This window comes from Chryseobacterium sp. 22458 (assembly GCF_052044975.1).
Lineage (GTDB): Bacteria > Bacteroidota > Bacteroidia > Flavobacteriales > Weeksellaceae > Chryseobacterium.
Map to the genome: position 1 here is coordinate 142,872 of NZ_JBQEOA010000004.1, position 230,686 is coordinate 373,557.

At 38.1% G+C, this 230,686-nt stretch carries 197 protein-coding genes and 3 tRNA genes (2 of these 200 only partly in view); 112 read left to right on the forward strand and 88 right to left on the reverse strand.

Annotated elements, in window-relative coordinates; translation table 11 throughout:
- Positions 1-545 carry the 3' portion of a GLPGLI family protein gene (locus ACTJJF_RS14990; RefSeq protein ID WP_440700465.1) on the forward strand. It extends 280 nt beyond the left edge of the window, so 545 of the gene's 825 nt are visible here — the last part of the coding sequence; the start codon falls outside the window, past its left edge; its stop codon occupies positions 543-545.
- Positions 546-561: 16 nt separating this feature from the next.
- Here ACTJJF_RS14990 and ACTJJF_RS14995 read toward each other — a convergent pair whose 3' ends face one another.
- Positions 562-1,179, reverse strand: coding sequence for an HD domain-containing protein (locus ACTJJF_RS14995; protein WP_312298018.1), 618 nt, complete (start codon positions 1,177-1,179; stop codon positions 562-564).
- Between the two features lie 27 nt (positions 1,180-1,206).
- Positions 1,207-1,506: a rhodanese-like domain-containing protein gene (locus tag ACTJJF_RS15000; protein ID WP_312298016.1), complete on the reverse strand. Its 300-nt coding sequence runs from the start codon at positions 1,504-1,506 to the stop codon at positions 1,207-1,209.
- 292 nt (positions 1,507-1,798) lie between these two features.
- Here ACTJJF_RS15000 and queG point away from each other — a divergent pair, with 292 nt between their 5' ends.
- The 8 genes from queG (at position 1,799) to ACTJJF_RS15040 (ending at position 11,150) form a co-directional block, all read left to right on the forward strand.
- Positions 1,799-2,737 carry a tRNA epoxyqueuosine(34) reductase QueG gene (gene queG / locus ACTJJF_RS15005; protein ID WP_440700154.1) on the forward strand — a complete coding sequence of 313 codons (939 nt, stop codon included), beginning with the start codon at positions 1,799-1,801 and terminating at the stop codon, positions 2,735-2,737.
- 366 nt (positions 2,738-3,103) lie between these two features.
- A complete protein-coding gene (locus tag ACTJJF_RS15010) occupies positions 3,104-3,781 on the forward strand; it encodes a TIGR02117 family protein (protein WP_440700466.1) in 678 nt (225 codons plus the stop codon).
- A 3-nt stretch (positions 3,782-3,784) separates the two neighbouring features.
- Positions 3,785-4,429, forward strand: coding sequence for a murein L,D-transpeptidase catalytic domain-containing protein (locus ACTJJF_RS15015; protein WP_440700155.1), 645 nt, complete (start codon positions 3,785-3,787; stop codon positions 4,427-4,429).
- Between the two features lie 11 nt (positions 4,430-4,440).
- Positions 4,441-4,893 (forward strand): SRPBCC family protein, encoded by a 453-nt coding sequence (locus ACTJJF_RS15020; RefSeq protein WP_440700156.1) that lies wholly within the window; start codon positions 4,441-4,443, stop codon positions 4,891-4,893.
- A gap of 200 nt (positions 4,894-5,093) precedes the next feature.
- The gene (locus ACTJJF_RS15025) at positions 5,094-5,426 is read left to right on the forward strand and encodes a hypothetical protein (protein ID WP_440700157.1); all 333 of its coding nucleotides are present in this window, start codon (positions 5,094-5,096) and stop codon (positions 5,424-5,426) included.
- A 109-nt stretch (positions 5,427-5,535) separates the two neighbouring features.
- Positions 5,536-6,576, forward strand: coding sequence for an efflux RND transporter periplasmic adaptor subunit (locus ACTJJF_RS15030; protein WP_241331384.1), 1,041 nt, complete (start codon positions 5,536-5,538; stop codon positions 6,574-6,576).
- Positions 6,577-6,604: 28 nt separating this feature from the next.
- On the forward strand, positions 6,605-9,727 hold the full coding sequence (locus ACTJJF_RS15035) for an efflux RND transporter permease subunit (protein WP_440700158.1): 3,123 nt from the start codon (positions 6,605-6,607) through the stop codon (positions 9,725-9,727).
- The gene (locus ACTJJF_RS15040; RefSeq protein WP_440700159.1) at positions 9,708-11,150 is read left to right on the forward strand and encodes a TolC family protein; all 1,443 of its coding nucleotides are present in this window, start codon (positions 9,708-9,710) and stop codon (positions 11,148-11,150) included. Before ACTJJF_RS15035 ends, ACTJJF_RS15040 begins: the two co-directional genes overlap by 20 nt.
- A 244-nt stretch (positions 11,151-11,394) precedes the next feature.
- Here ACTJJF_RS15040 and ACTJJF_RS15045 read toward each other — a convergent pair whose 3' ends face one another.
- On the reverse strand, positions 11,395-11,823 hold the full coding sequence (locus tag ACTJJF_RS15045) for a cold shock domain-containing protein (protein ID WP_065396973.1): 429 nt from the start codon (positions 11,821-11,823) through the stop codon (positions 11,395-11,397).
- 721 nt (positions 11,824-12,544) lie between these two features.
- Here ACTJJF_RS15045 and ACTJJF_RS15050 point away from each other — a divergent pair.
- Complete coding sequence (locus ACTJJF_RS15050) at positions 12,545-13,300, forward strand: SDR family oxidoreductase (RefSeq protein ID WP_312298000.1); 756 nt, start codon at positions 12,545-12,547, stop codon at positions 13,298-13,300.
- 106 nt (positions 13,301-13,406) lie between these two features.
- Here ACTJJF_RS15050 and lgt read toward each other — a convergent pair whose 3' ends face one another.
- Entirely contained in the window at positions 13,407-14,243 is an 837-nt protein-coding gene (gene lgt / locus ACTJJF_RS15055) for a prolipoprotein diacylglyceryl transferase (RefSeq protein ID WP_440700160.1), read from the reverse strand.
- Between the two features lie 152 nt (positions 14,244-14,395).
- Between lgt and ACTJJF_RS15060 the strand changes: the two genes are divergently transcribed.
- The 18 genes from ACTJJF_RS15060 to ACTJJF_RS15145 all read left to right on the forward strand — a co-directional run bounded on the left by ACTJJF_RS15060 (position 14,396) and on the right by ACTJJF_RS15145 (position 33,220).
- Positions 14,396-14,608, forward strand: coding sequence for a hypothetical protein (locus ACTJJF_RS15060; protein ID WP_312297996.1), 213 nt, complete (start codon positions 14,396-14,398; stop codon positions 14,606-14,608).
- Between the two features lie 128 nt (positions 14,609-14,736).
- The gene (locus tag ACTJJF_RS15065) at positions 14,737-16,488 is read left to right on the forward strand and encodes a cbb3-type cytochrome c oxidase subunit I (RefSeq protein WP_440700161.1); all 1,752 of its coding nucleotides are present in this window, start codon (positions 14,737-14,739) and stop codon (positions 16,486-16,488) included.
- Between the two features lie 11 nt (positions 16,489-16,499).
- The gene (locus ACTJJF_RS15070) at positions 16,500-17,492 is read left to right on the forward strand and encodes a cytochrome c (RefSeq protein ID WP_440700162.1); all 993 of its coding nucleotides are present in this window, start codon (positions 16,500-16,502) and stop codon (positions 17,490-17,492) included.
- A gap of 2 nt (positions 17,493-17,494) precedes the next feature.
- The gene (locus ACTJJF_RS15075; RefSeq protein ID WP_312297993.1) at positions 17,495-17,767 is read left to right on the forward strand and encodes a hypothetical protein; all 273 of its coding nucleotides are present in this window, start codon (positions 17,495-17,497) and stop codon (positions 17,765-17,767) included.
- A gap of 5 nt (positions 17,768-17,772) precedes the next feature.
- Positions 17,773-18,180, forward strand: a complete 408-nt coding sequence (locus ACTJJF_RS15080; RefSeq protein ID WP_312297992.1) for a cytochrome C — start codon at positions 17,773-17,775, stop codon at positions 18,178-18,180.
- A gap of 36 nt (positions 18,181-18,216) precedes the next feature.
- Positions 18,217-18,540: a low affinity iron permease family protein gene (locus ACTJJF_RS15085; RefSeq protein ID WP_312297991.1), complete on the forward strand. Its 324-nt coding sequence runs from the start codon at positions 18,217-18,219 to the stop codon at positions 18,538-18,540.
- A 123-nt stretch (positions 18,541-18,663) separates the two neighbouring features.
- Positions 18,664-19,359: a VIT1/CCC1 transporter family protein gene (locus ACTJJF_RS15090; protein ID WP_440700467.1), complete on the forward strand. Its 696-nt coding sequence runs from the start codon at positions 18,664-18,666 to the stop codon at positions 19,357-19,359.
- 286 nt (positions 19,360-19,645) lie between these two features.
- Positions 19,646-21,805 (forward strand): TonB-dependent siderophore receptor, encoded by a 2,160-nt coding sequence (locus tag ACTJJF_RS15095; RefSeq protein ID WP_440700163.1) that lies wholly within the window; start codon positions 19,646-19,648, stop codon positions 21,803-21,805.
- Between the two features lie 29 nt (positions 21,806-21,834).
- Positions 21,835-22,875 (forward strand): alpha/beta hydrolase, encoded by a 1,041-nt coding sequence (locus ACTJJF_RS15100; RefSeq protein WP_440700164.1) that lies wholly within the window; start codon positions 21,835-21,837, stop codon positions 22,873-22,875.
- A 6-nt stretch (positions 22,876-22,881) separates the two neighbouring features.
- Positions 22,882-24,090, forward strand: a complete 1,209-nt coding sequence (locus ACTJJF_RS15105; protein ID WP_440700165.1) for a PepSY-associated TM helix domain-containing protein — start codon at positions 22,882-22,884, stop codon at positions 24,088-24,090.
- 263 nt (positions 24,091-24,353) lie between these two features.
- The gene (gene tssD / locus ACTJJF_RS15110; protein WP_065396992.1) at positions 24,354-24,758 is read left to right on the forward strand and encodes a type VI secretion system tube protein TssD; all 405 of its coding nucleotides are present in this window, start codon (positions 24,354-24,356) and stop codon (positions 24,756-24,758) included.
- Positions 24,759-25,014: 256 nt separating this feature from the next.
- Positions 25,015-26,874, forward strand: a complete 1,860-nt coding sequence (locus ACTJJF_RS15115) for a type VI secretion system Vgr family protein (RefSeq protein WP_440700166.1) — start codon at positions 25,015-25,017, stop codon at positions 26,872-26,874.
- Between the two features lie 3 nt (positions 26,875-26,877).
- Positions 26,878-27,177, forward strand: coding sequence for a hypothetical protein (locus ACTJJF_RS15120; RefSeq protein ID WP_440700167.1), 300 nt, complete (start codon positions 26,878-26,880; stop codon positions 27,175-27,177).
- 134 nt (positions 27,178-27,311) lie between these two features.
- Entirely contained in the window at positions 27,312-28,346 is a 1,035-nt protein-coding gene (locus ACTJJF_RS15125; RefSeq protein ID WP_440700468.1) for a DUF2931 family protein, read from the forward strand.
- A gap of 10 nt (positions 28,347-28,356) precedes the next feature.
- Positions 28,357-30,186 carry a phospholipase effector Tle1 domain-containing protein gene (locus ACTJJF_RS15130; RefSeq protein ID WP_440700168.1) on the forward strand — a complete coding sequence of 610 codons (1,830 nt, stop codon included), beginning with the start codon at positions 28,357-28,359 and terminating at the stop codon, positions 30,184-30,186.
- Positions 30,187-30,188: 2 nt separating this feature from the next.
- On the forward strand, positions 30,189-30,893 hold the full coding sequence (locus ACTJJF_RS15135) for a hypothetical protein (RefSeq protein WP_440700169.1): 705 nt from the start codon (positions 30,189-30,191) through the stop codon (positions 30,891-30,893).
- Positions 30,881-32,272 (forward strand): DUF4280 domain-containing protein, encoded by a 1,392-nt coding sequence (locus ACTJJF_RS15140; RefSeq protein ID WP_440700170.1) that lies wholly within the window; start codon positions 30,881-30,883, stop codon positions 32,270-32,272. Before ACTJJF_RS15135 ends, ACTJJF_RS15140 begins: the two co-directional genes overlap by 13 nt.
- Positions 32,273-32,275: 3 nt before the next feature.
- Complete coding sequence (locus tag ACTJJF_RS15145; RefSeq protein ID WP_440700171.1) at positions 32,276-33,220, forward strand: hypothetical protein; 945 nt, start codon at positions 32,276-32,278, stop codon at positions 33,218-33,220.
- A gap of 104 nt (positions 33,221-33,324) precedes the next feature.
- Here ACTJJF_RS15145 and ACTJJF_RS15150 read toward each other — a convergent pair.
- Together ACTJJF_RS15150 and ACTJJF_RS15155 are read right to left on the reverse strand one after the other, a co-directional pair.
- Positions 33,325-33,404: transfer RNA gene (locus tag ACTJJF_RS15150), tRNA-Leu, on the reverse strand.
- Positions 33,405-33,497: 93 nt separating this feature from the next.
- Positions 33,498-34,265 (reverse strand): MBL fold metallo-hydrolase, encoded by a 768-nt coding sequence (locus ACTJJF_RS15155; protein ID WP_440700172.1) that lies wholly within the window; start codon positions 34,263-34,265, stop codon positions 33,498-33,500.
- A 54-nt stretch (positions 34,266-34,319) separates the two neighbouring features.
- On the opposite strand from ACTJJF_RS15155, the gene ACTJJF_RS15160 reads away from it, so the two are divergent.
- Together ACTJJF_RS15160 and ACTJJF_RS15165 are read left to right on the forward strand one after the other, a co-directional pair.
- Complete coding sequence (locus ACTJJF_RS15160) at positions 34,320-35,747, forward strand: TonB-dependent receptor (RefSeq protein WP_312297782.1); 1,428 nt, start codon at positions 34,320-34,322, stop codon at positions 35,745-35,747.
- 13 nt (positions 35,748-35,760) lie between these two features.
- Positions 35,761-36,210 carry a GAF domain-containing protein gene (locus ACTJJF_RS15165; RefSeq protein ID WP_065397003.1) on the forward strand — a complete coding sequence of 150 codons (450 nt, stop codon included), beginning with the start codon at positions 35,761-35,763 and terminating at the stop codon, positions 36,208-36,210.
- Positions 36,211-36,265: 55 nt separating this feature from the next.
- Here ACTJJF_RS15165 and ACTJJF_RS15170 read toward each other — a convergent pair whose 3' ends face one another.
- From ACTJJF_RS15170 to ACTJJF_RS15205, 8 genes are all read right to left on the reverse strand, one after another.
- Positions 36,266-36,733: a cupin domain-containing protein gene (locus ACTJJF_RS15170; RefSeq protein WP_440700173.1), complete on the reverse strand. Its 468-nt coding sequence runs from the start codon at positions 36,731-36,733 to the stop codon at positions 36,266-36,268.
- Between the two features lie 205 nt (positions 36,734-36,938).
- The gene (locus tag ACTJJF_RS15175; protein WP_440700174.1) at positions 36,939-37,676 is read right to left on the reverse strand and encodes an ABC transporter substrate-binding protein; all 738 of its coding nucleotides are present in this window, start codon (positions 37,674-37,676) and stop codon (positions 36,939-36,941) included.
- A gap of 26 nt (positions 37,677-37,702) precedes the next feature.
- Positions 37,703-39,025: a magnesium transporter gene (mgtE, locus tag ACTJJF_RS15180; protein ID WP_065397006.1), complete on the reverse strand. Its 1,323-nt coding sequence runs from the start codon at positions 39,023-39,025 to the stop codon at positions 37,703-37,705.
- A gap of 169 nt (positions 39,026-39,194) precedes the next feature.
- The gene (locus tag ACTJJF_RS15185) at positions 39,195-39,365 is read right to left on the reverse strand and encodes a bacteriocin-like protein (RefSeq protein ID WP_440700175.1); all 171 of its coding nucleotides are present in this window, start codon (positions 39,363-39,365) and stop codon (positions 39,195-39,197) included.
- A gap of 31 nt (positions 39,366-39,396) precedes the next feature.
- Positions 39,397-39,540 carry a bacteriocin-like protein gene (locus ACTJJF_RS15190; RefSeq protein WP_312297772.1) on the reverse strand — a complete coding sequence of 48 codons (144 nt, stop codon included), beginning with the start codon at positions 39,538-39,540 and terminating at the stop codon, positions 39,397-39,399.
- 56 nt (positions 39,541-39,596) lie between these two features.
- Positions 39,597-39,743 (reverse strand): bacteriocin-like protein, encoded by a 147-nt coding sequence (locus tag ACTJJF_RS15195; RefSeq protein WP_312297770.1) that lies wholly within the window; start codon positions 39,741-39,743, stop codon positions 39,597-39,599.
- Between the two features lie 172 nt (positions 39,744-39,915).
- Complete coding sequence (locus ACTJJF_RS15200; RefSeq protein WP_440700176.1) at positions 39,916-40,074, reverse strand: bacteriocin-like protein; 159 nt, start codon at positions 40,072-40,074, stop codon at positions 39,916-39,918.
- Between the two features lie 214 nt (positions 40,075-40,288).
- Entirely contained in the window at positions 40,289-40,837 is a 549-nt protein-coding gene (locus ACTJJF_RS15205) for a pyruvate decarboxylase (RefSeq protein WP_312297766.1), read from the reverse strand.
- Between the two features lie 173 nt (positions 40,838-41,010).
- Here ACTJJF_RS15205 and rpsO point away from each other — a divergent pair, with 173 nt between their 5' ends.
- Positions 41,011-41,280, forward strand: coding sequence for a 30S ribosomal protein S15 (rpsO, locus tag ACTJJF_RS15210; RefSeq protein ID WP_034692246.1), 270 nt, complete (start codon positions 41,011-41,013; stop codon positions 41,278-41,280).
- A gap of 192 nt (positions 41,281-41,472) precedes the next feature.
- A complete protein-coding gene (locus tag ACTJJF_RS15215; protein WP_440700177.1) occupies positions 41,473-42,243 on the forward strand; it encodes a hypothetical protein in 771 nt (256 codons plus the stop codon).
- Positions 42,244-42,371: 128 nt separating this feature from the next.
- On the opposite strand, the gene ACTJJF_RS15220 is transcribed toward ACTJJF_RS15215, so the two are convergent.
- Together ACTJJF_RS15220 and ACTJJF_RS15225 are read right to left on the reverse strand one after the other, a co-directional pair.
- On the reverse strand, positions 42,372-42,731 hold the full coding sequence (locus ACTJJF_RS15220) for a DUF4260 domain-containing protein (protein ID WP_440700178.1): 360 nt from the start codon (positions 42,729-42,731) through the stop codon (positions 42,372-42,374).
- Positions 42,732-42,923: 192 nt separating this feature from the next.
- Positions 42,924-44,339: a sugar MFS transporter gene (locus ACTJJF_RS15225; protein WP_440700179.1), complete on the reverse strand. Its 1,416-nt coding sequence runs from the start codon at positions 44,337-44,339 to the stop codon at positions 42,924-42,926.
- Between the two features lie 435 nt (positions 44,340-44,774).
- Here ACTJJF_RS15225 and ACTJJF_RS15230 point away from each other — a divergent pair, with 435 nt between their 5' ends.
- Positions 44,775-47,015 (forward strand): polyribonucleotide nucleotidyltransferase, encoded by a 2,241-nt coding sequence (locus ACTJJF_RS15230; protein WP_440700180.1) that lies wholly within the window; start codon positions 44,775-44,777, stop codon positions 47,013-47,015.
- 143 nt (positions 47,016-47,158) lie between these two features.
- Here ACTJJF_RS15230 and ACTJJF_RS15235 read toward each other — a convergent pair whose 3' ends face one another.
- The 6 genes from ACTJJF_RS15235 to ACTJJF_RS15260 all read right to left on the reverse strand — a co-directional run bounded on the left by ACTJJF_RS15235 (position 47,159) and on the right by ACTJJF_RS15260 (position 55,099).
- A complete protein-coding gene (locus ACTJJF_RS15235; RefSeq protein ID WP_440700181.1) occupies positions 47,159-49,573 on the reverse strand; it encodes a TonB-dependent receptor domain-containing protein in 2,415 nt (804 codons plus the stop codon).
- Between the two features lie 6 nt (positions 49,574-49,579).
- Positions 49,580-50,020 carry a MarR family winged helix-turn-helix transcriptional regulator gene (locus tag ACTJJF_RS15240; RefSeq protein WP_312297754.1) on the reverse strand — a complete coding sequence of 147 codons (441 nt, stop codon included), beginning with the start codon at positions 50,018-50,020 and terminating at the stop codon, positions 49,580-49,582.
- 101 nt (positions 50,021-50,121) lie between these two features.
- Complete coding sequence (locus tag ACTJJF_RS15245) at positions 50,122-53,367, reverse strand: M1 family aminopeptidase (protein WP_440700182.1); 3,246 nt, start codon at positions 53,365-53,367, stop codon at positions 50,122-50,124.
- Between the two features lie 2 nt (positions 53,368-53,369).
- Complete coding sequence (locus ACTJJF_RS15250) at positions 53,370-54,242, reverse strand: ABC transporter ATP-binding protein (RefSeq protein ID WP_440700183.1); 873 nt, start codon at positions 54,240-54,242, stop codon at positions 53,370-53,372.
- A 136-nt stretch (positions 54,243-54,378) separates the two neighbouring features.
- Complete coding sequence (locus tag ACTJJF_RS15255) at positions 54,379-54,582, reverse strand: helix-turn-helix domain-containing protein (protein ID WP_045494476.1); 204 nt, start codon at positions 54,580-54,582, stop codon at positions 54,379-54,381.
- Position 54,583: 1 nt separating this feature from the next.
- Complete coding sequence (locus tag ACTJJF_RS15260; RefSeq protein ID WP_440700184.1) at positions 54,584-55,099, reverse strand: DUF2975 domain-containing protein; 516 nt, start codon at positions 55,097-55,099, stop codon at positions 54,584-54,586.
- Positions 55,100-55,266: 167 nt separating this feature from the next.
- On the opposite strand from ACTJJF_RS15260, the gene ACTJJF_RS15265 reads away from it, so the two are divergent.
- Positions 55,267-55,611: a TfoX/Sxy family protein gene (locus ACTJJF_RS15265; protein ID WP_440700185.1), complete on the forward strand. Its 345-nt coding sequence runs from the start codon at positions 55,267-55,269 to the stop codon at positions 55,609-55,611.
- A gap of 89 nt (positions 55,612-55,700) precedes the next feature.
- On the opposite strand, the gene ACTJJF_RS15270 is transcribed toward ACTJJF_RS15265, so the two are convergent.
- From ACTJJF_RS15270 to ACTJJF_RS15300, 7 genes are all read right to left on the reverse strand, one after another.
- Positions 55,701-56,759, reverse strand: coding sequence for a nucleotidyltransferase domain-containing protein (locus ACTJJF_RS15270; protein ID WP_440700186.1), 1,059 nt, complete (start codon positions 56,757-56,759; stop codon positions 55,701-55,703).
- Between the two features lie 35 nt (positions 56,760-56,794).
- Entirely contained in the window at positions 56,795-57,688 is an 894-nt protein-coding gene (locus tag ACTJJF_RS15275) for a WG repeat-containing protein (RefSeq protein ID WP_440700187.1), read from the reverse strand.
- Between the two features lie 43 nt (positions 57,689-57,731).
- The gene (locus ACTJJF_RS15280; protein WP_440700188.1) at positions 57,732-58,520 is read right to left on the reverse strand and encodes a TROVE domain-containing protein; all 789 of its coding nucleotides are present in this window, start codon (positions 58,518-58,520) and stop codon (positions 57,732-57,734) included.
- Complete coding sequence (locus ACTJJF_RS15285; RefSeq protein WP_440700189.1) at positions 58,466-59,107, reverse strand: hypothetical protein; 642 nt, start codon at positions 59,105-59,107, stop codon at positions 58,466-58,468. Before ACTJJF_RS15285 ends, ACTJJF_RS15280 begins: the two co-directional genes overlap by 55 nt.
- A gap of 106 nt (positions 59,108-59,213) precedes the next feature.
- Positions 59,214-59,345, reverse strand: a tRNA-OTHER gene (locus ACTJJF_RS15290).
- A 71-nt stretch (positions 59,346-59,416) separates the two neighbouring features.
- Positions 59,417-60,148: an ATP-grasp domain-containing protein gene (locus tag ACTJJF_RS15295; protein ID WP_440700190.1), complete on the reverse strand. Its 732-nt coding sequence runs from the start codon at positions 60,146-60,148 to the stop codon at positions 59,417-59,419.
- 16 nt (positions 60,149-60,164) lie between these two features.
- Entirely contained in the window at positions 60,165-60,926 is a 762-nt protein-coding gene (locus tag ACTJJF_RS15300) for a nucleotidyltransferase domain-containing protein (protein ID WP_440700191.1), read from the reverse strand.
- Positions 60,927-61,168: 242 nt separating this feature from the next.
- On the opposite strand from ACTJJF_RS15300, the gene cobT reads away from it, so the two are divergent.
- Genes cobT through cobC form a run of 3 tightly spaced genes read left to right on the forward strand, consistent with a single transcriptional unit; the run spans position 61,169 to position 63,495 of the window.
- Entirely contained in the window at positions 61,169-62,173 is a 1,005-nt protein-coding gene (cobT, locus tag ACTJJF_RS15305; protein WP_440700192.1) for a nicotinate-nucleotide--dimethylbenzimidazole phosphoribosyltransferase, read from the forward strand.
- Positions 62,174-62,956: an adenosylcobinamide-GDP ribazoletransferase gene (locus ACTJJF_RS15310; RefSeq protein WP_440700193.1), complete on the forward strand. Its 783-nt coding sequence runs from the start codon at positions 62,174-62,176 to the stop codon at positions 62,954-62,956.
- Positions 62,941-63,495: an alpha-ribazole phosphatase gene (cobC, locus tag ACTJJF_RS15315; RefSeq protein ID WP_440700194.1), complete on the forward strand. Its 555-nt coding sequence runs from the start codon at positions 62,941-62,943 to the stop codon at positions 63,493-63,495. The genes ACTJJF_RS15310 and cobC overlap by 16 nt, the downstream gene beginning before the upstream one ends.
- 388 nt (positions 63,496-63,883) lie before the next feature.
- Here cobC and ACTJJF_RS15320 read toward each other — a convergent pair whose 3' ends face one another.
- The 3 genes from ACTJJF_RS15320 to ACTJJF_RS15330 form a co-directional block, all read right to left on the reverse strand.
- A complete protein-coding gene (locus tag ACTJJF_RS15320; protein WP_440700195.1) occupies positions 63,884-65,638 on the reverse strand; it encodes a hypothetical protein in 1,755 nt (584 codons plus the stop codon).
- 243 nt (positions 65,639-65,881) lie between these two features.
- Positions 65,882-65,992 (reverse strand) — tRNA-OTHER (locus ACTJJF_RS15325).
- 52 nt (positions 65,993-66,044) lie between these two features.
- Positions 66,045-67,427, reverse strand: a complete 1,383-nt coding sequence (locus tag ACTJJF_RS15330) for an RtcB family protein (RefSeq protein WP_440700196.1) — start codon at positions 67,425-67,427, stop codon at positions 66,045-66,047.
- Positions 67,428-67,588: 161 nt separating this feature from the next.
- Between ACTJJF_RS15330 and ACTJJF_RS15335 the strand changes: the two genes are divergently transcribed.
- The 3 genes from ACTJJF_RS15335 (at position 67,589) to ACTJJF_RS15345 (ending at position 69,263) form a co-directional block, all read left to right on the forward strand.
- Positions 67,589-67,924: a HopJ type III effector protein gene (locus ACTJJF_RS15335; protein WP_312297732.1), complete on the forward strand. Its 336-nt coding sequence runs from the start codon at positions 67,589-67,591 to the stop codon at positions 67,922-67,924.
- An 87-nt stretch (positions 67,925-68,011) separates the two neighbouring features.
- Positions 68,012-69,031, forward strand: a complete 1,020-nt coding sequence (locus ACTJJF_RS15340; protein ID WP_440700197.1) for a helix-turn-helix transcriptional regulator — start codon at positions 68,012-68,014, stop codon at positions 69,029-69,031.
- A 94-nt stretch (positions 69,032-69,125) separates the two neighbouring features.
- On the forward strand, positions 69,126-69,263 hold the full coding sequence (locus ACTJJF_RS15345; RefSeq protein ID WP_002980888.1) for a hypothetical protein: 138 nt from the start codon (positions 69,126-69,128) through the stop codon (positions 69,261-69,263).
- Positions 69,264-69,618: 355 nt separating this feature from the next.
- Here ACTJJF_RS15345 and ACTJJF_RS15350 read toward each other — a convergent pair whose 3' ends face one another.
- Positions 69,619-70,803: a DUF1501 domain-containing protein gene (locus tag ACTJJF_RS15350; RefSeq protein WP_440700198.1), complete on the reverse strand. Its 1,185-nt coding sequence runs from the start codon at positions 70,801-70,803 to the stop codon at positions 69,619-69,621.
- Positions 70,804-70,857: 54 nt separating this feature from the next.
- Positions 70,858-72,237, reverse strand: coding sequence for a DUF1800 domain-containing protein (locus ACTJJF_RS15355; protein ID WP_440700199.1), 1,380 nt, complete (start codon positions 72,235-72,237; stop codon positions 70,858-70,860).
- Positions 72,238-72,595: 358 nt separating this feature from the next.
- Here ACTJJF_RS15355 and ACTJJF_RS15360 point away from each other — a divergent pair, with 358 nt between their 5' ends.
- From ACTJJF_RS15360 to ACTJJF_RS15390, 7 genes are all read left to right on the forward strand, one after another.
- Positions 72,596-73,159, forward strand: coding sequence for a hypothetical protein (locus ACTJJF_RS15360; protein ID WP_312297724.1), 564 nt, complete (start codon positions 72,596-72,598; stop codon positions 73,157-73,159).
- 116 nt (positions 73,160-73,275) lie between these two features.
- The gene (locus tag ACTJJF_RS15365) at positions 73,276-74,325 is read left to right on the forward strand and encodes a glucokinase (RefSeq protein ID WP_440700200.1); all 1,050 of its coding nucleotides are present in this window, start codon (positions 73,276-73,278) and stop codon (positions 74,323-74,325) included.
- Between the two features lie 144 nt (positions 74,326-74,469).
- Positions 74,470-75,036, forward strand: a complete 567-nt coding sequence (locus ACTJJF_RS15370) for a YceI family protein (RefSeq protein WP_312297722.1) — start codon at positions 74,470-74,472, stop codon at positions 75,034-75,036.
- A gap of 78 nt (positions 75,037-75,114) precedes the next feature.
- On the forward strand, positions 75,115-75,741 hold the full coding sequence (locus ACTJJF_RS15375; protein ID WP_312297721.1) for a YceI family protein: 627 nt from the start codon (positions 75,115-75,117) through the stop codon (positions 75,739-75,741).
- Positions 75,742-75,976: 235 nt separating this feature from the next.
- A complete protein-coding gene (locus ACTJJF_RS15380) occupies positions 75,977-76,624 on the forward strand; it encodes an alpha/beta hydrolase (RefSeq protein WP_312297720.1) in 648 nt (215 codons plus the stop codon).
- A gap of 104 nt (positions 76,625-76,728) precedes the next feature.
- The gene (locus ACTJJF_RS15385) at positions 76,729-78,072 is read left to right on the forward strand and encodes an ammonium transporter (RefSeq protein ID WP_312297719.1); all 1,344 of its coding nucleotides are present in this window, start codon (positions 76,729-76,731) and stop codon (positions 78,070-78,072) included.
- Between the two features lie 339 nt (positions 78,073-78,411).
- Positions 78,412-79,830: an L-serine ammonia-lyase gene (locus ACTJJF_RS15390; RefSeq protein WP_440700201.1), complete on the forward strand. Its 1,419-nt coding sequence runs from the start codon at positions 78,412-78,414 to the stop codon at positions 79,828-79,830.
- 195 nt (positions 79,831-80,025) lie between these two features.
- Here ACTJJF_RS15390 and ACTJJF_RS15395 read toward each other — a convergent pair whose 3' ends face one another.
- The 5 genes from ACTJJF_RS15395 to ACTJJF_RS15415 form a co-directional block, all read right to left on the reverse strand.
- The gene (locus ACTJJF_RS15395) at positions 80,026-81,660 is read right to left on the reverse strand and encodes a serine hydrolase domain-containing protein (RefSeq protein ID WP_440700202.1); all 1,635 of its coding nucleotides are present in this window, start codon (positions 81,658-81,660) and stop codon (positions 80,026-80,028) included.
- Positions 81,661-81,665: 5 nt separating this feature from the next.
- Positions 81,666-82,247, reverse strand: coding sequence for a YIP1 family protein (locus ACTJJF_RS15400; protein ID WP_440700203.1), 582 nt, complete (start codon positions 82,245-82,247; stop codon positions 81,666-81,668).
- An 11-nt stretch (positions 82,248-82,258) separates the two neighbouring features.
- On the reverse strand, positions 82,259-82,531 hold the full coding sequence (locus ACTJJF_RS15405; protein ID WP_312297715.1) for a DUF2089 family protein: 273 nt from the start codon (positions 82,529-82,531) through the stop codon (positions 82,259-82,261).
- Positions 82,532-82,828: 297 nt separating this feature from the next.
- On the reverse strand, positions 82,829-83,671 hold the full coding sequence (locus tag ACTJJF_RS15410; protein WP_440700204.1) for a prephenate dehydrogenase: 843 nt from the start codon (positions 83,669-83,671) through the stop codon (positions 82,829-82,831).
- A 259-nt stretch (positions 83,672-83,930) separates the two neighbouring features.
- Positions 83,931-84,587, reverse strand: coding sequence for a hypothetical protein (locus ACTJJF_RS15415; RefSeq protein WP_312297713.1), 657 nt, complete (start codon positions 84,585-84,587; stop codon positions 83,931-83,933).
- A gap of 179 nt (positions 84,588-84,766) precedes the next feature.
- On the opposite strand from ACTJJF_RS15415, the gene ACTJJF_RS15420 reads away from it, so the two are divergent.
- The gene (locus ACTJJF_RS15420) at positions 84,767-85,414 is read left to right on the forward strand and encodes a hypothetical protein (RefSeq protein WP_440700205.1); all 648 of its coding nucleotides are present in this window, start codon (positions 84,767-84,769) and stop codon (positions 85,412-85,414) included.
- Between the two features lie 315 nt (positions 85,415-85,729).
- Here ACTJJF_RS15420 and ACTJJF_RS15425 read toward each other — a convergent pair whose 3' ends face one another.
- The 8 genes from ACTJJF_RS15425 to tsaE all read right to left on the reverse strand — a co-directional run bounded on the left by ACTJJF_RS15425 (position 85,730) and on the right by tsaE (position 92,875).
- Positions 85,730-86,251 (reverse strand): hypothetical protein, encoded by a 522-nt coding sequence (locus ACTJJF_RS15425; RefSeq protein ID WP_440700206.1) that lies wholly within the window; start codon positions 86,249-86,251, stop codon positions 85,730-85,732.
- 47 nt (positions 86,252-86,298) lie between these two features.
- The gene (locus ACTJJF_RS15430) at positions 86,299-86,784 is read right to left on the reverse strand and encodes a hypothetical protein (RefSeq protein WP_440700207.1); all 486 of its coding nucleotides are present in this window, start codon (positions 86,782-86,784) and stop codon (positions 86,299-86,301) included.
- A 98-nt stretch (positions 86,785-86,882) separates the two neighbouring features.
- Positions 86,883-89,153 (reverse strand): cation:proton antiporter, encoded by a 2,271-nt coding sequence (locus ACTJJF_RS15435; RefSeq protein WP_440700469.1) that lies wholly within the window; start codon positions 89,151-89,153, stop codon positions 86,883-86,885.
- A 207-nt stretch (positions 89,154-89,360) separates the two neighbouring features.
- Complete coding sequence (locus tag ACTJJF_RS15440) at positions 89,361-90,071, reverse strand: LytR/AlgR family response regulator transcription factor (RefSeq protein WP_312297708.1); 711 nt, start codon at positions 90,069-90,071, stop codon at positions 89,361-89,363.
- On the reverse strand, positions 90,046-90,819 hold the full coding sequence (locus ACTJJF_RS15445) for a histidine kinase (RefSeq protein WP_440700208.1): 774 nt from the start codon (positions 90,817-90,819) through the stop codon (positions 90,046-90,048). The genes ACTJJF_RS15440 and ACTJJF_RS15445 overlap by 26 nt, the downstream gene beginning before the upstream one ends.
- Positions 90,820-90,837: 18 nt before the next feature.
- Positions 90,838-91,209, reverse strand: a complete 372-nt coding sequence (locus ACTJJF_RS15450; protein ID WP_312297706.1) for a hypothetical protein — start codon at positions 91,207-91,209, stop codon at positions 90,838-90,840.
- Positions 91,210-92,400, reverse strand: coding sequence for an alanine dehydrogenase (locus ACTJJF_RS15455; RefSeq protein ID WP_440700209.1), 1,191 nt, complete (start codon positions 92,398-92,400; stop codon positions 91,210-91,212). It abuts the gene before it with no gap.
- 67 nt (positions 92,401-92,467) lie between these two features.
- A complete protein-coding gene (gene tsaE / locus ACTJJF_RS15460) occupies positions 92,468-92,875 on the reverse strand; it encodes a tRNA (adenosine(37)-N6)-threonylcarbamoyltransferase complex ATPase subunit type 1 TsaE (RefSeq protein ID WP_440700210.1) in 408 nt (135 codons plus the stop codon).
- A 102-nt stretch (positions 92,876-92,977) separates the two neighbouring features.
- On the opposite strand from tsaE, the gene dnaG reads away from it, so the two are divergent.
- From dnaG to ACTJJF_RS15475, 3 genes are all read left to right on the forward strand, one after another.
- A complete protein-coding gene (gene dnaG, locus ACTJJF_RS15465) occupies positions 92,978-94,963 on the forward strand; it encodes a DNA primase (RefSeq protein ID WP_440700211.1) in 1,986 nt (661 codons plus the stop codon).
- A gap of 112 nt (positions 94,964-95,075) precedes the next feature.
- Positions 95,076-95,762 (forward strand): ATP-dependent Clp endopeptidase proteolytic subunit ClpP, encoded by a 687-nt coding sequence (clpP, locus tag ACTJJF_RS15470; protein WP_312297702.1) that lies wholly within the window; start codon positions 95,076-95,078, stop codon positions 95,760-95,762.
- A gap of 472 nt (positions 95,763-96,234) precedes the next feature.
- Positions 96,235-97,503 (forward strand): esterase-like activity of phytase family protein, encoded by a 1,269-nt coding sequence (locus tag ACTJJF_RS15475; RefSeq protein ID WP_440700212.1) that lies wholly within the window; start codon positions 96,235-96,237, stop codon positions 97,501-97,503.
- A gap of 47 nt (positions 97,504-97,550) precedes the next feature.
- On the opposite strand, the gene ACTJJF_RS15480 is transcribed toward ACTJJF_RS15475, so the two are convergent.
- The 7 genes from ACTJJF_RS15480 to ACTJJF_RS15510 all read right to left on the reverse strand — a co-directional run bounded on the left by ACTJJF_RS15480 (position 97,551) and on the right by ACTJJF_RS15510 (position 103,305).
- Positions 97,551-97,850, reverse strand: a complete 300-nt coding sequence (locus ACTJJF_RS15480; protein WP_065397061.1) for a hypothetical protein — start codon at positions 97,848-97,850, stop codon at positions 97,551-97,553.
- Between the two features lie 14 nt (positions 97,851-97,864).
- Positions 97,865-98,626: a triose-phosphate isomerase gene (tpiA, locus tag ACTJJF_RS15485; protein WP_065397062.1), complete on the reverse strand. Its 762-nt coding sequence runs from the start codon at positions 98,624-98,626 to the stop codon at positions 97,865-97,867.
- Positions 98,627-98,639: 13 nt separating this feature from the next.
- Positions 98,640-99,044, reverse strand: coding sequence for a hypothetical protein (locus tag ACTJJF_RS15490; protein ID WP_440700213.1), 405 nt, complete (start codon positions 99,042-99,044; stop codon positions 98,640-98,642).
- 3 nt (positions 99,045-99,047) lie between these two features.
- Positions 99,048-101,174, reverse strand: a complete 2,127-nt coding sequence (locus tag ACTJJF_RS15495) for a S9 family peptidase (protein WP_440700214.1) — start codon at positions 101,172-101,174, stop codon at positions 99,048-99,050.
- Positions 101,175-101,197: 23 nt separating this feature from the next.
- Positions 101,198-101,548, reverse strand: coding sequence for a TerB family tellurite resistance protein (locus ACTJJF_RS15500; RefSeq protein WP_312299904.1), 351 nt, complete (start codon positions 101,546-101,548; stop codon positions 101,198-101,200).
- A 79-nt stretch (positions 101,549-101,627) separates the two neighbouring features.
- Positions 101,628-102,737, reverse strand: coding sequence for a BT_3928 family protein (locus tag ACTJJF_RS15505; protein WP_440700215.1), 1,110 nt, complete (start codon positions 102,735-102,737; stop codon positions 101,628-101,630).
- Between the two features lies 1 nt (position 102,738).
- On the reverse strand, positions 102,739-103,305 hold the full coding sequence (locus tag ACTJJF_RS15510; RefSeq protein ID WP_440700216.1) for a DUF1599 domain-containing protein: 567 nt from the start codon (positions 103,303-103,305) through the stop codon (positions 102,739-102,741).
- A gap of 268 nt (positions 103,306-103,573) precedes the next feature.
- On the opposite strand from ACTJJF_RS15510, the gene folP reads away from it, so the two are divergent.
- From folP to ilvA, 7 genes are all read left to right on the forward strand, one after another.
- Entirely contained in the window at positions 103,574-104,440 is an 867-nt protein-coding gene (gene folP, locus ACTJJF_RS15515) for a dihydropteroate synthase (RefSeq protein WP_440700217.1), read from the forward strand.
- A 373-nt stretch (positions 104,441-104,813) separates the two neighbouring features.
- Complete coding sequence (gene ilvE / locus ACTJJF_RS15520) at positions 104,814-105,686, forward strand: branched-chain-amino-acid transaminase (RefSeq protein WP_312299896.1); 873 nt, start codon at positions 104,814-104,816, stop codon at positions 105,684-105,686.
- A 179-nt stretch (positions 105,687-105,865) separates the two neighbouring features.
- A complete protein-coding gene (ilvD, locus tag ACTJJF_RS15525) occupies positions 105,866-107,545 on the forward strand; it encodes a dihydroxy-acid dehydratase (RefSeq protein ID WP_312299894.1) in 1,680 nt (559 codons plus the stop codon).
- Positions 107,546-107,555: 10 nt separating this feature from the next.
- On the forward strand, positions 107,556-109,280 hold the full coding sequence (gene ilvB, locus ACTJJF_RS15530; protein ID WP_440700218.1) for a biosynthetic-type acetolactate synthase large subunit: 1,725 nt from the start codon (positions 107,556-107,558) through the stop codon (positions 109,278-109,280).
- Positions 109,281-109,290: 10 nt separating this feature from the next.
- Positions 109,291-109,572, forward strand: coding sequence for an ACT domain-containing protein (locus ACTJJF_RS15535; RefSeq protein WP_123841582.1), 282 nt, complete (start codon positions 109,291-109,293; stop codon positions 109,570-109,572).
- A gap of 41 nt (positions 109,573-109,613) precedes the next feature.
- Positions 109,614-110,660: a ketol-acid reductoisomerase gene (gene ilvC / locus ACTJJF_RS15540; protein WP_440700219.1), complete on the forward strand. Its 1,047-nt coding sequence runs from the start codon at positions 109,614-109,616 to the stop codon at positions 110,658-110,660.
- Between the two features lie 12 nt (positions 110,661-110,672).
- Complete coding sequence (gene ilvA, locus ACTJJF_RS15545) at positions 110,673-111,935, forward strand: threonine ammonia-lyase IlvA (protein ID WP_440700220.1); 1,263 nt, start codon at positions 110,673-110,675, stop codon at positions 111,933-111,935.
- A gap of 250 nt (positions 111,936-112,185) precedes the next feature.
- On the opposite strand, the gene ACTJJF_RS15550 is transcribed toward ilvA, so the two are convergent.
- The 6 genes from ACTJJF_RS15550 to alaS form a co-directional block, all read right to left on the reverse strand.
- Positions 112,186-113,655 carry a M20/M25/M40 family metallo-hydrolase gene (locus ACTJJF_RS15550; RefSeq protein WP_440700221.1) on the reverse strand — a complete coding sequence of 490 codons (1,470 nt, stop codon included), beginning with the start codon at positions 113,653-113,655 and terminating at the stop codon, positions 112,186-112,188.
- 7 nt (positions 113,656-113,662) lie between these two features.
- The gene (locus ACTJJF_RS15555; RefSeq protein ID WP_312299881.1) at positions 113,663-113,899 is read right to left on the reverse strand and encodes a hypothetical protein; all 237 of its coding nucleotides are present in this window, start codon (positions 113,897-113,899) and stop codon (positions 113,663-113,665) included.
- 75 nt (positions 113,900-113,974) lie between these two features.
- The gene (locus tag ACTJJF_RS15560) at positions 113,975-116,356 is read right to left on the reverse strand and encodes a hypothetical protein (RefSeq protein ID WP_440700222.1); all 2,382 of its coding nucleotides are present in this window, start codon (positions 116,354-116,356) and stop codon (positions 113,975-113,977) included.
- Positions 116,357-116,615: 259 nt separating this feature from the next.
- Positions 116,616-118,433 (reverse strand): cytochrome-c peroxidase, encoded by a 1,818-nt coding sequence (locus ACTJJF_RS15565; RefSeq protein ID WP_440700223.1) that lies wholly within the window; start codon positions 118,431-118,433, stop codon positions 116,616-116,618.
- Positions 118,434-118,497: 64 nt separating this feature from the next.
- The gene (locus ACTJJF_RS15570) at positions 118,498-119,976 is read right to left on the reverse strand and encodes an alkaline phosphatase PhoX (RefSeq protein ID WP_440700224.1); all 1,479 of its coding nucleotides are present in this window, start codon (positions 119,974-119,976) and stop codon (positions 118,498-118,500) included.
- A 1,266-nt stretch (positions 119,977-121,242) separates the two neighbouring features.
- Complete coding sequence (alaS, locus tag ACTJJF_RS15575) at positions 121,243-123,846, reverse strand: alanine--tRNA ligase (RefSeq protein ID WP_440700225.1); 2,604 nt, start codon at positions 123,844-123,846, stop codon at positions 121,243-121,245.
- Positions 123,847-124,117: 271 nt separating this feature from the next.
- Between alaS and ACTJJF_RS15580 the strand changes: the two genes are divergently transcribed.
- From ACTJJF_RS15580 to msrB, 4 genes are all read left to right on the forward strand, one after another.
- On the forward strand, positions 124,118-124,672 hold the full coding sequence (locus tag ACTJJF_RS15580) for a sigma-70 family RNA polymerase sigma factor (RefSeq protein ID WP_440700226.1): 555 nt from the start codon (positions 124,118-124,120) through the stop codon (positions 124,670-124,672).
- A 5-nt stretch (positions 124,673-124,677) separates the two neighbouring features.
- A complete protein-coding gene (locus tag ACTJJF_RS15585; RefSeq protein WP_312299869.1) occupies positions 124,678-124,947 on the forward strand; it encodes a hypothetical protein in 270 nt (89 codons plus the stop codon).
- 80 nt (positions 124,948-125,027) lie between these two features.
- Positions 125,028-125,471: a DUF417 family protein gene (locus ACTJJF_RS15590; protein WP_440700227.1), complete on the forward strand. Its 444-nt coding sequence runs from the start codon at positions 125,028-125,030 to the stop codon at positions 125,469-125,471.
- Positions 125,472-125,488: 17 nt separating this feature from the next.
- Positions 125,489-126,592 (forward strand): peptide-methionine (R)-S-oxide reductase MsrB, encoded by a 1,104-nt coding sequence (gene msrB, locus ACTJJF_RS15595; protein WP_440700228.1) that lies wholly within the window; start codon positions 125,489-125,491, stop codon positions 126,590-126,592.
- A 421-nt stretch (positions 126,593-127,013) separates the two neighbouring features.
- Here msrB and ACTJJF_RS15600 read toward each other — a convergent pair whose 3' ends face one another.
- From ACTJJF_RS15600 to ACTJJF_RS15610, 3 genes are all read right to left on the reverse strand, one after another.
- The gene (locus ACTJJF_RS15600; protein WP_440700229.1) at positions 127,014-127,643 is read right to left on the reverse strand and encodes a hypothetical protein; all 630 of its coding nucleotides are present in this window, start codon (positions 127,641-127,643) and stop codon (positions 127,014-127,016) included.
- Between the two features lie 436 nt (positions 127,644-128,079).
- Positions 128,080-128,925, reverse strand: a complete 846-nt coding sequence (locus ACTJJF_RS15605) for an ABC transporter permease subunit (protein ID WP_440700230.1) — start codon at positions 128,923-128,925, stop codon at positions 128,080-128,082.
- A 2-nt stretch (positions 128,926-128,927) separates the two neighbouring features.
- Positions 128,928-129,830, reverse strand: coding sequence for an ABC transporter ATP-binding protein (locus ACTJJF_RS15610; protein ID WP_440700231.1), 903 nt, complete (start codon positions 129,828-129,830; stop codon positions 128,928-128,930).
- Positions 129,831-129,947: 117 nt separating this feature from the next.
- Here ACTJJF_RS15610 and ACTJJF_RS15615 point away from each other — a divergent pair, with 117 nt between their 5' ends.
- The 4 genes from ACTJJF_RS15615 (at position 129,948) to ACTJJF_RS15630 (ending at position 134,523) form a co-directional block, all read left to right on the forward strand.
- Positions 129,948-131,297, forward strand: coding sequence for an AAA family ATPase (locus ACTJJF_RS15615; RefSeq protein ID WP_312299856.1), 1,350 nt, complete (start codon positions 129,948-129,950; stop codon positions 131,295-131,297).
- 85 nt (positions 131,298-131,382) lie between these two features.
- The gene (locus ACTJJF_RS15620; protein WP_440700232.1) at positions 131,383-132,489 is read left to right on the forward strand and encodes an NAD(P)/FAD-dependent oxidoreductase; all 1,107 of its coding nucleotides are present in this window, start codon (positions 131,383-131,385) and stop codon (positions 132,487-132,489) included.
- 140 nt (positions 132,490-132,629) lie between these two features.
- Positions 132,630-133,742 (forward strand): peptide chain release factor 2, encoded by a 1,113-nt coding sequence (gene prfB, locus ACTJJF_RS15625; protein ID WP_276161124.1) that lies wholly within the window; start codon positions 132,630-132,632, stop codon positions 133,740-133,742.
- An 85-nt stretch (positions 133,743-133,827) separates the two neighbouring features.
- Positions 133,828-134,523 carry a DedA family protein gene (locus tag ACTJJF_RS15630; protein ID WP_312299850.1) on the forward strand — a complete coding sequence of 232 codons (696 nt, stop codon included), beginning with the start codon at positions 133,828-133,830 and terminating at the stop codon, positions 134,521-134,523.
- 277 nt (positions 134,524-134,800) lie between these two features.
- Here the strand turns inward: ACTJJF_RS15630 and ACTJJF_RS15635 are convergent, their stop codons facing one another.
- Complete coding sequence (locus tag ACTJJF_RS15635; protein WP_440700233.1) at positions 134,801-135,688, reverse strand: alpha/beta fold hydrolase; 888 nt, start codon at positions 135,686-135,688, stop codon at positions 134,801-134,803.
- Between the two features lie 204 nt (positions 135,689-135,892).
- Between ACTJJF_RS15635 and ACTJJF_RS15640 the strand changes: the two genes are divergently transcribed.
- Positions 135,893-136,774: a DUF808 domain-containing protein gene (locus tag ACTJJF_RS15640; protein WP_312299846.1), complete on the forward strand. Its 882-nt coding sequence runs from the start codon at positions 135,893-135,895 to the stop codon at positions 136,772-136,774.
- Positions 136,775-136,960: 186 nt separating this feature from the next.
- Positions 136,961-138,538, forward strand: coding sequence for a T9SS type A sorting domain-containing protein (locus ACTJJF_RS15645; protein ID WP_440700234.1), 1,578 nt, complete (start codon positions 136,961-136,963; stop codon positions 138,536-138,538).
- A gap of 109 nt (positions 138,539-138,647) precedes the next feature.
- On the opposite strand, the gene dnaJ is transcribed toward ACTJJF_RS15645, so the two are convergent.
- From dnaJ to proS, 5 genes are all read right to left on the reverse strand, one after another.
- Positions 138,648-139,766, reverse strand: coding sequence for a molecular chaperone DnaJ (gene dnaJ, locus ACTJJF_RS15650; protein WP_312299842.1), 1,119 nt, complete (start codon positions 139,764-139,766; stop codon positions 138,648-138,650).
- Between the two features lie 101 nt (positions 139,767-139,867).
- Entirely contained in the window at positions 139,868-140,404 is a 537-nt protein-coding gene (locus tag ACTJJF_RS15655) for a nucleotide exchange factor GrpE (protein WP_312299840.1), read from the reverse strand.
- Between the two features lie 163 nt (positions 140,405-140,567).
- Complete coding sequence (locus tag ACTJJF_RS15660; RefSeq protein WP_312299838.1) at positions 140,568-141,902, reverse strand: Nramp family divalent metal transporter; 1,335 nt, start codon at positions 141,900-141,902, stop codon at positions 140,568-140,570.
- Positions 141,903-142,015: 113 nt separating this feature from the next.
- Positions 142,016-143,347 carry a DUF937 domain-containing protein gene (locus tag ACTJJF_RS15665; RefSeq protein ID WP_440700235.1) on the reverse strand — a complete coding sequence of 444 codons (1,332 nt, stop codon included), beginning with the start codon at positions 143,345-143,347 and terminating at the stop codon, positions 142,016-142,018.
- Between the two features lie 116 nt (positions 143,348-143,463).
- A complete protein-coding gene (gene proS / locus ACTJJF_RS15670; protein WP_440700236.1) occupies positions 143,464-144,939 on the reverse strand; it encodes a proline--tRNA ligase in 1,476 nt (491 codons plus the stop codon).
- 143 nt (positions 144,940-145,082) lie between these two features.
- Here proS and ACTJJF_RS15675 point away from each other — a divergent pair, with 143 nt between their 5' ends.
- Together ACTJJF_RS15675 and ACTJJF_RS15680 are read left to right on the forward strand one after the other, a co-directional pair.
- Positions 145,083-146,207, forward strand: coding sequence for a prolyl-tRNA synthetase (locus ACTJJF_RS15675; RefSeq protein ID WP_440700237.1), 1,125 nt, complete (start codon positions 145,083-145,085; stop codon positions 146,205-146,207).
- Between the two features lie 54 nt (positions 146,208-146,261).
- Positions 146,262-147,647, forward strand: coding sequence for an OmpP1/FadL family transporter (locus ACTJJF_RS15680; protein WP_440700238.1), 1,386 nt, complete (start codon positions 146,262-146,264; stop codon positions 147,645-147,647).
- Positions 147,648-147,706: 59 nt separating this feature from the next.
- Here the strand turns inward: ACTJJF_RS15680 and ACTJJF_RS15685 are convergent, their stop codons facing one another.
- Together ACTJJF_RS15685 and ACTJJF_RS15690 are read right to left on the reverse strand one after the other, a co-directional pair.
- Positions 147,707-148,429 carry a ZIP family metal transporter gene (locus ACTJJF_RS15685; RefSeq protein ID WP_312299936.1) on the reverse strand — a complete coding sequence of 241 codons (723 nt, stop codon included), beginning with the start codon at positions 148,427-148,429 and terminating at the stop codon, positions 147,707-147,709.
- Between the two features lie 2 nt (positions 148,430-148,431).
- Positions 148,432-149,157, reverse strand: a complete 726-nt coding sequence (locus ACTJJF_RS15690) for a class I SAM-dependent DNA methyltransferase (RefSeq protein WP_312299829.1) — start codon at positions 149,155-149,157, stop codon at positions 148,432-148,434.
- A 138-nt stretch (positions 149,158-149,295) separates the two neighbouring features.
- On the opposite strand from ACTJJF_RS15690, the gene ACTJJF_RS15695 reads away from it, so the two are divergent.
- The 4 genes from ACTJJF_RS15695 to ACTJJF_RS15710 all read left to right on the forward strand — a co-directional run bounded on the left by ACTJJF_RS15695 (position 149,296) and on the right by ACTJJF_RS15710 (position 152,249).
- The gene (locus ACTJJF_RS15695; protein WP_440700239.1) at positions 149,296-150,462 is read left to right on the forward strand and encodes a THUMP domain-containing class I SAM-dependent RNA methyltransferase; all 1,167 of its coding nucleotides are present in this window, start codon (positions 149,296-149,298) and stop codon (positions 150,460-150,462) included.
- Between the two features lie 29 nt (positions 150,463-150,491).
- Complete coding sequence (locus ACTJJF_RS15700) at positions 150,492-150,692, forward strand: hypothetical protein (protein ID WP_440700240.1); 201 nt, start codon at positions 150,492-150,494, stop codon at positions 150,690-150,692.
- Between the two features lie 27 nt (positions 150,693-150,719).
- A complete protein-coding gene (locus ACTJJF_RS15705; RefSeq protein WP_440700241.1) occupies positions 150,720-151,160 on the forward strand; it encodes a branched-chain amino acid ABC transporter substrate-binding protein in 441 nt (146 codons plus the stop codon).
- Positions 151,161-151,244: 84 nt separating this feature from the next.
- Positions 151,245-152,249, forward strand: coding sequence for a glycosyltransferase (locus ACTJJF_RS15710; protein WP_440700242.1), 1,005 nt, complete (start codon positions 151,245-151,247; stop codon positions 152,247-152,249).
- A 79-nt stretch (positions 152,250-152,328) separates the two neighbouring features.
- On the opposite strand, the gene ACTJJF_RS15715 is transcribed toward ACTJJF_RS15710, so the two are convergent.
- Complete coding sequence (locus tag ACTJJF_RS15715) at positions 152,329-153,558, reverse strand: aminotransferase class I/II-fold pyridoxal phosphate-dependent enzyme (protein ID WP_440700243.1); 1,230 nt, start codon at positions 153,556-153,558, stop codon at positions 152,329-152,331.
- Positions 153,559-153,715: 157 nt separating this feature from the next.
- On the opposite strand from ACTJJF_RS15715, the gene ACTJJF_RS15720 reads away from it, so the two are divergent.
- Entirely contained in the window at positions 153,716-154,174 is a 459-nt protein-coding gene (locus ACTJJF_RS15720) for an Lrp/AsnC family transcriptional regulator (RefSeq protein ID WP_440700244.1), read from the forward strand.
- A 45-nt stretch (positions 154,175-154,219) separates the two neighbouring features.
- On the opposite strand, the gene ACTJJF_RS15725 is transcribed toward ACTJJF_RS15720, so the two are convergent.
- From ACTJJF_RS15725 to ACTJJF_RS15735, 3 genes are all read right to left on the reverse strand, one after another.
- Positions 154,220-154,954, reverse strand: coding sequence for a hypothetical protein (locus ACTJJF_RS15725; protein WP_440700245.1), 735 nt, complete (start codon positions 154,952-154,954; stop codon positions 154,220-154,222).
- 73 nt (positions 154,955-155,027) lie between these two features.
- The gene (locus tag ACTJJF_RS15730) at positions 155,028-156,062 is read right to left on the reverse strand and encodes a bestrophin family protein (protein ID WP_312299813.1); all 1,035 of its coding nucleotides are present in this window, start codon (positions 156,060-156,062) and stop codon (positions 155,028-155,030) included.
- Positions 156,063-156,266: 204 nt separating this feature from the next.
- Positions 156,267-158,339 carry an alpha-ketoacid dehydrogenase subunit alpha/beta gene (locus tag ACTJJF_RS15735; RefSeq protein WP_312299811.1) on the reverse strand — a complete coding sequence of 691 codons (2,073 nt, stop codon included), beginning with the start codon at positions 158,337-158,339 and terminating at the stop codon, positions 156,267-156,269.
- Between the two features lie 360 nt (positions 158,340-158,699).
- Between ACTJJF_RS15735 and dnaE the strand changes: the two genes are divergently transcribed.
- Entirely contained in the window at positions 158,700-163,370 is a 4,671-nt protein-coding gene (dnaE, locus tag ACTJJF_RS15740) for a DNA polymerase III subunit alpha (RefSeq protein WP_440700246.1), read from the forward strand.
- 346 nt (positions 163,371-163,716) lie between these two features.
- On the forward strand, positions 163,717-166,899 hold the full coding sequence (locus ACTJJF_RS15745; protein ID WP_440700247.1) for a fibronectin type III domain-containing protein: 3,183 nt from the start codon (positions 163,717-163,719) through the stop codon (positions 166,897-166,899).
- Positions 166,900-167,027: 128 nt separating this feature from the next.
- On the opposite strand, the gene ACTJJF_RS15750 is transcribed toward ACTJJF_RS15745, so the two are convergent.
- Both ACTJJF_RS15750 and ACTJJF_RS15755 read right to left on the reverse strand, forming a co-directional pair.
- Positions 167,028-167,186 (reverse strand): hypothetical protein, encoded by a 159-nt coding sequence (locus ACTJJF_RS15750; protein ID WP_165602486.1) that lies wholly within the window; start codon positions 167,184-167,186, stop codon positions 167,028-167,030.
- A 45-nt stretch (positions 167,187-167,231) separates the two neighbouring features.
- Entirely contained in the window at positions 167,232-168,059 is an 828-nt protein-coding gene (locus ACTJJF_RS15755; protein ID WP_312299804.1) for an ion transporter, read from the reverse strand.
- A gap of 251 nt (positions 168,060-168,310) precedes the next feature.
- Between ACTJJF_RS15755 and ACTJJF_RS15760 the strand changes: the two genes are divergently transcribed.
- The 3 genes from ACTJJF_RS15760 (at position 168,311) to ACTJJF_RS15770 (ending at position 171,156) form a co-directional block, all read left to right on the forward strand.
- On the forward strand, positions 168,311-169,159 hold the full coding sequence (locus ACTJJF_RS15760; protein WP_312299802.1) for a hypothetical protein: 849 nt from the start codon (positions 168,311-168,313) through the stop codon (positions 169,157-169,159).
- A 120-nt stretch (positions 169,160-169,279) separates the two neighbouring features.
- A complete protein-coding gene (locus tag ACTJJF_RS15765; protein ID WP_312299800.1) occupies positions 169,280-170,377 on the forward strand; it encodes a Nif3-like dinuclear metal center hexameric protein in 1,098 nt (365 codons plus the stop codon).
- Positions 170,378-170,379: 2 nt separating this feature from the next.
- Entirely contained in the window at positions 170,380-171,156 is a 777-nt protein-coding gene (locus tag ACTJJF_RS15770) for a zinc ribbon domain-containing protein (RefSeq protein WP_066693517.1), read from the forward strand.
- Positions 171,157-171,547: 391 nt separating this feature from the next.
- Here ACTJJF_RS15770 and ACTJJF_RS15775 read toward each other — a convergent pair whose 3' ends face one another.
- Positions 171,548-173,326, reverse strand: coding sequence for an AMP-dependent synthetase/ligase (locus ACTJJF_RS15775; protein WP_440700248.1), 1,779 nt, complete (start codon positions 173,324-173,326; stop codon positions 171,548-171,550).
- Positions 173,327-173,648: 322 nt separating this feature from the next.
- Between ACTJJF_RS15775 and ACTJJF_RS15780 the strand changes: the two genes are divergently transcribed.
- Together ACTJJF_RS15780 and ACTJJF_RS15785 are read left to right on the forward strand one after the other, a co-directional pair.
- Positions 173,649-174,788 carry an acyl-CoA dehydrogenase gene (locus tag ACTJJF_RS15780; RefSeq protein ID WP_312299792.1) on the forward strand — a complete coding sequence of 380 codons (1,140 nt, stop codon included), beginning with the start codon at positions 173,649-173,651 and terminating at the stop codon, positions 174,786-174,788.
- Positions 174,789-174,809: 21 nt separating this feature from the next.
- The gene (locus ACTJJF_RS15785) at positions 174,810-175,175 is read left to right on the forward strand and encodes a hypothetical protein (RefSeq protein ID WP_065397125.1); all 366 of its coding nucleotides are present in this window, start codon (positions 174,810-174,812) and stop codon (positions 175,173-175,175) included.
- A 222-nt stretch (positions 175,176-175,397) separates the two neighbouring features.
- Here ACTJJF_RS15785 and ACTJJF_RS15790 read toward each other — a convergent pair whose 3' ends face one another.
- From ACTJJF_RS15790 to ACTJJF_RS15805, 4 genes are all read right to left on the reverse strand, one after another.
- Positions 175,398-176,312 carry a DUF4349 domain-containing protein gene (locus ACTJJF_RS15790; protein ID WP_440700249.1) on the reverse strand — a complete coding sequence of 305 codons (915 nt, stop codon included), beginning with the start codon at positions 176,310-176,312 and terminating at the stop codon, positions 175,398-175,400.
- Positions 176,313-177,233: 921 nt separating this feature from the next.
- Positions 177,234-178,829: a peptide chain release factor 3 gene (locus ACTJJF_RS15795; protein WP_312299784.1), complete on the reverse strand. Its 1,596-nt coding sequence runs from the start codon at positions 178,827-178,829 to the stop codon at positions 177,234-177,236.
- A 122-nt stretch (positions 178,830-178,951) separates the two neighbouring features.
- Positions 178,952-179,653 (reverse strand): hypothetical protein, encoded by a 702-nt coding sequence (locus tag ACTJJF_RS15800; protein ID WP_440700250.1) that lies wholly within the window; start codon positions 179,651-179,653, stop codon positions 178,952-178,954.
- Between the two features lie 12 nt (positions 179,654-179,665).
- A complete protein-coding gene (locus ACTJJF_RS15805; protein WP_440700251.1) occupies positions 179,666-180,370 on the reverse strand; it encodes a hypothetical protein in 705 nt (234 codons plus the stop codon).
- 93 nt (positions 180,371-180,463) lie between these two features.
- On the opposite strand from ACTJJF_RS15805, the gene ACTJJF_RS15810 reads away from it, so the two are divergent.
- The 8 genes from ACTJJF_RS15810 (at position 180,464) to ACTJJF_RS15845 (ending at position 193,335) form a co-directional block, all read left to right on the forward strand.
- Positions 180,464-181,294 carry a CPBP family intramembrane glutamic endopeptidase gene (locus tag ACTJJF_RS15810; RefSeq protein WP_312299778.1) on the forward strand — a complete coding sequence of 277 codons (831 nt, stop codon included), beginning with the start codon at positions 180,464-180,466 and terminating at the stop codon, positions 181,292-181,294.
- 41 nt (positions 181,295-181,335) lie between these two features.
- Positions 181,336-181,911 (forward strand): RdgB/HAM1 family non-canonical purine NTP pyrophosphatase, encoded by a 576-nt coding sequence (gene rdgB, locus ACTJJF_RS15815; RefSeq protein ID WP_409514643.1) that lies wholly within the window; start codon positions 181,336-181,338, stop codon positions 181,909-181,911.
- Positions 181,912-181,979: 68 nt separating this feature from the next.
- Positions 181,980-182,897: a ribonuclease Z gene (locus ACTJJF_RS15820; protein ID WP_440700252.1), complete on the forward strand. Its 918-nt coding sequence runs from the start codon at positions 181,980-181,982 to the stop codon at positions 182,895-182,897.
- Between the two features lie 2 nt (positions 182,898-182,899).
- Positions 182,900-183,670: a TIGR02757 family protein gene (locus ACTJJF_RS15825; protein ID WP_440700253.1), complete on the forward strand. Its 771-nt coding sequence runs from the start codon at positions 182,900-182,902 to the stop codon at positions 183,668-183,670.
- A gap of 12 nt (positions 183,671-183,682) precedes the next feature.
- Positions 183,683-184,234: a DUF1003 domain-containing protein gene (locus ACTJJF_RS15830; protein WP_065397133.1), complete on the forward strand. Its 552-nt coding sequence runs from the start codon at positions 183,683-183,685 to the stop codon at positions 184,232-184,234.
- A gap of 313 nt (positions 184,235-184,547) precedes the next feature.
- Complete coding sequence (locus ACTJJF_RS15835; RefSeq protein WP_312299772.1) at positions 184,548-186,803, forward strand: choice-of-anchor L domain-containing protein; 2,256 nt, start codon at positions 184,548-184,550, stop codon at positions 186,801-186,803.
- Between the two features lie 168 nt (positions 186,804-186,971).
- Positions 186,972-190,574 carry a choice-of-anchor L domain-containing protein gene (locus tag ACTJJF_RS15840; RefSeq protein WP_440700254.1) on the forward strand — a complete coding sequence of 1,201 codons (3,603 nt, stop codon included), beginning with the start codon at positions 186,972-186,974 and terminating at the stop codon, positions 190,572-190,574.
- A 388-nt stretch (positions 190,575-190,962) separates the two neighbouring features.
- Positions 190,963-193,335: a choice-of-anchor L domain-containing protein gene (locus tag ACTJJF_RS15845; protein ID WP_440700255.1), complete on the forward strand. Its 2,373-nt coding sequence runs from the start codon at positions 190,963-190,965 to the stop codon at positions 193,333-193,335.
- 75 nt (positions 193,336-193,410) lie between these two features.
- On the opposite strand, the gene rsmA is transcribed toward ACTJJF_RS15845, so the two are convergent.
- The gene (gene rsmA / locus ACTJJF_RS15850) at positions 193,411-194,181 is read right to left on the reverse strand and encodes a 16S rRNA (adenine(1518)-N(6)/adenine(1519)-N(6))-dimethyltransferase RsmA (RefSeq protein WP_440700256.1); all 771 of its coding nucleotides are present in this window, start codon (positions 194,179-194,181) and stop codon (positions 193,411-193,413) included.
- 91 nt (positions 194,182-194,272) lie between these two features.
- Between rsmA and ACTJJF_RS15855 the strand changes: the two genes are divergently transcribed.
- The 7 genes from ACTJJF_RS15855 to ACTJJF_RS15885 all read left to right on the forward strand — a co-directional run bounded on the left by ACTJJF_RS15855 (position 194,273) and on the right by ACTJJF_RS15885 (position 199,817).
- Positions 194,273-195,172, forward strand: a complete 900-nt coding sequence (locus ACTJJF_RS15855; protein ID WP_312299764.1) for a cell division protein FtsX — start codon at positions 194,273-194,275, stop codon at positions 195,170-195,172.
- A gap of 2 nt (positions 195,173-195,174) precedes the next feature.
- Entirely contained in the window at positions 195,175-195,471 is a 297-nt protein-coding gene (locus ACTJJF_RS15860) for a DUF3098 domain-containing protein (RefSeq protein ID WP_440700257.1), read from the forward strand.
- Positions 195,472-195,562: 91 nt separating this feature from the next.
- The gene (locus tag ACTJJF_RS15865) at positions 195,563-196,381 is read left to right on the forward strand and encodes an undecaprenyl-diphosphate phosphatase (protein ID WP_276161178.1); all 819 of its coding nucleotides are present in this window, start codon (positions 195,563-195,565) and stop codon (positions 196,379-196,381) included.
- A 21-nt stretch (positions 196,382-196,402) separates the two neighbouring features.
- Entirely contained in the window at positions 196,403-197,101 is a 699-nt protein-coding gene (gene truB / locus ACTJJF_RS15870) for a tRNA pseudouridine(55) synthase TruB (RefSeq protein WP_440700258.1), read from the forward strand.
- 80 nt (positions 197,102-197,181) lie between these two features.
- On the forward strand, positions 197,182-197,676 hold the full coding sequence (locus ACTJJF_RS15875) for a hypothetical protein (RefSeq protein WP_440700259.1): 495 nt from the start codon (positions 197,182-197,184) through the stop codon (positions 197,674-197,676).
- Positions 197,676-198,398 carry a 23S rRNA pseudouridine(2604) synthase RluF gene (gene rluF / locus ACTJJF_RS15880; protein WP_440700260.1) on the forward strand — a complete coding sequence of 241 codons (723 nt, stop codon included), beginning with the start codon at positions 197,676-197,678 and terminating at the stop codon, positions 198,396-198,398. The genes ACTJJF_RS15875 and rluF overlap by 1 nt, the downstream gene beginning before the upstream one ends.
- 192 nt (positions 198,399-198,590) lie before the next feature.
- A complete protein-coding gene (locus ACTJJF_RS15885) occupies positions 198,591-199,817 on the forward strand; it encodes a YncE family protein (protein ID WP_440700261.1) in 1,227 nt (408 codons plus the stop codon).
- A 139-nt stretch (positions 199,818-199,956) separates the two neighbouring features.
- Here the strand turns inward: ACTJJF_RS15885 and ACTJJF_RS15890 are convergent, their stop codons facing one another.
- Both ACTJJF_RS15890 and ACTJJF_RS15895 read right to left on the reverse strand, forming a co-directional pair.
- Positions 199,957-201,240 carry a hypothetical protein gene (locus tag ACTJJF_RS15890; protein WP_440700262.1) on the reverse strand — a complete coding sequence of 428 codons (1,284 nt, stop codon included), beginning with the start codon at positions 201,238-201,240 and terminating at the stop codon, positions 199,957-199,959.
- 159 nt (positions 201,241-201,399) lie between these two features.
- Positions 201,400-201,744 (reverse strand): MerR family transcriptional regulator, encoded by a 345-nt coding sequence (locus ACTJJF_RS15895; RefSeq protein WP_312299749.1) that lies wholly within the window; start codon positions 201,742-201,744, stop codon positions 201,400-201,402.
- Positions 201,745-201,924: 180 nt separating this feature from the next.
- Between ACTJJF_RS15895 and ACTJJF_RS15900 the strand changes: the two genes are divergently transcribed.
- The 4 genes from ACTJJF_RS15900 to ACTJJF_RS15915 all read left to right on the forward strand — a co-directional run bounded on the left by ACTJJF_RS15900 (position 201,925) and on the right by ACTJJF_RS15915 (position 209,405).
- Complete coding sequence (locus tag ACTJJF_RS15900; RefSeq protein WP_440700263.1) at positions 201,925-202,476, forward strand: hypothetical protein; 552 nt, start codon at positions 201,925-201,927, stop codon at positions 202,474-202,476.
- Positions 202,477-202,732: 256 nt separating this feature from the next.
- On the forward strand, positions 202,733-205,405 hold the full coding sequence (locus ACTJJF_RS15905) for a reprolysin-like metallopeptidase (protein ID WP_440700264.1): 2,673 nt from the start codon (positions 202,733-202,735) through the stop codon (positions 205,403-205,405).
- Positions 205,406-205,719: 314 nt separating this feature from the next.
- Positions 205,720-208,389 carry a reprolysin-like metallopeptidase gene (locus ACTJJF_RS15910; protein WP_440700265.1) on the forward strand — a complete coding sequence of 890 codons (2,670 nt, stop codon included), beginning with the start codon at positions 205,720-205,722 and terminating at the stop codon, positions 208,387-208,389.
- A gap of 131 nt (positions 208,390-208,520) precedes the next feature.
- Complete coding sequence (locus ACTJJF_RS15915; RefSeq protein WP_440700266.1) at positions 208,521-209,405, forward strand: AraC family transcriptional regulator; 885 nt, start codon at positions 208,521-208,523, stop codon at positions 209,403-209,405.
- A gap of 62 nt (positions 209,406-209,467) precedes the next feature.
- Here ACTJJF_RS15915 and ccoG read toward each other — a convergent pair whose 3' ends face one another.
- Complete coding sequence (gene ccoG / locus ACTJJF_RS15920; protein ID WP_440700267.1) at positions 209,468-210,910, reverse strand: cytochrome c oxidase accessory protein CcoG; 1,443 nt, start codon at positions 210,908-210,910, stop codon at positions 209,468-209,470.
- A 245-nt stretch (positions 210,911-211,155) separates the two neighbouring features.
- Here ccoG and ACTJJF_RS15925 point away from each other — a divergent pair, with 245 nt between their 5' ends.
- Positions 211,156-212,049: an SMP-30/gluconolactonase/LRE family protein gene (locus tag ACTJJF_RS15925; RefSeq protein ID WP_440700268.1), complete on the forward strand. Its 894-nt coding sequence runs from the start codon at positions 211,156-211,158 to the stop codon at positions 212,047-212,049.
- Between the two features lie 113 nt (positions 212,050-212,162).
- Here the strand turns inward: ACTJJF_RS15925 and ACTJJF_RS15930 are convergent, their stop codons facing one another.
- Positions 212,163-213,470 (reverse strand): DEAD/DEAH box helicase, encoded by a 1,308-nt coding sequence (locus tag ACTJJF_RS15930; RefSeq protein ID WP_440700269.1) that lies wholly within the window; start codon positions 213,468-213,470, stop codon positions 212,163-212,165.
- A gap of 241 nt (positions 213,471-213,711) precedes the next feature.
- Here ACTJJF_RS15930 and ACTJJF_RS15935 point away from each other — a divergent pair, with 241 nt between their 5' ends.
- From ACTJJF_RS15935 to ACTJJF_RS15975, 9 genes are all read left to right on the forward strand, one after another.
- On the forward strand, positions 213,712-215,634 hold the full coding sequence (locus ACTJJF_RS15935; protein ID WP_440700270.1) for a DNA methyltransferase: 1,923 nt from the start codon (positions 213,712-213,714) through the stop codon (positions 215,632-215,634).
- Between the two features lie 4 nt (positions 215,635-215,638).
- Positions 215,639-218,188, forward strand: a complete 2,550-nt coding sequence (locus ACTJJF_RS15940) for a DEAD/DEAH box helicase family protein (protein ID WP_440700271.1) — start codon at positions 215,639-215,641, stop codon at positions 218,186-218,188.
- Positions 218,189-218,440: 252 nt separating this feature from the next.
- Positions 218,441-220,231, forward strand: coding sequence for a 30S ribosomal protein S1 (gene rpsA / locus ACTJJF_RS15945; protein WP_312299727.1), 1,791 nt, complete (start codon positions 218,441-218,443; stop codon positions 220,229-220,231).
- Between the two features lie 283 nt (positions 220,232-220,514).
- Complete coding sequence (locus ACTJJF_RS15950) at positions 220,515-221,930, forward strand: T9SS type A sorting domain-containing protein (RefSeq protein ID WP_440700272.1); 1,416 nt, start codon at positions 220,515-220,517, stop codon at positions 221,928-221,930.
- Positions 221,931-222,094: 164 nt separating this feature from the next.
- Entirely contained in the window at positions 222,095-223,516 is a 1,422-nt protein-coding gene (locus ACTJJF_RS15955) for a T9SS type A sorting domain-containing protein (protein ID WP_440700273.1), read from the forward strand.
- A 259-nt stretch (positions 223,517-223,775) separates the two neighbouring features.
- Positions 223,776-226,430 carry a T9SS-dependent M36 family metallopeptidase gene (locus ACTJJF_RS15960; protein ID WP_440700274.1) on the forward strand — a complete coding sequence of 885 codons (2,655 nt, stop codon included), beginning with the start codon at positions 223,776-223,778 and terminating at the stop codon, positions 226,428-226,430.
- Between the two features lie 127 nt (positions 226,431-226,557).
- Positions 226,558-227,535, forward strand: a complete 978-nt coding sequence (locus ACTJJF_RS15965; protein ID WP_312299719.1) for an EamA family transporter — start codon at positions 226,558-226,560, stop codon at positions 227,533-227,535.
- 94 nt (positions 227,536-227,629) lie between these two features.
- Complete coding sequence (locus ACTJJF_RS15970) at positions 227,630-228,625, forward strand: alpha/beta fold hydrolase (protein WP_440700275.1); 996 nt, start codon at positions 227,630-227,632, stop codon at positions 228,623-228,625.
- A gap of 67 nt (positions 228,626-228,692) precedes the next feature.
- A complete protein-coding gene (locus ACTJJF_RS15975; RefSeq protein WP_440700276.1) occupies positions 228,693-229,190 on the forward strand; it encodes a DUF3592 domain-containing protein in 498 nt (165 codons plus the stop codon).
- Here the strand turns inward: ACTJJF_RS15975 and ACTJJF_RS15980 are convergent, their stop codons facing one another.
- A complete protein-coding gene (locus ACTJJF_RS15980) occupies positions 229,191-230,339 on the reverse strand; it encodes an MFS transporter (RefSeq protein WP_440700277.1) in 1,149 nt (382 codons plus the stop codon).
- Between the two features lie 75 nt (positions 230,340-230,414).
- On the opposite strand from ACTJJF_RS15980, the gene ACTJJF_RS15985 reads away from it, so the two are divergent.
- Positions 230,415-230,686: the beginning of an AraC family transcriptional regulator gene (locus tag ACTJJF_RS15985; RefSeq protein ID WP_440700278.1), read on the forward strand. 511 nt of this gene lie beyond the right edge of the window; only the first 272 of its 783 coding nucleotides appear in the window; the start codon lies at positions 230,415-230,417; its stop codon lies off the right edge, out of view.

A 230,686-nucleotide genomic window follows, 5' to 3' on the forward strand; every position in this document is an offset into this window, starting at 1 on the left:
CAACTGATTATGGTTTGGGAAAAATAAAAGTAGAGGATGATAGAAAAATGAATTGGAATGTTTTGCCTGAAAAACAAAAGATAGGAGAGTTTATTGCTCAAAAAGCAATTGTCAATTTTGGTGGTAGAACATGGGTTGCTTGGTTTACTGTAGATATTCCTATTCAGGATGGACCTTATAAGTTCAGTGGGCTCCCGGGACTTATTATAAAAATTGAAGATATAGCCAAAAATCATTGTTATGAGTTGGTAAGTGTCAGAAATAGCATTGGTGAAACAATACTTCCTGAGTTAGCAACCAGATCCAGTGAATTGTTTTTAACGCAGAACAAATTTATTGATTTATATAAACAATACAGAAAAGACCCTGCTGCAGAAACAAGACAACTTTATATGGAAGGTCGGATTCCTGATCAGAGAGATACTTCAGGAAACTTCCGTACAGGAGCTGAAGTGGTGCAGGAAGTGGAGAGGCTAACCAGAGAAAGAATCAAAAAAGATAATAATATTATTGAAATTGACCTGTTGAAAGCTGTAAATCAATAAGTGAAGAGATCAGCAATTACAGCAATCGAAGTTCTGTCTCAATATTTTCTTTTGCCTGAGTTTCATATTGATGTCTGAAATATTCAGTTTTAAAGATGTTCTCAAGCTCCAGAAAATGTTTAAGAACTTTTTTCCGTCCCGGTTTATAAAGGAAATCAGGATAAATGGAATATTCTTTTCTGATCATTTGCGTGTACACCAAATAAGTTTCCCGGTCTTTTCCAAGAACAGATAGATCAGCATCCAGAAGATAATTGATATCCATATTTTCAGATTCCTGATGAGATTTTGTAGCTAAGATCTGGTCAGAGACAATTTTGATTTCTTCTTGTGGTAAGCCCAGTTCTGCAAGTCTTTTTTGTGCGGTTAATGCACTTTTTTCTTCATTGGATTTGGAGGTAGCATCATAAATGACGTCATGGTAAAACACAGCAAAAGCTACCAGTGTAAAACGGGAAATACGATCCTTTACCGCCTCAAGTTCCTGAAACATATTGTCGAGATGGAGAAGATTGTGATAATACCTGCCTTTTTCGGTGTATTTTGTTTCAATTTCATTCCACAAACCATTGATGAGCTCATCATCTTTATGTAGAGGCAGACAAATTTGGGTAAACTGATCTTTTAAATGCATTGTAATAAGGAATAAAAAAAGGAACTTTTAAAAAGTTCCTCTGTTTGCTGCAAGAACGTCTTTCAGCTCAGCCCAGCCTCCGCCGTTATAACCGTCCTTCAATCCCTGAGTATTAAGATATTCCAGTGCTTTTCCACTTCTGTTTCCACTTCTGCAGAATAAGATGACCGGTTTTTCGATAGATAGGATTTCATCCTGTCTGTCTTCTACTTCACCAAGAGGAATATTCTTAGCACCTTCTATATTTCCGTCCATTTCAAGCTCCATAGGCTCACGAACGTCGATCAATTCATAGTTTCCGGATTGTATTACTTCTATTAAAGACATAGTTGTTTATTTTAAACATTAAATTATGAACGAAATTACGCAATTTTTTTTTGAAAAAAATCTTAATTCAAGCATAAATTTTTCAGAAAGAAAACCGTATTGAGCAGGCGTTCCTGTATGCATAACCGGAAGAAATGTAAACGATTTGAATAACATTGGCCTTTAAGGTATGAAAGCATAGGTTTTCAAATTACTTGGCTGTGAAGAAAACCACGTACTTCAGCAGCGATAGCACCTGATCCTGAAAAACCGGAAGATTGATAAAATAATCTTAATTTTGCAGGGTGAAATTATGAATGCAGGCGCTGAAAAATATACCCAACTGATCAAATCCAAAGCAAAAAGTTTTGGATTCCAGAGCTGTGGTGTTTCTAAAGCTGATTTTCTGGAAGAAGATGCACCTCATCTCGAAAAATGGCTGAAGAATAACTTCAATGGCGAGATGAAGTATATGGAAAACCACTTTGATAAAAGATTAGATCCAAGACTTTTGGTAGAAGGCTCAAAATCTGTGATTTCACTTTCTTATAATTACTTTCCTGAAGAGAAAATCTCAATACTGGAAAACTATAAAATTTCAAAATATGCCTATGCAGAAGATTACCACGAGGTGATCAAAGAAATTCTCCGTGAGATGGTGGCAGAATTGCAGGAAGAAATAGGAGAGTTCGGCTTTCGGGTTTTTGTAGACTCAGCGCCGGTACTGGAAAGAAGCTGGGCCAGGAAGTCGGGGATAGGCTGGGTAGGGAAAAATGCCAACCTGATTACCAAACAGAACGGATCTTTTTACTTCCTTGCTGAAATTATCTGTGATCTGGAGCTGATCCCGGATCATGAAACCACCGATCACTGCGGAACCTGTAGAAAATGTATCGATGCCTGCCCTACAGATGCTATTGTTTCTGAAAAGATCATTGACGGAAGCCGCTGTATTTCCTACGCAACCATTGAGCTTAAAAATGAAATTCCGGATCATTTCAAAGGTAAAATGGAAGACTGGATGTTTGGCTGTGACATCTGCCAGGACGTATGCCCGTGGAACCGCTTCTCTGCACCCCATAAACAGAGCCGCTTCAAGCCGAATGAAGCTTTAAAAAACTTTACAAAAGGAGAATGGAAGGATCTTACCCAGGAAATATTCTCTGAGATCTTCAGAAAGTCTCCCGTAAAAAGGACCAAATTTACAGGTCTGAAGAGAAATATTGAGTTTTTAAACAACTCATCAGATTGATCTTAGCTTAAATTTTTGGTGATAATCCCTTCTTTGGAATTTTCTGGATTTCCAAACTAAAGCGGATAAACGACCATTCCTTAAATTTTCTGCCTTAAGGAGGTAAAGATTTATAAGATTAAATAAGCTGAAAAGTCCTTTCCTAAAAAGAAAAATTGACTTCCAGGAGATCAGATCTCACCGAAAATCAACGTCTTTTTTGTATTCTTTTTGGAGCCGTTTTTACTCTTACTTTAAATCTTTTCTGGGATTTGGTATTTTTACGCATATTTGTGAATATTTCGTAACTAAATATAGCCATTTTTTCGATTAAAACAAATACTTTTACAGAAAAGTGTAAATTAAATTTTATTAAAAAACATGACTGTGAAAATAATGTTGATATATATCCTGAAAGTGATAGGCGTTATTCTGGGAATTGTAATTATATATGTGATCCTTGGACTGTTGATTCCCTACATTCCTGTTTCTGCAAAAGATGACGGACAAAAGAAAGAGATCCCTGTCTATATTTATACCAACGGAGTGCATACCGATATTGTAATGCCCGTAAAAAATGACCTCCAGGACTGGAGTGCGAAAATACCTTTTGCAGATACAAAATCAAAGAAAACAGATTATCAGTATATCGGGATCGGCTGGGGAGACAAAGGCTTTTATCTGGATACCCCCACCTGGGCCGATCTGAAATTCTCTACTGCCGTAAAAGCTGCATTCTGGCTAAGTGATTCAGCGATGCATTGTACCTATTACAGAACAATGAAAGAAGGTGAAGATTGTAAAATGATCATGATCAGCAGAGGGCAGTATGAAAACCTGGTAAAATTTATAGAAGATAAATTCGACAGGGATCAGAACGGAAAATTTATGCTGATTCCTACAGATGCAGTGTATGGTGATAACGATGCTTTTTATGATGCTAAAGGAACATACAGCTTTCTTTATACATGCAATACATGGTCTAATAATGCTTTAAAGGCTGCAGGACAGAAAGCTGCGTTATGGACCCCTTCAGATTTTGGAATTTTTCAGCATTATAAATAAGAAATGAGAACGGGCTTTCTTTTCATCATTATTTTTATCCTCAGCTCCTGTTCACACAAAAAACAAAAAGAAATACCTGTTGCTGAAATTCCCGCTGTAGTTGAAAAGAAACCCAGGGCTGATTTCTCTAAAACAAAAATGAAGGCTGAAGAAGCATTGGAGTTCTGTACCTCCGGGAAATTCAATACCGATTTCTGTATTCTGATTGATATGAGTCTTCATTCCGGGATCAATCGTTTCTTTGTGTGGGATTTTAAAACCAATTCCATTTCAAAGCAATATCTGGTAGGCCATGGGTGCGGATCAAACTCATGGAGTAAAGATGACTCGAAGTCGGATCCAGGATTTAGCAATGAGGATGGAAGTCATCTTTCATCTTTGGGAAAATATAAACTGGAAGGCAGAGGATACAGCGACTGGGGAATCCATATAAAATACCTGATGCATGGCCTTGAAGACACCAACAGCAATGCCCTGAAAAGATACATTGTTTTTCATTCCTGGGATAAAATGAGTGATGAAGAAACTTTTCCTGAAGGTTCGCCCGAGGGCTGGGGATGTCCTACTGTTTCCAATAATGCAATGAAGGAAATTGATCCGATGATCCAGAAATCCGGAAAACCGGTTCTGATGTGGATATACAATTAAAAAGAAGTACGATGAAACATAAGCTTTTCCGTGAGCAGCAGCTCAGCTGTGATATAGAAACGGCATGGAAATTTTTCTCAGCAGCAGATAACCTTTCTGAAATTACCCCTAAAGACATGGGGTTTGTTGTCCTGACGGAATTGGAAGATGACCAGATCTACGAAGGAATGCTCATTGATTATTATGTATCGCCGCTCCTGGGGATTAAAATGAAATGGCAGACAGAGATCACTCAGGTAGACTACCGGAAAAGCTTCACCGATTTTCAGAAAAAAGGACCTTACAAATTATGGAACCACCATCATGAGTTTATTCCGAATGAACAGGGCGTTCTGATGAAAGATACGATAGACTATGAGCTTCCGTTGGGGTTTCTGGGAGAAATCGCTCACAGACTGCTTGTCAAAAAGAAGCTGGAATATATCTTTGATTACCGTTTCAGGGTATTAAGTAAACTGTTTTAAGGTCATTTAATATTCCATAACGCATAATACAATCATACACTTACCACTCCGTAGAATCTATTCGATATTATGACATTGAATAACAAGAATCTATTCATAGTTTAAGTTTTTTTAACAATTAAAAGGCTTCTGCTCCGTTAAAAATCCTTATTTTTGCAACACTTATTGTTTTTACGAAAAACTAATGTGTTCTGATTGACATGGCAGGTCTGAGGTCATTTATCTTATTCTATATCATACTGGTCTTTACCCTTTTCAATTCGAATTGGGCAGAAAAATCGTTGCAGAATATTCCTCATGTTCCTCATGTCAGTAATATTCACCTTCTTGACGTTTATGAGGAGGCGGATATGAACACACATGCATTACCTGCAGCCTCTAAAATCGTAAAATACTCTACCCGTAAAGATGATACTACCGTTGGTGATTTCTCAGGAATATTAAAAGTTATTCCTAAAATCAGCCTTCCGGAAATTGCAGTCTCTATCATCTGCGGAGTCAAATCCTTTCTCCATCTTCTTCAGTTGTTTTAGGTTTAAGTTGTTGAATGCCAAATTACTTTTAACGGAAATCTTATAACCTAAACATTTAAAAATGTATTTTAAAAACGTAATAATTTGCAGTTTTGCAATATTATTCGCTGTGTCATGCAGTAAAGACAAGAAAAAAAACAGCCAGAAAGAGAAAGAAGTTCCCGTACTGGAAATCAAGGAAAAAGATACGTTGGTAAATAACCAGTTTGTTACAGATATTCAGGCTAAAAAAAACGTAGAGATGCGTTCCAGGATCGGAGGAATTATTCAGCATATCTATGTGAATGAAGGTCAGTTTGTACACCAGGGCCAGCCTTTATTTAAGATCAATGATGCCGAATTACAGATGGAACTTTTGAAAGCAAACGCCGCATTAAAGCAGACGGAAGCCGATGTACGCATTGCAGAAGTTGAACTGAAGCAGATTCAGAGCCTCCATGCCAAAAAATTCGTAGCCAATAACGAACTGGAAATGGTGAAAGCAAAGCTGACCTCTGCCCAGGCTAAGCATGCTTTTGCCGATGCAGAGAAAAGAGCTGTTCTTCAGAAGATAAGCTTTACAAAAATTACAGCACCTTTTGACGGGGTCATTGACGTTATCCCTCACAAAGACGGAAGTTTGGTAGAAAATGGCACTTTACTTACCACACTGTCCCAGCTTAATGAAGTGTATGCCTATTTTTCCATTCCGGAAAACCTGTACTTTGAACTTCTGGCTAATGACAAGATTGGAAACCATCAGAAGATCGAGCTTACCCTGCCTAATGGGGTGAACTATCAGTTTAACGGAGCATTGAAGACTGCTGAAGGAGAGATCGACAGAACTACCGGATCCATCCGGTATAAAGCCCTTTTCCCGAATCCGGATCGTCTGATCAAACACGGAACCTCAGGTAAGCTTATCATTTCCGAACAGCAGGATAATGCAATCCTTATCCCACAAAAATCTACATTCTCTATCCAGGACAAAACTTATGTTTTTGTTGTGGATAAGCAGAACAAAGTGAAAATGACCAATATTAAGATCGGAACCACCCTCAGAGATTCCTATATGGTGGAAAGCGGCCTTAAAAAAGGAGATTTAATCATTTATGAAGGAACCCAGTCGTTGAAAGACGGTGATGTGATCAAAATCAAAAAGAAATATTAACCTTTCATAATCTTTAAATCAATTTACAATGGTAGAAATGTTTATAAGACGAAAGGTTCTTTCGTTGGTTATTTCCATATTATTTGTACTCCTGGGAATCATGGCATTGCTGAAGATGCCGATCACTCAGTTTCCGGATATCGTGCCACCTTCCGTAACGGTAACGGCAAAGTATACGGGAGCCAATGCCGAAGTATCTGCCAATGCAGTGGCCCTTCCTCTGGAACGTGCCATCAATGGAGTTCCGGGAATGACGTATATGTCGACGGTAACCTCGAATGACGGCCTTACCCTGATTCAGGTTTTCTTTGAAGTGGGAACTGATCCTGATGTGGCGGCAGTAAATGTTCAGAACAGGGTAACCACCATTCTGGATGAGCTTCCTGAAGAAGTAATACGCGCAGGGGTTACCACTGAAAAAGAGGTCAACAGTATGCTGATGTACCTTAACATCACCAGTTCAGATCCGAGCCAGGATGAACAGTTCATTTACAACTTTACGGATATCAATGTCCTGCAGGAGCTGAAACGTATTGATGGAGTAGGGCGTGCGGAGATCATGGGGCAAAAAGAATATTCGATGAGAGTATGGCTGGATCCTCAGAAGATGGCAGCTTACAATATTTCAGCAGATGAAGTGATCACTTCGTTACAAAAACAGAATATTTCCGCAGCACCCGGAAAAGTAGGGGAAACCTCAGGGAAAACTTCCAGCCAGCTGCAATATGTGATCAAATATAAAGGGAAATTCTTTGAGCCTAAACAATATGAGGAAGTTCCTATCCGCTCAGATGTAGACGGTACCATCTTAAAGCTTAAAGATATTGCTAAAGTGGAATTCGGAGCAATGAACTATGGAATGGTTTCCAAGACAGACGGAAGACCTTCTGCATCTATTATGATGAAACAGCGTCCCGGCTCCAATGCTTCCGAAGTAATTGAAAGTGTAAAAGCAAAAATGGAAGAGCTGAAAGTCTCCTCTTTCCCTCCCGGAATGGAATATAACATGGCGTATGATGTTTCCAGGTTCCTGGATGCGTCCATCAGTGCGGTACTGACTACACTTATTGAGGCATTTATTCTGGTAGGAATTGTGGTATTTATCTTCCTGCAGGACTGGCGTTCAACCCTCATTCCGGTACTGGCAGTGCCTGTGGCCCTTGTAGGAACTTTTGCCTTTATGAATATGCTTGATTTCTCTGTCAACCTGTTGACTTTATTTGCATTGGTGCTTGCTATCGGGATCGTGGTGGATAATGCCATTGTCGTCGTAGAAGCCGTCCATGTAAAAATGGAAGAAGGTATGAATGCTATGGATGCTACCATCAGCGCAACAAAAGAAATTGCAGGGGCAGTAGTGGCAATTACCATCGTAATGTCTGCCGTATTTATTCCTGTAGCATTTCTGGATGGCCCGGTAGGAGTATTCTACAGACAGTTTTCACTGACGCTGGCCATAAGTATTGTTATTTCAGGAGTTAATGCATTGACGCTTACTCCGGCGCTTTGTGCCATTATCCTGAAGCCTCATGACCATCATAAGAAGAAAACGATCATCGACAGGGCTTTCCAGAGTTTCAATACAGGTTTTGAAAGATTAACCAATGGCTATGTGGGAATCTTGTCAAAATTTGCAACGAGAACAACAGTTACTTTTGGTTTATTGTTCTTATTTGTCGGGTTAACTTTTGTGACCAGTAAATTCCTTCCCACCGGATTCATCCCGATGGAAGACCAGGGGATGGTATATGTGAGCGTTACCACTCCACAGGGAGCAACCGTGGAAAGAACGGAAAAAGTACTGGATGAAGTGACGGTAATGGCAAAGAAAATTGAAGGCGTGGAAAACGTAACTACCCTTGCCGGATATAGTATTGTAACGGAAATTGCAGGTTCTTCCTACGGTATGGCCATGATCAACCTTAAAGACTGGAAAGAAAGAAATATTTCAGTGAATGACCTGATTGCGGAGCTTTCTGAAAAAACAAAAGGAATCGCAGATGCCCAGATTGAGATCTTTGCTCCGCCTACCGTTCCGGGATTCGGGAATACCAGTGGCTTTGAACTGCGTTTGCTGGACAGAACCGGAGGAACCATTGAAAATACCGATAAAATCACCAAGGATTTTGTTAAAAAACTGAATGAGGCACCGGAACTGCAGAACAACTTTACCAGTTTTGATGCCACTTTCCCGCAGTATATGATCAATGTGGATTATGATATGGCTGCTAAAAAAGGAGTTTCCGTAGACAATGCAATGTCAACATTACAGACCATGCTGGGATCTTATTATGCGACCAATTTTATCCGTTTCAGTCAGATGTATAAGGTGATGGTTCAGGCAAGTCCGGAGCATAGGGATACACCGGAAAGTATTTTGAATCTGTACCTGAAAAATGATAAAGGTGAAATGGTTCCGTTTTCAACATTCATCACCATCGAAAAAGTTTATGGTCCTGAAGTACTGACAAGGTATAATATGTATATGTCGGCAATGATCAACGGAGAACCTGCTGACGGTTACAGTTCCGGAGATGCCATTGCTGCAGTAGAGCGTGTAGCAAAGGAAGCCCTTCCGAGAGGTTTTGATATCGAATGGTCCGGAATGACGAGGGAAGAAATCTTATCCGGAAATCAGACCGTTTACATCTTCCTGATCTGTCTCTTATTCGTTTACCTTTTACTGGCTGCCCAATATGAAAGTTTCCTTCTTCCTATGCCGGTACTTTTAAGCTTACCTACAGGGATCTTCGGTTCCTATATCGCTTTGGTGATGGCCGGATTGGATAATAATATCTATGCTCAGGTTGCATTGGTGATGCTGATCGGGCTTTTGGCTAAGAATGCCATTCTGATCGTAGAATTTGCAGTAGCCAGAAATAAGCAGGGCTTTGATATCATTCCGGCAGCTATTGAAGGAGCAAGACAACGTCTGAGACCGATTCTGATGACTTCATTCGCTTTTGTGGCAGGGCTTATTCCCCTGTGTATTGCATCAGGAGCAGGAGCAATAGGAAACCGTTCCATTGGAACAGCGGCAGCAGGAGGAATGCTTCTTGGAACTATTTTCGGACTGATCGTCATTCCGGGGCTGTATATATTCTTTGCAAAACTTGAAAATAAGAAGAAAGATGAAAAGATTAAATCCTAGAAATATATTGTACGGAATGGCTGCATTGAGCTTAGTTTCATGCGCTGTTCCGAAAGTTGCTGACCTTAAAAAAGCTCAGACACTGCCGGAATCCCCAATTAAAACGGCAAGCTCGGAAGAGTTTCAGCAGCTGAATCTGAAAGCTTATTTTACAGATACTCATCTGCTTGAGCTTTTTGATAAAGTGGTACAGGCGAATCCTGATTTTCAGATCGCTCAGCAAAGAGTAGAGATTGCGAACAGCTTTCTGCAACGTTCGAAAATGGATCTTTTGCCGTCCCTTGAAGTGGGCGCTGAAGTTTCCGGGAACCGTTATGGTAAATATACAATGGAAGGAGTAGGAAATTATGATACCAATCTTTCACCCAATATTACCGAAGAACAGAAGATCAACCGTGATTTTACTCCCAATTACTGGCTGGGAGCAAGAAGCAGCTGGGAAATTGATGCCTGGGGTAAGCTTAAAAATAAAAGAATTGCCGCTCAGAAGAAATTCCTGGCTTCTACAGAAGGATTACGGTTGCTTCAGGTAGAGCTTTTCACAGATATTGCCAATCTCTATTATCAGTTGGTTGCTTTAGATAACCGTCTGGCTATTTACCAGAAAAACTATAAGCTCCAGCAACGGGCGTTTGAAATTGTCCTGGCACAGCGTGAAGTGGGAAAAGCCACAGAACTGGCTGTACAGCAGTTTAAAGCCCAGAATAATAACTGGCTTGCGGAAATTGAACATATCAAAGTAGAAATTGTTACTGTAGAGCAGGCAATTACCACACTTACCGGAAGTTATGGCGGCGACGTAAAGCGGGGAACAACCCTGATGCCTACCAATATGGATGTATTGAATAAAACCATTAACGTAGAATCTGTGATTCATTCCAGACCGGATGTGGCAGCCAATTACTATGTTCTGGAAGCTTCCCAGGCAGATGCAAAAGCGGCAAGAGCGGCTTTCTATCCTAAGATTGATCTGGGAGCGGGTTTCGGTTTAAATTCTTTTTCCGTTGAAACGCTGTTCAAGCCCAGTTCATTGGCCGGACAGCTATTGGGAGGTCTGATGGTGCCTGTTTTTAATAAAGGACAGCTGAAATATGAATTTAAAGTAGCCAGCAAAGAGCAGGAAATTGCTTTCTTAAATTATCAGAAAAGTATTACCACTGCGTTCAATGAACTTCAGTCTATTCTGAAACAGACCAAGATCTATGAACGTGTTTTGAAACTGAAATCTGAGGAAGTAGGTTTTCTGGATCGTGGGGTAGAGGTATCCAATGATCTGTATCTTACAGGATATGCCAACTATTTTGAACTGATCAACTCTCAGAAAAGTAAGCTGACCGCTGAATTGGACCTACTGCAGTTCCAGCACCAGAACACGAGGAATAATGTCCTCCTGTTTAAAGCGCTTGGAGGAAAACTGGATTAAATGATAGGGATATTAAGGGCAGCGTTGTCAGCTTAAAGCGAAGCAACCTGAGTTCACAGAAAGCTGTCCTTACTATTCTTAAAACCTTATGAAATCCCTGTGATGAATTATAATATTCTTTTACCGGTTTTGTAAACCGGACCATTTTATTTTTTACGATGATGAAAGCCACCTGAAAAGGTGGCTTTCTGTATTATTTCAAAACATATCTCCATCAGTAGAAGATATGCTGATAGATTAAATATTATTTAACGATCTGGATCTCAACAGCTGAAAATCCTTTTGGGGACTTTTCTTTTTCGAAAGAAACTTTGTTCCCTTTTTTCACCGGCTCTGCACAGTTGTTATTGTGGAAGAAGATATTCTCTTTGGTATTGTCTTCAGTGATGAAACCATATCCTTTTTCACTCAGGAAAGTAACAATTCCTGTTTTTCTTGGATCTTCTTCAATAATAGGTGCTGCACCCAATTGAATATCATCAAGGTTTACTTCCTGTCTTTGCTCAGGCGGAGTAGAAGTTAATCTTCCGAATTCATCTACATACATGAAGACATCCTCCATGTCCTTTCCTTTGTTGTTGTTCGTTTTACGTTCTTCGCGTCTTAGCGCCTTTTCTTTTTGCTTTTGAATTTTTTTCTTGAAATTTTCCTTTTTAGAAAAAGAATCTGCCATAAATTATTTTTAGTATTTAGTTTCTATAAATTGTATTGATTCAATCTGGTCTTTTGACCTATAAAGCCTGCCGATGTTTCCTGCCTTTGGGTGTCCCAATCATACAGAGCTTTAAAATTCCGACAAGTATTGTTCTTAATAGAAGAATAAAAGTTAAAAAATATGGCTGCTCAAAAAGCAAAGACTGAATAAAAAATATTCCGGTCGTTACAGAAAACAAAGTAGTGACTTGGTTACTAGCATACAAATATACAACAATAAAATGAATAATACGGTTTTAAATGATTGATTATCAGAAATGGTTTTTGGATAAATTCCTGTAAAGGCTTTACTGGCTGATTATAAGAGAAAATAAGCTCTTTTGAATCTTCCATAAAAAATCCCCAGCATGCTGAGGATTATAAAAAAATATATTATAGAATGAAGTGGTGTATAAATACGGGTGGAAAGCATCAAATGTTGTGCCTAAAATGCATTAATTTTCAGAGATCCACAGGGAGTGTTTAATATAATGATATTCACTCAAGCCGTATCTGTCTGGTAAATAGCAGAATGTTTGGAAAAATGTGTTTATATAAATTTAAAAGTTTTTTATCAAGATCGATGAAATAAATATTTCCGGATATCATTTTAACTTTAATACAATTCCCGAAAAATTCACCATGTTGAGATGCTATTTATTATCCATCTTTGCTTTATTAACATTTAAAAATTAAAAATAATGTCAGCACAAGATGTAAATGGAAAAGTTGTTTTAATTGCCGGAGGAGGCAAAAACTTAGGAGGATTGTTAAGCAGGGATTTCGCTGCAAAAGGAGCAAAACTGGCCATACACTACAATAGTGAAAGTTCCAGAGCCGACAGTGAAAAAACACTTGCAGAAGTTCAGGCACTGGGAGCCGAAGCATTTTTATTTCAGGGAGATCTTACCAAAGTAGAGAATATTGCCAGATTCTTTGACGAAACCATTTCCCGTTATGGCGGAATAGACATAGCGATCAACACCGTAGGTATGGTCCTTAAAAAGCCGTTTGCTGAAACTACGGAATCAGAATATGATACCATGTTTAATGTCAACTCGAAATCGGCTTACTTCTTTTTACAGGAAGCAGGTAAAAAAATTAATGATCACGGGAAAATCTGTACAATTGTAACCTCATTACTGGCTGCTTATACAGGATTGTACTCAACGTATGCAGGAGCAAAGGCGCCGGTAGAACATTTTACCAGAGCAGCTTCCAAAGAATTCGGGGCAAGAGGAATTTCCGTTACAGCAGTAGCTCCCGGACCCATGGATACCCCTTTCTTCTATGGCCAGGAAACCGATGATGCAGTAGCTTATCACAAATCAGCATCTGCACTGGGAGGACTTACCGATATCAAAGATATTGCTCCATTGGTAGAGTTTTTAGTAACCGATGGATGGTGGATCACCGGACAGACTATTTTTGCCAACGGAGGGTATACCACAAGATAACCTTTTATGATCCGTTAAAAAAGAAACTCACTGAAAACAACTTTCAGTGAGTTTTTTATGGAATATAAATACCCTTTTCCGATAAGGGTATTTTATATCAATCGTATTATGCAGTTTTCATCTTGCCTTTTTCCAGAATACTTTTGATCATAAAGAATAACCCCAGAAGAACAAAAGGAATACTCAGAAGCTGGCCCATATTCAAAATCATTCCATGCTCAAATTCAACCTGGTCTACCTTGATGAATTCAATCAGAATTCTCATGATGAAAATAAGCAGAATACTGATCCCGAAATAAAATCCCTGTCCGATCCTGAATATATTTTTCCTGTAAATAAAATAAACCAACAGAAAGATCACCAGATAGGAAATTGCTTCATAAAGCTGTGCAGGATGCCTTGGAAGATCATCTACCTGTCTGAATATAAATGCCCATGGAACATCAGTTGGAACTCCTATGATTTCCGAATTCATCAGATTGGCGAGCCTGATAAAAGTACCGCCTAACGGAAGCACAATGGCAATCGCATCCAGAACAGTCATAAACGGGATTGTATATTTTCTGGCATACAGTAAAAGAGCAATCACCAGCCCTATACCGCCGCCGTGGCTTGCCAGTCCTGCAAAACCTGTAAAGTGGTAGGCTCCGTCAGGTCCCTGCTGGATGGGTAAAAAGATTTCAAGCGGATGCTGGGAATAGTAATCAAAATCATAAAAAATACAATGTCCCAGTCTGGCTCCCACCATAATTCCTATCAGAGCATAGGTAAATAAAGCATCGTGAGCTTTTGCGCTCAGTTTTTCTTTTTGATAGATTCGTTTTAAAACATTTAAGGATAAGACCAGTCCTGTAAGAAATAACAGACCGTAGTATTTTAAAGGGATTCCCAGAATATTGGCAATTTCAGGATTGATATCCCAGTTGATGTATAATAAATTCATTGATGTTGTTATCGGATTTTAAAGAGGCAAAGATAAGAAAATAGGATTTTCCGGATAGGAAAGACCGTTTCCGGGACTCTATGATCTGAGTCATAAAGTTTTACAATGATGTTTTCTACTTTTGATACTACACACACCACAAATTTAATACTATGAAATTTATTGTATCACTAGTCTTACTGACGGGCATTTTTGTCGTCAGTTGTACAAAAGAACCACAGCCCCGGCAGACCAATACAGATCCCATCATGGCTTCAGACAGCCTTACTTCAGGTTCTGCACAGATCTCACCGGATTCTGCAGATCAGACGGCTACAGTAGATAGTTCTGCCTACGATGTAGACTCTATTAAAAAGAGCCGCTAAGTCGGTTTTAAACCTATACATTTTCAAACCGAAAATGAGACTGATACTTTCAGAACAGTATCTATATAGCTTCTATTAAAGAAATAAACAGGAGGACATTACATTCATTAATCCATAATACAACAGTTATGGCAGATATTTCATTGTTTAAAGAAACAGGAATCCAGATTACCTTATTGCTGTTGCTCATGATTATTGTAGGTGGGCTGATCATCGTTGTGCTTAAATTTCTATCGGTTTATGCTAAAATATTAAAGCGCAGGGAAGCCAGAGAAGTCCAAAGAAAAATAGAGAATCTTTCTCCCGGAGAAGTGGCAGCTTATGAGCAGAGAGAAAAAGAACTGAATTTTACCGCTCCTGAGAATGATCTTTCAGGAATCCATCCCCCGGAAGATACCAAAGGCGTCATTCAAAATATCAATCTGGTGGAAGAACTCAGAGTGTTTCCTACCAAAAGGAGAACATCCTCCTTCCAGAAGTACATTTCTCCTGAGCTGAGCCGCCTGATCCTTTGTTTTCTGGGAACTGCTATTTTCTGGCTTATCCTGGGAACAAGCTTCGGATTGTATGCGGGGATAAAATTTGTGGTTCCGGATATTGATCATGTGAGCTGGCTGAGCTTTGGGCGGATAAGGCCGGGACATACCAATTCTGTTTTCTGGGGATGGGCCTCCCTGGCGATGATGGGGTTTGCCTACTATGTTATCCCAAGGGTGAGTAATAAGGAAAACTTTAATATCAGACAGGGATATATCTCCCTTATCCTGGTTAATGGTGCAGTACTTGCCGGAACGATATGTTTACTTGCAGGAATCAATAACGGAGGCGGGGAATACCGGGAATATATATGGCCGGTGATGATCACTTTTGGTATCGGAGTAGCACTTTCACTGCATAATTACTTTAAACCTATTGTTCGCAGAAAAACTAAAGAGATCTATTTATCCAACTGGTATATTATATCCGGTACGATGTTTATTTTCATTGTGATTGTTATATCCAATGTTCCCATATGGCAGGATGGAGTAGGAGAAACCATTATACAGGGGTATTATATGCACCAGGCAATAGGCATGTGGTTTATGATGATCAGTCTGGGGCTGATGTATTATTTTCTGCCGCAGCAGCTGAATAAACCCATTTATTCTTACAGCCTGGGGATATTGGCTTTCTGGACCCATACCTTTTTTTATACCCTGATCGGGACCCATCACTTTATTTTCAGTGCCATTCCCTGGAGACTGCAGACCACGGCCATTATAGCCAGTGCGGGAATGCTGATTCCGGTAGTGGCAGGAACGGCCAATTTCCTGCTGACCTTCAACGGAGCCTGGTATCAGCTTAAAACAAGCTATACACTGCCGTTTTATTTCATGGGGATTATATTCTATTTTACAGGATCATTCCAGGGTACCGTGGAAGCATTCAGGTATACCAATCTGCTTTGGCACTTTACGGATTTTACGGTGGCACATTCTCATCTTACCATGTATGGCATCATTACATTTATGCTTTGGGGCTTTTTTTACACATTGGTTCCTAGGCTTACAGGAAAAGAACCTCCAAAACTTTTAGTGGGAATCCATTTCTGGCTGGCCCTGATAGGATTGTTATTCTATGTTATTGCCCTGATGATCGGCGGAACACAGACGGGAATGCTCTGGATTAAGAAAAAACCTTTTATAGAAGGCGTGGTAAATATGGCTCCTTTCTGGTTGTGGAGAGCAATAGGGGGAACTTTAATGTTCGTTTCCCATCTGATTTTTGCATATAATTTTTACTGCATGGTAAGAAATGAGGACAAGGTCAGGATTCCACGGACTCCGGCAGAAATTCTGGCAGCGAAGAAACAACTGGGAAATACAGAGTTTAATACTTAAAGATCAGCACCATGATATTTTTTAATGATCATAGAATTCTTTTCGGCACAGCGCTGTTTCTGTTTGTTTTTCTGACCCTTTATATTGCTATTTTGCCTGCAATGGATAATCAGAGGATCAATAAACCATTGCCGAAGCAATCGAAGATACTCACCAGGGAAGAAAAAGCTGGGAAGATGGTTTTTATTGAGAACGGATGTGTGGCCTGCCATACCCAGCAGGTCAGAAATGTGGAAATGGATAATGTTTTTGGGAAAAGACCAAGCATACCTGCTGATTTTGCCATCAATACCCGTACAGATTTCTGGAGAAATACAGCCAATCTGATGGGAACTGAACGCACAGGGCCGGATCTTACCAATATCGGAGAACGGCAGCCCAGTACAGAATGGCACCTGATTCACCTCTATCAGCCGAGAGCAGCAGTAGAGCAGTCTATCATGCCAGCCTATCCGTGGCTGTTTATCGAAAGAGATTACCTTCAGCCGGGAGATGTGGAGGTAAAAGTACCTGAAAAATTCATCAGAAATAGATCCAAAAAGATTGTTGCAGGACCAAAAGCCCTTCTTCTGGTAGCCTATCTTAAATCTTTAAAACAGACAGATTACACAGATAAATCTATTGTCCCTGCATTTTTATACAAACAGAAAAAAGAGGAAGGAGCAGCAAAAGGTGGTGAAAACTTACCGGATGGAGGTGCTTTGTTTACAGCCAATTGTGCAAGCTGCCATCAGGCTAATGGAGAAGGTGTTCCGGGGGCATTCCCTCCATTGAAGGGAAGCTCTGTAGTGACCGGTGGTGATCTTGAGCTCTATGTTACCATCATTATGAAAGGCTATGATCCGAGACCTGAATTTGCTACCATGCCGGCTGTAGGAACCAATGCCAATTTTACCCCGGAAGATGTAACCGCCATTATGAATCATGAAAGAACAAGCTGGGGTAATAATGCTAAAAAAGTAACAGTAGAAGAAGTAAAAACAATAATGGATAAAATAAAATAACAATGAAAAATTTTTGTAAAAATATCGTCATATTGTATAGCGTGCTTTCTTCAGTATATGCTTTTGCCTGTGATGCGTGTAAACTGCAGCAGCCTGAGGTGACAAAGAATTTTACCCACGGAACCGGACCGGAAAGTAACTGGGACTGGTTTATTGTAGGAGTTGTCATATTGATAACCGTGCTGGCTTTTATATTTTCCGTTAAATATCTGTTTAAACCCGGTGAAAAAGATAAAGCTCATATCAAATACTCAGTTTTCTCAGGTGAAAATTAAAAATCATGACTAAAGATAAAAGCAAAGTTTTTTTGTTCATTGATGAAGATCCGGTTCCTGTAGCAGAGCTGGAAACCCCCATTGTTTTTGATCTTGATACTAAAAAAATGACAGACGGTGAGCACGTTTTAAAAATTGTAAGCCACTCACCATCGGGAAGAGAAGGTATCCGGAAAATACATTTTACAGTGGCTAACGGACCCGCTATACGAATAGAAGGGCTGAAGAACAAAGATATTGTAGACGGAACACTGTCATTGATGATCAACGCTTATGATAAAGGAAACCAAAAGAGTTTCCTGATCAACGGAAGCGAAACCCCGCAAACCATTCCCTTTTGGATATGGATCATCGTTATTGTCTTTGCAGCATGGGCAATCTATTATGAAATAACGAGCTATAATGTTCAGTAGCTTCTGTTGACAATTAACAATTACAAAATAAATATTATGATAAAAAATATTTTCCACAGCCTGACGGACTGGTCAGATTATTTTAAAGGAAGTGCGTTGCTGGGAGCTGCAGGATTAGCCCTGGTACTCATCCGTAATGCGCAAAACAGGGAAACGAAAGCACTTCAATATAAACTTGATGAATTGATTGCTGCAGGTAAAAAAAGCATTACCCCGATGATAGATATCGGTGAACTTACTGTGGAAGAGCTGAATCAGCTTCAGCAGTTTTGTGAAAAGCTGGAACAGCAGCGCAGGAAAAAAATAATAGCTAAAAATGAAGATCCGGAAGATCACGTAACCTATTACCGGTACAAGTAGGCTGTTCTTTGAGAGGTGGGATCGCAATAAATGATGCAATTTAAATTGATTCCAGATCAAACATTTAGTACCTTTAAGCTGGGTTTGATATACATGCCTTACATCATCACAGAATATTTTATTATGCATCATGAGTTGGAAAAGCATTATGTGAACAGAGTAGGCTGGCTTCGGGCAGCGGTATTGGGCGCTAATGACGGATTATTATCTACCACCAGTATTGTCATTGGTGTAGCAGCGGCAGAGCCTGAACGGCATATCATTATCCTGGCTGCCCTGGCTGGAATGATTGCAGGGGCAATGTCTATGGCTGCCGGAGAATACGTATCCGTAAGCTCACAGGAAGATACTGAGAAAGCTGACTTAATGAGGGAAAAACGGGAACTTGAAACCATGCCCGAAATAGAACTCAGAGAATTGGCCAGAGTTTATGAAAACCGGGGCGTAAGTAAAGAAACAGCCATGCAGGTTGCTACAGAACTTACCAAACACAATGCGTTAGAAGCACATGCCCGTGACGAGCTGGGCATCAATGAGATCACTCAGGCAAAACCTCTGCAGGCCGCCATGGCTTCATTCGGATCATTTGCAGTAGGTGCTTTGCTGCCTTTTACCGTGTCTCTTCTGGCCCCAATCCATCAGATGGTATACTTTCAATACGGGTTTTCCATTATATTTTTGATGGTGTTGGGAGCTGTTTCTGCCAGAACAGGAGGTTCACATATGGGAATCGCCATGCTTAGAATCTGTTTCTGGGGAACCGTTGCCATGGGCGTTACTGCACTGGTAGGACATTTTTTCGGAATCAATGTCTCATAAAACTTTACAAAACCACAAAAGTCACTAAAGCTTTTATTTGAAACACATTCGTCCACTTGAGTAAGTTTAAAAAGCTACCTGATAAAAGTTCACATAAAGATGAAAATCAGAAGTTTTAAAAAACTTAGGTGTACTTATTAAACAGAAAATTTGGCACTGGAAAAATTTACGGGTCTAAAACTTTTGTGCCTTTTATGGTTAAAATCATTTACGATTTAATAGAATGTTTTTGCTAATTATTATTTAGAATTAATAAAAATAAATACCTTTGCAGCAAAAATAAACTATGAAGAAGCTACTGTGCTCAATTTCCTTATTACCTGGAATATTCGTTTGGGCACAACAAGAAAAGGACTCATCCGTTCAGTCAAAACACATTGAAGAAGTAATTGTTTCTGGCGTAAAAAAGTACGCAGAAAAAAAATCGGATTATGTTGCAAAAATGCCTCTTAAGAACCTTGAAAACCCACAGGTCTACACCGTTCTTCCCAAAGAACTGATGCAGCAGCAGGTAGCAACGGATCTGCAAAGCTCACTGAATCTGCTTCCCGGAGTAAATAACGTATCCGTGAGCGTTGGAAGTGGAGGAGTAGGACTGGGACTTACCATGCGTGGTTTCAGTTCCAATGCTTCGGCAGGAGCGCTCCGGAATGGTATGGCGACCAACTTTGTTTCATTATCTGACCCTGTTAATCTTGAAGCCATTGAAGTAATCAAAGGGCCTTCCGGAACATTATTCGGCTCTGCTTTACTGGTAGGATACGGTGGTTTTGTGAATAGAGTGACGAAAAAGCCGTTGCATCATTTTAAAGGTGAGGTAGGATATACCGCAGGAAGCTGGAGCAGTAACAGGGTTACAATGGATGTAAGTACACCGCTCAATAAAAATAAAACATTCCTGGCCCGTATAAATGCTGCTTATAATAATGATGGAAGCTTTCAGGATTTCGGAAAATCAAAATCAGTGGCTATAGCTCCTTCATTCTCTTTTAAAGTCAATGACCGGCTGGATATTAATCTTGATTTCGAATATTTTGATATCAGCAGAAATACTACTTATATGGGGCTGATTACCGGGAAAAATATTGTCTTTAAAGATAAAAGTATTAACGATTTTAACCTGGATAAAAAAATCTCTTATGCGAGCGATGAAATTCAGAGTAAAGCTAAAATATTCAATACTTTTGCTACGGCAAACTATAAAATTTCCGATAACTGGACTTCCCAAACCAGCTTTTCCTCTGCAAAAACAGAAAATGATGCCAATTATCTTTTCCTGAATCTATCCAATAAAGGAACAATAAGAAGAGATTATTATCACATTCCAAGTACATTTAACCTGACGGAGATCCAGCAGAATTTTATCGGTAATTTTAATATTACTGAAAAAATTAAAAACAAGATCCTGGTCGGTTTCGATTATACTACCACAAAAACTACTGATAAAAGAGGAGTAATATCTGATATTGATCAGAAGATTTATAAAAATAAATTCGGTAATCTTGACAAATTTGTTCCTGTTACCTTTAATGATGATAAAGCAGCATATATTTCACAGGCTGCCTATCAGGAGATTTTAGCACAGACCGAGTATAGAGGTTACAAGCGTGATTATAGGAATTTCAGTATCTATGTGTCTGACGTTATAAGCTTTTCAGACAGGTTATTTGCTATGGCTTCCCTGAGGTATGATCATTTCAACAGTGTTTCCGATAAGGATATTCAGACGTCATGGTCTCCTAAGCTCGGATTGGTGTATCAGATCGTAAAAGATAAAGTATCCCTTTTCGGAAACTATATGAACGGTTTTAAAAATATTGCACCAAGCAGCTCTTTAGGAGAAGTAAGAACCTATAAGCCGGAACAGGCTAACCAATGGGAAGGAGGGGTGAAATATGAATTGCTTGGCGGTAAACTTTCAGGAACGGTAAGTTATTATGATATTCAGGTGAAAGATAAAGTTCGCAGAGCCCCTACAGAAAAAGATCCTACGCTTACCATTCAGGATGGAACACAAAGAAGCCGTGGTATAGAGATGGATCTTATCACATCACCGTTCCATGGGTTCAATGTTATTTTAGGCTACGGTTATAACGGTAGTGTGTATGAAAAAGCTGCTGCAGATGTAGAGGGAAGAAGGCCGGCAGGACAGGCAAGACACGCCGGTAACTTCTGGCTGAGCTACACCATGCCGTCAGGAAAGTTCACAGGTTTTGGTATCGGGGCAGGAGGAAATGCACAATCTAAATTTTATCTTGTTGACAGCTCTGATGTGATTTCTAAAGGCTATGCAAAATTTGACGCTTCCGTTTTCTATGACCACTCATCCTACAGAATAGCTCTGAAGCTGAATAACTTCACCAATCAGAAATATTATCTGGGTGATTCCTGGACCTATGTTCAGAACCCACGGCAGGTTTTACTATCCTTAAACTACAAATTCTAATAAACTATCAGTAATATAATTGAAGATCAATGAGAGCCGGACTATTATTTATATTATTTTTTACTGCAGGTCTTATCATTAATGCACAGACTGCACAATCAGAAACAATCAGCATCGGAACCAAAATTCCAATGAAATCCGAATTCCTTCATGAAGAGCGTTCCGTTTGGGTATCTCTGCCTGAGGGGTATGATCAGTATACCCAAACAGCATATCCGGTTATTTATGTCCTGGATGCCGAAAATAATTTTAACTATCTTTCTTCCGTATATCATTACTTGAGCAAAGAACCGTTTGGAGTATTGCCTCAGGCTATTCTGGTGGCCATAGCGAATACCAACAGGACGAGAGATCTGACGCCTTCAAAAGCTTCTAAGGATATGAATTTTGCAGGTAAAAAACAGACAATGTTCACTGAAAGCGGAGGGAATGAAACGTTCATGAAATTTATTACCAATGAGTTGTACCCGTACATGGAGAAGAACTATCGTTCAAATGGTTATAAAGTTCTGGTGGGACACTCGTTCGGGGGGCTTACTGCTGTGAATAACCTTTTATCAGAGCCTTTTTTTAATGCTTATATTGCCAATGATCCAAGTCTTTGGTGGGATAATGAGCTAATGGTCAGAAAAGCAGAAAAAACAACTGCAGATTTTAAAAATATTAAATTTTTCCTGGCCCAGGCAAATAATGCCGAAGCAAGAAACGTCAAAGATGATGAGCATGAAATTGCAATAGGCAAGTTTAAGGCACTGCTGGAGAAACAGCAGCTGAAAAATCTGCAATGGAATTATGTCTTTTATCAGAATGATGATCACGGGACTGTGCCGTTGCCCGGCAATAATGACGGATTACGTTTCATATTTAAATCCAATAAATGGAATTTCAGAGAGTCATTAAAAAATCCTGCACTGATTTCACAGCACTATCAGGATATTTCGAAAGACTTGAATCACCCCTTTAAACCTACAGAATTATTTTTCAAAAAGATAATCAATATAGCCAAAGAAAGAGGAACGCCTGATGCTGTAAAAGAACTGGAGAAACTGCAAAAACAATACTATCCCTGATAACTGATGATGAATACAAATAATAAAGCAAAAACGCCCCGGAAAAAAGGAAAATCACTTTTCAGCAGGATCGTGGCCTGGCTGCACCTGTGGCCAAGTATTGTGGCAGGAGTTATTTTAGTGGTGGTATCACTTTCAGGAACAATTATCGTTTACTGTGATGAGATCATGGACTGGAGTGCGGGGGAAGCCAGATTTGTAAGTGTTCCTAAGGATCAGAAAAGAGTCTCTTCAGAGATATTGAAAGCGAACTTCAAGAAGGCCAATCCAGGTTATGATATCTCAGAGTTTGTATTCTTTAAAGATCCCGAAAGAAGTGTTCGTATAAGGGCTTTCAATCCTAAAGGTCCGAAGTTGGCCATGGTATATGCAGATCCTTACTCCGGGAAAATCCTTAAAAAAGATGAATCATTACAGTTTTTCTTTGTGATGGCGCATTTTCATGCTTCATTTCTTGCAGGGAAAACAGGAGGCTGGGTTGTGGCACTTGCGACGATTGTTTTTGTGATCAGTACCATTACAGGACTTATTCTTTGGTGGCCTAAAAAATGGAATAAAACGACCAGGCAGGCAAGCTTTACGATCAAATGGAAGGCCCGTTTTAAGAGGTTTAATTATGACCTTCATAATGTTTATGGCTTTTATTCACTTATTGTTTGCTTTATGTTGGGAATGACAGGGCTCATTATCTTTTTTGAACCCCTGATGGAAACTACAGTGAAAATGACAAACGGCACTACGGAACATATGATGGATACCCTTCCTAAACGGGATTCAGCCAGAACAGCCCTGGATATCGTTCCGTTTGCTTATAAAGTTCTTGATAAAAGCGGAGACAAAGAAGTCAGCATCTGGAATTTTGAAAGAAAAAAGCTGGGAGCCTATATTTTAACTTCAGGAAAAGTAGGACTCAAAAGTATTGAACATGCCTCTGTAAATATCTATGACAGCTATACAGGTCAGGAAATCAGGGTTGCTCAAAAATATCTGCAGCACGAAAAGACAGAAAATATAATATGGCAGCTGCATATGGGGCAATGGTGGGGGCAGTTTGGGAAACTCTCAACTTTCCTGGCAGGAATTATTGCCACTTCATTACCCATCACAGGATTTCTGATCTGGTGGGGCAGAAGAAACAAATCTTCCAAAAAGAAAAAAGAAGTTAAAAGCAAACATAAGCAAAGAGCGTCGGCGCATCATGATCATGCAGTCTGAAATTAAACAAAAAGGTTATCTCTGCTGAGGTAACCTTTTTGTTGCAGCATATTAATATCTGAGTACATAATAAAAGACCGCTTACTTTCTAAAAAGTAAACTTTTGATTTTCAGATGATAAAAAACCTAACGATTGTTAGTCGTAGAAATACTACACTTTTTGAGATTTAGCTCAAAAAATTATCTCCGTATGGTAAATACATCTAAATTTGGTGATATAAGAAATATTAAATCACAAAATATTAACGATTAAATTTACGATCATGGCAGAAAGAAATTCAAGAGGAATTTTAAAATTCAACAACGGTGAAGGGCAAAAGTTATTAAAACTTAACTATAGTGTATCAAGAGCTACAGATGTTTCAGGACGTGTAGCATCTGATCCCTCCAATGCATTAATCAAGATTACAGTAGAAGCTACAGACAAATCAGACATTCTTGAAAGCTTACTGAACGGAAAATACAAGCCGACAGTAGGGGAAGTGGTTTTCAACAAATCTCACGAAGAAGGTACAATGACAACTTTAAAGTGGAAAAACGGATATGTAGTTCAGCACGAAGTAGATTTCAACGCTATAGATGACAACAGTATGTACATCAGTTTTGTAGTAAGTGCTGAAGAAATTGATCTAGGAAATTCTGCTTATTTCGGAGCATGGCCTTCTTAGGAATCTGATCCCTTAGCAAGGAACACATAAAAACAGAATAGTACATCCGTACAGGAGATACTGTTCTGTTTTTTTGTCTCTGATCGTTTTTTATGAGATTAAATAGAAATTCGAAAATTATTTTGTTAATTATTGCGATTTAAAGAATAAAATGTTTAAAATGGATTTTATATTGTAAAAAATTTATAACTTTATATAAAAGGCTGTTTTTGAATATATTTCTAAAAATAAGACCTTACCAAACACCTTACATAATATGAATAAAAATATCTCGAATTCCGAAAAGATTTCGGAGAATCATATTCCTGGAATCAACCGTGTGGTAAAGCTGGATATTGTGATTGAAGGCAAAATGATAAAGCACTTCAAATATTTCCGTCTGCAGCAAAGTGTAAAAAAACATCATGAATTTGAACTTACACTGGCCCATGATACTTTAGGAGGCGCACAAAACCATGACCTGGAGGAAGCTCAGCAGTTTTTAGGAAAACGTTTAACCGTAGTATTTAAATATAAAGATGTAGAGGGAAGCCCGGAAAGAACTTTTGTGGGGGTTATTACAAAAGTAGGCTTCAGCCAGGAAAACCATAGCCTTGGAAATATTGTTTTAAAAGGGCATAGCCCTACCATCTTGCTGGACGGAGCACCTCATACCCAAAGTTTTGGCGGAGAAAAACCCGTTAATATGGGAATCATTGCCACAGATGTGATCAGGCAGGGGATAGAAAACAGTAAATTTGATGTCAGCATAAATGCCAAGGCATCCTCACAGATTCTTTACAGTGCCCAGTATAATGAAACGCATTACAATTATCTCTGCAGAATGGCAGAAGCTTACGGGGAACAGTTCTATTATGATGGTGAAGTTCTGCATTTCGGAAATATGCCTCCACAGAATAAAGCCCTGGAGCTGATCTATGGAAGCAATGTCTCCGATGTGAATGTTGAACTGAAAGCAGTACACATCAAACCCCATTTCTATGGCTACAACAGCAGTTCCAATGCTAAGCTTACTTCAGGGGATACTCCTATAAAACATGTCGGCAATCTGGCAAAAACCGCTTATAAGAATAATGACGGGATATTTAAAACTCCTTCATTACAGGTAGCTCCAATCAAAGCGGCAACTGATATGGACGTAGTCATTTCCCAAACCAGTACGGCAGGAAGTAAGGCTGTAGAAGTGTTTACTGTTTCCGGAGGTACTACCATTCCGTTTTTATATCCGGGATGTGTTGCGGATATCAATATGCGGAAAACAGATACCAATAAAACGTCCTATTTTACCAAACTCATGATGACAGAAGTGCTTCATGAAGTAGATGCTTTGGGACGTTATTCCGGAAGGTTTGAGGCCATTGCTTCTGATACCGGATATATTCCTACACCGGATTTTACCGTTCCTATTGCACAACCGCAGATCGCAACCGTGATTTCAAATACAGACCCTTTGAACCAGGGACGAATTACAGTGAAATTTGACTGGCAGCTGCATGATACCACCAATTTTATACGGATGATGGCCCCAGATGCAGGTGGAACAAACCAGGTTACCCAGAACAGAGGGTATGTTGCCATTCCCGAAGTAGGAGATCAGGTGATGGTAGGTTTTGTTCATAACCATCCGGATCGCCCTTTCGTAATGGGAGGAATGTTCCATGGCGGAACAGGCTTGGGTGGCGGGATCAACAATCATATGAGATCTATACAGACCAAAAGCGGAATCAAAGTACTGATGAATGATGATGAGAAAAGCGTAACGATTCTTGACCCGAGCGGAAATACCTATTTTATGGACGGAGCAGGGAATATTATCGTCACTGCACCAAAGAATATGACCTTTAATGCAGGAGAAAACCTTACCATCAATGTTGGTAAAGATATGAAGACAAGTGTCGGGAATGATAATGCTGTTAATATTAATAACAATCATAGGTTTACTTCCAAAAATTATAAGCAGACCATTAATGAAAATAAAACGATCAATGTAACGGGTGACTTAAAAGAAACTACTTCCACAACCACTCACAATGCAAAGAATGGTGACATCTTATTACAAAGCTCAGGCGTGGCTAAAATGTTAGGGAAAATAGATGCCAAAGTGAATAAAGGATAATGTATGTTGAAAAAGGGACTTATTGCTCTGTTCTTATCTGTAGTTTTCGTCATCCTCACGGGTATCATTACACTAAGTGTGATGGATCTTACAGGATATGGAGACGGTGATTGCGGATGGTTGGCTGTATGGCTCTGCGGTGCTTTTCTGCCTGTATTGTTTTTTCTGCCGTTTATAATAGCAGCTCAGAAGAAGAAAAAAGGGACAGGTGATTTTATATTGTTCGGTATCTATTCAGGTGGTATAGGTTTTATCATCATATCCGTGATCCTGTTGATTATAGTCCCCTGGTTATGCTCTTGAAAACAGAAATTGTTGTGCTAAAACAGAAGTGTAAAAATTAAATTATGTATCGTAATGGGGCATCATTACTTTATAAGATTGTAAGAATGAATAAAATATTAAAATATCTATTAAGCTTTTTATTTTTCACCCAGATGTCGTGTCAGGAAAAAAAAGCTCCTAAAAAAACTGAAACTATGACTAAATATGAATGGACTGAAGGAACTTCTGCTCCTCTGGGATATCCGATGGAAGTATATAAAGGAGGGATAGAATGTGAAGGTGGGGAATGGGTAAGTTTAGGCTTTGGGGTGATACCTGGAAATGGTGCCTGGGGCTCTATCAACCATGGGATGGGAAATGGTTTTAAAAGTCTTCCTTCCCGATTGGATTTTGTATGGATATCTTATATGGAGAACCAGTTTTACATGATTGATACTGCCATTGATACTGCTAAAATTAAAGAATACTTCAGTAAAGGGTATGAAACAAAAGTGACAAATGGAAGTGGTGACACTGAGCACCTAAACTATGATGAAATTGGTGTTGGAATGGCTCCCGGAGGTGTAGTGGTAGTTTGGATAGCCGGTGTCGGAATTCAGAAGGAAATAGGACGTTACCAGGCTAAAAAAGTAACAATTCCTGAATCGGAGATTGCCCGGTTGGATAGCCATGAGAACCGGTTCTGGAGGAAAGATTACCTTGATGATGTATTTAATAACGGTAAGGTTATCCCTGCAGAGGTAAGAGAAAAAAATAAAGGAAAATCTATTCCATTTGGTTTATGGGATAATTATAGAATCCGATACAGCTGGAAACCTGTTTTTGAGCTGCCGGAAAAAGCGAAGCTCAATTCATTAGTTAATGTTAAGATATCTACAATTAATGGAGAAAAAGAACAATTTGATACGGCAAAAAACATATTGGCTGAAAATGAACAAAGAGCCATCCCGGCAAGGATTATTTTTGACTATATAGGAGCAGATCATAAAGTGTACGGTGCTAACTGTGACCTGAATGAAAGCTCACGTTTAGAAGCTTTTAAAGCAGTGTTTGGTGACAATCCTGGTTCAACTAAGGCAGATATTATCATTAAGGTTAATGAGGCTAACAGCTATTTCACAATAAAACTTAGAGGTGAAAATGGTAAAGACGCCTTTATAAAGACTGATAAAGTAGAGGTTTTCTAAAAACAAAACTATGGGAAAAACTTTTGTATACAACACGGGCAATCCTAAAACTCCTCTGGATGAGCTGTATCTGGAATTAGGAGTATTCTTTGATGGTACTCTGAATAATCTGAAAAACAGCGAATTAAGAATGGAGTACAGGGATGGGAAAAATAAAATGAGCAGTACTGATACTGATGATCAGATCAAGGAAAAAGAAAAGGCAATTAAAGAGACAAGAGTCTTACAGGAAAAAGAATATAAAAGACTGGAAAAAAAAGATATGCTGAGTGATTCTGAATATCATCAGTATCTGAAGGGCAGCCATCAGAAATGGTTGGATAAAAAAGGTGTTGATAATAGTTTTAGTAACGATTATACCAATGTCGCCAGAATGTATAAATGTTGTCAACAGACAACGTATGGAGTGTATGTGGAAGGAATCGGAACACTGGATAATAACAGGGATGTGGATGATGGATTTCAATATGGATCCGGTAAAACCGGAGTGCGGGGAAAAGTGAGGAAAGGATGTGAAATGGCCGCTGACCGCATTAAAAAACTTATTGCTGAGACCAATGGTAAAATAAAATTAATGAAAATTACCATTGATACTTTTGGGTTTAGCCGTGGAGCTGCTGCAGCAAGAAATTTTGCCTACGAAATCAATGGAAATAAAAGACCCAAAGATGTCGAGATCAGAAAAACGAGAAAAATAATAGGATATACTCAGGTCAATTCACCTTATGGTCCGGCAGCAATTCCTGAATATGGAGATATCTGGATAGATAAAGATAATACTGAAGTAGATCCGAAATATATCAAAGATGGTAAACTTCCAAAATTTGGTTTTTTGGGATATTATCTTTTAAGTAAAAAAGTTTTATCTGAGCAACAGCTTGAAGACTTAGATCTTGATGTTCGCTTTATCGGGGTGTATGATACGGTATCTTCTTATGAGGAATTTGGAGATATGGGAGGCCTCAGACGTGTAGGATGGGAAGGGATGAAGCATTCTGCTTTAGGACCTAAATACAATTTCGGAGATGATGTAGAGCAGTTACAGCTCAAAAATCCGGGGCCTTACTTTAAGGCTGTTCATTTTACGGCAGCCAATGAGCATCGTGAAAATTTTTCATTAACGAAATTTCCGGGAAGTATTGAAAAAGAATTTCCCGGAGTACACTGCGATATTGGCGGTGCTTATGAGAACGGAACAGAGAAAGTGGATGAAATAGAAACTTCCAATCATAAACCCGTCTGGTTCCTTAATAAACGCAGACAGCAACTGATTGATGAATATTGGTTTGATGATGAGCAGATCGAAATCAATAATAGCTTCCTGAATGTCCTTACCTTGGGAGGTGTATACCGTAAAATAACCGGAACACGGTTTCTAAGGAAAGAATACAGCTATATCCCTCTGCATTTTATGGAAGAACATGGTGAAAATCTGTACGATCATCAGTTAATGACGAAAACAGAGACCGCTTTTTCCATAGAAAATGATCAATATCTGCCTCACGCAAAAGATCTTTTACATGGCTATGTGTTTGAGAATGATGGTAAATGGGATTTCAAATCAGATGAACAGGTTGAAAAAGAAAAACAGGAGAAAGCATTACAAAGGCTGTTACATCCTGAGCCCGTACAGGAACCTGATCCGCAGGAACCTCCTGAAGAGAAGCTGGATGAAAACGGGAATAAAATGAAAACGACAACATTGGAAGAAGTGACGGTTACCGCTTATCATCCGCAAAAATTATTACGGATTATGCGTAAGAAATACCTTCACTGGTCGGCCAACAGAGACTGGATGGGAATGGATCCCAACAATGATTATCAAAGAAGAATATATTAAAAATGGTATCCAATATATTGCAGAACTTTCATCAGAAAACGTACAGGTTTGAAACCATTGTAACCGAACAAAAAAATCCTGCCTACAATGTTACAAAAAGTTATGCCAGGCAGGTTGAGGCCTATTATCTTGGAAAAGTAAAGGAAGAATACCGGTTTCAGCTTTTGGTGGTAGATTTTGATTTTTCTGATGACGAAGATGCCATGGGGAAATTTATAAAAAAAATAAGCTATCTGTTTGATGAAATAGAATGCAGGGTAGATGGGGAAGGGAATATTACTGCGGTTGACAATTTGCTTTTCCTTCGGTTGAGATGGACAAAAATTCAATCGGAATTAGAAAAAGATCATAAAGGGGAAACAGTAGACCAATATTTCGGCCAGATAAGTAGCTTGCTTGCAGATGAGGTAAAGCTCATTGATTTCCTGGGAAGTTATAAAATGTTCGGCTTACTTTTTAACGGTTTGCTGCAATCATTCGAAACAAAACGGAAACGGGAGTCTGCAGAAGGATTTACAGAAATAATGACTCCTGTGAAAGTAGGAGATCAAATGGTTTTAAAGATTTCTGCTCAAAATCTGGAACATACTGATATCAATGATTTCAGAGGCGTATTTACCTGCAAAGGAGATCAGTATGAAGAAGGTTTTATAGAAATTAAAAAGCACAATATTCATTTAAAACATTCACTGCTATGGATATATTAGATAAAGAAGGCGTTGCGCCGGAAGCTCAGAACCAGACTCCGGCCCCGCAAGCTCAGTCACCGGGTACTCCACAGGATAGTGAGGAACTGAGAGCGGCCAACAGCAAGAAGATGGAGGAAAAGCGTGCAGAAAACGAAATAAAAGATAACACCGATGCAGGATTGAAAGTGGTGATAGATACCGCTACTCTGGAATGTGTATTGTGTACCAATCCCAAAGGAACCATGAAGGTGAATTATGATACGCCAACCATACAGGACAAGAAAACCGCTACCATAAAAGAGCGGGGTCCCAAGAGCCTTGTTTTTTTGGGAAACTGTAAAAAAAGTCCCAATGCAGCCGCCCCCTGTACCACCGTCATGAATGTAAGAGACTGGAAAGATGTAGGGACCTATCTGTCTCAGGAACAGCCGGTGTTACTGCAGAAAAGTACCATTCCCTGTACCTATGGAGGCGTAGATATTACCATTACAGATAGCGGGCAGATCCATCAGCCGGAAAGTATAGATGCTGTGGGAGCCCCTGTGCCGGAATCAAAAGAAAAAATCAACGGTAACTTTTATAATTATAACGGAACTTTTGAGGGGAGTGTAAAGGGACAGACAGTAGGAAAAGAAACAGATGTGTATGCGTGTGAAGGAAAAGGATCGGAAGAAGATATTTACAAAAGCCCTAAAAAACTGAAGATTGAACACAGTGAGTTCCAGAAGGTATGTAATATTATTAAACATGAAGGACTGTCATCCGAAAAAGAAGAATATCTTTATATAGCACACACCAATTACAACGAGGCAAAAAGAGTTGGAAAAACAATGTTCGAATTATTAAACTCAAGTTACTCCAGTGTCGATGCCAAAGATAAAGTTGAAATGAAAACCTCTGAAAAAGATACCATTTCCTTATATTCAAGAGCGGGTGCCATTGATGCTCTTCTGAGAGATGTGGATGAGGTGAAAAATGATCCTACCGATAATGCTACACAATGGGATGGAGAAGACTTCCTGGCCTGGGGAATTGACACAGATTTAAAGCCCGATAGTAAAACCAAATACGGTCATAATAAATTTGATGAATATGACTATATTAAAATCAGTAAAAGCCTGTACGATTCTTTCGTAGGTAAAGTAACAGGAAGAAGAGGCTCAACTTTAGCATACAACTCAATTCATGATGACAAGTGTGATAAAGGTAACCACACCCACAAAGTCGTTAAAGAAAAAAATAAAGCTGTATATGCTATTCCGAATGCGGATTTTGCAAAAGAAGACTATTGGACGACAGGGAATTTTTATTATAAGAATGCCACGAAGCAGTCTTTTGGCTTAGAAGCAACCCGTGTTGCCGGATATACGATATTTTGGAAAAAAGTAAAAATTTAATCAATGAGAAATTTAGTATATGCATTGCTTATCCTTGGCATATTTCATGTTAATGCCTGTGCTCAGGTACCTAAATCCTATTCTATAACGCAGATTGTCAACAAAACTATCGATAAGGGAGAATATGTTGATGAAAGAAAGATCAGTAAAGGCGATCAGGTAAGTATAGACCATCTTATTTATATATCAAACCCTAAAAAAGACAGTATAGCTTTCTATGGTTTTAATGATTCTCAGCTGTCAGAAAAGAAAGCTCCCAATATATGTACCTTAACAAAAAATCAGAAATTGCTTTTGCTGAATTATAAAAATGAAGGATACAACACAAAACTTACCATCGCATTTGATGATAAAGAAAGAAAAATAGTCATTGGGGATAAGGATATCTTTTATCTGAATGATTCCTACTATCAATATTTGCAGAAAAATGTTGGTGAAGGTCTGAATATTCCTGATCTGATCGACTTTCTGGAGGACTTTTTGACAGGCTACAACCTTGATGATTTAAAATATATTTCATCCTATGCAAAATATAAACATAAAGATTTCAGAATGATCAAAGGCAATATGGAATCTTACAGAAGCCAGGCCAGTGACTACCTCGACAAATGGAATATAAAATTCACCTATAATAAAGCCGGGATATTGCAGAATCTTTTAAAAGAATCCACAGAAGGCGACCAGGAAATAGAAAAAAAACTGGTGTCTGCCAATAAAGGTATTTTTAAATATACAAAACATACAAATGTTGAAAGCCGGCTTATTACAGATCGTGAAATACTTATAGATACCAACACAAACAGGTATGATGAAAAGGTAACTTCATTTCAGGTAGGATTAGGCAAAGAAACAAAATATGAAACTGTACAAATCTCTTATAAGAATTTCCCTTCCAAAGAATTTATGCTCAACTCTGAGAGTATTTCCAACATTACTTCATCAAAATAGATTTTAAAATATGGGAAATATAAAAATAGCTTAACTGATTATTAGATAGTATTAAAATAAAAATCAAAAACCTCTGAAAATCAAATGATTTCAGAGGTTTTTTGTACCCAGGACCGGGATCGAACCGGTACTCCTAAGAACTGGTGTTTGAGACCAGCGCGTCTACCAATTCCGCCACCTGGGCTTGATGTTGATTCCAAACGTGATGTTTGTTTCAAATTGGTGTGCAAATATAGGAACTTTTTTCAATGTTCAAAAGCTTTTTAAAACATTTTTTTTAAAAAATAATTTCCAAACCATCGTAGGCAAGGTGCATTCCGGGTGGAAGTTGTTTATCTTCAATATCATGCACACCTAAATGATGACTGATGTGAGTCAGAAATAATTTTTTAGGTTTTAGCTCTTCAAACAGTTTGATGACGTCCGGAAGAATAAAATGGGCCGGGTGAGGATCAAATTTTCTGATACAGTTTAAAATTAAAACATCTAAATTCTTTAGTTTTTCCTTTTCCGTGTCAGAAATAAAGCCGGCATCCGTAATGTAAGCCAGGTTTTTAAACTTGTATCCAAAAACGGTAATCTTATAGTGAATCACTTCTACAGGTGTTATTTCCGTATCCATAATATGGAAAGGTTTATTTTCAATCTCATGAAGCTCAAAAGCAGGTGCACCAGGATATCGTACATCTGCAAAAGCATAAGGAAACCTGTTTTTTATTTCATGCGCTACTCTTGAATAACAGTAAAGAGGGACATCTTTTCCGCTTTTAAAGATCAGTGGGCGCATATCATCAAGCCCGATTACGTGGTCATTGTGTTCGTGAGTGATGAGCGTAATGTCTACGGTATGTTCATGGTTACTAAGCATTTGCTGCCTGAAATCCGGGCCGCAGTCGATGAGTATTTTTTTATTTTCTTCCGTAGTAACCATCACGGAAGAACGTAAACGTTTGTCTTTGGGATTTTCGGAAGTACACACTTCACATGTACAGCCTATAACGGGCACACCTTGGGAAGTACCGGTTCCTAAAAATTTCAACTTCATTTTGTTTTGAGGTTGGTTTAATTTTGGTAAATTTACAAAAAATTTCATGTCCTAATGTATCAGAAACTAACTCCCAAACAAAAAGCATTAACAATTAATCTAGATCCTACTATTTATGGTACTTTCGCAGAAATTGGAGCAGGGCAGGAGACTGTTCGTCACTTTTTTAGAGCTGGGGGAGCTTCCGGTACGATCGCTAAGGCGATGTCTGCTTACGATAAAGATTTTAGTGATGCCATCTACGGAAAAGAAGTAAAAAACAGGTACGTTACCCAGAACAGGCTTCGAAAAATGCTCCGTTATGAAGTCGCTTTGATCGAAGAAAGAATTTCCAGGGATAATAATCCTGACCGCAAATTTTTCTCTTATGCCAATACCGTAACGACGATCAATTTTGATAAAACAGTTAGAGGTCACGGCTGGGTAGGAATCCGTTTTCAGACAAAAGAAAATGAAGATTACAATGAGATTGTCATTCACGTAAAATTCAAGGAGAATGATGCTACTCTTCAGCAGGAAACTTTAGGAAACCTCGGGGTAAACCTTATTTTCGGTGCTTTTAACTACTTTGATAATCCAAGAACTTTAGTAGAATCCCTATACGACGATATTGCGAAAGACAACCTGGAAATTGATATGATCGATTTCAGCGGACCTGCCTTTTCCTATGTTGATAACAGGCTGATGTCCCTTCAATTGGTAAAGAATGGGATGACTGATGCGGTAATTTTTAATTCCCAGGGGAATAATATGCTTCCGGCAGATGTGCTGTACAAGAAAAATATTTTTGCGGTGAGAGGAAGTTTCAGACCGGTAACAAAAGTAAACATTGATATGCTTAAAAATGGCATGGATATGTTTTTCAAAGATGCCATCTGTACCCATGAAGAAACGGAAGTCCTTATCGAAATTACCATTTCCAACCTGAGAGCAGACGGAGATATTGATGAAAGGGATTTCCTGGATAGAGTAGATATCCTTGGAAAACTGGGCTATACCGTTATTATTTCGAATTTCTCAGAATATTACAGATTGATCGATTACTTTGCCTCTTATACAAGCGGAGATATCGGGGTAGCGATGGGAGTAAATAACCTGTTGATGGTATTTGATGAGAAATACTATAAAAATCTTTCAGGAGGAATTCTTGAAGCATTCGGGAAGTTCTTCAGAAACGGAATGAGAGTATACCTGTATCCTTATAAAGATCCTGAAACCCACCAGTTACTGGATTCTTCAAACCTTAAAGTAGAGGAGAACCTTAAAGAGTTATATAAATATTTCAAACGTAACAACCGTATTGTAGATATTACCAACTATAACCCGGATTTTTTAGAAATTTATTCAAGAGAAATATTAAGAAAAATCGCATGTTGTACCAAAGGTTGGGAAACACAGGTTCCGGAAGGTGTAGCAGAAATGATCAAAGAGCGTGGAATGTTCGGTTATAAAGAAGAACTATCCTTAAAACAATTCTCTTAAAACAATATATACAATGTCAGAATTAAAGAAAAGACTTTCCTCAATTCTTGAAAGTCCTAAGCATAATACGGAAGAAAAACTTGAAAAAGTTTGCCATCTGCTGGATCAGGAGATTTCTTATTTCAACTGGACAGGGTTTTACTTCAAAAACGGAGATAAGGATGAATTGATTCTTGGGCCTTATGTGGGTGCTCCTACAGACCATACCATTATTCCTTATGGAAAAGGAATTTGCGGTCAGGTTGCCGTTTCCAACGAAACATTTGTAGTTCCTGATGTAAACGAAGAAAGCAATTACCTGAGCTGTTCAATAGATACCAAAGCAGAAATTGTAGTTCCTATTTTCAAAGACGGGAAAAATATTGGGCAGATTGATATTGATTCTCATACGGTAGATCCTTTCACCGATGAAGACCGTGAATTGCTGGAATGGCTTTGTAATGAAGTGTCCAAAATTTTGTAATAAGATTCAACAAGAATATATAAAACTCCGGTCATCAGATCCGGAGTTTTTATTTTTATGGGTTGTTGGTTGTGATAACAAACATGATTAAAGGCTCATCACCTGTATTTTCAATAGAATGATAACCTATGGAGCTAATCGCTGTAATATCACCTTTCTGAAGTGTTTTTGTACGGATAGACCCTTCTGTTCCGGTTCTTTCTCGGTATTCTCCGGTTCCATGTACCACCACATATAATTCTTCTTCATTCCTTTCATGATGGGTATGAAACCCGGATTCATCGCCTTTGTTTAATAAAACCATAAAAGCTGCCAGCCGATTATTAGCCAGTTCCTTCTGACTGAACATCTGTATCATATGCACGGTTCCGTTTCCACCATACATGTTTTCACGTTTGTCGATGCGTGTAAAAGTTCTTTCATCCTTTCCAAATGGCATCACATAAAGACGGATGTATTTCGAAACCTCCTGTATAACGTGCTCAAATTCTTCTCCTTCAGATAATAGTACAGTACCAGACATTTATTTTAAATATTAATGTAGAACAATGTACCAAAAATTGCAGAATAAGACAATAAGCAATTTTCATTAAAGATACTTTCTATCAGATTGGTGAAGTGTCGGTGTTGAGTTTTGAGTTTCAAAACTTATGTGTACTTCCCAAACAGTTAGTAGGCCTTAAAAACACTTAAGTGTTAAAGCTTTTGTGCCTTTTGTGGTTAAACAATCAAAGTTGCACTGAATGAATCTCAGAAATAAGCTCTTTAAAGTAGCTCTCACATTTCGCAATATGTGTTCCATACCAGGAAAAAGCCTCACCATCAACGATCATTATCTTTTTATCAGGGTAAAATACTTTCAGTTCCTCAATATGTTTTTCCTTAAACGGAAAAGGTTCGGACGAAAGCATGATGACATCAGCCTCTGCCAGATCTTCAGTTTCGATCTGAGGATAACGGGTTTTATCTTTAAAAACATTTTCAAAACCAATTTCTGATAGAATCCTGTGGATAAAAGTATCTCTACCAATCGTCATATAAGGATTTTTCCAGATTAGATAAGCTGCCTTTACCGGTGTATCAAGTTTGGTCTGATTGAGAATATCATAGATTTTAAGATTAAAAGCCTGCGCACGTTCTTCTTTGCCAAAAAGTTTTCCAAGGTTTTTAAGAAGGTAATAATTGTCTTCAACAGTTTCAACATGGGTTACCATTACTTTACAATCAGTCATTAATGCTTCTACCTGATCTTTTACATTTTCCTCTTTGTTGGCAAGGATAAGGTCCGGCTGGAGGGCCTTGATCTTATCAATATTAATGTTTTTTGTGCCACCCATTACTGCTACGTTCTTTATTTTATCCTGAGGATGAATACAGAATTTTGTCCGGCCGACCACTTCATTTTCAGTCAGTCCCAGATCGAATAAAGCCTCAGTGATAGAGGGTACAAGTGAAACGATTTTCATATTGGCATTTTAGATGATGCCTAAAATTACAAAAGTTTTCCGGTTAAGAAAAGTCCGGCTACCGTAAAATAGATGATGAGCCCCGTAACGTCCACCAATGTGGCTACAAAAGGAGCAGAAGATGTGGCAGGGTCAAGCTTTAATTTCTTTAAAACAAACGGAATCATAGAACCTGATAACGTTCCCCATAATACAATGGCAATAAGAGAAACGGAGACACTCAATCCTACATAAACCCAATACTGGCCGTAATTGAAGAGACCTACCTGCTGCCATAGCATGATTCTTACAAACCCGATAATTCCCAGGATAACCCCAAGGCATATTCCTGATATGATCTCTTTTTTCATCACATACCACCAGTCTTTCAGTCCGATTTCCTGCAAGGCCATTGCACGGATGATCAGTGTGGCAGCCTGTGAACCGGAATTTCCTCCACTGGAGATGATTAAAGGAACAAACAGGGCCAAAACAACAGCTTTTTCAATTTCTTTATCGAAATATCCCATTGCTGAAGCGGTCAGCATTTCTGAGACAAATAGAATGATCAGCCAGGTTGCCCTTTTTTTAATCATTTCTGTCCAGGAAGTTTGAGTGTAGGGAAGATCCAGGGCTTCCAATCCCCCGAATTTCTGAATATCCTCTGTATTCTGTTGTTCAATCTGGTCAAGGATGTCATCAATGGTCACAATGCCAACCAGGACTCCGGCTTCTGTGATGATGGGAAGAGCACCACGGTCATATTTTTCAAAATACGTTACCGCATCCTCTTTTGAAGTGGTGGTGGTAATTGCTACAAAGTGATTATCTGTAATGTCAGAAACCAAAGTATCTTCCTCTTCCAGTAAGAGTGTGCCAATGGCAAGGTCATCAATCAGGCGGTTTCTTTCATCTACTACATACAGATAGTTCATGGTTTCCACCCTTTTTCCCACTTTTTTAATCTGCTGAAGACATCGCTTTACGCTCCATTCCTTACGGATCTGGATATAATAGGGAGTCATCAGACGGGCAATAGAATCAGAATTGTAACCCAATAGTTTCAATGCAATTCTTCTTTCCTGTGGGTTAAGATGATTGATTGAGTATTTGATAAGTTCATCCGGGAAGTCCTCAAAAAGAGCGGTCCTGTCATCCGGAGTCATTGCATTCAGGATTTCAGAAACTTCATCACTCCCGATACTTCTGATGGTATCTTCCTGGAAGTCAGGATCAAGGTGTGAAAAAACTTCGGCTTTGTATTCTTTCGGAACCTTCAGGAATGCCAATAACCTCTCATCAGCAGGAAGGTTGCTGAGAGTTTCGGCAATATCGGCAGGATTGAAGATAAGTTCGTCTCTAGAATTCAAAACGTGAAATTTTTTGGATATGCAAAAATAATTCAAATTTTTAAGACTGAGCAATAAACTGGGAAAATTAAGGATTAATTAAAGTTTAATCCCTCAGTATAAGAACAAAAGAACATCTGCCGGAGCAGATGTTCAAAAATTAAATTTTAAAAAATCATAATAGCCTATATTAGTCAAAAATAGGTTCACAGTCTATAATAGGAGAGTAGACGCACATCCCTCCCTGGCAGCACTGTCCGGGATCACACTGGGCGCTGGTACTGCATTTTTTTACCGGTCCGCTGCCTTTGATCTCTTTCTGTTCAGCTCTGTTCAGTTTTTTGAAATTTGAATTTTTCATAATGATCAGTTTAGTTTTAAGTAAAAAGAACTTAATCTTCTATACAGGCATATTCCATACAGGCACCTCTGCAACAGTAGCCGATAAAACATGGTCTGTCTTCACTGCATCTTTGGATAGCTCCGCCGTTAATTTGCTTTGCTTTTTCTCTGCTGAGTTTCTTTAGATTTTTCATAAGGTTTAGATTTTATAATGAGTTAAACTGAGATGATATATTTCTGCTGCTGTTCCTTATTCCAGCGGACAAGGGTATAGTACGCAGGTGTTACGGCAGCATGACCCGCCGGGACATTCAAAATGTTCCGTACATCTTTTGATGATTCCGCTGCCTTCGATAGCTTTTTGTGCTGTTCTGTTGAGCTTCTTTAAATTTTTCATAAGATTTAGTTTTAAAGTTGAAACTAATTTAATAAAATATTTTCATATTATTCATTAATTGGTGAAAATATTTATTTGGTAATCAGATGATTGTATGATTTTGTCTGTTTTGGTCAATAAAAAACACTTGTTTTATTTTTAAACAAGTGTCTTATGTTTCGATGAAAATTTTTTATAGTTCCGGGCAAGGGTAATAAACGCAGGCATTTCTGCAGCATGATCCTCCCGGACACTCAAAAGAGTAGTTGCATTTTTTAATACCACCTCCGGCACCTCCTGAAATTTCTTTCTGACTGTTTCTGCTCAGCTTTTTTAAATTTGAATTTTTCATAATGATTTAGATTTAATGTAAAACTAAAGTAATGAAAGTAGATCAGCTGATTGAATATCAGGTGTATAATGCGGAAAACCGTCTATGAATAACAGATGGAGCTTATTAATGAAGAATGATGAATTTTTGCTGAAAGTTCCTGAAATCTAACTATTTTAAGACAACTGCCGGATTGTCTGTAATAATCATGTGTTGAAAAGTATAAATCTTATACTTATAATTCAGCTTCTGTAGGCTTGAGCTTTCTCAGCTTTTTGATAATACCTTTGATAGCGCCGTCTGTCCCTATTTTTACAGAGTTTACGGTAGAACCTAATAAGCGCATATTTTTCCTGTAGGTATCATGATCAGTTTCTGTCACCAGATTTCCGTCTGCCCCGAAAAGCTTCATGCTTACCACCACTTGGTTAGAGAATACATATTTTCCAAGGCCTACCTTGAAATATCTTACTTTGGAAACAATGGCAAAATCAGCATCGTTGTTGATGCAGTAATCCATAATGGTCTGCTTATCTATACTGTCGAAGGGAACCTGTACTTCTGCCCGGAGCATCTTGTTTCTTCTCCCGCTGAAGTTGTCAGAAACCGCATCGAAAAAAGCAGCATTCGTAGGGTCTTTAATCTCATCGATATCAGGCTCTACCTCGGGATTGAAATAGAGAACTTTTTTTATTTTATCATCAGCACTTTTCTGTGCTTTTACCGAAGTAAAACCGATGAATAAAAAAGTGACCACTGCTGTAAAGAATATAATTTTTTTCATTTGTAATTCGAATGCAAAATTACTGCCTTTTCGTTGGATTACATCAAATTTATTAAGAAATTTTTAACATTTTTTTCTATCAATTTTGATTTATGAAATCAATAATGTTTGCAGAATCAAAAAATAGTCGTAATTTTGCACCCGTTACATAATAATCATTAAACAATATTGGAATGTACTTAACAACAGACAAAAAGCAGGAAATTTTCGCAAAACACGGAAAATCTGCACAGGACACAGGAAGTGCTGAAGGACAAATCGCTCTTTTCACTTTCAGAATCAATCACTTATCTCAGCACTTAAAGGCTAACCGTCATGATTTCAACACAGAGAGATCTCTTGTGAAATTGGTAGGTAAGAGAAAAAGTTTATTAGATTACCTTAAAAACAAAGATATCGCAAGATATAGAGCAATTATTGCTGAACTAGGTTTAAGAAAATAATCTTTAAAGATTTCAAAATAAAAGCAACTTCGAAAGAGGTTGCTTTTTTTGTTGCAAATATCAGTGACTCAGCTATTTTATTCCCAGCGAAACTTTTTTCACGATTTTATTTATACGCAATAAGGTTGCGTACTTTATTGTTTATTTTGCAATATCAAAATGGGAATCATAATCCCATCTTAAAAAAATAAGATGAAAATACGTTTTAAAAACAGAGAACAGGCTGCCCTTTCACATTTCTTTAAGGATGAGCATAAAGTAGTTATGAAGCAAATGACCCTTCAGGGATATTACACCTATACTCTTTTTAATGAAAACCTGAATGAGATAACAGTGAATGAAAACCAAGTGGAAATTACTGACCATGATATGTCAGATATGATACCAAGAAATGATCTTGGTTTTGGCAAGGAATTCTATATCAATCGGTTCTTAATAGAATTAATACCATTACAGCCAGGTCAATTCATTAGCACACAATCTCTTTGGGTAGCAGGGAAACTTGTAAAGTTTTTTGAAAAATATAATTATGAAATCCCGGATTCTTATAGAGACAGAGTTCTGAACGAAACTTATAAGATGAACCTTATTGAAGGTTTTCTGATGGCCGTAAACCCTTATATGGAAAGGAAATTTATTGGTGGAAATTATTTCGAATATTTTGAATTCTATAAAGGAAAAGCAGTCTCGGAAATTGAACTTAAAATCAATGACAGCCTGGAAGAACTTAATATTACAGAGTACAAAACGCTTTTGAAAGCTTTTATTGAAAAATCATTAAATGACACCTATGATAATGAAGTAATTTCCAAGAATTATTCAGCTACTCTTTTTGCTTTGGTTGACTCCCTTTTTATCTACGAGATCACCCGTATTTTTTCCTATAAAACCTTCTATGATAATTGTTTTGTGATAGAATATCAGAATGAATATTTCTATCTGAATCAGTACTGGTGGGGATAAGCAGTATATACAAAACAGGAAATGAAATATTTCAACAATGATTATAACCGGAGGTACAAAATTCCTCCGGAGGGGTGGCAAAAATTCAAAGAATTTTTGACGGGGTGGTCAACCCTCTGCAGCATCAATTATTCCACCTTCTTCCCAATCTTCCCCAAATGCGTATTCTGAAAACTATCCGGATATTTCAGTCCATAACCTAAAATCCTGTCAAAGGCAGAATGAGAAAACAAAATTGCTCCAGCCATCTGCAAATAGGGTAAGGATAAAGTTGTTCCAACAAGGTATACGGCAATTGCTACTCCAAAGTGATGAAAGAGATTATAACAAAATGCGCCTGTTTTAGTATTGATGGTATACCCAAGCATAGAGAGATCAGGAGCAAGGAATAAAGCTGCAAACCACCACCAGGAATATCCTGTTTGGGCAAATGCAAAAATTCCCAGTAGTAAAAAAGCTGCATATTCAAGTTGTAACTGGATCTTCATAGGAGGATTTTTGGTAATGTACAGGATAAGTAGGCTTCTTCAGAGGAAAGTTACAGGGAAACGGTGATATGCTGAGTAGGAAGTCTTCCGTCACGAATGCGGAAATAAATAAAAACCCGTGTATTCATGGCAAAATAAAGAAAGCGTCCTCATACTGAAAACGCTTTCTTTTATATTACTTATGGATAGATTTTAATGACCGGATTTGGCTTCCGTATTTTCTACATGCCCAAGATATTTGGTACAGTATGCGCCGAAGATCAGAATCACAAGATAGCAGAATACAGGAATGATAAACGAATGCTGTACTCCAAATTGATCTGCCAGAAGCCCTTGGAAGATAGGAACAATCGCCCCTCCCAAAATTGCCATTACCACCAAAGAAGATCCCTGGCTGGTATATTTTCCTAATCCTGAAATCGCTAATGTATAAATATTAGAAAACATGATAGAGTTGAAAATCCCGATTCCTAAAACACTGTACATGGCCATTTCGCCGTGGTTCAGCATTGTTGAGATCAGTAAAATAACGTTGATGGCTGCAAAAATGGAAAGTGTTCTGGCCGGAGCCGCTTTACCTACAAAAAATGCTGCAAAATTTAATACTATGAATACTAAGAAAAAGCTGATCTGATCAAATGTAAGGTTGACAATGCTGAAAATCACCAGGAAAACCAACGCTGCAGCACCCAGCATAAAAACAGCCTTTTTAGCCTGGCTGATCGATTGGTTTAATGAAATAGCTCCCAAGAATCGCCCGATCATGGCACCTCCCCAATATAAGGAAAGGTAATTTTTACTGATCGCTTCGTTGAATTTCATTGTTTCTTCAAGGAAACTGATGATAAAACTTCCTACTGCCACTTCACCTCCCACGTAACAAAACATTGTGAATACCCCGAATTTTAAATGACTGAATTTCAAAGCTCCCCAACCTTGTACGGTTTCTTCAGTTTCCATCTGGAATGAAGGAAGTTTTACTCTTGAAATTAATATTCCCACTAATAAAAGGATGGCTGCAAAGATCAAATAAGGAATTCTTGTTGCTACCGCACTGAACGTTCCGTCCGGTTCGGAAAACAGCTCAAAAATAAGGTGTCCTCCCAATACCGGTGCAATGGTTGTTCCGAAAGCATTGAAAGCCTGGGTCATATTTAAACGGCTGGAAGCAGAATCTTCTGAACCAAGCAGTGAAACGTAAGCATTCGCCGTAATCTGTAAAACCGTAAATCCTAAACCAAGAATGAATAAAGCTCCGAGGAAGAGTGGGTAATAGGAGAAAGTTGCTGCCGGATAAAACAGGATACACCCCAGCGCTGCCAGACCGATTCCAAACAGGATCCCCTTTTTGTATCCAACTTTATTGATGGGATCACCCTGGGAAATGGAGACCAGGAAGTAAATCAGCGATCCGATAAAGTAAGCTCCGAAAAAACAGAACTGTACCAGCATGGATTCGAAGAAGGTGAGACTGAAAAGTTGTTTCAGATAAGGGATCAGGATATCATTCATACAGGTGATGAATCCCCACATAAAAAACAGCAGGGTGATGGTAACCAAAGGAACCGTATAATTCCTGCTTTGAGGTTGTACTTCTTTATTTATCATAAACATTTATTTATCTTAAGGAAAGGGCCTTAACTTTTTGCCTACAGCATTGTATTTGGTGAAGTAGGGCAAATATAGGGATCAGCCTATGGTTTTGCAATAATTTGAATATTTTTTATAATGAGATGTATACTTTTATAGGATTAAAATATTATTTTCATTTTTTGAGACAATAATACAAAAACAACAGGATTTTCCAATGTAATATCACAAAAAATCATGATTTTATTTTTTTTAAAATGAAATAAGTTCAGATTATCTGTGTTGATTTTTTAAACTTTCAGAAAACGGATAGCCAAAAAATTGTATTTTGACTACCTATTTATGCAATTGAAAAAATTTAATATATCATTATTATTAGTACCTTTGCAAACGAAAATTTAAAGAGTTTAAATATTAATCATACTCAATACGGAGTATAAAGAAGCAAATTTTATGAGTATACCTCAAGCGTTTACAGAAACGATTACCCTTGCAGACGGCAGGGAAATCACTATTGAAACGGGAAAGCTGGCTAAGCAGGCTGACGGATCTGTAGTGGTGAAATGTGGCGGAACAATGCTTTTAGCAACTGTTGTAGCCAACAAAGAAGCAAATCCTGGTGTAGACTTTTTACCATTAACGGTAGATTACAGAGAAAAGTTTTATGCAGGTGGAAGAATTCCTGGAAATTTTTTCCGTAGAGAAGCTAAACCTTCTGATGATGAAGTTCTTACAATGAGATTGGTGGACAGAGTATTGCGTCCGCTTTTCCCTGAAGATTTCCACGCAGAAGTGCAGGTGATGATCTCACTGATCTCTTATGATAAAGAAGTAATGCCTGAAGCATTGGCAGGTCTGGCAGCTTCTGCAGCAATTGCTATTACAGATATCCCTTTCAACGGGCCAATGTCTGAAGCTAGAGTCGTAAGAATTGACGGCCAATTATCAGTAAACCCAAGCTACGAAAATTTATTAAAATCAGATATCGACATTATGGTGGGAGCTACCAAAGACTCCATCGTAATGGTAGAAGGAGAAATGAAGGAGATCTCTGAGCAGGAAATGCTTGAAGCCATCAACTTTGCTCACGCTGAGATTAAAAAACAGATCGAAGCTCAGGAAAGATTAGCAGAGAAAGTAGGAAAATCTTTCCCTAAAAGAGAATACAGCCACGAAGATCACGATGAAGAAATTCGTGAAAAAGTATGGAAAGAGTGTTATGACAAAGTATATGAAGTAGCAAAAACTCCATCCAATAAAGAAGAAAGAGGAGATAAATTCAAAGCAATTCGTGAAGAGTTCTTGGCACAATATGCTGAAAACGAAGAAGAATTAGCAAGAGTAACTCCTTTCGTTAAAGTATATTACCATGACGTAGAGAAAGAAGCTATGCGTCAGATGATCCTTGAAGACAATATCCGTCTTGATGGTCGTGATCCTCAGACGATCCGTCCAATCTGGTCAGAAATCGATTACCTTCCGGGAGCTCACGGTTCTGCCATCTTTACAAGAGGGGAGACCCAGTCTCTTACAGCAGTAACTTTAGGTTCTGTGAAAGATGCCAACATGATCGACAGTGTAATTACACAACACGACGAAAGGTTCTTCCTACATTATAACTTCCCTCCGTTCTCTACAGGTGAAGCAAGACCTTTAAGAGGAACTTCAAGAAGAGAAGTAGGACACGGGAACTTAGCTCAGAGAGCTTTAACAGCAGTTATTCCTGCAGAAAATCCATACACAATCAGAATCGTTTCTGATATCCTTGAATCTAACGGTTCATCTTCAATGGCAACAGTTTGTGCTGGTACATTAGCATTGATGGATGCCGGGGTTCAGATTACAAAACCGGTTTCAGGTATTGCAATGGGACTGATCACTGATACAAAGTCAGGTAAATTTACCGTACTTTCTGATATCTTAGGAGATGAAGATCACCTTGGTGATATGGACTTCAAAGTAACAGGTACTGCAGACGGTATCACAGCTTGTCAGATGGATATCAAAATCCAGGGGCTTTCTATGGATATCATGGAAAAAGCTTTGATGCAGGCTAAAGACGGAAGATTACACATCCTGAATAAAATCACTGAAACAATTGCTACACCAAGAGCAGATGTGAAACCTCACGCTCCGAAGATGGTAGTAATGGAGATCGCTAAAGACTTCATTGGTGCCGTAATAGGACCTGGTGGAAAAATTATCCAGCAATTACAGAAAGATACTGAAACGGTTATCGCTATCGAAGAGATCGGAGAAATCGGACGTATCGAAATCGCAGGAACAGACAGAGAAAAGATCAATGCTGCTATTGCTAAGATCAATGAAATTACTTTCGTACCGGTTGTAGGAGAAGTTTACAAAGGTAAAGTAGTGAAAGTGATGGATTTCGGAGCTTTTGTTGCTATTGCTAAAGGAACTGAAGGTCTTCTTCACATCTCAGAAATTGAATGGGCTCGTTTAGACAAAGTTCCTTATGCTGAAGGTGATGAAGTAGAAGTGAAATTTATGGGTTATGATGACCGTAAGAAAATGAAACTTTCCCGTAAAGTTCTTTTGCCAAGACCTCCAAGACCTGAAGGAAAACCAAGACCTGAAGGACAAGGTAAACCAGACGGACAAAGAAGACCGGAAGGACAAAAACCACAAACAGAGAGACCTGTAGAAAATCAGGAACCTTCTTCTGAAGCATAAGAATCATTCTTAGATATAAAAAACTCCCTCGATTTTGAGGGAGTTTTTGCTTTTATGGTATTGTGAAATGTATAGTATTGCAGCAATCTCACTTTTGGAAATTATAAGACTGCTTCGCCTTCGGCTCGCAATGACTATCGTTATTAATTACCCGCTCTCTGCTTCAGGTCTTCAGCACCTCCCGTTTTTCTAGGCTGTCCGTTTTTAGAAGACCCGAAATTATAAGTATAAGATAACGTTGCTACACGGGTATCCCTTTTTACAGCAAAATTCTCTATATAGTTATTGTATACAGTTTGCCCTTTGATATTGCTCGTAAAGAAAATATCATTAAAAGAGAACTTCAGAACACTGTTGTTTTTGAATTTCTTCTGTGCTCCGATATTCAGATACCAGATAGGGCTCACATTCAGGTAGGCATAGATTTCCCTTGCCTTGTAATTCCCTGTAATTTCTGCTGTGAAGCCATTTCCCAGCTTAAAGGAATTGATACTGTTGATACTGAAGGTGAAATTCCCTTTATTATTGATCTGGGTTCCGGAAACATTTCCGGTGTATGAGCCATAATAAAAATTGGCACTGTTGTTCATATCCCACCATTTTGTAACCTTTACAGGAGCAATCAGGTTCAGTCCGAAATAAGAGGCAGAATTCAGGTTTTCAAAGGTCTGTACCGTTACATTCTGGCCGCCTTCTACCACAGGCTTTAAAATGTCTGTAATATTATCCGAAGTTTTGCTGTAAGTTAAAGTCGCAAAATATTTATTACTCAGGCTGTAGGTTAGCTCATAGTTCATAATAGTCTGTGGGTTCAGATCCGGATTTCCCGATCTCATGGTCGTCGGATCAAGATACAGTTTAAAAGGATTTAACTGATTATAGCTTGGTCTTGTAATCCTTCTGCTGAGATTGATTTCCAGATTGCTTTTTTCAGTCAGATCATAGGAAACAACAGCACTTGGAAACAATTGTGTATAGTTTCTTTTGTTAATCTGATTGGTGGTAATCTGGGTTCCTTTTATATTGGTATTTTCAAGTCTCAAGCCTGCGGTCACTTTAAATTTATCCCACTTTTTTGCTACATTCCCGTAAATCGCATTGATGTTTTCTTCATAAATAAAATGGTTGGTTTTATTCAGATCCGGAATAAGAATACCCGTAGTGGCATTGAAGAATTTCAGGTCATTATCGGTTTTTACAAAGCTGGTCTTGACCCCGCTTTCGAGTTTCCAGTCGTTGCTGAAATTTTTGGTAAGGTCTGATTTTAATGAATAGATATTAATCTTCCCGTTCATATCTCCTTTCTGAATATCAAGATAATCCTGATTGCTCGCAATATCATGAGTTCTCGTTTCAAAATTCTGCAGGGATGAATTGGAGTAGTTGATATAATCAAAATCCGTAGAAATCTCCGAACCTAAAGAATCGATGGTGTATTTATGGTTTACATTAACAGATACGTTGCTCACCTGATCATTGGAGATATTCAGAGTATTGAAGGTACTTTCAGGAAGATGATTGCTGCCTAATGTTACGTTGGAATTATCCCCGTTAAGACCGAATTTGTTGGTGATAAAGCCCACAGAGAATCCCAGGACATTTTTATCATTCATATAATAATCCATTCCTGCTTTGGCAATATGATTATTGAATTTGAATTTTAAATAATTGTCCTGCAAATAGGTTTTCTGGAAAACATTATTATCATAAAAATTCCTGTCCAGCACCAGACCGTTATATGCCTCCCTGTAAGCAAAGCTGTAATTCCCGAAAATATTGATCTTTTTATTCCGGTGGTTAATACTGAAACTGTTATTATTCTTCACGTATTTCCCCATACCCAAAGAAGTGGAAATGCTGCCGTTGGTACCTCTTCGCTGCTCTTTTTTAAGCTTGATATTAATAATTGCTGATCCGGCTGCATCGTACTTTGATGAAGGATTGGTGATAAATTCTATTTTTTCAATAGTAGAAGAAGGCATTCCTTTCAGGTAATTAGCCAGATCACTCCCCGTCATAGGAGTATTTTTACCATCGATCTGAACCAGGAGATTTCCTTTCCCCCGGAGGCTGATATTATCATTGTTGTCAATACTTACTCCCGGTGCTTTTTCCAGTACTTCAAAAGCTGAATTTCCCGTGCTGGCAATACTGTTTTCAACATTCATGATCATCTTGCCGTCCTGTCTCTCAATAAGAGGTTTGGTTTTGGTGATCGTTACTCCTTCAATAGATTTTACATTCAGATCAATAGAAGGAAGCGTTGTATTGTCTGCCAGTGAAATTGTTTCTGAATGATAAACTTCAGCACCATTCCTGCTGATCTTAAGATGATAGTTTCCTCCTTTCAGGTCATTGAACGTAAATTTGCCGTTAGAGTCTGCAATTTCAGTTTTGATCAGTTTATTGTCAGGATCAAGAAGGTTGATTTCCATTTGCTCGGCTTTGTCAGACTTTATATTGCCTGTGAGACTGAAGTTCTGCAGAGTCTGTGCAGAAAGCATACTGCTGAAAAAGAGCAGCAGCCATATAAAAATGAGGGTGAATATCCTGGTCATAGCGTTTTACTTTTTAGAATTAAGACAGTTTTCTGAAATCTTCAGTAAAGCAGAATACATAACTTCCAACTCGCCTTTTGTGATGCCCTTTAAAGCCGTTTTCCGGTTCTTTTCAACAAGGTCCTGAACCTTTTGGATGACTTCCTTTCCGGAAACAGTCACTTCCAGATTTGTTTTTCTGCGGTCATCAGGATGTACTTGGCGGGTGATGTACCCAGACTTTACCATTAAATCAATTATTCTGGTCACAGAAGCATTGTCCTTGAAAACAAGATCACCAATCTCATTCTGGGGAATTCCCGGGTTTTCCAGAATCGCTTTGATGATAAGCCACTGATCAATCGTGATGGTAAAACCATGAGCTTTCAGCTGACGTTGTGCATAGTTTCTATAAGAACGGATCGCTTTGTCTATGTTGTAGAATATAATTGAATTTAATTTTTCCATATTGTCAGATTAAAATGATGTATCAATTATTGATATGTCAACTAATTTGTTGAATACATTTTTACTTTGTTACAATTCTCTGAAAATATTTTTCTGAAAAATTAAAAACTGTCGATAGGAACGCTTGCCTGGACGGCTACAGAATTCTTTTGAACATCATGAATTAAAGGTTTATTTTCTGTGGTTTTGAATAATCTGTCAATTTGTTCTCTTGTTTTCTGATCAGGAGAAACTTTATAGAACTCATTCAGGAGATCCAATGAGCCTGGTTTTTTCGGATAAGAATTGTTACGGAGAAAATTCTTCAGTGCTGTATTTACTTTCTCTTCACCGATCAGATCACTCAGTTTTACCATGGCAACTGCTCCTTTTGAATAAGAGATATGTGGAACGTCACCCGTTGCCCTGTAGATCGGAACGTTTTCAGACAATCCTTTTTCGTTATCATAAATCTGCTGATGTACCTGTATTCTTTCCATCATCTGCTTTTTGCCATGCATTTTTTTATAAAGCATCATTTCAGTATACATGGCCAGGGTTTCTGTGAGCATTACTGATCCCTCTCTGTCATCTGGACTGATCTGGCTGTTTCCCCACCAGAGATGAGAAAGTTCGTGACCTGCCAGTTCGTTGATCACATCCTGCTTCCTGTCTGCATGAATATTGGCGTGAAACACCATATCCTCAGGCATAAAAATAGCAGATGGATAGGCAGTGGCGGCAAAGCCTCTGGTAAAGGACGATATTTCAGCAAAGGTAATGGTCTTAAAAGGATAAGGACCAAAATTCTGCCGGCAATAATCTAAGGTAAGCTTTGCATTATGAAGGAGATGCTTCACATTTTCAAAATGATTTTTCTGATATAGAATATTGATGGTAATCCCTTTGTAGTTTATACTTTTCGTCTGGTATTCTGCTGAAGAAACCGCAAAACGGAAAGGAATATTCTCTGCCTGGAACTGAAAATAACTTCGTCCCGCTTCTGTCCATTTCTTCAAAAGATCGCCGGTGCCTGCAACAGTCTGGTTCATCTCAGTGGAAACAGTCATCTTCAGATTGATGAAGTCTTTTTTGATTATTTCCGGAGCTTCCGGATTTTTCAGTTTTGTGGGTTTTCCGAGATTAAATGTACTGCGTATATGCTCATCCCGAATCTCATCATCCTTCTGATAGCCGATACCAGGATAGTATCTGCTGATTCTCATAAAAGAACCGTTCCCAATAATGGCATTGAAGGACTGATGTCCGTTAACTGCATACCACTGATAAGACAGGCTGAAGTCCAGAGAAGCTGTACCGTCAGGCTGCATAGGCCGTTGTAAAAGTATTTCTGCCGTGTTTTTATGGATTTTGATGATTTGGGGCCCTGATTTAAAAACGGCTGATTCGATCTTCAGATCCTCATTAAAGTTAATAAGGATTTTACTGATGGGCTGGCCGGACTGGTTCTTAAGAATATATTTTCCTGTAATCTGATAAGCATTTTCTGATGGGTACAGCTTGATATCGGTAGTGATATCCGTTATGTCAGGTTGGGGAAGGTTTTCATATTTTTTGAATCGTTTTTCATATTGAGCAGCATTTCCAATTGCCTGGTCTTCATTTTTAGGAATGTATCCTTTTATAAATGAAATTCCGGTCCATATTCCTGAAAAAAGAAGGATGAATACGAAAACCGTCTGAATTACAGGTAATTTTTTTATTCTGGTCAATTGATTCAGCATCCACAGAACAGCAATCACTCCCGCCCCAAATAAAAGCCTTTGGGCAAAAATAACTTGATAAACTCCATATCCGTTAAAATCACTGTAGCTGCCTTTAAAGTCTGAAAATATTCTTAAAAGAGGATAAGAAAGGATTTTGCCTGCAACAGGACCAGCTAATGTAAATACAGCAAGAACAGAGCCCCCCAGTGCAATAAATTTATTAGGAATCCGGTCATTAATGATAAGGATAAGTCCGGAAAATAAAATCAAAGGAAAGGTATTGAAGAGGAAAACTCCAAGATAGGCATTCCAGTCAATATGAAAATACTGATAGGCGGCCTGAAAGATAAGCCCCTGAACGATTAAAATACCGGTGAAGAAAAAAAGCAATATACTGATAGAAATAAAATGTCCGGTTAATCTGTTTTTAGAAAAAAAAGTACTGCTTTCGATCAGAGAAAATCCGGATGATCGGCATCTCCAGTACAGATCGTTCAGAAAATAAGCTGAAATCAGTAAACCAAGCCAATGAAAATTCTCAGAAATAGTCACTGCCATAAGCCCTGAACCGGCATATTTCTGTGGAAGCCGGATACCTTTTTCAATTTCAGCGTACATTTCCATTCCTATACAGAAAAGCAGGATAATAGAAATAGCAGGAAGGGTGATGCTTTTGAACAGATAGATCAGATCGATTTTTGCAAAAGATAATACCGACCTGTAAGAAGAAACCTGCCCGAAACCAGTGATGGTTACAGAATATTCTGATCCGGTATAATCCGGAGTTGAAGATGTTTTAATGATGGGTTTTCCTGTTTTTTTACCGGAAACATCTGAAAAAGAGAATAATTTTTCAGTAAGCAGGAGAAAACCTCCTGATATAAGCAGAAAAAGAATCCTGTTGTACAGAAGATAACCGGTAAGCGGGACGATCTGCTGGTTTTTTTGTTCCACTGTAAGATCTCGGGATTCAAGGAAATAGGCAGAGAGTCCGAAGGGATCCAGCAGGGAAGAGATCTGCTGTGCTTCCAGAGATTGAGGAAGGCTCCCGGCCATAAAAGGGGAATTGGAGAACAGCAAAACGACCATATAAAAGATATAGAGAAACAGCCCGCCTACAACCACGAAGAGTTTTTTCTTAACCGTTAAAGAAAGTAGAAACAAAAAACTGCATACCAGTAAAGTATTGAATACTCCGAAGATCAGTAAAGGGTACATATAATAAAAAATACTGAAGCTATCCTGTATTTCACTTCCTGTACGCATAAGCTGACCTATTATAAAACCTGCTATTAAAAAAACAAAACTTACAAAAGTCTGTAGAAAATAACTGCTGAATTTCCCTTTCAGATAAGTGCGTTTTGAAAAGGGAAATGAAAACAGGATCATATCAAATTTTGAGTCCTGATCTTTAAAAAGCAGCTGTAAGGCATAGATGGTAGCAAAAAAAATAACGGCGAGACTCAGCATTCCCATCATATAACCGGTTGTATAAGGTGAATTTAAATAGATCCCTTCTCCAACGGAAAGATTGAACCGATTGCCACAGAAAATGCCGATAAACACCAGGATCAGTGCAATAAGATAGCTTGGCCAGTGCTTGGAAATGCGTCTGGCTTCAAATAAAAATATAGTGTTCATGACTAAGGTTTTTGCGTTAGAGTATGGAAATAAACGTGCTCCAGTAGAGGAGTTATGGGAATAAAGTCTTTAGGTTGCTCTTCAGAAAATATAGTAATATGAAGTGTCCTTTCCAATAGCTGTCTGCTGATGATCTCATAATCCGATTCATAGCTTTTCAGCTCATTTTTATCGATGGGCTTTGACCAGATCCTGTTATCCAGTTCTGCGATGAGCTTTCCGGGATTTCCTTTTCTAAGGATCTGTCCCTGGTTCATTACTGCCATTTCTGAGCAAAGGTTCCTTACATCTTCTACCAAATGGGTGGAAAGAATGACTATGACCTCCTGGCTGATATCGTTCAGCAGACTATTGAAACGGTTGCGCTCTTCAGGATCAAGACCTGCAGTAGGTTCATCAACGATGATGATTTTAGGATCACCCAATAAAGCCTGAGCCACTCCGAAACGTTGTTTCATGCCTCCTGAAAAAGTGTGAACTTCTTTTTTGGAGAAATCCGAGAGGTTAACTTTTTCAAGAAGGTTCAGGATCTGGTTTTTACGTTGGTTTTTATCGGTAACTCCTTTCAGGACTGCAATATGTTCCAGTAAGTCATAGGCAGAAACTTTAGGATATACTCCGAAATCCTGTGGCAGAAATCCCAGATGCTTTTTTATATAATCCGGATTTGCGACAATGTCAGCTCCGTTGAACAGTAATGTGCCGGAGGTAGGTTTCTGAAGTCCCACAATGGTTTTCATCAGAGACGATTTTCCGGCTCCGTTAGGACCCAGCAGACCGAACATTCCATTTTTTATTTCTAAAGAAATGTCTTTAATCGCTTGAAAACCATTTTTGTATGTAAGGCTTAGATTGTTGATGGATAATGTATTCATAGTGTTGTGTTTGGACAATAGAAGGACAGGCCGCCTTTCGGCTGCTATTATTATTTAAAAAAAATCAGAAGTAAATCAGAGCTTAGGAATCAGTTTTTTGCTCTCCCTCCCAAACCCTCAGGCTCTGTCTAAAAAGCTACTCTTTATATTCCAGTATATCCCCCGGCTGGCATTCCAGAATTTTGCAGATGGCTTCCAGGGTATCGAAGCGTACACCTTTGGCCTTCCCGGTTTTTAAGATGGAAAGGTTGACGGGAGTGATTCCCAGTTTTTCTGCCAATTCTTTACTCTGCATTTTTCGTTTGGCAAGCATGACATCTAAGTTGACGATAATCGGCATTTTATATAAATAGATCTTGTTCGTTTTGCAAATGTAGTCCTTGCTTGAAGATATTGGCAAGAAACAGACAGAAAATTCCAAGCATAAAGTGAATAAACACCAGCCCCCATACCATACTTTCTACTTCCACAAAGAAACTGGCAATGATCACCAATGGAAGCGGGATGAAAATATTAAATACGTAAAATTTCTTAAGCTCCGTTATATTTTCTTTAGTAAACAGCTTCTGTTGGAAGAATACCCTGAAAACTTTAGCGGAAAGCCAGAAAAAGATTCCATAAGAGGTCAGTACCAGCAGGAACGAAAAAATCATATACGGATAATTGTTTTCGATATTCAGAAACGGCTGTTCTGTAAACGGAAGATTGATGTGAAGGTACTTTCCTTCATTGTAAGGTGTAATGGAATAGCCCGTTGCAAGACAAAACAGGGAATACAGTACAGTCATTAAATATCCGGCCGAAAGAAGCGAGCAGATATAAAACAGTATTCTTGAAATAATTTGAGTCTGGTTCATGTCATAATCATTAATTGATATTGCAAATGTATAATTAATTATCGTAAAACAATAATTAATTTAAATAAAATTTTATTTTTAAAACCGGCAGATCTTTAAAAATACTTAGAAAATATTGTACTGATCGTAGTTTTTCTTAATTTTAAATTATAAAAAATCACAGGATCATGGCTTATAGTATTGAACTCGCAGACCGGGTTCGTGAATGGCTTTCAACGGTAGATCATATTGAAGTTGAGGAGAAGAAAATGTTCAGCGGACTGGCCTTTCTGGTGAACGGGAAAATGTGTATCAATATCAGTCATGAGAATCTGATGTGCCGTTATAACCCCGTACTGGAAGAGGAGGTTTCTGCAAAAACCGGTTTCCTTCCCATGATTATGAGAGGAAAGCAGCTTAAAGGCTATTGCTATGTAGAACCTGAAGGATATAGGAATCCCTCTGATTTCGGGTACTGGATGAAAATCTGCCTTGAGTACAATAAAATAGCGAAGGCTTCAGGAAAACGATGAGGCTAGGGTTCAATCGTAATAGAGTGGGAGAGTTTAATTGAGTTATTTGGTTTAGACCTAAGCTTAATGGTGTTTTCTCCCTTCTCTGTTTACTTATACAATTTTTCCCTGATTGCTATTAAAATTTCCGTTGTTCTTTCAAAATCAGGGTGGTTGGGAAGATCTGAAACGGAATGATAATATTCAATGGACGTAATCAGGTTTTCAGCTTTCTGCATGACGTTTTCGTAAGATTGATTTCCGGCTTTGATATCTAAGAGTTCATCACGATTATCAACCTGAATATTCAACGATTGATGTTTAAAAATCTGTTCGCAGGATTGCAGCAACCGGATGGTATGCATCATATTTTTGCTGTCATAATTTTGGCCATGGTTCTGATTGACATTATAGCGGTCTTCATTACGCTCTGATACCCATTTCCAGTATTCCCTGTACTCTTTACAGTAAACAGAATAGGCATCGAGATTGCAAAATAAATAGGCATCCGGCTTTTCTTCTTTCGGAACGGATGATAAGGAAACCTGGTTGGCTTCTTCATGGTGAATGATTCCTTTGTATCCCAGTCTTCCGGATTCATCATAAAATAATGCATACATTCCCTTAGTGTGATCAATATTGACCAATCCGCATTTTTCCTGCACTTTTCCATGGGCTGAAAGCCATTTTTTCAACGGAACAGAACCCTGACCTTCAAGAATAAAACAGAAATCAGTAATTGATTTTCTCTCTTTTTCTACGGGATTTAAAATCTTTTTATTGAGTCCTTTTGCTTTTTTAATTTGTGAAACAGCATATCCGGCAAAAGTATCTTTGCAGAGTTTAGACAGAAAATATTCAGGCTTAAGCAGGTTCATCACCGGATCTTTATGAAGGATACAATGTTCCGGGCTGGCCAGAATTTCCAGGATATTAGGATTATTCTTCTGCAACAGCTCTACAAATCTCCCGATTTCATAATAGGTAATGTCATTTGTTTCGTCAGAGATTTGCGGAATATAGTTCAGCCCAAAGAAATCTTCTTTCGGCAGGTAATATACACCCCGGATATCCGTATCCGAGTTTTCTGTTGCCAGCCCGAAGGCTCTGCTTCCCGAGATCGCTTCAAAGAGGATGAGGTTTTTATTTTTGAGGTCTTGAATTGTCATAATTTGTATTATTGGTGTACAAAATAAGGTGAAATTTACTCCAGCACAGCTCCATTAAGATCCATTATATATTCCCTTCCGTTTTTCTTTGCTTTTATTTTTCCATTTCCCATATGATGAATCCAGTCATATTGACACGGAATGATTGGTTTTCCATCCACATCAGTGGCTCCCCAAAGACCATTCATCATCACCATAACCCTGTTTTCAGACATTCCGATGTGATCGATATGGTCATAAATATAATCGGTAAGAAAAGTAATGATCCCATTTTGATATTTTACCAGAGCCTGAAGTTCATTTTTTATAAAAATATAATATTCGTAACGGGGTTTTGTATCAACGATAAAACTTTCGTCAATGCGATCCAGTTCCATAGGAATGATAAATTTCCCGGATTTTACCTCATAAATGCCAATTTTTTGATTTTGAGTGCATTCAAATAGCTGATCATAGCCGAATGTTTCAATATGGTCCATTTCCAGAGGAAGGATTACTTGTTCATCCAGTGTAATGATTCCGTATTTCCCTTTTTTCTGCACAATGGCGTAGTTGTAGGGATGCTGAATGTAAAGTTTTTCATATTCCATTGGAAGCATCAGATCTCCTTTCTCATTGATAACACCCTCATAAGCGTTTTTATCTGTAAACCGGGTGATATAGGCTAATCCGTTACGGAAATTGGTGGCATATTCATATTGAAAAGGAATGATCACTTCATTGTTCAGATTCAGATAACCATAGAAGCCATCAGCGTTTTCTGCTGTCAGCAGCTGGCTTTTTTCCAGATCAGCATCAAGATAATTGTAGATCAGAGGAATCTCCAGGGTCTTTGTATTCTTGTTGTAAAGTCCGTATTTTTCATTTTCCCTGTCATGGGCAATGGCAAATTCTTCATTCAGGTGTCTGAATTTCAGCTTTTTTTTCATGGCGTTATTTTTATCCGGTTTTAATAGAAAACCCTGGAAAATATTAATTTTCCAGAGCTTTAATATAATGAAATACTTTATCACTCCATCCATTGATTTCTGCAGTCCAGTTTCCGGTTTTTATACCGTGGGTATGCGTTGAAATATCAATGATATAAGACGTTTTATAAGGTGAGGTATCCGGTTTTTTATCTGATCCGTAATGAGCATCTATATCCTGGCTGTCGGAGATAACAACTAATCGATCGGCATCTTTTGCATATCCTTTTTCTTTCAGCCATTCACACAGCTGATAGGTGAAGATCCCTCCATGGCCTACTTCTGCATTGATCGACTGATAATGATTAAACAATCCAAGACCTTTACCATTGCTCCAGATCATATGTTTTCCTGTTCTTTGGTAATCGTCTCCTGCAGTAAACACCAGAATCAGGTCTTCAAACAGATAGGAACCTGCAGCTGCCATGGCAAAGGCAAGATCCATCCTTGAAAATTTAGATTGGGAAGAAGTGATCTGTCCCATACTTCCTGATACGTCAATGGCTAAAATAGTCGTCCCTTTGATCCTCTCTCCGGCAAAGCATTTTTCCATCGCCTGGTCAATATCAGCGGTGAATTCTATTGCATTTCTTTGTGCTGCCAGGAAATTCAGAGGTGTAAGCCATGAGCTGTTGACCTGTGAGATCGCAGTTCTGATGGTTTCTCGTGACAATCCTGCTTCCGTCATATTTCGAAGATTTCTCAGAATAGCCAGAGATCCTAAGCTCTTTTCAGAGATCATTCTTTCAAAGGTTTCCTTTTTATCTGCCCTTGTGAAAGCGCAGTTTCCCATGTATTGGCAGGCTGAAGGGTATCTTCTACAAGGGCCTTCAGTGCATGTTCATTTTTAGCGGTTGGTTTCGGGTGTACCAGATTCACAACGTCTATCAATGAAAGCGTCATATTGCTTTTTCTATATTTGGAAATCTGGTATTCATCATACTGATCGAAAGCTTTGGCCAGACCTTTTTTAATTGGTTTAGACATTTTATAGGAGCCGTTTCTCACTTTCAGCATTTGTAGAAGATCAATGGTCATGTCCGGTCTGTTGGCAACTTTTGCAACGGCATCCTTTACGGAAACTCCATGAATTTCATTCGCAAGAATAAGCAGCCACAATGGAGTATGTCTCAGTTTTTGTTCGAAACGGCATTCCATAGCCAGCTCAATGATCTTTTCACCATCTACTTTATGACAAAGATCTTCAATCTGCGTCATGATTGTATCTGCAGACTGGTAATAATCGGATTCAAAAAGAAGATTGGCCAGTGTCACTCTTCTCAGTAATTCATAATCTGAATATTTTCCGGCTGTATCTGTCAATGTTCCGGCGATGATACCGGAGTCGAACCCAGTTTTTTTTGTGTTAAATTTTGACATACCATTAGTTTTTTAACATTAATAAAAAAGAAGTGGTTAAAACCGATTAAGGTGTAGTTTTGCATGTAAGGTACGAAGTAACCTTAATCTCACACCACTTCATCTGAAAGACTGGCCGGACTCGAACCGGCGACCTACGGCGTGGAATGCGAAGTAACTTTATCATCACACCTGCCATAGCAGATTAAAACCTAATAAAGTGTTTTTACGTTACTCTAACCATCTGAGCTACAGTATCTCTTAATTGATAATGCAAAGTAAGCGGGTTGGTGCGCAGTGTTTTTGCGTAGAAATATTTTATTTTAAAAATTATTTTTTAATACAGCTTTTCACAATCACTTCCAAAGCCTTTTCCGCATCACAGGCATACAATCCGGAGCACCATGCAGGGTTAGCTTCAATCAATGCCCAGCCTTTTCCTTTGATGATCCCGAAGTCCAGAACAATGGCATCCGGCAGGGTAGAGGCGTATTTCTGGATGAATACATCAAAAAAAGAAAACATTTCCTGCCGTTCTGTTTCAGACAACGGGTTCATATCAAAAGCATTGTTTCGCCAGTAAGAAGAATAGGTCTTAATTTCATGATGAAGAACGAAACATCTTACTTCAAGTTCCCATTCTACAACTTCCGAGGTGAAGACGGTGATTTCCTGATCCAGCGTATCAAAACCTTTGATATCTGTTGTTTTTTGGAAAACTCCGGCTTTAAAACTTTTAAAGTCAGAACATTTGATGAATATATTTTCATGATTGATAAAGTCTTTAAGCTGGCCATAAGAAATTCTACGCTTTGTAAAATCTTCAGCAATATGCACTAGCCAGTCATCTGCAGGTTTAAGCAAGGTTAAATGGCATTGCTCAGCAACAATTTCTGCATAAATATCCTCACCATAAACGGCAATTACATCCTCACGGAATTCTTCGGGAACATTCCATTTGGCATTGAAACGGTTCAGCTCATAGGAAGAACTGAGAGACGCTTTTTTCAGATTGTTACTGTCTTCCGTATACATGGGTGACAGGGCGATTATATTTTTCATGGTTAGTTTTTAATTTTCAATATATATTTTTAGTGTTCAGAATTTCCCTAAATACTTTTTCCATTTTGTCTTTATCTGCCTTACTTCCGGGAAGAGCTTTTGACCTTTCTTCATTTTCGGCTATCATTTTTTCCAGAAATTCAAACAGCTCCCAATCGTTCGGATGGTAATAAGATTCTCCTTTGGTTGCTTTTAATGCAATTAGGCTTTCTATTTTCCGTCTTGTTTCATCATCTGTTAAAATAAGCAGATCGCTGAACAACACAGGAGGAACAGTTCCTTTTTCTATGATCCACTTTCCGGTCAGTGCAGTACGAAGGCAATAAAAATAACTTTTTAATTTTACTTCATCAGCTCTGCACGTTTCCAGATACTTTTTGTTCATGCTTAAATAATGATAAGAAACAGCTATCGGAGAAAAACAGGCATCTGCCAAAGGTCTGAACAACTCTACAAATTGGGTATTTTCTTTGTATATAATAGGAGAATAAAACCAACTGAGCAAAGCAGCATTCGATTTCAGCAATAGATGAAAGGTTTTTCTGAGGTCCCATCCGGAGCCGTCCAGATCGTCTTCTGTCATAAATTCTATCGTTTCATCCTTATCCCATGGTGAAAGATACCAGTCTTTTTCATGGCGGTATATGAAACGGATATCATAATCACTGTCCGGCGAGGCAAATCCCCATGCTCTGCTTCCTGATTCTACAGCAAGAAGGACTTCTACACCCTTTGTTTCTTCAACTTCTTTTATTTTTTCTAGTATTTTTGGTGTCATTGTTTTCAATTTATAATGCAAAATAATACCATAGATACGCAATGTTCTTTCGTAGATGTTTTTTTGTGAAAGGTAGAGAGTGAGAGAGCTTATAGTAATGATTTGCAGAAAATAGCTTCTTATCTCTTCGCCTTTTATCTCTTATGTCAATTTTCCATCATAAATACACAAACTCATTCTCCGGAATACCCTCTATTTCACTAATATTGCACTTTCACTATTTAACATAACTTATTACATCCATGGTATCAAACGAACTACAGCATAAAATTGATTTTAAAACAAAACCGATGGGCGCATTAGGTCATCTGGAACATCTCGCCCATAAAATAGGAATGGTTCAGAATACAACATCTCCACAGCTATCCCATCCACATATGGTGGTTTTTGCAGCTGATCACGGGATTGCAACAGCGGGAGTGAGTGCCTATCCGCAGGAAGTTACTTATCAGATGGTGATGAATTTTCTGGGGGGTGGTGCAGCCATCAATGTTTTCTGCAGACAGCATGGTATTGATATTAAAATTGTAGACGCCGGAGTGAACTTTGATTTTCCCGAAGGATTGAATCTGATTGATAAAAAAATAAGAAAATCAAGCCGGAATATTTTAGAGGAACCGGCTATGACATCTGAAGAGTATCAGGAGGCAATGGCAAACGGTCGCTCAGTGGTTGCCGACATTGCAGAAACAGGATGTAATATCATTGGCTTCGGAGAAATGGGAATCGGGAATACATCGGCTTCTTCACTGATGATGAGCAAATTGTTCGATATTCCGGTTGTAAGCTGCATCGGAAGAGGTACCGGCTTAAATGACGATCAGCTGCAGAATAAGATCCGTATTTTATCTTCAGCAATTGAAAAATATCCGGAAGTGACAACTGTGGATGAGATTGCACAAACGTTTGGCGGACTGGAAATCGTTCAGATGATGGGAGCAATGGACGAAGCTTTCCGCCAGAATATGCTGATCATGGTAGACGGATTCATTGCTACGGTTGCGGTTGCCGCTGTCTGGAAAAAAAGTCCTGAAATACTTGATCACTGTATTTTCTGTCATGTAAGTGATGAAAGTGCTCATCTCCGCTTACTCGAATTATTGGGGCAGAAAGCGCTCTTGAATCTCAACCTGCGTCTTGGAGAAGGTACAGGCTGCGCATTGGCTTATCCGCTTATTCAGAGTGCTGTCGGTTTTCTGAATGAAATGTCAAGTTTTGAAGATGCTCAGATTTCAAATAAGGAATAGATGAAAGCCATAAAAAACGAACTGATCTATTTTGCAACGGCACTGATGTTTTTCACAAGAATTCCGGTTCCGTTTACTGTGCCTTATTCCAGTGATATTATGAACCGTTCCCAGAAGTATTTTGCATGGGTCGGATTATTGGTCGGGCTGATTAATGCTGTTGTTTTATATCTTGCTACTCAGCTTTTTAATCCCGAAATAGGAATTGTTCTCATGATGATCACCAGTGTTCTGCTTACAGGAGCATTTCATGAAGATGGTTTTACAGATATGTGTGACAGCTTCGGAGGAGGATACGGAAAAGAAAAAATTCTTACAATTATGAAAGACAGCAGGGTAGGAGCTTATGGGACCATCGGGATCATTCTGCTGTTTGCCTTGAAATTCTTCAGTATTCAGGCTTTGGAAAAGATTGACAGCTGGAAGATACTGGCAGTTGTCATTTTAGCTCATACCGTAAGCCGGTTTATTTCCGGAACCATGATCTATACTCATCAGTATGTGACAGATATTGATGCCAGCAAATCTAAACCTTTGGCGAATAAACCATTGGATGGAATGGCATTACTGGTAGGATTTATAAGCGTTTCAATTGCTTTTGCGCTGATCCCGGACTGGCGGCTGATCTTTGCTTTTGCCCTGGCTTATTTAGGGAAGATGTATATGGGCTGGTATTTTAAAAAGCATATCGGTGGCTATACCGGAGATTGTCTGGGCGCTGTACAGCAGGTGTGTGAAGTTTTATTTTATCTGGGAACAATCATTGTATGGAAATTCATCTGATCCGTCATACTGCGGTAGAAAATCCGGAGAACCTTTGCTATGGATTTGCGGAAATACCTTTAAGAAAAACTTATAAGGAAGATTTTGACCAATTAAGTATAGACCATGATTTTGACCTGGTTATTTCAAGTCCATCAAAGCGTTGTCGTCTTTTGGCTGATCATTTTAAATTCGATTACAGAACAGATGAAAGGCTGCGGGAAATGAATTTCGGAAACTGGGAAATGAAGAAGTGGACGGATATTCCGGAAGATGAGATCAACCCCTGGTACCAGGATTTTATCAATGTAAAAGCAACAAAAGGTGAAAATCTGCTCGAAATGCAAACCCGGGTTCTCAGCTTCTGGAATGAACTGATTCTCAAAAAAGAAATCAATAAGGTTTTACTCGTTACCCATGCCGGAGTGATTCGGTTGATTATACAAACCGTTTTACAATTTCCACTGGAAAATATGTTCCGCATTCAGATTGATTATGGTAAAAAGGTAGTTATTGATGTAAATGAAGGAATTCTTTCCGTTAAAAAGATGAATATTTAGAACCACAAAAGTCACAAAAGTTTTTAAACATTGAAGTTATTTTAAATAACGACTAAACGCTTCATAAAGTATACCTAAGTTTTTTGAAAATCTTTGATCTGAAATTGATAATGATTTAGATTCCTCTGGAATGACAAACTGTATGGGTAAACCTGTCATTTCAATTGTGTCATTCCGTAGGGATCCAGACAATATCTATTTTTCAAAAAACTTATTGGAGAAATTGAAACCTATAACAATTAGTTGAGCTGAAGACGTAAAATTCCCCTCCTCTGGAGGGGTGTCAAAAATTCCTTGAATTTTTGACGGGGTGGTTTTCGTATCCTGATTATCCAACTATCTCCCACAAAAAACGCCACCCGATACCATCAGATGACGCAAGAAAAAATTATTTAAAAATCTTGATAAAACTATCTTTTTCCAGACTTTCCAGGGAGAAGTCATAATCAGCTTCAGCTTTTTCTGTAGTAATTTCTGCTCCAAGCTCTTGGATAAGATCATTGAAGGACATCGCTTCATACCATTGCTGGTACAATGCGGTTGTGGCCATCACAGATACTTCCGAATTTCCTGAAATATGGGAATGTCCCGCTCCGAAATTCAGGAGTACAAAACATTGCTTTCTGTCTTTTGGCAACAGCATTCCCAGAATCGTTTGGGTCTGAACAGAGTTACATTTGGCTTCAGCAAAAAGGTTATTGGGATTCATCATATAATCGTAGGAAATATTATCCCCTTTTCCGATCACTATTTTATATCCGCAATTCGCATCTCCGCTGAAAACGTTATTCATGACAAGGGTAGGCGTACTCAATCCTTTGTTGGCATAAAGATATTCAACGGCACCTTTAGGCGCAGATGTCATATCTCCGGAGTACATCAATTCTCCGTTACCTTGATTATAAGCAGCATTCCAACCTGTTTTTCCGGCAATATTCAATCCTGAAAGATCAAGATCACGGGCACCCCATTGGTCTTCCCAATAGATCCCAACGGCCATTCTGTCGCCATAGAAACGGGTTCCGGTAGGAATATTTCCAACAAACATTTTTTCAGAAGCCGGCAGTGCAAATTCTATATTTTCAGGGAAATAGAATTTCTTTCCCGAAAAGTTTCCATATTTCAGTTTCAGAAAATCCAGAATAAACTCATAGTTGGCCTGATTCACGTAAGTTTCCTTACCTTTTTTCACCCATGATTTTCCATTTCTGATTCTGTAAACAAAAGTATCCTGACCGTACATTCTTGAGTAACATGCTGACAGAGCTTTAAACAACGCAAATGGTGTTGCATTTTCCAGCCAGTGCCAGTCACTGCTTTCCAGTAAGATATGGGTGGCATCATTCAGCGGGTTAGAAACCAAAGGCTTATGATGTACTTTAGACAGCTTTGAAATTTTATTGACCACTTTCGGTGCCCTGTTTTTATAAGCAAGAAACAGAGGTTTAAACCTGTTGAAAATTTCTGCCAGTTTTTCCAAGCCAAAGCTTTGGAATAGATAGGTAGGGTTAAATTTACTTTGCTTTATTAAACCAATCAATTCATCGTTTTTAATTAAAAGCGTTGTCTGAGTCGTTTTATAAATGACATAACGGAAAAACTCAACAGGATTTTCAGGGTAGATATCATACAGGTCGGCGATTTTTATGATTGCCTCTTTATTTCTGATATTTTCCTTTCCTGTGAAATCATATTCCAGTTCCGTGTGCAGAATATAAAGCAGATCATCAACGGTTTCTTCCTTCAGAGCAATTCCGGACTTTAGAAGAGAAAGGCATTTTTCCTGCATTTCTTCTACAGTATAAGCTTTGATTACTTTAAAAATCAGTTTCGTATCAGGAATATTCAATATTTCCTGAGGAATATAAATTTCACTCTGAAAATCACTCCCGTAGGTTGAAATATAATGGGTGATCTGTTCAAAAAACAGTTCCGTTCTTGAGGTATTCTTTATTTTCGCCCAGGATTTATGAAAGGTTTTATTCAGGTCATTACCATTCAGTTTTTCCTTTGCATAATAAGAGATAATGTCTTTTTTTGCCCATAGCGCATCGGGCTCTATCACAAAACCCTCGTTGGAAACAAAAGTTTTTTCATCAGATTTTATAGCCACAACAGCATTGAATAATTTTAGTGTTTTCATGATTTTAAATTAAATAAGTGAGGAGTATATTCATTAAAAGTGAAGGATATAGGAACTCCTTTTACCTATAATTTTTATAAAAGGCGGGGAGTAAAACCTTTAATGATAAAATAGGAACTCCCTTTGCCTTATAGTGGGTAAAAAGGCGGAAAGTAAATCCAAAATATAGGAACTTTCTTTGCCTTAAAATTTTTGAAAGATGAGAATGTCTGATACGTGAATATAAGCATTTTCATCGTAATGAGGAGCAGACAGGACTCGAACCTGTGACCTACAAACCTGGTGATTGATAGGAACTTTATATGCCAATAGCGAAAAGTAATCTTGTTGCTCTACCATCTGAGCTACTGCCCCTGCAAACCTTACAGGTTTTCAAAACCTGTTAGGTTTAGCTATCTATTATCAATTACGCCTTTCTGAATTTCTTCTTTTTCTTCCATGGTGCATTTTTCTGAACATCACCAGCCATGATACATCCGTATGGCATCACTTCATCCAGGACTTCACAAAGCTCATATTCTTCAATTTGTGCCCTTACGTTTTTAGCACTTTTATAAGCACTTGGCAACTCGGAAATATCAACTTCATTGGAGTAGAAACGGATATCCAGTCCTGAAGTTTCTTCATTGAAGATTTCCTCAGTGGTTTTATGAGCCATAGATTTTTTATGCTGACTTCTGCTGAAATTTCTTCCGGCTCCGTGTGGTGCAAAACCTAAATTTCTTTCATTGGTTTTTCCCTGTACAATCAGTACCGGTTCTGCCATATTCAACGGGATCAGTCTTGGTCCTGTGATATCCGGCATGAATTTATCATCCAGCGGAGTAGCTCCTTTAGCATGATAAAACAGATCTCCATCTTTGAAAACGAAGTTATGTTCATTCCAATATCTGTTTTCTTTTTCCATTTCCAGCTTATTCAGCACGGCATCATGAATGGAAATATGGTTTTCTTTAGTCCATTGTCTGATTAGTTGCAGAGCTTCCCAATAAGATTTTCCTTCTTCCGTATCATAAGGGATCCATGCATTTTCCTTTAACGTTTCAGGTGAAATTTCCTGTCTGAAACGGTTGGCTACTTTCATTCCTTTATCATAGAGGGCAGCTCCCGGAGCTCTTGAACCGTGGTGTGTTACCATCATCGTATTTCCTGTTTTTTTAGAAATCCCTACAAACAGGAAATGGTTTCCGTCTCCCTGGGTTCCCATATGCGAACGGGCGATGCTGATCAGTTTCTCATCATTTAAGAAATCATTTTCTCTGAAGGCATCCATCAGTTCCTGGGACATGGGCATTTGTTCCCCTCTTGGTCTTCCTCCGTATCCGAAATGTGTTACAGAATGAGCTGCATCCAGAACATTTTTAGGATTGGCTTTTCCGAAATCGGTCAACATTACAGAACAGCAGATATCCGCACTATGAAATCCCGGATGAATGGCATTTTTGGCAACCACCACACCACCTACCGGAATATAACCTTCAGGACCTGTAGGACAGGCATCAGGCATTAATGCTCCCTGGGTTAGCGTTGGGGTTTTCATCAGCACTTTCATCGTTCTGATTACTTTTTCTACATTATCGTTTTCACTTTCGTGTTCAGCTCTGATGTTGATGACAAAATCTTTAGCCGTATCATGAAGCGGAATAAGGTCAGGTTGTTTAAATTGTACCAGATATTCTGCAATCTGCTTTTCATCCAGATTATTTTCATTGATATAAGTAATGGCATCTTTAAACCATTTTGAAGGTCTATACCCTAATTCGATTAAATGATTTCCGTTAAATTCCATCTTTTTTCGTTTTGATGATGCAAAGTAAGTATATAATTACGCAATAGTTTTGCGTAGAAATATTTTTTTTAATTATTTTTACATAAAATTAAAAAAGGAAGTAAAGATTATTATACTTGTATCTTGATATCCTGTCTATAAAAAAATTAAAAACCTATATCATGGTATTATTAGAACAACTTAAGCATTTCCCGGAAACCATTCAATTTAATGATGTAATTGCCCATATTGATCAAAACTACGATTTTACACCTACCGCTTTTAAAAATGGTGATACAACCAATCAGGCAGGGCAGAATAACGGTTCATGCAAGGTTTTCAGCTTTGCTAAACTTCAGAATCTTGCTCCGGAAGAAACCCTTTTACTTTTCGGGGAATTCTACAGAGATGATGTTTTGAAAAATCCTGATGGAAATGATCATCAGAATATCAGGAACTTTATGCAGTTCGGTTGGGAAGGCGTTATTTTTGAGGAGGATGCTCTGAAGGAGAAATAATTACCATTAAAAAAATGGCAGATCAGCTGTTAATTATTGTATTGACGGTAGATTTTGCAATTTATCCTAACTAAAATTATCATTATCATGTCATCCAATAAAAATGCCCTGATCCGCTATAAAACACTGGATAAATGCCTTAAAAACAAATACAGGAAATATACGCTGGAAGATCTCATCGATGAGTGTTCTGAAGCATTATTTGAATTTGAAGGTAAAGAATCTTATGTGAGTAAACGGACGGTACAGCTTGATCTTCAGAATATGCGGAGTGAAAAATTCGGGTATGAAGCTCCTATTGAAGTATATGAAAGAAAATATTACCGCTACAGTGATCCTGAATACAGCATTCATAATATTTCTGTGAATGAAAGCGACCTGAAGGCTATGAATAATGCAGTACAGATTTTAAAGCAGTTCAAGGATTTCTCTATGTTTAAGGAAATGAACGGGGTGATTCAGAAACTGGAAGATTCCATCCATGCAACCAGTCAGAAATCTATTATTCATCTCGATAAAAATGAGCAGCTGAAAGGTCTTGAGCATATTGATATCCTGTATGAAAGCATTGCCGGTAAAAAAGTACTGAACATTCTCTATAAAAGCTTTACAGCAAGAGAATCCAATATCTTTACCGTACACCCACAGCTACTGAAGGAATTCAACAACCGATGGTTCCTGATCTGTCTTTATAAACAGAAAATGTACAATCTGGCGTTGGACAGAATGGAAAATATTGAAGTGAATGAAAGTCATCAGTATATTGACAAAGATCTGGATGGTGACGAATATTTCAAAGATATTGTCGGAGTTACCGTTTCAGAGGGAATTGTACCTAAAAATGTTATTTTTTGGGTCGATTCAGGAAATGCTCCTTATGTCAAAACCAAGCCGTTGCATAAAAGCCAGGAGATTATCAGTGAAGATCCGAATGGAACGGTATTTAAAATATGTGTTCAGATCAATTTTGAGTTGGAAAGGCTGTTGCTGGGATTCGGAGATTCTCTGATTGTTCATAAACCCCGGAAGCTAAGATTAAAGATGGAGGAGAAGTTTAATGCCGGAAGCAAAAATTATCAGGATCTGATGGTGTCTGATGATGCATAACTGTTGCATATTTATATAAAGTAATGGCCAGGGAATCAGTTGTCAATTTTATCTTGGCTTGGAAATTGCATTAATATCATTACAATATCACATTATGAAATCAAGAATATTTAAAGCATTAATTGCAATCATAGCTCCCATAGCAATAGAATATATTGTTAAAAAAATATCTGAGAAACTTGATAAGAAAGAAGATCAGAAAGAGAAAGAACCTAAGCAGATTACTGCTTAAACGTAAAGTAGTTAAAATTTAAAATTATTGAAAAGAGACTGTCTTATGATGTATAGTCTCTTTTTTATTGTGGTATGTTGAAACCACCCCGTCAAAAATTCTTTGAATTTTTGCCACCCCTCCGGAGGAGGGGAATTCTTACGTCTTCAATTCAAAAAATGTTATGGGTTTAAATTTCCAATGTTTTATGTATTATAAAGCAAAGTCTCAAACAATAGTAATCTAATAATAATCAATTTTAAAAATCGTAGATTTTCAAAACTTAAGTGCCCTTTTATATATAAAGCTTGTCACTTAAAATAACTTAAGTGTTCAAAACTTTTGTGTCTTTTGTGGTTACTAAAATTCAATTCATTTATATAAAATCATAAATCCCGTTTTTCCAGCCCAAAACTTTAGAAGAGTCAGCCTTAAGCCAGTTTTTAAGGATCGTAGCATATACTTTTCTGAAATCTTCCGTATAAATAAGGTCTCCTTCGTTGAGGTTCTGAAGGTCAGGAAGACTGTTCAGAAGACCTTTCTTTTTCAGGTTTCCACTGATGAAAAACATCTGATTGGCTGTTCCGTGATCTGTTCCGTTGCTGGCATTCTGGGCAACACGGCGTCCGAATTCAGAAAATGTCATCAGCAGGATATTATTGAAGAGGCCGTTGCTTTTCATATCGGCAACAAAAGATTTTACGGCATCGTTGATATCAGTGAACAGTTTTTTCTGTCTGTCATTTTGATTCACATGGGTATCAAAACTCCCGATTGAAAGGTAGTAAACCTGTGTATTGATATCGGATTTGATCAGAGATGCTACTGTTTTGAAGTCTTTTCCCAGTTGGGAATTCGGATAAATCTGTTCCGTTTTTCTGGCTTTGCTTTTTTCAAAAATATAATCCGCATTATTAATGGTAGAACCTAAGGTCTGATAAAGATAAGATACAGTTTCATCATCGTGATGATGATCATACAAAGACTTGAAATACTTTTCCTGGCTGGTTTGGTAAAGCCTTTTAGGATCTTTAAAAGCAAAGGCTTTATTATTTTCACCTTTTAAAGCAAGGCTCAGCATATCATCCACTTCCAGGGCCTGGGTTGGGTGCTCACAACGGTAGCATTCTTCATCCAGAAACCGCCCGAGCCAGCCCGTTTCCAGGAATTCATCACTTCTGCTGGCGGAATGCCAGATATCCATGCTCCGGAAGTGGGATTTATCAGGATTGGGGTAGCCAACGTTATTCATTACAGAAAGTTCACCATTGTCAAACAATTCTTTGAAATAGGAAAGAGAAGGATTGATTCCTGCATCATCAGTCAAGGCCATTGAATCCTGGATCGCAAGAGTTTTCCTTTCTCTGAAATAAATATCATTTTTTGCGGGGATAATCGTGTTCAAACCATCATTTCCACCGGTAAACTGAAGGACTACCAGTATATTCTGACTGGAGGGAAGTGCTTCGTCCAGGGTCATTGCTTTTAAGAAATTAGGCATCAGCAGAGAAGCTGTAGCCAGCGAACTTATTTTTAGGAATTCTCTTCTTTTGATGAGCATAGCTTTTTGTTTAGGTTACGGTTTATACTGCTATCTGAAATCTGTTGCCTATATCTACATTAATTGATATTCAGGTGTTGACATCAGGTTGATGACGTTCATTTTGGTCGTATTATCAGAAAAACTTTTTACAGCCTGCATATTCAGGATTTTTGTATTGATAATCAGGTAGTCTTCACAGTTTTTACGGGTGAATGTCTGATCTACACGGTTCCAGTCTATAGTGATATTAGGGTTTTTAAAACTTTTGTTTAAAGCCGTTTCTTTAGATTTCATCCCCATATCAAGATCATCGTCCTGCCGTGGGCTATATTCCAACGGACGAAGCCCGGACCAGATTTGCGGAACCTGAAGTCTTAACATCAGGGTAGAACTGTCGATCCATGATTTTCCACTAGGCCATCCTGCTATATTAGGAGGGTAGAGGAGCATTTGTCCTAATAATTTCTGATAGACAATAAGATTCTCCGGGTTTTGGATATGCATGGGAAGTATCCTCATGATTCCCGCCATCAACTCAACAGGAGACTTTATTCTGTTTCCGATGTTCTTTTGATCATAGAACCAGGAACTTGAAAAAATCTCTGTCATTAGTTTTTTTATATCATAGCCTGAAGTATAGAAATTCGTGCTTAGTTTGGCAATGATATCATCATCAGCTTTTTCATTCACGAAGAACTTATAAATCTTTGTCGTAATAAATCTGGCTGTGGCTTTTTGTTCCAAAATAATATTCAGGACATCTGATCCGTCAAAGTTGCCTGTTTTTCCAAGGAAAGTCTTGGAGCCCTCATCATGAAGGTTTTTTCTTTCTTTAAAATTACCTTCTTTGTCATAGCTCCATCCGGTAAATGCTCTGGCTCCTTCCCGGATATCTTTTTCCGTATAATTTCCTCTACCCATGGTAAAGAGTTCCATGACTTCTCGGGCAAAATTTTCATTGGGATGATCTTTTTTATTTTGCTGATTATTCAGAAAGTTAAGCATGGCAGGCGACTGGCTTACCTCAAAAAGCAGATCTTTGAAATTTCCCAATGCATTTTTGCGGATTATATTGAGAATTTGCTTATTGAATTTCGGGTTGATCACTCTTGAGGCAAAATGACCATGCCAGAAAAAAGCCATTTTTTCCCTCATTTGTTCTTTGCTGTTCACCATTGCATTCAGAAAATTCAGGTTCAGTTCATTGTTCTGGAGCCTGTTGAGGCGCTGCATTTCCTTTTTCTTTTCTGCCGGTGCGGTACTGTTCATATAATCTGCGTTAGGATCAGCGTCCGGAGTATCATAAGTGATTTCGCTGAAGTTGTCCTCTTTAAATAATTCATGAGTCAGCGTTTTTGTGTTTTTATTTTTCAGATCATCAACCTGATTGATCCCAATACCGAAACCTGCACGCCAGAGAAGATGTTTGTTTTGTAATAATGAATCAGCCATGGTGGAAACATTTATTTTTTTGATATATTTCAAAGAAAAAGGTTAAAATAATAACGGGTTAAGGTTTGTTAATATTATTATATTGCCCGGAAGAAGAAAGAAAGATGCTGAAAATTATTGAGACAGAACATAAATTTTAACCTTTATCTTCTTGTTTCCTTTCTGATATTTTTCTCTTAATTCACTTTCAGAGTCACTTTTTTGATAATTTTTGTTAAACAAACATTTAAATTTTGTTAAAATTAATACATTGATATTCATTTGATTATGTTTTGTATGTGTGTTAAAATCAAGAAAAAAGCCTTCCTTGGCATGATTTTTACATCCTCTTGTTTAGTAAAATTTAAAAATTAGAGTTATGAAAATGTTTAAACAAGCAATATTGCTTGCTGGGATTTTAACAGCAGGTGTAGTAAGTGCCCAAAGTGCTCAGATGAACAATATGATCAAAGTAGGTGCAAATGTTGGTTTAGCAGTTCCTTCAGATAATCTTTCCGCTGCAGTAGGAGTGGATGTAGCTTACCAGAACCTGATTACACCAGGATTTGGTTTAGGTATCGCATCAGGATATACTCATTATTTCGGTAAAGAAAACAATGGATATAAAAATAATGATGTAGGAGTAGTGCCTGTGGCAGCTTTAATCAGAATTTATCCAAAACAAACCGGTTTCTATTTCGGAACAGATTTAGGATATGGTTTTCTTGTTGGAGATAAAACAGTAGCATCCAACACCAATGTTGAAAGAGCAAACGGAGGTTTTTACCTTAAACCGGAGATCGGATACCACAACAGAGACTGGAACTTCTTCGTACAATACCAGAAGGTTTTTGTAGGAACAAAAGGAGATTTACCTGGTCAGGACTATAATGTGGGGAATATCGGAGTTGGATTCGGTTATAATATTCCATTAGGAAAGTAGTTAGATTTAATATATAAACAATTATTAACCAAAACCTTTTCACGAAAGTGGAAAGGTTTTTTTGTTCTGTGCAGGATTTACGAAAACAATTATTATATTTGGTAAAATTTGAGGTTATGATTCTGAATCCAAAATTTCCACTTTATTTACCAGGAGTAGAGAACAGTAATAATGATAATATTTCTATCATTGGAGCAAGTCTTCGTGAAGATATAACCATCTTAGGCTATTTTGTTTCCGGTAACGGAGGTCTTGAGATGAAAGCCCAGAATGTTTATCAAACAAAAGAATATGCTTCTTTTTCAGATATTCTGAAGAAGTTTATTCAGGATAATCAACTGGAAAATGTAAAACGTCTGGGAATGGCAGTTCCGGGGCCTGTACTGAACGGGAAAAGCAACCCCGTAAGACTCGGCTGGAACCTGGATGTTGAAGAATATGCAAGAGATTACGGGTTTGAAAAAGTAGAAATGCTCAATGACCTGGAAGCATCTGCGTACGGAATGGCCCTTCTTGAAGACGATGATCTTGAAGCCATCTATACAAGCGGGCATCTTGAAAAAGGGAATGTTGCCGTTCTGGCACCGGGAAATGGTTTAGGGGAAGCAGGTTACTTCTTTGACGGAAAATACCTGAGACCTTTTGCTACGGAAGGCGGACATTCTGAATTTTCACCGAGAACCAATGTAGAAGTTGAATTTTACCAGTTCTTAAATAATATTTACGGAATTGTGAGCTGGGAAAATGTACTTTCTAAGACAGGTTTATTTAATATCTACAGATTCTTAAGAGACGTAAAAAGACATCCTGAGCCGGAATGGCTGGGAGAGCGTCTTGCACAGGGAAATTTTGTAGAAGAACTATATAAAGCTGCGGTAGAAGAGAATGTGTTGATCTGCAGAATTGCTTTGGATACTTTCCTTGAATTCCTTGCCCGTGAAGCGAATAACTTAACACTGAAAGTGAAAGCTACCGGAGGACTACTGATTGCAGGAGATATCCCTCAGATCATGAGAGAATATATAGACAAAGACAAATTCTATGAAAAATTCAAGATCAGTGATAAAATGGAAGAGATGTTGAGAAACATTCCGATCTATCTGGTCAAGCAAAATCACACTGCGTTAAAAGGTATGGCACTTTACACTGCCTATTATCAGATATAAAATACAAACTCCGGATTGCCTCCGGAGTTTTTTTATGGGATGATATTATTCATAAAAATAATTGATTTTCTTGATATACATCAACGGCATCTATCGAATAAGTTGGCTACCTTTGTGATCAACTTAATTAAAATAATTCAATCAATGAAAAAAATATTTTTCTTGGCAGTTTTAGCCGGTGGTCTGGCTTTCGGACAATCTAAAAAAGTAGTAGCATCTGATGTACACTGGTGGGGATATAAAGTAGCAAAATCTGAGGCAAGCTCTCATGATGGTACTGTAAAAGTAAAATCAGGAGATATGGTGATGAAAGGAAACCAGCTTGTAGGAGGAAGCTTTGTATTAGATATGACTTCTATCAACGCTACTGACCTTACAGGTGAATATCAGCAAAAGCTTAACGGGCACCTTAAGAACGGTGACTTCTTTGAAGTTGAAAAATTCCCTACTGCAAGCTTCAAAATTACTTCTGTAAAGAAAAACAACGATAAGATCTATAACTCTTTAGTAACAGGAAACCTTACCGTAAAAGGAAAAACCAATACCGTTTCTTTCCCTGCTAAAATTTCTTACAGCAAAGGAGTAGTAAGTTTAGTATCCAACAAATTCTCTTTCGACAGACAGAAATTTGATGTAGCTTACAAGTCTTCTATGCAGGATGTTTTTGTGAAAGATGATATTGATATGCTTGTAAAGGTTACTGCTCAATAAATTAATCAAAAAAAGATTGTTAAAAGTGTAGAAGTTCTACACTTTTTTTTATTTTTGTTGAATTGTAAATAAAAAAGAATGAAAAGATTACTATTGTTTGCTATGGTGTGCGCAAGCATATCATTTGTTTCTGCCCAAAAGAAATTTGATAAAGTTTCAAAAGTGACTTCATCAGAGATCAGATGGTGGGGATATAAGGTTGTAAAAACTGAAGCTTCCTCCCATTCAGGAACCGTAAAGCTGAAGAGCGGAAAATTCAACTTTGACCATACAGTTCTGGTAGACGGAGAATTTGTGATAGATATGAGAAGTATAATGGCAGGTGATGTTTCTGATGAAGATCAAATCAAGCTTACCAATGACCTGAAGAGTACCAACTTTTTTGAAGTGAAGAAATTCCCGGTGGCCAAATTCCATTTAACTAAAATTATCCCTTTAGCAAACAGTGAGTACAACTCTACAGTATATGGAGATCTTACCCTTAAAGGAGTGAGAAAAACGATCTCTTTCCCTGCGAATGTTTATGTTACCCAGTTTACAACATCCATTGAGTCTGCTAAGTTCTCTTTGAACAGGAGAGACTTTAAGGTTTTCTATCAGTCTTCACTGAAAGATTACTTCATTAAGAATGAAATGGATATCCAGTTCAAGGTTTCTACAGAAATGCTGGACAATGAGAACAGAGTTCCTAAGAAGAAAAAATAAAATTAAATATTATATTGATATAAAAGAACAGTGCTTAGGGACTGTTCTTTTTTTGTAAAAGGAGTGGAAAGATGATGAGCACTCCGTCAAAAATTCAAAAAATTTTTACCACCTCCAGGGGAGGGGAATGTTACGCCTTCAGATAGGATGTTTGTAATTTTATGATATAGGCTGTTTCTTTATACTTTTTAGCTCTGAACAGCTAGTCTGTCTGTATTTTTTATAAATTAGTGGTATGAAAATTTATATTGTAAGCGGTCTGGGAGCAGATTTCAAAGTATTGGAAAGAATAGAGTTTCCCAAGCACTGTGAATTGATTTTTATAGACTGGCTTATTCCTGAGAAAAATGAGCCTTTTGATGTATATGTGAAAAGAATGGCTGAAAAAGTAGATGATTCGGAGCCGTTTTGTCTGTTAGGGTATTCTTTTGGCGGAATTATGGTACAGGAGATCAACAGGCTGAAGCCGGCTGAGAAGGTAGTCATCCTGGGCAGCATAAAATCCGATAAGGAAAAATCCAGATTCATCAAAACAGGAGAGGTTACCAAAATCCCGAGAATACTTCCGGTAGGCTTATTCAACGATAAAGCGGCTAATGTATATGGAGTGGTCAGAAAACTTTTTGATCCTAAAAATCCTAAGATCCTGCAGTATTTCAAAGTGAGAGATCCTTATTACCTTAAGTGGTCTGTAGAAAAGGTCTCTGAGTGGAAATTTGAAGAAGATCCTAAAGTGATCCAGATTTTGGGTGATAAAGATATTGTTTTCCCGGTCCGTTATTCCAAGCCGGATTATGTGATCAAAGGTGGAACTCATCTTTTTCCGGCAACTAAATCCAAGGAAGTTTCAAAAATATTAAAAGAAGTATTTTGCGAAGAATGATATAATATTATTCTCTGAATGGTATTTTTGTAGGGGTTATGTGTTGGAAAATGTATTTTCTGTAAAATTTATGCTTAAATTTGATAGGGTTAAATATAAATTTTATGAAAATAGGATTAAAATGGATCGTTTCGTTCTCTATCATCACCATTGTAGCAATCGGAGGTTTATTCTGGAGCCCGGCTGCAAATATTCCTGATGAGGGAGCGTTTTTAAGTGAAGATAACATTGTAGGTGCCGATGTAGCATGGATTCTTGCAGCAGCAGGACTTGTTCTTCTTATGACACCGGGACTTTCCTTCTTTTATGGAGGGATGGTCGGAAGGAAAAATGTAATTTCTACCATGCTGCAGAGTTTTATTGCTCTGGGAGTTATCTCTATGGTTTGGGTAGTGTTGGGTTTTTCTCTGTCTTTCGGTGAATCTATAGGAATTACAATTGACGGAACCCATTACGGTATCATTGGGAGTCCATTAAGTTATCCTTTTTTCAGCGGGGTAGGAAATCTGCCTCATAGAATGATGGCTCCTACTATTCCTTTTATCCTTTTTGCCCTGTTTCAGATGAAATTTGCGGTTATCACTCCGGCTATTATTACCGGATCTTTTGCGGAGAGGGTTCGTTTTGTTTCCTATTTATTATTCATTGTTCTTTTCAGTATTTTTATTTATACACCTCTTTGTCATATGGTATGGCATCCTGAAGGTCTTCTGAACAAATATTTTGGTGTAAAAGACTTCGCTGGAGGAACTGTAGTACATATGAGTGCCGGTTTTGCTGCACTTGCAGGAGCTATGGTAGTAGGAAACAGAAAAAATCCGCATCATGAGCCTTCCAATATTCCGTATGTACTTCTGGGAACGGGAATGCTGTGGTTCGGGTGGTTTGGCTTTAATGCAGGATCTGCACTGAGTGCTTCAGCATCTGCTGCTACCGCTTTTGGAACAACCACTATTGCTTCTGCTTCGGCCATGATGACTTGGATCTTTTTTGACAGAATCAATGGGAGAAGTATTTCGGCCTTGGGGGCGTGTATAGGAGCGGTAGTAGGACTGGTGGCCATTACTCCCGGATGTGGTTTTGTGAGTATTCAGGAGAGTCTTTTTATAGGATTTATTACTGCTATAGTTTCCAATCTGATGGTAAACTGGAAAGTTTTAAAGAGAGTAGATGATACGCTGGATGTTTTTGCCTGCCATGGAGTAGGCGGAATTATGGGAATGATTCTTACTGCTGTTTTTGCTCATGGTGAAAAAGCAAGTCTGCTGCATGGAGGAATTGAGGTTTTTCTTCATCATATGGCAGCATTGGTTTTGGTTTCTGTTTTTACCTTCTTCGGTTCGCTTCTTCTGTATAAGATTACGAATTCCATCATTACCCTCAGAGTTTCTGAAGAGTCTGAAAATAAAGGTCTTGATCTGTCTCAGCACGAAGAAACTTTCATTTGATAAAAGATGGAATTTCTTTTCAGCATTTTTTGAAAAGACTGATGGGTGTTCTATAAGAGCTTTGTTTTCTCAACAGTCTGAATATTAAAAATGGAAGGTTTTTGTTTGGAAAAACTGGTGATATCTGTTGCCCACTATTGGTCAATGGCTAAAAAAAGAATTTTATTCAATTAAAAAGAAGAGCAAAATAATCAATCTGACTGACATTCATATAATCGGCTCATTTGCAAAAAATACTTATTTTATAGACAGTCAAAACTAAATAAATCTAAGATTTTGCTATGCATATATTAGGATTTATCATGTATCTTTGTTTTTGAGGAAAATGACGAATCATTTATGGAATCAATATCGGTTTTTGAGATTATTAAAGTAGGAATAGGCCCGTCCAGTTCGCATACGATGGGACCTTGGAATGCAGCAGCTGCATTTATCAGGATTATAAAAAGAGAGAGGTCAATTGAAGAGGTGAAGGAGGTTTTCCTTGAATTTTTCGGTTCTTTGGCAAAAACGGGGATCGGACATGGTACGGATATCGCCGGAATGCTTGGATTGAATGGCGAAGATTTTAAGACCATTGATACTACAAAAATTGATGAGAAAATAGAGAAAATAAAAAAGGACCATATCATCAACCTTGGTGGGGAAAAAGAGATCCCTTTCATTTATGGCTATCATTTGGTTTTGAATATGCAGAAATCCCTTGATTTTCATCCAAACGGAATGATTTTCAGAGCCGTATTTGAAGACGGAACAGAACTTGTTCAGGATTTTTATTCCGTAGGAGGTGGGTTTATTGCGAGTCAGGAAAAAAATTCTATCCAGAAGCAATGTGTACGTACTTTGTATCCATGCCATAAATCTTCAGATATTGTAAAGTACTGTCAGAAATTAGGGTTTAACAGAATTTCAGATCTGATCCTGATCAATGAAGAAAGCTGGAGATCTCAGGAAGAAACCAGAGAGGAGGCCTTATATATCTGGAAGCAGATCAAAGAATGCGTTTATAAAGGGGTCAATAAAGAAGGAGTTCTTCCGGGAGGTCTTAATGTTACAAGAAGGGCAGCCGGAATCAACAGAAAGTTATTAGGCGATAAAATTTATAAAAATAAAGACGAATGGTTTCAGCAGGTTGTTGATGCTGAAGAAAACTTTACCAATATCAACAAATGGATTGCCTGCTTTGCATTGGCTGTGAATGAAGAGAATGCAAGTTTCGGAAGAATCATTACTGCTCCTACTAATGGTGCAAGCGGAGTAATTCCTGCCGTTTTGATGTACGCTCAGGCATTTACTCCATTTACCAGTGAAGATGATATCGTAAGATTTTTGCTTGTTGCGGGTGAAATTGGAACGTTATTCAAAAAGAATGCAACGATTTCGGCAGCGATGGGGGGATGTCAGGCAGAGATCGGTGTATCTTCTGCAATGGCGGCAGCCGGTCTTACGGAAATTTTAGGAGGAAGCGTAGGGCAGGTGCTGATGGCTGCAGAGATTGCAATGGAACATCACCTGGGACTAACCTGCGATCCTATTAAAGGCCTTGTACAGATCCCATGTATTGAAAGAAATACAATGGGTGCGATGAAAGCTATTACCGCTGCAAATATCGCTTTGGAAAGTGATCCTACAAAAGCAAAAGTAACCCTGGATGAGGTGATTCAGACAATGTGGGAAACTGCACAGTCTATGAGCGACCGTTTTAAAGAAACTTCTGAGGGCGGATTGGCAATTGCGGTGAACGTTCCGGAATGTTAGTGGTAACAAATGTTTTGAAAATATAAAATCCTTAGGTTTTCCTAAGGATTTTTTTTATGTTGGATAGTTAACCACCCCGTCAAAAATTCAAAGAATTTTTGCCACCCCTCCGGAGGAGGGGAATGTTGCGTCTTCAGTTGTGATATTTGTTGACGTTGTAAATTCCCGGGATGTTAATAGTGTCTTTGTGCTTACTTATTTTTTATTGAATAAGTAGGTTTTTCCGCCCTGAGTAAGCTTTAATTGGTTGCTTTTCGGGATGAATTCAAGCTTCAGGTCTGCCTTATCAAATGTAAACTGATCTTTTTCTGCAGGCGTCAGAATAAATTCAGCCTGATTTGTTCCCTGGGCGTATAATGTTTCATCTTTTACAAATACTTTTAATCCAAGACCAATGTCTTTTGAAGTGTAATCACCTATATATTTTTCCAGCTCATGTGCCGGAACTTTAGCCTCACCGAATACCGGATATTTATATTCTCTGTCGTAGATCAGATTCAAAAGAGCAACATAGAAACTGTTGTGATTGAATTTTTCTCCATTGATGGTAACTGCGTAGGATAGCTGATCTGTCGGTTCAAAACCCAGCGTAGAATGACTTCCGGCAGTATCACCTCCATGGCCGTACAGAGTGATATTGTAAAAAGGCATTTTCATAATTCCGGAACCGAAGAACTTTTCATTTTTATTGGAAATCATCATATCGAGTGTTTCCTTCTGTACAAATTTCCCGCTGAAGAGAGCATTGATAAAGATATTCAGATCTTCAGGAGTTGAAGTAATATCACCAAGTCCGATACAGTTTTCAAAATTAAAATCTTTGGTTTCACTCCAAATATTATTTTTAAATTCATAGGATTTGAATACATTTTTCTGATGATCAAGTGCAGAAAAAGTGTTTGGCATTGGAGCTTTTGCCAAAATGTTTTCTTTTAGGATCTGATGGTAAGGCTGCTTGTATATTTTTTCCAGAATTCTGCTCAACAGGAAATATGCCGAATTTGAATATCTCATTTTTTCTCCCGGTTTTGTGCTTACTTTTTGTTTTTTAATGACTGAAATGATTGCCTCATCACCCACAGGTTTATCAAAAAGCCAGTTATTCTCTTTATTTCCTACATAATCTCCCAATCCGCTGGTATGGTTCAGCATATGCTGAATGGTTATTTTCTTAGCATTGGGAATGTCTGGATAAAATTTTGAAAGCGGATCGGTAAGATTGAGTTTCCCTTTTTCTACAAGCTGTAAAAGCATTACCGCTGTAATCAGTTTACTGATAGAACCTATCTGGTAACCTGTATTTTTATCGTAGCTGACTTTGGGTAAAAGTTGCTGGCCAAAATCTTTATGATACACTTCTGATCCGTTTCTGAACAGGGAAATGCTTCCGATGGCCTGATTGTTCCGAACCATATAATTTAAAAAATCATCGATTCTCTGCGTATTAATCGCTTTATCTTTAAGATAAGGAATAGCTTGGCTTTCGGGTTGGGCATTCCTGTAAAGGTTGAGTGCCATTGTCTTCCCGTTTTGTAGAAAATCACCTTCAAAATGGTCTGTTTTATACATGCCTTTATATCCGGCTCTTAGGTTTTCTATATCAAAAGTCAGCTCGTTATTGTCAAATTTGATTTTATCTACAGGGAATTCTCTGGAGCTTTGACTGGGGCTTACTAAGGCTGCAGTGTAGCCTTTTGCTTTTTTTGATATTGTTAAGATAACAGGTAGTTTCATGGACTGAGTGTCCAGTTCGCCGTTCCAGGTTCCTTCAATTTGGGCGTGACAAAGATGTGCCAGGAAAACCAGCACTAAAAATAATTTATTTTTCATGGTATTTAAATGAATTCAGACATAAGTATCTGGCAGATGAGCGTGGAAACTAATGAGACCACTGCAAAAAGTACAATATGCTGCCATTTTTTGATGTTGGTTGCTGTTTTAAAACCGTTGTAAAAGATAACAATGCTATACGTCAGCAGAATGATGCTGAATAAGGCCATTCCCATCATAATGGAAGTATCCAGCAACGGAATGGAATTGGTAGGATGTGCAGAATAAGTGATCATCCTTTGTTTAGCTTCATGTATAAAGGAAATTTTTTCTGTACACTGCAAAACAACCAATACCAGCTGTGAAATCAGAACGGTATTGATAATATCGATCATTCTGGTTTTATTATTTATAATTTTCCCCAATATATAAAGGATGATGATCGCAAAAGTAAAGCTGGCAAGGGTAGAAAGGGCTACAGTCTGAAGAGAAACCTGATCTATATTATTGACCTTGTAAATGCTGCTAAAAGTTGTTCCGGTCCAGTATCCTGCGGCAATAGCAATAATTACGGTAAGAATTCCGGCAAGAAGAAGAAGTTTCTCATCAAATCTTTCAAATGGATTAAAAATGGTTTTCCAGTTCATGGTAATGAGTTTTACAGGTTGGTTTTTAGCTGTTCGATTTTGGTGATAAGATCATCCATTTTATTTCTCATAGTGGGGTAAGAAAGACCGGCCTGCTTGGCCATTTCTTTAATGCTTCCGCTGGAAAGGAAAAAATTCAGAACAAAATCCTGGTCCTCACGATTCAGTTTAAGGAGTACAGGCAGTTCATAATCACCACTTACTTCTGTTTTACAGCTCGGGCATTTCATCTGGCTTACATTAAGTGTATGATCACAACTTGGGCAGACAATAGGTAGCTTCATGAATAATTTTTTTACGAAAGTAATACTTTTTTTAATAAAGTTAAAATATTTTTTAATTTTATTAAAATTTAATTCAATGAAAAGAAATCTGAATGGAGAAATTGGGATGGGAAATGCTGAAAGGAAAATGTGCTAACCACGCCGTCAAAAATTCTTTGAATTTTCGCCACCCCTATGGAGGAGAGAATGTTGCCTCGCCAGTTGGGATATTTGTGAATGGACTGAAAATAAAAACCGGAAGAAAAAAACGATTGTGCTTTCAATTTCTTTCTTCCGGTTCAGTTGATTGGGAGTATTTTATCTTAAAATTCCTCTGATTCTGTTGGCATTGGTGATCAGCTCTTCGAGGTATTCGTAGTTTTCTTTTTCCAGAGCAGACTTGAATTTTCTGAGCTGGGAGATATGCTCATTCAAAACATCCAGTACATTTTCTTTATTCTGTTTAAAGATCGGTACCCACATTTCGGGGTGGGATTTGGCAAGACGTACGGTACTTGAGAAACCCGAACTGGCAAGCTGGAAGATCGTTTCTTCCTCACGTTCCTTTTCCAGTACGGTATTGGCCAGGGCGTAAGAAGTAATATGGGAGATATGAGAAATATAAGCGGTGTGGATGTCATGATCCTGTGCATTCATATAAATCATATGCATATCCAGGGCTTCAACGATTTTTTCAACGGTCTGTAAGGCATCTTCAGCAGATTCTTCTTTATTGCAGATCACTCCGGCTTTTCCTGAGAAACTTTCGGTAACAGCAGACTGCGGACCACTGTTTTCCGTACCCCACATCGGGTGAAAGGCTACAAACCTTGATCTTTTCGGGTGATCTTTTACAGCATTCACAATTCCTGCTTTGGTAGAGCCTGCATCCATAATGGTCTGGTGATCTGAGATAAGGTCCAGCACTCCCGGAAGTATTTTTCTCGCTGCATCTACGGGAATGGCAATGATGACTACATCCGCATTTTTCACGCCCTGTTCAAGGTCTGCTCCTGCATCAATAATTTTCAGTTCCAGGGCTTTACTGATATGCTGCTGATCGTTATCAATTCCATAGATGAAGTGTGCGATTCCTTTCTCTTTTAATTTCAAAGCCATCGAACCTCCGATCAATCCTGTTCCTATAATACTTATTTTCATCTTTAAATCTTTTTGTAAATAAAAAAACCTCGTCAAGGACGAGGTTTTAAGTTATGTTCATAAGAATCCCTATCCCAGTTCTGAGTTAAAAATTCCGTAATAATATGTTCCGTTGTTAAAATTCACGAAGCGAAGGTATAAAATTTTTTTTAAAGTTGATGTATTTTTATAATTTCTTCCTGATTTGAGCCGGGAGATCAGCAGTCTCCTTTCCATTGTTGCCGGAGCATTGCAAAAGAACTTTTTGCCTGTAACAAAGCTATTTTTTTGTATTCGTAGTGGTTTTCCTTCTTTTAATATGCCCCGGATATGCGCAACCTGACTTTATTATGGTTTGACGACGACCGAACCTGCTTAAGACAAATGTTTCAGATAGGTAAGAAAGCCTTTCCGGTACTTTTATAATTTGTAGCTGCATATCATCATAACTTTTTTCACCCAGGTCTGTAAGCTCTATTTTGGTTTTTTCACCGGGAAATTCCTTGGGACTGTAAAGTTCTGCGGTTATTTTTCCTTTGATCAGAATGCCTTTAAGCCACCCGTTTTCCTGCTTTTCTCCCTGTCTGATCAGGTGATAGGTACCGTAAATACTGTCATTCTCTTTACCCTTCTGAAAGATGAGCCCGAATTGCCATAATGGAACGAATGTTTCATGGCTCGAATATGTCCAGAATCCTTTTATAGTATCTTTGATTTTCTGGTGATAAACCTCATCCATATAAGTATGTATCGCTATACTGTCACGGCTGTTAATATCGTGCGTCAGCGTGTTTTTATGGGCTTTCCTGCACGAAAGCAGAGAGGTTATACAGAATAATAAGAGGATAAAGTAGGCGGAATATAGTTTTTTGGATTTTGCATTGCCGTTACCATTGACCAGAAGCAGTAAAAAGCAAACAGGGAGTATTCTTTTCATGATTGTAATTCTGTTTTCGGGGTAAATATAAGTTTTATCATTCCTTCAGATGGGATGGTAGCAAGGAAATTGAGAAAAAATGGCTGAAATCAGGTATAATTTTCCGGAGTTTCCAATGAGCTTAAGTTATTTATTTTTAATAATTTTAATCATCATTAAATAATGTAAAATACTTCGTCATGAAAAGCAGACTTGGGTTTGGGATTGTTATTGTCCTGACTTTTATAAACCTCGGATATGCGGGAAACTTCAATCATGAATTTTCAGATTTTTCCGTCAGGATTACAAAAGACACTGCAAAAATCAAAGCAGCCTTTCATGAAGATGATATTGCTGCCAATGAATATTTAAAAGACCGTCTGAAACCGATTCAGTCTAACTTTAAAAGAATCAATTCCATTACCCAATGGACTTCCATCCTGAAGAGAGATATTGAGGGCGAATCTGCTGAAGGTGGTGAAGCTACGTTTTTCTTTAAAGGTAAACGTCTGGAAAAGATTTTAGCCAGACATTACGGCGAAATGGGACAGGCTCTGATTGAATATTACCTGATGAACGGCCAATTGTCTTTTGTTTTTCAAAAAGACTACAAGTACAACCGTCCGATGTTCTATGATATCAAAGCAATGAAGGAAAATAATGACTCGGAAGTTTTTGATTTCAAAAAGTCAGAAATCACGGAAACCAGGAATTATTTTGAAAAGGGAGATCTTTTTCATATTGTGAACAGCCAGGATTGTGGAGCTCCTTTTAGTGGTGAATATATGGCTGCAGAAGAGAAAAGTATACAGGATGATTTTAAAAGATTGACGAAGCTTTTGAAGTGATAAGAAATAGTTGCATATATCCTCTCGCAGATTGAGCTGATTCCGCAGATTTTTAATTGAAAACTTTTGTTTTAAAGGCTTGATAGTTTAATATTTACGTAAGGTTAATTGTAAGACTGATTCTGCTGTTGGTTTTGCATATATTCTCTCGCAGATTGAGCTGATTCCGCAGATTTTTTTAATGAAAATCAGAGATTTTCAAAGGCTTATGTGTACTTAATATACGCAAGAATATCACTTAAAATAACTTAAGTGTTAAAAAGCTTTTGTGACTTTTATGGTTGAATTAATGAATGTTTCCTGCCGGATTAATAATTATTTAGTTTCCCTGATGAGATTAAGCCGTTCTTCCACCTCTTTGATTTTCCCGATCCAGTAGTTGATGCCTTCCTGATTGGTTACGGTTTGTTTGAATGCATTCCTATTAACGGTCCATAGTCTTGAGCCGTTTTTCTGATACTCTACTTCACGCTCTCTTTTATTTTCAGGTTCTATGCGGTATCTCCAGAATACAAGCGAATGCATATATTCTGAACGGATTTTTTCAAGGTAATTGATAATCGCTTTGCGGTCCTGTGGAATATATCCCGGTCCTGAGCAACCACAGGAATGGAAAGTAATTCCAACAGTATACAGATTCCGGATATGGGCCCATTGCTTGTGATCATTTTTTGCCGGTGATTCAAAATCCAGGCCCATATTGGCCATCATGCTTCCACATTCAGGGCATTTGGCTTCCACAGAAGTGGTTGCATCCCTGTCTACATCTTTTAAAACACGGCGTTTGAATGTCTTCTGACAATTGAAACATGCATAATGACATTTGTAAACCATCATGGCGTATCGGCACATATTACGATCTTATTCTTTGGTTATTAGTTATTTTATATTTTGTTTTCTTCTTCCTTAAAACTTATTCCCATCAGGCTGCTGGCGCTTCTCGGATCATACACGGACCAGACTTCACCCCAGGAAAACCTGTAAAGACATCTTGGATAAGGTGTTTTCTCTTTCCGGGTAGGAGCTATTCCAAGAATAAGGCTCAGAAATCTGTTGTTTCTGTAGAAAATCTGCATTTCTTTTTCCTCAGACCAGTCTTTCCAATCTTTTGCATCACCATTTTCCGATGTATTCATATGGATGCTGTGCAGCTGATCTCCCCAAAAGCACAGTTGAAAATATACCTGATATTCCTGTACTTCTATCGTGTTGAAATAATACCAGAAATATCCGGTTTTCACATCCCACATATTATAGTATTTTTCTTTATAAAAGGTTGTCTCCTGCAGTTCTTTAAGCAACATTCCTTTATAAAGTGTGGTATCAAAGGCTTCCAGCTCTATCCATCCGTTTTGATCATTGATCAGCATAGTTCAAAAAAATTGAAGCCATAAATATACCCGTTTTTTCTTTACAGACAACAGATAATATTTACAGCTTCCTGTAGAAATAGAAATATCAGTGTGTGTTATGGATTTGAAATGATTAATGTGGAAGGAATGTCAGACAGCCAAAGACTTTTTGTATCAATCAGACTCTTCCAGCTTTTGCTGCTGATGAGCATCAGGTCCTGGGAATTCAGGAATTCTTTCTCTATCTTTTTCTCATTATACAATGTAATATGATTGGGGGCCACCTGTTCAATACTTCTGATCAGCTCTTTCACTTCAATATTGTTACGGATCTGGCCTGCAGCATCCAGAATGATGATCTGAGAATTGTTGTTATTGATCAACCTTTTAGCATATTCCAGCAGGTAAAAATCACTTAGGTTAAAGATCGGGACAAAAACTTTGTCGGCAGTCCTGAAGTTTTTTTCTACCAATACACCAACGGGGATATTGGTTTTGTCTAAAATCTGAAGGGTAAAATCGTCAAAAGGAGAGTTGTTGAAGATATTTCCTTTGCCTTTTACCGTATTCAAAAGTTTTTCAGGATTGATAATTTTGGTGGTAAAACCTAATAATCTACCCAATAAACTCCCTTCATACATTGATTTTCCAAGCATGATCAGGAGAAGATCATAGTGGCCCTTATTCGTAATGCTGGTAAGATCATTTTCTATATCGGTAGAAGCTTTGAAGAGGGTAGTCACTTCAAGGTTAAGCTCATGGGAAGTTTCAATGACTTGCTGGAACTGAGAGTCTTCATATTCATCAATATCATAAGCATGCATTTCGTCTACAGGGGCAATATTCATAGCGGTGATGCTTTTATTGCCATTCATTTTATGGGTGAAATCATGCGCCAGCTTAAGGAGGGTGCTTCCGGATTCCGGCTTGTCAAAAGATAAGAGAACACGGTATTGAGAATCATTTTCATGTACAGGCTCTTCCTCTTTTTTAGATTTAAAAATAAAATTAATAAAATCCAAAGCAGGTCCGGTCATGAATGTTGTAAATAAAGCCATAATAACGAGCATTGCAAAGATTTCAGGGCTTAATACGCCAAGATCATACCCGATATTCAGTACAATAAGCTCCATTAAACCTCTTGTATTCATCAGAGCGCCGATCGTTAAACTTTCTTTCCAGTTGATCCCTACAAATCTGGCAGTGAGTGCACTTCCTGCAAATTTTCCAAGGACAGCGGTCAGAATAATGAAGCCTGCTGTGATCCAAAGATGTGAATCGTTCAAAAGGCCGATCTGGGTACGGAGTCCTGTAAAAACAAAGAACAGCGGCAGAAGCAGTACCAGTGCCACATCTTCTACCTTATCGATAAACAGAGTTCTGAATTTTGTATTTTCCGGCATGATGGCACCTGCCATGAAAGCTCCGAATAAAGCATGGATCCCAATAACTTCTGTTACATATGATGATAAAATAAGGGTAAGGAAAAAAATAGCCACCATAGGTTTACTGATTGTATTTTTCCCGGCCTGAAGATCCCCGATCCTTTTCAGGAACGGCCTTACGATTTTGATCATTAAGAATACATATGCTATTGCCATGATGATCACATAGATGGAACTTGTAAAGGAGCCTGCTTTTACAATAGCAATTACCGCTGCAAGAATACACCAAGCCGTAATATCATCAGCTGCTGCGCAGGTAATAACAATCGTTCCCAGCTTGGTCTTCTGAAGATTTCTCTCCTGTACAATTCTTGCCAGTACCGGAAATGCGGTAATACTCATAGAAATGGCTATAAATAAGGCAAAGGAGGTAAACTGAATCCCAGAAGGTGCGAATTCCTGATAAATAAAATACGACAAGCCTATTCCCAGCGCAAAAGGAATAATAATGCTGGCATGGCTGATCACTACCGCATCATGAGCTTTTTTTCGCAGAACACTGAGGTCAAGTTCCATTCCTACGATATACATAAAGAGGATAAGACCTATCTGACTGAGAAACTGTAGATTTCCCAATGATTCCTTTGGGAATAAAAATGCAGAAAACTCCGGGAAATACATCCCTACAAGAGAAGGCCCCAGCACGATTCCGGCAATCATTTCTCCAATTACACTGGGCTGTTTGATCTTCATACAGATCCATCCGAAAAGTCTGGCGGTAAGGATAATGGTTACAATCTGTGCCAGTAACAATGCCAGAGGATGATGAAGATTGGTTTTAAAAGATTCAAGGAAGTTTTCCCAGGTAGAGCCACTGCTGGTTTTACTGACGATATTTTCTTTGATTTCCAGGGTCTGTCCTTCTATGATAAAGAAGTACATCAGGCCGGAAAAAACGGCTATAGTCGTGATGTAGAAAATTAAATTTCTGTATTTCCCCAAATTCATGATTCCAATATTTTAATGCAAAGTTGATAAGAATATAGTTATGTTAAATACACTTTTTTTTAAAATGTAATGAATACTCTAAAAAATGTAATAAAATCTGTTTAAATGAATATCCGATGCCGGCTCCTAAAGTAGGAGTCTATGGACTTTTTTGAAAAGCAGGGAAAGCTTTCTGTAACAAAAACGGAAATGTTTGAAGGTCTATTTTCCGAATAACTCCAACAACGTACTTTTATAGGTATCTCCGATTTGCAGCTTCAGGAAACTGTCTCCTTCGGTAAGAATAGTTGTAATAATTTCGTTGGTGGTCAATACTTTGACGGAAGACAGTGCAATGATCTCTTTTTTATTGATCTGGGCAAAATCTTTCGCCGGAAGCATTTCCAGAAGATTTTTGAAATTGAGATTTTTTAAAACGATGACAGTTCCGTCATTCAGGGTGATATCCTTATCCCGGCTGTCAATTTCAGAAGTTTTGATGTAAACAATCTGGTCAGTAGGAATAACGGTTTTACCAATATTGGTATTCCATTCTATGAATGTTTTTTTCTGAATGGTGCTGATTTGTTCCTTTGCCTTATCAAAAGCCTGTATCAGGCGTTCTTTTTTAATGGGCTTTCTCACATAATCCACTACATTGAGATCAAAAGCTTCGGCTGCATATTCTTTATAGGCGGTGGTGAAGATGATCTTTTTTGAACCGGAAATCAGCTCGGCAACCTGAAGACCGGTCATGCCCGGCATTTCAATATCCAGAATGCAGAGATTACAGTCCAGAGAATCAATTTCTTTCAGAAAAATTTTAGGATCATTAAAGGCCTTTACCACTTCTACATCATCAATTTGTTCGCACAGAAGTTTAAGATAACTGATGGCCAGCAGTTCATCATCCAGAATAACGCATTTTATCATAGAATTCTCCTAAATTGATTTTTAATTCTGCTGTGAAAATCCCGTTTTTTGAACTTCTTTCCAGCTGATAGTAAGTACTGTAGATCATTTTAAGTCTTTGGTCAAAAGACTGGCTTCCGAAACCGCTTTTTTCCTTCTCAAGGATGTTTTTCAGGGAGGCTTTGTTGCTGACTTTCATGGTGAAGATTCCCTCTTCAAGCTCCATATAAATGGAAATAAAAGAATCCTGAGCCAGAAAATCAGTATGTTTGAACGCATTTTCTATAAGATCTACAGAGATTAACGGGGCAAACACTTTTTCTTCATATACGGAATCGGATTTATTGATCCTTGATTTGATCCTGAAATCGAAAAGAGGATTGATTTTGATCTTATTGATCTCGATAAGACTTAGAGCAAAAGTCAGTTCTTCCTTAGGACTTACAAACTTATTGTTGCTTTCGTATAAAATATAATCCAGAACGTTGGCCAGCTTATCGAGAGACATATAAGTCTGGTAAGCATGAGACTGCACTGAATTGAGAATGTTTTTAAAAAGATGGGGATTCAGCTTCGTACCAATATGTTCAAGGCGTACTTCATTCAGGCGCTGCTCAATGATCTTATTGGTTTCTGACAGCTTGGTATTTTTTTGTTTCAGCTTCTGATTCTGGCTAAACAGGTAAATACTCGTGGTCAGGAAAAGGAAAATGGCAAAAACCCCGATGAATATCAGATAATCGTGAATCATGTAGTAATTGCCTCCCATATGATCAGTGAAAGAAAATTATTTAAGTTTTTTCAGGCTGTTTACCGTCACGGTTTCCTCACATTTCTCAAAAGTGATTTCATAAGACGGCTTTTTTTCAGGATAAGAGATCAGGTAGTCCGGGCACGGTTTTTTTTGGGCGTGGCTGCGGTCAAAATCTACTTTTCCACTGGTAATGATGCTGTCTTTTATAAACTTCTCATCAATTTTGTAGGTGTTCATGGCATTCTTTGCTTCCTCAGAATACTTAAAGTCCTTTGACAGGGTTTCTGCGATCACACGGCTATTCGGTAAATAACCGCTGCAGCTTGCCCCTTTTTTGTTTAAAATAAAAAATACAATCAATAGACCCGGTATGAAGCCTATTGCATAAAATTTCAGCTTTTTCATTTAGAAAATTAAAAGATTGATATCGTGGTACGTAAGTCCGAAACGGTCACAGATGATCTTTTTGGTATGTCTTCCCTTGTACATATATAAGCTCTGCTTCATTTCGTTTTTGCGGATCAGCATATTTTCAAAACCGCCTTCTTCATCATAATTCAAAATATAGGAAAGAAAGAAATTCGAAATAGCCTTGGTTGTTGTCCTTGGCATTCTTGAGGTAAGATTCGGAAGTCCGCAGTGGATCACACCGTGTTTGATGATGTAAGGATCTTCCATGGTGGTAAGTTCTGAGGTTTCAATCACCTTACCGTTGTCTATGGTAATATCGATGATGACACTCCCTTTTTTCATTTTCATCACCATATCTTCAGTCACGATAGGGGTCATATTCAGTCTTGGAAGCGCTCCGATCACCACATCGGCACGTCTTAAGCTTTTGCTGAGTTCCTTCGGATCTATGATAGAAGTGGGAACCCTGCTGTCTACCATTGTGTGAAGTCTTCTGAGCTTAGATAATGAATTGTCGAAAACTTTTATGCTGGCACCCAGACCGATGGCTGCTTTTGTAGCAAATTCGCCTACAATTCCGGCGCCGAGAATGACTACTTCGGCAGGTCTTACTCCTGTGATTCCACCCAGCATTAAACCGTTTGACAATGCTAATAATTCTGAAGCATATAGTATGGAAACGGTTCCTGCAATTTCACCTACCAGTCTTACCAGAGCCAGCTGCTTGTATTCATCCACGATAAATTCGAAAGCGATGGCATTTATTTTTTTCTCTGCAAGTTTTAAGAAATATTCTTTATCCCTGAGGTTGATCTGAAGGGCTGAAACCAGATAAGTATTCGGTTTCATATATTCAATTTCATCTTCAGTAGGAGGGTTGACCTTTAAAATAAGATCCTGCCCGAAAGCTTCTTTAGGATCATTGGTAATTTTTGCTCCCGATTCAGAATACTGTAAATCTGTAAAAAATGAACCCTGCCCGGCCCCGGATTCTATAATGATCTCATGACCATTCTCTACCAACACCTGTACGGCGTCAGGAGTAATGCAGGTTCTCCTTTCGTTGAGACAGGTCTCTTTGGGAATTCCAATACTGAACTGTTTTCCCTTCTTTATAACCTCCAATTTTTCCTCTTTCGGCATCAATTCTTCTTCTGTGAAAGGAGTAAAAATATTTGTACTCATCCTTAAATTAAATTATGTCTTACAGATTGTTTTTTACACTCAATTAATGAGCAAAGATACATAATATTTAATCGAATGTAACTTCTCTGTTTTCACCCGTGTTCACAATACTCATTGTGTGGTAGTTGAGCCCGTAAAGCTCATCTTCATAGACTTCCGGCCATTCAATAATGCACAGAAAAGAATTGTCAAGGTATTCTTCAATCCCGATATCATAGACTTCTTCGATGTTTTTCAGGCGGTAAAGATCAAAATGATATACTTTTCCTTTGGGAGTGTTATATTCATTCACAATGGAGTAAGTAGGAGAGTTTACCTCGTCTTCACTGCCCAGGTTTTTAAGCAGAAATTGAGTGAAAGTAGTTTTTCCGGCGCCGAGGTTTCCTTTTAATAAAAGGATATTATGTTGTAATTGAGGAATGATGGTGTCAACAACTTCCTGCCAGTCTTCGATTTTATGGATAGTGAACTGCATATCGTAGTTATTTGTTTTGCAAAAATAATGATAAAACCTGCTAAATATAATGCACATGTATTATATAATTGTAAGGTTTTTTTTTATGTGTATTTTTGTACTATGATTTCCAAACAGACCATCGATAAAATATTCTCCACGATCAGAGTAGAAGAGATTGTGGGTGAATATGTGCAGTTGAAAAGAGCAGGGTCTAATTTCAAAGGGCTCAGTCCTTTTCACGACGAAAAATCGCCAAGTTTTGTGGTTTCACCAAGTAAGCAGATCTGGAAAGATTTCTCTACCGGAAAAGGAGGTACAGCGATCTCTTTCCTGATGGAAATTGAAAACTTTACTTATCCTGAAGCACTTCGCCACGCCGCCAAGAAATATGGAATTGAAATTGAAGAAGATCAGCGTGAAATTTCCGAAGAGGCCAAAAATGCACAAACGGAAAAAGACCTTCTCTATAAAATTCATGAAGTTGCCAATACCTATTTTCAGGAAATACTTTGGGATGACCAGGAGGGAAGAAGCATAGGGCTTTCTTATTTTAAAGAAAGAGAGCTTAAGGATGATATCATCAGAAAATTCCAGCTGGGATATTCTCCGGAGAAAAAGAATGCTTTTACTGCTTATGCCCTCGAAAAAGGGTATACCAAGGAGATCCTTGAAAAATCCGGACTTTCCATTTTTCCTGAAAACACACCTGCAGGAGTAGACCGTTTCCGGGAAAGAGTTATTTTCCCGATTCACAGTTTTTCAGGAAGAGTATTAGGATTCGGAGCAAGAATATTGAAGAGTAATGTCAAAACGGCAAAATATCTCAATTCCCCGGAAACCGAAATCTATCATAAATCTAATGTTCTTTACGGATTAAATCAAAGTAAGCAGGCTATTTCAAGAAAGAATGGCTGTCTTTTGGTAGAAGGATATATGGATGTGATCTCACTCCACATGTCTGGGATAGAAAACGTAGTGGCAAGTTCCGGAACTTCCCTTACCACCGAGCAAATTAAACTGATCAAAAGGCTTACTGAAAACGTAACCATCCTTTTCGACGGAGATAATGCCGGGATTAAAGCAAGTTTCCGAAGTATTGATATGCTTTTGACGGAAGGAATGAACATCCGTGTCCTGCTTTTCCCGGATGGAGATGACCCGGATTCCTTTGCCAGAAAACATCCGCAGGAATATGTAGAAAAGTACATTGAGAATGAAGCGATGGATTTCATTGACTTCAAAGCGGAAATTCTGTTGAGAGATGTAGGAAATGATCCTATCAAAAAAGCAGAAGCTATCCGTGATATTGTAAAATCGGTTTCCTTTGTGCAGAATGCGCTGAAAAGAGAGGTATATCTGAAGGAAGTTTCCAATAAATTCGGACTTTCCGAGCAAAGTCTTTTCAACGAGCTGGATGTTCAGAAGCAGATCACCCAGAATCAGACCCACCACGTTCAGCAGCAGCAAAAAGAAAAGGAAGCTCCAAAAATGGAGATTGTTCCTCCGGATAAAGAAAAAGAAGATCCTTTCCTGTTTGATGTTTTGTTTATGGAGAACAAACTTGTTGAGCATATGTTAGCATTCGGGGATATCGTTCTTAAAAGGAGAAATGAAAATAATGAAGAATATCAGATAACAGTGATTGAAGAAATTCTTCATCACTTTGAAGAGGAGCAATATACTTTTTTAATTAAAGGTAATGAGATTATTATCAATCAGGTAAAGGAAGGAATCCAGAAAGACGAATTGAGAAGTGGAAACTTTTTTGTATCTTTTATGGATGAAGAAATTACCACAAAGGTTGTAGATGCATTGATTCCTTTGGATGAACTGGAAAACTGGGCTTCCAGAAATATTTATCCGCCCAATTACGGAGATAAGGTGGCAGATCAGATTAAAGGTGATGTTTTGTTACATAAATACAGATATATTGATTATTTGATTACTGAAACAGATAAAGAGCTCGATCAGTACAGAGATACTGATGAATTAAAATATTATGAGCTTATTAAAAAAATAACGTTGCTGAAACAGGCTTCAATAAGGTTAAGCAATATCATTGAATATTCCCCGATCAAAGGGATCTACAGAGATAGAAGAAGATAGTTTAGAGACAATGTTTTCTATGATTCTGTGACAAAAAGTCCTATAAAATTTTAGGAATAAATATTGTAATTTAAACTTCGAGAATATTGTTAAAATAATACATAATAGAAATATGGACATTAAAAAGGAATTCAGAGACTTCTCTGTAAAACATTTAGGAAACAACGGTCTGGTTACCGATCAGTATATGGGAATGTATGGCCCAACGAATCTTACCCCGTACATCATGGAAGAAAGAAGATTAAACGTTGCTCAGATGGACGTTTTCTCCCGTCTGATGATGGACAGAATTATCTTCCTGGGAACAGGTATTGATGATCAGGTAGCGAATATCGTTACGGCACAGCTTTTATTCCTTGAAAGCGCAGACCCTTCAAAAGATATTCAGATCTATATCAACTCTCCCGGTGGTAGCGTATATGCAGGTTTAGGTATTTATGACACCATGCAGATCATCAAACCGGACGTGGCTACAATCTGTACAGGAATGGCTGCATCAATGGGGGCTGTACTATTGGTTGCTGGTGAAAAAGGAAAACGTTCTGCACTGAAGCACTCAAGAGTAATGATTCACCAGCCTTCAGGAGGTGCACAAGGTGTTGCTTCTGATATGGAGATCAACCTTAGAGAGATGCTGAAACTTAAGCAGGAATTATATGAAATCATTGGTCACCACTCAGGTCAGACTTACGAATGGGTTGAAAAATCTTCTGACAGAGATTACTGGATGACTTCTGAAGAAGCTAAAGGCTACGGAATGGTAGACGAGGTACTTCAGAGAGCTGCTGAGAAAAAATAATTGATTGTAAAATCATAAGAACCGCACCAATCTGGTGCGGTTTTTTGTTGGTTTAATTTTGGATTCCTACGGAATGACACAATTGGAATGATGGTTTATCCATACAGTTTGTCATTCCGTAGGATACAGCCACAATCAATCATGAAGAAATACTTCAGAAGGAATCTATAATCCAGACCATATTCTCAGCTGAAGATGTAAAAATTCCCCTCCTTTGGAGGGGTGGCGAAAATTCAAAGAATTTTTGACGGGGTGGTTTTCCATGTTTTCATAAAAAAGAAACTGCCTCAAAAGTCAAATAATTTGACTTTAATATTAATTAATGATTGAGTTAGGTTGTTTTTTACTTTTAAATTTTCTTTTTTCTGTTTATATTCAATTCATTTTGTAATTCTATTGTTAAAGTACAATTATCATTGTATTCAAGATCAGTTTATAATCAATTTATACTTTCGCAGCCATAAAAGAGAATATGAAAAATTTACTTTTATCTGTTTTGATACTTGCTGCATTTACATCATGTAATGATAACGATACCATCAATAATCCGGATACTGATATCAATTATTCCAGACTTCCTCAGGAGTTTCCTTTTACCAAATTGGCAACAATCAATGGAGTGGATGTAATCAATGGAGGATTTGGTTCAGGAGCAGCGGCACATCCTACCAGAAAAGGTGAATTTTACGTCATCACAGACCGTGGCCCGAATACAGATTATCTGAACGGGAAAAAATTCCTGACACCCAATTTCACTCCAACCATTATGCATTTTAAGATCAATGCAGAAGGAAATGTTGAGGTTATTAAATATATTAAACTTAAAAATCCGGGCGGACAGCCCATTACAGGACTCCCAAACCCTGTGGGAATGGGAAGTACGGGAGAGATACCTTATGATGCTGCCGGAAATGTTCTGGGGACGGATAAATACGGATTAGACAGTGAAAGTATTGTTGCTGCACCGGATGGTACATTCTGGGTTTCTGATGAATATGGTCCCCATATCGTACATTACAGTGCTGACGGAATTGAACTGGAAAGAATAAGCCCGGTGGGTGTAAATACAGGACCAAGAAAATTACCTGCGGTTCTAGCCAAAAGAAGAGCCAACAGAGGAATGGAAGGTCTTTGTATGACACCGGACGGAAAAACATTGGTAGGTACCATGCAATCAATGATGTTTGTTCCTACAAAAGCATTGGCAACCAATACAACCCTGACAAGAATTGTAACATTTGACGTCAATACCGGGCAGACCAGACAGTTCTTATATAAACAGGATGGGGGAGCTTCCGATTCGGTTTGTGATATTACCGCATTAAGCAGTACTGAATTTTTAGTAATCGAAAGAGACGGAAATTTCGGTTCACAGGGAGGAATCAAAAAAGTATACAGAATCAGCCTGGCCAATGCCACAGATGTAAACGGCACCGATATTAATGCTGTAAACGGGAAAGAAATAAACGGAAAGGCTCTGGAGCAATGCTCATGGGATGAAATTACCAATGCCGGAATAAAACCTGTTTCCAAAACCCTGGCCGTGGATCTGGTTAAAAAGCTGGGGTATGAACATGATAAATTTGAAGGAATTGTTTATTTAGGAAACAATAAACTGGCGGTTTTCAATGATGATGATTTCGGAGTTGTAGATGATGGAAACGGAAATCCCAAAACAAAAATTCTGCCTAAAACAGGAAAGGTGGATAAAGGAACAATGTATGTAGTCGATATTCAATAATTAGATTTTTTTAACGGAAACGGCGGAATCGAAGATTCCGCCGTTTTTTATTGATAGTCTTTTTTATTTCTTACTCCTCCAAAGAGGAATCTGTACATTAAAAATGCCTGTACTAAAACGTTCCCTATAAATATCAATATCGCCTGATAAGTGGGGATAAGAGCATAGAAGGGCAGCGATTTATTAAACAGAACTGCCGGAAATAGGGCCAGAACCTTGATCAGGGCCAATGGATAATTCAGGAACTCAGGCTTTAAACCTATCATAAACTGATCATAGATAAAGACATAAATCAAATCAAATAAAAGAAGTCCGAAGAATATTATACTGAATCTTTTTATGTTCATCCGATGGAAAGTCTTTATGAGTTAAAAGCTTCAATGATCTTCGAGAAGTCTTCTAATTTTAAAGCAGCACCTCCAATAAGCCCTCCGTCAATATCAGGCTGGGAGAAGATCTCTTTTGCATTATCCGGCTTTACAGATCCACCGTAAAGGATTGAAACTTCATCTGCCGTTTCCTGACCGTATTTTGCCGCAATAATATTTCTGATGTGTGCATGAATTTCCTGAGCCTGCTCCGGTGTTGCCGTTTCTCCGGTTCCGATAGCCCAAACCGGTTCATAGGCGATTACGACTTTTCTGATCTCTTCAGCAGAAAGAGTGAAAAGAGCTTCTTCTGTCTGGCTTTTTACCACTTCAAGGTGCTGTCCGGCCTTTCTTTGATCAAGAGTTTCCCCGTTGCAATAGACAGGAATAAGACCCTTATCCAATGCCAGCTTAATCTTTTTGTTACACTGGGCATCTGTTTCGCCGTGGTATTGTCTTCTCTCAGAGTGACCGATCAGTGAACCTGTTGCGTCGATAGACTCTAACATGTCTGCAGAAATTTCTCCGGTGTAAGCACCGCTTTCATGCTCGCTCATATCCTGGGAAAATACTCCGATCTCATCCTTTTCAAAGATATCTTTGGCCATCATCAGATACAGAGACGGGGGAGCGATCCAAACCTCGCAGTTGGTAGAAGTGTTGTTTTTATAGCTTAGTAACTGAATCATCAATTGTTGTGCATCAATTACATTTTTGTTCATTTTCCAGTTGCCTGCAACTATTTTTCTTCTCATAATTATTTCTTATTTAATCTTCGTTTATTTTTGTGTCAGTAAAAACATAGGTGTTGTCCTTTTTTCCCATCATTTCGATAGATTGAAATTTCACATCACCATTAGCCAGCACTTCATAATTATAAATGTCGGTCACATTATCTGTTTTATGAAGTTCATAATATTTCCCGTTTTGAGTCCACCAGCTGCCGTTTTCCGTTTCCTGTACCACACTACCGTCTGCGTTGATGGCAACAAACATCAAAATGCTCTTACCTTTTTCAAGCCTGCATGATACCCAATATTTTGAAACTCCTTCCATCTGCTGATTGACTTCAGAGCCTTTGTAACATCCCATGACTTTTGGATCATATTCCTTTTTTTGAGCTGTTAACCCTGCTGCTATAGAAAACAGGGATAAAACAAGTAATTTTTTCATAGATTATTTATTAATTCCTTCCAGTTTAAACATGAATGCATACACCAATGCGATATCCTTCAGGTAATCAAACCTTCCGGAAGCACCGCCATGACCGTAGTCCATATCGGTTTTTAGCAATAATACATTTTTATCCGTTTTCATATCTCTCAGTTTCGCCACCCATTTTGCAGGTTCGAAATACTGTACCTGAGAATCATGAAGACCTGTTGTTACCAGTAGGTTAGGATAGTTTTTCTTTTCTATATTTTCGTAGGGTGAATAAGATTTCATATAGAAATAGGCCTCTTTATTGTTCGGATTTCCCCATTCGTCATATTCATTGGTCGTAAGCGGAATACTTGTATCCAGCATGGTATTGACAACATCTACGAAAGGTACCTGAGAGATCACTCCGTTCCACAGCTCAGGGCTCATATTGGCTATGGCACCCATCAGTAATCCGCCGGCACTTCCTCCCTGGGCATACAGATGCTTTGGAGAGGTATATTTTTCTTTTACCAGATATTCTCCGGCATCAATGAAATCGGTAAATGTATTTTTCTTTTTCATCATTTTGCCGTCTTCATACCATTGTCTGCCCATTTCCTGTCCGCCACGGATATGAGCAATAGCATAGGCAAAACCTCTGTCGAGAAGACTCAGCCTGTTACTGCTGAAAGTTGCATCCATAGAACTTCCGTAAGAGCCGTACGCATAAAGAAGTAATGGATTTTTACCATCCTTTTTAAAACCTTTTTTATAAACAATGGAAATCGGAATCCTGGTGCCGTCCTTTGCAGTGGCAAAAAGCCTTTCGGTTGTATAATTTTCTTTCTGATACCCTCCCAGAACTTCCTGCTGCTTTAATAATGTTCTTTTTCCGGTCTTCAAATCCTGTTCATACTGAGAGCTTGGAGTAATCATGGAAGTATATCCGAAACGGAAATTATCCGTATTGTATTCAGGATTTGCTGACGGATAAACGGTATAAGCGGCTTCATCAAACTTCAGAAACTCTTTTTTTCCTGTTTTTCTGTCGTAGATTACCAGTTGGGTCAGCCCGTTCTGTCTTTCGCTGAAAACAAGATAGTTCTTGAATGCAGACACATCCTCCATAAGCACATCTTTTCTGTGCGGGATAAAATCTTTCCAGTTTTCAATACCTGTTTTGTCCAAAGGAACTTCCACCACTTTGAAGTTAAGGGCATCCTTATTGGTTGTTACTAAAAATTTATCTTCCAGAGATGTTACATCATATAATACATCCTTTATTCTGGGTTGGAAAACTTTGAAGTTTCCATTAGGATCATTGGCATCCAGATATCTTGTCTCGGAAGAAGTGGTAGCACGGGATTCGATCAGGATAAACTTGTTGTTTTTAGTCTTTCCTACACCAATATAGTTGGTTTTATCCTTTTCCTCATATACCAGAACATCTTTTGTGGAATCCGTTCCCAGTGTATGTCTGAAGATCTTTTCCGTTAAAAGGGTTTCAGGATTTTTTGAGGTATAGAAAATCGTTTTATTATCGTTGGCCCATGTTGCAGAACCTGTTGTATTTTTTATCCCGAGATCAATTGTTTTTCCGGTAGAAAGATCTTTTAAGAATAGCTTGTACTGCCTTCTCGAAACATCATCCACTCCGTAGATCATTTTAGTATTATCCGGGCTGATACTGAAGCCTGATGCAGCGTAATAAGGATGTCCTTCCGCCATCTGGTCTACATCCAGAAGAACTTCTTCCGGAGCAGTAAGGCTCCCTTTTTTCCTGCAATATTTGAAATACTGTTTTCCTGTTTCTGTACGGCTGTAATAATGATAACCGTTTTTAAAAACAGGTACAGACTCATCCTTCTCCTTGATTCTGGCCTTCATTTCCTGGAACAGCTTCTCTCTGAAGGGTTCAGTATCTTTCATCATGCCTTCCCAATAGGTATTCTCTGCCTTTAAGTAGTCAACAACTTTGGTAGAATCTTTTCCTTTTTTAAAATAATCAATCATCCAGTAATAAGGATCATTGACCTTATCACCGTGGATTTCTCTGATGTGTTCCTGCTTTTCTGCAACAGGAGTCTTCAGGTTCGGAAATTGCTGAGACTGAAATGTAGATGCACTCATTACTAATAATCCTAGATAAATTTTTTTCATGGTTTTTTATTTTGGGTTAAGGTTTATGCCAAACCCCATAGGTTTTTAAGAAGAATGTAAAATGTATGTTCTTCATCCGTTACCTTATTATCAGCTTTGATCAATGATTTTGCAAATTTTACAAACTTTACACGCTCATCTTCAGTAGAATCTTCGTGGAAGCATCTTGCATGAAACTCAAAATGATCTTTCCATTCTTCCGGCTGCAAAAGAGCCAGTGTTTCAAGCTCATTATCAAGATTCATTCTGAACGGGAATTCATCCGCCAGATACTGCTGTACAAGCATTCCTTCTTCAGGAGCAAACTCTCCGTCTACAGAAGAAAGGATCATTAGTAGGTGATAACCGGCGATTGATTTATTTGATTTTTGCATAAGTATTATAATTAAGTTTAGTGTTTAATGGTGATGATCAATGTAGATTGATGTTGACATTCCGGCCTTTATTCCGGTATTATTTAACGTAATCTTTAGCGGGCTGCTTGTCAACGATTTTTCCCTTTTCCAGGAACAGAACAAACGGGTTGCTTCTTGCTATGGTTTTAATAGCAGTTCCGTCCATCATAGCATTTTTGATCGTTTTAAAAGTATTCGGGTCTGTAGAAATTCCATAGATCAATGCTCCTTTCTGAGCGTTTACTTTGGCCTCTACTTTTTGAAGCAGGTCAGCCGGAACTTCTTTTGGATGATAAGAGAAAACCAACACTGCTTTTGGTGCACTAATGATTTCTTCCGTAAGCTCCATCCCTGTAGGATCTTCAATTTTAAATTTCACGATCTCAGATTTGTAACCTTCCTTCGTCAGAACAGATTCATTTTTGCCATCTTCAATTTTCCATGGCGAACCTTCCGCCCAGTATTTGGTTTCTTTGATATAATCATCCTGGTTGATTCTGACTACTTCCCCGGTTTTCTGATTTTTCAGAGAATAAAAAGTCTTATATTCAGAAGGGTTTTTACTGATTTTCATCTTTTCTCCTCTGATGTCTGTGCCTATTTTATAATCACGGAAATCAATGATCGGTTCATGCATAATGCCTTGAGCCATAATGTAAACCATGATCAGCGAAAAAATACCCAGAAGAGCATATTTAAATTTGCTGGAAGACTCTTTTCTGCTCACGCCATATTCATCTTTCTTCTGGAATTCCTTTCTATACATTACAAACAGAAGAATGAGCCCAATTAAAAGAGCCACATCTTTGAAAAAGCTCTGCCATGGAGTAAACTTGATCGCATCACCGAAGCATCCGCAATCCGTCACTACATTGAAGTAAGCCGAATAAAAAGTGAGAAATCCGAAGAATATACAAAGAGCGATTAAAAATGATAAGGTAAATTTAAGCTTTAATTTCAGCAGCAGCATAAAACCGAGGAAAAGCTCAAGCACAACCACAATGATTGAAAATAGAAGGGCAAATTTTTCAAAAAACGGCATATTAAAGACCGCAGGAGAGAAATATTCCTCCATTTTAAAAGAAAATCCTACCAGATCCACAGCTTTTACAAAGCCTGAAAGAATGAAAATAACTGCAATAATAAAGCGTAATAAACCTTTGATCATATTAAATAGTTTTGGGTTCGAATTGATTATTTTTTTCAGAAAATTTGATCAGACAGAAAACAGCATAATTCAGCATATCGAAATAATTGGCATCAAGACCTTCGGAAACGATAGTTTTTCCCTGGTTGTCTTCAATCTGTTTGGTTCTCAGTACTTTTTGATAGATAAGATCTGTGATGGATGAAATCCTCATATCCCTCCATGCTTCACCATAATCATGATTTTTCCTTTCCATTAAAGCCTTTGCTTCACTGGCATATTTATCGTACAGACCTAAAATTTCTTCCTTATTTTCATTAAAGTCATTGGCCAGCCCCTTTTCAAGCTGAATAAGCCCAATGATAGAGTAGTTGACAATGGCGACGAATTCATCTTCTTCACTTTCATCCACCATCTTTTTATCGGTCATCTGCAGCGTACGGATTCTATTGACTTTGATGTAAATCTGATCCGTAATGGAACTTGGCCTTAAAACCCTCCATGCCGCACCGTAATCCTGTAGTTTTTTACTGAAAAGATCACGACACTGACTGATAACTTCCCCGAATTGTACTGATGTTTTTAGCATAAATTTTCTTAATCTTCCAAATATACGAATTCGGTTCGAGATTTTAGACTGACACTTATTGGGTGGGAAGGGAAAGTAGGAGGGTGAAGAGTTATGAGTAATAAGTTGCGGAAATTAAAATCTTTTCTCTATCATCTCTTTTCTATCATTTCTTTCTATCATCTTTTTATCTGTTATCTTATCTCAAATTTTATCTTAATACATCTTACAAATCCTTAATTTTGCACAATAAAAATCATTCATCGTCCAATCAATTATAGACTCTCTCATGCTCCCAAACGCTACCATTTTCAAACCTTCAGAACCTGAAATTTACTCTATCAACTGCAACGGCCGTCTCATCCAGCTCCACATGCCAAAAATCATGGGAATTCTCAATCTTACTCCCGATTCATTCTCTGACGGAGGAAAATTCAATAATGAAAATACGGCATTGAAGCAGACCGAAAAACTTCTGAGAGAAGGAGCTGAAATCATTGATATCGGTCCGCAGTCTACACGCCCCAACGCTGAATTTCTGAGCAGTGAAGAAGAAATAAACAGGATTGGAAACATGATCTCCCGGATTAAAAAAGAATTTCCGGAAGCATTGATCTCGCTGGATACTTTTTATGCTGATACTGTCAGGTTCGGATTCAATGAGGGAATCGACATTGTCAATGATATTTCAGGCGGGCAATACGATGCAGAAATGTTTGATACAGTGGCGGAAACAAAGCTTCCTTATATCCTCATGCACATCAATCCGTCTTATGAAACCATGCATGATAAAATAAGATTTGAAGACATTACGCTGGAGGTCAACCGTTATTTTTCCGAAAAGGTAAATCTGCTTCGGGAAAAAGGAGTCAATGATATTATTCTTGACCCGGGTTTCGGTTTTGGAAAAACTGTGGAAGACCAGATGAAAATGATCAGTGAAGTGGAATACCTTGGATTTGGAAGATTGCCTTTACTCATAGGGATTTCAAGAAAGTCATTTATCTATAAACCTCTTGGGAAATCGCCAATGGATATCAATGAAGAAACCCAGAAACTTCACCTGAAAGTATTGGAGCAGGGAGCAAAGATTTTAAGAGTTCATGACGTTGCTGAAGCAAAGGAAACACTTACTCAATTTTTATTAAAAAAATAAAAAGTGTTAAAAAAACTTGTGAGTAATTAAAAAGTTTATACATTTGCAACATGAATTTTACGAATCAGAAAAATATTATTGTCATTTCTATTGCAGCTGTTGTCATTTACAACAGTAAGGAAACGGCATTTTAAAAGTAGATTTTTAATTTAAATTATATATAAGCCGTTTCATTTTTGAAGCGGCTTTTTTTTTGTTTTAATTTTTTTATTTGTACAGCATATGTATCAGTTATTAACAGTAATTATTATCGTCATTATTATTCCCTTGCGTCTGTGAGAAGGAAAGTGTATGACTGTACATATATTGAGCCCTCTCACAGCGTGAGAGGGCTTTTTTTATTCCCTTTATTAAATTTTAACCCCCATATAACATGTATTACAACGACGACACGATCATCTATTTTGACGGAAACTTTATGAAAGCAAAAGAAGCGGGAACTGATCTTTACGGACAGTCACTCCACTACGGATACTCCGTTTTTGAAGGCATTAAATCTTACAGCACAGAAAACGGAACCATGATCTTTAAAGCAAAAGAACATTATGAAAGACTGAAAAGATCGGCAGAACTGATGCATATTCCTTTCGATTACTCCGTAGAACAGCTTACAGAACTTACGTATGAGCTTTTGGAAAGAAACGGATTCACAGATGCTTATATCCGCCCGTTGGTGACCTGCTCCCCGAATATGTCTTTGTCAAAAGGAAAACAATCCTATCTCTCCCTGTTAGCCTGGGAATGGAATAATGGATATCTCGCAGATAAAATGAAGATCATGACTTCAGACTTTCAGCGCCCCAATCCTAAAGCGTTCAAGGTAGAAGCCAAGGTAGGCGGTCACTATGTCAACTCCATTCTGGCTTGTCAGGATGCTAAAGATAAAGGATATGACGAAGCCCTTGTTCTGGATGAAAACGGAAATGTGGCTGAAAGTTCGGGAGCCAATGTATTCTACGAAAAAAACGGAATGCTGTTTACCCCTGCAAAAGGAAGCATTCTACCCGGAATTACAAGGCAGACGGTCTTTGAGATCTGCGATGAGTTGAATATTCCTGTAAAAGAAGAGTTCTTTTCACCGGAAGAAATGCGAGGGGCCGATGCAGGGTTTTTCTGCGGAACAGCAGCCGAGATTGTTGCCCTGGATTCTCTTGATGATATTCCCTTTACCAAGAAATGGGATGATACCGCAAGTGCTCTTGTACAACAGGCTTATCAGAAAAGAGTAAGAGTTTTGTCATTGTAAATTTTAAAAATTTAAACAATTGATTTTCAGTTAAGTAAATCTGTTTTTCAAACGGTTGGATATTGTAGTTTTCGGAAAATTTGAAAATGATAAAAATATAACAAGCTGTAGTTTTGGGTCGGAATTAAGCAAAGACTTCATTATAAAAACAGGATAAAGAAAAGCAAATGCAGGAAAATATGTTAAATAAATATTCAAAAACATTTACACAGAACAGCGAGCAGCCCGCTGCAAAAGCCATGTTATACGGGATAGGTTTTACAGAAGAAGATATGAACAAGGCTCAGGTCGGAATTGCAAGTATGGGCTATGACGGGAATACCTGTAATATGCATCTCAACGATCTGGCAAAAATGGTCAAAAAAGGAACCTGGGATCATGGTCTGGCCGGATTAATATTCAATACGATCGGGGTAAGTGACGGGATGAGCAACGGAACAGAAGGAATGCGTTATTCTTTAGTAAGCCGTGATGTGATCGCCGACAGTATTGAAGCGATCTGCGGAGCACAATATTATGACGGTCTTATCGCACTGCCGGGATGTGACAAAAATATGCCGGGAACCATAATTGCCATGGGAAGACTGAACAGACCTTCTATCATGGTATACGGAGGAACCATTGCTCCGGGATGCTATAAAGGAGAACAGCTCAATATTGTTTCTGCTTTTGAAGCTTTAGGTAAAAAAATCGCCGGCGAAATTTCTGAAGAAGATTTTGATGGCGTTGTCAAAAATTCATGCCCGGGTGCAGGTGCCTGTGGTGGAATGTATACTGCCAATACAATGGCTTCAGCAATAGAAGCGTTGGGGATGAGTCTGCCCTATTCCTCTTCCAATCCTGCTTTAAGCAAAGAAAAACAGGAAGAATGCCATGAAGCGGGAAAATACCTGAAAATATTATTGGAAAAAGATATCAAACCCTCCGATATCATGACCCGTAAAGCTTTTGAAAATGCATTACGCCTGATTGTAATCCTCGGAGGAAGTACCAATGCCGTCCTGCATTTTATAGCGATGGCTAAAAGTGTAGGAGTACAGGTTACTCAGGATGACTTTCAAAAGATGAGCGACTGTACACCGGTTCTGGCAGATCTTAAACCCAGCGGAAAATATCTGATGCAGGATCTTCATGAGCATGGAGGGACCCCTGCGGTAATGAAGTATCTCTTACAGCAAGGGCTTCTGCACGGTGACTGCCTTACAGTAACAGGAAAAACATTGGCTGAAAATCTGGAAAATGTTCCGGATCTGGATTTCAATACCCAGAAAATTGTAAAACCTCTTTCACAACCGGTAAAAGCGACCGGACATTTGAGAATATTGTATGGTAATCTTGCAGAAAAAGGAAGTGTAGCCAAAATTACTGGAAAAGAAGGAGAACGTTTTGCCGGAAAAGCCCGTGTATTTGATGGCGAAAAAAATCTCATCAGGGGAATTCAGGATGGAACCGTACAGAAAGGTGATGTCATCGTCATCCGGAATGAAGGCCCAAAAGGAGCTCCCGGGATGCCGGAAATGCTGAAACCCACCAGCGCATTGATAGGTGCAGGTTTGGGAAGCAGTGTTGCCCTGATCACAGATGGCCGGTTCAGTGGAGGAACCCATGGCTTCGTAGTGGGACATATTAGCCCGGAAGCTTATGAAGGAGGCTTGATTGCCTTTGTAGAAAATGATGACCTTATCGAAATAGACGCTGTCAATAATACCATACAGCTTAAAGTTTCAGAAGAAGAAATCGAAAAACGAAAACAGGGCTGGCAAAAACCTTCACTGAAAGTACAGAAAGGATTACTCTATAAATATGCATTAACCGTATCATCAGCTGCTGAAGGCTGTGTAACGGATGAAATCTCATAATCACAATATCATGGAGCATTTAAACAGATCTAATGAAACAGAACTTAGCGGAAGCCGGATCATTCTGGAAGCTTTTATTCAGGAAGGTGTAAAAACGGTTTTCGGGTATCCGGGAGGAGCCATCATTCCCATTTATGATGCATTGTATGACTATAAAGAGCAGCTGGAACATATTCTGGTCCGCCATGAGCAGGCAGCAGTACACGCAGCACAGGGACTTGCCAGAGTTTCCGGCGAAGTGGGCGTTGTACTGGCAACCAGCGGGCCGGGAGCAACCAATCTGGTGACAGGCCTGGCAGATGCCTTACTGGACAATACTCCTTTGGTATGTATCACAGGTCAGGTCTTTGAACATCTTTTGGGTACGGATGCCTTTCAGGAGATTGATGTGATGAATATTACAAGCCCTGTCACCAAATGGAATTATCAGGTTACGGATGCCCATGAGCTTCCCGAAGTGCTGGCAAAAGCGTTCTATATTGCAAAATCAGGACGTCCGGGGCCGGTACTCATTGACGTTACCAAAAATGCCCAGTTACAGCATATTCTGTTCAGGGGATATTCTCCATGCTATTCATTAAGGAGCTATAATCCGGATCCTAGACCTGATATGGGGAATATCGAAAAAGCTGCCGCTCTGATTAATTATGCAGAGAAACCTTTTGTGATTGCCGGACAGGGAATTATGCTGGGAAAAGCAGAAAAAGAGTTCCTGAATTTTGCCGAGAAATCCGGAATTCCGGTGGCCTGGACGGTTTTAGGAATGAGTGCCATTCCTACCGATCATCCGCAGGCTGTGGGAATGGTGGGAATGCACGGAAATTACGGACCTAATGTTCTTACCAACGAATGTGATGTCCTGATTGCTGTCGGGATGCGTTTTGATGACAGGGTGACAGGAAGGCTGGACCAGTATGCGAAGCAGGCAAAGATCATTCATCTGGATATTGACAAGGCTGAGATTGATAAAAACGTAAAGGCAGATATACCAATACTGGGAAACTGTAAAGAAACGCTTCCGCTCCTTACTGATTTGATCAGGAAAAGAGACCATTCCGAATGGCATAAGAAGTTTACTTACTGTTTTGAAATTGAAGACAGCACACTGATCAGGAAAGAATTATATCCGCTGGAAGGAGAAATTACCATGGGGGAAGTGATCCGGCGCCTTAATGAAATCACAGAAGGGGAAGCAGTGATTGTAACGGATGTAGGTCAGCATCAGATGGCTACCTGCAGATATTCAGGTTTTAAACATTCACGAACCAATGTGACAAGCGGCGGATTAGGAACAATGGGATTCTGTCTTCCGGCAGCAATAGGAGCTTCGTACGCACAAACCGGCCGTAAGGTGATTGCTGTAATGGGTGATGGAGGAGCGCAGATGAATATACAGGAGTTGGGAACCATTATGCAATACCGTCCTGATGTTAAAATCTTAATTCTGAACAATTGTTATCTGGGCATGGTAAGGCAATGGCAGGAATTGTTTCATGAAGAAAGATATTCGTCTGTAGATATTCAGAGCCCGGATTTTGTACAGGTAGCAAGAGGATATGGAATTGAAGGATGCAGGGTATCTGAACGGGAAGATCTTGAAACTGCCCTGCATACAATGCTGGATTATAACGGAGCTTTTCTTCTTGAGGTAATGACCGGAAAAGAGCATAATGTATTTCCAATGATCCCACAGGGAAAAAGTGTTTCAGAGATTGTGCTGAATAATAAATTTTAAAATATAAAAGATGAGAACAGAACATAAAGAATATACCATTACGGCTTATACAGAGGATTATTTAGGGCTGATCAGCAGGATCAATGCGATTTTTTCAAGAAGGAGAATTTCCATGGTGACCTTTAATGTTGGACCTTCTGAAACGGAACGTGTGAAAAAATTTGTCATCGTGATCAGGGAAACAGAAGAATCGGTACAGAAAATTACCAGACAAATGGAAAAACAGGTGGATGTACTGGAAGTTCATTATCATAAAAATCCACATTTCACGGCAATAGAATTTGCCAGCTAACAATGCATTAAATCAAAAAATAATAAATAAAATCAAAGAAAATGGCAAAATTGAATTTTGGAGGAGTAGAGGAAAACGTAGTAACAAGAGAAGAGTTTCCATTAAAAAAAGCACAGGAAGTATTAAAAGATGAGGTAGTAGCTGTTATCGGATATGGAGTACAGGGGCCGGGACAGGCACTGAATCAAAAAGATAATGGGATCAATGTCATTGTAGGGCAGAGAAAGAACTCAAAATCCTGGGATAAGGCTGTAGCAGACGGGTTTGTACCAGGCGAAACCCTGTTTGAAATTGAAGAGGCCCTGCAAAAAGGAACTATTATCTGCTATCTTCTGAGTGATGCAGCGCAGATTGAATATTGGCCAAAGGTAAAGCAGCATCTTAGTCCGGGGAAAGCTTTGTACTTCTCTCACGGTTTTGGAATAACCTTTAATGAACGTACAGGAATTGTACCTCCGGCTGATGTAGATGTATTTCTGGTAGCACCTAAGGGATCCGGAACCTCATTGAGAAGAATGTTCTTGCAGGACAGAGGGCTGAACAGTAGTTTTGCCGTATATCAGGATGCTACAGGTAAAGCCAGGGACAGGGTAACGGCATTGGGAATAGCGATTGGAAGCGGCTATCTGTTTGAAACGGATTTTAAAAAAGAAGTGTACAGCGATCTTGCAGGGGAAAGAGGAACTCTGATGGGAGCCGTACAGGGAATATTTGCTGCACAGTATGATGTTTTAAGGAAAAACGGTCACAGCCCGTCCGAAGCCTTTAACGAAACTGTAGAAGAGCTTACCCAATCATTAATGCCGTTAGTGGCTGAAAACGGTATGGACTGGATGTATGCCAACTGCAGTACCACAGCACAAAGAGGAGCCTTAGACTGGTGGAAACGCTTCAGAGAAGCAACTTCCCCTTTATTTGAAGAATTGTATGACAATGTAGCAAAAGGGAATGAAGCCCAACGTTCCATCGACAGCAACAGCAAGCCGGATTATAGAGAAAAGCTGGAAGCTGAACTGACAGAGCTTAGAGAAAGTGAAATGTGGAAAGCTGGAAAAACTGTACGAAGCCTCAGACCGGAAAACAATTAATCTCCCTGGAAAATGATGAAAGAAGAAGTAGGCTTTTCCGTACTGGAAGAGGTCTGTAAAGCTGAGGAAAGACTTAAAAATGTTGTTGTTAAAACACCTTTAGCCGTCAACAATAATCTTTCGGCTGTTTACGGCGCAAATATAAGCTTTAAAAGAGAGGATCTTCAACAGGTAAGATCATACAAAATCAGAGGTGCTTATAATAAAATGGCAACGATGTCTCCGGAAATCCTAGAGAAAGGAGTGGTGTGTGCGAGTGCAGGAAATCATGCCCAGGGAGTAGCTTTTGCATGCAGCAGAATGAAGGTGAAGGGAACGATCTTCATGCCTTTGCCTACCCCAGGACAGAAGCTGGAACAGGTAAAGATGTTCGGAGGAAGCTATATTGATGTGGTTCTGTATGGAGATACCTTTGACGAAGCAAAAAATGCCGCATTGAGGTTTTGCGATGAGCATGACGGAGTATTCATTCATCCGTTTGATGATCCTGCGATCATTGCAGGTCAGGCAACAGTAGGAATGGAAATCCTCGAACAGTCGGATGAACCTGTAGATTTTCTTTTTGTTCCCGTGGGAGGTGGGGGATTAGCTGCAGGTATCTGTTCTGTGTTTGGGAAACTTTCTCCGCAAACCAAAATTATCGGGGTGGAACCTTCGGCTGCTGCAAGTATGAAAAAAGCCATGGAAAAAGGCAAGCCTGTTCTTCTTGAAAAAATAAGCAGATTTGTAGATGGTGCGGCAGTTCAGCAGGTGGGTGCCATCACTTTTGAGCTTTGTAAAAATGCCTTATCCGATATGGTGACAGTAGATGAAGGGCTGGTCTGCGAGACGATCTTATCACTTTACAACAAAGATGCTATTGTGGCAGAACCTGCGGGAGCTCTCTCAGTAGCCGCTTTGGAAAAGTACAGAGACGAGATAAAAGGTAAAAATGTAGTATGCATCATCAGCGGAAGCAATAATGATATCACCCGTATGGAAGAAATCAAGGAAAAAGCTTTGCTGTATGCCGGCCTGAAGCATTATTTTCTGGTCAGATTTCCCCAGCGTCCCGGTGCACTGAAAACTTTTGTAATGGAAGTGCTGGGACCGGATGATGACATTACATATTTTGAGTATACCCAAAAAAATTCAAAAGAAAAGGGGATTGCTGTGGTAGGAATTGCATTGAAACAGAACAGAGATTTCAGTCCGTTGATCAGTAAAATGAAACAATATGATTTTTTTGTCAATTACCTGAACAATGATCCGTCTCTGATGAACCTGCTTATTTAGAAAAGCTGGAAAAGTAGAGGGGCCGATTGAACCACAAAAGGCTCAAAAGTTTTTTAACACTTAAGTTATTTTAAGTGATATTTCTTGCGTATATTAAGTACACATAAGCCTTTGAAAATCTCTGATTTTCATTAAAAAAAATCTGAGGAATCAGCTCAATCTTCGAGAGAGGTATCCGGTAAGTTCATGATTCTAAAAACACAATGATGAAAAAAGAAGCTTCACAAATTTTTGTGAAGCTTTTATGTTTTTATCTTTCAAGCGTAAAATTCGGAATGATTTTCGGGCGTTCCGTTTCATTGGCGACTTTCCAGGATGTTCTGTACATCCATTCTGTCATTTTGTACAGCTTTTTATAGTTGATGTTCTCGGATTCATCCTGTGGAGTATGGTATTGATCATGCAGTACACTGGTGAAGAATACAGCAGGAATTCCGATTTTAGCATACGGAAGATGATCACTTCTGAAGTAAAAATATTCAGCATGGTTGGGTGAATCCCAATCTTTCAGATATTTAAACTTAGTACTTTCATTATTAGCGTCTTCAGCCATTTTTACAAGCTCTTCAGAATTTTTGTGAGGGGCATTTCCTCCCAATAAGGCAGCTTCATTGTTATCATTTCTTCCGATCATGTCACCATTCAGAACCGCTACAACTTTTTCTTTGGGAACCACAGGGTGGGCAGCGTGCCATCTGGAGCCCAGTAATCCTCTCTCTTCAGCACCATGGAAAACAAAAAGGATGCTTCTCTTTCCCGGCTGTTTTTTATAGGCTCTTGCCATTGCCAGCATAGCAACGCAGGTACTTGCATTGTCATCGGCTCCGTTATAAATGGTATCATTTTTTACAGGATGTCTGATTCCGTCATGGTCCTGATGCCCGCTGAGCAGAACATATTCGTTTTTAAGGACCGGATCTGTACCTTCTATTTTCCCGATGATGTTCACAGAAGGGTATTTGTAGGTTTCCGTGATCAGGTTCAATGAGGCTTTAGGATTATTTTTCACCCAGCTTGCATTTTCTCTTTTGATCCATAAAACAGGAATGTTATTGGTGATTTTCTCCCTTAGGCCTTCTACGCCATAGCTTCCTCTTGTCATCTGGGGAAGCACTTCTGCCCAGCTTTTTTCAGAGGTCTCGTCTGTAATGAAAATGATGGCTTTTGCTCCCAGTTCAGCAGCTTTATTATAGTATTTTGTTCTTACAAATCCAGGGTATCTTCTTATAAAAAGAGTCATTTCTTTCTCTATATTTTTATCCGAAGCGTTTACAGCAAGTACTTTTCCTTTGATGTTCAGTTTAGAGAGATCTTCGGGTTCAGCATTTCCGGCGTATACAATTTCAGCATCAATGGATGCATTTACAGGTTCTGCAACAAGGAAATCTTTCCATAATTTCAGATTCTGATCACCTATTTTCAGGCTGCTTTGCGGAATCACCTGATGTCTGTACATATCAAAGAACTGGAAGAAGGTTCCGTTGTCTCCAGCAGGTTTCATTCCGGCTTCTTTAGCTTTGTCAGCAAGCCACATAGACACTTTCAGCTCGTCCAAAGTTCCTGCTTCACGGCCCCAGAACTGGTCTGCTGCAAGTTCATACATATCCTTACGGAGATCAGCTTCTTTAATAGCAGAAACCAAGGGTTTTTTATAGCTTTGAGCATTTCCTATACTGAACAGGAACAGGCCCAATAGTGAAAGAATATAATTTTTATTCATCTGTTTCTTAGTTCATATTGGCAAGTTTATCAGAGAACTGTTTTGAAAACTCTTTTCTGTCCTCTTCCAGTTTTTCCTGGTTGGAAGGTAAAATATAGTTAAAAAGGATTTTGTCTTCGTTGTCTAAAAAGATGATTTCCTTTTCATTTCCATCGATCATCTGTGAGAAAATCTCCCACATCGGGGTGTCTTTTAATTTTAATAATTCAAAAAACTGTTCTGCTTTGATTTCGATTTTCTGCATGTTCTTTTTTATATATTATCGTTGAATGCTGTTGAAATAGATTTCAAAATTAAAGATTTTGCCTTTCCCTGACTATTAAAATTCCAAAAACTTCAGTTTAAACTGAACGGCAAAATTCTGATTGAAATGCGGGGTGGCATAATAGCCTACTCTGTAGAATACACCCAGGTTGAAATAGCTGGAAAGGAAATTGTTCCATTCCAGACCTACTTCCTGATACAGGTGATCAAGCTTTCTGAACTTAAACTGATGGTATTCCGGATGTTTCATATCTCCGATGGTTCCCCTCAGTACAAAATCAAAGCTGGAAACATTATGTCCGAAACTTTTGAAGTAAAAGGGTAGTTTGTGGGTGAAATAATAGGCTACGAATTTGTCGTTATAATACTTTCCGCCCTCCAGAGTTGCAAAACCAAGGAAAGAAGTAAGGTTGAAGTTGAAATCTTTTCCCGGAGAAGCCAGTCCGTTCATTGTAAAATTCTTCCAGATTGGTGCCTGGCCCAAAACAACTCCGCCATACAGCCTGAAGCCTGTAGTTCCGATCGGTGTTTTAAAATTATGAACAAAAAGAGCATCAAAACGGGAGTAGTTAAAGCTTCCGCCCAGCATTTTATAACTCTGCTCATAATTAAAATAAAGCTCAGGATATTTCTGATCAATCAGTGATTTCCCCTGTGGGGTCATGATATTGGTAGAATTGGGAGAGTACTTCAATGTAAACAGCGTATTGAAGTTTTTGAAGGAAGACCCGCCATCCCTGAACTGATAATCAAACTCAGCTTCTTCTATATTTCTTCTCACTGCAAGGGCAAGGGTAAGGCCGTTTGTCACATCATTCAGATAAGATAATGATGCACCTTTGAAGTGGAAATATTTATCATTATTCAGGTTGTTCCCGAAATTCATCATTCTCATTTTGAAGTTCCAGAGTCTTCTGTAGAATTCCCCGGATGCCGTTACATCATCATAAAACTCAAACCTGAAAAAGGAATTTTTTTCTAAAGAGGTCTTCATATCCAGCCCCATACCGTATTTCCATCTGCGGTCTTTCACACCGTATGCAAAATAATAATCGGGAGAGAAATAAGGATTGAAATTTTCATTCATTTTAGCCTTTAATCCCAGTCTGAAACCTTCATACGAGTTATAATTCACAACCTCATCCACTGCAAAATCTACAGAGTTGACCCTGATCTGACCATTGAGCAAACCGGATAAAATCTGGGCTTTACCGTCTATTTTATATTGTTTTCCTAAGCTGTCTATCGTTTTATAGGTATTTTGTTCCCTGCTGGTGAGGGGGTCGGTTCGGTATTTATCCAATGAATGACCATCGATACTCTTTACCGAGAAAGTATAGCCTTTGAAATCTTTACGGTCTTCTTCGATAGGAGATTCAAAATCAAAATATTTGGAAGTCAGGAAAGCGTAGGTGCCAAAGCTCTTTTTATCTTTTTTGTTGAGACGGTCTTTGTCATCCATGGCCATTTTACCCATTTTAAGTTTTGCTTTTTCCTGGGCAAGGAACCATTTGTTATTGTAAAATATCCAGGTGCTGGTGATGATCCCGTCGTTTTTATTTTTACTGAAGTTTTCGATCTTCTTGATCCCGTAAGTTTCCGTATCTACATAGATCGCACCGTTGTATTTTCTTTTTCTGTCCGGATTTTTATAATTGACCTCACGGAAACGGATCACAAAATTTTTCCTTCCGTCAATGTCAACAGTATCGGAAAGAAAGAATCTGTAAAGTCCTCTGTTTTCGGGCTTCACCTGCTCCGGAACAATGTCTCTGTTACTTTGCTGAAGGGCGATCATTTCATAAATCGGCTGTTTCAGACCGGAAATTCTGTTATCCAGAATATTGATCTTTTCCCCGTATTTCTTGGAGTATAAAAACTCCTGGGCTCTTTCCCACAGAAACAGTTTGCTTTTGGAAAATATCTTTCTTGCGTTGATGTTATTTAAAGAATCCTTTGCTCTTTTTTTCTTAAAAACATTCAGATCATTGAAGTACTCCTGAAATTGGGAAATACTGTCTTCGTCAATATCCAGAGAGATTTTTTCATAAGATTTATAAGAATAGGAACCTAAGCTTTTGGGTGAATTATCTTTGAACAGTCTGTTTACTTTTTTCAGAATTTCCAAGGCTCTCGGATCACTTTTATCTTCTATGACCACCGCTTCAATATTGGTAGTTTTTGAAGATTTTCTGATCAGGGAAACTTCCATACTGCTTTCAATCGAAACGATTTCCTTCTGATAAGATTCAGCATCAATTTCTATGTCTTTACATTCTGTTTTGAATTCCAGAAAGCCCTGCGCATTGGTATATCCGATAATCTTTTTGTCACACGATATTTTTGCGTTAGAGACAGGTTTTTGGCTGGTGTCATCCACAACCTTTATTTTCAGTTGTGAATACCCCAAAAAGCTCATCATAAAAAATAATAACAATAAAACCCTTTTCATGTAAAAAAACTAGGTCAAAATTAATCATATTTATTGGCCTGTAAAAGTTTTTAACAGAGTATAACATTGATTTAATCTAATTCTGCAATGGAAAATTAAAAACGGTGAAATGCCATTTAATCATTCAGAGATTTATCCTGAAAGTCTGAAGCTGGAGGCTGGAAGTTATGAGGTATGAAAGAAGAATTTCATACCTTGTTAATTTTCCAACTTACAGCTTCTTTCTTCCAGCTTCCATTCCAAACTACTGTCTGTCATCCAATGCCCGCATAAAATCAATAATGTCATCAATTTCCTGATCCGTAAGCTGTAACGGAGCATCTGAAAGTGTCTGGTTTTCTACTTTAAATCCAAAGCCTTTTCCTCCACCTTTATTATAAAAATTCATCACTTCTTTCAATGTTTTATAACCTCCGTTGTGCATGTAAGGAGCCGTTTTGCTGATGTTTCTGAGGGTAGGGGTTTTAAAGGAATTCTGGAGGGATTCAACCGTTTCATGGAATTTTCCTCTGCCCGGATCCTGGTCAAAAGTTTTATTGTCTCCATTGATAGCTGTTCCCAGTACTTCCTGTTCAGTTTTTTTGAAAGTTGGAGGTACCGTTCCATTGAATAAAGGAATAAAGTGGCATATGGCACACTGAGCCTTTCCTACAAAAAGATTAAAACCACGTTTCTGGCTTTCTGTCATGGCAGATTTATTACCTCTCATGTATTCATCAAAACCTGAATTGAATGCTGCCAGCGAACGGATATAGCTTGCCAGTACATTCTGAAGTTGCCAGATTTCCGTCTTCTGAGATTGATAAATCTTTTTAAAAGCTGCCTGATATTCCTTATCCTGATTGATCTTTGCAAGAATAACATTAAGGTCCCCATGCATTTCTTCCTTATTGGAGATCACATCGGAGCTCTGGCCTTCCAGATCCTCTTTCCGCATATCCCAGAACTGCCCATGCTGGTAGCCTGCATAATTAAGTGAAGGAGCATTTCTTGCAAGCTCTGCATTTTCAAGGGATAACGATTTTGCAAGTCCGTCAGTAAATGCTTTTTCTGGAATATGACAGGTGGCACAGCTCCTGTTGTTATTGTTGGAAAGCATTTTATCGTTAAAAAGTTTGTGACCAAGGGCTGCTTTTTCTTTTGAAAAGGCAAATTCATTACCCGGAGTGAATGCATTGGGGTTGAAAGCATTCTTTGAAAAAAATGTAGCGGCATGTTTATTCAGGGCGGTCGTTACTTCAACATCCGGGATCTGTTCCTGTTTCTGGAATTCCAGCATCAGGGAAGTGATCTTGTTAAGATGATCAGGAATGAAATTGACGTAATCAAAAGAATTCTTATCCGGATTCTTTTTCAGTATTTCAAGAGCGGAACTTATTTCAGCATTGATATTTTTCAAAGCCTTACCTTTTGATCTGCCGGTAGAAATTTGCTCTAAAGTCTGCTTTACTGCTTCAAGCGCATAGGGTATTTCCTGTAAAGATGTTCCGGAAATAGGAGTGTCAAATCCTGCAATCCCTAAACTGGCAATTCTGAAAACTTCCTGTCTCAATGCATCAAAAACCTGATTTTTGCTTACCGTAATTACCTGAAAGTTGATTTTTATAGCATTGCTTTTATTAATCAGTTTTTTCAAAAATCTGATCACTTCATTTTTATTGGCCCGGTCATATGGGTAGAGCATTTCTTCCAGAACCTGTAATCCTTCCGGTTCTATTTCCGTGTGTTCATCCATTTCAATTTCAGGAAGGGCCGGCCCGTTGATGAATCTTGCGGAATGGGGAAGGAAGTATTCTACAGCCCATTCCATTTTTTTGTAGGTCTTTCTGAGTGTTTCAAACTTTTCCTGAAGAAGTTTTTCGTCAGCATTATCAGAGACAAGGTCTGTAAGTGTATTGACCTGTTTTTCAAACTCAATATTGTTGGCAAGGATTTCTTTTTTTACGGAACCTAAATCTTCGTATACAGGCTGAGGTTTCTCGTTTTTGCAGTAGGCAAGGACCAGAAGTGCCGTTGCTGCATATAAAAACAGAAGTATCGGGTATTTTGAAAGTTTCTTCATTGCATGAAAAAGTATCAACAGAAGATTTTCTGCTGATACTTTGATTTTTTATGAGTAATTAAAGCTATTTTTCTACGTTTCTGATGATGACAACCTGTCCGCCTTCTTTATTGGTATTCACTCCGGAACCGTCAGGATTCATAAATTTATCCGATTGCCATGTATGAGAATGGATATTCACAGTAAAGGTATTAGGAACTCCTATGATATCTGAAATGTCAACCATTGCCCCGAACTCCCAAGAACCGAATTTCTGAAGATCTCCGGACTGATTGTAAGCAGTCTGCCATGCAGAATTACCTCTGTTGTGCTTCATATTCAGCCACGGTTTATAATGTTTTGTTGCAATATTAAGCTGCCAGATGTAAGAGTCATGATTGGCCGCTTTGTAATAAGAATCACCGTCTTCCTGAATGTAAACAAAGTTTTCAGTGACACACAGGTTATCAGGATTGATCAGATTGTTTCCAGGATTAGAGTCTCCTTCTGCCACTACTTCCAGCTTTCCGGTCAGCATATTGTTGGCATTTAAAACCAGTTTGTAAACTCTTCCCCACATCGTCAATCCCGGTTTTGGATTTACACCGTCTAAGGATTCTCCGGTTGCTGTAAAATAGATTTCTCTTCCTTTTCCTGCTCCTTTTCTGTAATCTACATCTTCCACTCTTGAGAAGCGGATTGCATTATGATTGATATTGGCCTGGTTGATCTGAGCTCCTGTAGAGGTTTTTGCTCCTGTAATTTCAACAAATTCCACATCGTAGCTGCTTCCTTTGGTCATGTCAGTTTCTTTGTAGTTATTGTTGGTTCTTTTTAAAGCATATAGTTTTCCGTTATCAAGATCTCCCTGTGTATCGGCTACATACATGATCAGCTGTCCTGCAGATTGGTGGGAAGTAGAATATGACTGATCTTCACCGATGATGATATAAGATTTTCCATTAGATACATCCTTAGGAAGCGGAACGGCATTTTCCATAGACGCTTTTCCTAAAGCCGGTTTTACCCTGGTTTTATCTGAAGCCTGGGAAACAGGAGCTAAAGGGTTTAAAGCATGCACCATACTTTCTTCTCCGGATTCTCCTGCAGTAAGGAATGCACTGAAACCGTGAATTTCAGGAGTAGCTAATGTAGCAGAACATAATCTGGTGATTCCTCCGGTACCATTAAGAATGTATTCTCCTTTTACAGGTTTGAATGTTTTATCTAAATATACTCTGGAAACCGATTGCTTGATCTCATGGTTGGTGATCATAAGGTAACCGTCAGAATTAGGATCCTTCATGATTCCCATCCCGTCTGGCTGGCCCCCGAAAACAAAGTTGGGAGATCCAGGAAGTACATCTGAACTTGAAATAAGTGTGGTGATGTTCAGATTTTCAAAACCTGGCATTCCAAAAACGAAAGCTGATTCCTTAGAAAAATTTTCAATCTTGATATTGTTATTAACCGGAGTATTTTTTCCGTCGTTATTATCATCATTACAGCTCTGAAAGATAAGACCTGCAAGGAATAAAGCACCGATAGTTCTGTTAATTTTCATAATTGTTTTTTTGAATTTCGATTACGACAAAACTAGAGGTCTATTGTGAATTATATTTTACGGGGACGAAACAAATAGTTTAAGATTATGTCAGGATTTGTTAAGATAAGATCAATAATTAGAACGGATATAAATAAAAAGACTTTGATGAAAATCTTAGGAATAAGGGAATAGTATGTTATAACGCAGAGTACGCAAAAGTTTTATTTCCTGCTTTTTTCGTTCGCAAAGGGATTCCATTTAGCAAAAAGCGCAATAATTTCATAGCTGAGTGTAACGCCTTTGCGAACGAAAATATTGATGATAGCATGAGAATTTCTTTGCGATCTTTAGCGTTAAATAAAACATATCCAGCTTATATAACCGTCTAAATTTATTTTAATCTCCCGCTGATTTCACAGATTACGCAGATGTTTGCGGAAGAATCTGCGTAATCCGTTTGATCTGCGAGAAGTATCAATATTATATCTGCTTGATAAAAATCAATGAAAGAATGGTATTTTATAATGCAGAGATGCTACGGATTCTATTCGCAAAGGCATTCCATTTATCAAAAAATGCAGTCATTTCATAGCTGAGTGTAACGCCTTTGCGAACGAAAATATTGATGATAGCATGAGCGTTTCTTTGCGATCTTTAGCGTTAAATAAAACATATCCAGCTTATATAACCGTCTAAATTTATTTTAATCTCCCGCTGATTTCACAGATTACGCAGATGTTTGCGGAAGAATCTGCGTAATCCGTTTGATCTGCGAGAAGTATCAATATTATATCTGCTTGATAAAAATCAATGAAAGAATGGTATTTTATAATGCAGAGACGCTACGGATTCTATTCATCTGCTTTTTTCTTTCGCAAAGGGATTCTATTTAGCAAAAAATGCAATGATTTCATAGCTGAGTGTAACGCCTTTGCGAACGAAAATATTGATGATAGCATGAGCGTTTCTTTGCGATCTTTAGCGTTAAATAAAACATATCCAGCTTATATAACCGTCTAAATTTATTTTAATCTCCCGCTGATTTCACGGATTACACAGATGTTTGCGGAAGAATCTGCATAATCCGTTTGATCTGCGAGACGTATCAATATTATGTCTGCTTGATAAAAATCAATGAAGTTGATTTCATTCTTTGTCTCCTGGAATTATAAAGTATTATAGAAAAAACTTTACGTTAAAATAACATGATAGACAGTAAAAACAACTCCGGCTGTCTCAATTCTGAGACAGCCGGGGCTGAAATTTATGATAAAGGTTTCTATTTTAGATATTCAAAGCTTTTTGGTAAGCATTTTCTATACCTTCAAGGTTTTTACCTCCAGCAGTCGCAAAGCCAGGGTTTCCACCACCGCCACCTTGAATTTCTTTAGCAAGGTCTTTTACGATAGCTCCAGCCTGGTAATCTGCCGCAAGATCATCAGAAACTCCAACGGTAATCATTGGTTTTCCGTCTGCATCAGAAAGAATAATCGTTACTGAAGTCGGGATTTCTCTCTTCAACTGGAATACGATGTCTTTTACAGAACCTGCATCCAGAGAAGTTTTCTTTACTAAAAGCTGTTTGTTACCTTTCTGCTCATATGCATTCTTCCATTCTCCGATTTCTCCTTTTGCCTTTTCCTTCTTAAGAGCATCTACTTCAGCCTTTAATGAAGTATTTTCCTCGATTAGTTTTTCGATAGATCTTACAATATCTTTAGACTTTAATAATTGAGAAAGCTCAGTGATCTGCTTTTCAAGATTGTTGAAATATTCTTCAGATTTGTCTCCAGAAATAGCCTCAATTCTTCTGATTCCCGCAGCCGCAGAACCTTCGGAAGTGATCTTAAAATGACCAATTTCGCTGGTGTTTTTTACGTGAGTTCCCCCGCAAAGTTCTTTTGAGCTTCCAAACTGGATCATTCTCACACTATCACCATATTTTTCACCAAACAAAGCCATTGCTCCTTTTTCCAGAGCTTCCTGAATCGGAATATTTCTGAACTCCTGTAAAGCAATACTTTCTTTGATCTTTTTATTTACTTTTTCCTCAATTAATGCTAATTCTTCCTCAGTCATTTTGTTGAAATGAGAGAAGTCGAAACGAAGATAATCCGGACCTACATAAGAACCTTTCTGTTCTACGTGAGTTCCTAAAACATCTCTTAAAGCCTCATGCAGAAGGTGAGTTACAGAGTGGTTGGCCTGAGAATTTTTTCTCTCAGAAGCGTTTACTTTAGCATAGAAAACAGCACCTGCATCTTTCGGAAGTCCGTTGATTAATGAAATAATCAATCCGTTTTCTTTCTTAGTTTCCAGTACTTCGAAGCTCTCAACTGCATTTTCAAGAACCCCTTTATCTCCAACCTGTCCACCTCCTTCAGGGTAGAAAGGAGAACTGCTTAATACCACCTGGTAAAATTCTCCGTCTTTATTTTCTACCTTTCTGTATCTTGTAATATAGGTTTCAGATTCAATTTGATCGTAACCTACAAAGTTTTCATCTCTTTCTTCCAGGGTAACCCAGTCGTATACTTTCTGGGCTGAATCAGCTTTTGAACGAAGCTTTTGTTTCTCCATTTCAGCCTTGAAACCTTCTTCATCAATAGTTAACCCTTTTTCTTCAGCAATAATTCTTGTTAAATCATCAGGGAAACCATAAGTATCATACAGTTCAAAAACTTCTTCGCTAGGTAATACTTTCTGATTATTGGCAATAGTCTGCTGGATCAGTTTCTCTACTCTGATCAGACCGTTTTCAATTGTCTTTAAGAAAGAATCTTCTTCACTTTTGATCACTTCAGCAACCAGTTTTCCTTGTTTTTCAAGTTCCGGGAAGAAAGCTCCCATTTGTTCCTGCAGAACAGCAACCAATTTGTAAAGGAAAGGTTCTTTCATATCCAGGAATCGGTAAGAATAAGAAATACCTCTTCTTAAAATTCTTCTGATCACATAACCAGCTCCTCCGTTGGATGGCAATTGTCCGTCTGCAATAGCAAAGGAAACCGCTCTGATGTGGTCTACCACAACACGGATCGCAATATCTTTTTCGTCTTCTAAAATTCCGGTATATTTTTTACCTGAAAGTTCCTCAACTTTAGCAATAAGCGGAGTGAAAACATCAGTGTCATAGTTGGAAGACTTCCCTTGAAGTGCCATACAAAGACGCTCAAAGCCCATTCCCGTATCTACGTGCTGAGCAGGAAGCTTCTCTAAAGATTTATCTGCTTTTCTGTTGAATTCCATGAAAACCAGGTTCCATACTTCAACAACCTGAGGGTCATCTTGATTAACTCTGGTAATTCCCGGAACAGCTGCTTTTTCTTCAGGAGTTCTCAGGTCAATATGGATTTCTGAACACGGTCCGCATGGTCCGCTTTCACCCATTTCCCAGAAGTTATCTTTTTTATTTCCGTTGATGATTCTGTCCTCTGAAATGTGAGATTTCCAGAAATTATAAGCATCCTGGTCTCTGTCCAGATTTTCTGAAGCATCCCCTTCAAAAATCGTTACGTATAAATTTTCTTTTGGAATTCCGTATACTTCAGTCAGTAATTCCCAGGCAAAAGCAATAGCCTCTTTTTTGAAGTAATCCCCGAAAGACCAGTTTCCTAACATTTCGAACATGGTGTGGTGATAGGTATCTCTACCTACATCATCCAGGTCATTGTGCTTCCCTGAAACTCTAAGACACTTTTGGGTATCGGCAATTCTAGGGGCGGTAGGGGTTTTGTAGCCAAGGAAGAAATCCTTGAACTGCGTCATTCCGGAGTTGGAAAACATAAGGGTAGGGTCGTCTTTCAGCACAATAGGAGCTGAAGGAACGATCAGGTGCTCCTTACTTTTAAAATAATCTAAAAATTTTTGACGTATCTCTTGTGATGTCATAGTATTGCTTTTGCTTTTTTAAATATCAAATTTTTGATAAGATGCAAATTTACTATTTTTAAGCGATTTGTAATAATTTTATGCTATGTTTTGAATGATAACGAGTTTGGCTAATGGGGTGTGGTAAACCTTACAGGTTTTCAAAACCTATAAGGTTTGAGATGGCAAGTTTGTAATAACTGTAATCAATAATAAATCGATCTCATTTTGCAATTTTCCATTTAACTTACTACCTTCGTTGTGATCTGAAATAAGACAAAAAATCCTTCCAATGACAAAAGATGAAGAACTGAAAAGCTGGATAGAACAATATTCAGGACCGCTTTTGAAGCGGGCACTGTATGTACTTTCGAATAAAGAAGATGCACAGGATGTTGTTCAGGAAGTTTTTCTCGCTGCTTACTCAGCTTATGATTCTTTTGAAGGAAAAAGCAATGCGCTTACATGGCTGATGGCTATTCTGAACAGGAAAGTTGCAGATTTTTACCGTAAAAAATATAAATCTGAACCCAATATCAGACTCGATCATTTTTTTGATGAAACGGGATCATGGAAAAATAATGATGTTTTGAATGACTGGAATGTTTCTGGCGATGGGGATGAGCTTTTAGACAGTACAGAATTTAATAAAACATTGGAGGAATGTATCGAAGAATTGCCCTCCAGATGGAAGATTCTGCTTAAAATGTATTATATCGAAGAAAAAAAAGCACCGGAAGTCAGTCAGGAATTAGAAGTTTCTACGACTAATCTTTGGAAGATTTTGCAGAGAAGCCGTATGCAGCTCAGAGAATGTCTGGAGTTGAACTGGTTTTCAAAATCATAAGTGAAATGATAAGAAGACTACTACATAAATTATTTTTACCATGCAGTGAAGCTACTTTACTGATGGAAAAGAGGAATGCCCAATCTATTTCTTCCAGAGAAAACAGAATGCTGAGCATGCACCTGATGATCTGCAAATGGTGCAGAATGTACAATGAAAAGCTGGCACTTTTGGATAAAGTTTTTAAAAAGAAATTCTCTGAAGAAAAAACTGAAATTAATGATTCTGAAATTCAGGACTTTAAAAACAAAATGATCGATAAATTAAATTTCTAGGAAAATTTCTGTCAGGATTTTAAAATAGCTCCGACTATACTTTTGAAAACAATAAAGTATTCATTTAAAATCTTAAAAATATGGTCGGAACAGTACAGGAATCTAAAAATCAATTAACCCGAATCGGGTATTATATCTCGCTTTTCGGAGCAGCTCTTATTTTACTGTGGATTGGTATCTTCAAATTCACTCCCACGGAAGCTGCTGCAATAAAACCTTTGGTAGAAAACCATTTCTTAACTTTTTTCGTATATAAAATTATAAGCGTCCAGGCAGTGTCAAATCTTATCGGAGCGATAGAAATTATCATTGCATTACTCCTGATATTTAGTGCGAAATTTGCTGTATTGAAAAAGTATGCAGGGATAGGAATGACCGTAACTTTTCTGGTGACATTAAGCTATTTGTTTACAACACCGGGAATATGGAAAATAGTGGACGGAGTGCCTGTGACGGATTTCTTTATTTTAAAAGACCTTATGCTTTTAGGATTTGGATTGATGATCGTTCAAAATAATAAGTAATGAATAAAAAGGTAAAAATGAAAAATATATTAATTGTACTCGGAATCATTCTGGGTATAGCAGTTTTTGCTGCGGGATCCGGGCTTTTCAAAAAAAACAAGCCTGATGTAGTGGAAATAAAAAAAGAAAATGAGAAAATTATGGATAACAAAAACGTTAGAGAGATTTATTTTGCAGGTGGATGTTTCTGGGGCACAGAACATTTTTTTCAACAAATTCGTGGTGTTGTAGGAACAGAAGTGGGTTATGCCAACGGGAATACTCAAAATCCTACGTATGAAGAGGTGGTAAGTCATACAACAGGTTTTGCAGAAACCGTAAAAGTGAAGTATGATCCGGAACAGGTAGATCTGAAACTGTTGATTGATTTATATTTTAAAACAATTGATCCCACAAGTAAAGACCAGCAGGGAAATGACAGAGGAAACCAGTACAGAACAGGAATTTATTTTACCGATAAAACGGATGAAGCTGTTGTGAAAGGCGAAGTGCAGAAGCTGGCAAAAAATTACAGCAAACCTATATTGGTGGAAACCATTCCTCTGAAAAACTTCTATAAAGCGGAGGATTATCACCAGGATTATCTGGATAAAAATCCGGGAGGATACTGCCATATTGAACCGGGACTGTTTGAAATGGCCAAAAAAGCCAATCCGCTTCCGGCAAAAACAACCTCTTATCAAAAGCAGGATAAAAAAGTTTTAAAAGAAAAATTGACTGCCGAGCAATACAATGTTACCCAGGAAAATGGTACGGAAAGACCTTTCCAAAACGAATACTGGGACGAAACCCGTGAAGGAATTTATGTAGATATCACCACGGGGGAACCTTTATTTGTTTCTACAGATAAATTTGAATCTGGATGTGGATGGCCAAGCTTTTCAAAACCAATCACAAAGAGTCTGATTGATGAAAAACTGGACCGTTCCCATGGTATGGATAGGGTAGAAGTAAGAAGTAAAACCGGAGATGCTCATTTGGGACACGTATTTACAGATGGTCCTAAAGATAAAGGAGGTCTTCGCTACTGTATCAACAGTGCTTCGCTGAAATTTATTCCCAAAGCGGAAATGGAAACAAAAGGATACGGAAAATATCTTCCGTTGTTAGATAAAAAGTAATGTGAAAGGAAGAGGCTGTCCAAAAAGGACAGTCTTTTTTATGCGACCCATTACTGTCCGATAAAAAGTATAAATACATTGAAAATATTAATATTTATGCTATGAATTAACAGGTCGCTCCTCCGGAGCTCTAATTTTAAAACAAATACGTTCTATTAACAGTCAGCTCCCATTGGAGCTGAATTTGATCCCATCGGGATCTACTGTTAGTAGAAAAATGAAATCCCCATAAAATAAAGCTCCGGAGGAGCGACCCGTTAATTCTATTTAAATTTTATCGAACAAGAATGTTTTTATATAAAGTGTCAGATCTAAGGTTGATTCAAGATATTTATATGACCCTCAAACTCTCCCTAAATTCTATTCTTTATAACAACAAGAGGCTGCCAAAACTTTTTGGACAGTCTCTTTTTATTTTGAATTAATGATGTAGTTGAAATCTTTCTTTGATGCTGAGCATAGAAATGTTCAGAAATAGAAGAAAACCAAAAATAATGTAATAGGCATCTTTCGGAAGTTCTGTGAGAAGCAATTGTATTTTTTCAAAAAAATCAGGTTTATATTCTGGTCTGATCACATCATTACAGAGCAAACATGCATATTCGGGAGCTTGGGCATTGGGAGTAATATAGTTATAAACCGCAAAAATATGTCCTGTTTTCTCCAGGTCAACGGCATACTGATCTTGTTTGGCAATTGCCAGATCATTCAAAACAGAGACAAAATCACAATAGCTATTATTTTGATCTAAAATAAACTCAATACCAGACTCTTTCTCATTTCTTTCCTGAAGTTTTTTCAGTTCAGAAACATATGATTTTGAATTCTTCTGGGCTGTACCGGAAGCTATTTTTATCTTTTTGTAATCCCAGTTTCGGTAAAGTTCAAAACTTGCAAAAGTATTTTTAATCCCCTCTCTTTCTTTGGCAGGAAGTCCAATGTCTATCACAGAAACATTAATATCTTCAAACTTTTGGCTTCCATAATACCAGAATAAAACAGGAATCAGGAAGGCGCTGATCAATCCCGGAAAGTAGTATATTTTTTTCATGTTAATCTTTTTCTTTGAATTTGGAGATTTTCTTTAATGCTGAACATGGAAATATTGACAAACAATAAAAATCCGAAAATTATATAGAATGACTGTTTAGGAATTTCGAGTAAATATTTTAATCTATCAAAGCCTTTATAATTGCTTTCTTCTTTATAATAGATGGTTTCAGATTCAGTTCCACAAATATTATCATAACCTCTTTCAATTTTATTCGGGTCTTTATAAAAATCTCTGATTTCCATAATACCAGAATAAAACAGGCATCAGCAAGGCGCTAATCAATCCCGGAAAGTAGTATATTTTTTTCATGGCTAGTTTTTGACAGTATCAAATGAAAATTTTAAGCCAAAAAAAGTGATCCGAAAACGAACCACTTAAAAAATAATCTTTAAATATTGCAATTTTTAAATCTTTAAATTCCAAATATTACCATCTACCAATCCCTCTTTCTCAGAATCCAGTACGATCCGAATATAAAAACAGCACACCATACCAGGCAAGCAATAAGGCTTTCTGTAGGGTAGTGGAATTCATATTTTAATCCCATCATTTTTGCCATGTCTAATCTGATCATCGGATTGGGAATAAGGTTGGACATACTTTCCAACGGTAAAAGATGGCTGACAAAAAAGTCATTTTGAAGGATTTCATTCCTTTGAGGCCCCTGTAAACCTTTTATTTTGGTGAATATTTCAACCTTAGATAAAATTCCCTCACCGATCCAGAAAACAAAAAGAGCCAGAAATACGAACACTGATTTTCTCAGCAAAATGGATAAGAACATTAAAAAACAGAAGAATGTAAATAGCTTTACAAAGTAATTTCCAATGAAAAATATTTCCCCAAAAACCTTTGCAGAATCCGTTGTCTTTGAATACTGATATCCTAAAAACATCGTAATGGCCAACACAATGATGGTAGAAATAATGGTAAAAATACTTATTGTCAGTAGTTTTGAAGTGATAAATTCTTTCCTGCTCAATCCGTCAATGGTATTTTGCTTAAACATCCTGTTGCTGAATTCCTGTGAGATTGAGAAAACAATGATCAATCCTAAGAAAATTTTAAGCAAAGCAACGATCCATGTGGTGAAATTCCAGATTTCGGGAAAGTTATAAATACCCTGTTCTTTCAGATTTACCGTTCCTCCCAAAACATCAAAGTCTACCAATCCGATGAAAAGCAATGCAGTAAGAATGGCAAAATAAAGAAGGGTGAAAATCTTGAATGGTTTGTAATTCAGATTTTTATAGTATTCCAGTTTTAATAATTTCATCATGATTAGTTGGTGTTTTTTACAAGTTCAAGGAATTGAGATTCAAGAGACAATTTTTTCTTGGTTAAATGAGACAGGAAAATTCCTTTTTCAGCCAGTTTCTGATTCAGTGCTGATGCGGATACGGATGCATCGTCACGAAGCTGGGCTTTAATATAATCCCTGTCCTGATTGACGAAGCTGAACCACGGAAGTTCATTCAAAGCATTGAAAAGTAATACATTGTTGTCTGCTTTTAATTCAAAATAACCATTATTGGCTGTCATTTCATCCACTCTGCCGCAATAGATGGAGTTGCCTTCTTTCATTACAATCACATGGCTGCAGATCTTTTCAATTTCGTCCAGAAGGTGGCTGGCAATAATGATGGTAATACCTTGCTTGGCAATATTGCTGATGATTTCCCTGATCTGGATAATTCCTTCAGGATCCAGTCCGTTGGTAGGTTCATCCAGAATCAGTACTTCAGGATTATTTAGCATGGCAGAAGCAATGGCCAGACGCTGTTTCATTCCTAAAGAGAAGGTTTTGAAAGCATCTTTTCTTCTTTCATACAGATTAACGGTTTTCAGTACTTCTTCAATTCTTGAATAAGGAGTTTCTTTGATCTCGGCAACAATTTTAAGATTAGTCTCTGCACTCAGATAGGGATAAAAGTTAGGCTGCTCGATAATAGCTCCGATTTTCTTTAAAGTTTCGGGATCTGTTCCCTTTTTTCCAAACCAGAACCAGTCTCCGCTGGTAGGATTAATGGTGGAAAGCAGCATCCCGAAAGTAGTGGATTTTCCGCTTCCGTTAGGCCCCAGAAGCCCGTAAACATTTCCTCTTTCTACATCAAAAGAAATATTGTTGACCACAACTCTTTTGAATTTTTTTGTCAGATTCTTTACTGATAAAATTTTTTCCATGTAATTTGTTTTACATAGTAGTAGTCTATATAAATTAGAGAATGTTACAGAATTATCATAAATCAATTTAAATTTAACTGTAAATGCATTAAATTTGATAGAATTAATGAAAAGTTTATGAAGTTAATTGAACTGGCAGAAGAACTGAATGTCTCTGCAGAAGCCATCAAACAATTTATACAGGATTTTGATCTTGAATTGGTAGACTGTATCAGCACCAATTTTGAAGTAAAAGAGGATTTTGAAAAATTTGCCCGTGAAAATGTAGATTTTTTAAGACTGTATGAAAAGGATCTGGATAAAAATAAAACCCTGGAGCAGATTGCAGAAGTGATCAATCAGCCTAAAGACAAAGTTGAAAAAGCAATAAAAGATAATAACCCGAATATTTTTGATAACGGTTTCTTTAAATCTTCAATTTCAAGCTACGGGATTGATAATAAATTAGGAGGAAACTATCAGTTTGTCTATAATTATTTCGGGCATAAGACCAGTCTGCAGCAAAGAGATTTCATTGGCTACAGAGATCTTTTCTTCTATACTTCTGCTGTCTTGGAACCTTTCCTGAATCCTCAGCAGATCAAAGATTGGGGAATCAACAAACCGGCTGGAATCATTTTGTACGGTCCTCCGGGAAGCGGTAAAATTTTCTGGGCAAACAAAATTGCTGAAATTATCGGGTATCAGTTTAAAGAAGTTAAAAAACATTACCTCGGAACATCACTCATTGATGGAAACGAGATCAATTTCAGCGACTTTCTGCTGAAGATGATGAAAGAAAATAAAATGCTGCTGTTTCTTGACGATTTTGATGAAATCATGAGACAAAGAACTGCCGAGACAGATATAGCCTCATGCAACCTTGAAGCCCAGGAACTTATTCTTCACTATATCGGAAAATTTGAGAAGGAAGGAGTACTGATGGTAGGCTCAGCCAATTCTGTTTCAGAAATTGATGAAGAAATCCTGGCACCCGGAAGATTTGATGTGATGATTCCGATCTTTCCACCCAATGCATCAGAACGTTCTGAAATTATATTATATGCAATGACCAAAGGGCTTGAAGAAGATTCCCTGCTCTATAAAATACTCAAAAACAACAAGGCGGATAAGGTTCCTTTCTGGCATGAGGTCGCTTCAAAAATGAAAGCGTTCAGCAATACGATGCTGATCGATTTTACACAAAGCCTGAAGAAACGAATTAAAAATCTTTACCAGAGAACCAGAAATGAAAAACTGAAAATAGATCAAAGGCTTTTGGACAGCGCTTTAAGGGATGCTGCCGGAAAACTGACAGAAGAATATCTTGATCAGGTAGCCAGGTTCCTTGCCGATGTTATTATCAATAATTTGGATGAATTCAGATTCAGGATTCAGGCGCTGAGAAGTGAGCTGGAGACCTATCAAGTAGTTGAAGAACCGAGAAGGGCAATAGGTTTTCATCATAACGGAGAGAAGGAAGAGTAGTGATAGGGTTTTATTTCAGTATCTTTTCAACGTTTATTATAACTGCATTAATAAAAAATTAATCATTACGAATTGCTCATTACTCATGAACAGCATCTGGGAGCTTGAAACCTTTTACCGGAAAAGAAATATTGTCATTATTGGGTCGGGGTTTTCCGGGCTTTGGACTGCCATTGCGGTAAAAGAAAAATATCCTGAAAAATCTGTTTTAATTATTGAACGGAATACGATCCCCTTAGGAGCCTCCACAAGAAATGCCGGTTTTGCCTGCTTTGGAAGCCTTACCGAAGTGATCGCCGATTCTCAGAAAATGGGTTGGGAAAAAACATTGGATCTGGTGAAGATGAGGTTTGAAGGCCTACAGAAGATCAGACGTTATTTTAAAAGTAATGAAATAGACTTTGAGCTTAACGGTGGTTATGAGATTCTGAATAATGATGAACCTTTGCATCATATCAAGCAGGTTAATCAAATACTGAAACCCATTACAGGACTTGAGGAAACCTATTCTTTGAAGCAGGAAAAAATAAAAGAGTTTGGATTGGGAAAATCTCCTTTTCTTATTGAGAATCCGTGTGAAGGAAGTCTGCATTCGGGAAAGCTGCTGCAGAAGCTTTTGGAAAAATGTCATGAAATGAAAGTTGAGTTCTTATTTGGAACGGAAGTAAAAAATACTGAAGAACAATCAGATGAAATTGAAGTTCATCTTCCGGACGGAATTTCTGTAAAGGCAGATCAGCTTATTTACTGTACCAATGCATTCAGCTCACAATTCCTGGAAAACGAAAACATTATTCCTGCCCGTGGACAGATTGTACTGACCGAAGCTATAGAAGGATTAAAGCTTAACGGAACATTTCACTATGATGAAGGTTTTTACTACTTCAGAAACCTTGGAAACCGTGTATTGTTGGGAGGGGGAAGAAACCAGGATTTTAAAACCGAAGAAACAACAGCCTTTGAAACAACAGAATTTCTGCAGCGTCACCTGGAAGACTTTTTAAAAGAAGTCATTTTACCCGGTCAGGATGTTAAAATTGCTTTACGCTGGTCAGGAATAATGGCCATGGGCAATGAAAAGACTCCCATTATAAAACAAATCTCAGAAAGACAGTTTTGTGCTGTAAGACTCTCAGGAATGGGAGTAGCGCTGGCTCCTGTGATGGGGGAAAAGATAGCAGAATTGATATAATACACTTGTAACCATGAAATTGTTACCTTTTGACCGTATGACTTACAGAACAAGTATGAAGGATAACTTCAATCCCGAACATTGAGCTCTTAGCTTTCCACTCTAAAAGAATTCCTTATTTTTGCAAAAAAGAAAAAATCGTGATCAACAACGACCAGATAAAAGAAGTTCAATCCAGAATTGAAGATTTACACAGATACCTTCAGATTGATAAAAAGAAGATAGAAATTGCCAACGATGATGAAAAGACCGCAGCTCCGGAATTTTGGGATAATCCTAAAACGGCTGAAGCATTTCTGAAACAGCTTCGTTCCAAGAAAAAATGGGTAGAAAGCTATGATGAAATTCAGACCCAGTTTGAAGATATGCAGGTTTTGGTAGATTTTGCCAAAGAAGATGCTGATTCAGAAAAAGAACTGGATGAAACTTTCCCCCAGCTGGTAGAGAAAATTGAAGACCTGGAATTCAAGAATATGCTTTCTAATGAAGGTGATGAGCTTTCTGCCGTTCTTCAGATTACTGCCGGTGCCGGTGGTACGGAAAGCTGTGACTGGGCTTCCATGCTGATGAGAATGTATACGATGTGGGCAGAAAAACAAGGCTATAAAATCCGTGAGCTCAACTTCCAGGAAGGGGATGTTGCCGGAGTAAAAACTGTTACACTGGAAATAGAAGGTGAATTTGCCTTTGGATATTTAAGAGGTGAAAATGGGGTTCACCGCTTGGTAAGGATTTCGCCTTTCGACAGTAATGCGAAACGTCACACCAGCTTTGTTTCCGTATATGTTTATCCTTTGGTAGACGATACAATCGAAATTAATATTAACCCTGCCGATATCTCCTTTGAAACGATGAGATCTTCTGGAGCCGGAGGTCAGAACGTAAACAAGGTAGAAACCGCTGTACGTCTGCGTCACGCACCTACCGGAATTATCATTGAAAACTCAGAATCCCGCTCCCAGCTTCAGAACAAAGAAAAAGCGATGCAGCTCCTTCGTTCCAGACTATACGAAATAGAACTGGAAGAGCGTATGAAGGCCAGAAATGAAATAGAAGCCAACAAAATGAAGATCGAATGGGGAAGCCAGATCAGAAATTATGTGATGCACCCGTACAAACTCGTAAAAGATGTACGCTCAGGTCATGAAACATCAGATGTGGATGCGGTAATGAACGGAAATATCACTCCATTCCTGAAAGCATTCCTGATGGCCGATGGGACGGCAGTTTCCGATGATGACCTCGACCTGTAAAATATCACATGAATTTTAGTTAAAATCTTATAATTAATTTTTGTTTCAGACATTTTAGACTTATTTTTGTTGTTCATCGATATATATGGAAGATTTCAATAGCTGGAAGGATTTATTAAACCCGGAGTTTTACATCAAAATGGGAGGGTTTTGGCTTATTTTGTTTATTGTTTTTGCGGAAACGGGTCTTTTTGTAGGCTTTTTTCTTCCCGGAGACTCACTCTTGTTCGTTTCAGGGATTTACGCCGTTGAAATCATCAAAGAGACTTTTGGCTCTACAGGAAGTGATTTCCTGGATACGACACTTTTAGCCACAGGAGTCGCTATTGCAGCCATCATAGGAAATGAAGTGGGATACTATTTCGGAAGAAAAACAGGTCCGGCTTTATACAAGAGACCGGATTCTATGCTTTTCAAAAAGAAATATCTTTATCAGGCTCATGACTTTTTTGAAAAACACGGGGCATTAGCTATCATTATGGCAAGATTCTTACCTGTAGTGAGAACTTTTACTCCCATTGTTGCAGGGATTGTAAAAATGGACAAAAAAGAGTTCTTAAGAGATAATATCATCGGAGCCGTTTTATGGTCCTTTATTCTGATCTTTGCAGGGCATTATCTGGATAAACTGTTCATGGATCAGTTCGGAATCAACTTAAAAGAAAAGCTGGAATATATCATTATCGTTATTGTACTTGTGACGACACTTCCGGTGATCATTAAGTTTATGTTTGGGAAAAAAGAAGATTTCTCTAAATACGAAAACAAAGATTTTGAATAAAAATTCAAGTAAAAATATACGAAGCTGCTTCATCTGAGGCAGCTTTTTTGTTGGCCATTACTGTACGATTATTTTATTTTACGTATTTATATTGTTTATTTTTTACAATACAGATAGATATCTTTTCCCAGTCATTTAGATGTTTATATAAAATCTGCGTAATCTGTGAAATCTGCGAGAGCAAAAAAAATTCTGATCAGCAAAAAAGATTTAGGCATTGGAAAAGATAAAAATTGTAGATTCTAAAAGACTACGTTTTATCCATTCCAATCAGGCTTTATAATTTTGATAAGGTATCCGTTTTAATCCAATTCAGAATATTAGGATAAATAATACTGTCCCTTTTCCTTTTATTGAAAAATCTGGGTACATGGCCTGTTTTTTCCATAAAGATAAACTTATGAAGAACATTCATACGGGTAAGGGCAGAATCCATCGCTAATCCCTGATGCTGATTCACCAGAAAATCATTATTTCCCTGGAATAAAAGGGTTGGCACATTGGTAATATTGGCAATCGGACTTGCTTCTTTAAAAGCTTCAGAGATATTTTTACGGTCAAACTTTGTGCCTACCACTTTCTGAAAAGTAGGAGAGGTATACTTTGAATAAAAAGAATTAAGATATTCCGGACTGTAAAAATCAGTTGGACCGCTCAATGAAATAATTTTTTTGATCTGTTCAGGATGCTGATAGCCGTAAAGCAAAGCAAGGTGTCCGCCTGCACTTTCCCCCAGAATAATATAATTGTTGGGAAGAAGTTCCGCTTTTTCCGATAAAGAATTGAATCTTTCAATGGCAGAACCGATATCATCAAGCTGCTGCTTATACGTGATTTTTTTCCGGGAAGACACCAGCCGGTAATTCATATTGATGCTAGGGATCTTATTGTTGAAAAGCATTTTCTGAATCTGGATCATATGTTCCTTTCTTCCCAGTGTCCAGGCGCCACCATGTACGATTAATACAACAGGAGTATCTTTTGTATAATCTTTTGGAAGGAAAATATCCATTTTCTGCCTTTTATGCTCTCCGTATTTAAAATTATAGATCTTCTGCTGGCCTTCAGGGCCTACCCAAACCCTGAATCTCGTATTACAGGACTGTAAAAGAAAACTGATGAGTCCCATAACGAAAAAATGATACCTGAGAATGAGCTTTTTCATAAAGTAAAAATACTGAAAATCTCATTGATAATGAAGTAATTTAGCGTCGAAAAAATAGCTAAATCTTTTCCGTAGTTTTTGATGAAAGCTCCTTTTTGATTGGGACGATATCTTTTTCACCCTTTTTGTTTTAAGAAACGTTTGTAAATAGAATTAAATATTTATTTTTGCTGAACTTAACAAAGATTAAAAAATTATTAAAATATGGCATCAGGCTTTTTTGCAATTTTAGATGATATTGCAGCATTGATGGATGATGTAGCGGTTACCAGTAAAATAGCTACACAAAAGACAGCAGGTATTTTGGGAGACGATCTGGCTGTGAATGCAGAAAAGGCTACGGGCTTTCTTTCTTCCAGGGAACTTCCGGTCTTATGGGCGATTACTAAAGGTTCGTTCATCAATAAGCTTATTATTCTTCCTATTGCATTTCTGCTCAACTGGCTGTATAAACCGGCAATTGAGATGATTCTTATTCTGGGCGGTCTGTATCTTGCCTTTGAAGGGGTGGAAAAAATCATCGAATTCCTTTTTCATCGTTCCAAAAAAGGACATGAAGTAATGGACGAAAGCAAAGAAGATGAAAACTCCGAGGTTTCTGAAAAGGCAAAAATCAATTCAGCAATCAGAACAGATTTTATTCTTTCAATCGAAATCGTCATTATTGCACTGGGAACTGTAATTCAGCAGGAGCATCCGCTTCTTACACAGATTATAACTGTTACTTTCGTTGCGTTCATAGCTACTGTGGGAGTATATGGAATCGTGGCGCTTATCGTGAGAATGGATGATGCAGGATTCAAACTGATCAAAAAAAGCCATGATAAAGGAGTAATTTCAAAACTTGGACACTTATTGGTAAAGGCACTTCCTGTCATTATCAAGATATTAGGTGTGGTGGGAACAATTGCTCTGATCCTGGTTTCAGGAGGTATCTTTGCCCACAATATCCATTATTTACATGAGCTGCTTCCAACGTGGCCGTCCATGTTAAAGGAATTTACTTTCGGAATTGTAGGTGGATTGGCTGCTGTAGCTGTATTTACCATAGGAAAAGCCATTTATTCTTTGGCTGCTAAGAAGTAGTAAGAAGTCTGAAAAACATTATAAAACCGAGCCGTATCATAAATAGTGATACGGTTTTTTTATGCCTTCTATTAAAAATCAATTGAACATCAGAGAAAGGGACTTAATAAAGAGAATATATAGATTTAATGCCTGTTTAGCTTGTATCGTCAATGGTGTAAAAGCTATATTTGCAAAAAAATAACCATGACAAAAAAATTATTCTATACAACTTTTTTAGGTTGTTCATTATTTTCAAATGCACAGACTCTCGATTCTTCTTATGGTACTTATGGATTCAATTTCTATAATCCATCCACCACTTGGGACAAGGCAGGTGATATTCTCGTAGAATCTGACAATAGTGCTGTTGTATTGGGAAATATTGGACCAGGAGCAAAAAGAGCTATTTATAAAGTAAATCCTGAAGGGAATCTGGATACTTCATTTGGAAACGCAGGAATTCAGATCACTCAAAATCAATCTTCTCATTATAAAATCATAAAATTGAACAGTGGGAAATATTTAACAATTGGGAACGCTGGTTATATGTACAGTCAGAATTTTTTTATTGAAAAATTTAATTCTGATGGAACTTTAGATACAACCTTTGGGAATGGTGGAAAAATTGCTGTCAATATGGGGTATCCGACAACTGTAGAAACTATTGACATTGCTTATAGTGCTGTTGAATTATCTGACGGGAAAATAATTATATGTGGCGGGGCTGAATATGGATATCCTAAAAGAAGAGCATGTTTATTAAAGCTGAACCAGGACGGTAGCTTTGACACATCCTTTGGTACTGATGGAAAGCTTTATTTTACCTTAAATACAGGGGTTTCCCAGGAAAGAGTAAGTGCTATGCATATTTTTGTAGCCAATAATAAGCTGATCGTTGCCGGTATAGGAAGAATTACAGATACCACAGAGGTAACCACCGGTCCTCAGGATATTTTTGTGGCGAGGTTAAATATGAGTGGAACTTATGATACAACATTTGGAACCAATGGTAAATTAATTTTTAATCTGGGAAATCCTTTTGAATTTGGAAATATGATTCAGGATACCAATGGAAATTTTTATATAACAGGTTCTGCATCCGTAAATAACATCAGTGAAACCTGGGTGGCTAAAATAAACTCAGAAGGGCAGTTTGTGAATAATTTTGGGTTGAATGGTGTCGTAAAACGTAAAGTTGTTAATATTCCAGATGCCGGGAGTGAAAAATCTAATTCTATCATTTTAGGAGATAATGGGATCTATGTGGGAGGAACATTCTACTTTACAGGAGGCTATATTGATAACGACTGGATGTATCTGACCAAATTTAATTTTGACGGAACTCCGGATCTTTCTTTTGGAACCAATGGATTATTCAGACTTCCAACTTATAACTCTTTGAGACGGCTGTCTTCAATACAATTTGATAACAATAAAAGAATCCTGATTTCAGGAGATTCGTCTCATAATGACAGACAATTTGTATTAGCAAGAATTATTTTAAATAATGAAACTTTACATACATCCGAAACCATAAAAAACCAAGTACCCGCATTCTATCCAAATCCTGCGACGGATTTTCTGTATATTGATCTGAATACTGAAAGCAGACTGGAAAACATAGCTTTATTTAGTATGGATGGAAAACTGGTTAAAGATCTGGAGTATACAAGACAGGAAGGTAAGATTAAGCTTGATCTTAAAAACTGTATACCTGGAAATTACCTGCTTCGTATGAAATACAATAAGAAAGAACAAACCATAAAGATTATAAAAAAATAATTTGAAAATATAAAGCCGGTTTTAAAGAATTAAAATCGGCTTTTGTATTTTATGAAACACTGAGATTAGTTTCTGTTATAAAAAAAGAGACCCGGAGGTCCCTCATATATTAATTGAATAAATCTTTCACTTTATCAAAAAAAGTTTTTTCCTTTCCGGACGGTTCTGCAACCATTTCGCCGCTGGACATCTGCTTTTCAAAGAACTCTTTCTGATCTTTGGTAAGCTTTTGAGGAGTCCATACATTGATGTGGATGAACATATCTCCTTTGCCATAGCTATCAATGCTAGGAAGTCCTTTTCCTGCTAATCTTAGAATTTTTCCGGATTGTGTTCCCGGATCAACGGTGATTTTTACTTTTCCGCCTACTGTAGGAATTTCTTTCTTAGTTCCTAAAGCAGCTTCAGCAAACGATACATACAATTCCTGGTGAAGATTGTCGCCTTCTCTTTTGATCGTCTGATCCACTTCCTCTTCAATGATTACCAACAGGTCACCCGGAGTTCCGCCAAACGGAGCATCATTTCCTTTTCCTCTTACATTAAGCTGGATTCCGTCTCTTGCTCCTGCCGGAATATTAATCGTAATTTCCTCTTCATCTTTCACAAGACCCTGAGCGTTTGCCCCAGCCGGAATTTTATCGGCAACTTTTCCGATTCCCTGGCAGGTTCCACAGGTTGTTTGGGTTTGCATCTGGCCGAACATCGTGTTCATTACTTTAAGCTGAACACCCGAACCGTTACAGGTAGGACATGTTTTTGAAGTAGCACCTTCTGCCATCTTCATTTTTTTTACCTTAATGGTTTTGTGAGTTCCGTTTACCATTTCCTCAAGGTTCAGCTTGATTCTGATTCTTAAATTAGAACCTTTCACCTGCTGACGGCCACCACCGCCACCGCCGAAACCTCCGAAACCACCACCGAAAATATCTCCAAACTGGCTGAAAATATCTTCCATGTTCATACCGCCTCCGAAGCCTCCGCCTCCGAAACCACCGTTTCCGCCCATTCCGGCATGCCCGAACTGGTCGTATCTGGCACGTTTCTGATCGTCGCTCAATACCTCATAGGCTTCAGCAGCTTCTTTAAATTTTTCTTCGGCCTCTTTATCTCCCGGATTTTTATCAGGGTGAAACTTGATAGCCATTTTACGGTATGCTTTCTTTATTTCGTCGGCTGATGCAGATTTGCTGATCTCAAGAACCTCGTAATAATCTCTTTTTGACATGACAATTAAATAATTGATTGTTGATAAATGATAAAAGATATTTTAAAGTTTAATAAATGAAACGTCATCAATTATCACCCATCATTTATCATTTATGAATTTTAGTTTCCTGTTACTACTTTTGCGAAACGGATCACTTTATCATTCAAAGTATACCCTGTTTCAATAACGTCTACGATTTTTCCTTTTAACTCTTCCGATGGCGCAGGAATCTGAGTAATAGCTTCATGGAAATCCACATCAAAGCTGTCACCTGCATTTACTTCCATTGCTTTTAATCCTTTTTCGGTAAGTTTATTTTTGAATTTCTGATAGATCAATTCCACCCCTTGCAGATCAGACGGATTTCCGTTCTTAGCGATCTCTTTTAAAGCTCTCTCAAAATCATCCAAAACACCCAGCATAGATACCATCATATCCTGGTTGGCATATTGGAAAAATTCCATTTTTTCTTTAGAGGTTCTTTTTTTATAATTTTCGAATTCAGCATACAATCTGATGTAACGGTCTTTTTCTTCTGCCAAAAGTTCCTCAGCAGAAGGAGTAGCTGTCACATTGTCCTGAGACGTTGCTTCATTCTGAACGTTGTTATCTTCCTGATTATTGATGCTTTCTTCGTTAATATCCTGATTTTCCATAATTCAATATTTATTTACAGAATTGTTTGACAAAGAACCTGCCAAAGGAAAAAAGAAGACATTTAGGCAGAAAAGCAGGAAATACAAATGGCCAAAATTGGGCGTATTATTTATTCGGGTTCATAGTACATCGAAAGATTGTTTTTGGTAAAATACGATATACTTACTCTCCTGTAAATGTCTGATACAGCAAATACAGATTTAAAACAATGATGATAACAGAAATGATCCATACACAAACCTTCAGAAAAGGCTTGTTGACGAATTCACCCATTTTCGCCTTGTCATTGGTAAACATAACCAACGGAACGACAGCAAAACTTAGCTGCATAGAGAGGATGACCTGGCTTAAAACCAGTAATTCAGTAGTGCCTTCTTCTCCATAGAGAATCGCTACGATCAGTGCGGGAATCACAGCAATAAGTCTTGTGATCAGTCTTCGGAGCCATGGTTTTAATCTTATATTCAGGAATCCTTCCATCACGATTTGCCCTGCAAGAGTACCGGTAAGCGTTGAGTTCTGGCCGGATGCCAATAAGGCAATTGCAAATGCGATACTCGCCATTGAAGCCCCCAGAATAGGAGTCAACATCTTATAGGCGTCATGAATATCTGCAACATGCTCATTCCCTGTGGTATGGAATGTTGCTGCCGCCAGGATAAGAATCGCTGCATTGATGAAGAATGCAAGCATCAGGGAAACCGTACTGTCTAAAGTAGCAAATTTTATTGCTTCTTTTTTTCCTTCCCTGTCACGGGTATAGTCTCTGGTCTGAACAATACTGCTGTGAAGATAAAGGTTATGAGGCATAACGGTGGCTCCCAGAATCCCTATGGCAATATAGAGCATTGCAGGGTTCTGAATAATTTCTTTTTGCGGAACCAATCCCCCAAGAATTTCATTGAATGCAGGTTGTGAAATTACAATTTCGTAGACAAAACAAGCCAGAATGATAAAAATAAGTCCGCCGACTATACTTTCTATCCACCTGAAACCTTTGGCCTGAAGCAAAAGAATGACAAGAACGTCAACGGTTGTAATCACAATTCCCCAGGTGAGCGGAATATGAAATAATAAATTTAATGCAATCGCAGAACCAATGACCTCGGCGAGATCACAGGCTGCAATGGCTATTTCACAAAATACCCAGAGAATAAAATTGGTAGTAGGACTGAAGTGATCCCTGCAGGCCTGTGCAAGATCTCTTTCTGCTACAACCCCCAGTTTCACTGATAAATGCTGTAAAACCATCGCAAAAATATTGGATATAAGTATCACTGAAAGCAATGTATACCCAAACTGCGCTCCTCCTGCAATATCCGTAGCCCAGTTCCCGGGATCCATATAACCTACTGCAATCATAAGCCCGGGGCCTGCAAATGCAAGGTACTTCCTCCAGAAATTAGCTTTTTTAGGGACTTTTATAGAAGAATAGACTTCCGATAAAGAATGGGATGTTTTATCTTTTCGCCAGGCGCTTTTTATATTGAAATTCATAAATGTTAGAAATGACTAACAAATTTAATTAAATAAATGTAAACACAAAAATCATGGGCATAAAAAATCCCGGAAATCACTTCCCGGGATACAATTTTTATTGATTCTAAAGATTATTTAGCAAATCTTACTGCCATTTTTCTGTCGGCAGCTCTTTCTGCATCAGATGCTGATGCATCTACTTTAGCAAATTTACTTCCATATCCTTCAGCTTCAAGTACCTGAGCACCAACTCCTGCTTTTACTAAAGCAGCTTTGATGTACTCAGCTCTTTCTTTGGATAGTTTTACGTTCTTAGCTTCGTCTCCTGTTTTATCAGTATAACCACCGATTTTAATTTTAGTATCAGGGAAAGCTTTAAGAATAGCTACCAGATTATCAAGCTGACCTTGAGACCCTGCTTCCAGCTCATTGGATTTTCCGATTTTGAAATTCACATGGTCGAAATCATACCATTTATCTTTCAATGCTGAATCATCTGCTGCATTTTTATAGCCGTCAGACTTCAGGAAGGCGATCATCTGGTCTTCCATACCTCCTTTGTAACCTTTTAACATGACCCCGTTAAGGTCAATATTTTCATCGGTTCTTGTAGTTGCAGGAGCAGGAGTTGCAGTTCCTGCTACAGAAGCTGTATCGGTAGTAGATCCGGTAATTGCTGAGTCAGATGTAGTTGTGGTAGTGGTAGTTGTTTCTTTTTTCTCACATTGCTTCCATAAGAAATAGGCAGCTGCAATCAATAATAAAAGCGGAAGCAACCATTTCCAGATTGAACCTCCGCCCTGATTATTATTGTTGTTATTTTCAAATTGTTCTCTTACTTCTCTTGCTCTTTCAGTCACATTTTCTCTTGCAGTGGCAACATCTTCAGCGATATTGTCTCTGGTAGTGGAAGCTACTGATGAAACAGTTTCCTTAGCCTGACCGAACCAGTTTTCAGCTCCTAATCCGAAGGAAGCCAAAGAAAGACCTGCCGGCAACAAAGAAGAGATAATACCTTTCTGATCATTCAGTAAGCTGGAAATACCTGAAGCACCCAAATTATTGTCTGCTGCATATTTTCCCACAGTGCCTACTGTAGCCCCGGTAACCAGGTTTAACAAAGAACCCGCAGAGTTGTTGCTGATTCCTGAAAAACTGGCAATGGAATTTACCAGACCGCCTATCTTATCTCCAAAAAGTGAAGACAATAAATTGGTGATAATAGGATTATTAGATGATCCACCCAATAAATTTCCTAAGATACCACTTGAAGAGGCTTTCGTAATAGCATCCACAACGCCAGGGTTGTCTGCGTTATTGGCCAATCCACCTACCACTGCAGGTAATAAGCCACCAATTGCTTTAGAAATTCCTGATTCGCTTTCGCCAAACTGTGCTGCAGCCTGTGAAACCAAAGCGGGACCTAATTGTCCTTTAATTAAATCAATGACATTTAAAGACATAATAAATTTTTTTAGATTAATGTTGAGATAAATTTAAACAAAAATCTGTCCAAATGTCACTTTTTTTTGAATTTTTCTTTAAAAATTAACGGTTTTTTTTAAAATCGTTAAAATTATCAGTACGCTTTTGCGAATAATACACGTCTCTTGGAAGGTTTTCCGGAGATTAATGATACTCCTTCTTCTACATCATCGTCCAAAGGAATACATCTGATCGTTGCTTTCGTTTCATCCTTGATCTGCTCTTCTTCTTCTGCAGTACCATCCCAGTGCGCATAGATAAAGCCTCCTTTTTCTTCAAGAATTTTCTTGAATTCTTCGTAAGAATCAACTTTGGTAATATTGTCTTTTCTGAAATTCAGAGCCTTGTTGAAGATATCCTGCTGAATTGTTTGCAGTAATTCTTCGATGTAAGAATCCAGACCTTCAATGGAACGTACTTCTTTGGTAAGATTATCTCTTCTAGCAATTTCAACAGATTTATTTTCAAGGTCTCTCGGTCCCATGGCAATTCTTACAGGAACTCCTTTCAATTCATATTCTGCAAATTTCCAGCCCGGTTTATTTTGAGTATCATTGTCAAATTTCACAGAAATTCCTTTCGCTTTCAGTTTAGCCTGAATGTCCAGAGCCACTTCACTAATCTGTGCTAATTGCTCTTCTCCTTTGAAGATCGGAACAATCACTACCTGAATTGGAGCCAGTGTAGGAGGCAATACCAACCCGAAATCATCAGAGTGCGTCATGATCAAAGCTCCCATCAAACGGGTTGAAGTTCCCCAAGAAGTTGCCCATGCGTGCTCAATTTTTCCTTCTTTGTTGGTGAATTTTACATCAAATGCTTTGGCGAAATTCTGACCTAAAAAGTGAGAAGTTCCTGCCTGAAGCGCTTTTCCATCCTGCATCAATGCTTCGATACAGTAGGTTTCATCAGCCCCTGCAAATCTCTCAGATGGTGTTTTCAATCCCTGAATAACCGGGATAGCCATAAAGTTTTCTGCAAAATCAGCATATACCTTATTCATCTTTTCTGCTTCTTCTACGGCTTCTTCTTTTGTAGCGTGAGCGGTGTGCCCTTCCTGCCATAAGAATTCTGCCGTTCTAAGGAAAAGACGGGTTCTCATTTCCCAACGGACAACGTTCGCCCATTGGTTGATCAGTATCGGTAGATCTCTGTAAGATTGAATCCAGTTTTTATAGGTATTCCAGATAATTGCCTCAGAAGTAGGACGTACAATAAGTTCTTCTTCCAGTTTGGCATCCGGGTCTACAATCAGTTTTGAAGGGTTGTCCGGATCTGTCTTTAGTCTGTAATGCGTAACTACCGCACATTCCTTTGCAAATCCTTCCGCATTTTTCTCCTCTGCCTCAAACAAGCTTTTGGGCACAAAAAGCGGGAAGTATGCGTTTACGTGACCTGTTTCCTTGAATTTCTTATCCATTTCATCACGCATTTTTTCCCAGATTGCATAGCCGTATGGTTTGATCACCATACATCCTCGCACACCTGAATTTTCAGCTAAGTCAGCTTTTACAACAAGCTCATTATACCATTTGCTGTAATCTTCGCTTCTTGAGGTTAATTTTGCCATTATTTTTTTAAATTTTTTTAACTTTTGCACATTATTGTTATCTAAAAATAAAAATCTATTTTTGATAGATTTTTTAATCAGTATTTGGTACATTTTTGGTACAGATTGCAAATATAATTTAAATTAAAAATTTTTACGTTATCATGAAAAGAAATATACATAAAAATTTGCTTGGGCTGCTAAAATCCAAAGGGGTTCTGGCAATATCAGGCGGATTATTGCTTGTGTCTTGTGGTGCTCAGATGGGAGGGTATAGCGAGACAGATGGGGTGTATTATGACCCCAACAAGGATACGCTACCTGAAGGAGTTATCATTAATGATAGCGGAAACAGAGTAGGAGAATATTATGACTACTATCAGGATTCCAATGTGATTCAGAATGCAGAGGTGAATTCTCGAGAACAGCAAAACAGATATAACGAATGGAGTGGAACCAATCCGAACTGGGGTTCCAATGCTACAGACTCTGACTGGGGACTGTATGCAGGTTCACAGACCAATTATTATGACAATTCCTGGGGATGGGGATCTCCTTGGGGCTGGTACGGTGGCTATAGCCCATATTGGGGCTGGAACCGTGGCTGGGGCTGGGGTGGAAGTCTGTCCTGGGGTTGGGGCGGTTCATTCGGATGGGGCTGGGGAGGCTCTTTCGGATGGGGTAGTCCATACTGGGGATATTCTCCTTATTGGGGAGGATATTATGATCCGTTCTGGGGCGGTTATTATGGCAGCCCATGGGGATATGGCGGCTACTGGGGTGGCAGCTATTATGCACCGGTATACAGAAGAAGTGGAGCAAGCGGAAGAGGTTTCGTGAATCCGGGAGTAGGAAATGCTGTTTACAGAACGAATACGGCTAATTCAGGATTTAGAAATAATAACGGTTTCAGAGATACCAATAACGGTGGCTTCAGAAATGGTAATTCCGGTGGTTTCAGAGACTCTAACTCAAGTGGAGGATTCAGAAACGGGAACTCAGGAGGTTTCAGACAACAGGGAAATACCGGAGGTTTTAGAAACGGTAATTCAGGAGGTTTCAGAAATACTCAGTCTAACGGAGGTTTCCGTAATTCCGTTCCTCAGTCAAGACCAGATTATCAGCAGCCATCACAGCCAAGATATAACAACGGAGGTTTCAGATCTAATGATTCCGGAGGCTTCAGATCCAGTGGAGGTTTTAACTCCGGTGGCGGAGGCTTCAGAGGAGGTTCCGGCGGCGGTGGCGGTTTCAGATCCGGTGGCGGAGGCAGAGGTGGCTTCAGGTAATTTATCAAACTAATAAACTATTAAAAAATAATGTTAAAAAAATCTTTAGTATTAATGAGTATTTCTGCTGCATTTTTTGCACAGGCTCAGGATGTTTCTATCATCAGAAATACTGTAGAGGCTTACTCAACTACTCCTATGGTGGGATCAGCCAAGTTTAATGCAATGGCCGGATCGAATGGGGCGCTAGGAGGTGATGCAAACTCTCTTCTGACCAACCCTGCTGGATTGGGAGTTGCAATTTCAGGAGAGGTTTCGGGAACTTTATCTGTTTCAGGAAATAAAAACAGCAGTTCTTTAGCGGGATCTACGCTAGATTACAGCAAAACAAGAGGTGACTTGGGAAATGCAGGAGGAATTATTGCTTTCCAGCTGATGACGGAATCTGCATGGAAGTTTATTAATATCGGGATCAACTTTTCTAATCAGTCCCTTGATAATGTAATACAGTCTCCGGGTAATAGTAATATAGTGTATTATACAGACCTTAATGATCCTACTACAGGAAGATCACTGGCAGGACACAACTACGAAAGATACGGTAATCTGTCTAAAATGAGTTTTGGGGTAGGGGCTAATTATAATCACAGTCTTTATATCGGGGCAGGACTGAACTTTTTCAATGCTTCGGTTGATCAGTATGACCGGTTATTTTACAGAACGCTTCAAACGGATAATATAGAAGAATACAGAAAGCAGGATACGCCTTTCTTTGAAAGATCTACAGGTTTTTCAGCATCCCTTGGGGTTATCGGAAAACTGAGTCCTAATTTCAGACTTGGTGCATCCCTTGAAACTCCTACATTCTGGAATATAGACAGAACGTATGATTTCTATAACGATCCTGTATATGGTGACGACAGAGGGGCTGAAAGCAGAAAGCTGACTTCACCGCTTAAAGCTACAGTGAGTGCTGCTTTTGTAGCCAGCAAAAACTTCTCTTTGAACGTAGATTATACTTTAGGACTTACAAAGCCTGATTATAAGGTATATGGAAATGCAGAAAGAGAACTGAATGACTTCTTTAAAGATAATTATAAAAATCTTTCAGAAGTGAGAGTAGGAGCGGAATACAGAGTACAGCAGTTCAGACTTAGAGGGGGATATGCTTATCAGTCAAGTCCGTTTGATGCCCTTACGATCAGCAGATTTAATGCAGACGGAGATGCAGGTGATCAGTCTTACAGCAATCTGATGCTGAATGACAGAAATACGTTATCATTAGGTATTGGTTATGATTTCAAATCATTCTATATTGATGCCTCTTATCAGAATATAACATCCAAGTATAGCAATCCTTTTATGAGAGGTTATATCGGTGAGAATTTTGATTCTGCATATTATTCCAGAACCGGAATTTTCGAAAGTGATTCTTATGCCGTAAGCGATGTTAAAAACACCAGAAACAATTTCTTCCTTACTGTAGGATGGAAATTCTAATACGAATAAGAAATTCATACAATAAAAAAGCTCCGGAAATTCCGGAGCTTTTTATGTTTTTAATGGGAATGAGCAACAGGATGCTGATGGAAAAGATGCATCACCAGAGCCAGTGAAACTCCTAAGACAACCAGTCCTATTTTCACCCAGTCAATATTGTGGTTTTTATTGCTTTCAAATATAATTACTGATGAAATATGCAGGAAGATCCCGCCTACGATCGCCAGGAAATAAGGCTGGAGATCCGGATTGAAATAATTTCCGAGCAGCATTCCCATAGGAGATGCCAGGGCGAAAAGTGCTACAATCAGCAGTGAAGGATATGATGAGCTTTTTGAGTCTTTTTTACCATTGAATAAAAATGCCCCAAGAATAAAAGAAATAGGAAGATTGTGAAATACAATGCCCAAAAGATAAGGTGAGAGCGCATGTTCTTCATTGGCAAGAGGAATTCCTTCAATAAAGGCATGTACAAACAGTCCTGCCATTAAAGCAACAGGAAGGATATTGTGCTCATTATGATGATGGAAGTGTCCGTGTTCAAAACCTTTGGTGAGGGCTTCCAGGATCATCTGAAGAAGTACCCCTGCGATCACGAATATCCCGAGGCTGCTGCCCGCTTCAGAAGTGTAGACCTGCGGAAAAACCTCATTGAGACAGATCGTAATCAAAAAACCAGCACTCAATATCAAAAGATTTTTGGCCAGTTTTTCTTTTTTACCAAAGTATTTGCCCAGGAATACTCCTGTGATGACACTTAAAATCAGTAAAAGTACTGTTATCATTATTTTTTCTTAAATAAATTGATACAACGTGGGGAATTCTCCTTATTAAATTCATTCAACTGATAGTCGCCCCAGATTTTTATTCTTTCAAAGCCGCATTCTGAAGCATAGGCATGGATAGTCTCCAAAGTGTGAAGCTTCACCTTTTCAAAGAAATGATAAGATTTACCCTCCGTTTCAAAACGGATGTCCTTGATCACATGTCTGCCTTCGATTTTTTTCAGAATTTTAAAATCTATATCCCCACGGGTAACCACGGTTTCCGGAACTAACGTTTTTCTTACATATTCTTCATTCAGATAATCCAGAACAAAATATCCTCCAGGTTTCAGGGCGTTATAAACCGATTGGAAAACTTTTCTGTCATCATTTTCATTGTCAAAATATCCAAAGCTTGTAAACAGATTGAAAACAGCGTCCATAGGATCTGCATCAATCGGGTTTCTCATATCATGAACATCAAAAATCAGGGTTTGATTTTCATATTGTTTGTCAGATTCAATGCTCTGTCTTGAAAGATCAAGGCCCAAAACATCGTATCCTAATTTATTGAGAAAAACAGAGTGTCTTCCTTTACCACAGGCAAGATCTATGATTTTAGACTGAGGCGGAAGCTGCAGGTCTTCAGTAAGTTTTGTGATGAAGTTTTCAGCTTCAGTATAGTCTCTGTTGCTATAAAGCAAATGATAATAAGGGGTATCAAACCAAGATTCAAACCATTCCATAATGCAAAAATAACTAAATTTGTGGTCTTAAAAGCAAAGTATTTTACAACATTAAAAGATTGAAAAATTCAATTGTGTAATGTGGTGAATGGGTAATTGTTTAATACTGAAAGCTTTAAATATTTTAAGTTAAAAATTATGGATATAGAAAATCTACAGATACAGATAAAAACATTCTTCGGACTGGAACAGATTCTTGCAGAAGAAATAAAGAAATTAGGCGGAAGAAAGGTTGAAATTAAAAACAGAGCGGTAAATTGTGAAGGCGATCTTGGTTTTCTTTACAAGATCAATTACTCTGCAAGAACGGCATTGAAGATCCTGGTACCTATTCATGAGTTTAAAGCTTTTAATCAGCATCAGTTTTATGACAGACTGTTCAAATTTGATTGGGCGGAATTTATGGATGTCGACCAGTCTTTCTCCATTGATGCCACGGTGAACTCTGAAACATTCAAGCATTCCCAGTTTGTGACGCTGAAAATGAAGGATGCTATTGTAGATTATTTCCAGGATAAGTTCAAAAGACGTCCGAATGTGGAAACGAGAAACCCGGATATCAAATTCCATCTTCATATTGACAGAGAGCTGGTGATGATCTCGATGGATTCCTCAGGTGATCCGCTATTCAAAAGAGGGTACAGAAGAGAACAGGGTGAAGCTCCGATCAATGAAGTTCTTGCGAGCGGTATGCTTCAGCTTGCAGGCTGGGATGGAAAAGGGAATTTTCTTGATCCGATGTGTGGTTCAGGAACATTATTGATTGAGGCGGCTATGATTGCGATGGACCTTCCTGCGCAGATTTTCAGAAAGAGATTCGGATTCCAGAACTGGAAAAATTATGATGCAGACCTGTTTTCTAAAATTAAAGAATTCAGAGTAAACAGAATCAGACAATTTGATGGTAAAATTGTTGGCTATGACATTGATGCAAGAATGCTGAATGCTGCAAGAATGAATGTAGAGGCCGCTGAAATGGAGGATGTAATAGAGATCAAAAAACAGAATTTCTTTGATTCTAAAAAAGAGCTTTTCCCATTGCTGATGGTATTCAATCCGCCGTATGATGAAAGAATTTCTATTAATGATGATGATTTCTACAAGAAAATAGGAGATACCTTTAAAACAAATTATCCGAACACATTGGCATGGCTGATCTCTTCTGACCTGGAAGCAGTGAAAAAGATCGGTCTTCGTCCTTCAAGAAAGATCAAACTTTTCAACGGAAAGCTGGAAACAAGATTTTTACAGTACGAAATGTATGAAGGAACGAAGAAAATACATAAAATAGAGGGAAATAAATAAGGACTGTTACCGTTTAAAATAATAAACTTATGGCCTGGAATCCTCTCGATTTACTTGATTATTTTTTCGATGCGATAGAGTTGTTTACTTCCGGTTCCCGTTCTACTTCAGATAAGAAAAATCTGAATCCTGATGGGAAACCTCAAAAGCAAATGTCAAAAGAATCTGAATCACCGGTTAAGATCGATCAAGGAGCAAAGAAAAGTCACAAAACCGATGTAAGTAAATAAGAGCTGTCCGTTTTTAAATAATAAACTATGAGCTGGAATCTCCTCGATGTGTTTGGTTTTATTTTCGATGTGGTGGAACTTTTAAGTTCCAATCCCGGTTCCGGTGCTCGTTTCCGTTCAACGTCAGACCGGAAAAGTTTGAATTATGATGAGAAACCACAAAAAAAGGACTCGAAGAGATCTCAATATTTTACAGAGAAAGTGAGTGTCATATTTATTGCAGTAGCGGCATTATCTTTCTTTATGGTCTTTAAAGATCCGCTTCCGGAGGAAAATTATATACAGACTTTAGTAGTTGCTTCCATCATCGGGTTGGGAATTGCATTTTTGCTGTTTTTTATTCTGCACGTGATGGAACTTTATTATTTTAAAAACCTTTTTAAACTGCTTCTTTTTAGCAGCTCGGTAATTGCTTTTTGTATTTCTGTGGTCCTGTGTATTTATTTTAAGTCGGGAATATTTATTTAAATAATAAAAGTTAATTTCTCCGAATAAGCAGTTAAACTATTTGCGGTTTTTTTCGTGAATAAGTAATTTTGAAAAATTTTCAATTTGAAACCTACTATTTCCATTGTTGTTGCCATTTACAACCGAAAAGATGAACTTTTCGAGTTGCTCACTTCTCTGACCCTGCAGACTGACAGAGCGTTTGAAATCATTATCGTAGATGATGGTTCCCTGATCGATCTGAAACCTACGATCAGGAATTTTGAAGAAAGCCTTGATATTAAATATTTCAAAAAAGATAACTCAGGACCGGGACTTACCAGAAACTATGGTGCGGCGAGAGCTTCCAATGAATGGCTGGTTTTTGTAGACAGTGATGTGATTGTAGAGAAAGACTATATTGAACATATTAAAAATGATATCCTTACTATTCCCTGTGATGCATTCGGGGGAGCAGATAAAGCGCATAAAGGATTTAACCTGATGCAGAAAGCCATTTCCTATTCTATGACCTCAGTATTTACAACAGGAGGAATAAGAGGGAGCAAGAAAGCAGTTTCGAAATTTCAGCCCAGAAGCTTTAATATGGGGGTGAAAAAATCTGTTTTTGAAAAAGTAGGCGGATTTTCAGAGATGAGAATAGGGGAAGACCCGGACCTGTCGATGACCCTTTGGGAAAACGGATATACAACAGCTTTTTTTGATGATATTGCAGTTTATCATAAACGTAGGGTAGATTTTGGAAAATTCTCCAAGCAGGTTTACCAGTTCGGTTGTGCAAGACCTATCCTGAATCAGAGGCATCCGAATTATGTGAAGGCTTCTTTTGCATTTCCTACCTTGTTTATGCTGGGATATATAATGGGCTTTTTAGAATATTTTATTTTGGGAAGAGGAGTAATTCTCTCTTTCTATGGACTGTATACTTTCCTGGTACTGTTCCACGCCCTGTTGTTGACCAAAAATATAAGTATTGCAGGGATGGCGGTTATTTCCACCTATATTCAGATGTTTTCCTATGGATACGGATTTTTAAAGTCCTGGATTTTGCTGAATGTGTTCAGAATGAAACCTGAGGAGGCCTTTCCGCATCATTATTATAAAAAATAATAAGAATAGGTTTATTGCTTTGAATGTAAAAAACAAAGAAGGCTGTTTCAAGTGAAACAGCCTTCCTTTTCAATAAAATTTAGGATATAGAAATGTTTTCATGGTGGTTGAGAACGCCTACTTTCAGCATACACTCTTTCATTTTATGGTAGGTTCTTTTAATGTCGTGGTCTAAGCCGATGGAGAATCTGATCAGTCCGTCAGAAATACCAATGGACGCCCTTTCTTCTTCAGGAATTTCAGATGAAGTGGATTTTCCTGAGCAGGAGAATAAGGTTTTATAGAACCCTAAGCTTACTGCAAGATAGCCAAGGTTTTCTGCCTGCATCATTTCCATCAGTTCGTTAGCTTTTTCAGTGGTTCCGGCATCCAGGGTCAATAATCCTCCGAAACCATATTCTTCGTCGATCATGCTTTTCATTAATTCATGATTCTTATGAGAAGGTAAACCAGGATATGACACTTTCAGACCGTCTTTTTCAAACCTTTCAGCCAGATACATGGCATTATGGCTATGCTGTTTTATCCTGATATGAAGGGTTCTCAGGTTCTTTAGGATGCTGGATGCTCTCAAACTGTCCATAGTAGGACCAAGAAGCATACAGGCTCCGGAATTTACATTTTTGGTATCATCAATAAATGCCTGTGAGGCACAATATACACCACCTACCGTATCACTGCTTCCGTTGATGAATTTCGTTAAGCTGTGAATCACCACATCAGCCCCGAATAGCTGCGGACTGATAGAAAGGGGTGAAAAAGTATTGTCAACAATAAGTTTTAAATTATGTTTTTTACAGATCTCAGAAAGTTTTTTAAGGTCTGCTACCTCAAGAAGCGGGTTGCTCACACTTTCGCAATAGATCACTTTTGTGTTGGGCGTAATTGTATTTTCGATCACATCAAAATTATTGATATCTACAAAAGTGGTTGCTACATTGAACTGAGGCAGGAAATTTTTCAGGAAAGCATACGTTCCGCCATAAATGGTTCTGCTTGAGATGATATGGTCTCCACTTTTGCACACCTGCATCAGAACAGAAGTAATTGCCCCCATTCCGGATGCGGTAACATTGGCGGACTCTGTATTTTCCATTTTGGCAAGTGCCTGTGCCAGATACAGGTTCATTGGTGATGAATGTCTGGAGTACAGGTAGCAACCTTCCGCATTTCCTTCAAAAGTATCAAACATGGTTTTTGCAGAAAGGAAAGTATAGGTAGAACTATCAGAGATAGAAGGATTCACTCCTCCGAATTCACCAAAATACTGAAGATCCTGGATCTCGTTGGCTGCGTTAAAGTTTTCCATAAGCTTTGTTTTTATTTTATCAGCCTAATTTGCATTATTTTCGTAATTATTACAATATAAAGTTGAATTTATAGAATATAAAACTGTAAAATATTGTTTATTTAGAAAAAATAATTGGTATATTCGAAAATATTAAATTCTTACCAAAAAATTATCTATGGAACTTGACGAAACGGATAAGAAATTACTGGGATTTTTGCAGGAAGACTGTAAACAAACCACCAAAGAACTGTCCGGTAAGCTTGGATTATCGGTTACAGCAATTTATGAGCGTGTCAAAAAACTTGAAAATGCAGGTGTCATTTCTAAGTATGTTGCTTTGCTGAATAGAAATAAGGTGAAGCGAAACTTTATCGTTTTGTGCCATGTAAAACTTACGCAGCACAAAAAAGAGTTTGTATTACAGTTTGAGAAAGAAGTCATGAACCTTCAGGAAGTCACCGAATGTTTTCATGTGAGCGGGGATTATGACTATATCCTGAAAATAGGGGTGAAAGATATTGAAGACTACCGTAATTTTATGCTGACCAAGCTTACAACGCTTCAGCATATCGCCAGTACACACAGCTCGTTTATGATTTCCGAAGTTAAAAATACTACGGCGATTATTTTATGAAATAGAGAAGAAGTTTTTAGTCCTGTTTATTTCATAGATGTGAATTCAGATTGTATTTTCATTGATAAAAAAATCTGTTATTTCAGGCTTTAGTATTAATTGCTGTACAAATTGCTTCAGGGTTTCAGCTGTCAGATCAGGTCTGCTGGAAATCTGCATACTTCGCAAGCTGCCGTCTTTTTGAGGAGCAATCAGGATGACATTCCCGTATTTAAGATGATAAAGTTTCATATTGACAATGGCAAAATCATCATTTTCAAGCGTTGTAAAAGCAGTAAAATCGATTTTGTTACGGGACGTTTTTATAAATCCCTGCCCGATCATGTCCGGGAAGTTTCTTGAAACAATCTGAGTCTTGTTTGATGTATATTCTTTAGTATCAATAAAGTCGGTGAGTACAAGGATCGTAAAGAATATTCTGTCTTGGTCTTTTACCTTATGGGAGTTAAGATCTGATCTTTTTTCTCCAAAGCTGCTGTAGACGATCTTTTTTCCTTTCAGATCCAGTCCGAAAAAATTGCCATAGGTTCCCGCTCCCCTGAAACCATCTTTCTGAATGCTGTCATACACCGGATAAGGAAAGATTCCATAGGTAAGCGGTTTGTCGTCTTTAGTCTGGTTTCTGAGTTCTTCCTCCATTCTTTTGAAGTCCAGGAATTCGGGCTTATTCTGTATTTTCAGCTGTTTTTCCCTTACCTTTTGAAGGGTTCCGATAGATTGTGCAAAAGCCGGTACTGTAACAGATAATAATAAGCAGATCAGAAATAATTTCACATTCATAGAAGTTCTTATGGTGTTTATTAGTTGAGATAAAATTGCTGTAGTTTTTCATACCGACTATTGTCATGAAAAACTATACCAACACTCCGTTTTTAGAAGCAATAGGATCCGGAAGATCTGTTTCACCACCCATCTGAAGAAGGTCAATTTCTATAGTTCTGCAGATGGAAAGCATCGGAACGTCAAACATCAGACCTGCAAAAGGATTCTCAGAATAATCACCCACCAGTTCCATGATAATATAGATCCACCCTATGATGATACAGAAAGGAATAGAGGTCCAGATTCCCCAGTCTCCCAGCTTTGCAAATTCATTCACTAATCCGAGAGGAAGCAAAGTGATAAAAAGGATATTAAAGACAAATGCAGTACTGGCAAACTGTCTCGGAGAAGGGAATTTTTTGATTCTTTCTGCCTGTCCCTGAAAATTATAGAATTCGTTCAGGCTGTTTTGAAGCTGGGTCTGGTTGAAGTCTGTAATAGCATTCATGTTTTTCAGCTCATTGATGTCTTTAGCCTGTTGAGAGATCAGATAAGTGGCAAAATTTTTATAATGACTTTTAAGTTCATATTCTTCTTCCGAAAGATATTTGTGGAGGAAAATAGGGGCTCTTCCGTAATCAGGAAATCCTGCCTTGATCAGCCTGTTTCTTCTCCTGTTGATATTCCCGAATTTATTATTTTCATTGCTGCTGATATGTTCCCATTCCGTAGGGATCAGAAGCTGTTCACGGAAAGTGTATAGCCATGCAATGTGACGGTTGACAATTCTTTTTTTACGGTCTTCAAGATCAAAAATACCAATTTCTTCATTTTGGGTATCAAAAGCATACACCATTGAAGCAAACGAACGGCTGGAGTTAACAATTCCTCCCCAGATCTTCCGGGCTTCCCAAAGTCTGTCATAGGCTTGGTTATTTTTGAAACCCACCAAAAAAGCTTCTGCTGTACCAATCAGGGCTACAGGAACCCATGGAATGGTCATCCAATGCCAGTTGAAAAAATAGAAAAGAACAGCAATCAGTGTGCACCAGATAGAAATCAAAATAAGATGTACACCGGATAGATTGAGAACCTGTTTATAATTGACGTATTTGGTTGTGATCATAAAAATGAATGTGTTTTGCGTGTACAGACAAAATAAGTACCAAACTGGAATGATGTTGCTTTATAATGTCTGCTACAGATATTGTTTCAGGTTTTCTTGATTGATAATAGTCTAATATTGTGATTGATAATCTTAAATAAAAGTAGTGAAAAAAATGCATAAAAAAACCTCTAAAAAAATTAGAGGTTTCAATATATAGAAAATTTAATATTTCAGCATTTCTTCGATTTTTTTCGAAAGCTTTTCAGCATTTGGAAGCATTTCTTTTTCCAGAATCAGATTGATCGGAACTGCAGGTACATCCAGCGATCCCATTGTTTCTACCGGTGCGTCCAGGTATTTGAAACAGTTTTTAGAAATACGGTGGGCAAATGCCTCTGCGAAGGAATTGTTAAGCTGCTCTTCTGTAAGAACAATACATTTTCCGTGTGCTTTTACTCTTTCAAAAACAAGTTCTTCATCAAGAGGAATCAGGGTTCTCAGGTCAATCACTTCAACTCTTCCGTTAAATTGCTTAGCAGCTTCTTTAGCCCAGTAAACTCCCATTCCGTAAGTAACCACTAATAAAGTTCTGCCTTTTTCAGTTTCATCTTTATCAGCTTCAATGATTACTTTTCCTTTTCCGAACGGAAGGACATAGTCTTCAGCCGGTTCTATGGTTTTGGCATCCTCGGTTCCCGGAACCTTACTCCAGTATAATCCTTTATGCTCAAGCATGACTACAGGATTCGGATCATAATAAGCAGCTTTTAATAGACCTTTAAAATCGGCTGCATTACTTGGGTAGGCTATTTTAATACCTTTGATGTTGGCAAGAATACTTTCAACGCTTCCGCTGTGGTAAGGGCCACCACCACCATATGCTCCGATAGGAACACGGATGATATTGCTTACAGGAAATTTTCCACCACTCAGATAGCTGGATTTTGAAATCTCTGTAATCAGCTGGTTGATTCCCGGATAAATATAGTCTGCAAACTGAACCTCAACAATTGGTTTCAATCCTACGGCACTCATCCCCGCTGTAGATCCAATGATGTAAGCTTCCTGAATGGCAGTGTTGAATACTCTTTTGCTTCCGAATTTCTTCCCTAAAGTCACCGTTTCACGGAAAACCCCACCAATTCTTTCTCCTACATCCTGTCCGTAAAGAAGGGCTTCAGGGTGTTTCCACATCAGTTCCTGAATTGCGTGAATGGCAGCATCTACCATTACAATTTTTTCTCCGTTAGCAGGTTCACGGGTTCCCGTTTCCTCTGTGATAGGAGTAGGGGCAAAAACGTGCTGCATTACGGTTTCAGGCTTCGGATCTTCTGCATTTTTAGCTTTTTCAAAAGCTTCTTCTGCTTCAAGGCGTGCCTTTTTAGTGATTTGCTTTAAAAGATCTTCATCCACTCCTGTTTCCAGCAAGTGTTTTCTAAGGATTTCTCCCGGATCTTTAGCTCTATGTTTTGTTAAATCTTCTTCGTCTCTGTAGAATTCTCTTCTTACACCTGAAGTATGGTGTCCTATCAGTACCGTTTTTGCACAAACAACAAGAGGTTTTCTTTCTGTTCTTACAAAATCCACGGCTTTTTTCATCGCTTCGAAACTTTCCACGAAATCAGTTCCGTCTACTCTCATTCTGCTTAATCCTGTGAATCCCGCTACAAAATCATAAGCGTCGCAGGTTCTGGCTTCATCCTTTGTTACAGAAATTCCCCATTCATTATCCTGAACCAGGAAGATAATAGGAAGCTGGTGTAATGCTGCAAACTGTAAAGCCTCACTCACTTCACCTTCAGTCACGGAATTGTCCCCAAGGCTGCAAACCACTACAGGATTGTTTTCAAAATGCTGAAGATCAAAATCCTGAATGTATTTTATCCCCTGTGCAACTCCGGTAGTAGGAATTGTCTGCATTCCCGTTGCAGAACTCTGATGTATGATCTTCGGTTTGTTTTCGTCTCTGCTTGAAGGGTGAGAATAATAGGATCTTCCCCCTGAAAAAGGATCATCAGCCTTCGCCAATAGCTGAAGCATTAGCTGATAAGGCTCAAAACCAATTCCCAGAAGAATGCTTTCGTCCCTGTAATAAGGAGAAACCCAGTCTTCTTTTTTAAGCTGGTAAGCCGTTGCCAGCTGGATCGCTTCATGGCCTCTTGAAGTACTGTGAACATATTTACACACATTCCTGTTTTCTTCATAAATGTCAGCCATAGCCTTCGCCAGCATCATATGATTGTACGCTTTAAGTAAAATATCCTGAGAAACTTTTTCGTGAAGTGTATTTTCCATAGGAAGCAAATATACATTAAAAAAACAAAATACTAACAGTTGTTAGTGTTTTGTAAGAAATCAATTGATTTACTGTTAATTCCTTATTTGTTTTTTTTAAAATAAGCCTTTTTTCGAAAAATATATCTGCAAAATAATCTCCTTGGTTACTACATTAGACAAAGTTATGACAGGTAATCAGGATAATTAAATGAATTTTGTAAACTGTTACAGGTGTAGCACAGATTGTTGTTTTTTATTGATAATTTCAATGTTGTTTTTCAATACTATTGATCGTTTAAATGGTGATGTTAAAGCCGTATTTGGAAAAAATGAAGTAACTTTACATTCTCTTTTGTATTTAAAAAGTTAGAAAATTATATGTATTTAATTTTTGACACAGAAACAACCGGTTTACCAAAAAATTTCAACGCTCCGCTTTCAGATTCGGATAACTGGCCAAGAATGGTTCAGATTGCCTGGCAATTGCATGATGATGATGGGAATTTAATTGAAAACCAGGATTATATTATAAAACCTGAAGGGTATGATATTCCCTTCAACGCAGCCAGAATTCACGGAATTACCACCAAGATCGCCAACGATGAAGGGCGGGATCTTCAGGAGATCCTGGAAGAATTTTCCAAAGTGCTTGAAAGGGTAAGAGTAGTGTCCGGGCATAATGTGGAATTCGACTACAATATCGTTGGAGCTGAATTTTACAGAAAAAATTTAAAAGATAATTTACAGGAAAAGCCAAAGGCTGATACAATGATCTTGGGAACCGATTTCTGTCAGCTGGGAGGAGGTCGTGGAGGCCGTTTCAAACCCCCGAAACTTGAAGAGCTTTACGAAAAACTGTATGGGAATAAATTTGATGAAGCCCATAATGCAGCAGCCGACGTAAATGCCACAGCCAGAGCTTTCTTCGAAATGGTAAGAATTGGAGTGGTTCCCGCTGAAACATTGAAGATTTCAGAAGATCAGCTTGCTTATTTTAAGAGTCTTTACCCGGATCCCATCAAACCCTTCAATATTGTTATCAGAAGACAGGTTGCTGATTTCCATAACAAGAAAAAGCAGCAGGATTTCGGAAGTATTGATGAAATTGATCTTGGTAAATACTTCAACTTTAATAACCACAGTGTTTTTTCTACGCTGATGGCTACCTCAAGCATCAATGACCTGATTAAAAAAGCATCTGAAGAAAATTTCCCCGCTGTCGGAATGGTGGATCTCGGGAATATGATGGGAGCTTTTAAATTTGTTTCTGCAGTAGAAGGTGCCAATGGTGACAGAGCGAAAAAGCATAAAGAATACCTGGCAAAAAAACAGGAAGCAGAAGAGAACGGTACAGAATTCAATGAAACGGAACCTGTTTCCGAACCTCTGATTCCCGTAGTAGGCTGTGAATTTTATATTTCAGAACGTTATGAACAAAAGCAGTTTACCAAAGATGATCCTGACAGAAGGACGCAGGTGGTGCTCCTGGCAAAAGATTTTAACGGTTATAAAAATTTAGCAAAACTTTCAAGTATCGGATTCCTGAAAGGATTCTATTTCGGAGTTCCGAGGGTAAGCCGTGAGCTGATTGCTCAATATAAAGAAGGAGTCATTGCTCTGACTTCAGGAATTAATGGTGATATTCCCGATGCTATCCTGAATACGGGTGAGCAAAAAGGGGAGGAGCTGTTTAAATGGTGGAAAGATACTTTTGAGGATGATTTCTATGTACAGCTTCAAAATCATAAACTTCCTGAAGAAGAACACCTGAATGAGGTACTTTTGTATCTGGCAGATAAATATAATGTGAAGATCCTTGCCCAAAACGAGACCTTCTATTCCAATAAAGATGATGCCAATATCCAGGATATCGTAAGCTGTATCAAAGATGGGGAAAAGCTTACAACGCCTATCGGGAAAGGTTTTGGTAAAAGAAGAGGGCTGGCAACAGGTGAATATTACATCAAAAATTCGGATGAAATAAAAGAAGCTTTTCTGGCGTATCCTGATGCATTTGATGCCTATGAAGAATTTACCGCAAAATTTAAGCCTTATACCTTAAAAAGAGACGTTCTCCTTCCGAAGTTTGATATTCCTGAAGAATTTATCCATGCAGAAGATGAGGTAGACGGAGGAAAAAGAGGGGAGATGGCCTATCTTACACATTTGACGTATGAAGGGGCTAAAAAAAGGTATGATCCTTTTGGTGGGATTACTGATGAAATTAAAGAAAGACTCGACTTCGAGCTTGAAGTAATTGCCAACACCGGTTATCCGGGATACTTCCTTATTGTACAGGATTTCTGTAACGAAGCCCGTAATATGGGAGTCTGGGTAGGCCCGGGAAGAGGATCTGCTGCAGGATCTGCCGTTGCTTACTGTATCGGGATTACCAATGTGGACCCGATTAAATATGATCTCCTTTTTGAGAGATTCCTGAACCCGGAAAGGGTCTCGATGCCCGACATTGATATCGACTTTGATGATGAAGGCAGAGACCGGGTGATCAAATGGGTAATTGAGAAATACGGACAGAGCCAGGTGGCACAGATCATCACCTATTCGGTACTTGGTGGTAAATCTGCCATTAAAGATGCCGGAAGGGTACTGGATGTTCCGATTCCTGATACCAATAATATCGCCAAACTTATTCCTTCCACACCAGGGATGAATATAGCGAAAGCTTTGGCAAAATATGATAAATTGAAACCTGAAGAGCAGATGCTTGTCGATGAGATGAGGTATGTTCTTGAGAGTCCTGATGATGCCCGTCATGGTGTACTTGCCAGTGCAAAGAAGATGGAGGGCTGTATCAGAAATACAGGGATTCACGCCTGTGGGGTAATTATTACGCCGGAGGATGTAAGTAATCTTGTTCCGGTAACCATTGCTGCAAAAGATGCTGATATTCTGGTATCACAGTTTGATAACTCGGTGGCTGAAAGTGCCGGACTTCTAAAGATGGACTTCCTGGGGCTCAGAACACTTACGATCATCAAAGATGCTTTGAAACTCGTAAAAGCAAGATATGGAGTAGATATTGATCCGGATCTGATTCCGCTCGATGATACGAAAACCTATCAGTTGTTCAAAGAAGGAAGAACAGTCGGGATTTTCCAGTATGAAAGTCCCGGGATGCAAAAATACATGCGAGAGCTTAAGCCCACGGTTTTTGCCGACCTAATTGCGATGAATGCATTGTACCGTCCGGGACCGATCAAGTATATCCCGAACTTCATCAACAGGAAACATGGTATTGAGGAGATCGTCTATGACTTGCCGGAAACGGAAGAATACCTGAAGGAAACTTATGGTATTACCGTTTATCAGGAGCAGGTAATGCTTTTATCACAGAAACTGGCCAACTTTACAAAAGGTGAAGCCGATACGCTGAGAAAAGCGATGGGTAAAAAGCAGATTGATGTTCTGAATAAAATGTACCCTAAATTCATTGAAGGAGGACGTAAGAATAACCTGAATGAAGAAAGGCTGGAAAAAATCTGGAATGACTGGAAAGCCTTTGCCGAATATGCCTTCAACAAGTCTCACTCAACATGTTATGCATTTATTGCATATCAGACAGCTTATTTAAAAGCCAATTATCCGGCAGAATACATGGCGAGTGTGATGAGTAATAACATTAACAATACAGACTCTATTACCATGTTCATGGAAGACTGTAAGAGTATGGGAGTGGATGTATTAGGTCCGGATGTGAATGAATCCCAATATAAATTTTCGGTAAACGAAAAAGGACAGATCCGTTTCGGGCTGGGAGCTATCAAAGGAATCGGGGAAGGACCGAGTGAAGCAATTACCAGAGAAAGAGAAAACGGAAGATTTAAAAATATTTATGACTTCTTTGAGAGGATATTACCTTCCCAGATGAACAAAAGAGTGGCGGAAAGTTTAGTGCTTGCAGGAGCTTTTGATGAATTGGATTCCTTCCACAGAGGTCAGTATTTTGATATTGATATGGCAGGGAGAACCAATCTGGAAAGACTGATCAGATATGGACAGAGCTTCCAGGAAAGCAAGAATGAGATGGAGCATTCCCTGTTTGCAGATTTTGCGGAAGAAGTTCAGATCGAACAGCCTAAGCTGCCACCATGCCCGGAGTGGCCGAATATGCATAAACTGAATAAAGAAAAGGAAATCATCGGATTCTATCTTTCTGCCCATCCGCTGGATGAATTCAAGTATCAGTATCAGTTTATGCAGGGACAGCTGTCCAAAAAATCAGTGCTGGAAAAAGAGGATGAACAGAAAACAACGACTGATGAGACGCCGGTTTTAGAACAGGATTCACAGGATGATACGGTAGACCTTACCGAAATTGTGTCTGATGATATGGCAGCAGGAGAGGAGGAAGTTGTGGAAGAGATAACGAAGAAAGCTGAACCGAAAGGTAATTTCCTATTCCTGAACCTTGATGAGGTGGATGCCTACAAAGAACAGGCTTTTGCCAATAAGCAGGAAGAGTTGTTCGAAGAAAAGAAAAAAGACTGGAAAACGCTTCAGAAAGAAAGAGAAAATGGCGGTGGCGGTAAAGAATATACCGTTGCAGGGCTCATCACGGAATACAGGGTTCAGGATGGCTTCAGAAGTGGTGAAAAGGTTGCTTTTGTGACACTGGAAGACTATTCCGGTTCTTACTCATTCAGACTTGGAGATAGGGATTACATGCGATTGAAGGAAAAGCTGGAGGTTCAGAGGTTTGTTATTTTTAAAATAAAATTTGCCCAGGTAAAAGACGGAAGGGTTTTTGTGAATGTAAATGACGTTATAGAGCTCCAGGAAGCCTTTGAAAGATTTGCCAAAAGTATTTCTCTGGTCATGGATGTGATGGATGTAAGACCTGAAGACCTGGATTTCTTCAGAACGGTGCTGGAAAGGAACAAAGGAAATCAGAAGCTGAAGTTTTTCATTAAGAATGTAGAAGACGATTCCCATATTGAAGTACAGTCGATGAAACATTCCGTAGATCTGAACGGAGATCTCATCAAAGAAATTCAGTTACTGAATAAATATGAGTTCTATCTCAATTAAAAAGATAATATAACAATTTGAAAGAGTGGCTTTTTGCCGCTCTTTTTTTGTTTTTTGATCATCTGTAAATGAATTAGTCTATAAAATTTATCAGGAAATATATTATGTTAAGTTGAAGTTTTACATGTTTTTATCTTTTCTGATTATTTTTTTTAAATTGTTATAAATCAGTTGTTTATAATAATTATTACTATTGTGAAATATTAGTTAAAATTAAATAATTGTTTAATTTATTATAAATTAATTACTTTTTTTAGTGATTTTAATTTAATGATTTAATGTAAATTTTGATTTTTAATTGAATATTTACTTACATTTACCGCCCTAACTATTATTTGTTATTTATATGAAAAAACTTTTACTGTCGTGTCTGGCTTTTCTCAGTATGGAAGCCTATGCACAAACCAACGTTGCCAGCTATGCTTTCTCGAAAAGCACAGGGGTAGCTTATGTACCCATTACGGGAGGAACAAAATTATTTCCCACAGGAACCAACACTACTTACGATAATGAGGTTTCTACAGCCATTACGCTTTCATCACCTTTTAACTTCGGTGGTGTTGCCATGACAACCTGTTACGTGAGTGCCAACGGTTATATAACTTTTGGAGCCGCTCCGTCAGGTACAAACTATAGTCCTTTATCAACGGTAGGCACTACTACAGGTGCCATTTCTGCTTTTGGGCAGGATGGAGGTTTTAGTGCATCGGATACTACACAGCCGGCAGGGAATCATGAGGTAAGATATGAAGATCTAGGTACCGAATTCGTTGTACAATGGCAGGATCATGCGAATTATCATAACAGAGCTACAGAAAGGCTGAACTTCCAAATCCGTCTTGTGTACGCTACCGGAGAAATAAAAATTATCTATGGAAACTGTACAGATCCGGGAACAGCTAGTTCCGGCACAACTCCACAGGTAGGGATTAGAGGAGCCAACAATACCTTTGCAACCAATGTAAGTGCTCTGATGATTGGGAATACACCGTCCGGAACCACTTGTGACTGGTCCAAAGCTGTTACCGGGAATGCCAACAGCAGTACTATGCTCTTTTCCGGTGGTGCAAACGCCAATGTTAAAATCCCGGCGGGATTACAATACTCATGGACCCCGGGGACACTATTGCCGGTAAGAACTTTTTCAGCAACCAATGCAATAACCAATGTGGGAGCTACTGTAAACTGGACTGCCCCAACGGGAGCTACTGCTTATAATGTTCAATACAGAGTTTTAGGAAACTGCGATTGGACTGACTTCAGTGGAAATCCGGTTGCCGCTACCTCTGCCTCTATTACAGGTTTGACACAAAATACAACCTACCAGGTACAGGTTCAGGCCTTAAACGGGGGTGAACAGGCAATGTATTCTCATATCCCGAATTTAGCAGGAACCGGGAACGGATATGCTACTGCAGGATCTTTCACAACTGCTTTTAACTGTTCAGTTGCTACAACAGGGCTTACCTCGTCAGGATTAACTCCGGAAGCAGCAACGATTAACTGGACAGCTTCTGCTACGCCTCCGGGAAGTGGATATGAATACTATTATTCTACATCATCTACTGCCCCGGGAATATCTACCACACCTTCAGGTTCTGTGGGAGCAGGTGCAATTTCTGCTAATTTATCAGGTCTGAATCCTTCTACTCAATATTATTATTGGGTAAGGGCAAATTGTAACGGAACAGATAAAGGGCAATGGTCCAGCTCTGCAAACTTTACAACATTAGGGCTTTGTCCTACAGTAACGGCCCCTGCATCCGGTGCATCCGGAGTAAGTACCACTCCTACAATAACATGGAATGCAATTAATGGTGCTGCCGGTTACAAATTAAAAGTAGGAACAACTTCAGGTGGTAATGATATTCTTGATACTGATATTACAGGTGGTTCTAATAATACTTATACCTTAGGTACCGCTTTAAATAATGCAACTACCTATTATTATTCTGTATCAGCATATACGGCCAATATTTCAGGTCCTGCCACGGCATGTACAGTGAGATCATTCTTTACTGCATGTGTATCTACCGGTTTACCTTATACATTAGATTTTGATAACGTTACAACGCCGGCCTTACCTACGTGTACAACGGTAATTAATAGTGGTTCAGGAAACCTTTGGAAGACAGCCACTGCTCCAAGCGGATTTACAGGTAAAGTTCTTAATTATTCATACAATACCAGTAGTGCGGCAAATACTTGGTTCTTTACACAAGGTCTTAATCTTACGGCAGGAGTGAGCTACCGTATAAAATACAAATACGCCAATTCATCAGGAGCGGTTTATGCGGAAAAAGTAAAAGTAGCCTACGGAACTTCAGCCACTGCTACTGATATGACAAATACAATAGCAGATCACTCAAGTATTACCACAGGCGGGGTTCCTACAAGTACCTTTACAGATTTTACACCGGCTGCGTCAGGAGTATATTATTTCGGTTTCCAGGCTTATTCTGCAGCAGATATGAATCAGATCTATATTGATGATATTAATATCGCTGTTACACCTACTTGTTTTGAGCCTTCAAATGTTGTAGTTTCTGCTATTACAACTTCGGGAGCAGATGTGGCCTGGACGGCACCTTCACTGGTACCGGGCAGCGGATATGAATATTATTATTCTACAACCAATACAGCTCCTACTGCAGCAACTTCTGCTTCAGGAAGCAGCACTACAACTTCAGCACAATTGTCTGGTTTATTGCCGGGAACGATTTATTATCTATGGATCAGATCCGTATGTGGAGCTTCTGATAAGAGTGTCTGGACGCCAGTACAGGTATTTACTACGAACTGTGTTCCGGCACAGACCTATTCGCAAAACTTTGACAGTACAACTGTTGATTCACTTCCTCCATGCTGGACAAGCATAGGATCTAATCTTGGCTACGCAAAAGTAATCGCTTATACTGGAACTGTAGCAAGTGCTCCTAATGCCCTATATCTTTATACAAGCGGTTCAAGTATAGGTATGGTGTCTACTCCTGATTTGGTAGGTTTAGATAGCAATAATGCGATGATCAGCTTCAAAGGAAGAGCTAATTCTACTGCTAATGGAACTGTTCAGATTGGTTATTTAACAGACCCTGCGAATACTTCAAGCTTTGTTGTACTAGGTACCTATACAGCAACAAGTACTACAGCACTGAATGATTATTCATTAAACATCACAGGAGTTCCTGCCGGAGTTACTAAACTTGTGTTTAAGCATACCGGATCAAGTGCATATAGCCTGTTGATTGATGATTTCGTATATCAGCTCGGAAACCTGTCTACTTCAGAAGTAGCGGCTGCTAAAAATGAAATTAAAGTTTACCCTAATCCATTCTCTGATGTATTGAATATTTCAGACGCTTCCAAAGTAAAATCAGTTTCTGTTGTTGACGCTGCGGGAAGATTGGTGAAGACCATCGAAAACCCTTCTGCTGTACTTCAATTGAGAGATCTTAAAGAAGGAATGTATTTAGTAGTACTGAATATGAATGACGGAACAAAGCAAACCGTTAAAGCAATCAAAAAATAATTAATCACTTGAATAAAAAAGGAAAGACGGATCATTTTGATCCGTCTTTTTTTTGTTAAAAAAATAAGCAAAATTCTTTTCCCTTCTTTTATATTACTTTTTATATAGTTGTATTTATCATTCATTTATCACTTATCAGGTACAGGCTGTATATCTCCTGTATTCATAAGGTCAAAAACAGTAGGGAAGAACATTACTAGTATAAAGTAGATAATGATCATCAGCACTATGAGTGCAAAGAGAATGACTACTAAACTATTCGGTTTGTTTTTCTTTTTTGGTTCCATGATTTTTGTGGTATTTTGGTGAATAAATTACACTTATACCAAATATCAAGCTAATTTCTTGCCACACTGTTTGCAGTACCTTGCATCATCATCAATATCTTCGTTACCACATTGGTCACATACCTTTTCAAGATTTTGCCTTTTATTGCGCATTTCAGCAGTAACGATCCCGGTGGGAACTGCAATAATAGAGTAACCTGCCAGCATCAGGACTACTGCAAAAAATTTTCCCATAGGAGTAATAGGGGAGACATCTCCATAGCCTACGGTGGTTACTGTTACTACAGCCCAGTAAATGGATTGTGGTATGGTTTCAAATCCAGGCCTGCCTCCTTCTACCATAAACATAAGTGAACCTACAATGACTGAAAATATAATAAGAAACAAAAGGAAAATATAGATCTTCCTTGAGCTGTTCTTTAAAGCCCGTACAATGAGGTAACCGTCATTCATAAAGTCCAGCAGGTTAAAGATCCTGAAAATTCTCAGCATTCTCAGCATCCTGAAGATCAGAAAATATTTGGTGACCGGAAAGAAAAAGCTAAGAAAGAAGGGAGCGAGGGCAAGAAAGTCTATGATTCCCATAAAACTGAAAATATAGCTTCTTTTATTCTTTACCACAGCGATCCGCATAGAATATTCGAGAGTGAAAAAAATGGAGATGATCCATTCAAGAACCAGAAAAGTGTAATGAAATCTTTTGTCAAGCTGAGGAACACTTTCCATCATGATAATGGCCGTGCTTACAAGAATTAAGGATAATAATATGATGTCGAACAGTTTTCCGAGCTTCGTATCTGAGCGATAAATTATTCGATAAAGGAATCTTTTCCAAAGAATGTCCTCAGGAATAAGATTGTGTTCTTTCTCCATTTGCATAGGGTTATTTCACAGCGAAGTTAATAAATTATATAAAGACAAGGGTAAATATATGATTGTTAAAAGAATTTTGCAAATGTTAAAACTTTTTTCATCATTAAAATGTGAATTATATAGAGTTAATTTACTGATTTTTAATATCTTGTATTTAGTAAAATACGGATAAAATATGACATATAAAAATTTATTTTTTAACATTTTTTTAATTGTTGTTTGTAATTTTATTTCTACAAAAGCATTATATCATGAGAAAATTTTTAACCTTGTTTATCCCGATTTTAATGTACAGTTTTCTATCTGGACAGGTTGGGATTAATACTACGTCTCCGAACGGAGCAACAGTATTAGATATTGCTTCCAATCAGAAAGGTGTTTTAATTCCCCGTCTTACGGATAACGACAGAGATACTAATCTGGCTGATAACGATGCATCTACAGTACCACCTGCAGGTATGCCGAATGCTAATCTTACTGCAGGAACCCTTATTTTTAATACGACAACGAATAACTTCCAGTATTGGGACGGTACCCTCTGGAGACAGCTTTTTGTTCCCACATCTTCTCAGGCTGGTAACGACGGTGTCGTTAAAATCAATTCTGGAAACGCAAATGTAAAACCCTCATTCAGTTTAAGTGCAGCAGGAAGCGGCTATGGCCCAAGACAACAGGTATTTTATGCCACACCATTGGTTTTTGCGGCAAGCCCTACCACAAGCTGGCCGGAAACTACAGTTCCTTTTCCCGGAGTAACCAGTAATATCTATATCTCGGCAACCGGTAAATGGAGAGAAAATGAAATTAACGGACAGGTTCATGTTTGGAGAGTCATCGCAACAATCACTCCAGGATCTAACTCTTCGGGATCCGTAAAGGCCACTTTTAAAAATCCTGATTCAGGTTTTGAAATTAATTCCATTCAATTAGTACCAAGTGGTTCAAGTGGAACAGGTAATATTCTTACCTTTTATTTCTATACCATTGCAGACCCTGCAAGTCTTGATCCGGGAAGAGGTTATCAGCTTTTTATGGAATCTGATATAAGCTGTGGTGTAGTAGTAGATTCATTTACAAGAGTATCTTTGTTTAAAGATTAAAGTTTTTGATTTCATATTAGGTTCAAACCGGTTGTCTCATACCGGTTTTTTTATTGTAAAGAATTTTCCGGAGAATTTTACTAAAATTAATATCTTCGCTGTACTGTAAAATAGAGACGTATGAAGCTAAGAACTGTAATTGCCAGGATTGAAGAAGAAATCAGTATCAGACAGGCCGAGGATTTTGATAATGTAGGATTATTATGCGGAGTTCCCGACCGTGATGTGTCCGGAATTTTAGTGTGCCATGATGCCCTGGAAAATGTGGTGGAGGAAGCCATGGAAAGAAACTGCAACCTGATTGTATGTTTTCATCCCATTATATTTTCCGGCCTGAAATCTTTGACCGGGAAAAACTATGTAGAAAGAGCAGTTTTAAAAGCCATTGAAAATAAAATTGCAATTTATGCTGTTCATACAGCGTTTGATAACGATTTCTTTGGAGTCAATCACGGTATTTGCAGCCAGTTGGGATTAAAGAATAGGAAGATTCTTCAGCCTAAGGAAAATAACCTGAAACAGCTTACTGTTTTTGTACCGAAAGAATATTCTGAAAAAGTAAAAGAAGCAATGTTTTCAGCCGGAGCAGGAAATATCGGATTTTATGATGAATGCAGCTTCACCGTTAATGGAAACGGTACCTTCAGACCCATTGAAGGCTCAAATCCGTTTTCCGGACAGCAGAACATCCGTGAGAATGCAGATGAAAATATGATTTCAGTGATTTTTGAAAGCCATAAGGAAGGTCAGATTGTAGGAGTGATGAAAGCTGCCCATCCCTACGAAGAAGTCGCTTATCAGATATACAGTCTGGATAACAAAAACCATCATGCAGGATTAGGAATGTATGGTGAACTGGAAGAAGAAATGGACGAAAGAGATTTCTTAAAACTGGTGAAGGAAAAATTCGGACTCGAAGTGATCAAACACTCGGCGTTCAACAATAAAAAAATCAAAAGAGTAGGGGTGCTTGGCGGATCCGGGGCCAGCGGGATAAGAGCTGCAGCTTCCAGGAAATGTGACGCTTACCTTACCGGAGATCTTAAATATCACGACTATTTTCTCGCTGAGTCTAAAATGCTGATCTGTGATATAGGACATTATGAATCAGAACAATTTGTAAGTCAACAATTATTTGAAATTTTATCACAAAAATTTAGTACATTTGCAATTTCAAAATCTATTGAAAAAACAAACCCAGTAAATTATTTCATTTAAATATGGCAAAAACCAACGATATTTCAGTTGAAGAAAAATTAAGAGCTTTATACGATTTACAGATCATTGATTCAAGATTGGATGAAATCCGAAATACTAGAGGAGAATTGCCAATTGAAGTTGAAGATCTTGAAATCGAGATTGAAGGTCTTGAGAAAAGAGCTGAAAAATTTCATGCAGACATCAAAGATCAGGAAGATCAGATCAAAACGAAGCATGAAGTAATCAACCATGCAAAAACTCTAATTGAGAAATACAAATCTCAGCAGGATAATGTAAGAAACAATAAAGAATTTGAAGCATTAGGAAAAGAAATGGAATTCCAGGATCTGGAAATTCAGCTTGCTGAAAAAAGAATTAAAGAATTCGGAGCTAAAATCGCTCACAAAAACGAAACTTTAAGCGAACTGAACGCTAAGATCAACGACCTGAAAAATCACCTGAAATTCAAGAAAGAAGAATTGGAAGGATTGATTTCTGAAACTCAGAAAGAAGAAGAGTATCTTCTGGAGCAGTCTAAAGAATTCGCTGGTAAAATTGACGAGAGATTATTAGCTTCTTACAACAGAATCAGAACAAACTCTATCAACGGTCTTGCAGTAGTAGGATTGGAAAGAGGAGCTCCGAAAGGATCTTTCTTTACGATTCCACCTCAAAAGCAAATGGAAATCGCTCAGAGAAAGAAAATCATTATTGATGAGCACTCTGGAAAAATCCTTGTTGATGACGAGTTGGTAATGGAAGAAAACGAAAAAATGAAGTCTGTAATTAAATTCTAATTATTGATTTTAAATCATACAAAAGCTGTTTCATTTTGAGACAGCTTTTTTGTTTTGTTGAAACACAAGTTACACAAATGCTTTCACAAATAACACAGATGCTTTTTATAAATACTGTTAATTGTCTTATAGCAGTTTTTTGTCATTCCGACGACGGAGGAATCTCTACATAGTAGCATAAAAATGCGGGGTTGGATTCCTACGGAATGACAAGGATTGTGTTAAAAAAATCTGCGTCATCAGCAAAATCCGTGAGAGAATAAAAATTCAATAGAAACGGGCTTTAGCCCGTTTTTTTAATAAACAAAACCCATTGGCTTTAGCCAAAACCTAGTAATCACTATGAAACCTATAAAAAAACCGCCTCAAAATAAAGCGGTTTATATTTTATTTAATCCTGATGCTCATACATCTTATTATAAAGCGCTATAAACTTCTCTTTTACGGCTTTTCTCTTCAGTTTTAACGTTGGAGTAAGCAATCCGGTTTCAATACTCCATACCTCTGGAGTAAGCTCAATCTTTTTGATTTTCTCCCAGTTGCCAAGATGTTCATTGATTCCGTCAATTTCTTTTTCAATTCTCTGCTTCAATTCTGTACTCTTTGCAATTTCTTCCGGCGTAGAACCGATGTTAAGGTTATTTCTCATCGCCCAGCTTTTGGCAAATTCAAAATCAGGCTGTACCAGGGCACATGGCATTTTTTCACCATCACCTACTACCATGATCTGTTCAATGAATTTTGAGGCTTTGGCCAAATTCTCAATGGTTTGAGGGGCAATATATTTTCCGCCGGATGTTTTGAACATTTCCTTCTTACGGTCGGTGATCTGTAAAAAACCATCACTGTCGATATGGCCTATATCTCCGGTTTTAAAGAATCCATCTTCGGTAAACGCTTCTTTGGTCATTTCTTCGTTTTGGAAATATCCTTTGAATACGGATGGACCTTTTACGGTAATTTCACCATCTTCCTGGATTTTTACCTTTAAATTATCCAATGGAATTCCTACCGTACCTACTTTCATTTTCTCAAAACTGTTTACGGAAATTACCGGCGAGGTTTCTGTTAAACCATACCCTTCCAGAATAGGAATTCCGGCATTCTGAAACATTAAATTAAGCCTTGTAGACAATGCTGCAGATCCGGAAACCAGAGTCACGATCTCACCACCCAAACCTTCTCTCCATTTGGAAAAAACCAGTTTATCAGCAATGATTTCCTGAAGCCCTGAAGGTTTTGAAATGGTTTTCTTTTTGGAGATCAAGTTTAATGCCCAGAAGAATATTTTTGATTTTAATCCTCCTGCAGAAGAACCTGTATTATAAATCTTATCGTATACCTTTTCTACCAGTCTTGGAACTACCGTCATATAATGTGGTTTCACTTCTTTCACGTTTTCACCCATTTTTTCAATGCTTTCAGCAAAATAGAGAGAAAAACCGTTGTACTGGTAAAGGTAAAACAGCATTCTTTCAAAAATATGGCAGATAGGAAGGAAGCTCAGTGCCCTTGTTTCTTTATAGTCCAGGCTTCTTTTCTTCGGAATTCTCGGAATGGAGCCCAGAACGTTGGAAACGATATTATTATGGGTAAGCATTACCCCTTTAGGTCTTCCCGTCGTTCCGGAAGTATAAATAATAGTAGCCAGATCTTCGGTATTGATGGCATTGGAAAGGTCATCCACTTCAATCTGTGTGGATTCATCTTTTCCAAGATCCAGGATTTCTCTCCAGTTGGCAGCCCCGCTGATGTTGTCAAAAGTAAAAATTCCCTGCAGACTCGGAATATTATGCTTTACTTTCATCACTTTATTCAAAAGCTCCTTATCAGAGACAAAGCAGTACTGAATTTCGGCATTATTGAAGATAAATTCATAATCTTCCGGAGAAATACTTGGATAAACCGGTACGGAAACGACTCCAATCTGGGAAAGTCCGAAATCCATAATAGCCCATTCCGTACGGGAATTGGTCGTAATCAGAGCAATCTTATCCCCGGGTTTTATGCCCAGCTTCAGCAACCCCCTGGATATCTTATTTCCCTCATTGATAAACTCCTGCGTAGAAGTTTTTTTCCATTCACCATGATATTTGGTTACAAACATATCCGTTTTAGGATATTTCTCTAAAGCGTAGTGTGGAATATCGAATAATCTCTTGATCGTCATGATTTTTTAAATAATTTATAAAGAAATCTAAATATAAGCATTTTTTTTAATTGTAGACCTCTGATTGTAATAAATGAAAATTAGTTAAATGCTTACCATAGCATCTTCTATCAAAAAGAAGGCCGTAAACAGGAATTGTGGAGTTATTTTAAGCCGGATTACCTAATCTCCATCCTGTAAAATATGTAGTTTCTATCCTGCAATATGAGCTCCGGAGCCTGCATCTTAAACCCCTTCAACATACCGTTTTCGCTGCTTCTAATTTAATTTTTTCAGATTTGCTTAAAAAGTGTAAATTTACGGCTATCTAATTATTTTTTTTATGGACTTTAATTTATCGGAAGAACAGCTGATGATTCAGCAGGCGGCAAGAGACTTTGCACAAAACGAACTATTACCTGAAGTGATTGAAAGAGACCGTGACCAGAAATTCCCTGTAGAGCAGGTGAAGAAAATGGGAGAAATGGGTCTTTTGGGAATGATGGTGGATCCAAAATACGGCGGTGCAGGTATGGACAGTGTTTCTTACGTGCTGGCAATGGAGGAAATTGCAAAAGTGGATGCTTCTGCAGCTGTTGTAATGTCTGTAAACAACTCATTGGTTTGTGCCGGTCTTGAAAAATTTGCTTCTGAAGAGCAAAAAGTAAAATATCTTACTCCTCTTGCAAGCGGGCAGGTAATCGGAGCTTTTGCATTATCTGAGCCGGAAGCAGGTTCTGATGCAACTTCTCAGAAAACAACTGCTGAAGATAAAGGAGATTACTACCTTTTGAATGGTATTAAAAACTGGATCACAAACGGTGGTACAGCTTCTTATTATATCGTAATTGCTCAGACTGATCCTGAGAAAAAACACAAAGGAATCAATGCTTTCATCGTAGAAAGAGGATGGGAAGGTTTTGAAATCGGACCGAAAGAAGACAAACTGGGAATCAGAGGAAGTGATACACACTCTTTGATCTTCAACAACGTAAAAGTACCAAAAGAAAACAGAATCGGTGAAGACGGATTCGGGTTCAATTTTGCGATGGCTGTATTGAACGGAGGAAGAATAGGAATCGCTTCTCAGGCTTTAGGAATTGCTTCCGGAGCTTACGAACTGGCATTGAAATATGCTAAAACAAGAAAAGCTTTCAAAACAGAAATCATCAACCACCAGGCAATTGCCTTCAAACTGGCTGATATGGCAACTCAGATCACCGCAGCAAGAATGCTTTGCTTCAAGGCTGCATGTGAAAAAGATGCAGGAAAAGATATCTCTGAAAGCGGAGCTATGGCAAAATTATATGCTTCTCAGGTAGCAATGGATACTACCATTGAGGCTGTACAGATTCACGGTGGATACGGATATGTGAAAGAATACCACGTAGAAAGATTAATGAGAGACGCAAAAATCACTCAGATCTATGAAGGAACTTCTGAAATCCAGAAAATCGTGATCTCCAGAAGTATCGCAAAATAAACATTTTAAAACACACTGCTTATGAAAAAATCTTTGTGGATCACCCTAGGTGTCGTACTGCTATTGTTAGGAGTATTTGTATGGTATAAATATTACTTCGTCTTTGGCGAAGGAGTGAAATCCGGATACCTGAATTATGCCATGAAAAAAGGCTATATCTTCAAAACTTATGAAGGTAAACTGATTCAGGAAGGTTTTGGAAAAGGAAAAACAGGAGGTCTTACAAGCTACGAGTTTGAGTTTTCTGTAGATGACCCGGAAGTTTTCAAACAACTGGAAACCAATAGTGGTAAAACCTTTGATCTCCATTACAAAGAATACAATGGTGCTCTTCCTTGGAGAGGAAACACAAAGTTTGTAGTAGACAAAGTAGTGAATATGAAATAAAACAAATAAGGCTCTCAGTTGAGGCCTTATTTTTACACCAAATCACAAAATATTAATATATGAAATAAAAATTTCCGGGTTCATATCGAACTTCGCATGGTAACGAAAATTCTTTGCCTGATAAAATTAATAAAAGAATTGATTATAAATGCTAAAAAGCATTAAAAAAATATTAAAAAAATTCATCACAGATGCTGAACTTTGAAAATCTATGGTGAATTTTTAACCGGGGATGTTTTTGTTTCTTTTTTTATAAAAATAATATCCGATTCCTCCGATCAGAAATAACGGCCACAATGGTAGAATAAACAGGAAAACGGATGTGATAACGTCCCAGCCTGATTCAATGGCAGCCAGTGATTTTCCTCCGAAAGTTTTAGGCTCTTTTTCAGCTCCCTTTTTATCCAGAATACTTACATTGATACTGCAGATTGTATTGTCTGCATACTGACGGCCCGAAACCTGGATGTCTCTGGTTTCAATATCCCCGATATTACTGTTTAAAGCTTCCATTAGACCATCAAAATGCTGGATAGGCACCTTAATATCCATGCTGTACATTTTCTGATCTTCTTCACGGCGATTCGCAGACTCTATATACGAAAGGTTTTCACTTTTAATATAGCCGTTTTTTCTGATGGCTTCTTCCCGGATTATTTCCTTTACCGTTTCAGCATTATCTGCCTTTACAGAAATGTAGCCTGATTTTACCATTCTGTCCTTCAGTTCATAGCTGTCATTTTTTGGCTTATCCTTGTAAACAATTTTGGTTTCTTTGATTACTTTTGGAGCAGGAACATTCACCACAATCTTTTCCGCTTTTTTTTCCGCTGAATCTTTTTTCTCAATTTTAGATTCCAGTTTTGTAGAAGCGATCTTGTCAGACAGGGAATCTACCATTTTGGAGGTAGTTTCTATTTTCTCCTGAATATCATTTTTAGTATTTTCAAAATCTTTTATTTTAATGCTGGCAGAGTCAAGGGCCATGTCTGCAGTTTTGCTTGCGTGATCAATAGCATCGGTGGCTACTGCAGAAGCACTGTCTATAGAATTTGATACCTCTTCAAACTTGGCAGTTTGCTTTTGACACATAATAAATGTACTTGATATAGCAACTAGTAATACGAACTTTTTCATAATGTTGATTTTTGATGAAGTAAAATTAGAGTGGAAGTTCTTGTAAAGATTGTAAATAGAATGTATTGTGCTGGTAAAATAGTAACTAATTTATCTTCAATGTTTTGTATTTGTTTTACAAAAGATTTACAAAAGCTTTCTTCATTTTTATAATGTTACAACAATAAAGTTTTATGCTTTATTACAAAGCTTTGGCTGCGAGGAATTTCTCTGGTTTGGAGTTAATTTTAAACCATTAAGGAGAATGAAGGTTTTAAGATAAGTTAAGGTGGGAAATCAAAGGTTTTTAAGTTGTAATTTTTAAAAGCAAAGCTCCTTCTTAATATTCTTATCTGCTTAATTCTTTTTAATGTTCCAATAATAAGAAAATCATAAATTTTCAAAACTTCTGTGTACTTCTTATGCGGTGCAGTTGTGAACTTACTTACGTGAACTAAAGTGTTTAAAAAACTTTGTGACTTTGTGGTTAAACAATATTTTTAACCATTAAGGAGAATGAAAATTTTAAGATAAGTTAAGGTGAAAAATCAAAGATTTTTAAGTTGTAACTTTTAAAGCAAGCTTCTTCTTAATATTCTTATCTGCTTAATTTTTCTTAATGTTTCAATAATAAGAAATCATAGATTTTCAAAACTTCTGTGTACTTCTTATGCGGTACAGTTGTGAACTTACTTACGTGAACTAAAGTGTTTAAAAAACTTTGTGACTTTTGTGGTTAAACAATATTTTTAACCATTAAGGAGAATGAAAATTTTAAGATAAGTTAAGGTGGAAAATCAAAATTTTCTTTAGCTGTAACCCTTAAAGCGAAAGCTTCTTCTTAATATTCTTATCTTCTTAATTTTTCTTAATGTTTCAATAATAAAAAAATCCGCAGAAAAATTTCTACGGATTTATATATATCAGCGATTTCGCCTGTTATTAATTGTCTCTGAACTCACTGATGAAGTGCAGTTTCACATTCGGGAATTTCTCCTGCGTCATATGAATGGTAAACGAGGAGTCTGCAAGGAATACCAATTGATTGTATTTATCTCTCGCCAGGAATCTTTGTTTTAATCTTGCAAATTCTTTGAATTCTTCAGATTTTTCATCAGCCTCCACCCAACATGCTTTATGCATTGAAAGAGGTTCATAAGTACATTTTGCCCCGTATTCATGCTCTAGACGATATTGGATAACCTCGTACTGAAGGGCTCCTACAGTTCCGATGATCTTCCTTCCGTTCATTTCCAGGGTAAACAGCTGTGCAACACCTTCATCCATCAGCTGATCAATACCTTTGGCCAATTGCTTAGCCTTAAGCGGATCATTATTATTGATATAACGGAAATGCTCTGGAGAGAAGCTTGGAATCCCTTTGAAGCTAAGCTTTTCACCTCCGGTCAGCGTATCACCGATTCTGAAACTTCCCGTATCATGAAGGCCAACGATATCTCCGGGGAAACTTTCTTCCACCACCTCTTTTTTATCAGCAAAAAATGCATTAGGAGAGGAGAATTTCATCTTTTTACCTTCTCTTACCAACAGGTAGTTCTCATTTCTTTTGAAAGTTCCGGAAACAATTTTTACGAAAGCAAGTCTGTCTCTGTGTTTCGGGTCCATATTCGCATGGATCTTGAATACAAATCCTGTGAATGTACTTTCTTCGGGTTTTACTACACGGGTATCACTTTCTTTTGGCTGCGGCATTGGAGCAATATCGATGAAAGCATCCAATAATTCACGAACTCCAAAGTTGTTCAAAGCTGAACCGAAGAAAACAGGCTGTAAATCACCTTTCATATAATCTTCACGGTTAAATTCAGGGTAAACCGACTGAACCAGGTCAAGCTCTTCTCTTAAAGTACCGGCAGCTTTTTCTCCGATAACTTCGTCTATTGAAGAATCGTTAATATCATCAAATTTAATAGAATCCCCAACCTTCTGTTTTTTCTCTTCCAGGAACAGCTGGATATTGTTTTCCCAGATATTATAAATCCCCTGGAAATCGCTTCCCATACCAATAGGTAAAGAAAGAGGACAAACCGTTAACCCTAATTTTTGTTCCACTTCATCCAAAAGATCGAAGGCATCTTTCCCCTCACGGTCAAGCTTATTGATGAATACCAGCATTGGGATGTTTCTCATTCTGCACACCTGAACCAGTTTTTCAGTCTGTTCCTCAACCCCTTTTGCCACGTCAATCACTACAATTACTGAATCTACAGCCGTTAAAGTTCTGTACGTATCTTCTGCAAAATCTTTGTGACCGGGTGTATCCAGTATGTTGATCTTGTGGTCTCTATATTCAAAAGCCAATACGGAAGTTGCTACGGAGATTCCTCTCTGTCTTTCAATTTCCATAAAGTCGGAGGTCGCTCCTTTTTTTATTTTGTTGGATTTTACCGCACCGGCTTCCTGAATGGCACCCCCGAAAAGAAGTAACTTTTCTGTAAGAGTTGTTTTTCCGGCATCCGGGTGGGAAATGATCCCGAAGGTCTTTCTTTTTTGTATTTCTTTGATTAAGTCTGACATATCGTATTTTGAAGTTGCAAAAATCGTGATTTTTTATGAGGTTTTCAAATTTAAATTACGACAATGATTTCAGGATCGCACGCCAGGGGATAAGAATGATGGAGAATGGTATTTATTTTTGCTTACACTAAGGTTTTTATAATAACTATGAAAGCATAGATCACTGCCAAAACAACAAGCAGAAAAAACGCAGCCATGATATATTCAAAAGTGCCCCATTCATTGGCAGGAGGATGTTCAGTAGTGAGACTGTATTGTTCGATGGTCTGCCGGCCTATTTCCAGATCGGGGCGAAAGCGTTGTACACCTTTCAGAAAATGACGGTACAGCTCATATTGGTTGCTGAGAATGACATATTCAAAATTGAAGTCGATATTTTTCAATATCATTTCGCCTGTTTTATCCCGCAGGAAAACGATTAAAGTTATTTTGCCGTATTTTACAGTTTGGGTGTTGCGTACATAAATATCTGCTGATGAGCTTTTGGAATGCTGCAGTTCACTGTATAAAACGGTATCTACAATATGATTCCGGCTGTTGTAAAAGGTAGCCCCTTCTTCATTAATCATGACTTTCCGTATTTTTTGTTTTCTCCGGTATGTGAAAGACATGATCAATGCTGTGCAGCAAAATATCAAAAGAATCTGTGCAATCACAATAATAATAAACATTCCGATGTCGTCATTCCAGCGTCTGAAAATAATGTCAAAGACAGAGCCAATGACGGCAATAATCAAAACGATACTCAGCCAGATTATTCCTGTTATAAAGTAGGTAAAAAGTTTATTGATCTTAGATTCTAAAGTCCCGAACTTTTCTGTCATTTTCATTTGATTTTATAATAAAAAAACAATTCCGGTTATCATTGCACAAATAATAAGTGCCGTTAAAATTAAAAGCCAGCCTCCTAATGAAGTTCCTTTTTTATTGACCTCCCATGTATTGGGAGCAATAGAAAAAGTTTTAAGAGCCATAGAATCTATTTTTAAATCAGGACGGAAAACGGAAATTCCATGTAGGAAATGAGCGTATAAAGTAAATTTATTTTTAACGACACGAAGAGAAAGATTCATATCAATACGTCTTGTTGCTTTTTCTATTTTATCAGGTCTTACGGTGACCTCAAGTAACGGAGCAATGCTTCCTCCCACAGGTGTTACTGTATACACATCAAAATTTTGACTTGAAATCTGAAGCTCTGCATAAAGAATTTGATCTGTAATTTCATTTTTCGCATTATAAAACAGAAGCCCATGATCATTAATAACGATTTTACAGGCAATTTTTTTTCTCTTCACAATGTAAGAGTTAACAGCCGGAACTAAAATCAGAAGCGAAATTCCCCAGCAGACCAGTGCAGGATAAAGCATCTGATCCCATCCTTTTTTATAAATTCCGTAAACAGGTCCAAGTACAAAAAGCAGCAATAGAGAAAAAGGGAGCCCGAATAATGTCAGATTCAAAATAAGCGTAGAAAACCTGCTGATCGTAGATTCAACAGTCGGAAATGAAAATTTTGTATTAGATTGGATAGTATTCATGGCAGAGGAGCGAATTTAAGTATTTTCTTTTTTAGTTGCCTGTCGCAGGCAAAAAAATTATCTTTGTTTCTATAAACCCTTACAGAGAAAAGAATGGAAAATAGCAGATATCCGAAGTTTACGTTCACATGGCTGGGCGCTGTGACTTTGGTGGTTGGATTATTTGTGGGAACTATGGCTGTTTCTTTATTCAGCACTTTTTGGAAAGTTGTTTTCAAAGAAAATCTGGAGCTTAAAGACTGGTTTCTTATGGTGGCCAATTCTGTCGGTTTTCTTACTGCTATTGCTTTTTTTGACTTTTTTATTGTGAGACGTACGACGAATATGAAGCTTAATTTCAATTTCTCGTCAGTCAATTTTTATACCTATCTCCTTGTTTTTCCCATGATGGCAGGGATGATGTTTATTTCAGAGTTTATTACAGCTCAGATTCCTACTTCAGGGCCTTTTTTCGGAGAGTTTTATGATTATTTCGTACAGCTCATGAATCAGCTGACTGATGATCCGGTTATCATGCTTATCATGACGGTCATTATGGCTTCCATCTTTGAAGAAATTATTTTCAGGGGGATTATTCAGAAAGGACTTATCAATAAAGGTGTTAAGCCGTGGAAAGCTATTTTATATGCTTCTGTTATTTTTGGAGTCGTTCACGGAAATCCATGGCAGTTTATCAGTGCGGTAATGCTGGGATATGTACTGGGGCTGGTATATTATAAAACAAAATCTTTATTGGTACCGATGCTGCTGCATGGTTTTAATAATCTTACCCTTTCACTACTGGTGATTTATGGGAAAAATGAAAGCTTTGCAAAAGCATTTAATGTGTCAGAATGGATGATACTGGCAGTAGGAATAGTACTTTTTTCTTTGTTCTATTACCTTTTTATGAAGAAATATAAAGTACATTATGCAGAAATTTAATCTGTCAGAGCAAAAAAGTAAAATTGAAAATGAATATAGAAATGGAATTATTAGTAGCTACACACAACGAACATAAAAAAGAAGAAATTCAGCAGATCCTGGGCAGTGACTGTAAAGTGAAAAGTCTTACGGATTATAATATCCACGAGGAAATTGTAGAAGACGGAGACTCTTTTCATGCCAATGCCCTGATCAAAGCAAAATACTGTTTCGAAAAAACAGGAATTCCAAGCTTGGGCGATGACAGTGGTTTGGTAGTGGAATCTTTGGACGGAAGACCCGGGATATTCTCTGCCCGTTATGCCGGAGATCATGATTTTGCCAAAAATATTGAAAAAGTATTGATGGAAATGCAGGGAGTAGAGAACAGAAAAGCCTATTTCGTTACAGTTCTTTGCTATTACGATGAAAACGGAGCTCAGTATTTTGAAGGAAGGGTACACGGAAATCTGCTGACAGAAAACAAAGGCTTCAAAGGATTCGGATATGATCCTATTTTCGTTCCTGAAGGATATGACAAAACTTTTGCAGAAATGAATCCTGAAGACAAAAATAAGATCAGCCACCGTAAGCAGGCATTAGATCTGTTCATGGATTTTTTAAAAGTGACAGATTAAGTTTAACAATAAAGGAGAAATTCCTGTTTAGATTTTCTGTCGTACATTTGCTACAATAAACTATTGATTTGAGTACTTATTTAACGATATTAGGCTTTAATTCAGCAATTCCAACTATTAATTCGTCACCAACAGCCCAGCTGCTGGAGATGGAAGAAAGGCTTTTTCTGATCGATTGCGGAGAAGGTACACAGGTACAGCTGAGAAAAGCAAAGGCAAGATTTTCAAAGATCAATCATATTTTTATTTCCCACCTTCATGGGGATCATTGTTTCGGGCTTCCGGGGCTTATTGCTTCGTTCCGTCTTTTAGGAAGAGACAACCCGTTGCATGTTTACGGTCCGAAAGGAATTAAAAAAATGCTGGAAACGATTTTTCAGATCACGGAAACCCATCGAGGCTTTGAAGTGGTCTATCACGAGCTGGATAAGGATTATTCTGAAAAGATCTACGAAGACAACAGGGTAGAGGTATATACCATTCCTCTGGATCACAGAATTTATTGCAACGGTTATCTTTTTAAAGAAAAACCGAAAGACAGACATCTTAACATGAAAGAGATCGCTAAATACAGCGAGATTGAAACCTGTGATTATCACAATATCAAGGCAGGAAAAGATTTTGTATTAAGTGACGGCTATGTTCTGAAAAATGAAGTACTAACGGTAGACCCTGCTCCGTCAGTATCCTATGCATTCTGCAGTGATACCCGTTATCTGGAAAGTGTTATTCCGATTATTAAGAATGCTACGGTTCTTTACCATGAATCCACCTTTTTGCATGATCTGAAGGAAATGGCTGATTATACAGGGCATACAACGGCATTGGAAGCCGCAATGATTGCTCAGAAAGCACAGGTAGGAAAGTTGATTCTGGGACATTTTTCTAACCGGTATGCTGATCTGACTGTATTTACCGATGAGGCAAGAAATGTCTTTCCCAACTCTTACCTGCCCAAAGCGTTGGAAAGCGTAAAGATTTCATAAGTATGCTGAAGTTTGAAGAATTAAGAAGTTTTCTTGACGAAAAGGCTGATCAATATAATGCCCCTGATTTTATTGAAAATGATCCTATTCAGATTCCGCATCGTTTTTCTGTCAAGCAGGATATTGAAATTGCAGGTTTTTTAGCAGCAACCATTTCGTGGGGAAACAGAAAATCAATCATTAAGTCTGCTGAAAAAATGCTTGATATTATGGGGAATTCTCCTTACGATTTTGTACTGAATTATTCAGAAAAAGATCTGGAGATTCTTCAGGATAAAAGCATTCACAGAACTTTCAACGGGCAGGACTTTTCTTATTTTATCAGGCAGTTCAATCGTATTTATAAAGAAAATGAAAGCCTGGAAAACCTATTTGAAGTAAAAGAAAATGAAATCAACTTTCTGCACGCTATAGAAAGATTCAGAAACAGTTTTCTGGAAGCTGAAAAGCACAGAAGCCATAAACATATTAGCTCACCTTATAAAAATTCTTCTGCCAAGAGGATTATTATGTTCCTGAGATGGATGGTAAGAAAAGACAAAAGGGGAGTAGACTTTGGAATCTGGGAAAACACAGATCAGAAATACCTGTCCATCCCTCTGGATGTACATACTGGAAATATGTCCAGAAAATTAGGCTTGGTTTCAAGAACGCAGAATGACTGGAAAACAGTAGAAGAGCTGGACAAAGCGATCCGGCAATTTGATGAGAATGACCCTGCCAAATATGATTTTGCATTGTTTGGATTGGGAGTTACCAAAGAACTGTTGTAAAAATAACTAAGGATGAAAAAATATAACGAAAAAACAGAAGTTCTGGAGAAAATAGCAGACAGCATTACAGCGTGGATAGGCTCTATTCAGTCGCTGATTGTACATACCCTGCTTTTCCTGACCTCCTTTCTGCTTCCCATGGTAGGTTTGATTGAATTTGATAAAATGCTTCTCATTCTTACTACAGTGCTTTCATTGGAAGCGATCTATCTGGCGATCTTTATTCAGATGTCGGTCAATAAAAGTCACGAAAAAATTGAAGATATCCAGGAAGATATTGAGGAAATTAGCGAGGATATTGAAGATATTCAGGAAGATATCGAAGAGATCAGCGAAGATATTGAGGAAATCAGTGAAGACATTGAGGAAATTAACGAAGATATCGAAGACATCCAGGAAGATATTGAGGAGATCAATGAAGAAGAGGAGGAAGAAGACCACAATGAAAGGGCAAGAAATGTAATGCTGAGAAGTAATGTAAGCTCCAATAAAAATGAAATAAAAGCTTTAAAAGATATTATCTCACAGCTGCAGAACGAGATAGACCAGCTGAAAAAAGAATAATAAAAGAATCAAAATTTATCTCTTAAAAAAAACAGGCAGGTCGATATCTATTGATCTGCTTTTTTATTATAATTCTAATTTTGCTGATTGTAAAAAATGTAACGATAAGAAAAAATCATTGAGAATGTGAAGGATAAAACAGAAAATACTCTTATAGTGAGCTGTTTTTTTGCATTTTTTTTGTTACATTTGAGCAAATAAAAATAAAATGCTGAATTATAGAATAAAAAACTACCTTTTTCTATTAGTATTATTGTTCGTCTCTGCTTCTTTATTCTCTCAAAGAAAACCACCTAAAAATTTGGTGTCTGCTGTGAATAAGAAGGCTGGGGCATTTATAGACGTGAATGCGGCCGGTTATGCACCTTCCGCTTATACACCTGAGCAGCTCGTAAAAGACATTCTGATCAACGGAGGATCTACCTGTTCTGTACCTAACGTAACCAATGTGTCAATAACTCCGAATCAGTCAAACACAAGCAGTGATCGTTTTTGGGGGTATTTTCATAGGGGAACTACCAATTTTCCTTTTAAAGACGGTATTGTTTTAACAACAGGCCGTGCGGATCAGGCAGGAAACGTTGCGTCCAGTGCGAGTTATACCATACCGGGTGCAGGAACAGACGATCCTGATCTGTTGGTTGCAGTTCCTAATCCAGATCCTAGCGAGCATTATAATGATAATGTAATGTTAGAGTTTGATTTTGTACCCAACTCCACTCAGGTAAAATTTAATTATATTTTTGCTTCCGAAGAATATTCAGGAACTTATCCGTGTGATTATTCAGATGCATTTGCTTTACTGATCAAACCTGTTGCGGGAGGTCCTTATGTAAATCTGGCTGTTTTGCCGAATAATGCAGGACCTGTTGCCATGACAAACATTCACCCTCTTATTACAGGCTTTGGAGGTTGCCCTGCTATTAACGAACAATATTTCGGAGGATATAATTCTTCCCCTAATATTGTGACGAATTACGATGGAAGAACAACTCCTTTAACTGCTGTAGCAGATGTAACACCAGGGGTTGCCTACCACTTTAAAATGGTTTTGTCAGATTATAAAGATCATAGCTATGATTCTGCCGTATTTATTGAAGGAGGTTCTTTTGATATCGGTATTAAAATTGTTGATGAAAACGGAGTGCTTCTGCCTGCAGAAATAAAAATGTGTGACAACACTCCAAAGGTAATAAAAGCACAGGTTGCCACTATTCCTAACATGACTTTCCAGTGGTATAAAGATGGTGTTTTAATTCCTGGGGCAACCAGTATTTCTTATGTTGCAACCTCAGCAGGAGTATACACTGTAAAAGTAATGGTTCCCGGGAACAACTGTCCGGGTGAAGCTACGATTAAAGTTGTGGGAGGAACCAGCCCTACTGTGCAGAATGCTACTTTAAAGCTCTGTACAACCCCTACGCTTACCACTTTCAACCTGGAAGATGCAAAGCCAATGATCAGCACAACTCCTGGAGCAGTCTTTAAATTCTATGCGAACCTGGCTGATGCACAGGCACAAAATAACAGTAATATTACAAATCTCACCAATTATAACGGAACAGACGGGCAAGTGTTGCATGTTCTTGTTTCCAATGGTGCGTTCTGTAGCAGAATTGCCACATTGACGCTAAGAAAAGAAGAATTACCTGTTGCAATACTTAATGCAGCAAAACTTAAAATTTGTTTGGGAGAATCTGTACTGTTAACAGCAGGCGGAGGGGTTACCTATGAATGGGGCGATACTTCAGCCACGGGAGCAACAAGAACAGTAACTCCTACCAAAACCACTACCTATACGGTATATGCTATAGGAGCTCAGGGATGTAAATCTTTACAGCCAGCCCGTGTTACGGTAGAAGTAGTGCCGGCTATTGTTTCTACATTAAAAGGAGGCCATATCTGTAAAGGAGACAAAATTACCCTTGATGCAGGTACAGGTCCCGGATATACCTACCTGTGGAGTACAGGAGATACAACCCAGACCATTGTAGCAAGTACTCCGGGTGAATATTCGGTAACCATCAGCAATGGAGTGTGCTCACAGACGTTCAAAACAAAGGTTATCGATGCAGTCATTCCTGAAATTGTAAAAGTGGATTTTGATGACAGAGGAACCATCATTATTACAGCAACCAATCCTAGTAACGGGATCCTGGAATATTCAATAGATAACGGCGTTACATGGAAAGCCTCCAATATCTTTACCAATGTGCCGAAAAACAAAGTGATTTCCATTCGTGTAAGAGTAAAATATACCAGCTGTGTAGGCTTCCTTGAATTCTTTACGTTTGTAATGAAAAATGTAATCACTCCAAACGGAGATAATATCAATGATATTATCGATTTCAGCGGGGTAATTGATTATAAAGACTTCAGCGGACAGGTTTTTGACCGGTACGGAAAAGAAGTATTCAAAGCAGAAAAAATAAGACCTTACTGGGATGGATATTTCCAGGGGAAAAAGCTGCCTACTGCTTCATATTGGTATCAGATAACCTACGAAGACCCTGCCAGCAAGCAGACTACGGTGAAAACGGGTTGGATACTGCTTAAAAATATAGAGTAATTAAACAATTATTAAAAGACTGACGGTTTTGTCAGTCTTTTTTTTATGATAATGAAATAAACAGAGTTGATATCCTATCATAAATAAATTTGCGTTAGTAACAATGTAAATTGTATTAACCCGAATTTTAATTAAAAAAAATAGTATTTTTGTTTAAAATAATATAAAATGTTAAATAGGAGGACGGGAAATTTATTTTTAGTATTGCTTTTTGCTTTTATAGGAACCCTCATCTTTGCCCAGGACAGGAGTAAGTTACTTGCTGCAAAAAAGCCTGGAGCTGCTGCCATGAAGGCCGGAGCTTTTATTGATGTAAATGCGGCCAGCTATCCTGAATCAGGCTATAGTATTACCGATTTGGTAAAGAATGTTCTTATTTCAGGAGGAAACTGTGTTTCTACCAACGTGAGCAATGTTGTGGTCTCTCCCAATTTAGCAGCGAGCAATCCAAACAGAAGTTGGGGCTTCTTTAATAAGGCAACCACCAATTTTCCTTTTGCTAAAGGAGTTGTGCTTACTACAGGATATGCCAGTAAAACAGGAAACACCTACCAGCCTAACCTGAGTGATGATATTGGAACAGGAGGAGATATGGATCTTGCCACTGCTTTAGGAATTGATAATTCAAGATTGAAGGATGCTACTTTTATAGAATTCGATTTCGTGGCAGCTTCCACCGAAGTGACATTCCGGTACCTGTTTGCTTCTAAAGAATATGATCCTGCCTATCAGTTTCCTTGTAGAATTACAGATGGTTTCGCACTATTGCTGAAAAAAGCCAGTGATCCTACCTATACAAATCTTGCCGTGCTTCCGGGAGGTGCAGGGCCTGTAAGTGTTACCAATATTCACCCGCTAATTCCGGCAGGTTCCTCATCACCGGGGTGTGCTGCTCAAAATGCAGCTTATTTTGCCGGCATAAATTCAGCCCATATTGAAACGAATTTTGATGGACGTACCATTCCTTTGACATCAAAAGCTAACGTTATACCGGGGGAAACCTACCATTTTAAAATTGTTTTGGCAGATTACGATGACTCAAGCTTTGATTCAGCCGTATTCTTCGAAGCCGGCTCATTTGATATCGGGGTGAAGATTCTGGATGCAGCAGGAGCTCAACTTCCGGCGTCTATCAATGTATGTGACAATGCTCCACAGGTTTTTACCGCTTCAGTTCAGGCTTCCAATGCAACCTATCAGTGGTTTTTAAATGGCAATCCGATTTCGGGAGCAACTACAGCTACTTATACAGCAACACAACCGGGGACTTATACCATTAAAGTGACCATCCCGGGAAATTCATGTCCCGGAGAAGCTACTGTTACCATAGTGGGAGGAACTTCTCCTACAGTACAAAATACTACTTTAACCGCTTGTTATGCATCAGGAAATGCTGTATTTAATTTACCGTCGGCCCAGGCATCGATAAGTACCACTCCGGGAGCTACGTTCTCCTATTATGTGAATCAGGCAGATGCAAACGCCGGAAACGCAAATACAATTCCAACCCCTGCAACGTATTCAAGCCCGGGTGGGCAGACTGTATATGTTTTGGTGAAAAACGGTTTCTGTTCTAAAGTTGCACAATTGCAGCTGGTAAAGGCACCACAAATGACAGCGTCTATTGTGCCGCCAACGGTGCTTACCTGTGCGAATTCCCAGATCACTCTGGATGCATCCGCTTCGGTTTACCCTGCAGGATCTACTTTTAACTGGACAACTACCGGAGGAAATATTGTTTCGGGAGGAACTACCCTTACTCCCGTTATTGATGCTCCTGGAACCTATACTTTAACAATAACAAAAAATTATCAGCCCGGAAATGTTAACTGTAATGCCGTTGCCAATGTTACCGTAACAGGAAACAGTGCGCCACCAACTCCGGTACTTACAGCAAGTAAAATGCATACCTGTAACGGAGAGTCTGTAACCCTTACCGCTTCAGGAGGAGTAAGCTACAACTGGACAGGGCTTCCGGGAACCGGAAATACCCAGACAGTATCTCCCACAACTACAACTACCTATACGGTAACTGCAGTAGGAGCCAATGGATGTGTGTCTCAAACGCCGGCTACAATTACCATTCAGGTGTCAGAACCATTCACTGCACAGAATGCTGTCCTGCATAAATGTTATCAGCCGGGACTGGCTTATAACCTTACGGAAGCGCAGAGTCAGATTACTTCTGCAGCAGGAGTTACTTTCACGTATTATGTCAATCAGGCAGATGCCAATGCTGCCAACAACAACTTTATTGCAACACCTACAACATATTCACCACCGGGTAATCAGACGATCTATGTGCTTGTAAGCAACGGAGGATGTAGTTATGTGGTTTCTTTACAACTGATAAGTACAGCTCAGACTACTTTGACGGTAGCAGCTCCACAAACGATTACCTGTACCAATCCGCAGGTTACGCTGGATGCATCTGCATCGGTAATACCTCCGGGTTCTACAATTAATTGGACAACTGTAGGCGGAACTATTGTATCAGGCGGAACAACACTTACTCCCGTAGTAAGTGCAGGCGGAACTTACACATTGACTGTTACTAATGTGTCTCAACCTGGAAACCTGACCTGTACTTATACCACTAATGTAGTCGTACTGCAGGATAAAGCCACACCGGTTGCAACACTTGTATCATCACAGCCTCGTATATGCTTGGGTGAATCCGTAACCCTTACCGCTTCAGGAGGTGCTACCTACAACTGGGGAGGAGGTCTTACAGGAAATGGAAACACTCAGGTTGTTTCTCCTACTGCCACTACTGTATATACTGTGTTTGCCGTGGGAGCTAACGGATGTATTTCTGCAACACCGGCAACTGTTACTGTTCAGGTAGGTCCGCCTATAGCAGGACTTACAGCATCTAAATTAAAAATTTGTGAAGGAGAATCTGTAACATTAACCGCAACAGGTGGGATTACCTATAACTGGGTAGGTCTTACAGGAAACGGAAATACACAGGTTGTTACCCCTACAATTACAACGGAATATTCAGTATATGCATTGGGCGGAAACGGATGTAGCTCTGTGGATCCGGCAAAAGTTACCATTGAAGTAGTTCCGGCAATCGTTTCTACATTAGAAGATGTATATGTTTGTGCCGGAGACAATGGAACACTGGATGCCGGTGCAGGACCAAAATATACTTACCTGTGGAGTACGGGAGCAACCACGCAGACCATCACAACCAATCTGCCGGGAACTTATTCTGTGACCATCAGCAATGGAGTGTGTTCAAAGACCTTCACAGCGCAGCTGATCAATCCTGACCTACCGCAGTTCACGAATGTTGTTTATGATAACCATGTCCTTACTGTTACAGCAAGTAATCCTACAGGAGGAACCCTGGAATATTCGATAGACGGGGGATTAACATGGCAGCCATCTAATATATTCAGTGGTCTTTTGAATAATAATATGTACAATCTGATGGTTCGAGTGAAAAATGCAAAATGCGGTACTTCGCTGAGCTTCTTTACATTCGTTATCAGCAATGCTATTACTCCTAATATGGATGGGATCAATGATACAATAGATTTCTCAGGGATCAGTGGTTATAAAGATTTTGCAGCTTCTATTTTCGACAGATACGGAGCAGAAGTATACAAAGCTTCAAAAGGTGATGTGGTATGGAGAGGATCCTTAAAAGGAATCAACCTTCCTACAGGTACTTACTGGTATAGAGTACAGTGGGAGAACCCGGCCAGCAAAAAGCTGGAGCAGCGTTCAGGCTGGATCCTTTTGAAAAACAGAAATTAATTAAAACCTATAATAAAAAATCTTTCAGCAATGAAAGATTTTTTATTTTTATCCGTTAGAAGATTATAAATGGTAAAATGAAAGAAAGGGTTCCGGAATTTTTCGGACCATCACTTTAGATTTGTTTTCACCACTTTATTTTATTCCCACAGTTTCTTTTAAACTAATAACATTGGTACAGAAAAGCATTTAGCTATTCCAATACGTCGTTTTTATCAAATATGTAATGTTTTGAGATGAACGATGTTATTTGTGTTTTGTGAATTGTGGCATTTTTTAATGAAGATTTTCTGTTATATGTTTGTGTTTTTAGTTTTTTATTGTAAATAATATAAATATGTATGTGGTATATTTAAAAAAAAATTAAATTTGTTGAAACAAAAATATTATGAGAAGATATCTACCGCTTTGTTTATTTTTTACAGTCATCTCGACTTTTTTATTTTCACAAAATCAGCCTGCACAGACCAGAAAGTCAGTTAAAGAAGCACCTTCTGCATTGTCTAAAAAAGCAGGTTCTTTTATCGATGTAAATTCTCCGGCTTATATAGAAACAACTTATACCATAGAGAAGATGGTTAAAGATGTACTGATATCATCTGGAACCAATACCTGTCTTACCCCGAATGTAAAGAATGTAAAGATCACGCCTAATCATGCTCCGGATAATGCTAACAGGGCATGGGGATATTTTCATAAGGCAGCTACCAACTTCCCTTTTAAAGACGGACTTTTACTTTCTACAGGGCTTGCAAGAAAAGCAGGGAATGCTTTTGAAAGTAACACACTTAGTGATCCTAATGGTGGAGGGTCTGATAATGATCTGGCACAAGCTACCGGAGTATCAGCTGCCTCTTTAAGAGATGCTGTACTTTTGGAATTTGATTTTGTACCTACCACTTCTCAGATAAAATTCAACTATATATTGGCCTCTGAAGAATATTACGAAGGATATCCCTGTGAATATGCGGATGCATTTGCCATCTTACTAAGACCTACCTCAGGAGGACCTTATGTAAACATGGCCGTTCTTCCTAATGGGGCCGGACCTGTAAGTGTTACCAATATTCACCCGGCTATCAGTGCTTATCCGGTATGTGGAGCAGTCAATGAGCAGTATTTTGCAGGATATAATACCACGAATATTGAAACGAATTTTAACGGTAGAACAATTCCTCTTACTGCTACGGCAACTGTAGTTGCAGGACAGGAGTATCATTTTAAAATGGTGATTTCCGATTTTAGAGATAATAGTTATGATTCTGCAGTGTTTCTGGAAGGAGGGTCTTTCAACATCGGGGTAGATCTTTTAGATCCTTCCGGTACAAAACTTCCTTCCGAAATTAATGTATGTGACAATACTCCTCAGGTGATTACAGCTTCGGTGAATGACCCTAACCTGGTATATCAGTGGTTCCATAACGGAGCCCCGATACCAAATGCCACTACCAATAGCATTACCGCAGTACAGCCAGGTACTTATACCATTGAAGTAAGCGTACCGGGAAATCCTTGCCCTGGTAAAGCATCAATAGAAATTCATGGCGGAACTACACCACAGGCCCAGGATGCTACATTGTTGCTGTGTACAACTCCTGACATTACCACATTTGATTTAAGTACGGTCAAACCGGATATCAGTCCAACACCTGGAGCGATCTTTAAATTCTACGTGAATCAGGCTGATGCCGTTGCACAAAATAATAATTATATCCAGAATATACTGAACTATAACGGTAATGACGGTCAGATCCTTTACGTAGTGGTGTCAAACGGCAGTTTCTGTAGTAAAACGGTTGAATTGAAATTGCTGAAGGAAACAACACCTACTGCAAAAGTAAAATCTTCCAGAATAAAAATATGTCCGGGAGAATCAGTGACATTAACTGCAGAAGGGGGAGCTACTTACCAATGGAGTAACTTTATGGGAACCGGAAATATACAGACGGTAACATTATACCAGACCACTACATTCACAGTATATGCAGTAGGGCAAAAAGGGTGCAGATCTCTGAACCCGGCTACCATAAGAATAGAAGTAACCCCTGAACTCACTTCACCATTAAAGGATGTTGAAATGTGTATGGGAGATGTTGTAACATTGGATGCAGGAGCAGGACCTAACTTTAAATACCTTTGGAGCACAGGAGCAACTACACAGAAAATAGATGTAGACCAGTGGGGAGTGTACAGCGTAGAAGTTGATAACGGAACCTGTAAAAAAACTTTCGAAGCTAAAGTAATAGGGGCAGCAAAGCCGTTCGTTACGGCATTGAATTATGAAAGCATTAAAAAAACAGTGACTGTTACTGCAGAAAACCCTGCAATGAACAATTTACCAAGCAGTTTAGAATATTCTATCGATAACGGAATTACTTGGCAGGAATCTAATGTATTTACCAGCCTTTTGGATAATACCAAATATACGGTTCTGGTAAGAAGGGTAGGTACTCATTGCGTAGGAAGCCTGGAATTCTTTACCCTGCAGATCAATAATATCATTACACCGAATGAAGACGGAATCAATGATGTACTGGACCTTAAAGCTCTTGGAGAATTCAACAACTTTACAGGATCGGTATATGACAGATATGGTGTTGAAATGTTCAGATTCTCAAAAGAAACCCCGGTTTGGGACGGAACAGTAGGAGGAAAGAGACTGCCTACAGCTACCTATTGGTATAAATTCAACTTTGAATATCCGAGATCAAAAGCTCAAATGAACTGGTCTGGATGGATTATGCTGAAAAACAGAGATTAATTGATATTGTAATATAATTAAGAAGCCTTTCAAATACTTTTGAAAGGCTTCTTTTTATTTGTATAAGATGTTTTCTTACTGATTATCTTTCCAAAGATTGGCAAAAAGAATAAAATCTGCGACGCTCAGTTCTTCAGCTCTTTTATCCAGGAATTCATGTCCCTTTAAAGCTTCAGGAATGTTCAAGGTCTTCAAAGCATTGGACAGCTTCTTTCTTCTTTGGTTGAATCCTGTTTTTACGATCTGTTTAAAAAGAATTTCGTTCCCGGCCAGGCCTTCTTTAGGGTTTCTGGTAAGCCTTATCACCCCTGATTTTACTTTTGGAGGAGGATTGAAAACGTTTTCATGTACCGTAAACATATAAGATACATCATAATATGCCTGGATCAGTACAGAAAGTATACCGTAATCTTTAGTTCTCGGTACGGCAGCCGTTCTTTCCGCAACTTCTTTCTGGAACATTCCTACCATCTCAGGAATCAGCTCATAGTGATCTACAATCTGGAATAATATCTGCGAAGAAATATTATAGGGAAAATTACCAATGATGGCAGTTTGCTCATCTTTGATAAAATTAAAATCCTGTTTCAGAAAGTCACCTACAAAAGTATTTTCTGTAACCTTAGGATAATTGTTTTTCAGATATTCGATAGATTCCGTATCGATTTCGGCAAGGTAAATGGTCTGGTCTTTTTCAAGAAGATATTTGGTAAGCACGCCCATTCCGGGACCTACTTCCATGATGTTATTATAGTTCTCAAAACTAAGACCTTCTACAATTTTTCTTGCGATATTTTCATCGGTCAGGAAGTGCTGCCCCAGATGTTTTTTTGCTTTTACACTCAAAGTTTTTTATGATTTTATTAACAATGATTTTCTTTATTTCGTCCCAAATTTCGGAAGTTTTTTTCTATTTTAGCCAAAAATTTTAATATTAATGGCTAAATCTGTAGATGAGTTTAATAAGAAAAGGCTTCGGTCCAGCAATATTACTGTAGTGATAAGTATTGCCTTAGTGCTGTTTTTGTTGGGATTAATGGGGCTTATTTTAATTAATGCCCAAAAGTATTCTGACTATATCAAAGAACAATTGGTGGTGAATGCCTACTTTGATGAAAATTATGACGCAAAAGACTCTGTAAAAATTGCAAAACTGGAGGATGAAACTTTTAAAAAGGTACAGACGTTAGCTCCTGTAAAAAAGGCAACTTATATCTCCAGAGCTATGGCAGCGAAGGAAGCTAAAAAAAGTATGGGGATAGACAGTGATGCATTATTTGAAGAGAATATTTTCCCTTCATCTATTGAAGTTGCTTTAAAACCGGAATATGTGGATCCTGCAAAAATTGATGAAGCGATTAAAGTGATCAAATCTGTTCCCGGTATCGTAGATGTTAAGAACGACAGTACTTTGATGGTGGATGTTTACAATAACCTGAGCAGAATCTTAAAATGGATCTTAGGATTTTCAATACTGTTTTTGGTATTGGCTGTGGTACTGATCAACAATTCAATCCGTCTGAAAATATTTTCGAAGAGATTTATTATTAAAACCATGCAGCTGGTAGGAGCGAAGAGAAGATTTATCCTTAAACCTTTTATCATAGAAGCTGTTATCCTGGGAGCTATTGGTTCCGTAATTGGTCTTCTTGCTCTGGGAGGTGTTTGGTATTACTTTACAAGTCAGATCGGCTCTGCTTTCGTACAGGATAACAATCAGTATTTCTGGTTAGTGATTCTGGTACTTGGTGTAGGGATCTTCATTTCTGTCTTAAGTACTATTTTCGCTACATGGAGATTCTTAAAATCAAACGTTGACGACTTATATTACTCTTAATAATGAGCAAAAAAACAAATAAAATTTCCGCTTCAGATTTTGGAAATGAAGCAGAAGTGCCACAGGAAAACTCGTTCTATTTCGGACAGCAGAACTTCAAATGGATGCTGATTGGGTTAGCATTTATTGTTGTCGGCTTTCTATTGATGATGGGGCCTGATGCCAATATGGTAGACGGTAAATTTGATCCCAATGCATGGAATGACGATATCTTCTCTATCAGAAGAATCAGAATAGCACCGCTTTTTGTAGTCATAGGATTTGCAATAGAAGTGTACGCTATTTTAAAAAGAAAATAAATAGATTTTTATATTTAGAGATTAAGAGATTAGGAAATTCAGAGCATTCTGATTTTCCGGATTTCTTAATCTTTTAATTTTTTGAAAGAATATGGATTTAATTAAAGCAATTATTATTGCCATTGTAGAGGGATTAACAGAGTATCTTCCGATTTCTTCTACTGCTCACATGGGATTTACTGCCAATCTGATGGGGCTTGAAGAAACAGAGTTTTTAAAAATGTTTCAGGTGTCTATTCAGTTCGGAGCCATTTTATCTGTGGTGGTAGCCTACTGGAAAAAGTTTTTTGATTTAAACAATATTCAGTTCTATTTTAAGCTTGCTTTTGCTGTAGTTCCGGCATTGGTATTAGGATATTTATTTGATGATAAAATTGAAGCCGTACTTGGAAATCAGATTGCAATTTCTTCAGTATTGGTTTTGGGAGGTGTTGTTTTACTGTTTGCTGACAAATGGTTTAAAAATCCTAAAATTGATGACGAAAAGGGAATTACCATAAGAAATGCCATTACCATCGGTTTCTGGCAGTGTCTGGCAATGATGCCTGGAACAAGCCGTAGTGCAGCTTCCATCATTGGAGGGATGGCACAGGGATTAACCAGAAAAGCAGCTGCTGAATTCTCTTTCTTTCTTGCTGTACCTACCATGCTGGCCGTAACTGTATATTCCGTTTTTGTGAAAACATGGGGTAAAGAAACTGCCAATCCTCAGAAAGGATATGAAATGATCATGGCTTCACAGGATCACATTATGATTTTCGTGATAGGAAATGTTGTGGCATTTATTGTAGCATTAATAGCGATTAAAGCATTCATTGGAGTGCTTAATAAATATGGTTTCAAACCATGGGGATGGTACCGTATTTTTGTAGGTGTTGCTTTGCTGATCTATTTCTATTTCTTTAAATAAAAAATATTCACATATCCATTCATGACAGCTGAAGAACTGAAATCAGGATACATTTTTTTATTAGACAAGCCTTTGGACTGGACTTCTTTTCAGGCTGTCAATAAAATGAAATATAAACTTAAAAGAGAGTTTGACCTTCCTAAAAAATTTAAAATTGGGCATGCAGGAACCTTAGATCCCAGAGCTACAGGACTTCTTATTGTATGTTGCGGAAAATTTACCAAAAAAATTCCTGAGATTCAGGATGCTCCGAAAGAATACTGGACGGAGATCAAAATAGGAGTGCAAACAGAATCTTACGATACCGAAAAACCGGAAATCCTTCATCAGGATATCACTCATATTTCTGAGGAACAGGTGAATGAAACTCTGGAAAAATTTGTAGGTGAAATTGAACAGAAACCTCCGGTTTACTCAGCTATTAAAATCGATGGGGAAAGAGCTTATAACCTTGCCAGAGCAGGTGAAGAAGTAGAAATGAAGGCCAGAAAGACAACCATTCACTATATCAAAGATATTAAAATAGATTTTCCTGTGGTGAGTTTTACGGTAGGATGCTCCAAAGGAACTTATATCAGAAGTCTTGCTCACGATATCGGGCAGGAACTTGGAGTGGGGGCTTATCTGACCCAGTTAAGGCGTACAAAAATCGGGGATTATGCTATTGAAAACGCCACAGATCAGTTTTTGAATAACGATTTCCGTTTTGAAGGCTTATGAAAATAAAATTATCTCTTTTCTTATTGGGTTTTGCTTTTTGTAAAGCTTTCTCCCAGAATGCTGAGACGAAAAAACCTAAGATGGATTTTTATGTTAACCCATCCCTTAACGTAGGATTTAATATTAATAAAAAGAATCAGAGTAACAATTCGCAGTATATTGAGGACAGATCCGTATTAGGTAATATGACCTACGGTATTACTGCGATAGGAGGTTACAATTTTCTTCCTAACTTTGCCATAGGAACAGGGTTGAAATATAGCTTTATACAGGACAATTATCATTTGCTGTATTGGGTGATTCAGCCGAAGTTTATTTTCTCTCCCGGAGACTGGCCTTTTTATATAGACATTAATTATGGCAAGCAGCTGAATCATTCTGCTGTTTCAAATACTGAATTTTGGGGAGCGAGACTGGGAATGCAGGTTTCCTATTCAAAAAGGCTGAGCCAGGAAGGAGGAATTGTTTTTGAATCACATAAGCTGAAAGAGGGTGTGGATGGCTTCTTCATCGGGCTAAGCTATGGAATCTCTGTTTTCAGCAATAAAAATTATACCGGTTACGGTGAAGACTAATGGAAAAGACACGTATCAATAAATATTTATCAGAAGTAGGATACTGCTCAAGAAGAGCAGCAGATAAACTGTTGGAAGAAGGAAGAATAAAAATTAACGGAAAAATTCCTGAACTGGGAACAAAAGTTTCTGATGAAGACCTTGTAGAAGTAGATGGTAAGCCCATAAAAGAGTCCCAGGAAAAACCTGTTTATATTGTTTTCAATAAACCGGTAGGAATTGTCTGTACTACAGATACCAAGCGTGAAAAAAATAACATTGTAGATTATATCAATCACCCGAAAAGGATTTTCCCGATCGGAAGACTGGATAAACCTAGTGAAGGTCTTATCCTGCTTACGAATGACGGAGATATTGTCAATAAAATCCTGAGAGCAAGAAACAATCACGAGAAAGAATACCTGGTAAGGGTAGATAAACCTATTACTCCAAGGTTTCTTGAAAAAATGAGAAACGGAGTGCCTATTCTGGATACGGTAACCAAAAAATGTGAAGTGGAGAAGATTGATGAAATGAACTTCAGAATCATTCTTACACAGGGACTTAACAGGCAGATCCGAAGAATGTGCGAATACCTTGGATATGAAGTGAAAAAACTGAAAAGAATCCGTATTATGAATATTAAACTGGATCTTCCGATCGGAAAATGGAGAGATATGACGGATGATGAGCTTTCGGCACTTAATTTATTGCTGGAAGATTCAAGTAAGACCGTTGATTAAAATAAAAATATAAAGGCAGAGAATAGATTTCTCTGCTTTTTTGTTGTTCTTATAATGGCTATTTCGTTAGCAGATTTACAGTTTATAAATTTCAGTTTTATATAATTTTCACACCTTAGTGTAATATGTTGTGGTTTTCTGTTTTATGTATTATATTTATTGTAATTAAATAATAACTGAAAATTTTACACCATGAAAACAAAATTTAAACCATTTATTCTTATTATTGCTGCTTTTGCAATACTTACTGATTGTCAAAATGAAAGTGAAAATCATACAAATCCTTATAATACTTCTTTTTTTATAGACTATAGAAGCCTGAACGGAGCACCGGACGGAATGGCTGTCATCGATCTCGATCCTGATTCTCCTAGATTTGGCAGCATTATCAGCAAACTTGAATTAGGCGTCGGAGTTTTACCACATCATATCTATTATAATAAAGATGCAAAAAAGCTCTATACGACTGCTTTAGGAGGGGATTATCTCTATCAGATCAAAGCAGAGGAAGACAAAAACGGAATGCCTAAACTGATCAGTGCTACTCCTGTTGATACAGGTGAAAATACAGTGGGGGAAAATCTATTTTTTACCAATGATGGACGCTTTTTTATGACCTTTATGGGAGGGGCAGGAGGATTGAAAGATGGAAGTGTAGGCGTTTTTAATGCCAATAATAATCAGCTTATCAAAACGATCAAAGCACCTATAGAAGCCAATCCGAATAAATTTATTATGTATCCGCACGGTATTTCCATAAATGAGGAAAAAGGACTTATGATGGTAACCTCAACCATTCATCCGGACCTTACCAGCGGCATGGGAAATACCTGTACTCTGATAGATCTGAATACCTATGAACTGAAAGAAACTTATCAGGTAGCAGACTCACCGGCAGATTTGTCCAGTCCTGTTGAAGTCTTGTTGCTGCGTGGTAAATTCCCACAATTTGCACTTGCTACAACAATGCTTGGAGGTGATATCTGGATTGCACCCTATAATACAGTCACTAAAAAATATGATGCCTTTAGCAAAATATTTGACGGAAGTACACAAGGTTTGGGCTGGGCTCTTGAAATGTATATTGATGATAACAGCAAGCTCTATGTAAGCTTCGCAGACCCGGGTAAAGTGCTTGTTTTTGATATCAGTAATCTTCCTCAGCTAAAGCTTTTAAAAACTTTTACGGCAGATAAAGGAGCTCATCATATGGCATTCTTTAAAACCAGATCAGGAAAAGAAGTAGTGGCTGTGCAAAATAATTTGTTAAATCTTCCTAATCTCAACTCCGGAACGATAAGTGTCATTGAAATTCAGACAGGAAAAACCTTAGGTACAGTAGATTTACGTGCAAAATATGGAATACTTCCGGAATCCATTGAAGGAACGAATGGTCCCAGCAGCTATATGCACCATTAATAGAGAGCTTAAAATATAAACATCCCAGGTAGAATCTGCTGTTCCGGGATGTTTTTTATGTTTTAATTGAGTTTCTTTTTAACAGAAAGCATCATTAAATCCGGATTTACTTCGCATGCTTTATCTCTTTTTATATACATTATTTCACATACCACCTCATCCTTGTCTCGTATTCCGGCTTGAGTTTTAACAGCTTCCAGATTTTCCTGTCGTCAGGATTACTGATCCTGTAGTAGATGATCTTATCCGCTGAATATTTAAAGTAAGGATGGTTTTTAAGCCATTCCTCAGGTGCTTCTGTCAAACTGTATTTAGGAACATCCGTTGTATCTAGTGGTGCAATGGCGATCAGCTTTTGAACCAGTTCTTTATCAATATTGTAGGTATCCATAATCTGTTGCTTATTGACAAAACCACCAAGCTTTTTCCGGAATCCGATGATAGACCCGGCACTTTTTTCATCCAGACCGAATTCCAGCAGCTGTCTGAAAGTAATTGTATTGAGGTTTGTTTTTGAAAAATCCGTCTTTTCCTGTTTGATTTCCTGTTTCCTGTCCGGAATGGCATTTATTTTTATATAAGGTTTAAGCTCCTGGAATTTTTCGGAAGAAATAACGAAGCATTTTTGAAGATCTTCCGGGCTTTTAAAACTTCCTTTTAAAATTCTGTCACGATAATTAACAATCGTGATTGCCTGTTTTTCAGAAAATCCAAGAGCTCTCCAACCTTCATTATCCAATAGATTAGGATCAAAATAAGAGTATCGGATCTTCTCTTTGAAGGAAGAATTTCTGAATGAATTCTTGAAATCTGCGGGCGTATTTACCGGCAGAAGCAGATAAGGTTCAAGCTTACTGTAATGGTCAGAAGAAATAATAAAACACTCCTTAAACTTTTCTTTACTGACAAAACTTCCTCCCAGATATTTTTTATATTTTAAAATTGCTTCGGCCTGTTTCTCACTGAAACCTATTTTCACCCAATCCTGTTCAGAATAAAGATCAGGATTAAATTTTCCGGTCACTGAAATACTTCTCTTTTCGAAATTTTTAAATGGCTGACCCGGATTATCCAGTGTGTTTTCAGGAAGTAAGACAAAAGGCGCTATTGCTGCAAACTTTTCTTCAGAAATTGCATAACACTTTTTCAGCTGTTCTTTTGAAACAAACTTTCCTCCCAGAATATCTTTATATTTAAGAATAGTGGATGCCTGTTTTTCAGAGAACCCCAGTTTCTGCCATTGCACATGGTTCAGGGTATTAGGGTTAAAGTCTGACAGATTAGCAGAGACATGAGCCGCCACTATAAATTTCACATCAGGAAAAGGTTCTTTATCTCTGCTGGTATAGCTTTGATAAGCTAACAGGACCATCAGAAGCAGGACCATGCAGGCCAGTTTATGGTAATAATTTTTTCTCATCATAGAGTAAACATATGGATAAAACCGATATGCCGCAATGACGAGTGTAGAAATGGTTAATTTTGCAATATAGATTGAGTATATTTATTTTGAAAATATACTTATATCATCTTAATATAGAATTATTTAAAGATATTAAAGTACAATATTGAAGCTGAGCGATTATTCTTCTTCTTTATCTCCCAGAGATTCTTTGAGTTTTAAAAGTTCTGCCTTTACAAATTCAAGACGGTCGATAATGGTAATAGTTTCTGAAATCTTGTTGTTGGTAGTCAGGGCAACACGGGCTCCATCAAGAGTATAGCCTTTTTCTTTCACCAGATGATAGATCATTTGCAGATTCTTGATATCTTCCGGAGTGAAATATCGGTTTCCCTTTTTATTCTTTTTAGGCTTAATGATCGGAAATTCCTGTTCCCAATAACGTATTAATGAAGTGTTTACATCAAATGCTTTAGCGACTTCTCCTATTGAATAGTATAGTTTATCAGGTAAATTTATTTTCATTTTACGGCTCCTAAACTTCAAAGATAAAAATTTTTTAAAATCTGAACCAAATATATCTTTAAAACTGCGGTATGACTTTTGTTTGGGAGCTTACTGAAGATTCTATTCAAATATATCTTAAAAATATAAAAAAGATTATTTTTTTTAATAACTTGGTGAATTCCAAAACACTATAATGATATGAAACAGTACTTCTTATTTTTAATAATGATGATTCCTTTTACTGGGTTTTCACAATGGACAAAAACAGAGCTTGGGTCTAAAAAGGTAAAACAGTCACAGGAAAAACTGGAATTTGCAGCACTTTACACGCTGGATGCCGATCAGTTCAGACAGAGCTTAAAGAATGCGCCTTTGCGTTTTTCCAAAGAAAAAGGCATAACCATATTGCTTCCTGTTGCAAGTGGAAAATCAGAACATTTTCTGGTATGGGAATCTTCAAATATGGCTCCTGAACTGCAGGCTAAATATCCGGATATCAGATCGTATGTGGGAACAGGTGTAGAAGATCCCACTGCCTATCTGACGTTTAGCATGTCCCCGATAGGATTTTCTTCCATGATCACCCGCTCCGGGATCTCAGAATTTATTGAACCCTATACGGAAGACCGTACCATCTATGCTGTGTTTGATTCCAATGCGAGAAGGGGACAGGATAAAGTACCTTTTGAAAAACTCAACAGTAATGTCCCGGAAAAAATGCCATTGAAAAAGAAAAGACGTTGTAAATAAAACTTGTCTTTATATCTTTTTGTTTATAAATTAAAAGTAAAGACCTGATAATTGTTTGTTGGGCTTATTGATATTTTTCTACATAAACGGCGATTTTATATAAATGATTAATAAATGACTGTTTATTTATTAATTTTTTAAATTATTAACATTAATTTTTGTTTTATTTTTGATTTTTGATTTATTTCGTTTCGTTTTTCCTAATTAAATTGGTTTTATTTTGCTAAATTAGCACTATATAAAATCACATTTTATTATGAAACACTACTTATTTATTTTATCCCTGCTGGTCCCCTTTTTAGGATTCTCGCAGTGGTCAAGAACTGAGCTCCGGTCTCAGAAAGTTAAAGAATCACAGGAAAAATTAGAATTTTCAGGACTTTATTCGTTGAATACGGATCAACTCAGACAAAATTTAAAAGATGCTCCTGAACGCTTTTCAAACGGAAAAGGAGTTATCATTTCTCTTCCTACAGCCAACGGAAGTTTAGAAAAGTTCCGGGTATGGGAATTTTCAAATATGGCGCCTGAACTGCAGGCCAGATATCCTGAAATCAGATCTTACGTAGGAACAGCATTGGAAGATCCAACTGTTTATTTAAGATTCAGTTTGTCTCCGGTAGGATTTTCTTCCATGATTACCCGGTCAGGGATATCCGAATTTATTGAACCTTACACAGAAGACAGAACTGTTTATGCCGTATTTGACTCCAATGCAAGAAGAGGACAGGATAAAGAGCCGTTTGAATGTGGTACCAAAGATGAGATAGAGAAAAATGCAGCAGGAAAAAATTCCAATACAGCTAATAAAAAGACAGCAGGCTTTAATGTATTCAGAATGGCACTATCCTGTACCGGAGAATATGCACAATATCACCTGACAGCTACCAATACCCCTGCAACAGCAACAGATGCACAGAAAAAAGCAGTGATTCTGGCAGCAATGAATGCTTCTTTAACAAGAATGAACAGTGTTTTTGAAAAAGATCTGTCATTACATTTTAATCTAATTGCTAATAATGACGTCATTATATTCCTGAATCCGGCAAGTGATCCTTATACTTCATTTAGTAATAATTCAGCACGTACTGTTATTTCTGCTAATATTCCTGCTACTGATTATGATATGGGACATTTATTAGACAAAAGAAATGCTAATGGGGTTGCTAATTTGGGAGTAATCTGTAATAATACTTATAAGGCAGGAGGCTATACTTCATGTAATTTTCCTGAAGGTGACAGTTTTGATATCGATTATGTTGCTCATGAAATGGGGCATCAGCTAGGGGCCAATCATACATTTTCCTATTATCTTGATGGGTCTGGAACATCAGAAGTAGAACCCGGAAGTGGTACTACCATTATGGCTTATACTGGTATCCTTGGAGGGAACTATGATGTTCAGTTCAATTCAAATGATTATTACCATACTTTTAATGTCACAGAGATCAAAAATAAGATTAACAGCATTACATGTGGGGTGAATACCCCTTTTGCAGATCCTGCTCCAGGCATCAGTGCAGGAGCTGATTATACCATTCCGATATCTACACCTTATATATTAAAGGGAATAGTAAATGATGTCAACAGTGCATCTTACACCTATACATGGGAACAAATGAATGCTGCCGGCGATGCTGAAACAGATGCAAATTGTATAACATATCCAACTAAACCGGCAGGGCCGAATTTTAGAAGTAAAGCACCCAGCAGTAACCCGACAAGATATATGCCCGATTTTAATAAAGTGCTGGCAGGTGTATTGTCAACACGTTGGGAATCAGTTTCCAGTGTGGCAAGAAATATGAATTTTACATTTACTGCCAGAAGCAATAATCCGCTAGCTCCACAGACCAGTAAAGACGAAATGATTGTAACGGTAAATGCCGGGGCGGGACCTTTTGAAGTAACAGCACCAATATTTGGGCAGTCGTTGAATTCGGGAGCAACTGCAAATATTACCTGGAATGTAGCCAATACCAATCAGGCTCCGGTTAATACTGCCAGTGTAAACATCAAATTATCTACTGACGGTGGACAAACGTTCACAACTATTGCCGCCAATACACCTAATGATGGTAGTGAGCAGATTACGATTCCTTCCGGATCTACCTCAGCGAATGCTTTTATCATGATAGAGGCTGTCGGGAATATTTACTATGCAGTAAGCCCAAGCTTTGTTATTGACTATACTGTGACAGGCGAAAACTGTAATACCTATACTTATAGTGGAGATCCTGTACCTGTTAAAGATGGCCCTGGTGGAAGTGATATCTCTTCACCTGTTGTGAAAATTCCTTTAATGGTCAATAATTCCGGAACCATTACTAAAATTAAAGTTACGCCGGTTGTCACCCATCCGAATGTAAGACATTTATCTTTAGGTATAGAAAGCCCTGTTGGAACTTCAGCTTTATTCTGGAACAGAAGCTGTAATACCAGCTCTGGAATTACCGCTGCATTCAGTGATGCCGGATCTGCTGTTGTATGTGCTTCACCAATTCAGGGAGATGTTAAATCATATGAAAGTTTAGCTATTTTTAAAGGTCATAAAGCACAGGGAGAATGGAAATTATTCGCTTCAGATAACAATCCGGGAAGTGTAGGAAATATTACCGGATGGTCACTTGAAGTATGTACCAGAGAGACCCAGGCGTTAGGGACCAAAGAAACCTCTTCCCCAATAGCAGATGATATTAAAATCTATCCTAATCCAAGTGACGGAAACTTCTTTATCAAGTCCAGAAATATAAAAGGAGACGTTAAAGTAAGTATGCTTGATGCCAGTGGAAGATTAGTGTACTCTTCTGCCTATAAAACTGAAGGTAATGATACCAAGTCATTCAATGTGAATGTACCGAAAGGAGTGTATGTGATCAGCATTGACTCTTCTAAAGGACTCTACAATACTAAACTTATTATCAAATAATACAGCATATTATTTTTCAGTTACAAAGGATCGGTATTTACCGGTCCTTTTTGCTTACTCTTAAATCTGAAATGAAAGAAGTTTACGACGAGAGAACGAAAAAATAAGCATGTTATTTTTGAAATTGTTATTATTTTTCTATATAATTTATTATTTGATATAATAATTAATATAAGTTTGTTTTTGTTGTTGATATTTTAAATTAGTATTGGTTTTTGTTAATTATTTTCATGTATTTCATTGATTTACTGTTGTTTTATTAGTTGGATTGATGTGGTTTTATTAAATTAGCACTACTTAAAATCACGTTTATTATGAAACACTACTTACTTATTTTATCCCTGCTGGTTCCCTTTTTAGGATTCTCGCAGTGGTCAAGAACTGAGCTCCGGTCTCAGAAAGTTAAAGAATCACAGGAAAAATTAGAATTTTCAGGACTTTATTCGTTAAATGCGGATCAGCTCAGACAAAATTTAAAAGATGCTCCGGCACGCTTTTCAAACGGAAAAGGAGTTATCATTTCACTTCCTACAGCAAACGGAAGTTTAGAAAAGTTCCGGGTGTGGGAATTTTCAAATATGGCGCCTGAGCTGCAGGCAAGGTATCCCGAGATCAAATCCTATGTAGGAACTGCATTGGAAGACCCAACGGTCTATTTAAGGTTCAGTTTGTCTCCGGTAGGATTTTCTTCTATGATTACCCGCTCAGGGATATCCGAATTTATCGAACCTTACACAGAAGACAGAACTGTTTATGCTGTATTTGATTCCAATGCAAGAAGAGAGCAGGGCAAAGAACCTTTTGAATGTTCTGTTATCGATGAAGCAGAAAAAAATAATGGTGAAAAAAACAATGTTGCCAATAAAAAATTAGCAGGATTTAATATATTCAGACTTGCATTATCCTGTACCGGAGAATATGCACAATATCATCTGACAGCTGCCGGTACACCTGCTACAGCTACAGATGTACAAAAGAAAGCTGTGGTTTTAGCGGCCATGAATGCCAGCCTTACCCGGCTTAATGGTGTTTTTGAGAAAGATCTTTCTTTCCATTTTAACCTTATTGCTGATAATGATATTCTTATCTTCCTGGATGCTGCATCAGACCCTTATACCAATGGTGGCCCGAACGAAGCCCATGCTCAGATATCCGCAAGAATTGCAGCCGAGAACTACGATATGGGACATCTCATTGATAGAAAAGGAGGCAACGGATCTGCTGGGGTAGGCGTTATCTGTAATAATAATTCAAAAGGAGCAGGATGGACTGCCCACAACTTTCCGGAAGGTGATAAATTTGACATAGATTATGTAGCTCATGAAATGGGACATCAGCTGGGAGCAGGACATTCTTATACATACAGGTCTTCACAGGCAGATCAGAAAGTAGAACCGGGAAGTGGAAGTACCATTATGGCATATACGGGAATCACTACATTGTCAGATGTACAGTTTAATTCCAACGATTATTACCATACCAACAGTATCACTCAAATCAGGAATAAACTGAATAGCCTTACCTGTGGTGTAAACACTCCTTTTGCAGATGCTGCTCCAAATATTAATGCAGGATTAGATTATACAATTCCTAAATCCACACCCTTTGTTTTAAAAGCTACCACTACAGATGTTGCGAATGCTGCCTATACCTATGTTTGGGAGCAGACAGACCAGGCTGCGGCAGCTCAGATCGGAGCAGGTGATATTTCTGCTGCTTATCCTGCAAAACCAACAGGCCCTACTTTCAGATCATTTGCACCGGTAAATTCATTGGTAAGATATTTTCCGGATTTTAATAAAGTACTGGCCGGAGTACTCTCTACCCGTTGGGAAGCGGTTTCAAGTATAGCAAGAGGTCTTAATTTTGCAGTTACCGTAAGAAACAATAACCCGCTGCAGCCACAGGTTTCGAAGGATGCAATGACGGTAACGGTGGATGCAGCATCGGGACCTTTCCAGGTGACTGCGCCTGTATTTGGACAGTCGTTAAACTCAGGAGGAACTGTAAATGTAACATGGGATGTTGCCGGTACCAATGCTGCTCCGGTGAATACAGCCAATGTAAACATTAAATTCTCTAAGGATGGTGGGCAAACCTTTACAACAATAGTGGCCAATACTCCGAATGATGGTAGTGAACAGATCACTATACCTGCTGGTTCCACTTCAGCCAATGCCTATATCCTGATTGAAGCGGCAGATAATATCTATTATGCAGTAAGCCCAAGTTTTGTTATTGACTATACTGTGACGGGTGAAAACTGTAATACCTATACTTATAACGGAGCTGCCGTGCCTATTACAGATGGTCCCGGAGGAGGAGGTATATCTGCTCCCCGCATAACAATCCCTTTAATGGTTAATAATACCGGAACCATTACCAGAATAAAAGTAACTCCTTCCATTACACATCCCAATGTAAGCCAATTGGCTGTAGGAATTGAAAGTCCGGTAGGATCTTCTGCCTTGTTCTGGAACCGAAGTTGTTCCAACAGCTCTGGAATTACAGCTTCTTTCAGCGATTCAGGGGTGGCTGCTACCTGTGCCTCTCCGGTTCAGGGAGATGCTAAATCATATGAATCTTTAGGTATATTTAAAGGGCATACAGCGCAAGGAGAATGGAAGCTTTTTGCAACAGATAATAATGCCGGTAGTGCCGGAATGGTTACTGCCTGGTCTCTTGAAGTATGTACCAGAGAAACACAGGTATTAGGAACTAAAGAAACTGTTTCTCCAATAGCAGATGATATTAAAGTCTATCCTAATCCAAGTGACGGTAATTTCTTTATCAAATCAAGAAACGTAAAAGGAGATATTAAAGTAACAATGCTTGACGCCAGCGGAAGATTGGTGTACTCTTCTGCTTATAAGGCTGAAGGTAATGATACCAAAGCGTTGAATGTGAATGTACCGAAGGGTGTGTATGTGATCAGCATCAATTCTTCCAAAGGAATCTACAATACTAAACTGGTTATCAAATAGTAGAGCCTATTATTTTTTCAGATATAAAGGATCGGTATTTACCGGTCCTTTTTTTGCCTAAATTTGTCAATCCTTAAGATGAGGCTCTTACGGATCAGATGATATTATTGTTTTGCTAAAATATACAGGTGATGAATTCAATCTCCGTTCTTCATATCGAACTTTTTCAGGCAGGTAAAAATACTTCGGATTTTTATTTTAATACGATGAAAAATCATCTGGTAGTAGGGCATCGGCATATAGAAAAGCCTCATAGGCATGATTTTTATGCTGCCGTTCTTTTTACCGGAGGTAGAGGAGTGCACGAGATCGATTTCCAGAAATATGAGGTTTCAGAAGGAAGTCTTTTTTTTCTGTCGCCCGGGCAGATCCACAGCTGGGAACTTTCCGAAGATATAGAAGGATATATTTTTTTCTGTTCGCAGGAATTTTATGAAATGCATTATGTCAATCAGAAACTGAGAAATTTCCCTTTTTTCGGGTCAGTATCCTTTCCGAGACAACTTCAGTTAAGTCCTTCTGAACTGAAGAAAAATATCAGTCTGTTCCAGGAATTGGGAAAAGAGCATCTGTCTAAGAATAATATCATGAAGGATGGTCTTATCCTTTCCCTGATGTCTCAGATCTTTATCAATGCCACCCGGCTTTTTTCAAAAGATTTTGATACGATGGCTTCCTCTGCCGGTCTTTCGTATTTTAAACATTATCAGGATTTTGAAAATCTGATCGAATTGCATTTTGCCGAACAGAAATCCATTGCTTATTATGCTTCTTTACTGGGGATCTCATCAAAGCATCTGAATAGGATCGTGCAGACGGTTGTTCAGAAAACAGCTACAGAGGTCATTACTGAAAGAATAGTGCTGGAAGCCAAACGAATGTTGATGTATCTGGATGAAAGTCTGGTGGAGATTGCTTTCAGATTAGGCTATGAAGAGTATTCCTACTTTGTAAGAGTCTTCCGGAAAAGTTCCGGAATGACCCCTACTCAGTTTATGAGGAAATATAAGGCTTAATGGGTTTGAGTATAATTAATCCAATTCCTTTTCATCTGCAATCCATCACCTGATTCTGTCATCTACAAAACCAGTTTAAACGGTCCTTCAAAAGTAGTTTCAAATGAATCTACCAGTTTTCCGTTTTCATCAAAAACTCCAATCACCATATTTTGTTTGGATAGTTTAATATCTTCTTCAGGGAAAGTGATATTGATGTTTCCTTTCAGGATTTCATCACCCTTCAGAATGATTTTTTCATTTCCGAAATAGGTGATTTCTGCATGATCCGGAGTGATTACCTTAATGGTCAGTGTTTTTTTCTCGTTCGATTTATTCAGTAAAGTATAAATAAATGTATTGGTGATCTTACCGTTTTTAATGAAGAATGTAGATCCGGCAGGTTTGATAAACTTTGCTTCCATAGAACCACGGTCATACATTAAAAATCCAAGAAATCCGATTAGTAGAGCTAAAATAACCGTGGTTGCCTTCATTCTCGATGTAAATTTAAACTTCTCACGGTTTTCAATTTCTGACTCTGTGGCATAGCGGATAAGTCCTTTAGGCAGGCCAACTTTATCCATGATTTCATCACAGGCATCAATACATGCAGTACAGTTGACGCATTCCAATTGCTGTCCGTTTCTGATGTCAATTCCCGTAGGACAGACTACAACGCATTGATTACAATCTATACAATCTCCTTTCCCGGCTGCTTTTCTGTCTTCATTATTTCTCCATTTTGAGCGGCCTTCTCCTCTTTTAAAATCGTAATATACGTTGATCGTCTGTTTATCAATTAATACTCCCTGAAGCCTTCCGTATGGGCAAACCAGTGTACATACCTGCTCACGGAGCCAGGCAAAAACAAAATAAAAAGTCATCGTGAAAAAGATCATTGTGATGAATTTTAAAGGATGTTCTGAAGGTCCTTCAATCATAATCCGGAAAACCTGTTCGTAGCCTACGATATACATAAACATGAAAGTAGAGATAATCATAGAAATAAGGATAAATACGGACCATTTTGTGAGTCTTTTTCTTATTTTTTCAGAATCCCATTCCTGTCTGTCAAGCTTCATCTGTTTATTCCGGTCACCTTCAATCCAGTATTCAATTTTACGGAAAACCATTTCCATAAAAAGAGTCTGAGGACATAGCCACCCGCAGAATATTCTTCCGAAAACCACGGTAAACAGCATGACGAAAATCACGGAAGTCACCGCTCCTAAAGCTAGGATGAAGAAATCCTGAAGATAAAAGGGCTGGCCCAGAATAAAGAATCTTCTGTCTATAACATTGATAAGTAAAAATGGATTGTTGTTGATTTTTACGAAAGGCAATCCGAAAAATAATGCAAGAAGAAAATAGCTGGTGTAATTCCTGTAATTGGTATATTTCCCTTTGGGCTTTCTGGGGAAAATCCATTTTCTTTTCCCGGTTTCATCCATTGTTCCTACTGAATTTCTGAAATCTTCATTTTCAAGTTCTAAAGATTTGATATTATTGGACTCTACACTCATTATCGTATGCTATAAAGATATTTTAATACTGTTTTTCATCCGGACCAATCTTGTTTTTTGATAGAAAAAAAGTGATCAATCCTGTTACTGCAAAGCTCCGGATTATATAGATCACGTACTAATAGTATCTACTTCCAAAATAGGACAATTGGGACATTTGTGTTTTGAATAATATGATATCAAAATGAGAAAATATTTTTGAAACCGATCAGTCATATCGTAAATTGCAGTTCTAAAAATGAAGTATGAAGAATATCTGTAAAATAGGAATGATTGGTTTGGTTTTCGCATTGGTAAACTGTCAATCAGTAAATAGTAGTAAAATGTTTTATGAAGGTGTGAAGCCGGAGAAAATTTCGGATCAGTTTAGCTTTACAGAAGGGCCGTCAGCAGATAGGGAAGGGAATGTTTATTTTACCGATCAGCCTAATGATAAAATTTATTACTGGGACTGGAAAAGCAATAAGGTCATTATGTTTCTGGATAAAACGGGAAGGGCCAACGGTACCCATTTCGATAAAGACGGGTATCTGGTCACGTGCTCCGATGATCAGGGAGAAATCTGGAAAATATCAAAAGATAAAAAAGTGGAAGTCCTGCTGAAGGGATTTGAAGGGAAAAGATTAAACGGCCCGAATGATGTATGGAATGATGCTTTTGGCGGAATGTATTTTACAGATCCTCTGTATGAAAGAGATTATTGGGTGAATTTTAAGCAGGAGCTACCTCATAAAAGTCTCTACTACAGGAGTAAGGACGGGAAAATTTCCAAACTGGATACCTTTACACAGCCGAACGGAATTGCAGGAAGTGAGACGCTGAAAAAATTATATGTTTCCGACATTGATGCCGGGAAAACGTATGTGTATGATATTTTAGAAGAAGGGAAATTATCAGAGAAAAAATTGTTCTGTGAAATGGGTTCTGACGGAATGATACTGGATAAACATGGTAATCTTTACTTAACCGGAGACGGTGTACATGTTTTCAACCGTTCCGGAAAGAAAATCTATCACATCCCCATTCCTGAAAAATGGACCTCCAATGTGACGTTTGGAGGAGAAAATAATGATGTTTTATTTATCACAGCCTCAAAATCGGTGTATATTTTCCCAACGAGAGTGAGAGGGATAAAATAATTTTTGTGTCATTGCGAGGAGCATGGCGACGAAGCAATCTCTTATCATTAAACACGATTATAAGGGTGAGATTGCTTCACTTCGTTCGCAATGACATAATATTGAGCCGAAACTTAATAAGCCACCTCCATTTTTACCTTTTTACCTTTCAGTTTTTCGTTCTGAAGTTTTCTTAAAAGAGTGTTTACTTTATTTCTGGAAACAGCAACATAGGAAGTAGTGTCTTTTACTTCAATAATTCCTACGTCTTCTTTTTGAAGTTCTCCTTTCTTTAGCAGATACCCTACAATATCTACTTTATTGACTTTGTCTTTTTTTCCGGCACTGATGTAAATTGTCTGGAATGGTGTTTTTTCCGGAACCCTGTTGAATCCGGCTACACTTTCCTCCAGAGTATTATTTTTAATGAAAGGGAAATTTTCTTCCTCAGTCATAATCAGATAGACAAAACCTTTGGCATTCATTCTTGCGGTACGTCCGTTTCTGTGGATGAAGGCATCTTCTTTTGGAGGAAGCTGATAATGAACAATAGATTCCACTTCAGGAATATCAAGCCCACGGGCTGCCAGGTCGGTTGTAATAAGAATTCTTGCAGAATCATTTCTGAATTTCAGTAATGCACGTTCTCTTTCATCCTGTTCCATCCCGCCATGGAAGGTTTCTCTGTCTATTCCCATCTGATGAAGGAGTTCCGAGATACGGTCTACCGCTTCACGGTGATTACAGAAGATCAGCGTTCTTTTGTTCCCGATCTTACAAACCAGGTTGAACAAGGTATCCAGTTTTTCTTCCGGAATTGTCATTACTTTTCTTAACTGAATATCAGGTTTTACTTCATTTTCTTTAAGAAAGCTGATGATTTTTTCATCTTTTAATCCGGTAAATGCAGGAATTTCATCCATTGCTGTTGCAGAAGTTAGAATTCTTTGAGAAAGTCCCTTTAAAGCATTACAGATAAATTCCATATCATCATGGAAGCCCAGTTCCAAAGCTTTGTCGAATTCGTCCAGTACCAGTGTCTTAACCGTTTTCGGGTCAAAATTATTGTTTCTTACGTGATAAGTAACTCGTCCCGGAGTTCCGATCAAAACTGCCGGAGCTTCAATTAAATTATTAACTTCAATCTTTTTATCATGCCCTCCATAGCAAACGGAAACCTTGAAATCTGTTCCCATAGATTTGAAAACCTGTTCAATCTGTAACGCCAGTTCTCTGGCAGGAACCAATATCAATGCCTGCACTCCCTGCACATCTTTTTTCAGATTTCTGAGAACCGGAAATAAAAAAGCAAGGGTTTTTCCCGAACCGGTAGGAGAGAGCAGTACAATATCCGTATTGTTTTCAGAGGCTTTGTACGTAGATTTCTGCATCTGATTCATATCCTGAATCTGCAGCTTTTGATAGATAGATTGTAGTTCCATGGTGCAAAGGTAGTGAATTTTGGAGTTTGATAGTTGAAGGGCCTGAGAGGATGGGTGCTGCTTTCTTTTATGTAGGATACTATCATTTAGAATACAGACTGAAGGTCTGAGAATGTAATTCAGTAGCGTAGTGAAAGAATCTCAATGTACAACGCTATTATGAATAAGTTGTTGGTTTACGGTAAACCATAATGTTTGAGTTTGTTTTCAGGATACATTTGACGCAATAAAACTTAATACTATGAAACTCTATCAAGCTCTGGAAAATCAAATTAAAAAAGAACCCAATTATGTTTCCGATAACGGAGAAATAAAAAAATGGGTTGTTCTGAATAAAGCACAAAACTTTGATGAAGAACTGATCGGATTGCTACTGGAAGACTCCGATTTGAAGGAGAAATTTTTTGTGAAAGTAAAAGATGTCCGGGTATTTAAACAAAACCTCTTTATTCAGTTTCTGGAACAGAAAAACTATCTAAATGACAGCTATACTCAATTTAAAAATAAAGTAGGATTAACGATTGATGGCAGACATCTGAAACAACGCAATGAAGTATCTCTGGTATGGCCATTTAAAGACTGTATCCTGGAGGGCGGACAAAGCCGTGAGGAAGATAAAAGAGAGGAGATTTTCTTTAATGAAGTGCTGGCTCAGGATGAAATTACCGAACTTCTTGACCCAAAAGTACTAACCAATGCCAAACGGTTTGATAAAGAAGGTGACCATCATTTTGACCAATTCAATAGAGATGAAAACGGAACCATTAGCGATAATCTGATTATTAAAGGAAATAATCTTTTAGCATTGCATTCTCTGAAAAAAGAATTTGCTGGAAAGGTGAAGTTGATTTATATAGATCCGCCTTATAATACGGGAAATGATAGTTTTCAATATAATGATAGTTTCAATGAGAGTTCATGGCTTACTTTTATGAAAAATCGTCTAGAAATAGCTAGAGAATTACTTTGTAAAGACGGAAAAATATTTATTCAATGTGATGATAATGAACAGGCTCCTTTAAAAATTTTGTTAGATGAAGTTTTTAAAAAACAAAATTTTGTAGAAACATTTGTTTGGAAAAATACTGATAACGCTCCTGCTCTCTCAAAGAAGTCTAGAAAGAACATTGAATTTATTCACTGTTATGAAAAAATGCTGGATTCAAAAAATTACATTGGAAGAGAAAGTGATAATGATAATGCGCCATTATTAAATAGTGGTAATCCAATAACTATTTTAAAATTTCAGTCTCAAATGATTGAATTCAAAATTTCAGACGGTATTTATAAAAAAGGAAATTATGATAAGGTTGAATTACTTAATGATTTGGTAGTTAAAAATGGTAGGAATGAAAATACAATCCAGATTCAAGGACGTTTTAAATGGCAACAATCATTTTTGGATTCTGAAATAGCGAATGGAACTTATTTTATCATTAAATCAAATAAGTTTTCTATCAGATATCAAAGGAAATATTCTTCTAATTTAGCTCCGGATAAATTTTTAGATAGCGTATACTTATCAAAAGCTTTGGGAATTGAAACAAATGAGGACTCAAAAAAACATGTTGAATCTCTTAATTTAAATTTTGATTCTTTTCCAAAGCCAGAATCTTTAATCGGTTTTCTAATAAAAGCTGTTACAGAAGAAAACGACATCATCCTAGACTACCATCTCGGCAGCGGTACCACAGCATCCACCGCTCACAAAATGAAGCGTCAATATATAGGGATAGAGCAGATGGATTATATAGAAACCGTTGCTATAGAACGTTTGAAAAAAGTAATTGATGGAGAACAAGGCGGTATCTCCAAATCTGTAAACTGGCAAGGCGGCGGCTCATTTATCTACCTTGAACTCAAAAAATACAACCAAACCTTCATAGAAAAAATAGAAGAGGCAAAAGATGAAAAAACACTTCTTCAGATTTGGGAAGAGATGAAAGCGAAGTCTTTTCTTAATTATAATATTGATATTCAGAAGCAGGAGCAATGCATCGAGGATTTCAAAGCATTAAACCTTCATGAGCAAAAACAGCACCTTTGCGAACTGCTCGATAAAAACCAGCTTTATGTAAACCTTTCTTCTCTTAACGATAAGAACTTTGAGTGCACTCCGGAAGAACAGAAAGTAACCAGGGAATTTTATCAACTTAAAAACTAAGCACATGGCATTTTTACACGAAATATTCAATAATCCCTTTGCCCGTAAAGCTTTGGCGGAAGTTGCTTTACCCAACGGAATTACAGATAATCTGAAATTCGGAATCCGTCCGTATCAGGAAGAAGCTTTCAGACGTTATCTATACACTGAACAGGAAGATTTTGATGGGAAACCTAAGAAACCCCTGCATCTTCTTTATAATATGGCAACGGGAAGCGGGAAGACCATGGTGATGGGTGGTTTGATGCTTCATCTTTATGAAAAAGGATATAGAAACTTTTTGTTTTTTGTCAACAGCAACAATATCATTCAGAAAACGAAGGATAACTTTCTCAATCCTCAAACCTCGAAATATTTATTTCAGGAGAAAATTGTCATCAATGGCAAAGAAGTTTTCTTGAAACAGATCGATAATTTTGATGAGTCCGATCATGAAAACATCAATATTAAATTTACAACCATCCAGCAACTCCATATTGACTTGAATAATACCAAAGAAAACAGTATTACTTATGAAGATTTTCAGGATAAAAAAATGGTACTGATCGCTGATGAGGCCCATCATCTGAACAGTGGTACCAAAAGCGGTAACCTATTTGGAAGCTGGGAAGAAACCGTTCTGGAGATCCTGCATCAGAACTTTGAGAATATCCTTCTGGAATTCACTGCCACTTTAGATTATGAAAGCCGTGAAATCACAGAGAAGTACAAAGATAAAGTGCTTTATAAATATGATCTGGCTCAGTTCAGGACTGATAAGTTTTCTAAAGAAATCAATCTTATCCGCTCCATGTATGATGAGCAGGAAAGAATTGTTCAGGCTTTGATTCTCAATTTATATCGGCAGGAACTGGCAACCATTCATCACATTAATCTGAAGCCGGTTATCTTATTCAAAGCCAAGAAAACCATTAAAGAATCTGAACAGAATAAAGAGAATTTTCACAGGTTGATTGATGACTTCTCTGAAGCGATGGTAGAAAAGATCAGGAAAACATCCTCTGTTTCTGTTGTTCAAAAGGCTTTTGATTTTTTCAAGGTTAGAAATATTTCAGACAGTGAAATTGTAAAACGGATACAAACGCATTTCAGGGAAGAAAACTGTCTGAGCGCCAATAACGATTCAGAAGCAGAGAAAAACCAGATTTTACTCAATACATTAGAAGAAGAAAATAACCCGATTCGTGCTGTATTTGCAGTACAAAAGCTTAATGAAGGCTGGGATGTCCTTAATTTATTTGATATCGTCAGATTATACGAAGACCGTGACGGGAAAGAGGGGAAACCGGGGAAAACCACTCTCTCTGAAGCTCAGTTAATAGGTCGTGGAGCAAGATATTATCCGTTTGCTGTGGAAGATGGGGAAGATCAATTTGTCCGGAAATATGATGATATTTCAAATGATCTGAAAATTTTAGAAGAATTGTATTACCACACCAAAGAAGACAGCCGCTATATCTCTGAACTTAAAAAAGCATTGATAGACTCCGGAATATATGTAGATGAGGCTAATCTTGAGACCAAACAATTAAAGTTAAAACCTACATTTAAAACCACAGAATTATATAAAAACGGAGTTGTATTTTCAAACAGTAAAATACCCAAAAACTTTGATCAGATAAGATCCTTTAGAGATTTGGGGATTGTTAAACCTAAGTTCAGTTACCAGCTTTCTTCGGGAAGCGGGAGAACTTCCAATGTCTTTTTTGAGTTAGAAAAACCGATTCCTTTGGATGAAGGAATAAAATCTGAAGGAGTCAGAATTCATGACATTCAGAAACATGTTATCAGATATGCTTTAAGCCGGAATCCGTTTTATTATTTCGATAACCTTTCACGTTATTTTCCCAATATTACTTCTATCCGGGATTTTATAGAGGATGAAAAATATCTGGGCGGAATGGAAATCATATTCTACGGAACAAAAAACCGTCTTCAGGAAATTTCACATTTTGATTATCTTCAGGCACTGAATGGGTTGCTGCAAAATATAGAAGCAGATATTAAACACAATGCTCCGGATTATGAAGGCTCATCATTCCAGGCACAGCCTATTCATAAGATTTTCAGAGATAAAGAAATCAGGGTCACAAAAGGGAGTATAAAAGCAGATGGGCAGGAGAATGTGGTTTCTGATGAAGATTGGTACGCCTACAATGCCAACTATGGAACCCATGAGGAAAAAAGATTTGTGGAAATGTTTTCCAGACGTTTTAAAGGGTTGAAACAAAAATTTCAGGATATTCATCTGATCCGTAATGAAAGAGAAGTTAAGATCTTCGATAAACTAGGACGTGCTTTTGAACCGGATTTTATCTTATTTTGCAGCCAGAAGAAAGATAAGCAGCTGACGTATCAGGTTTTTATAGAACCTAAAGGAGCTCACTTAATTGATTATGACAGATGGAAAGATGACTTTTTGAGAAAAATGGGCGGGGAAAAGAATACTATTACTATTCATACGGACGAATATTTAATTACTGCCGTACCGTTTTATAACCATGAAACTGAAAAAGATTTTGAAATAGCCTTAGAAAAAACACTTACAAGCTAATCTTTCAACTTCCTCTTCTCTTTAAATTTTAAAATCCTTCTTTTAATCAATCTCTCTGATCTACAATTGTTTATGGGGAAAATATGAAACAGGAAAATTATTGCTTATCTCAAATAAAAAACGTATCTTTGCACCCACTTTTTGTGGTAAAGGTCTGAGAAAGTAAAATAGTATATATTAATAACTTCCGTATTTTTCAATCACATTTGTTAAGACCGTTGGAAGAGAAGGAATACAAATTTATTTAGAATTATGTCAAAAGAGACAAATTCAGCAGAATTATTATTAAACCAAAACGTAGCACCTGAACAATTTGACTGGGATTCTTTCGAATCTGGTCTTGATGCTGATGCTAGAAAAGAGAAAAGCGATTTAGAAGAGATCTACAACGGATCATTAAACAACTTAGACGATAACGACGTTCTAATTGGTAAAGTTGTAAGATTAACTGATAAAGAAGCTATCGTAGACATCAACTTCAAATCTGAAGGTGTTATTTCTCTTAACGAATTCCGTTACAACCAAGGCTTAAGCGTAGGTGATGAGGTAGAAGTAATGGTTGACAAGAGAGAAGACAAAACTGGTCAGTTACAGTTATCTCACAGAAAAGCTAGAACGCTTAAAGCTTGGGATAAAGTAAACGAACTTCACGAAACTGGTGAAATCGTTAACGGTTTTGTTAAGTCTAGAACTAAAGGTGGTATGATCGTTGACGTTCACGGAATCGAAGCATTCTTACCTGGTTCTCAAATTGACGTTAAGCCAATTAAAGATTACGATCAGTTCGTAGGAAAAACTATGGAGTTCAAAGTTGTGAAAATCAACCCTGAGTTCAAAAACGTAGTAGTTTCTCACAAAGCATTGATCGAAGCAGATATCGAAGGTCAGAAAAAAGAAATCATCGCTCAGCTTGAAAAAGGTCAGGTTCTTGAAGGAACTGTTAAGAACATCACTTCTTACGGTGTATTCATTGACTTAGGTGGTGTAGATGGATTGATCCACATTACAGACCTTTCTTGGTCTAGAGTGAACCACCCATCTGAAATCCTTGAGGACGGACAAACTGTGAAAGTTGTAATCCTTGATTTCGATGATGAGAAAACAAGAATCCAATTAGGTATGAAGCAATTAGAAGCTCATCCTTGGGATGCTCTTTCTGCTGACTTAAAAGTTGGTGACAAAGTAAAAGGAAAAGTAGTAGTTCTTGCTGACTATGGTGCATTCGTAGAAATCGCTCCAGGTGTTGAAGGATTAATCCACGTTTCTGAAATGTCTTGGTCTACTCACTTAAGATCTGCTGGAGATTTCGTAAAAGTAGGTGATGAAGTTGAAGCTGAAGTATTAACTTTAGACAGAGAAGAAAGAAAAATTTCTCTTGGTATCAAGCAGTTATCTAAAGATCCATGGGAAAACATCGAAGCTAAGTATCCGGTAGGATCTCAGCATGTAGGAACTGTAAGAAACTTCACTAACTTTGGTGTATTCGTAGAGTTAGAAGAAGGTATCGACGGTCTAATCTACATCTCTGATCTTTCTTGGACTAAGAAAATCAAGCACCCATCTGAGTTCTGTGCAGTAGGTGATAAATTAGATGTTGTAGTTCTTGAGCTAGATATCCAGGCTAGAAGATTATCTCTAGGTCACAAGCAATTGACTGAGAACCCATGGGATAAATTCGAAACTAAATATGCTGAAGGAACTATCCACGCTGGTAAAGCGGTAGAAGTTCACGATAAAGGAGCTTCTGTACAATTCGAAGATGCTGAGGTTGAAGCTTTCTGCCCTTCAAGATTATTAGAGAAAGAAGATGGATCTAAAATCAAAAAAGGTGAAGAGGCTCAGTTCAAAGTAATTGAATTCAACAAAGAATTCAAGAGAGTTGTAGTTTCTCACACAGGGATCTTCAGAGACGAAGAGAAGAAAAACGTTAAAGAATCTTCTTCTAGAAACGTAACTTCTTCTTCTAACAACGAAGAAAGATCTACTCTTGGAGACATCGATGCATTAGCAGAGTTGAAAAGAAAAATGGAAGAAGGTAAATAATCTTTGAACCATTGATAAATAAGCCGCTCGTTTGAGCGGCTTTTTTTGTACTTAAATTTTCAGGAGCTATTTCCCGCTATCCACTCATACTCCTCGCCCCTGCATGCTCTAACGCCAAACCCTCCGGTTCTCCAACTCTTGCTGCGGGGTAACCGTTGCTATCGGGGCTATTGTTATGATATGGTTATTTATATTTTTCTATTTTTTAATTAATTATGTTAAATTATTTCACTCAATAAAGAAAAATTGTTATTTTCACCCCGCTAAATTTAAAATTTTAACTATGAAAAAAACATTTTTATTTTTATTCATGGCATTCATGATGTCATGGAGTGATCTTAATGCACAGTCTGACTACATTATCATGCTGGATAATGGAAACTCTACCACCAATGCCGAATATGCCAATATGAAGCGGGGAGCCATTAAACTGATGGAAGAGCTTTTGGCATGCGATAGAAGAAACAGGATTGCTGTGGTGCAATATGGAACAGGAAAGTATGGTGATGCCAGTGGAGCAAGCAAACCTTTAATCTATATAGAGTCTGATTTTACCAATGATCATTTTACCGCTCAGAATTTTGAGAGACGTCTCGATTTCGGAGATCTTTTTCATGAATCTCTCGGTTTGATCGCCAATGCTTTAAGTGGAGCTGCAGATCCTAATATCATAAGCCCTCAAACAACATTGAATAATTCACAGCCTCTGAAATTTGTAGTATTTACAGATGCAGAAAGAAATATGGGAGGTCTTAACGGATCTTACCTTGTAAATTATAACAATACCAACTATAGTAATCCTCTGGCATTTGATAATGCAGTTAAATTTAAGATGATGGGAGCACAGTTTACAATGATTCATACCAATACAAATAGTGCGGCAGTAGGAGCGGCTGCATCTATTGCGAGTGCAGGCGGGGCTTATACGGGAGCCTTGGAACCTAATACTTCGGATCCAGATTTTGGGACGCCTTCAAGACTATATTATAACAGACCTAATGGATTTGCTGTAGGGCAGCCGGAAATGGACTACTGGCCGAATCTTGCATCGAATATATGCAATACCAATGGTATGGGAACGGTGAACTTCAGATATGAACCGGGTGAATGTATAGGAACAACATCAGGTATCGGTGGGTATTATAATCTTCCGGCAGGGGCTACTCTGGTAAGTCTTAGAGTAGAGCTGGTAGGATTGCAGAACGGAACTGTATTTCCTGTAAATTTCACCCCTAACTTTGGACCCGGGAACTTTTATAATTATTATTTCCAGCCCTCAGATTTTGATGCTGCTGTGAATGGAGGCGCAACAGGTGAACAAAAATTCAGAGTGTCTATGGTTTATCTTTATAATGGGAACTATGAAATTGCTTTTGCATGGAACAACTATCCGTTCTTTGATTATGATATTCTAATGAAGTGCCCGGTTTTAAGAGCAGCAAAATCTCAAACAGAAGAGAAGATTTTAAAGTTGACGCCTAATCCTACCACTGGCCAGTTTAAAGTTATTCTGAAAGAAGGAACCGGAGCAAGAACATTAGAGATAAGAGATCTGATCGGAAATACAGTTTATAATAAGATATTGCGTGGAGAAAAAGAGATAGAGGTAGATCTTAGTTCACGAAAAGAAGGAATCTACATTGTCAATGTGACAACAGATAAAAACGAAACCTACTCAGAAAAAATCATTAAAAAATAAATAAGCTTAAAACTGTCCTCCCGGGCAGTTTTTTTGTTTTTATAAAGAAAGGATATTTATTAAAAATTAAACAATTTTTAATATAAATGTTAAAGTTTTAAATTTATATCACTGTTTGTGGAAAAAATATTACTTTAACGGGACTGAATTTAAAACTTTTAACTATGAAAAAAACATTCTTATTTTTCTTCATGGCATTTCTGATGTCGTGGAGTCATCTTAAAGCACAGTCTGATTATATTATTATGTTGGATAATGGATCTTCAACAGATGAATTTGCATATACACAGATGAGACTGGGCGGAATTAAATTAATGGAGCAGCTTTTAGCCTGTAATCCTGAGAACAGGGTAGCTGTGGTACAATATGGAGCAGGAATACATGGGAATAATACAGGTATATATAAACCATTGATTTATATTGAGTCTGATTTCACCAAAGACCATTTTACAGCACAGAATTTTGAAAGACGACTGAATTTCGGAGATTTCTTTGATGAATCTTTAGGTTTGGTAGATGATGCTTTAAATGGAACTCCCAATGCAAATATTGTAAGCGCACAGAAAACATTGAATGTGTTACAGCCACTCAATGTGATTGTTCTCACTGATGCGGAAAGGAGTACAGGAGGAATTAATATTATCAACTCATCGTTCATTACAAACAGTGACCCAAATGCTTCTTCAGAGTTTTTCAATATGCTGAAATTTAAAAATGAAAGAGATGCGAAATTTACAGTAGTTCATCTGAATACCAAACCTGTGGACATTCAGGCTGCAGCAGCTGTGGCAAGTAGAAATCTTGCAGGTCCTTATACCGGCCTGGCCGAGTGGGTTTCCGGAAATGATAATAATGGGCCGAGAATGTATTATAACAGAACGAATGGGTTTGGCCTGTACGATTTTGAATCAGAGTACTGGCGTGATATGGCAGAGAAAATCTGTCAGCCTATTAAAGGTCAGCCAACATTCAACTTTTTGTATGAGCCGGGAGCGTGTGGGCCGGATTTTGCATCGTTTAACGGAGAATATAACCTTCCGTCCGGGACAATTTTGATAGATTTAAAAGTGGATGTGGTAAGTTTGTCTACGGGCCAGGTGTATTCTATACCTGCTAATCCTGTATCTATAGGTTCAGGTAGCTTTGCTTATTATCTTCAGGCTGCCGACCTGGCTGTTCTAAAATATGCAGGCGCTACAGGATGGCATAAGATCAGATTGACCTTGAACTATGACAATAACGGTGAAATCGGTTCTGTTTATAGCTGGAATAATTATCCGTATTTTGAGTATGACATTAATATGGATTGCTCAAGATCAGGAACTGGATTAGCTTCAGAGAAGGAAAAGATTTTCAAACTGACTCCAAATCCTACCAACGGACAGTTTTCAATAGTTCTTACCAAAGAAGTAGCATCCGGAAAGGTAGAAGTAAGAGATCTTACAGGAAACCTGGTTTACCATAAACAATTACGGAATGAAAAACAGGTTGAAGTGAATCTGAGTTCCCGAAAAGAGGGAGTCTACATTGTCAATCTGATAACAGATAAAAATGAAACCTTCTCAGAAAAGATCATCAAAAAATAATTTTAAATAAAGAAACTGTCTGTAAGGGCAGTTTTTTTTATGAATGTTTTTTCATCGCATAACTTCAGTGAAAGTATAAAAATTGCTGTAAATGTGGTATGGCAGGCATAAAATTAATAGTCAACTCTCTGTATTGAGAAATGTTTAATCTTTTTAAGTTATTTTTATTCATCTGTATTCTGTTATTTTTATAATTTATGTAAATAAATACATTATTTATATGTGAAATATTTGTAGATTAGCGCCTTTAATAATGGATATGAAAAATAAAACTCTACCTCTTTTGTTTGCGGTATTTTCTGCATTTCCGGCTATATTGTTTGGTCAGGATAATGAAAAGCTGATTAAAGATTATATTTCTCAAAATAAAATAAGAGAATATAAAAAATCAGATCTTAATAACATTATCATAGACAATGTAGATCCTTCAAAATCGATGAACGGTGATGTTGTAAAATTCTTACAGACATACAATGGCTTGCCTGTTTACAGTTCTGTGGGAACAGTGCTGATTAAAGACAACAAAATTGTTTATTATACAGACAATTTTGTGAAAGATTACACCAGCTCTACACCAGGTACTGCAGTGATCAACAAAAGTGCCGCACTGCAGAAAATTGCTGAAGAGCTGAACAATTCCGATATTGATGGCTTTACGATTCTTGGATACCGTGAAAAAGGCACCAACAGATCTGCGTCTGCAAATCAGAGATTGGTATATGCTAATGACGGGAAGGGAAATCTGCGTCTTGCTTACGAGTATACGCTGATGGAACCTAAATCCCCCAATTACTGGAACATTGTGGTAGATGCTACCAACGGAAGTATTTTAGAAAAAAATAATCTGACATTGTCATGCAGCTTCCATCCGGATGCCTATGCTTCAGACATTGATCATAACCATGCTGATCATTTTGAAAATAATTTTATCGGCCCTCAGAACCTGATTGCAGAGAATAAAACCTCCTTTTTAGCACCGGATAACGCTACTTATAATGTATTTCCCCTGCCCGTTGAATCAGCAACATTCGGTTCAAGGTCAATCGTTTCCAACCCCTGGATTCTTGCCGCTTCTCCTGAAGGATGGCATTCAGACGGAACGAATCACTATAATACCACCAGAGGAAATAATGTGTTTGCTTATGAAGATGTAGCTGGAAATTCAATGTCATATCCTACTTACATACCGGGAACACCGGCAGATGGCGGAGCATCAAGAAATTTTGATTTCCCTTTCGGAATGTATGATACCGCAGCCGCTAACAGAAATGCATCGATCACTAATTTATTCTATCTGAACAATAAAGTTCATGATATTTTCTATAAGTTCGGATTTACAGAAACGGCAAAAAACTTCCAGCAGAACAATTTTGGAAACGGTCCTGCAGGAGGAGATGATGATGTGGTATTTGCTGAAGCACAGGATGGAGGAGGTACCAATAATGCTAACTTCTCTTCTCCGGGAGACGGTTATAATCCTAAAATGCAGATGTATCTTTGGTCTACCACCAACAGCAGATTATTGTTCTATAACACCCCTGGTACAGCAACCGGCCGTGCACCGATTGTCGGGAGTGCCCAGTTCGGTCCGGCTTTGAACGCAACCGGAGTAACAGGCGAAGTAAAACTTTCAACAGACCTTCAGGCTTGCCAGGCATTACCGGCGGGATCTCTTACCGGAAAGATCGGACTTATTGAAAGAGGTGGAGGAACCAACTGCGGATTTGCTGTAAAAGTAAAAAATGCTCAGAATGCAGGAGCCATAGGCGTAATCGTATATAGTAACGTAGGTGCTGCGAGTATCCCTCCTGTAATGGGTGGTGTAGATGGTTCTATTACGATCCCTTCAGTACTGGTTCAGAATTCGGAAGGAGAATATATAAAAAGTCAGCTTGCAGCCAATACAACAGTAAATGTTACCCTGAAAAAAGACGCTGCTTACAATGTAGTTCCTGACGGAAGTTTTGATAACGGGATTGTCATTCACGAATACGGTCACGGAATTTCAAACAGATTAACAGGTGCAGGTTCAGCCTGTCTGAATGTTAATACCAGTAAAGAACAGATGGGAGAAGGATGGTCCGACTTCTTTGCGTTGATGTTAACCAATAAAGACGGTGATAATGCTACAGTACCAAGAGGAGTAGGAACTTATGTGGGAGGACAGACCAACGAAGGTCCGGGAATCAGACCGGCAAGATATTCTCCTAATTTTGCAGTGAATGACTTCACTTATGGAGATACCAACAGTATGCAGTATACCAATGCAAGCGGTGGTCTGAGTACGGATGTACACTCTATCGGATTTGTATGGGCTACAATGCTTTGGGATCTTCACTGGAAATATGTTGAGAAATACGGTTATTCTTCAAATGTATTATCAAATACAACAAACGGAAGTACAAGAGTATTGCAGCTGGTGACAGATGCTCTGAAGCTGCAGCAGTGTAATCCTAGCTTTATTGAAGGAAGAGATGCCATCCTTAGCGCAGAAATGGCTACAACTCAAGGAGATGATAAATGTATGATCTGGAGTGTTTTTGCTAAAAGAGGGCTTGGGATCAATGCTTCGGCAGGAGTTAAAAACATTGTTACGGACCAGGTTGAAAACTTTGCAGTGCCTGAAGAATGTTTATTGGCAACCAATGAAGTAAAATCGGTGAAAGAAAATAAAATTTCAATCTATCCGAACCCTGCCAGCAATGAATTCTATATCAACTTCCCAGGTAACACCCTTGGAAAAGTAAGTGTGGAAATTTATGATATGTCCGGTAAAATGGTTTCTTCGGAAGATAAAATCTCACCGGATGCCAAAAAAGCAATCTCTACAGAGAAAATGATCAACGGAACTTATATTGTAAAAGTAAAAGGTTTAGGCTTTGAATCTTCTTCAAAAGTAATCGTTAGAAAATAACAGATTGATATAATCAATTTCAGAATCGCCGCAAGCTTTGCTTGCGGCGATTTTATTTATCTATCATGGCAACGCTTCCGGCTGTTTTAATTTATATATTGTAACTTTGCAGGCTGTTAAAAAAATTATGAAGAAGAAAAATATACTAAAAGGTGTTTTATTTGTAGGAATTGGAGCTAGTATATACGGTATGTTGGCCACTTTTGTGAAAATGGCCTATCATGATGGCTTTACAACCTCAGAAGTGACTACCTCCCAATTTGTATTAGGACTGGCAGGGCTTTTAATCCTGAATTTTATTCAGACCTTAACCTCAAAACAGAAATTATCATTACCGAGTTCTAAAGAAGTCAGAATGCTAATGCTTGCGGGAACATCGCTGGGAGGAACAAGTTTATTCTATTATATTGCCGTTCAGTACATCAACGTTTCCATTGCAATTGTATTACTCATGCAGTCTGTGTGGTTCAGTGTCGTAGTGGAAAGTATTCTTACAAAAAAGCTGCCGAATGCAAGAAAAGTGGTTTCTGTTGTTATTGTATTAGTGGGAACTATTCTGGCAACCAATCTGATCAATATGGAGATTGAGCTCGACTGGCATGGTGTTTTCTGGGGGCTAATGGCGGCAGCTTCATATACGCTGACCATGTTTACATCCAATACGCTGGCGACCCATCTTCCGGTTTTCAGAAAGAGTATCATTATGCTGACAGGGGGATCCATTGTTGTTTTTGCATTCCTGTTTTTTGCACAGATAGGCCCTATGTATTTTGATGGATTAAAAACTTTCTATCTGAACTTTACCGAAAATACAGAACACATCCATCCATTCAATTATTCAATATTCTGGACTTACGGAGCTGTTCTGGCTTTGTTCGGAACCATTATTCCACCGGTTTTATTCAACATCGGTTTCCCGAATGCCGGTTTGGGGTTGGGAAGTATCGTTTCATCACTGGAACTTCCGGTTTCTGTGACCATGGCTTTTGTGCTATTGGGTGAACAGGTATTCCTGATACAATGGGTAGGAATTGTTTTAATCCTGTTTGCGATTGTTTTAATGAACCTTCCTTCCAAAAAAGAGAAAGAAGTTTCAATGGCGTAATTATCCTAAAAAGAATTTTTAAATAAAAATAACAGTTGAAAACCGTTCCTTTTGTAGCGGTTTTTTTAATTTTAAAAATCTAAAATAAAATTTCATGAACTATTTCAGAAATCTGATGTCTGTCATTTTGTTGGTAACAGTGCCAAGCCTGGTGTTTTCACAGGTTAAGCCTCTGGATGCCACGCTGTCTGACTATCAATACCCATATGAAGTCCGTTTTCTCAGCCTGAAATCTCAGAATAATGATCTGAAGATGGCTTATATGGATGTAAAGCCGGCAAAACCGAATGGAAAAACGATCATGCTGCTGCATGGCAAGAATTTTAACGGAGCGTATTGGGAAAAAACAGCCAGGGATTTATCTGCCAAAGGTTTCAGGGTGGTAATTCCTGATCAGATAGGATTTGGTAAATCTTCAAAACCACATAGTTATCAGTTTTCTTTTTCCCAACTCGCTGACAATACCAAAGCAGTGTTGGATGAACTGAAAATTGATAAAGCCATCATTCTGGGACACTCAATGGGAGGAATGGTGGCGGCAAGATTTACATTGCTTTACCCGGAAAGAGTTCAAAAGCTGATTCTTGAGAACCCGATCGGGCTGGAAGATTATAAAACGTTTGCTGCTTACCAGACTATTGACCAGGCATATCAGTCTGAACTTAAAAATACAGCGGAAACTTATAAAAATTACCAGCTGAAATTTTATTATGACAATAAGTGGAAAGAAGAATATCAGCCATGGCTGGATCTTATTGCAGGATGGACGCTCCATAAAGACTATCCTCAGGTGGCATGGGATGCAGCACTAACGTCTGATATGATCTATAATCAGCCCGTATGCTATGAGTTTAAAAATATAAAAACACCCACGTTGCTTATCATCGGAACAAGAGACAGAACAGCTATCGGAAAAGACAGAGCTCCTAAAGAACTGCAGCCGAAAATGGGTCAGTATCAGGAATTAGGAAAGAAGACACAACGTGAGATTGCAGGCTCAAAGCTGGTAGAACTAGACAATGTAGGACATTTACCACATATTGAAGTATATACTGAATTTTTCAATGCCCTGTATGACTTTATTAAATAATGGAACAGATCCGACAGAATGAGAAGCATTAGCTTTTATATTTCAAAATATATAGAACAGTAATCCTATGAACATCAGAAATAAAAAAGTAAATGATGATAGCTTCTGGGTAGTTTTTTTCTCCCTTATATTCATGTTTTTATTCCTTGGGATGGGAGTAGGTGGGGTTTATTACAGCGGAAATAAATTTTACAGACATATACATCTTGTATCTGATGGTATCAAAACCGCAGGGGTGATTACAGGGTATGAAGAAAGTTGGTCGAAGGACGATGACGGAAACGGATATACCAAAATGTATTCACCTGTCATCACTTATTATGATACCTCTAACCGATCATACACCCTGAATGCAGATTACAGCCGTAACAGCAGAGAATGGACTAATGATGCAACGGTCTATTTTGATAAAGACAATCCTTCCCGGGCGATTCGTGGCGGGTTTTGGCATTTGTGGTTCTGGCCGTTTATTATCCTGTGCCTTTCAATGGTTCCTTTGGCAATCGGAGTGTTCGTTCTTCTGTATTATGTCAGAAAGTTATTTAAAAGAAAAGACCGTTGGTAGCTAAACGGTCTTTTCTTTTTGTCTGAACATCAGCAGGGCAAATACTCCTGTTGCTGAAAAGATCATACATGAGATCCCGAGGTTTTGGATGTATCCAATGCTGATGAGCCCGGCTCCGATCAATACATAATAGATAAGCCCCAGCAGTGCCCCTGCGCTCCCTGTTTCATTCTTATAGCTGATTAAGGCTGTGCTTAAGATATTAGGAATGGCAATACTGAATGCCATCACAATGAAGAAATAAGGGATTAGAAAATAAATTTCCCGGCCTGATAAAACCCACACAAAAACTGATGCAATAAATGCTGCCAACGTGCTTACCCTGACTAAGGATTTAGATTGTACTTTATTCATGAGCAGGTATCTGTTAAGCTTTGCCCCTGCAAAAGTGCCTGCAGCCAGAATAATACTGCTGTATCCGAAAGCATAGGAAGAATAATGATGTTCTTTAAATATAAACGGAGCTAATGAATAGTATGAAAACAGCAGTACATTGAAGCTCATGATCAGTAAACAGCATCTGATGATTTCATGATCACACAGCATTCGTTTTAATAAATTCCATAGGGTACGGATGTTGGTTTCTTTTCCCGGAAGATAGGTTTCAGAGACTTTTTTTCTGGAAAGGAGATAAAATAAAACAGCCAGAAGATATAAAGTAATAAAAATACCCTTGTAACCCACAGTGGTAGCCAGTGCAGAACCAGTGATCATCCCGATGACAGGACTGATGGATAAACCGATCCCAATCCATGAAAATACTTTGCTGATGCTGTCTTTATCATACATATCACGTAAAATGGTCTGGGTAACAATAGAACCCACCGCAATTCCGAAAGCAGAAATAATCCTGGCAGCAAGCAGAAAGATAAAATCAGGAGCAAAAACAGCGGCAAAGGTTCCTGCTCCATAGATGATCAGCCCATATTCAAGTGCTTTTTTTCTTCCGATTCTGTCGCACTGCACGCCCCAGAATGCTACTCCAAGGGCAAATGCAATGAAGTATAAGCTTATTGTCAACGTCGCAGATTCTTCCTTCACTCCAAACTGTTCCTGTACCATTGGTAAAACAGGGCTGTAAATGGTTTCTACAAACTGAGGAAGCATTACGAGAAGGGTCAGCAGCCAGAGTGGATTTGTCTTTTTCATTTTTTTCTGCAAAGTTTCAAATAATTCAATGTATATTTATAATGATATAAAAACAAAAAACATCAAAAATAGGACATGGCTGTACTGAAACAGAATGAAGAATTTGATGCAGATTCCATCCCGGAAAAAGTGATCGGAATTGCCTCTGACATGGTGATGCATGACTCAGGTTTTCATTTTCATAAAACAAAGGCTCAGTTGCTGTATGCGCCATCCGGCTGTATGACGGTAACTACTTCTGACAGGCAGTTTATATTGCCGCCATTCCGTATGCTCTGGATTCCTGCCGGGGAAGTCCACCGGGTAAATTTCCGGAATGTTGTCGCATACAGATCTATTTATTTCGA

What these genes read in the sequence shown, in the direction of transcription:
- ACTJJF_RS14995 (WP_312298018.1), bottom strand. Translation starts at nt 1,179, where the DNA reads ATGCATTTAAAAGATCAGTTTACCCAAATTTGTCTGCCTCTACATAAA.
- ACTJJF_RS15000 (WP_312298016.1), bottom strand. Translation starts at nt 1,506, where the DNA reads ATGTCTTTAATAGAAGTAATACAATCCGGAAACTATGAATTGATCGAC.
- queG (WP_440700154.1), top strand. Translation starts at nt 1,799, where the DNA reads ATGAATGCAGGCGCTGAAAAATATACCCAACTGATCAAATCCAAAGCA.
- ACTJJF_RS15015 (WP_440700155.1), top strand. Translation starts at nt 3,785, where the DNA reads ATGAGAACGGGCTTTCTTTTCATCATTATTTTTATCCTCAGCTCCTGT.
- ACTJJF_RS15020 (WP_440700156.1), top strand. Translation starts at nt 4,441, where the DNA reads ATGAAACATAAGCTTTTCCGTGAGCAGCAGCTCAGCTGTGATATAGAA.
- ACTJJF_RS15025 (WP_440700157.1), top strand. Translation starts at nt 5,094, where the DNA reads ATGGCAGGTCTGAGGTCATTTATCTTATTCTATATCATACTGGTCTTT.
- ACTJJF_RS15035 (WP_440700158.1), top strand. Translation starts at nt 6,605, where the DNA reads ATGGTAGAAATGTTTATAAGACGAAAGGTTCTTTCGTTGGTTATTTCC.
- ACTJJF_RS15040 (WP_440700159.1), top strand. Translation starts at nt 9,708, where the DNA reads ATGAAAAGATTAAATCCTAGAAATATATTGTACGGAATGGCTGCATTG.
- ACTJJF_RS15045 (WP_065396973.1), bottom strand. Translation starts at nt 11,823, where the DNA reads ATGGCAGATTCTTTTTCTAAAAAGGAAAATTTCAAGAAAAAAATTCAA.
- ACTJJF_RS15050 (WP_312298000.1), top strand. Translation starts at nt 12,545, where the DNA reads ATGTCAGCACAAGATGTAAATGGAAAAGTTGTTTTAATTGCCGGAGGA.
- lgt (WP_440700160.1), bottom strand. Translation starts at nt 14,243, where the DNA reads ATGAATTTATTATACATCAACTGGGATATCAATCCTGAAATTGCCAAT.
- ACTJJF_RS15060 (WP_312297996.1), top strand. Translation starts at nt 14,396, where the DNA reads ATGAAATTTATTGTATCACTAGTCTTACTGACGGGCATTTTTGTCGTC.
- ACTJJF_RS15065 (WP_440700161.1), top strand. Translation starts at nt 14,737, where the DNA reads ATGGCAGATATTTCATTGTTTAAAGAAACAGGAATCCAGATTACCTTA.
- ACTJJF_RS15070 (WP_440700162.1), top strand. Translation starts at nt 16,500, where the DNA reads ATGATATTTTTTAATGATCATAGAATTCTTTTCGGCACAGCGCTGTTT.
- ACTJJF_RS15075 (WP_312297993.1), top strand. Translation starts at nt 17,495, where the DNA reads ATGAAAAATTTTTGTAAAAATATCGTCATATTGTATAGCGTGCTTTCT.
- ACTJJF_RS15080 (WP_312297992.1), top strand. Translation starts at nt 17,773, where the DNA reads ATGACTAAAGATAAAAGCAAAGTTTTTTTGTTCATTGATGAAGATCCG.
- ACTJJF_RS15085 (WP_312297991.1), top strand. Translation starts at nt 18,217, where the DNA reads ATGATAAAAAATATTTTCCACAGCCTGACGGACTGGTCAGATTATTTT.
- ACTJJF_RS15090 (WP_440700467.1), top strand. Translation starts at nt 18,664, where the DNA reads ATGCATCATGAGTTGGAAAAGCATTATGTGAACAGAGTAGGCTGGCTT.
- ACTJJF_RS15095 (WP_440700163.1), top strand. Translation starts at nt 19,646, where the DNA reads ATGAAGAAGCTACTGTGCTCAATTTCCTTATTACCTGGAATATTCGTT.
- ACTJJF_RS15100 (WP_440700164.1), top strand. Translation starts at nt 21,835, where the DNA reads ATGAGAGCCGGACTATTATTTATATTATTTTTTACTGCAGGTCTTATC.
- ACTJJF_RS15105 (WP_440700165.1), top strand. Translation starts at nt 22,882, where the DNA reads ATGATGAATACAAATAATAAAGCAAAAACGCCCCGGAAAAAAGGAAAA.
- tssD (WP_065396992.1), top strand. Translation starts at nt 24,354, where the DNA reads ATGGCAGAAAGAAATTCAAGAGGAATTTTAAAATTCAACAACGGTGAA.
- ACTJJF_RS15115 (WP_440700166.1), top strand. Translation starts at nt 25,015, where the DNA reads ATGAATAAAAATATCTCGAATTCCGAAAAGATTTCGGAGAATCATATT.
- ACTJJF_RS15120 (WP_440700167.1), top strand. Translation starts at nt 26,878, where the DNA reads ATGTTGAAAAAGGGACTTATTGCTCTGTTCTTATCTGTAGTTTTCGTC.
- ACTJJF_RS15125 (WP_440700468.1), top strand. Translation starts at nt 27,312, where the DNA reads ATGTCGTGTCAGGAAAAAAAAGCTCCTAAAAAAACTGAAACTATGACT.
- ACTJJF_RS15130 (WP_440700168.1), top strand. Translation starts at nt 28,357, where the DNA reads ATGGGAAAAACTTTTGTATACAACACGGGCAATCCTAAAACTCCTCTG.
- ACTJJF_RS15135 (WP_440700169.1), top strand. Translation starts at nt 30,189, where the DNA reads ATGGTATCCAATATATTGCAGAACTTTCATCAGAAAACGTACAGGTTT.
- ACTJJF_RS15140 (WP_440700170.1), top strand. Translation starts at nt 30,881, where the DNA reads ATGGATATATTAGATAAAGAAGGCGTTGCGCCGGAAGCTCAGAACCAG.
- ACTJJF_RS15145 (WP_440700171.1), top strand. Translation starts at nt 32,276, where the DNA reads ATGAGAAATTTAGTATATGCATTGCTTATCCTTGGCATATTTCATGTT.
- ACTJJF_RS15155 (WP_440700172.1), bottom strand. Translation starts at nt 34,265, where the DNA reads ATGAAGTTGAAATTTTTAGGAACCGGTACTTCCCAAGGTGTGCCCGTT.
- ACTJJF_RS15160 (WP_312297782.1), top strand. Translation starts at nt 34,320, where the DNA reads ATGTATCAGAAACTAACTCCCAAACAAAAAGCATTAACAATTAATCTA.
- ACTJJF_RS15165 (WP_065397003.1), top strand. Translation starts at nt 35,761, where the DNA reads ATGTCAGAATTAAAGAAAAGACTTTCCTCAATTCTTGAAAGTCCTAAG.
- ACTJJF_RS15170 (WP_440700173.1), bottom strand. Translation starts at nt 36,733, where the DNA reads ATGTCTGGTACTGTACTATTATCTGAAGGAGAAGAATTTGAGCACGTT.
- ACTJJF_RS15175 (WP_440700174.1), bottom strand. Translation starts at nt 37,676, where the DNA reads ATGAAAATCGTTTCACTTGTACCCTCTATCACTGAGGCTTTATTCGAT.
- ACTJJF_RS15185 (WP_440700175.1), bottom strand. Translation starts at nt 39,365, where the DNA reads ATGAAAAATTCAAATTTCAAAAAACTGAACAGAGCTGAACAGAAAGAG.
- ACTJJF_RS15190 (WP_312297772.1), bottom strand. Translation starts at nt 39,540, where the DNA reads ATGAAAAATCTAAAGAAACTCAGCAGAGAAAAAGCAAAGCAAATTAAC.
- ACTJJF_RS15195 (WP_312297770.1), bottom strand. Translation starts at nt 39,743, where the DNA reads ATGAAAAATTTAAAGAAGCTCAACAGAACAGCACAAAAAGCTATCGAA.
- ACTJJF_RS15200 (WP_440700176.1), bottom strand. Translation starts at nt 40,074, where the DNA reads ATGAAAAATTCAAATTTAAAAAAGCTGAGCAGAAACAGTCAGAAAGAA.
- ACTJJF_RS15205 (WP_312297766.1), bottom strand. Translation starts at nt 40,837, where the DNA reads ATGAAAAAAATTATATTCTTTACAGCAGTGGTCACTTTTTTATTCATC.
- rpsO (WP_034692246.1), top strand. Translation starts at nt 41,011, where the DNA reads ATGTACTTAACAACAGACAAAAAGCAGGAAATTTTCGCAAAACACGGA.
- ACTJJF_RS15215 (WP_440700177.1), top strand. Translation starts at nt 41,473, where the DNA reads ATGAAAATACGTTTTAAAAACAGAGAACAGGCTGCCCTTTCACATTTC.
- ACTJJF_RS15220 (WP_440700178.1), bottom strand. Translation starts at nt 42,731, where the DNA reads ATGAAGATCCAGTTACAACTTGAATATGCAGCTTTTTTACTACTGGGA.
- ACTJJF_RS15225 (WP_440700179.1), bottom strand. Translation starts at nt 44,339, where the DNA reads ATGATAAATAAAGAAGTACAACCTCAAAGCAGGAATTATACGGTTCCT.
- ACTJJF_RS15230 (WP_440700180.1), top strand. Translation starts at nt 44,775, where the DNA reads ATGAGTATACCTCAAGCGTTTACAGAAACGATTACCCTTGCAGACGGC.
- ACTJJF_RS15235 (WP_440700181.1), bottom strand. Translation starts at nt 49,573, where the DNA reads ATGACCAGGATATTCACCCTCATTTTTATATGGCTGCTGCTCTTTTTC.
- ACTJJF_RS15240 (WP_312297754.1), bottom strand. Translation starts at nt 50,020, where the DNA reads ATGGAAAAATTAAATTCAATTATATTCTACAACATAGACAAAGCGATC.
- ACTJJF_RS15245 (WP_440700182.1), bottom strand. Translation starts at nt 53,367, where the DNA reads ATGAACACTATATTTTTATTTGAAGCCAGACGCATTTCCAAGCACTGG.
- ACTJJF_RS15250 (WP_440700183.1), bottom strand. Translation starts at nt 54,242, where the DNA reads ATGAATACATTATCCATCAACAATCTAAGCCTTACATACAAAAATGGT.
- ACTJJF_RS15255 (WP_045494476.1), bottom strand. Translation starts at nt 54,582, where the DNA reads ATGCCGATTATCGTCAACTTAGATGTCATGCTTGCCAAACGAAAAATG.
- ACTJJF_RS15260 (WP_440700184.1), bottom strand. Translation starts at nt 55,099, where the DNA reads ATGAACCAGACTCAAATTATTTCAAGAATACTGTTTTATATCTGCTCG.
- ACTJJF_RS15265 (WP_440700185.1), top strand. Translation starts at nt 55,267, where the DNA reads ATGGCTTATAGTATTGAACTCGCAGACCGGGTTCGTGAATGGCTTTCA.
- ACTJJF_RS15270 (WP_440700186.1), bottom strand. Translation starts at nt 56,759, where the DNA reads ATGACAATTCAAGACCTCAAAAATAAAAACCTCATCCTCTTTGAAGCG.
- ACTJJF_RS15275 (WP_440700187.1), bottom strand. Translation starts at nt 57,688, where the DNA reads ATGAAAAAAAAGCTGAAATTCAGACACCTGAATGAAGAATTTGCCATT.
- ACTJJF_RS15280 (WP_440700188.1), bottom strand. Translation starts at nt 58,520, where the DNA reads ATGGGAAACTGCGCTTTCACAAGGGCAGATAAAAAGGAAACCTTTGAA.
- ACTJJF_RS15285 (WP_440700189.1), bottom strand. Translation starts at nt 59,107, where the DNA reads ATGTCAAAATTTAACACAAAAAAAACTGGGTTCGACTCCGGTATCATC.
- ACTJJF_RS15295 (WP_440700190.1), bottom strand. Translation starts at nt 60,148, where the DNA reads ATGAAAAATATAATCGCCCTGTCACCCATGTATACGGAAGACAGTAAC.
- ACTJJF_RS15300 (WP_440700191.1), bottom strand. Translation starts at nt 60,926, where the DNA reads ATGACACCAAAAATACTAGAAAAAATAAAAGAAGTTGAAGAAACAAAG.
- cobT (WP_440700192.1), top strand. Translation starts at nt 61,169, where the DNA reads ATGGTATCAAACGAACTACAGCATAAAATTGATTTTAAAACAAAACCG.
- ACTJJF_RS15310 (WP_440700193.1), top strand. Translation starts at nt 62,174, where the DNA reads ATGAAAGCCATAAAAAACGAACTGATCTATTTTGCAACGGCACTGATG.
- cobC (WP_440700194.1), top strand. Translation starts at nt 62,941, where the DNA reads ATGGAAATTCATCTGATCCGTCATACTGCGGTAGAAAATCCGGAGAAC.
- ACTJJF_RS15320 (WP_440700195.1), bottom strand. Translation starts at nt 65,638, where the DNA reads ATGAAAACACTAAAATTATTCAATGCTGTTGTGGCTATAAAATCTGAT.
- ACTJJF_RS15330 (WP_440700196.1), bottom strand. Translation starts at nt 67,427, where the DNA reads ATGGAATTTAACGGAAATCATTTAATCGAATTAGGGTATAGACCTTCA.
- ACTJJF_RS15335 (WP_312297732.1), top strand. Translation starts at nt 67,589, where the DNA reads ATGGTATTATTAGAACAACTTAAGCATTTCCCGGAAACCATTCAATTT.
- ACTJJF_RS15340 (WP_440700197.1), top strand. Translation starts at nt 68,012, where the DNA reads ATGTCATCCAATAAAAATGCCCTGATCCGCTATAAAACACTGGATAAA.
- ACTJJF_RS15345 (WP_002980888.1), top strand. Translation starts at nt 69,126, where the DNA reads ATGAAATCAAGAATATTTAAAGCATTAATTGCAATCATAGCTCCCATA.
- ACTJJF_RS15350 (WP_440700198.1), bottom strand. Translation starts at nt 70,803, where the DNA reads ATGCTCATCAAAAGAAGAGAATTCCTAAAAATAAGTTCGCTGGCTACA.
- ACTJJF_RS15355 (WP_440700199.1), bottom strand. Translation starts at nt 72,237, where the DNA reads ATGGCTGATTCATTATTACAAAACAAACATCTTCTCTGGCGTGCAGGT.
- ACTJJF_RS15360 (WP_312297724.1), top strand. Translation starts at nt 72,596, where the DNA reads ATGAAAATGTTTAAACAAGCAATATTGCTTGCTGGGATTTTAACAGCA.
- ACTJJF_RS15365 (WP_440700200.1), top strand. Translation starts at nt 73,276, where the DNA reads ATGATTCTGAATCCAAAATTTCCACTTTATTTACCAGGAGTAGAGAAC.
- ACTJJF_RS15370 (WP_312297722.1), top strand. Translation starts at nt 74,470, where the DNA reads ATGAAAAAAATATTTTTCTTGGCAGTTTTAGCCGGTGGTCTGGCTTTC.
- ACTJJF_RS15375 (WP_312297721.1), top strand. Translation starts at nt 75,115, where the DNA reads ATGAAAAGATTACTATTGTTTGCTATGGTGTGCGCAAGCATATCATTT.
- ACTJJF_RS15380 (WP_312297720.1), top strand. Translation starts at nt 75,977, where the DNA reads ATGAAAATTTATATTGTAAGCGGTCTGGGAGCAGATTTCAAAGTATTG.
- ACTJJF_RS15385 (WP_312297719.1), top strand. Translation starts at nt 76,729, where the DNA reads ATGAAAATAGGATTAAAATGGATCGTTTCGTTCTCTATCATCACCATT.
- ACTJJF_RS15390 (WP_440700201.1), top strand. Translation starts at nt 78,412, where the DNA reads ATGGAATCAATATCGGTTTTTGAGATTATTAAAGTAGGAATAGGCCCG.
- ACTJJF_RS15395 (WP_440700202.1), bottom strand. Translation starts at nt 81,660, where the DNA reads ATGAAAAATAAATTATTTTTAGTGCTGGTTTTCCTGGCACATCTTTGT.
- ACTJJF_RS15400 (WP_440700203.1), bottom strand. Translation starts at nt 82,247, where the DNA reads ATGAACTGGAAAACCATTTTTAATCCATTTGAAAGATTTGATGAGAAA.
- ACTJJF_RS15405 (WP_312297715.1), bottom strand. Translation starts at nt 82,531, where the DNA reads ATGAAGCTACCTATTGTCTGCCCAAGTTGTGATCATACACTTAATGTA.
- ACTJJF_RS15410 (WP_440700204.1), bottom strand. Translation starts at nt 83,671, where the DNA reads ATGAAAATAAGTATTATAGGAACAGGATTGATCGGAGGTTCGATGGCT.
- ACTJJF_RS15415 (WP_312297713.1), bottom strand. Translation starts at nt 84,587, where the DNA reads ATGAAAAGAATACTCCCTGTTTGCTTTTTACTGCTTCTGGTCAATGGT.
- ACTJJF_RS15420 (WP_440700205.1), top strand. Translation starts at nt 84,767, where the DNA reads ATGAAAAGCAGACTTGGGTTTGGGATTGTTATTGTCCTGACTTTTATA.
- ACTJJF_RS15425 (WP_440700206.1), bottom strand. Translation starts at nt 86,251, where the DNA reads ATGATGGTTTACAAATGTCATTATGCATGTTTCAATTGTCAGAAGACA.
- ACTJJF_RS15430 (WP_440700207.1), bottom strand. Translation starts at nt 86,784, where the DNA reads ATGCTGATCAATGATCAAAACGGATGGATAGAGCTGGAAGCCTTTGAT.
- ACTJJF_RS15440 (WP_312297708.1), bottom strand. Translation starts at nt 90,071, where the DNA reads ATGATAAAATGCGTTATTCTGGATGATGAACTGCTGGCCATCAGTTAT.
- ACTJJF_RS15445 (WP_440700208.1), bottom strand. Translation starts at nt 90,819, where the DNA reads ATGGGAGGCAATTACTACATGATTCACGATTATCTGATATTCATCGGG.
- ACTJJF_RS15450 (WP_312297706.1), bottom strand. Translation starts at nt 91,209, where the DNA reads ATGAAAAAGCTGAAATTTTATGCAATAGGCTTCATACCGGGTCTATTG.
- ACTJJF_RS15455 (WP_440700209.1), bottom strand. Translation starts at nt 92,400, where the DNA reads ATGAGTACAAATATTTTTACTCCTTTCACAGAAGAAGAATTGATGCCG.
- tsaE (WP_440700210.1), bottom strand. Translation starts at nt 92,875, where the DNA reads ATGCAGTTCACTATCCATAAAATCGAAGACTGGCAGGAAGTTGTTGAC.
- dnaG (WP_440700211.1), top strand. Translation starts at nt 92,978, where the DNA reads ATGATTTCCAAACAGACCATCGATAAAATATTCTCCACGATCAGAGTA.
- clpP (WP_312297702.1), top strand. Translation starts at nt 95,076, where the DNA reads ATGGACATTAAAAAGGAATTCAGAGACTTCTCTGTAAAACATTTAGGA.
- ACTJJF_RS15475 (WP_440700212.1), top strand. Translation starts at nt 96,235, where the DNA reads ATGAAAAATTTACTTTTATCTGTTTTGATACTTGCTGCATTTACATCA.
- ACTJJF_RS15480 (WP_065397061.1), bottom strand. Translation starts at nt 97,850, where the DNA reads ATGAACATAAAAAGATTCAGTATAATATTCTTCGGACTTCTTTTATTT.
- tpiA (WP_065397062.1), bottom strand. Translation starts at nt 98,626, where the DNA reads ATGAGAAGAAAAATAGTTGCAGGCAACTGGAAAATGAACAAAAATGTA.
- ACTJJF_RS15490 (WP_440700213.1), bottom strand. Translation starts at nt 99,044, where the DNA reads ATGAAAAAATTACTTGTTTTATCCCTGTTTTCTATAGCAGCAGGGTTA.
- ACTJJF_RS15495 (WP_440700214.1), bottom strand. Translation starts at nt 101,174, where the DNA reads ATGAAAAAAATTTATCTAGGATTATTAGTAATGAGTGCATCTACATTT.
- ACTJJF_RS15500 (WP_312299904.1), bottom strand. Translation starts at nt 101,548, where the DNA reads ATGCAAAAATCAAATAAATCAATCGCCGGTTATCACCTACTAATGATC.
- ACTJJF_RS15505 (WP_440700215.1), bottom strand. Translation starts at nt 102,737, where the DNA reads ATGATCAAAGGTTTATTACGCTTTATTATTGCAGTTATTTTCATTCTT.
- ACTJJF_RS15510 (WP_440700216.1), bottom strand. Translation starts at nt 103,305, where the DNA reads ATGCTAAAAACATCAGTACAATTCGGGGAAGTTATCAGTCAGTGTCGT.
- folP (WP_440700217.1), top strand. Translation starts at nt 103,574, where the DNA reads ATGCTCCCAAACGCTACCATTTTCAAACCTTCAGAACCTGAAATTTAC.
- ilvE (WP_312299896.1), top strand. Translation starts at nt 104,814, where the DNA reads ATGTATTACAACGACGACACGATCATCTATTTTGACGGAAACTTTATG.
- ilvD (WP_312299894.1), top strand. Translation starts at nt 105,866, where the DNA reads ATGTTAAATAAATATTCAAAAACATTTACACAGAACAGCGAGCAGCCC.
- ilvB (WP_440700218.1), top strand. Translation starts at nt 107,556, where the DNA reads ATGGAGCATTTAAACAGATCTAATGAAACAGAACTTAGCGGAAGCCGG.
- ACTJJF_RS15535 (WP_123841582.1), top strand. Translation starts at nt 109,291, where the DNA reads ATGAGAACAGAACATAAAGAATATACCATTACGGCTTATACAGAGGAT.
- ilvC (WP_440700219.1), top strand. Translation starts at nt 109,614, where the DNA reads ATGGCAAAATTGAATTTTGGAGGAGTAGAGGAAAACGTAGTAACAAGA.
- ilvA (WP_440700220.1), top strand. Translation starts at nt 110,673, where the DNA reads ATGATGAAAGAAGAAGTAGGCTTTTCCGTACTGGAAGAGGTCTGTAAA.
- ACTJJF_RS15550 (WP_440700221.1), bottom strand. Translation starts at nt 113,655, where the DNA reads ATGAATAAAAATTATATTCTTTCACTATTGGGCCTGTTCCTGTTCAGT.
- ACTJJF_RS15555 (WP_312299881.1), bottom strand. Translation starts at nt 113,899, where the DNA reads ATGCAGAAAATCGAAATCAAAGCAGAACAGTTTTTTGAATTATTAAAA.
- ACTJJF_RS15565 (WP_440700223.1), bottom strand. Translation starts at nt 118,433, where the DNA reads ATGAAGAAACTTTCAAAATACCCGATACTTCTGTTTTTATATGCAGCA.
- ACTJJF_RS15570 (WP_440700224.1), bottom strand. Translation starts at nt 119,976, where the DNA reads ATGAAAATTAACAGAACTATCGGTGCTTTATTCCTTGCAGGTCTTATC.
- alaS (WP_440700225.1), bottom strand. Translation starts at nt 123,846, where the DNA reads ATGACATCACAAGAGATACGTCAAAAATTTTTAGATTATTTTAAAAGT.
- ACTJJF_RS15580 (WP_440700226.1), top strand. Translation starts at nt 124,118, where the DNA reads ATGACAAAAGATGAAGAACTGAAAAGCTGGATAGAACAATATTCAGGA.
- ACTJJF_RS15585 (WP_312299869.1), top strand. Translation starts at nt 124,678, where the DNA reads ATGATAAGAAGACTACTACATAAATTATTTTTACCATGCAGTGAAGCT.
- ACTJJF_RS15590 (WP_440700227.1), top strand. Translation starts at nt 125,028, where the DNA reads ATGGTCGGAACAGTACAGGAATCTAAAAATCAATTAACCCGAATCGGG.
- msrB (WP_440700228.1), top strand. Translation starts at nt 125,489, where the DNA reads ATGAAAAATATATTAATTGTACTCGGAATCATTCTGGGTATAGCAGTT.
- ACTJJF_RS15600 (WP_440700229.1), bottom strand. Translation starts at nt 127,643, where the DNA reads ATGAAAAAAATATACTACTTTCCGGGATTGATCAGCGCCTTCCTGATT.
- ACTJJF_RS15605 (WP_440700230.1), bottom strand. Translation starts at nt 128,925, where the DNA reads ATGATGAAATTATTAAAACTGGAATACTATAAAAATCTGAATTACAAA.
- ACTJJF_RS15610 (WP_440700231.1), bottom strand. Translation starts at nt 129,830, where the DNA reads ATGGAAAAAATTTTATCAGTAAAGAATCTGACAAAAAAATTCAAAAGA.
- ACTJJF_RS15615 (WP_312299856.1), top strand. Translation starts at nt 129,948, where the DNA reads ATGAAGTTAATTGAACTGGCAGAAGAACTGAATGTCTCTGCAGAAGCC.
- ACTJJF_RS15620 (WP_440700232.1), top strand. Translation starts at nt 131,383, where the DNA reads ATGAACAGCATCTGGGAGCTTGAAACCTTTTACCGGAAAAGAAATATT.
- ACTJJF_RS15630 (WP_312299850.1), top strand. Translation starts at nt 133,828, where the DNA reads ATGGAAGATTTCAATAGCTGGAAGGATTTATTAAACCCGGAGTTTTAC.
- ACTJJF_RS15635 (WP_440700233.1), bottom strand. Translation starts at nt 135,688, where the DNA reads ATGAAAAAGCTCATTCTCAGGTATCATTTTTTCGTTATGGGACTCATC.
- ACTJJF_RS15640 (WP_312299846.1), top strand. Translation starts at nt 135,893, where the DNA reads ATGGCATCAGGCTTTTTTGCAATTTTAGATGATATTGCAGCATTGATG.
- ACTJJF_RS15645 (WP_440700234.1), top strand. Translation starts at nt 136,961, where the DNA reads ATGACAAAAAAATTATTCTATACAACTTTTTTAGGTTGTTCATTATTT.
- dnaJ (WP_312299842.1), bottom strand. Translation starts at nt 139,766, where the DNA reads ATGTCAAAAAGAGATTATTACGAGGTTCTTGAGATCAGCAAATCTGCA.
- ACTJJF_RS15655 (WP_312299840.1), bottom strand. Translation starts at nt 140,404, where the DNA reads ATGGAAAATCAGGATATTAACGAAGAAAGCATCAATAATCAGGAAGAT.
- ACTJJF_RS15660 (WP_312299838.1), bottom strand. Translation starts at nt 141,902, where the DNA reads ATGAATTTCAATATAAAAAGCGCCTGGCGAAAAGATAAAACATCCCAT.
- ACTJJF_RS15665 (WP_440700235.1), bottom strand. Translation starts at nt 143,347, where the DNA reads ATGTCTTTAAATGTCATTGATTTAATTAAAGGACAATTAGGTCCCGCT.
- proS (WP_440700236.1), bottom strand. Translation starts at nt 144,939, where the DNA reads ATGGCAAAATTAACCTCAAGAAGCGAAGATTACAGCAAATGGTATAAT.
- ACTJJF_RS15675 (WP_440700237.1), top strand. Translation starts at nt 145,083, where the DNA reads ATGAAAAGAAATATACATAAAAATTTGCTTGGGCTGCTAAAATCCAAA.
- ACTJJF_RS15680 (WP_440700238.1), top strand. Translation starts at nt 146,262, where the DNA reads ATGAGTATTTCTGCTGCATTTTTTGCACAGGCTCAGGATGTTTCTATC.
- ACTJJF_RS15690 (WP_312299829.1), bottom strand. Translation starts at nt 149,157, where the DNA reads ATGGAATGGTTTGAATCTTGGTTTGATACCCCTTATTATCATTTGCTT.
- ACTJJF_RS15695 (WP_440700239.1), top strand. Translation starts at nt 149,296, where the DNA reads ATGGATATAGAAAATCTACAGATACAGATAAAAACATTCTTCGGACTG.
- ACTJJF_RS15700 (WP_440700240.1), top strand. Translation starts at nt 150,492, where the DNA reads ATGGCCTGGAATCCTCTCGATTTACTTGATTATTTTTTCGATGCGATA.
- ACTJJF_RS15705 (WP_440700241.1), top strand. Translation starts at nt 150,720, where the DNA reads ATGAGCTGGAATCTCCTCGATGTGTTTGGTTTTATTTTCGATGTGGTG.
- ACTJJF_RS15715 (WP_440700243.1), bottom strand. Translation starts at nt 153,558, where the DNA reads ATGGAAAACTTTAACGCAGCCAACGAGATCCAGGATCTTCAGTATTTT.
- ACTJJF_RS15720 (WP_440700244.1), top strand. Translation starts at nt 153,716, where the DNA reads ATGGAACTTGACGAAACGGATAAGAAATTACTGGGATTTTTGCAGGAA.
- ACTJJF_RS15725 (WP_440700245.1), bottom strand. Translation starts at nt 154,954, where the DNA reads ATGAATGTGAAATTATTTCTGATCTGCTTATTATTATCTGTTACAGTA.
- ACTJJF_RS15730 (WP_312299813.1), bottom strand. Translation starts at nt 156,062, where the DNA reads ATGATCACAACCAAATACGTCAATTATAAACAGGTTCTCAATCTATCC.
- ACTJJF_RS15735 (WP_312299811.1), bottom strand. Translation starts at nt 158,339, where the DNA reads ATGGAAAATACACTTCACGAAAAAGTTTCTCAGGATATTTTACTTAAA.
- dnaE (WP_440700246.1), top strand. Translation starts at nt 158,700, where the DNA reads ATGTATTTAATTTTTGACACAGAAACAACCGGTTTACCAAAAAATTTC.
- ACTJJF_RS15745 (WP_440700247.1), top strand. Translation starts at nt 163,717, where the DNA reads ATGAAAAAACTTTTACTGTCGTGTCTGGCTTTTCTCAGTATGGAAGCC.
- ACTJJF_RS15750 (WP_165602486.1), bottom strand. Translation starts at nt 167,186, where the DNA reads ATGGAACCAAAAAAGAAAAACAAACCGAATAGTTTAGTAGTCATTCTC.
- ACTJJF_RS15755 (WP_312299804.1), bottom strand. Translation starts at nt 168,059, where the DNA reads ATGGAGAAAGAACACAATCTTATTCCTGAGGACATTCTTTGGAAAAGA.
- ACTJJF_RS15760 (WP_312299802.1), top strand. Translation starts at nt 168,311, where the DNA reads ATGAGAAAATTTTTAACCTTGTTTATCCCGATTTTAATGTACAGTTTT.
- ACTJJF_RS15765 (WP_312299800.1), top strand. Translation starts at nt 169,280, where the DNA reads ATGAAGCTAAGAACTGTAATTGCCAGGATTGAAGAAGAAATCAGTATC.
- ACTJJF_RS15770 (WP_066693517.1), top strand. Translation starts at nt 170,380, where the DNA reads ATGGCAAAAACCAACGATATTTCAGTTGAAGAAAAATTAAGAGCTTTA.
- ACTJJF_RS15775 (WP_440700248.1), bottom strand. Translation starts at nt 173,326, where the DNA reads ATGACGATCAAGAGATTATTCGATATTCCACACTACGCTTTAGAGAAA.
- ACTJJF_RS15780 (WP_312299792.1), top strand. Translation starts at nt 173,649, where the DNA reads ATGGACTTTAATTTATCGGAAGAACAGCTGATGATTCAGCAGGCGGCA.
- ACTJJF_RS15785 (WP_065397125.1), top strand. Translation starts at nt 174,810, where the DNA reads ATGAAAAAATCTTTGTGGATCACCCTAGGTGTCGTACTGCTATTGTTA.
- ACTJJF_RS15790 (WP_440700249.1), bottom strand. Translation starts at nt 176,312, where the DNA reads ATGAAAAAGTTCGTATTACTAGTTGCTATATCAAGTACATTTATTATG.
- ACTJJF_RS15795 (WP_312299784.1), bottom strand. Translation starts at nt 178,829, where the DNA reads ATGTCAGACTTAATCAAAGAAATACAAAAAAGAAAGACCTTCGGGATC.
- ACTJJF_RS15800 (WP_440700250.1), bottom strand. Translation starts at nt 179,653, where the DNA reads ATGACAGAAAAGTTCGGGACTTTAGAATCTAAGATCAATAAACTTTTT.
- ACTJJF_RS15805 (WP_440700251.1), bottom strand. Translation starts at nt 180,370, where the DNA reads ATGAATACTATCCAATCTAATACAAAATTTTCATTTCCGACTGTTGAA.
- ACTJJF_RS15810 (WP_312299778.1), top strand. Translation starts at nt 180,464, where the DNA reads ATGGAAAATAGCAGATATCCGAAGTTTACGTTCACATGGCTGGGCGCT.
- rdgB (WP_409514643.1), top strand. Translation starts at nt 181,336, where the DNA reads ATGGAATTATTAGTAGCTACACACAACGAACATAAAAAAGAAGAAATT.
- ACTJJF_RS15825 (WP_440700253.1), top strand. Translation starts at nt 182,900, where the DNA reads ATGCTGAAGTTTGAAGAATTAAGAAGTTTTCTTGACGAAAAGGCTGAT.
- ACTJJF_RS15830 (WP_065397133.1), top strand. Translation starts at nt 183,683, where the DNA reads ATGAAAAAATATAACGAAAAAACAGAAGTTCTGGAGAAAATAGCAGAC.
- ACTJJF_RS15840 (WP_440700254.1), top strand. Translation starts at nt 186,972, where the DNA reads ATGTTAAATAGGAGGACGGGAAATTTATTTTTAGTATTGCTTTTTGCT.
- ACTJJF_RS15845 (WP_440700255.1), top strand. Translation starts at nt 190,963, where the DNA reads ATGAGAAGATATCTACCGCTTTGTTTATTTTTTACAGTCATCTCGACT.
- ACTJJF_RS15855 (WP_312299764.1), top strand. Translation starts at nt 194,273, where the DNA reads ATGGCTAAATCTGTAGATGAGTTTAATAAGAAAAGGCTTCGGTCCAGC.
- ACTJJF_RS15860 (WP_440700257.1), top strand. Translation starts at nt 195,175, where the DNA reads ATGAGCAAAAAAACAAATAAAATTTCCGCTTCAGATTTTGGAAATGAA.
- ACTJJF_RS15865 (WP_276161178.1), top strand. Translation starts at nt 195,563, where the DNA reads ATGGATTTAATTAAAGCAATTATTATTGCCATTGTAGAGGGATTAACA.
- truB (WP_440700258.1), top strand. Translation starts at nt 196,403, where the DNA reads ATGACAGCTGAAGAACTGAAATCAGGATACATTTTTTTATTAGACAAG.
- ACTJJF_RS15875 (WP_440700259.1), top strand. Translation starts at nt 197,182, where the DNA reads ATGGATTTTTATGTTAACCCATCCCTTAACGTAGGATTTAATATTAAT.
- rluF (WP_440700260.1), top strand. Translation starts at nt 197,676, where the DNA reads ATGGAAAAGACACGTATCAATAAATATTTATCAGAAGTAGGATACTGC.
- ACTJJF_RS15885 (WP_440700261.1), top strand. Translation starts at nt 198,591, where the DNA reads ATGAAAACAAAATTTAAACCATTTATTCTTATTATTGCTGCTTTTGCA.
- ACTJJF_RS15890 (WP_440700262.1), bottom strand. Translation starts at nt 201,240, where the DNA reads ATGATGAGAAAAAATTATTACCATAAACTGGCCTGCATGGTCCTGCTT.
- ACTJJF_RS15895 (WP_312299749.1), bottom strand. Translation starts at nt 201,744, where the DNA reads ATGAAAATAAATTTACCTGATAAACTATACTATTCAATAGGAGAAGTC.
- ACTJJF_RS15900 (WP_440700263.1), top strand. Translation starts at nt 201,925, where the DNA reads ATGAAACAGTACTTCTTATTTTTAATAATGATGATTCCTTTTACTGGG.
- ACTJJF_RS15905 (WP_440700264.1), top strand. Translation starts at nt 202,733, where the DNA reads ATGAAACACTACTTATTTATTTTATCCCTGCTGGTCCCCTTTTTAGGA.
- ACTJJF_RS15910 (WP_440700265.1), top strand. Translation starts at nt 205,720, where the DNA reads ATGAAACACTACTTACTTATTTTATCCCTGCTGGTTCCCTTTTTAGGA.
- ACTJJF_RS15915 (WP_440700266.1), top strand. Translation starts at nt 208,521, where the DNA reads ATGAATTCAATCTCCGTTCTTCATATCGAACTTTTTCAGGCAGGTAAA.
- ccoG (WP_440700267.1), bottom strand. Translation starts at nt 210,910, where the DNA reads ATGAGTGTAGAGTCCAATAATATCAAATCTTTAGAACTTGAAAATGAA.
- ACTJJF_RS15925 (WP_440700268.1), top strand. Translation starts at nt 211,156, where the DNA reads ATGAAGAATATCTGTAAAATAGGAATGATTGGTTTGGTTTTCGCATTG.
- ACTJJF_RS15930 (WP_440700269.1), bottom strand. Translation starts at nt 213,470, where the DNA reads ATGGAACTACAATCTATCTATCAAAAGCTGCAGATTCAGGATATGAAT.
- ACTJJF_RS15935 (WP_440700270.1), top strand. Translation starts at nt 213,712, where the DNA reads ATGAAACTCTATCAAGCTCTGGAAAATCAAATTAAAAAAGAACCCAAT.
- ACTJJF_RS15940 (WP_440700271.1), top strand. Translation starts at nt 215,639, where the DNA reads ATGGCATTTTTACACGAAATATTCAATAATCCCTTTGCCCGTAAAGCT.
- rpsA (WP_312299727.1), top strand. Translation starts at nt 218,441, where the DNA reads ATGTCAAAAGAGACAAATTCAGCAGAATTATTATTAAACCAAAACGTA.
- ACTJJF_RS15950 (WP_440700272.1), top strand. Translation starts at nt 220,515, where the DNA reads ATGAAAAAAACATTTTTATTTTTATTCATGGCATTCATGATGTCATGG.
- ACTJJF_RS15955 (WP_440700273.1), top strand. Translation starts at nt 222,095, where the DNA reads ATGAAAAAAACATTCTTATTTTTCTTCATGGCATTTCTGATGTCGTGG.
- ACTJJF_RS15960 (WP_440700274.1), top strand. Translation starts at nt 223,776, where the DNA reads ATGAAAAATAAAACTCTACCTCTTTTGTTTGCGGTATTTTCTGCATTT.
- ACTJJF_RS15965 (WP_312299719.1), top strand. Translation starts at nt 226,558, where the DNA reads ATGAAGAAGAAAAATATACTAAAAGGTGTTTTATTTGTAGGAATTGGA.
- ACTJJF_RS15970 (WP_440700275.1), top strand. Translation starts at nt 227,630, where the DNA reads ATGAACTATTTCAGAAATCTGATGTCTGTCATTTTGTTGGTAACAGTG.
- ACTJJF_RS15975 (WP_440700276.1), top strand. Translation starts at nt 228,693, where the DNA reads ATGAACATCAGAAATAAAAAAGTAAATGATGATAGCTTCTGGGTAGTT.
- ACTJJF_RS15980 (WP_440700277.1), bottom strand. Translation starts at nt 230,339, where the DNA reads ATGAAAAAGACAAATCCACTCTGGCTGCTGACCCTTCTCGTAATGCTT.